The sequence below is a fragment of the Novosphingobium sp. ERN07 genome, assembly GCF_012641335.1.
Taxonomy (GTDB): Bacteria; Pseudomonadota; Alphaproteobacteria; order Sphingomonadales; family Sphingomonadaceae; genus Novosphingobium.
Genome location: NZ_JABAID010000007.1, coordinates 1 through 221,317 on the forward strand (window position 1 = coordinate 1; position 221,317 = coordinate 221,317).

Annotated in this window: 199 protein-coding genes and 2 tRNA genes; 84 read left to right on the forward strand and 117 right to left on the reverse strand. The window is 62.0% G+C overall.

Annotation, left to right across the window (positions count from 1 at the left end; genetic code table 11):
- Nucleotides 1-94 precede the first annotated feature (94 nt).
- From HGI47_RS11095 to grxC, 7 genes are all read right to left on the reverse strand, one after another.
- Nucleotides 95-265: a hypothetical protein gene (locus HGI47_RS11095; RefSeq protein ID WP_168852843.1), complete on the reverse strand. Its 171-nt coding sequence runs from the start codon at nt 263-265 to the stop codon at nt 95-97.
- A gap of 113 nt (nt 266-378) precedes the next feature.
- Complete coding sequence (locus HGI47_RS11100) at nt 379-864, reverse strand: hypothetical protein (protein WP_168852844.1); 486 nt, start codon at nt 862-864, stop codon at nt 379-381.
- Nucleotides 861-1,682, reverse strand: coding sequence for a hypothetical protein (locus HGI47_RS11105; RefSeq protein WP_168852845.1), 822 nt, complete (start codon nt 1,680-1,682; stop codon nt 861-863). Before HGI47_RS11105 ends, HGI47_RS11100 begins: the two co-directional genes overlap by 4 nt.
- A 255-nt stretch (nt 1,683-1,937) precedes the next feature.
- Nucleotides 1,938-2,014: transfer RNA gene (locus HGI47_RS11110), tRNA-Arg, on the reverse strand.
- A 45-nt stretch (nt 2,015-2,059) separates the two neighbouring features.
- The gene (locus HGI47_RS11115; RefSeq protein WP_168852846.1) at nt 2,060-2,536 is read right to left on the reverse strand and encodes a DUF1178 family protein; all 477 of its coding nucleotides are present in this window, start codon (nt 2,534-2,536) and stop codon (nt 2,060-2,062) included.
- Nucleotides 2,533-3,330, reverse strand: coding sequence for a carbon-nitrogen hydrolase family protein (locus tag HGI47_RS11120; RefSeq protein WP_206066151.1), 798 nt, complete (start codon nt 3,328-3,330; stop codon nt 2,533-2,535). The genes HGI47_RS11115 and HGI47_RS11120 overlap by 4 nt, the downstream gene beginning before the upstream one ends.
- Nucleotides 3,331-3,374: 44 nt before the next feature.
- Nucleotides 3,375-3,641: a glutaredoxin 3 gene (gene grxC / locus HGI47_RS11125; protein ID WP_168852848.1), complete on the reverse strand. Its 267-nt coding sequence runs from the start codon at nt 3,639-3,641 to the stop codon at nt 3,375-3,377.
- Between the two features lie 157 nt (nt 3,642-3,798).
- On the opposite strand from grxC, the gene HGI47_RS11130 reads away from it, so the two are divergent.
- Nucleotides 3,799-4,260 (forward strand): Hsp20 family protein, encoded by a 462-nt coding sequence (locus HGI47_RS11130; RefSeq protein WP_168852849.1) that lies wholly within the window; start codon nt 3,799-3,801, stop codon nt 4,258-4,260.
- 47 nt (nt 4,261-4,307) lie between these two features.
- Here the strand turns inward: HGI47_RS11130 and HGI47_RS11135 are convergent, their stop codons facing one another.
- The 4 genes from HGI47_RS11135 to tpiA form a co-directional block, all read right to left on the reverse strand.
- Complete coding sequence (locus HGI47_RS11135) at nt 4,308-4,997, reverse strand: Crp/Fnr family transcriptional regulator (protein WP_168852850.1); 690 nt, start codon at nt 4,995-4,997, stop codon at nt 4,308-4,310.
- 74 nt (nt 4,998-5,071) lie between these two features.
- The gene (locus HGI47_RS11140) at nt 5,072-6,700 is read right to left on the reverse strand and encodes a CTP synthase (protein ID WP_168852851.1); all 1,629 of its coding nucleotides are present in this window, start codon (nt 6,698-6,700) and stop codon (nt 5,072-5,074) included.
- 168 nt (nt 6,701-6,868) lie between these two features.
- Nucleotides 6,869-7,255, reverse strand: coding sequence for a preprotein translocase subunit SecG (secG, locus tag HGI47_RS11145; protein WP_168853016.1), 387 nt, complete (start codon nt 7,253-7,255; stop codon nt 6,869-6,871).
- A 97-nt stretch (nt 7,256-7,352) separates the two neighbouring features.
- Nucleotides 7,353-8,123, reverse strand: coding sequence for a triose-phosphate isomerase (gene tpiA, locus HGI47_RS11150; RefSeq protein ID WP_168852852.1), 771 nt, complete (start codon nt 8,121-8,123; stop codon nt 7,353-7,355).
- A gap of 282 nt (nt 8,124-8,405) precedes the next feature.
- Here tpiA and HGI47_RS11155 point away from each other — a divergent pair, with 282 nt between their 5' ends.
- The 5 genes from HGI47_RS11155 (at nt 8,406) to trpC (ending at nt 14,363) form a co-directional block, all read left to right on the forward strand.
- Nucleotides 8,406-10,346, forward strand: coding sequence for a peptidylprolyl isomerase (locus HGI47_RS11155; protein WP_168852853.1), 1,941 nt, complete (start codon nt 8,406-8,408; stop codon nt 10,344-10,346).
- 17 nt (nt 10,347-10,363) lie between these two features.
- On the forward strand, nt 10,364-11,902 hold the full coding sequence (locus tag HGI47_RS11160; protein WP_168852854.1) for an anthranilate synthase component I family protein: 1,539 nt from the start codon (nt 10,364-10,366) through the stop codon (nt 11,900-11,902).
- On the forward strand, nt 11,899-12,486 hold the full coding sequence (locus tag HGI47_RS11165) for an aminodeoxychorismate/anthranilate synthase component II (protein ID WP_168852855.1): 588 nt from the start codon (nt 11,899-11,901) through the stop codon (nt 12,484-12,486). Before HGI47_RS11160 ends, HGI47_RS11165 begins: the two co-directional genes overlap by 4 nt.
- A complete protein-coding gene (gene trpD, locus HGI47_RS11170) occupies nt 12,483-13,472 on the forward strand; it encodes an anthranilate phosphoribosyltransferase (protein ID WP_168852856.1) in 990 nt (329 codons plus the stop codon). The genes HGI47_RS11165 and trpD overlap by 4 nt, the downstream gene beginning before the upstream one ends.
- A gap of 102 nt (nt 13,473-13,574) precedes the next feature.
- Nucleotides 13,575-14,363 (forward strand): indole-3-glycerol phosphate synthase TrpC, encoded by a 789-nt coding sequence (gene trpC, locus HGI47_RS11175; RefSeq protein ID WP_168852857.1) that lies wholly within the window; start codon nt 13,575-13,577, stop codon nt 14,361-14,363.
- Nucleotides 14,364-14,380: 17 nt separating this feature from the next.
- Here the strand turns inward: trpC and HGI47_RS11180 are convergent, their stop codons facing one another.
- The 3 genes from HGI47_RS11180 to HGI47_RS11190 form a co-directional block, all read right to left on the reverse strand.
- Nucleotides 14,381-15,127 carry an NYN domain-containing protein gene (locus HGI47_RS11180; protein WP_240950151.1) on the reverse strand — a complete coding sequence of 249 codons (747 nt, stop codon included), beginning with the start codon at nt 15,125-15,127 and terminating at the stop codon, nt 14,381-14,383.
- 71 nt (nt 15,128-15,198) lie between these two features.
- A complete protein-coding gene (locus HGI47_RS11185) occupies nt 15,199-17,736 on the reverse strand; it encodes an ABC transporter permease (protein ID WP_168852859.1) in 2,538 nt (845 codons plus the stop codon).
- Nucleotides 17,733-18,437, reverse strand: a complete 705-nt coding sequence (locus HGI47_RS11190; RefSeq protein ID WP_168852860.1) for an ATP-binding cassette domain-containing protein — start codon at nt 18,435-18,437, stop codon at nt 17,733-17,735. Before HGI47_RS11190 ends, HGI47_RS11185 begins: the two co-directional genes overlap by 4 nt.
- A 68-nt stretch (nt 18,438-18,505) precedes the next feature.
- On the opposite strand from HGI47_RS11190, the gene HGI47_RS11195 reads away from it, so the two are divergent.
- The 5 genes from HGI47_RS11195 (at nt 18,506) to HGI47_RS11215 (ending at nt 22,739) form a co-directional block, all read left to right on the forward strand.
- Nucleotides 18,506-19,210, forward strand: a complete 705-nt coding sequence (locus tag HGI47_RS11195) for an arylesterase (protein ID WP_168852861.1) — start codon at nt 18,506-18,508, stop codon at nt 19,208-19,210.
- A 170-nt stretch (nt 19,211-19,380) separates the two neighbouring features.
- Nucleotides 19,381-19,857, forward strand: a complete 477-nt coding sequence (gene moaC / locus HGI47_RS11200) for a cyclic pyranopterin monophosphate synthase MoaC (protein ID WP_168852862.1) — start codon at nt 19,381-19,383, stop codon at nt 19,855-19,857.
- Nucleotides 19,854-21,059, forward strand: a complete 1,206-nt coding sequence (locus HGI47_RS11205; RefSeq protein ID WP_168852863.1) for a molybdopterin molybdotransferase MoeA — start codon at nt 19,854-19,856, stop codon at nt 21,057-21,059. Before moaC ends, HGI47_RS11205 begins: the two co-directional genes overlap by 4 nt.
- A gap of 58 nt (nt 21,060-21,117) precedes the next feature.
- Entirely contained in the window at nt 21,118-21,819 is a 702-nt protein-coding gene (lexA, locus tag HGI47_RS11210) for a transcriptional repressor LexA (protein ID WP_168852864.1), read from the forward strand.
- A 251-nt stretch (nt 21,820-22,070) separates the two neighbouring features.
- A complete protein-coding gene (locus HGI47_RS11215) occupies nt 22,071-22,739 on the forward strand; it encodes an energy transducer TonB (RefSeq protein ID WP_168852865.1) in 669 nt (222 codons plus the stop codon).
- A 15-nt stretch (nt 22,740-22,754) separates the two neighbouring features.
- On the opposite strand, the gene HGI47_RS11220 is transcribed toward HGI47_RS11215, so the two are convergent.
- A complete protein-coding gene (locus tag HGI47_RS11220; protein WP_168852866.1) occupies nt 22,755-24,968 on the reverse strand; it encodes a ComEC/Rec2 family competence protein in 2,214 nt (737 codons plus the stop codon).
- Between the two features lie 29 nt (nt 24,969-24,997).
- Between HGI47_RS11220 and gltX the strand changes: the two genes are divergently transcribed.
- The 3 genes from gltX (at nt 24,998) to HGI47_RS11235 (ending at nt 28,124) form a co-directional block, all read left to right on the forward strand.
- On the forward strand, nt 24,998-26,461 hold the full coding sequence (gene gltX, locus HGI47_RS11225; RefSeq protein ID WP_168852867.1) for a glutamate--tRNA ligase: 1,464 nt from the start codon (nt 24,998-25,000) through the stop codon (nt 26,459-26,461).
- A gap of 46 nt (nt 26,462-26,507) precedes the next feature.
- Nucleotides 26,508-27,794 carry a citrate synthase gene (locus tag HGI47_RS11230; RefSeq protein WP_168852868.1) on the forward strand — a complete coding sequence of 429 codons (1,287 nt, stop codon included), beginning with the start codon at nt 26,508-26,510 and terminating at the stop codon, nt 27,792-27,794.
- A 138-nt stretch (nt 27,795-27,932) separates the two neighbouring features.
- Nucleotides 27,933-28,124, forward strand: a complete 192-nt coding sequence (locus HGI47_RS11235) for a hypothetical protein (protein ID WP_168852869.1) — start codon at nt 27,933-27,935, stop codon at nt 28,122-28,124.
- Nucleotides 28,125-28,134: 10 nt separating this feature from the next.
- Here HGI47_RS11235 and HGI47_RS11240 read toward each other — a convergent pair whose 3' ends face one another.
- From HGI47_RS11240 to HGI47_RS11255, 4 genes are all read right to left on the reverse strand, one after another.
- The gene (locus HGI47_RS11240; RefSeq protein WP_240950138.1) at nt 28,135-29,544 is read right to left on the reverse strand and encodes a HAMP domain-containing sensor histidine kinase; all 1,410 of its coding nucleotides are present in this window, start codon (nt 29,542-29,544) and stop codon (nt 28,135-28,137) included.
- Nucleotide 29,545: 1 nt separating this feature from the next.
- Nucleotides 29,546-30,529, reverse strand: a complete 984-nt coding sequence (locus HGI47_RS11245) for a hypothetical protein (RefSeq protein ID WP_168852870.1) — start codon at nt 30,527-30,529, stop codon at nt 29,546-29,548.
- A gap of 9 nt (nt 30,530-30,538) precedes the next feature.
- Nucleotides 30,539-31,813 carry a hypothetical protein gene (locus HGI47_RS11250; RefSeq protein ID WP_206066140.1) on the reverse strand — a complete coding sequence of 425 codons (1,275 nt, stop codon included), beginning with the start codon at nt 31,811-31,813 and terminating at the stop codon, nt 30,539-30,541.
- A 67-nt stretch (nt 31,814-31,880) separates the two neighbouring features.
- On the reverse strand, nt 31,881-32,186 hold the full coding sequence (locus tag HGI47_RS11255) for an Hpt domain-containing protein (protein WP_168852871.1): 306 nt from the start codon (nt 32,184-32,186) through the stop codon (nt 31,881-31,883).
- 71 nt (nt 32,187-32,257) lie between these two features.
- On the opposite strand from HGI47_RS11255, the gene HGI47_RS11260 reads away from it, so the two are divergent.
- Complete coding sequence (locus tag HGI47_RS11260; RefSeq protein ID WP_168852872.1) at nt 32,258-34,855, forward strand: hypothetical protein; 2,598 nt, start codon at nt 32,258-32,260, stop codon at nt 34,853-34,855.
- An 8-nt stretch (nt 34,856-34,863) separates the two neighbouring features.
- Here the strand turns inward: HGI47_RS11260 and HGI47_RS11265 are convergent, their stop codons facing one another.
- A complete protein-coding gene (locus HGI47_RS11265; RefSeq protein WP_168852873.1) occupies nt 34,864-36,297 on the reverse strand; it encodes a UdgX family uracil-DNA binding protein in 1,434 nt (477 codons plus the stop codon).
- Entirely contained in the window at nt 36,294-37,541 is a 1,248-nt protein-coding gene (locus tag HGI47_RS11270; protein WP_168852874.1) for a putative DNA modification/repair radical SAM protein, read from the reverse strand. Before HGI47_RS11270 ends, HGI47_RS11265 begins: the two co-directional genes overlap by 4 nt.
- Before the next feature lie 161 nt (nt 37,542-37,702).
- Here HGI47_RS11270 and HGI47_RS11275 point away from each other — a divergent pair, with 161 nt between their 5' ends.
- On the forward strand, nt 37,703-38,185 hold the full coding sequence (locus HGI47_RS11275; RefSeq protein WP_168852875.1) for a pyridoxamine 5'-phosphate oxidase family protein: 483 nt from the start codon (nt 37,703-37,705) through the stop codon (nt 38,183-38,185).
- A gap of 90 nt (nt 38,186-38,275) precedes the next feature.
- On the opposite strand, the gene HGI47_RS11280 is transcribed toward HGI47_RS11275, so the two are convergent.
- Nucleotides 38,276-39,793, reverse strand: a complete 1,518-nt coding sequence (locus HGI47_RS11280; protein WP_168852876.1) for an amino acid permease — start codon at nt 39,791-39,793, stop codon at nt 38,276-38,278.
- A gap of 206 nt (nt 39,794-39,999) precedes the next feature.
- Here HGI47_RS11280 and panB point away from each other — a divergent pair, with 206 nt between their 5' ends.
- Nucleotides 40,000-40,869: a 3-methyl-2-oxobutanoate hydroxymethyltransferase gene (panB, locus tag HGI47_RS11285; protein WP_168852877.1), complete on the forward strand. Its 870-nt coding sequence runs from the start codon at nt 40,000-40,002 to the stop codon at nt 40,867-40,869.
- A 32-nt stretch (nt 40,870-40,901) separates the two neighbouring features.
- On the forward strand, nt 40,902-41,969 hold the full coding sequence (locus tag HGI47_RS11290; protein WP_168852878.1) for a DUF475 domain-containing protein: 1,068 nt from the start codon (nt 40,902-40,904) through the stop codon (nt 41,967-41,969).
- 2 nt (nt 41,970-41,971) lie between these two features.
- Here the strand turns inward: HGI47_RS11290 and HGI47_RS11295 are convergent, their stop codons facing one another.
- From HGI47_RS11295 to HGI47_RS11320, 6 genes are all read right to left on the reverse strand, one after another.
- On the reverse strand, nt 41,972-43,039 hold the full coding sequence (locus tag HGI47_RS11295; RefSeq protein WP_168852879.1) for a CaiB/BaiF CoA-transferase family protein: 1,068 nt from the start codon (nt 43,037-43,039) through the stop codon (nt 41,972-41,974).
- Nucleotides 43,040-43,111: 72 nt separating this feature from the next.
- Nucleotides 43,112-44,647 (reverse strand): tetratricopeptide repeat protein, encoded by a 1,536-nt coding sequence (locus HGI47_RS11300; protein ID WP_168852880.1) that lies wholly within the window; start codon nt 44,645-44,647, stop codon nt 43,112-43,114.
- Between the two features lie 28 nt (nt 44,648-44,675).
- The gene (gene prsR / locus HGI47_RS11305; RefSeq protein WP_168852881.1) at nt 44,676-46,064 is read right to left on the reverse strand and encodes a PEP-CTERM-box response regulator transcription factor; all 1,389 of its coding nucleotides are present in this window, start codon (nt 46,062-46,064) and stop codon (nt 44,676-44,678) included.
- The gene (prsK, locus tag HGI47_RS11310; RefSeq protein WP_168852882.1) at nt 46,064-48,214 is read right to left on the reverse strand and encodes an XrtA/PEP-CTERM system histidine kinase PrsK; all 2,151 of its coding nucleotides are present in this window, start codon (nt 48,212-48,214) and stop codon (nt 46,064-46,066) included. Before prsK ends, prsR begins: the two co-directional genes overlap by 1 nt.
- A gap of 9 nt (nt 48,215-48,223) precedes the next feature.
- A complete protein-coding gene (locus HGI47_RS11315; RefSeq protein ID WP_168853018.1) occupies nt 48,224-49,609 on the reverse strand; it encodes a TIGR03013 family XrtA/PEP-CTERM system glycosyltransferase in 1,386 nt (461 codons plus the stop codon).
- 203 nt (nt 49,610-49,812) lie between these two features.
- A complete protein-coding gene (locus HGI47_RS11320) occupies nt 49,813-50,085 on the reverse strand; it encodes a hypothetical protein (protein WP_168852883.1) in 273 nt (90 codons plus the stop codon).
- Between the two features lie 125 nt (nt 50,086-50,210).
- Here HGI47_RS11320 and HGI47_RS11325 point away from each other — a divergent pair, with 125 nt between their 5' ends.
- Nucleotides 50,211-52,523: a patatin-like protein gene (locus tag HGI47_RS11325; RefSeq protein ID WP_168852884.1), complete on the forward strand. Its 2,313-nt coding sequence runs from the start codon at nt 50,211-50,213 to the stop codon at nt 52,521-52,523.
- A 75-nt stretch (nt 52,524-52,598) separates the two neighbouring features.
- On the opposite strand, the gene dnaJ is transcribed toward HGI47_RS11325, so the two are convergent.
- Nucleotides 52,599-53,732 (reverse strand): molecular chaperone DnaJ, encoded by a 1,134-nt coding sequence (dnaJ, locus tag HGI47_RS11330; RefSeq protein WP_168852885.1) that lies wholly within the window; start codon nt 53,730-53,732, stop codon nt 52,599-52,601.
- Nucleotides 53,733-53,802: 70 nt separating this feature from the next.
- On the reverse strand, nt 53,803-55,710 hold the full coding sequence (gene dnaK / locus HGI47_RS11335) for a molecular chaperone DnaK (RefSeq protein WP_168852886.1): 1,908 nt from the start codon (nt 55,708-55,710) through the stop codon (nt 53,803-53,805).
- A 167-nt stretch (nt 55,711-55,877) separates the two neighbouring features.
- Here dnaK and HGI47_RS11340 point away from each other — a divergent pair, with 167 nt between their 5' ends.
- Nucleotides 55,878-56,444, forward strand: coding sequence for a copper chaperone PCu(A)C (locus tag HGI47_RS11340; RefSeq protein ID WP_168852887.1), 567 nt, complete (start codon nt 55,878-55,880; stop codon nt 56,442-56,444).
- On the forward strand, nt 56,441-56,935 hold the full coding sequence (locus HGI47_RS11345; protein WP_370521694.1) for a vgr related protein: 495 nt from the start codon (nt 56,441-56,443) through the stop codon (nt 56,933-56,935). Before HGI47_RS11340 ends, HGI47_RS11345 begins: the two co-directional genes overlap by 4 nt.
- On the opposite strand, the gene HGI47_RS11350 is transcribed toward HGI47_RS11345, so the two are convergent.
- The 3 genes from HGI47_RS11350 to hrcA form a co-directional block, all read right to left on the reverse strand.
- A complete protein-coding gene (locus tag HGI47_RS11350; RefSeq protein ID WP_168852888.1) occupies nt 56,936-57,196 on the reverse strand; it encodes a glycine zipper domain-containing protein in 261 nt (86 codons plus the stop codon). It lies immediately after the preceding gene.
- Nucleotides 57,197-57,403: 207 nt separating this feature from the next.
- Nucleotides 57,404-57,964, reverse strand: a complete 561-nt coding sequence (gene grpE, locus HGI47_RS11355) for a nucleotide exchange factor GrpE (RefSeq protein ID WP_168852889.1) — start codon at nt 57,962-57,964, stop codon at nt 57,404-57,406.
- Nucleotides 57,961-59,025 carry a heat-inducible transcriptional repressor HrcA gene (gene hrcA / locus HGI47_RS11360; protein ID WP_168852890.1) on the reverse strand — a complete coding sequence of 355 codons (1,065 nt, stop codon included), beginning with the start codon at nt 59,023-59,025 and terminating at the stop codon, nt 57,961-57,963. Before hrcA ends, grpE begins: the two co-directional genes overlap by 4 nt.
- A 78-nt stretch (nt 59,026-59,103) precedes the next feature.
- Here hrcA and rph point away from each other — a divergent pair, with 78 nt between their 5' ends.
- From rph to HGI47_RS11380, 4 genes are all read left to right on the forward strand, one after another.
- Nucleotides 59,104-59,820 carry a ribonuclease PH gene (gene rph / locus HGI47_RS11365; RefSeq protein WP_168852891.1) on the forward strand — a complete coding sequence of 239 codons (717 nt, stop codon included), beginning with the start codon at nt 59,104-59,106 and terminating at the stop codon, nt 59,818-59,820.
- A 187-nt stretch (nt 59,821-60,007) separates the two neighbouring features.
- The gene (gene rdgB / locus HGI47_RS11370; RefSeq protein WP_168852892.1) at nt 60,008-60,634 is read left to right on the forward strand and encodes an RdgB/HAM1 family non-canonical purine NTP pyrophosphatase; all 627 of its coding nucleotides are present in this window, start codon (nt 60,008-60,010) and stop codon (nt 60,632-60,634) included.
- Between the two features lie 9 nt (nt 60,635-60,643).
- Nucleotides 60,644-61,795 carry a radical SAM family heme chaperone HemW gene (gene hemW, locus HGI47_RS11375; RefSeq protein ID WP_168852893.1) on the forward strand — a complete coding sequence of 384 codons (1,152 nt, stop codon included), beginning with the start codon at nt 60,644-60,646 and terminating at the stop codon, nt 61,793-61,795.
- The gene (locus HGI47_RS11380) at nt 61,792-62,685 is read left to right on the forward strand and encodes a tyrosine recombinase XerC (RefSeq protein ID WP_168852894.1); all 894 of its coding nucleotides are present in this window, start codon (nt 61,792-61,794) and stop codon (nt 62,683-62,685) included. Before hemW ends, HGI47_RS11380 begins: the two co-directional genes overlap by 4 nt.
- 2 nt (nt 62,686-62,687) lie before the next feature.
- Here HGI47_RS11380 and HGI47_RS11385 read toward each other — a convergent pair whose 3' ends face one another.
- The 3 genes from HGI47_RS11385 to HGI47_RS11395 form a co-directional block, all read right to left on the reverse strand.
- A complete protein-coding gene (locus HGI47_RS11385) occupies nt 62,688-64,013 on the reverse strand; it encodes a sensor histidine kinase KdpD (protein ID WP_206066141.1) in 1,326 nt (441 codons plus the stop codon).
- A gap of 218 nt (nt 64,014-64,231) precedes the next feature.
- Complete coding sequence (locus HGI47_RS11390) at nt 64,232-64,909, reverse strand: response regulator transcription factor (RefSeq protein ID WP_039331476.1); 678 nt, start codon at nt 64,907-64,909, stop codon at nt 64,232-64,234.
- A 229-nt stretch (nt 64,910-65,138) separates the two neighbouring features.
- Nucleotides 65,139-66,785, reverse strand: coding sequence for an AAA family ATPase (locus tag HGI47_RS11395; protein WP_168852896.1), 1,647 nt, complete (start codon nt 66,783-66,785; stop codon nt 65,139-65,141).
- 84 nt (nt 66,786-66,869) lie between these two features.
- On the opposite strand from HGI47_RS11395, the gene HGI47_RS11400 reads away from it, so the two are divergent.
- A complete protein-coding gene (locus HGI47_RS11400; RefSeq protein WP_168852897.1) occupies nt 66,870-67,697 on the forward strand; it encodes a 23S rRNA (adenine(2030)-N(6))-methyltransferase RlmJ in 828 nt (275 codons plus the stop codon).
- Nucleotides 67,698-67,870: 173 nt separating this feature from the next.
- On the opposite strand, the gene HGI47_RS11405 is transcribed toward HGI47_RS11400, so the two are convergent.
- Both HGI47_RS11405 and HGI47_RS11410 read right to left on the reverse strand, forming a co-directional pair.
- Nucleotides 67,871-68,191, reverse strand: a complete 321-nt coding sequence (locus HGI47_RS11405) for a hypothetical protein (protein ID WP_168852898.1) — start codon at nt 68,189-68,191, stop codon at nt 67,871-67,873.
- 57 nt (nt 68,192-68,248) lie between these two features.
- Nucleotides 68,249-68,536 carry a PepSY domain-containing protein gene (locus HGI47_RS11410; protein WP_240950139.1) on the reverse strand — a complete coding sequence of 96 codons (288 nt, stop codon included), beginning with the start codon at nt 68,534-68,536 and terminating at the stop codon, nt 68,249-68,251.
- A gap of 131 nt (nt 68,537-68,667) precedes the next feature.
- Between HGI47_RS11410 and HGI47_RS11415 the strand changes: the two genes are divergently transcribed.
- The gene (locus HGI47_RS11415) at nt 68,668-70,461 is read left to right on the forward strand and encodes an ABC-F family ATP-binding cassette domain-containing protein (protein ID WP_168852900.1); all 1,794 of its coding nucleotides are present in this window, start codon (nt 68,668-68,670) and stop codon (nt 70,459-70,461) included.
- A 76-nt stretch (nt 70,462-70,537) separates the two neighbouring features.
- Here the strand turns inward: HGI47_RS11415 and HGI47_RS11420 are convergent, their stop codons facing one another.
- Together HGI47_RS11420 and HGI47_RS11425 are read right to left on the reverse strand one after the other, a co-directional pair.
- Complete coding sequence (locus tag HGI47_RS11420; protein ID WP_168852901.1) at nt 70,538-72,355, reverse strand: DUF885 family protein; 1,818 nt, start codon at nt 72,353-72,355, stop codon at nt 70,538-70,540.
- A gap of 91 nt (nt 72,356-72,446) precedes the next feature.
- Complete coding sequence (locus tag HGI47_RS11425; RefSeq protein ID WP_168852902.1) at nt 72,447-72,920, reverse strand: DUF6456 domain-containing protein; 474 nt, start codon at nt 72,918-72,920, stop codon at nt 72,447-72,449.
- A gap of 103 nt (nt 72,921-73,023) precedes the next feature.
- Between HGI47_RS11425 and HGI47_RS11430 the strand changes: the two genes are divergently transcribed.
- Nucleotides 73,024-73,596 (forward strand): helix-turn-helix domain-containing protein, encoded by a 573-nt coding sequence (locus HGI47_RS11430; RefSeq protein ID WP_168852903.1) that lies wholly within the window; start codon nt 73,024-73,026, stop codon nt 73,594-73,596.
- Between the two features lie 2 nt (nt 73,597-73,598).
- A complete protein-coding gene (locus HGI47_RS11435) occupies nt 73,599-74,786 on the forward strand; it encodes a glycosyltransferase (RefSeq protein ID WP_168852904.1) in 1,188 nt (395 codons plus the stop codon).
- A gap of 36 nt (nt 74,787-74,822) precedes the next feature.
- On the opposite strand, the gene secF is transcribed toward HGI47_RS11435, so the two are convergent.
- Genes secF through yajC form a run of 3 tightly spaced genes read right to left on the reverse strand, consistent with a single transcriptional unit; the run spans nt 74,823 to nt 77,780 of the window.
- Nucleotides 74,823-75,800: a protein translocase subunit SecF gene (gene secF, locus HGI47_RS11440; RefSeq protein WP_168852905.1), complete on the reverse strand. Its 978-nt coding sequence runs from the start codon at nt 75,798-75,800 to the stop codon at nt 74,823-74,825.
- Between the two features lie 15 nt (nt 75,801-75,815).
- Nucleotides 75,816-77,423: a protein translocase subunit SecD gene (gene secD / locus HGI47_RS11445; protein ID WP_168852906.1), complete on the reverse strand. Its 1,608-nt coding sequence runs from the start codon at nt 77,421-77,423 to the stop codon at nt 75,816-75,818.
- A gap of 27 nt (nt 77,424-77,450) precedes the next feature.
- A complete protein-coding gene (yajC, locus tag HGI47_RS11450; RefSeq protein ID WP_168852907.1) occupies nt 77,451-77,780 on the reverse strand; it encodes a preprotein translocase subunit YajC in 330 nt (109 codons plus the stop codon).
- Nucleotides 77,781-77,996: 216 nt separating this feature from the next.
- Here yajC and HGI47_RS11455 point away from each other — a divergent pair.
- From HGI47_RS11455 to accC, 6 genes are all read left to right on the forward strand, one after another.
- Nucleotides 77,997-78,073 (forward strand) — tRNA-Pro (locus tag HGI47_RS11455).
- A 132-nt stretch (nt 78,074-78,205) separates the two neighbouring features.
- Nucleotides 78,206-78,619 (forward strand): holin family protein, encoded by a 414-nt coding sequence (locus tag HGI47_RS11460; protein ID WP_168853020.1) that lies wholly within the window; start codon nt 78,206-78,208, stop codon nt 78,617-78,619.
- 53 nt (nt 78,620-78,672) lie between these two features.
- Nucleotides 78,673-79,053, forward strand: a complete 381-nt coding sequence (locus HGI47_RS11465) for a hypothetical protein (RefSeq protein WP_168852908.1) — start codon at nt 78,673-78,675, stop codon at nt 79,051-79,053.
- A 75-nt stretch (nt 79,054-79,128) separates the two neighbouring features.
- Nucleotides 79,129-79,581: a type II 3-dehydroquinate dehydratase gene (gene aroQ / locus HGI47_RS11470; RefSeq protein WP_168852909.1), complete on the forward strand. Its 453-nt coding sequence runs from the start codon at nt 79,129-79,131 to the stop codon at nt 79,579-79,581.
- Between the two features lie 100 nt (nt 79,582-79,681).
- Nucleotides 79,682-80,170 (forward strand): acetyl-CoA carboxylase biotin carboxyl carrier protein, encoded by a 489-nt coding sequence (accB, locus tag HGI47_RS11475; protein WP_240950140.1) that lies wholly within the window; start codon nt 79,682-79,684, stop codon nt 80,168-80,170.
- 10 nt (nt 80,171-80,180) lie between these two features.
- Nucleotides 80,181-81,527 carry an acetyl-CoA carboxylase biotin carboxylase subunit gene (gene accC, locus HGI47_RS11480; protein ID WP_168852910.1) on the forward strand — a complete coding sequence of 449 codons (1,347 nt, stop codon included), beginning with the start codon at nt 80,181-80,183 and terminating at the stop codon, nt 81,525-81,527.
- Nucleotides 81,528-81,586: 59 nt separating this feature from the next.
- Here the strand turns inward: accC and HGI47_RS11485 are convergent, their stop codons facing one another.
- The 3 genes from HGI47_RS11485 to gshB all read right to left on the reverse strand — a co-directional run bounded on the left by HGI47_RS11485 (nt 81,587) and on the right by gshB (nt 83,634).
- Nucleotides 81,587-81,820 carry a hypothetical protein gene (locus HGI47_RS11485; protein ID WP_168852911.1) on the reverse strand — a complete coding sequence of 78 codons (234 nt, stop codon included), beginning with the start codon at nt 81,818-81,820 and terminating at the stop codon, nt 81,587-81,589.
- Between the two features lie 94 nt (nt 81,821-81,914).
- A complete protein-coding gene (locus tag HGI47_RS11490; RefSeq protein ID WP_168852912.1) occupies nt 81,915-82,517 on the reverse strand; it encodes a DedA family protein in 603 nt (200 codons plus the stop codon).
- Nucleotides 82,518-82,686: 169 nt separating this feature from the next.
- A complete protein-coding gene (gene gshB / locus HGI47_RS11495) occupies nt 82,687-83,634 on the reverse strand; it encodes a glutathione synthase (RefSeq protein ID WP_168852913.1) in 948 nt (315 codons plus the stop codon).
- Between the two features lie 115 nt (nt 83,635-83,749).
- On the opposite strand from gshB, the gene HGI47_RS11500 reads away from it, so the two are divergent.
- Nucleotides 83,750-83,941 carry a hypothetical protein gene (locus HGI47_RS11500; protein WP_168852914.1) on the forward strand — a complete coding sequence of 64 codons (192 nt, stop codon included), beginning with the start codon at nt 83,750-83,752 and terminating at the stop codon, nt 83,939-83,941.
- A 24-nt stretch (nt 83,942-83,965) separates the two neighbouring features.
- On the opposite strand, the gene HGI47_RS11505 is transcribed toward HGI47_RS11500, so the two are convergent.
- Both HGI47_RS11505 and rsmI read right to left on the reverse strand, forming a co-directional pair.
- Nucleotides 83,966-84,322, reverse strand: coding sequence for a YraN family protein (locus HGI47_RS11505; protein ID WP_168852915.1), 357 nt, complete (start codon nt 84,320-84,322; stop codon nt 83,966-83,968).
- Nucleotides 84,319-85,170, reverse strand: coding sequence for a 16S rRNA (cytidine(1402)-2'-O)-methyltransferase (gene rsmI, locus HGI47_RS11510; RefSeq protein ID WP_168852916.1), 852 nt, complete (start codon nt 85,168-85,170; stop codon nt 84,319-84,321). The genes HGI47_RS11505 and rsmI overlap by 4 nt, the downstream gene beginning before the upstream one ends.
- Nucleotides 85,171-85,221: 51 nt before the next feature.
- On the opposite strand from rsmI, the gene HGI47_RS11515 reads away from it, so the two are divergent.
- A complete protein-coding gene (locus HGI47_RS11515) occupies nt 85,222-86,388 on the forward strand; it encodes a penicillin-binding protein activator (RefSeq protein ID WP_240950141.1) in 1,167 nt (388 codons plus the stop codon).
- An 83-nt stretch (nt 86,389-86,471) separates the two neighbouring features.
- On the forward strand, nt 86,472-88,472 hold the full coding sequence (gene parE, locus HGI47_RS11520) for a DNA topoisomerase IV subunit B (protein ID WP_168852917.1): 2,001 nt from the start codon (nt 86,472-86,474) through the stop codon (nt 88,470-88,472).
- Here the strand turns inward: parE and HGI47_RS11525 are convergent.
- Nucleotides 88,469-89,245 carry a hypothetical protein gene (locus HGI47_RS11525; protein WP_168852918.1) on the reverse strand — a complete coding sequence of 259 codons (777 nt, stop codon included), beginning with the start codon at nt 89,243-89,245 and terminating at the stop codon, nt 88,469-88,471. The genes parE and HGI47_RS11525 overlap by 4 nt on opposite strands.
- A 239-nt stretch (nt 89,246-89,484) precedes the next feature.
- Here HGI47_RS11525 and HGI47_RS11530 point away from each other — a divergent pair, with 239 nt between their 5' ends.
- A complete protein-coding gene (locus tag HGI47_RS11530; RefSeq protein ID WP_168852919.1) occupies nt 89,485-90,330 on the forward strand; it encodes a MoxR family ATPase in 846 nt (281 codons plus the stop codon).
- Between the two features lie 49 nt (nt 90,331-90,379).
- Here the strand turns inward: HGI47_RS11530 and HGI47_RS11535 are convergent, their stop codons facing one another.
- Nucleotides 90,380-91,120, reverse strand: coding sequence for a glutathione S-transferase family protein (locus HGI47_RS11535; RefSeq protein WP_168852920.1), 741 nt, complete (start codon nt 91,118-91,120; stop codon nt 90,380-90,382).
- Between the two features lie 96 nt (nt 91,121-91,216).
- Here HGI47_RS11535 and HGI47_RS11540 point away from each other — a divergent pair, with 96 nt between their 5' ends.
- Complete coding sequence (locus HGI47_RS11540; protein WP_168852921.1) at nt 91,217-91,639, forward strand: GFA family protein; 423 nt, start codon at nt 91,217-91,219, stop codon at nt 91,637-91,639.
- Nucleotides 91,640-91,644: 5 nt separating this feature from the next.
- Here the strand turns inward: HGI47_RS11540 and HGI47_RS11545 are convergent, their stop codons facing one another.
- Nucleotides 91,645-92,613: a L,D-transpeptidase family protein gene (locus HGI47_RS11545; protein WP_168852922.1), complete on the reverse strand. Its 969-nt coding sequence runs from the start codon at nt 92,611-92,613 to the stop codon at nt 91,645-91,647.
- A gap of 159 nt (nt 92,614-92,772) precedes the next feature.
- Here HGI47_RS11545 and HGI47_RS11550 point away from each other — a divergent pair, with 159 nt between their 5' ends.
- Entirely contained in the window at nt 92,773-93,954 is a 1,182-nt protein-coding gene (locus HGI47_RS11550; protein ID WP_168852923.1) for a VWA domain-containing protein, read from the forward strand.
- A gap of 186 nt (nt 93,955-94,140) precedes the next feature.
- Here the strand turns inward: HGI47_RS11550 and HGI47_RS11555 are convergent, their stop codons facing one another.
- Together HGI47_RS11555 and HGI47_RS11560 are read right to left on the reverse strand one after the other, a co-directional pair.
- The gene (locus HGI47_RS11555) at nt 94,141-95,340 is read right to left on the reverse strand and encodes an exo-beta-N-acetylmuramidase NamZ domain-containing protein (RefSeq protein ID WP_168852924.1); all 1,200 of its coding nucleotides are present in this window, start codon (nt 95,338-95,340) and stop codon (nt 94,141-94,143) included.
- Complete coding sequence (locus HGI47_RS11560) at nt 95,337-95,879, reverse strand: DOMON-like domain-containing protein (RefSeq protein WP_168852925.1); 543 nt, start codon at nt 95,877-95,879, stop codon at nt 95,337-95,339. The genes HGI47_RS11555 and HGI47_RS11560 overlap by 4 nt, the downstream gene beginning before the upstream one ends.
- 48 nt (nt 95,880-95,927) lie before the next feature.
- On the opposite strand from HGI47_RS11560, the gene tyrS reads away from it, so the two are divergent.
- From tyrS to HGI47_RS11585, 5 genes are all read left to right on the forward strand, one after another.
- Complete coding sequence (tyrS, locus tag HGI47_RS11565) at nt 95,928-97,157, forward strand: tyrosine--tRNA ligase (protein WP_168852926.1); 1,230 nt, start codon at nt 95,928-95,930, stop codon at nt 97,155-97,157.
- A 153-nt stretch (nt 97,158-97,310) separates the two neighbouring features.
- Nucleotides 97,311-97,640: a PilZ domain-containing protein gene (locus tag HGI47_RS11570; RefSeq protein WP_168852927.1), complete on the forward strand. Its 330-nt coding sequence runs from the start codon at nt 97,311-97,313 to the stop codon at nt 97,638-97,640.
- 64 nt (nt 97,641-97,704) lie between these two features.
- Nucleotides 97,705-98,991 (forward strand): MFS transporter, encoded by a 1,287-nt coding sequence (locus HGI47_RS11575; protein WP_168852928.1) that lies wholly within the window; start codon nt 97,705-97,707, stop codon nt 98,989-98,991.
- A gap of 38 nt (nt 98,992-99,029) precedes the next feature.
- Nucleotides 99,030-99,947, forward strand: coding sequence for a cysteine synthase A (cysK, locus tag HGI47_RS11580; RefSeq protein WP_168852929.1), 918 nt, complete (start codon nt 99,030-99,032; stop codon nt 99,945-99,947).
- Nucleotides 99,947-100,657, forward strand: a complete 711-nt coding sequence (locus tag HGI47_RS11585) for a dienelactone hydrolase family protein (protein WP_206066143.1) — start codon at nt 99,947-99,949, stop codon at nt 100,655-100,657. Before cysK ends, HGI47_RS11585 begins: the two co-directional genes overlap by 1 nt.
- A 36-nt stretch (nt 100,658-100,693) precedes the next feature.
- Here HGI47_RS11585 and HGI47_RS11590 read toward each other — a convergent pair whose 3' ends face one another.
- The 4 genes from HGI47_RS11590 to HGI47_RS11605 all read right to left on the reverse strand — a co-directional run bounded on the left by HGI47_RS11590 (nt 100,694) and on the right by HGI47_RS11605 (nt 104,582).
- Nucleotides 100,694-102,496 (reverse strand): acyl-CoA dehydrogenase C-terminal domain-containing protein, encoded by a 1,803-nt coding sequence (locus HGI47_RS11590; RefSeq protein WP_168852931.1) that lies wholly within the window; start codon nt 102,494-102,496, stop codon nt 100,694-100,696.
- Nucleotides 102,497-102,510: 14 nt separating this feature from the next.
- The gene (locus HGI47_RS11595; protein ID WP_240950142.1) at nt 102,511-102,993 is read right to left on the reverse strand and encodes a MerR family DNA-binding transcriptional regulator; all 483 of its coding nucleotides are present in this window, start codon (nt 102,991-102,993) and stop codon (nt 102,511-102,513) included.
- A 32-nt stretch (nt 102,994-103,025) separates the two neighbouring features.
- The gene (gene hisI / locus HGI47_RS11600) at nt 103,026-103,409 is read right to left on the reverse strand and encodes a phosphoribosyl-AMP cyclohydrolase (protein ID WP_206066144.1); all 384 of its coding nucleotides are present in this window, start codon (nt 103,407-103,409) and stop codon (nt 103,026-103,028) included.
- Between the two features lie 402 nt (nt 103,410-103,811).
- Nucleotides 103,812-104,582, reverse strand: a complete 771-nt coding sequence (locus HGI47_RS11605) for a ComF family protein (RefSeq protein WP_168852932.1) — start codon at nt 104,580-104,582, stop codon at nt 103,812-103,814.
- Between the two features lie 62 nt (nt 104,583-104,644).
- Here HGI47_RS11605 and HGI47_RS11610 point away from each other — a divergent pair, with 62 nt between their 5' ends.
- The gene (locus HGI47_RS11610; protein WP_168852933.1) at nt 104,645-105,436 is read left to right on the forward strand and encodes a methyltransferase domain-containing protein; all 792 of its coding nucleotides are present in this window, start codon (nt 104,645-104,647) and stop codon (nt 105,434-105,436) included.
- 78 nt (nt 105,437-105,514) lie between these two features.
- On the opposite strand, the gene ppdK is transcribed toward HGI47_RS11610, so the two are convergent.
- From ppdK to HGI47_RS11625, 3 genes are all read right to left on the reverse strand, one after another.
- Nucleotides 105,515-108,178 carry a pyruvate, phosphate dikinase gene (ppdK, locus tag HGI47_RS11615; protein WP_168852934.1) on the reverse strand — a complete coding sequence of 888 codons (2,664 nt, stop codon included), beginning with the start codon at nt 108,176-108,178 and terminating at the stop codon, nt 105,515-105,517.
- Between the two features lie 64 nt (nt 108,179-108,242).
- Entirely contained in the window at nt 108,243-110,663 is a 2,421-nt protein-coding gene (gene glyS / locus HGI47_RS11620) for a glycine--tRNA ligase subunit beta (protein ID WP_168852935.1), read from the reverse strand.
- Nucleotides 110,660-111,565, reverse strand: a complete 906-nt coding sequence (locus tag HGI47_RS11625; RefSeq protein ID WP_168853025.1) for a glycine--tRNA ligase subunit alpha — start codon at nt 111,563-111,565, stop codon at nt 110,660-110,662. The genes glyS and HGI47_RS11625 overlap by 4 nt, the downstream gene beginning before the upstream one ends.
- Nucleotides 111,566-111,672: 107 nt before the next feature.
- On the opposite strand from HGI47_RS11625, the gene HGI47_RS11630 reads away from it, so the two are divergent.
- Together HGI47_RS11630 and HGI47_RS11635 are read left to right on the forward strand one after the other, a co-directional pair.
- A complete protein-coding gene (locus HGI47_RS11630; RefSeq protein ID WP_168852936.1) occupies nt 111,673-112,596 on the forward strand; it encodes a TraB/GumN family protein in 924 nt (307 codons plus the stop codon).
- Complete coding sequence (locus HGI47_RS11635) at nt 112,593-113,504, forward strand: TraB/GumN family protein (RefSeq protein WP_168852937.1); 912 nt, start codon at nt 112,593-112,595, stop codon at nt 113,502-113,504. Before HGI47_RS11630 ends, HGI47_RS11635 begins: the two co-directional genes overlap by 4 nt.
- 164 nt (nt 113,505-113,668) lie before the next feature.
- Here the strand turns inward: HGI47_RS11635 and HGI47_RS11640 are convergent, their stop codons facing one another.
- On the reverse strand, nt 113,669-115,654 hold the full coding sequence (locus tag HGI47_RS11640) for a S9 family peptidase (RefSeq protein ID WP_168852938.1): 1,986 nt from the start codon (nt 115,652-115,654) through the stop codon (nt 113,669-113,671).
- A gap of 497 nt (nt 115,655-116,151) precedes the next feature.
- Here HGI47_RS11640 and HGI47_RS11645 point away from each other — a divergent pair, with 497 nt between their 5' ends.
- The 3 genes from HGI47_RS11645 to zapE are packed head-to-tail and all read left to right on the forward strand — an operon-like array spanning nt 116,152 to nt 118,534.
- On the forward strand, nt 116,152-116,934 hold the full coding sequence (locus tag HGI47_RS11645; RefSeq protein WP_168852939.1) for a succinate dehydrogenase iron-sulfur subunit: 783 nt from the start codon (nt 116,152-116,154) through the stop codon (nt 116,932-116,934).
- 5 nt (nt 116,935-116,939) lie between these two features.
- A complete protein-coding gene (locus tag HGI47_RS11650) occupies nt 116,940-117,404 on the forward strand; it encodes a PaaI family thioesterase (protein WP_168852940.1) in 465 nt (154 codons plus the stop codon).
- On the forward strand, nt 117,401-118,534 hold the full coding sequence (gene zapE / locus HGI47_RS11655; RefSeq protein WP_168852941.1) for a cell division protein ZapE: 1,134 nt from the start codon (nt 117,401-117,403) through the stop codon (nt 118,532-118,534). Before HGI47_RS11650 ends, zapE begins: the two co-directional genes overlap by 4 nt.
- Nucleotides 118,535-118,870: 336 nt before the next feature.
- On the opposite strand, the gene HGI47_RS22670 is transcribed toward zapE, so the two are convergent.
- The 13 genes from HGI47_RS22670 to HGI47_RS11720 form a co-directional block, all read right to left on the reverse strand.
- A complete protein-coding gene (locus HGI47_RS22670; protein WP_240950143.1) occupies nt 118,871-121,156 on the reverse strand; it encodes an EAL domain-containing protein in 2,286 nt (761 codons plus the stop codon).
- Nucleotides 121,157-121,239: 83 nt separating this feature from the next.
- Entirely contained in the window at nt 121,240-123,129 is a 1,890-nt protein-coding gene (locus tag HGI47_RS11665; protein ID WP_168852942.1) for an XrtA/PEP-CTERM system amidotransferase, read from the reverse strand.
- 9 nt (nt 123,130-123,138) lie between these two features.
- Nucleotides 123,139-124,689 carry an exosortase A gene (xrtA, locus tag HGI47_RS11670; RefSeq protein ID WP_370521698.1) on the reverse strand — a complete coding sequence of 517 codons (1,551 nt, stop codon included), beginning with the start codon at nt 124,687-124,689 and terminating at the stop codon, nt 123,139-123,141.
- A 4-nt stretch (nt 124,690-124,693) separates the two neighbouring features.
- Nucleotides 124,694-125,923 (reverse strand): TIGR03087 family PEP-CTERM/XrtA system glycosyltransferase, encoded by a 1,230-nt coding sequence (locus HGI47_RS11675; RefSeq protein WP_168852944.1) that lies wholly within the window; start codon nt 125,921-125,923, stop codon nt 124,694-124,696.
- Nucleotides 125,920-126,975: a FemAB family XrtA/PEP-CTERM system-associated protein gene (locus HGI47_RS11680; RefSeq protein WP_168852945.1), complete on the reverse strand. Its 1,056-nt coding sequence runs from the start codon at nt 126,973-126,975 to the stop codon at nt 125,920-125,922. The genes HGI47_RS11675 and HGI47_RS11680 overlap by 4 nt, the downstream gene beginning before the upstream one ends.
- Nucleotides 126,972-127,850, reverse strand: a complete 879-nt coding sequence (locus HGI47_RS11685; RefSeq protein WP_168852946.1) for an XrtA system polysaccharide deacetylase — start codon at nt 127,848-127,850, stop codon at nt 126,972-126,974. The genes HGI47_RS11680 and HGI47_RS11685 overlap by 4 nt, the downstream gene beginning before the upstream one ends.
- Before the next feature lie 25 nt (nt 127,851-127,875).
- Complete coding sequence (locus tag HGI47_RS11690) at nt 127,876-129,243, reverse strand: XrtA/PEP-CTERM system-associated ATPase (protein ID WP_168852947.1); 1,368 nt, start codon at nt 129,241-129,243, stop codon at nt 127,876-127,878.
- A gap of 16 nt (nt 129,244-129,259) precedes the next feature.
- Complete coding sequence (locus HGI47_RS11695) at nt 129,260-130,948, reverse strand: preprotein translocase subunit YajC (RefSeq protein ID WP_168852948.1); 1,689 nt, start codon at nt 130,946-130,948, stop codon at nt 129,260-129,262.
- Nucleotides 130,945-131,916, reverse strand: a complete 972-nt coding sequence (locus tag HGI47_RS11700) for an AAA family ATPase (RefSeq protein ID WP_168852949.1) — start codon at nt 131,914-131,916, stop codon at nt 130,945-130,947. The genes HGI47_RS11695 and HGI47_RS11700 overlap by 4 nt, the downstream gene beginning before the upstream one ends.
- A gap of 11 nt (nt 131,917-131,927) precedes the next feature.
- Complete coding sequence (locus tag HGI47_RS11705; RefSeq protein WP_168852950.1) at nt 131,928-133,445, reverse strand: XrtA system polysaccharide chain length determinant; 1,518 nt, start codon at nt 133,443-133,445, stop codon at nt 131,928-131,930.
- Between the two features lie 25 nt (nt 133,446-133,470).
- Nucleotides 133,471-134,118 carry an XrtA/PEP-CTERM system exopolysaccharide export protein gene (locus tag HGI47_RS11710; RefSeq protein WP_168852951.1) on the reverse strand — a complete coding sequence of 216 codons (648 nt, stop codon included), beginning with the start codon at nt 134,116-134,118 and terminating at the stop codon, nt 133,471-133,473.
- A gap of 225 nt (nt 134,119-134,343) precedes the next feature.
- Nucleotides 134,344-135,570 (reverse strand): pyridoxal-dependent decarboxylase, exosortase A system-associated, encoded by a 1,227-nt coding sequence (locus HGI47_RS11715; RefSeq protein WP_168852952.1) that lies wholly within the window; start codon nt 135,568-135,570, stop codon nt 134,344-134,346.
- Complete coding sequence (locus HGI47_RS11720) at nt 135,567-137,093, reverse strand: acyl-CoA ligase (AMP-forming), exosortase A system-associated (protein ID WP_168853027.1); 1,527 nt, start codon at nt 137,091-137,093, stop codon at nt 135,567-135,569. Before HGI47_RS11720 ends, HGI47_RS11715 begins: the two co-directional genes overlap by 4 nt.
- Here HGI47_RS11720 and HGI47_RS11725 point away from each other — a divergent pair.
- The 4 genes from HGI47_RS11725 to HGI47_RS11740 all read left to right on the forward strand — a co-directional run bounded on the left by HGI47_RS11725 (nt 136,989) and on the right by HGI47_RS11740 (nt 139,923).
- Nucleotides 136,989-138,116 carry a GNAT family N-acetyltransferase gene (locus HGI47_RS11725; protein ID WP_240950144.1) on the forward strand — a complete coding sequence of 376 codons (1,128 nt, stop codon included), beginning with the start codon at nt 136,989-136,991 and terminating at the stop codon, nt 138,114-138,116. The genes HGI47_RS11720 and HGI47_RS11725 overlap by 105 nt on opposite strands.
- Before the next feature lie 71 nt (nt 138,117-138,187).
- A complete protein-coding gene (locus tag HGI47_RS11730; protein ID WP_168852954.1) occupies nt 138,188-138,451 on the forward strand; it encodes an acyl carrier protein in 264 nt (87 codons plus the stop codon).
- 3 nt (nt 138,452-138,454) lie between these two features.
- Nucleotides 138,455-139,126, forward strand: coding sequence for a hypothetical protein (locus HGI47_RS11735; protein ID WP_168852955.1), 672 nt, complete (start codon nt 138,455-138,457; stop codon nt 139,124-139,126).
- On the forward strand, nt 139,123-139,923 hold the full coding sequence (locus HGI47_RS11740; RefSeq protein ID WP_168852956.1) for a hydrolase 1, exosortase A system-associated: 801 nt from the start codon (nt 139,123-139,125) through the stop codon (nt 139,921-139,923). Before HGI47_RS11735 ends, HGI47_RS11740 begins: the two co-directional genes overlap by 4 nt.
- Before the next feature lie 52 nt (nt 139,924-139,975).
- Here HGI47_RS11740 and trxB read toward each other — a convergent pair whose 3' ends face one another.
- The 6 genes from trxB to HGI47_RS11770 form a co-directional block, all read right to left on the reverse strand.
- A complete protein-coding gene (trxB, locus tag HGI47_RS11745; protein ID WP_168852957.1) occupies nt 139,976-140,944 on the reverse strand; it encodes a thioredoxin-disulfide reductase in 969 nt (322 codons plus the stop codon).
- A 96-nt stretch (nt 140,945-141,040) separates the two neighbouring features.
- Entirely contained in the window at nt 141,041-141,832 is a 792-nt protein-coding gene (locus tag HGI47_RS11750) for a tyrosine-protein phosphatase (protein WP_240950145.1), read from the reverse strand.
- A 39-nt stretch (nt 141,833-141,871) separates the two neighbouring features.
- Nucleotides 141,872-142,261: a response regulator gene (locus HGI47_RS11755; RefSeq protein WP_168852958.1), complete on the reverse strand. Its 390-nt coding sequence runs from the start codon at nt 142,259-142,261 to the stop codon at nt 141,872-141,874.
- Complete coding sequence (locus HGI47_RS11760; RefSeq protein ID WP_168852959.1) at nt 142,258-143,358, reverse strand: PAS domain-containing protein; 1,101 nt, start codon at nt 143,356-143,358, stop codon at nt 142,258-142,260. The genes HGI47_RS11755 and HGI47_RS11760 overlap by 4 nt, the downstream gene beginning before the upstream one ends.
- 71 nt (nt 143,359-143,429) lie before the next feature.
- The gene (locus tag HGI47_RS11765; RefSeq protein WP_168852960.1) at nt 143,430-143,873 is read right to left on the reverse strand and encodes a hotdog fold thioesterase; all 444 of its coding nucleotides are present in this window, start codon (nt 143,871-143,873) and stop codon (nt 143,430-143,432) included.
- Nucleotides 143,870-145,069, reverse strand: a complete 1,200-nt coding sequence (locus HGI47_RS11770) for a M20 family metallopeptidase (RefSeq protein WP_168852961.1) — start codon at nt 145,067-145,069, stop codon at nt 143,870-143,872. Before HGI47_RS11770 ends, HGI47_RS11765 begins: the two co-directional genes overlap by 4 nt.
- A gap of 133 nt (nt 145,070-145,202) precedes the next feature.
- Between HGI47_RS11770 and HGI47_RS11775 the strand changes: the two genes are divergently transcribed.
- Complete coding sequence (locus HGI47_RS11775) at nt 145,203-146,450, forward strand: acetyl-CoA C-acetyltransferase (protein ID WP_168852962.1); 1,248 nt, start codon at nt 145,203-145,205, stop codon at nt 146,448-146,450.
- A 100-nt stretch (nt 146,451-146,550) separates the two neighbouring features.
- Nucleotides 146,551-147,564: a sensor histidine kinase gene (locus HGI47_RS11780; protein ID WP_168852963.1), complete on the forward strand. Its 1,014-nt coding sequence runs from the start codon at nt 146,551-146,553 to the stop codon at nt 147,562-147,564.
- Between the two features lie 30 nt (nt 147,565-147,594).
- Here HGI47_RS11780 and HGI47_RS11785 read toward each other — a convergent pair whose 3' ends face one another.
- A complete protein-coding gene (locus HGI47_RS11785; protein ID WP_168852964.1) occupies nt 147,595-148,929 on the reverse strand; it encodes a M28 family peptidase in 1,335 nt (444 codons plus the stop codon).
- Nucleotides 148,930-149,065: 136 nt separating this feature from the next.
- On the opposite strand from HGI47_RS11785, the gene ettA reads away from it, so the two are divergent.
- Nucleotides 149,066-150,739, forward strand: coding sequence for an energy-dependent translational throttle protein EttA (gene ettA / locus HGI47_RS11790; RefSeq protein WP_168852965.1), 1,674 nt, complete (start codon nt 149,066-149,068; stop codon nt 150,737-150,739).
- A 21-nt stretch (nt 150,740-150,760) separates the two neighbouring features.
- On the opposite strand, the gene HGI47_RS11795 is transcribed toward ettA, so the two are convergent.
- The gene (locus tag HGI47_RS11795) at nt 150,761-151,240 is read right to left on the reverse strand and encodes a DUF6265 family protein (protein ID WP_168852966.1); all 480 of its coding nucleotides are present in this window, start codon (nt 151,238-151,240) and stop codon (nt 150,761-150,763) included.
- Between the two features lie 160 nt (nt 151,241-151,400).
- Here HGI47_RS11795 and HGI47_RS11800 point away from each other — a divergent pair, with 160 nt between their 5' ends.
- On the forward strand, nt 151,401-152,414 hold the full coding sequence (locus HGI47_RS11800; protein WP_168852967.1) for an RcnB family protein: 1,014 nt from the start codon (nt 151,401-151,403) through the stop codon (nt 152,412-152,414).
- An 82-nt stretch (nt 152,415-152,496) separates the two neighbouring features.
- Here the strand turns inward: HGI47_RS11800 and HGI47_RS11805 are convergent, their stop codons facing one another.
- Complete coding sequence (locus tag HGI47_RS11805) at nt 152,497-152,856, reverse strand: winged helix DNA-binding protein (protein ID WP_240950146.1); 360 nt, start codon at nt 152,854-152,856, stop codon at nt 152,497-152,499.
- Nucleotides 152,857-153,119: 263 nt separating this feature from the next.
- Here HGI47_RS11805 and HGI47_RS11810 point away from each other — a divergent pair, with 263 nt between their 5' ends.
- The 5 genes from HGI47_RS11810 to HGI47_RS11830 are packed head-to-tail and all read left to right on the forward strand — an operon-like array spanning nt 153,120 to nt 157,662.
- Nucleotides 153,120-153,797: a 2OG-Fe(II) oxygenase gene (locus HGI47_RS11810; protein WP_168852969.1), complete on the forward strand. Its 678-nt coding sequence runs from the start codon at nt 153,120-153,122 to the stop codon at nt 153,795-153,797.
- Nucleotides 153,798-153,801: 4 nt separating this feature from the next.
- A complete protein-coding gene (locus tag HGI47_RS11815; RefSeq protein WP_370521700.1) occupies nt 153,802-155,673 on the forward strand; it encodes a DUF885 family protein in 1,872 nt (623 codons plus the stop codon).
- Nucleotides 155,674-155,703: 30 nt separating this feature from the next.
- Nucleotides 155,704-156,111, forward strand: coding sequence for a DUF350 domain-containing protein (locus tag HGI47_RS11820; protein WP_168852970.1), 408 nt, complete (start codon nt 155,704-155,706; stop codon nt 156,109-156,111).
- A gap of 3 nt (nt 156,112-156,114) precedes the next feature.
- On the forward strand, nt 156,115-156,513 hold the full coding sequence (locus HGI47_RS11825; RefSeq protein WP_168852971.1) for a hypothetical protein: 399 nt from the start codon (nt 156,115-156,117) through the stop codon (nt 156,511-156,513).
- Between the two features lie 3 nt (nt 156,514-156,516).
- Nucleotides 156,517-157,662: a glutathionylspermidine synthase family protein gene (locus tag HGI47_RS11830; RefSeq protein ID WP_168852972.1), complete on the forward strand. Its 1,146-nt coding sequence runs from the start codon at nt 156,517-156,519 to the stop codon at nt 157,660-157,662.
- Between the two features lie 4 nt (nt 157,663-157,666).
- Here HGI47_RS11830 and HGI47_RS11835 read toward each other — a convergent pair whose 3' ends face one another.
- Both HGI47_RS11835 and HGI47_RS11840 read right to left on the reverse strand, forming a co-directional pair.
- A complete protein-coding gene (locus tag HGI47_RS11835; protein ID WP_168852973.1) occupies nt 157,667-159,271 on the reverse strand; it encodes a lysine--tRNA ligase in 1,605 nt (534 codons plus the stop codon).
- Nucleotides 159,272-159,577: 306 nt separating this feature from the next.
- A complete protein-coding gene (locus HGI47_RS11840) occupies nt 159,578-160,405 on the reverse strand; it encodes a flagellin (protein WP_168852974.1) in 828 nt (275 codons plus the stop codon).
- Between the two features lie 177 nt (nt 160,406-160,582).
- Here HGI47_RS11840 and HGI47_RS11845 point away from each other — a divergent pair, with 177 nt between their 5' ends.
- Complete coding sequence (locus HGI47_RS11845) at nt 160,583-163,291, forward strand: ATP-dependent DNA helicase (RefSeq protein ID WP_168852975.1); 2,709 nt, start codon at nt 160,583-160,585, stop codon at nt 163,289-163,291.
- A 9-nt stretch (nt 163,292-163,300) separates the two neighbouring features.
- Entirely contained in the window at nt 163,301-163,846 is a 546-nt protein-coding gene (locus HGI47_RS11850) for a histidine phosphatase family protein (RefSeq protein WP_168852976.1), read from the forward strand.
- Here HGI47_RS11850 and HGI47_RS11855 read toward each other — a convergent pair.
- The 5 genes from HGI47_RS11855 to rpmF form a co-directional block, all read right to left on the reverse strand.
- Entirely contained in the window at nt 163,843-164,232 is a 390-nt protein-coding gene (locus HGI47_RS11855) for a MerR family transcriptional regulator (RefSeq protein WP_168852977.1), read from the reverse strand. The genes HGI47_RS11850 and HGI47_RS11855 overlap by 4 nt on opposite strands.
- Nucleotides 164,233-164,254: 22 nt before the next feature.
- The gene (locus HGI47_RS11860) at nt 164,255-164,551 is read right to left on the reverse strand and encodes an integration host factor subunit alpha (protein WP_206066145.1); all 297 of its coding nucleotides are present in this window, start codon (nt 164,549-164,551) and stop codon (nt 164,255-164,257) included.
- Between the two features lie 121 nt (nt 164,552-164,672).
- Complete coding sequence (locus HGI47_RS11865; RefSeq protein WP_168852978.1) at nt 164,673-165,650, reverse strand: beta-ketoacyl-ACP synthase III; 978 nt, start codon at nt 165,648-165,650, stop codon at nt 164,673-164,675.
- A complete protein-coding gene (gene plsX / locus HGI47_RS11870; RefSeq protein WP_168852979.1) occupies nt 165,647-166,738 on the reverse strand; it encodes a phosphate acyltransferase PlsX in 1,092 nt (363 codons plus the stop codon). The genes HGI47_RS11865 and plsX overlap by 4 nt, the downstream gene beginning before the upstream one ends.
- Before the next feature lie 26 nt (nt 166,739-166,764).
- Nucleotides 166,765-166,944, reverse strand: a complete 180-nt coding sequence (rpmF, locus tag HGI47_RS11875) for a 50S ribosomal protein L32 (protein WP_168852980.1) — start codon at nt 166,942-166,944, stop codon at nt 166,765-166,767.
- Between the two features lie 258 nt (nt 166,945-167,202).
- Between rpmF and HGI47_RS11880 the strand changes: the two genes are divergently transcribed.
- The gene (locus HGI47_RS11880) at nt 167,203-167,595 is read left to right on the forward strand and encodes an MAPEG family protein (protein ID WP_206066146.1); all 393 of its coding nucleotides are present in this window, start codon (nt 167,203-167,205) and stop codon (nt 167,593-167,595) included.
- Nucleotides 167,596-167,664: 69 nt separating this feature from the next.
- Here the strand turns inward: HGI47_RS11880 and HGI47_RS11885 are convergent, their stop codons facing one another.
- Both HGI47_RS11885 and HGI47_RS11890 read right to left on the reverse strand, forming a co-directional pair.
- Entirely contained in the window at nt 167,665-168,333 is a 669-nt protein-coding gene (locus tag HGI47_RS11885) for an MBL fold metallo-hydrolase (RefSeq protein WP_168852981.1), read from the reverse strand.
- Between the two features lie 54 nt (nt 168,334-168,387).
- Complete coding sequence (locus tag HGI47_RS11890) at nt 168,388-169,080, reverse strand: S24 family peptidase (RefSeq protein WP_168852982.1); 693 nt, start codon at nt 169,078-169,080, stop codon at nt 168,388-168,390.
- A gap of 119 nt (nt 169,081-169,199) precedes the next feature.
- Between HGI47_RS11890 and HGI47_RS11895 the strand changes: the two genes are divergently transcribed.
- Both HGI47_RS11895 and HGI47_RS11900 read left to right on the forward strand, forming a co-directional pair.
- Nucleotides 169,200-169,388 (forward strand): hypothetical protein, encoded by a 189-nt coding sequence (locus tag HGI47_RS11895; protein ID WP_168852983.1) that lies wholly within the window; start codon nt 169,200-169,202, stop codon nt 169,386-169,388.
- The gene (locus tag HGI47_RS11900) at nt 169,378-169,755 is read left to right on the forward strand and encodes a hypothetical protein (protein ID WP_168852984.1); all 378 of its coding nucleotides are present in this window, start codon (nt 169,378-169,380) and stop codon (nt 169,753-169,755) included. The genes HGI47_RS11895 and HGI47_RS11900 overlap by 11 nt, the downstream gene beginning before the upstream one ends.
- A gap of 49 nt (nt 169,756-169,804) precedes the next feature.
- On the opposite strand, the gene HGI47_RS11905 is transcribed toward HGI47_RS11900, so the two are convergent.
- The 17 genes from HGI47_RS11905 to HGI47_RS11985 form a co-directional block, all read right to left on the reverse strand.
- A complete protein-coding gene (locus HGI47_RS11905; protein ID WP_168852985.1) occupies nt 169,805-174,424 on the reverse strand; it encodes an LVIVD repeat-containing protein in 4,620 nt (1,539 codons plus the stop codon).
- Entirely contained in the window at nt 174,424-176,460 is a 2,037-nt protein-coding gene (locus tag HGI47_RS11910) for a hypothetical protein (protein WP_168853032.1), read from the reverse strand. Before HGI47_RS11910 ends, HGI47_RS11905 begins: the two co-directional genes overlap by 1 nt.
- A complete protein-coding gene (locus HGI47_RS11915) occupies nt 176,460-178,436 on the reverse strand; it encodes a heme-binding protein (protein ID WP_168852986.1) in 1,977 nt (658 codons plus the stop codon). The genes HGI47_RS11910 and HGI47_RS11915 overlap by 1 nt, the downstream gene beginning before the upstream one ends.
- Nucleotides 178,436-179,857, reverse strand: a complete 1,422-nt coding sequence (locus tag HGI47_RS11920) for a cytochrome c family protein (protein WP_240950147.1) — start codon at nt 179,855-179,857, stop codon at nt 178,436-178,438. Before HGI47_RS11920 ends, HGI47_RS11915 begins: the two co-directional genes overlap by 1 nt.
- A gap of 190 nt (nt 179,858-180,047) precedes the next feature.
- Nucleotides 180,048-181,484, reverse strand: coding sequence for an aldehyde dehydrogenase family protein (locus HGI47_RS11925; RefSeq protein ID WP_168852987.1), 1,437 nt, complete (start codon nt 181,482-181,484; stop codon nt 180,048-180,050).
- A gap of 123 nt (nt 181,485-181,607) precedes the next feature.
- Complete coding sequence (locus tag HGI47_RS11930; protein WP_168852988.1) at nt 181,608-183,263, reverse strand: acetolactate synthase large subunit; 1,656 nt, start codon at nt 183,261-183,263, stop codon at nt 181,608-181,610.
- 162 nt (nt 183,264-183,425) lie between these two features.
- Complete coding sequence (locus HGI47_RS11935; protein ID WP_168852989.1) at nt 183,426-184,364, reverse strand: D-2-hydroxyacid dehydrogenase; 939 nt, start codon at nt 184,362-184,364, stop codon at nt 183,426-183,428.
- Nucleotides 184,361-184,762, reverse strand: coding sequence for a type II toxin-antitoxin system HicB family antitoxin (locus HGI47_RS11940; protein WP_168852990.1), 402 nt, complete (start codon nt 184,760-184,762; stop codon nt 184,361-184,363). The genes HGI47_RS11935 and HGI47_RS11940 overlap by 4 nt, the downstream gene beginning before the upstream one ends.
- Nucleotides 184,759-184,941, reverse strand: coding sequence for a type II toxin-antitoxin system HicA family toxin (locus HGI47_RS11945; RefSeq protein WP_168852991.1), 183 nt, complete (start codon nt 184,939-184,941; stop codon nt 184,759-184,761). Before HGI47_RS11945 ends, HGI47_RS11940 begins: the two co-directional genes overlap by 4 nt.
- A gap of 38 nt (nt 184,942-184,979) precedes the next feature.
- Nucleotides 184,980-186,506, reverse strand: a complete 1,527-nt coding sequence (gene cysS, locus HGI47_RS11950; protein WP_168852992.1) for a cysteine--tRNA ligase — start codon at nt 186,504-186,506, stop codon at nt 184,980-184,982.
- Between the two features lie 38 nt (nt 186,507-186,544).
- The gene (locus HGI47_RS11955) at nt 186,545-187,297 is read right to left on the reverse strand and encodes a hypothetical protein (RefSeq protein ID WP_168852993.1); all 753 of its coding nucleotides are present in this window, start codon (nt 187,295-187,297) and stop codon (nt 186,545-186,547) included.
- Nucleotides 187,298-187,302: 5 nt separating this feature from the next.
- Nucleotides 187,303-188,070: a hypothetical protein gene (locus HGI47_RS11960; protein ID WP_168852994.1), complete on the reverse strand. Its 768-nt coding sequence runs from the start codon at nt 188,068-188,070 to the stop codon at nt 187,303-187,305.
- Nucleotides 188,057-190,102, reverse strand: coding sequence for an adenylate/guanylate cyclase domain-containing protein (locus HGI47_RS11965; RefSeq protein ID WP_168852995.1), 2,046 nt, complete (start codon nt 190,100-190,102; stop codon nt 188,057-188,059). The genes HGI47_RS11960 and HGI47_RS11965 overlap by 14 nt, the downstream gene beginning before the upstream one ends.
- A 162-nt stretch (nt 190,103-190,264) precedes the next feature.
- A complete protein-coding gene (locus HGI47_RS11970) occupies nt 190,265-190,936 on the reverse strand; it encodes a nitroreductase (RefSeq protein ID WP_370521702.1) in 672 nt (223 codons plus the stop codon).
- A gap of 43 nt (nt 190,937-190,979) precedes the next feature.
- Nucleotides 190,980-192,794, reverse strand: coding sequence for a cobaltochelatase subunit CobT (gene cobT, locus HGI47_RS11975; RefSeq protein ID WP_168852996.1), 1,815 nt, complete (start codon nt 192,792-192,794; stop codon nt 190,980-190,982).
- A gap of 75 nt (nt 192,795-192,869) precedes the next feature.
- Entirely contained in the window at nt 192,870-193,523 is a 654-nt protein-coding gene (fsa, locus tag HGI47_RS11980; RefSeq protein WP_168852997.1) for a fructose-6-phosphate aldolase, read from the reverse strand.
- Between the two features lie 73 nt (nt 193,524-193,596).
- The gene (locus HGI47_RS11985) at nt 193,597-194,280 is read right to left on the reverse strand and encodes a DUF4197 domain-containing protein (RefSeq protein ID WP_168852998.1); all 684 of its coding nucleotides are present in this window, start codon (nt 194,278-194,280) and stop codon (nt 193,597-193,599) included.
- Nucleotides 194,281-194,351: 71 nt separating this feature from the next.
- On the opposite strand from HGI47_RS11985, the gene HGI47_RS11990 reads away from it, so the two are divergent.
- Nucleotides 194,352-196,517, forward strand: a complete 2,166-nt coding sequence (locus tag HGI47_RS11990) for a primosomal protein N' (RefSeq protein WP_168852999.1) — start codon at nt 194,352-194,354, stop codon at nt 196,515-196,517.
- Between the two features lie 48 nt (nt 196,518-196,565).
- Nucleotides 196,566-198,134, forward strand: coding sequence for a cryptochrome/photolyase family protein (locus HGI47_RS11995; RefSeq protein WP_168853000.1), 1,569 nt, complete (start codon nt 196,566-196,568; stop codon nt 198,132-198,134).
- Nucleotides 198,135-198,143: 9 nt separating this feature from the next.
- Here HGI47_RS11995 and ada read toward each other — a convergent pair whose 3' ends face one another.
- Nucleotides 198,144-199,181 (reverse strand): bifunctional DNA-binding transcriptional regulator/O6-methylguanine-DNA methyltransferase Ada, encoded by a 1,038-nt coding sequence (gene ada / locus HGI47_RS12000; protein WP_206066148.1) that lies wholly within the window; start codon nt 199,179-199,181, stop codon nt 198,144-198,146.
- A 158-nt stretch (nt 199,182-199,339) separates the two neighbouring features.
- Between ada and HGI47_RS12005 the strand changes: the two genes are divergently transcribed.
- The 8 genes from HGI47_RS12005 to HGI47_RS12040 all read left to right on the forward strand — a co-directional run bounded on the left by HGI47_RS12005 (nt 199,340) and on the right by HGI47_RS12040 (nt 208,454).
- Nucleotides 199,340-200,896 carry a serine protease gene (locus HGI47_RS12005; protein ID WP_168853002.1) on the forward strand — a complete coding sequence of 519 codons (1,557 nt, stop codon included), beginning with the start codon at nt 199,340-199,342 and terminating at the stop codon, nt 200,894-200,896.
- Nucleotides 200,897-201,064: 168 nt separating this feature from the next.
- Entirely contained in the window at nt 201,065-201,619 is a 555-nt protein-coding gene (locus tag HGI47_RS12010) for a F0F1 ATP synthase subunit delta (protein WP_168853035.1), read from the forward strand.
- 28 nt (nt 201,620-201,647) lie between these two features.
- On the forward strand, nt 201,648-203,177 hold the full coding sequence (gene atpA / locus HGI47_RS12015; protein ID WP_168853003.1) for a F0F1 ATP synthase subunit alpha: 1,530 nt from the start codon (nt 201,648-201,650) through the stop codon (nt 203,175-203,177).
- A 60-nt stretch (nt 203,178-203,237) separates the two neighbouring features.
- Nucleotides 203,238-204,110, forward strand: a complete 873-nt coding sequence (locus HGI47_RS12020; RefSeq protein WP_168853004.1) for a F0F1 ATP synthase subunit gamma — start codon at nt 203,238-203,240, stop codon at nt 204,108-204,110.
- Between the two features lie 28 nt (nt 204,111-204,138).
- The gene (gene atpD, locus HGI47_RS12025; RefSeq protein ID WP_168853005.1) at nt 204,139-205,581 is read left to right on the forward strand and encodes a F0F1 ATP synthase subunit beta; all 1,443 of its coding nucleotides are present in this window, start codon (nt 204,139-204,141) and stop codon (nt 205,579-205,581) included.
- Nucleotides 205,582-205,627: 46 nt separating this feature from the next.
- Nucleotides 205,628-205,885 (forward strand): ATP synthase F1 subunit epsilon, encoded by a 258-nt coding sequence (locus HGI47_RS12030; protein ID WP_039335066.1) that lies wholly within the window; start codon nt 205,628-205,630, stop codon nt 205,883-205,885.
- 191 nt (nt 205,886-206,076) lie between these two features.
- A complete protein-coding gene (locus HGI47_RS12035; protein ID WP_206066150.1) occupies nt 206,077-207,465 on the forward strand; it encodes an aminomethyltransferase family protein in 1,389 nt (462 codons plus the stop codon).
- 149 nt (nt 207,466-207,614) lie between these two features.
- Nucleotides 207,615-208,454, forward strand: a complete 840-nt coding sequence (locus HGI47_RS12040; RefSeq protein ID WP_168853006.1) for a beta-etherase — start codon at nt 207,615-207,617, stop codon at nt 208,452-208,454.
- A gap of 33 nt (nt 208,455-208,487) precedes the next feature.
- On the opposite strand, the gene HGI47_RS12045 is transcribed toward HGI47_RS12040, so the two are convergent.
- The 5 genes from HGI47_RS12045 to HGI47_RS12065 form a co-directional block, all read right to left on the reverse strand.
- A complete protein-coding gene (locus tag HGI47_RS12045; protein ID WP_240950148.1) occupies nt 208,488-209,486 on the reverse strand; it encodes a nucleoside hydrolase in 999 nt (332 codons plus the stop codon).
- Nucleotides 209,486-210,235: an IclR family transcriptional regulator gene (locus HGI47_RS12050; protein WP_168853007.1), complete on the reverse strand. Its 750-nt coding sequence runs from the start codon at nt 210,233-210,235 to the stop codon at nt 209,486-209,488. The genes HGI47_RS12045 and HGI47_RS12050 overlap by 1 nt, the downstream gene beginning before the upstream one ends.
- On the reverse strand, nt 210,235-210,624 hold the full coding sequence (locus HGI47_RS12055) for a nuclear transport factor 2 family protein (protein WP_168853008.1): 390 nt from the start codon (nt 210,622-210,624) through the stop codon (nt 210,235-210,237). The genes HGI47_RS12050 and HGI47_RS12055 overlap by 1 nt, the downstream gene beginning before the upstream one ends.
- Nucleotides 210,621-211,754 carry a cobalamin-independent methionine synthase II family protein gene (locus HGI47_RS12060; protein ID WP_168853009.1) on the reverse strand — a complete coding sequence of 378 codons (1,134 nt, stop codon included), beginning with the start codon at nt 211,752-211,754 and terminating at the stop codon, nt 210,621-210,623. Before HGI47_RS12060 ends, HGI47_RS12055 begins: the two co-directional genes overlap by 4 nt.
- A gap of 71 nt (nt 211,755-211,825) precedes the next feature.
- Nucleotides 211,826-212,791: a helix-turn-helix domain-containing protein gene (locus HGI47_RS12065; protein WP_240950149.1), complete on the reverse strand. Its 966-nt coding sequence runs from the start codon at nt 212,789-212,791 to the stop codon at nt 211,826-211,828.
- On the opposite strand from HGI47_RS12065, the gene pobA reads away from it, so the two are divergent.
- From pobA to HGI47_RS12080, 3 genes are all read left to right on the forward strand, one after another.
- On the forward strand, nt 212,790-213,959 hold the full coding sequence (pobA, locus tag HGI47_RS12070; RefSeq protein ID WP_168853010.1) for a 4-hydroxybenzoate 3-monooxygenase: 1,170 nt from the start codon (nt 212,790-212,792) through the stop codon (nt 213,957-213,959). The genes HGI47_RS12065 and pobA overlap by 2 nt on opposite strands.
- Nucleotides 213,960-214,145: 186 nt before the next feature.
- Nucleotides 214,146-214,820, forward strand: a complete 675-nt coding sequence (locus tag HGI47_RS12075; protein WP_168853011.1) for a response regulator transcription factor — start codon at nt 214,146-214,148, stop codon at nt 214,818-214,820.
- 78 nt (nt 214,821-214,898) lie between these two features.
- Nucleotides 214,899-215,489 carry a hypothetical protein gene (locus tag HGI47_RS12080; protein WP_168853012.1) on the forward strand — a complete coding sequence of 197 codons (591 nt, stop codon included), beginning with the start codon at nt 214,899-214,901 and terminating at the stop codon, nt 215,487-215,489.
- 68 nt (nt 215,490-215,557) lie between these two features.
- Here HGI47_RS12080 and HGI47_RS12085 read toward each other — a convergent pair whose 3' ends face one another.
- Both HGI47_RS12085 and HGI47_RS12090 read right to left on the reverse strand, forming a co-directional pair.
- Nucleotides 215,558-218,239, reverse strand: a complete 2,682-nt coding sequence (locus HGI47_RS12085; protein ID WP_168853013.1) for a TonB-dependent receptor domain-containing protein — start codon at nt 218,237-218,239, stop codon at nt 215,558-215,560.
- A gap of 93 nt (nt 218,240-218,332) precedes the next feature.
- The gene (locus tag HGI47_RS12090) at nt 218,333-219,883 is read right to left on the reverse strand and encodes a hypothetical protein (RefSeq protein WP_168853014.1); all 1,551 of its coding nucleotides are present in this window, start codon (nt 219,881-219,883) and stop codon (nt 218,333-218,335) included.
- Nucleotides 219,884-220,145: 262 nt separating this feature from the next.
- On the opposite strand from HGI47_RS12090, the gene HGI47_RS12095 reads away from it, so the two are divergent.
- A complete protein-coding gene (locus tag HGI47_RS12095) occupies nt 220,146-220,526 on the forward strand; it encodes a hypothetical protein (protein ID WP_168853015.1) in 381 nt (126 codons plus the stop codon).
- The last annotated feature ends 791 nt before the right edge of the window (nt 220,527-221,317 follow it).

Genomic DNA, 221,317 nt, shown 5'->3' on the forward strand with positions numbered 1-221,317 from the left:
CGATCGCTACCCGCTACGATCAGCTTGCCAATAGCTTCCTCGGCATGGTCCATATCGCCACAGCCAGATACTGGCTCAAATTTGTCCACGCCGCCTAGTTCATGCTCAGCGGCGGCACAAATTCGATGCTTTTGAATGTGCGGTGGCCGGGGAAATTCTGCTTACGAAAGTCAGTGTAGACGGCGTGGAAGACATTTCGTTGCACGACTATCAAGACAAGGTTGGCCAGGTAGTTGCGGGAAGCAGTTAATGTCAGGCGTTCCACGATGCAGCGGACTCCGCCCATATTGGCCCACAGGTCATATCCTTGCGGCCACAACTCACTCGACACCCTCTCAGTTGCGTAGCCCTAGCCCCCGATATCGATCCCATCGGGGGCTAGCTTCGCTTTGCCAGACGCCGAGGCGTCGTCTCAAGGACTTCCTCCGGTATCTCTAAGCGCTGGAATGGCTCATCCGACAGCCTGATTCCGCCGGATTTCCCGGCGAAGTCGAAGCGCCAGCAGCAGGGGGCGTTGTTCTCGCGAACCCATTGGACCATGCGGGGCCACTGATGGATGAGGATTGCCGCTTGCTCGTGTCCGCGAAGCTGCCCCCATCCCTTTTCAGGGAAGAAGCACACAAAACCGTTATCGATAAATGCCACCGCTTCGTGTGGACGATAGGCAATCTTGCAGTCGCCGGAGATGACGATCTTGCCGTTGAAGGTGGCATAGACATCGGCCCAATGTTCATCCCGCGTTTTCGCCGGGACGAACTTGCTAACGTGCAAAAACTCGAATCCTTGGTGCCCGTAGAGGCTGTTTAAGGCCTCGACTAAACGCTCTGAGAGACAGCTATCCAAGGCGACACGAGTTCGAGTCACGCTGCCAGCGCACCCTCCTCATGTTTCAGGAGTTTTTCGAAGCCGACAGCCATGCGAACCTGATCAACTGGGACGTTGAACCAGTCTGCGACCGCCCCGGCGTTCTCTCCTTCGGCGCGCCACGCATCGAATAAAACTCCGGTTGGGATACCTTGCGGCACGACCGGTTGGCCGTATGCCACCATGGGATCAATGACGACCTCGGGAAATTCAATCTGGCGTGGACGCCATTCAGACGCCATCTCCGTTTCCGGATCAAATGTCAGGCCACGGGCTAGAGAGCCTTCAATGAACTCGTTGAACTCGTAATTTTTGTCGACGAGGTTCCAGAGCTTTCTATCTCGGTGCTCCTTCGCAACAGGTTTTAAGACCTCTTCGACGACGACCTTCCGCCGATCATCGGTCGGTATAAATAGCACCCCTTGCTTTAACAGAGGCTTGTCTTCTTGAAACTTTTCGCGGGCGACCTCGATGCATCTCCGAAGCGTTTGTGGCTTAACCCCGATATCTCTGAAGTGCTCGACAAATCGGACCTCCATGAGATCTAGAAAACTCATTTCCTGCGCGTCACCGATCGGCTCGTAGTCACGCACCAGAAGAGGCCCAACCTTTCGGCGAGGATACCCGTTGAGCCACCCACGGATGCGCTGAGCGCTGCCCACTTCGATGAGGCGTGCCGCGTCCCTGACCGTGTAGAAGCCGCGAGCAAGTGGATTAAAAGGCGCGTTCATGGCGCAAATCGGGCGGCGGGCAATACTGTGAAGGAAGCCGGGATGCGAAACTTTGCCGCCATTTTGCTCCTCATCATCTAAGCCCATGCGCTCTTGCGGTTGTTAATGGGAAATTCGCTCCGCGCAAGATGCTCAATATCTTTCCGGCCATTGGCTGAAGCTGAACGACAGCGTGGTCTGGCTGGGTCAATCTCATGTTGCATCCATGTTGCATGGACCTGCCGGAACACGGCGTAAATCCAAGGAAAACGGGGAGATTCGGCGCACCTCCAATGTAACACCGAACTAGCTGAATCCAGTTTGCGGAAGTTGCACAAAGCGTTGGAAAATAACAGAAATTCATGGTGCGCCCGACAGGATTCGAACCTGTGGCCCCCAGATTAGGAATCTGGTGCTCTATCCTGCTGAGCTACGGGCGCGCCCGTGTTTCCTTTAGCAGCGCCACACGCGCTGGCAACGCTGATTCAGTTTGCTTCTTCGGGCGGAACGACCGGCACGAGCAGCGGCATGACGGCAACACCCTCGTCGAGCAATTCGCGCGCCTCTTGCGCAGTGGCCTTGCCGTGGATCGGAGCGGCATCCTTTTCGCCGTAATGCATGGCGCGGGCGTCTTCGGCAAAGTTCTTGCCGACCCATGTGGATGATTTGATCGCTTCGGCCTGCATCGCGGCCACGGCTTTCAGCATGGCCACTGCCTCTGCCGGAAGCGGCGGATTGGCCATTGCAACGGGCGCGGCTTCCGGTTTCGGAACAGGTGCGGGCATCTGGTTGCCCTTGCGGCCCACGTTGGGGGCCATCACCGCCTTGATCACCTGCCCCGCCCCGCAGGACGGGCATGTTACCAATCCGCGTGCGCGCTGGTCTTCATAGTCCGCAGACGAGCCGAACCACCCCTCAAAACGATGCCCCAGCGGCTCGCATTGCAGATCGAAGACAATCATGCCGCCGATCTAGGGATTTCGCGCTTATTGGCAAGGCTGGGCAGTTGCCCGCGCACCTCAGCGGTTCGGGCAGGATCGATAAGCGCAAAGCCGAGCGATGCGCCCTCACCTCCATCATGAACCACTTCACCCCATGGATCGACGACGAGCGAATGGCCGTAGGTTTCCCGGCCATCGGCGTGGGAACCACCCTGCGCCGCAGAAATAACCCACGCACTCGCCTCAACAGCGCGCGCACGCTGCATCAGATGCCAGTGCGCCTTACCAGTGGGCACGGTGAATGCCGCCGGGATACGGATCGCATCACAGCGCTGCCGTCCCAGTTCTTCGAACAGCGCCGGAAAGCGCAAATCGTAACAGATGGCCATGCCAAGCCTGCCAACCGGGCAGTCGACCGTCATCACCTGCTCACCCGGCGTATAGGCCGCTGATTCCCGCCACGTTTCGCCCGTCGCCAGATCGACATCGAACATGTGGATCTTGTCATACCGCGCGGCGATCTCGCCATCGGCATCGATCACGAAACCGCGATTGGCCCACTTGCCATCGTCGCGCAGCACCGCCAGCGAACCGAGATCGATCCACAGCCCAAATTCCCGCGCAACCTTGCGCGCCGCGCCAAGTACAGGATTGTCGCCTTCAGCCACGATGTTGGGCGTGGCCCTTGCGCGATCTCTGTCCAGCAAGCCGCACATTTCGGGCGTGAACAGCATTGCCGCGCCCGCATCCGCCGCCTTGCGCGCCGCTCCGACGATAGCTTCAGCATTTGCCTGCGGATCGATGCCGCTGGTCATCTGAAACAGCGCAACCTTCACCGGTTCGCGCCGCGCGTCCTGCGTCACAGGCCCAGCATCATATCCAGCTTGCCCTGCGCATTCAACGCAGCAAGCTGATCTGACCCACCGACGTGCATTCCGTCGATAAAGATCGACGGCACCGTCAAGTGGTTCGGCGCACGCTCCAGCATTTCAGCCTTTTTCGGACCGCCCATAGTCACGTCGAATTCATCATAAGCGACACCCTTGCTATCGAGCAGCTGCTTGGCACGCGCGCAATAGGGGCAACCCCACTTCGTATATATCTCAACTTTGGGCTTGTCCGACATGATCACCTCTGGGGACTTGAAAAGCGGTTTTCGCTAACACACATGGATTTTCGTGTCATGCGCCGCAAGGCGGGCATGGCCGTAAAACCGCTGATACGAGCGCCGGGTTCCGGGCTCGTAAAAGCAAGTGCAGATTGCTCATTAGAGGACTGTTGCCATGAACCGTTTCGATTTTTCGCCCTATCGCCGCACTACCGTGGGTTTTGATCGCCTGTTCGACCTGCTCGAACGCCAGGCCCGCGCCAATGCCGGTGACAACTATCCCCCGTTCAACATCGAACGCAGCGGCGATGAATCCTATCGCATCACGCTGGCTGTCGCCGGTTTCAAGGCCGAGGATATCGACATTACCGCGCAGCAAAACCTGCTCGTGGTTAAAGGGCAGAAGCCCGAGCCGAGCGACCGCGAGTACCTGCACGTCGGCATCGCCAACCGCGGGTTCGAACGCCGCTTTGAACTGGCGGATTTCGTCCGCGTCGAAGCAGCCGATCTCGCCGACGGCCTGCTGACCATCGATCTGGTGCGCGAAGTGCCCGAAGCGATGAAGCCCAAGAAGGTGCTGATCGGCGCGCAGAACACTCTGAAGGTGATCGAAGGCGATAACACCGTCGCCGCCTGATCTGGTGCAATGCAATTCGAAGGGCGGATCGCAAGGTCCGCCCTTTTTTACCAAGCCTCAGCCACGTCGATCAGCGCATCGCGGTCAAGGATCGTCACCCGGCCACCCTTCAACGCGACCATGCCGTTTTCCGCCCATGCAGAAAGCTGACGGTTGATCTGTTCGCGTGACATGCCTGCAAAGTTGCCCAGCTCCCCCTGACTGAGCGCGATCTTGAGCTGGTTTTCGTTGCCAACACCCTCCCCCATCATCAGCCGCAGCAGGAAGCGGGCGAGGCGCGGGCCAGAGGTATAAGCGCGATCCGCCTCAATCACAGCATTGTTCTGCCGCAGCCTGCGCGCCATTGCCTTGAGCAGACGCAGGGCCAGTCCCTTGTGCTTTTCGATGATGTCGGAAAACGCACCGTGCGTGAGGATCAGCGCCTCGACCGGATCAATCGCCTCGACCGTTGCCGTGCGTTCCCCACCATCGAGAAAGGCGATTTCCCCAAGAACATGGCCCGGCTCGGCATAATCGAGGATAATTTCGCGCCCGTTGGCCGCCACCATGCTGACACGGGCAAGGCCTTTTAGCACGATGAACAGCGTGCGGCCTTCCTCGCCTTGATTCATCAAGACTTGTCCGGGCTTGAACGAGCGGGTTTGTCCACGGGCGATAACGTCCGAAAGCTCGGCTTCCTCGCAATCCGCGAAAAGGCTTTGCGCCGTCAGTGCCTCAGCCAGCTTTGCCGCGTCCATCACACCGTCCCCTGAATACTCGCGGCTGCAAATAATCAGGGAATGTCGCTATTGACCAGTGATTTTGCACACGTTCAGACGAGACGGGCCTGTTTCACTGCGGCAGCAATGAAGCCTGCGAACAGCGGATGCGGTTCAAAGGGGCGGCTTTTCAGTTCAGGATGGAACTGCACGCCGATGAACCAAGGATGGTCGGGCCGTTCGACGATTTCCGGCAACAGACCATCGGGCGACATGCCGGAGAACACCAGCCCGCCCTTTTCGAGCCGCTCCTTGTAGGCGACGTTTACTTCGTAGCGATGGCGATGCCGCTCGCTGATCTCGGTCGCGCCATAGACGTTGGCGACGTGGCTGTTGCCCGCAAGCTGCGCCTGATAGGCACCCAGCCGCATCGTGCCGCCCAGATCGCCACCTTCGGAACGCTTCTCAAGGCCTTCGGACGTCATCCATTCGGTGATGATGCCCACTACCGGTTCGTCGGTCGGTCCGAACTCGGTCGACGAAGCATTGGCAATACCCGCCGTGTTGCGCGCGCCTTCGATGCAGGCCATCTGCATCCCAAGGCAGATGCCGAAGAACGGCACCCCACGTTCGCGCGCAAACCGCACCGAGGCAATCTTGCCCTCGGTCCCGCGTTCACCGAACCCACCGGGCACCAGAATGCCATGCATCGGTTCAAGCGCAGCGGCGATTTCAGCATCGTCCTTTTCGAACAGTTCCGCGTCCAGCCACTGGATGCGCACTCTAACGCGATTCGCCATGCCGCCGTGAACCAGCGCTTCATTCAACGATTTGTAGGCATCCTGCAGGCCGACATATTTGCCCACCACGCCGATGGTAACTTCACCTTCGGGGTTCTGGTGTCGGTCAACGATATCGTCCCAGCGTTTCAGATCGGGCGAAGGCGCACTCAGGCCGAAATGGCGCAGCACTTCACTGTCGAGTCCCTCGGCGTGATACTGCAACGGAACGGCATAGATGCTTGAAGCGTCGAGCGCCGGGATCACTGCAGATTTGCGCACGTTGCAGAACTGGGCGATTTTCGCGCGCTCGCTTTCGGGCAGCGGCTTTTCGCAGCGGCACAGCAGAATGTCGGGCTGAATGCCAAGTCCGGTCAGTTCGCGCACCGAATGCTGAGTCGGCTTTGTCTTCAGCTCACCCGCCGCCGCGATATAGGGCACCAGCGTTACGTGGACAAAGCAGGTTTCGTCGCGCATCTCGTTGTGCAACTGGCGCAGCGCTTCGATGAAGGGCAGGCCTTCGATGTCGCCCACGGTGCCGCCGATTTCGCACAGCACGAAGTCCAGGTCTTCGGTTTCGGCCTGCGCGAAGTCCTTGATCGCATCGGTCACGTGCGGGATGACCTGCACGGTCGCGCCAAGGTAATCGCCGCGCCGCTCCTTGGCGATGATATCGCGATAGATACGGCCCGACGTGATGTTGTCTGCTTGCCGCGCCGAAACGCCAGTGAAGCGTTCATAGTGCCCAAGGTCGAGGTCAGTCTCGGCCCCGTCGTCGGTCACATAGACTTCGCCGTGCTGATAGGGGCTCATCGTCCCCGGATCGACGTTCAGATAGGGGTCGAATTTGCGAATGCGCACGCGAAATCCGCGCGCCTGCAACAGAGCCGCGAGGCTCGCTGCCATGAGTCCTTTGCCGAGCGAGGAAACCACGCCGCCGGTGATAAATATGTACCGCGCCATGGGAGTCGGGCCTTAGCGTCAGAGGTTGCAATTGCGCAAGCGGTTGCTGGTGTAATCTTCACCGCAATCCACAAGCATGGTGTAATCGGCATTGACCCAACGCAAAAGCAAAGCCGCCCCGCAACCTTATCGGAAGCGGGCCGACTGCGATTGCGGTTGGAAAACGCCTTACTGAGCGGCAGCGCCACCCAGCGGATCGTTGGCCGGAGCCGCAGCACCAGAAGGTGCCGCAGCAGGCTGGCCACCCTGTGCCGGAGCAAGCGGATCGGCCGCAGGCGCGTTCTGCACGGGCGCGACACGCTCAAGCGAGGTGTCGATTTCGCGGCTCGACGTTGTGCCAACGGCCAACGCCGCCAGCGTCACGCTGAGCACCACGAAAGCCGTTGCCAGAATCGTCGTCATCCGCGTCATGAAATCAGCCGCGCCGCGGGCAGACATGAACCCGGCAGGGCTTCCGCCGACGCCAAGGCCGCCGCCTTCGGACTTCTGCATCAGGATCACCACGACGAGCAGCGCCGCGACAATCGCCTGAACAACGGTGAGGAAAATGAACAGCGACATGAATCTCTACCCTTGGCGCGAAATCGCGCAGGAATTTCCGGCCATGTAAGCGCGGGAACGCTGCGGCGCAAGCCACGGCATTCCCCGTCGATCAGGCTTCCCCGGTTCCGGCAGCCGCAACGATTGGCAGAAACGCTTCCGCAGTCAGGCTCGCGCCACCCACCAAGGCACCGCTAACGCCCTCTGCCGCCAGCAGTTCGGCAGCGTTTCCAGCGTTCACCGAGCCGCCATAAAGGATGCGCACTTTGGCCCCGGATTCGCCATAGAGCGCCAGCAACCGCCCACGGATCGCCGCGTGCATCGCAACCACATCGCATACGGCAGCCACACGCCCCGTGCCGATTGCCCAGACCGGCTCATACGCCACGGCAACCTTGCCCGCTGCAACCGCATCGGATGCCACGTCTGCAGCAGGAAGCGAATGATCCACCTGCCCGGCCACGACCGCTTCCGCCTTGCCAGCGTCGCGCTCTTCCAATGTTTCACCTACGCAGACGATGATGCCAAGCCCGGCCGCAAGCGCGGCTTCAGCCTTGGCCTTCACCACCGCATCGCTTTCCGCGTGATCCTTGCGCCGTTCGCTGTGGCCGACGATCACCACATCTGCACCTGTATCGACCAGCATGGCGGCCGAAACATCGCCCGTATGCGCGCCCTTGGTCTGCGCATGGCAATCCTGCCCGCCCACACCCATCGCCGTCACCGCCTCGCGCAGCGCACCGATCAGCGTGAACGGTGGGGCAAGCGCCACCTGAACGTCGGGATAGCGCGCCGCCGCCCGGTCAATCGCGCGGGCTTCAGCCAGCATGGCGCGGCTCCCGTTCATCTTCCAGTTGCCAACGATATATGGACGATGCGGCATGATCAGCCCGTTCCCCTGATTTTCCCTGTAAGGTCCATTCGATTTGGATCGAATTTTCCTGAGTCGTCGGGCGGCTATCAAACCCTGACTGATTCTGCAAAACGCCTGATCGCATAAATCCGCAATAGTGACAGGCTATTGTGCCGCGCGGCACGCCGCAGCAGGCTGCGCACGCCCCATTGCGGGATTTGCGTTTGGCTCCTAAGGCATCCCGCAAATTGCCATTTGGTGCCTTGCTGCGTGCAGTAGCTGCGCCTTAGTAAAAGAGACGAACACCCGCCAATGCTCGGCTTCTTCCGCTCCATGCTCAAATCCCGCATCGGCGCTGCCGTTGCGCTTGTCTTCCTCGGTTTGATCGCGCTGGCCTTTGCCAGCGCCGATGTCACAGGCAGCGGCTTTGGCGGCATCGCCGGAGGGGACCGCGCGGCCAAGGTCGGGGCGAGCCGTGTCGGCACCGCCGAACTCGGCAAGGCACTGACCAACGCCTTCGAACAGGAACGCCAGCGCCAGCCCGGCCTGACGATGCAGCAGTTCCTCGATGCAGGCGGCATGGAAACCGTGCTCACCGGCCTTACCGATCGCCTCGCCATTGCGGAATGGGGCAAGCGCCACGGGATGGTTTCCAGCAACCGTCTGGTCGATAGCGAAATCGTCAAGGTTCCGGCATTTCAGGGCGTCGATGGCAAATTCAGCCAGACCACGTATGAGCAACTCCTCGCCCAGCGCGGGTTGACCGACAAGGAAGTGCGCCAGGATCTGGGTCAGGGCCTGATCGCGCGCCAGTTGCTGCTGCCTGCCGCTTTCGGCGCGCAGATGGCCGATGAAGCGGTGCAGCGCTATGCCGCGCTGCTGACGGAAAAGCGCGTTGGCTCCATCGCCATGATCCCGTCGCTTGCTTTCGCCCCGGCCTCGCCGCCCGATGCAAATACGCTCAGCGCGTTCTACAACGCCAACAAGGGCCGCTACATGCAGCCCGAACGGCGCACGATCCGCTATCTCGTGGTCGATGAAGCCAGCCTCAAGACGGTGCCTGCACCCACCGAGGCGGAAATCGCCAATCGCTACAAGCAGAACTCGGCGGTCTATGCCGCGTCGGAACAGCGCACTGTAACCCAAGTCATCGTGCCCACCGAAGCTGCGGCCAAGGCGCTCGCCGCGGAAGTCCGCAGCAACGGCGCGCTGGATGCCGCAGCCCGCGCCAAGGGCCTCGTCCCCAGCAAGCTTGAAAACCAGACGCGCGATACACTGGCCAACCAGACGGCAAAGGCCGTGGCCGACGCAGCCTTCGCCGCCGCGCAAGGCAGTGTCGCCACACCGGCAAAGTCGGCCATCGGCTGGCACGTGGTGAAGGTCGATGCGATCAAGCGCAACGCGGGCAAAACGCTTGATCAGGCCCGCCCTGAAATCGTCACCGCACTCACGCTGGAAAAGCGCCGCGCCGCGCTGTCCGATCTGGCTGCGCAGGCCGAGCAGGAAATCGACGGCGGCACCGGCCTTGCCGATATCGCCAAGACGCTGAATCTCACTGTTGCCACCACCCCGGCGCTGACCGCCGATGGCAGCGTCTATGGTAAGCAGGGTGAAAAGGTCGCCGCCGACCTCGCCCCGCTGGTGCAGGCCGCGTTTGCGATGGAGCGTGAAGGCGAAGCACAGCTTGCCGAACTCAAAGCCGGTGAAAAGTTCGCGATCTTCGATGTCGGCCAGCTTACCGCCGCTACGCCCGCTCCGCTCGATCAGATCAAAGCCACCGTCGGCCGCGATTGGGCGGTCGAGCAAGGCTCCGCCAAGGCCAAGGCCGCTGCCGACAAGATTCTCGCCGCGCTCAACAAGGGCACGCCGATGGCCGAAGCGCTGAAAGCAGCAGGCGTTGCCCTGCCCGCGCCACAGGCGGTCGATCTGCCCCGCGCTGCGCTCAACCAGATGCAGGGTCAGGTTCCCGCACCGCTGGCCCTCCTCTTCGCGATGGCCAAGGGCAGCAACAAGCGCCTCGAAGGCCCGAACGGCCAAGGCTGGTATCTCGTCTCGCTGAAAGACATCGTGATCGGCAACGTAAAGCGCGGCGATCAGGTTTTTGCCCAGGCCGCCCGCTCGTTTGCGGCTGACAGCGGCGATGAATACGCCCAGCAGTTGCGCACCGCCATCCGCAAGGACATCGGCGTCGAACGCAACGCTGCGGGTATCAAGGCCGTGCGCGACCAGTTGACCGGCGCAAACGCCCAGTAAGACCATGCAGTAAGATCATGAACACGCTCACCGCCGAACCGACAACCGCGCTGCCTGAAAACCACGGCCCCGCGCTCGCCCAGCTTTCCGCCGGAAAGCCAGCGCTGGTCTGGCGCAAGCTGATCGTGGACACTGAAACGCCGGTGGGCGCAGCGCTCAAGCTGATGGAAAGCGGGCGCGGCGATTTCCTGCTCGAATCCGTGCAGGGCGGCGAAGTGCGTGGGCGCTACAGCCTGCTCGGCATTGATCCCGATCTCGTCTTCCGCGCCACCGGTGCCAGCGCCGAAATCAATCGCATCTGGCGGCATGACAAGGCCGCCTTTGCCCCGCTACCCGGCGATGCCCTTGCCGAACTGCGCGCCCTCGTCTCCGCCTGCCGGATCGACGTGCCCGCCGCTCTGCCCCCGGCACTTGCCTGTCTGGTCGGCTATTTCGGCTACGAAACCATCGGCTTGGTCGAAAACCTCCCCCGGCCCGCGCAAAGCGATCTTGTCCTGCCCGACATGTTGTTCACCCGCCCCACCGTGGTGCTGGTGTTTGATCGCCTGTCTGACGAACTCTTCGCCATCGCGCCCGTATGGGCCGAAGGCGGCGCACCCGAACATCTGCTCGAAGCCGCTGCCGAACGCATCGACAACGCCTTGCGCAAACTGGCTGATCCGGTTCCCGCCGAAACGCGCCTTGCGCAAAGCGTGGACGTCACCCCGCAACCGGTCATGCCCGCGTCGAACTATGCCAGCATGGTCACCCGCGCGAAGGACTATATCGAGGCCGGAGACATCTTTCAGGTCGTCCTCGCCCAGCGCTTCACCGCACCGTTCCCGCTGCCGCCCATCGCGCTCTACCGGTCCTTGCGCCGCATCAACCCCTCGCCCTTCCTCTATTTCCTCGACATGCCGGGCTTCGCGCTCACCGGCTCCAGCCCGGAAATCCTCGTCCGCATTCGTGACGGCGAAGTCACCATCCGCCCCATCGCTGGCACCCGCCCGCGCGGCAAGACGCCGGAGGAAGACCGCGCCAACGAACTGAGCTTGCTCGACGATCCCAAGGAACGCGCCGAACACCTGATGCTGCTCGACCTTGGCCGCAACGATGTGGGCCGCGTGGCCAAGGCAGGCACGGTCAAAGTCACCGAAAGCTACACCGTCGAACGCTACAGCCACGTCATGCACATCGTCTCGAACGTGGTCGGCCAACTCGACACAACCCGTGCTGACAGCGTGGACGCCCTCTTCGCCGGTTTCCCGGCAGGCACCGTCAGCGGCGCCCCCAAGGTCCGCGCGTGTGAAATCATCGCGGAACTCGAACCCGAAACCCGCGGTGCCTATGCTGGCGGCGTCGGCTATTTCGCCCCCGATGGCTCGGTCGATAGCTGCATCGTCCTGCGCACCGGCGTAATCAAGGACGGCGTCCTCCACGCGCAGGCGGGCGCAGGCATCGTGGCAGACAGCAACCCCGAATACGAACAGCGCGAATGCGAATTGAAAAGCGGCGCTCTGTTCGCCGCCGCCCGCGAAGCCGTCCGTGTCGCCACAGAACCGAAGTTTGGCCAATGATCCTCGTCATCGACAACTACGACAGCTTCACCTGGAACCTCGTCCATTACCTGATGGAAATGGGTGCGGAGGTTGAAGTCGTGCGCAACGATGCGCTCACGGCGGAACAGGCGATCAAGACCGGTGCGCAAGGGTTTCTGCTCTCGCCCGGTCCCTGCACGCCCAACGAGGCAGGCATCAGCCTCGATCTCGTCGGCGCGGCGGCGGATGCCAAGCTGCCGCTGCTGGGTGTGTGCCTCGGCCACCAGTCCATCGGCCAGTATTTCGGCGGCAGAGTCGTGCGCGGCGGTTTGATGCACGGCAAGACCAGCCCCGTCACGCACGATGGCACCGGCGTGTTCGAAGGCCTGCCCAGCCCCTTCATCGCCACCCGCTATCACTCGCTGATCGTGACCGACATTCCGACTTGTCTCGCGGTCAACGCGCAGTCCGATGACACGCACGTCATGGGCTTCCGCCACACGTCGTTGCCGATCCACGGCGTGCAGTTCCACCCGGAAAGCATCGCCACCGAACACGGCCACGCGATGGTCGCGAACTTCCTCAAGATTTGCGGCATCAAGACCAACCCGCTGCCTGCATGAGCCTGCCTGACTTAACCCACGCGCTAGAGGAAGTAGAAGCCGAACAGGCCTTCGCCGCGATCCTTGACGGAACCGTGCCGGACGATGCCATCGTGCAGTTCCTCATCGCACTGTCCGACCGGGGCGAGACGGCATCGGAAATCGCCGGCGCCGCCCGCGCGATGCGCGCACGCATGATCCCGGTCAGTGCGCCCGCCAATGCCATCGACGTTTGCGGCACCGGCGGCGACGGGCACCACACGCTCAACGTCTCCACCGCCGTCAGCCTCGTCGTCGCGGCCTGTGGCGTGCCTGTGGCCAAGCACGGCAACCGCGCTGCCAGTTCCAAGGCTGGCGCTGCCGACACACTCGAAGCGCTCGGCCTCAACCTTGATCGCGCAGTGGAAACCGCTCAGGAAACGCTGAACGATCTGGGTATCTGCTTCCTCTTCGCCGCCCGCCACCATCCGTCGATGGGCCGCATCATGCCCATCCGCAAGGCATTGGGCCGCCGCACCATCTTCAACCTGATGGGGCCGCTGGCCAACCCTGCGAACGTCCGCCGCCAGCTCGTCGGCATCGCGCGCCCCGCTTACGTCCCAATCTATGCCGAAGCGATCCGCCGCCTCGGCACGGACCACAGCATGGTCATTTCGGGCGACGAAGGGCTGGACGAACTCAGCCTCGCCGGTGGCAACGAATTGGCCGAAGTACGCGATGGCGAAGTGTTGATGCGCCGCGTCACCCCGCAAGACGCAGGCCTTCCGACGGCCCCTGTCGAAGCGCTGCGCGGCGGTGACGCTGCCTACAACGCCGCCGCCCTGCGCGCCCTGCTTCAGGGCGAGGAAGGCCCCTATCGCAACGCCGTCCTGTTCAACGCCGCCGCCGCGCTGATCGTGGCGGGAGAGGTGAAGGACTGGCACGAAGGCGTCGAAGAAGCTGCCGAGGCCCTCGACAAGGGCCTCGCCAACGCGCTGCTGAACTGCTGGATCGCAGCGCTACGTTGATCTTTCGACAAGCTCAGGACGAGCGGGTCGCAGAAAACTGGCTTAAAACACCGCTCGTCCTGAGCTTGTCGAAGGACCGGTTTCAACGCTAAGGCACGCCCGATGACCGACAAGCTCACCGAAATCTGCGATACCAAGCGCACCGAAGTCGCCGCTCGCAAGGCCGCGGTTCCCGTCAGCGAACTCGCCGCCCGCGCCAGCGAGCAGAGCGCGCCGCGCGGCTTCGAGGCCGCTCTCCGGGCCAAAGCCGCCACCGGCTATGCCCTGATTGCCGAAATCAAGAAGGCCAGCCCTTCCAAGGGCCTGATCCGCCCCGATTTTCACCCCGCCGCCCACGCCCGCGCCTATCAGGCCGGTGGAGCCGCCTGCCTCTCGATCCTCACGGACGCCCCCTATTTTCAGGGGCACGAGGATTACCTGATCGAAGCCCGCGCCGCCTGCACGCTGCCGGTGATCCGCAAGGATTTCATGGTCGATCCCTGGCAGTGCCTTGAAGCGCGCGCCATCGGGGCCGACGCCATCCTGATCATTGCCGCCGCGCTATCGGACAGCCAGATGGCCGAAATCGAAGCCGCCGCCCGCGAACAGGGCATGGACGCGCTCGTCGAAGTCCACAACGAAGCGGAAATGGAGCGCGCCGCGCGCCTCCAATCCCGCCTGATCGGCGTCAACAACCGCGATCTGAAGCGCTTCGTCACCGATCTCGGCACAACCGAACGCCTCGCCCCCCTCGCCCCTGAAGGCACGCTGCTCGTGGCCGAAAGCGGCATAAACACCCACGCCGACCTGCTCCGCCTCGAAAAATGCGGCGCGCGCACCTTCCTGGTGGGCGAAAGCCTGATGCGGCAGGCGGATGTTGAGGCGGCGACGCGGGAACTGTTGCAGGGCTGAAACGGATCGGCGCCGCCTCAGGCAGCCTTTGCCGCCCCGAAGATGCGGATGCTGCGCCGACCGGTGTTATCCTTGGCTACTTCAAAGCCGTCGCATCGGCTGAAGACCTGCCCCCAATTCGAACCGCCGTGCTCGCTGGCACCGATGCCACGTTTACCCAGCGTGCAGCCGAGCGTCTGGAGGGAAACCCACCCTTCCTTGCCCGCAAGGCGACCGATTTCCTGAAGAATTGCTGGCCAATTCGGTCCTGTGGCATTAGTTGGCACAGATACGATGGCCTTTGCCTGTGGAGGCTGTGGCACCGCAGCCGTGACAACCTGTTCAGCCTCCGCTTTCACCTCGAAAAATTTGGCACAGGTCTGCCGATACTTCTGGTCTGTCTTCTCGGTGCCGAACCCATAGGCGTCAAATCCTTCGGCGCGGCAGAACGATGTCAGCGCAATAAAGTCACGATCGCTCGAAACGATGCACAGCGCGTCACATTTGCCCGTCAGCAAAAATCGCATCGCATCGACCACCAGCGCGATATCGGCAGCATTCTTGCCCGCTTGCGAAGGAGTCACCTGCCGCGCTTCGATAACATTCTGGCGCAGGAACTCTACCCACGGCTTCGCCGCAGGGTTGGTGAAATCTCCATAGGAAAGCTGGATGATCGGCCGCCCCAGCTTAAACACGTGCGGCAGAACTTCGCGCATCAGCGAAGGCTGGATGTTCTCAGCATCGACCAGCAGCGCAATGCGGCGTTTCTCGGCGTCTTGAATCATTGCCACGACAATGCGGGATTGAGGCTAACAAATCCTCAAGAGCCTCGCCGATCCGGCGCAGGTCTTGTCGCCTACAGTTCCCGCAAGACCTGCGCCGGTCGGGTGCGCAGCAGGCCCAACGATCCGCCGACAGCCAGCACGATCACCAGCCCCACGCCTGCACCCAGAACGCCCAGAATCCGGGACCAATCGGGCAGCCAGTCGAACTCGAACAGCCATACCACCACAGCCCACGCCACGCCGCTGCCCAGTGCCAGCGCTAAAATGCACAGAAATGCACCTAGAAGCACATACTCGGCCATAAGCAGCACCAGAAGCTGCCTGCGGCTCGCGCCAAGCACCCTGAGAATCACGTTGTCATAGGTCTTGCGCTCGCGCGCGGCAGCGATGGCGCCTGCCAGCACCGCCATGCCCGAGAGCACCGCGACGCTCGCCGCGGCAAGGATCGCCGTGCCCATCTGCGACAGGATTTCGCGCGCCTGCCCTAGCACCGGCCCGATTTCGACCACCGAGCTTGATGGCAGCGCTTTGACCAGCCCGCCAAGGATCGCGCGGCGCACTTCCGGCGTTTTTTCCTTTTGCGGCAAACTGATAGTCGCCGCCAGATTGTGCGGCGCATCGGCAATCGCATTGGGGCTGAACACCAGCACGTAGTTGAAGCCCATGTTCTCCCAATCGATCCGCCGGAACGATGCGATCCTGGCCGAGCGTTCAACCCCCAGAATCGAAACGGAAATTCGGTCGCCCAGCTTCAGATTCAAAACCTTGCTGAGTTCATCGTCCACCGAAACCAGCGGCTCCCCGGCGTAATCCTTGGGCCACCATGCGCCCGCCGTCAGCATATTGCCCTGCGGCACTTCGTCGGCATAAGTCAGCCCGCGATCTCCGCGCAAAGGCCAAGCGTTTTCAGGGATTTCCTTGAGATCAGCCACCCGCGTCATCGCGCTTTCGGGACCATAGGCGACGATGCTGCCGCGCAACGCGGGCACCTCGCGCAGGTCTGCACCGGGTGCAGCGGCCTTTACGATAGCGTTGAAATCGCGCACTTTTTTCAAAGGCAGATCGAGCACGAAGTAATCCGGCGCCTTGTTCGGCACCCGCTGCGCGATATTGCCATCAAGGCTGGTCTGCACGCCTGCCAGCAGCACGAAGGCCGATAGGCCGAAGCCCAGCGCCACCACCAGCGCTGAAGTTTGCGCGCCCGGCCTGTGCAGGTTCGCCAGCGCCATCCGCGCAATCGTGCCTTTGGGCTTGGGCATCCGCGCCGCCAGCCGCTGCACGCCCCAGCCGAGCGCGGAAAGCAGCAAGAACAGCGCCGCCGCGCCGCCCAAAAAACCCGCCGCAAGCAGCTTTTGCGGTGCGGTCAGCACTGCCAGCGCAGCGATTCCGCCAAGGCCCAACGCCACCGGCAGCACCGCCCCGCGCCAGCCGCCCGCCAGCGGGCTGACCCGCGCGCGCATCAGCGCCATCGCCGGAAAGCTCCGCGCCCGCACCAAGGGCGGCGCGGCAAAGGTCAGCGCGATCAGCGCGCCGTATGTTGCGGCGATGGCCAATGCGGCAAAGTCCAGCACCAAGCCCGGCTCGATTGGCAGCAACCCTTGCAATGCCCGGCCCAGCAAGGGCGTGACGCCCACGCCGATTACCAGCCCTACGCCAATCGCCAGCGCCGATGCCGCCGCCAGTTGCAGCAGATATATCCGTGCGATGTCGCCACTCGACGCGCCAAGAATCTTGAGCGTGGCAATGCTTCCCCGCCGCGCCTCAAGGTAGGAATTCACGCCGTTGCCGATGCCGATCCCGGCAATTGCCAGCGCCGCCAGCGCCACCAGCACCAGAAACTGCCCCATGCGCGAAACGAAGCGGTCCAGCCCCGGTGAGGCCTTTTCGCGCGTGCGCACTTCGTATCCGGCGAGCGGGAAGCGTTCCTTGATGCTATTACCCAGCGCCACCGCATCGGCGGATGCAGGCAGTTTCAGCCGCAGCTTGCTGCGCACCATCGATCCCGGCTGCACCAGCTTCGAAGCATCAAGCGCCGCCTTGCTCACGATCACCGTAGGGCCGAGCGAGAAACCCTCGACCAGCCGATCCGGCTCCGATCCGATCACCCCGCCAACGGTCAGAACAGCCTCGCCAATGCGCAAGGAATCTCCGGCTTTGACGTCAAGACGGTCAGCCACGCCCGACGCGATCCACGCGGTCATGCCCTGTGGCGCGCCTGCCTGCCTGCCGCCTGCCAGCGTAAACCGCCCGTAAAGCGGCCATTTTGCGTCCACCGCCTTCAGTTCTACAGGCGTTGTCCGCGTATCCGCACCCGGCACGCGCGCCATAGCCTGCAACCGTGCACCTTCGGAAAGCTCGCCCAAAGCCGCAATCGCCGCGCGTTCTTCCGGCGCGGGCGCGCGCGCAGCCAGCGTGAATTCCAGATCCGCACCGAGCATCTCGCGCCCGCGCGTGGCCAATTCGCGCTCTATGGCTCCGGTCAGCGTGCCGATGGCCGAAAGCGCCGCCGTGCCCAGCACAAGGCACACCAGCAACAGACGCAACCCCTTGAACCGCCAGTCCAATCCGCGCCGGGCCAGCCGCCATGCGGCGCTCCACGACAGGTTCATGCCGACACGCTGCCCGCGCTGTCTGCCACGATCTGCCCATCGGCCAGCCGCACGATGCGTCCACAACGCGCCGCCAGCGCCTCGTCATGCGTCACCATGATGAACGTCGCCCCGGCATCACCAGCGCGGGCAAAGAGCAGATCGGCAACGGCCTCGCCAGTGGCATGATCGAGGTTTCCGGTCGGCTCGTCAGCAAAAAGGATGGCAGGCTTGGGTGCGAGTGCGCGGGCAATTGCCACGCGCTGCTGCTCACCGCCCGAAAGCTGCGCCGGATAGTGGTACAGGCGATGGCCAAGGCCCACGGCCACCAGTTCCGCCTCTGCCCGTGCCATCGCATCGGCCATGCCCGCCAGTTCCAACGGCGTTGCCACATTTTCCAGCGCGGTCATCGTTGGCAGCAGGTGGAACGCCTGCAGCACGATGCCGATGCGCCCGCGCCGCGCAGCGGCAAGCCCATCTTCGTCCAGCGCCGTGAAATCCGCGCCCGCAACCGTCAGTGTTCCGCCGCTCGCGCGCTCAAGGCCTGAAAGGATCGCCAGCAACGACGATTTGCCCGATCCCGAAGCGCCGAGCAGGGCCAAGGCCTCACCCGGCATGACGGCAAGGTCGATGCCGCGCAGAATCTCCACCCGCGCCTCCCCGGAACCGAGCGACAGGGTAAGGGCGGAAGCGGCGATAACCGGCAGAGAAGAACTTGTCACAGGCCTCACGTGGCATAGATTGGTTGCAGCGTGCAACCGGCACTTGGGTGCGCGCCAGAGGAGTTTCAATGCGCCGCGCCCCCCTGATCGCCGCCTTTGTTGGCCTTACCCTGCTCTCTGCCTGTTCGTCGGAGAAGCCGCCAGAACCGGAAGCCAGCCCCACTGCGCAGGCTTCCACAGCGCCTGTTCCCGCTGGCGCACCCGTCATTCTGGCCTTCGGCGACAGTCTTTACGCGGGGTACAACCTGAAACCCGGCGAAGGTTATCCGCCCCGATTGGAAGCCGCGCTGAATGCAGGCGGGACTGCGGCGCGTGTCATCAACGCCGGCGTTTCAGGCGATACGACCGCCGCCGCCCTGCAAAGACTGGCCTTCACGCTCGACAATCAGCCGGTGAAGCCCGCGCTGGCGCTGGTCGGCCTTGGCGGTAACGACATGTTGCGCGGATTGCCGCCTGAGGAAACCCGCGCCAACCTCGACGCGATCCTGACCGAGTTCGACAATCGCGGCATTCCGGTTGTGCTGACGGGAATGCTCGCTGCGCCGAACCTCGGCGCAGACTATGCCGCGCGGTTCAACCCGATCTGGCCGGACATGGCGAAGAAGCACAAGGCAGGCCTTGTCCCGTTCTTTCTGGAACCGGTGATCGGCAACCGCGCCCTTATGCTGGGCGACAATATCCATCCCAATGCCGAAGGTGTGAACAGAATCGTTTCCGCCACACAGGTTCAGGTAACCGACGCGCTGAACAAGGCGGTTGAGGCTGGGAAATAGAACTGTCCTACAGCACTCGGCACTGTCAGGATCGCGCGATGTTCACCCGCAGCCCTTCCACCTTGAAAAGCCTTGCCGACCGGGCCATTGCGCCCGCTCACCGGGGCCTGAACGTTTCCTCTCCGGACCGTGTAAACTGTGTAAACTTGTTCAAGGAAAGGCTGCGCTGAATGAACGGATTGAGCCATATCGATTCGGTAGGCACGGCCCGCATGGTCGACGTCGGCGGCAAGGCGGAAACGCAGCGCGTGGCCATTGCACGCGGCGCGATCCGTATGAGCGCCGCCACCTTGCAGGCCGTGCGCGATGGCAATGGCCCTAAAGGCGATTTGCTTGGCCCCGCGCGGATCGCCGGGATCATGGCGGCAAAGAAGACCGGCGATCTGATCCCGCTGTGCCATCCGCTCGCGCTCGATGCGGTGAATATCGACTTTGCCTTTACCGACAATGGCGTGGAATGCACCGCCACCGCCTCGCTCACCGGGCGGACCGGGGTAGAGATGGAGGCGCTGACCGCCGTCTCGGTGGCGCTGCTGACGGTCTATGACATGGCCAAGGCGGTGGACAAGGGCATGGTAATCGAAGGCGTGCGACTGATCGAGAAGCACGGCGGCAAATCCGGCCTGTGGCGCGCGGAAGGCGCATGAGGACGCCGCCTCTTCCCCTTGCCGAAGCGCAAGCGCGCCTGCTGGCACTCGCCCCGACGCTGCCGGTGGAACATCGCGCGGTGGGCGAATGCCTCGGTTACTACCTTGCCGAACCGCTGCGCGCGCGCCGCACCCAGCCTGCCGCGCCGCTATCGGCAATGGATGGCTATGCACTGCGCAGCGCCGATCTGCCCGGCCCGTGGCGCGTGATCGGGGAAAGCGCGGCCGGGCATCCTTTCGACGGAAGCGTTGGTGCAGGCGAAGGAGTGCGGATCAGCACGGGCGCTATCGTGCCACCCGGTGCCGACATGGTGTTGTTGCAGGAAGATGCCACGCGCGAAGGCGATGCAGTGCGACTGACTGGCGAGCCACCCGCCCCGCCAGAGCGGCACATCCGCCCGGCAGGCATGGATTTCAACGCGGCGGCTGACCTGATTGCCGCGGGCACGCGCATCGGCCCGGCACAGATCGCGCTGGCCATCGCCGGCGGGCACAGCCATTTGCCGGTGCGGCGGGGCTTGAAGATCACCGTGATCGACAGCGGCGACGAACTGGTGCCGCCCGGACATCTGCCCGACCAGCATCAGCTTCCCGCCAGCAACGGCCCGATGCTCTGCGCGATGGCCGCGACCTTGCCCGTCGACATTCGCCACCTTGGCCCCATCCCAGATCAGCTTGATGCGCTGGCAACCGCGCTGGAAAGCGCCGGCGATGCAGACATAGTGGTGACCAGCGGCGGTGCTTCGGTTGGCGATCACGATCTGGTCCGTCCCGCTCTTGAAGCGGTGGGTGCAGCGATCGATTTCTGGCGTGTCGGGATCAAACCGGGCAAGCCTCTGCTGGTTGCGCGGCGTGGGGAACAGATCATTCTGGGGCTGCCGGGCAATCCCGCGTCTGCGTTTGTCACCGCATTCCTGTTCCTGCTGCCGCTGTTGCGCGCCAGCCTTGGCGCAGAAACGCAGCTACCGCGTGCCATTGCGGCGAAGTTGGCGGGGCCGATGGCCAAAGGTGGCAGCCGTATGGAGTTCCTTCGCGGCGTTTGGGATGGCGTGCAGGTGACGCTCGACCCCCTACAGGATTCGGGTGCGCTTTCACCGCTGGCGCGCGCCAATGCGCTGGTCGTGCGCGAAGCGGGCGCGGACGCGAAAGCGGCGGGAACGGATGTTCCGATCTACCTGCTCGAAAATGGCGGTTTTGCTTGACGAGTCGTGATTGGTTGCTTATCCGTTCCGCATTCGTTCACTCGCGGAGGAACCGCCAATGTTGACGCGCAAGCAGCACGAACTGCTGACCTTCATCCAGGTCCGACTGGAAGAAACCGGCATTTCCCCCTCGTTTGAGGAAATGAAGGAAGCGCTCGATCTCAAATCGAAGTCCGGCGTTCACCGCCTGATCTCTGCGCTTGAGGAACGTGGCTTCATCCGTCGCCTGCCCAACCGCGCCCGCGCGCTCGAAGTGCTGCGCCAGCCTGACAGTGCCGTCAGCAAACCTGCTGCGGCTGTCCGCGAAGCGGCAAACGCGAATGCAGCGCTTGCTCCGCTGCGCAGCCTGCCCAAGGCTGCACCTGCCCCGGCGAACGACGTGATCGAACTGCCGCTGCACGGCAAGATCGCGGCGGGCGTGCCGATCGAAGCGCTGGAAACCACGGCCACCCTGCCCGTTCCCGCAGCGCTGCTGGGCGCGGGCGAACATTACGCGCTTGAGGTTTCCGGGGATTCGATGGTCGAAGCGGGCATCTTCGATGGCGACTATGCCCTCGTCCGCAAGACCGACGTTGCCCGCGATGGCGAAATCGTGGTGGCACTGGTGCGCGGCGAAGAAGCCACGCTCAAATATCTCCACCGCGAAAAGGGCATGATCCGCCTCGATCCGGCCAACGCCTCGTACGATCCCCAGTTCTACCGGCCCGATGAAGTCGCGGTTCAGGGCAAACTGGCGGGGTTGTTGCGCCGATATCATTGAACGATCCCGCCCCCGCCAACAGTGGGGTGCGCGATCCGAAATCGAAGGCCGTCCGTCAATGCTACGACGGGCGGCCTTTTTCATGTCTCTGCATTCGTTATGGCAAATATCAATCTATTTGGTTGAGATTCTTCTGGCGCCGACAGCGCGCTGGGTGTAGTTTCCATTGTTACCGAATGCCCCACAAGGGGCGCCCCTTCCGGGACGGCCTGCCATCAGATGGGGCGTCGGCAATGGAAGAGGTATTGCCAATGGCTTATGTTGTTGAAAATACAAGGCGCACCCAGACCCAGACGTTTGTTGCGGTAGCGCTCCTCCACGGTGTCGCGATATGGGCGATTGCATCCGGCTTTGCCAGCGGGGTGGTCAAGATCATCAAGGATCCTTTCCTTGCCCAGCAGTGGAAAGACGACGAGGTTAAGATCACCCCCATCGCACCTCCGCCCGACGCCAAGCCGGTTCCAGCCCCCGATATCAGCCCGCGCGTAGCGCCCAAGGCTGACATCACGCTGGTGCCAGTCGATCCCGGTGTTTCGATCAAGCCCATCGATATCACTCCCATCGAGCCAATCGGCGGTGGCACGATCTTGCCGCCCGAAGTGCAGCCATCGCCCTCCCCCAGCTATGCAGTGCGGGCCGCTGCCCCAAAAGGATCGCCGGGGTCATGGGTTTCGGATCGCGATTATCCGACCGCTGCCATTCGTGAAGAGCGCGAAGGGTTGACGGCATTCCGGCTGACCATCGGTGCCGACGGGCGTGTCCAGGGGTGCGAAGTGACCAGATCAAGCGGTTCGCCCGATCTCGACGCGGCAACCTGCAACAAAGTGAGCGCACGCGCCCGCTTCATCCCGGCTCTTGGCAGCGACGGTATGCCGACAACCGGCAGCTACAGCAGCTCGGTCCGCTGGGTCTTGCCCTGAACCTTGTGGCCGGTATCAGTCCAACTGGCCTGATTCCGGCCATCGATACCACCCGTGCCGCCCTTGCGTTTCCGCAACGGTCCGTATCTTTCCCGTCGCAAGGTTGATTGAAAGTCCGCTCGTTTTCGAAAGGAAAACACGGTCGGCCTTGAGCATCTTTGGGCGGCAGGAAAACGGCAGGCGGCGGTCGGCCACCACGATATCGGCGCGTTCACAGGCAGCGGCCAGCGCCATGTCATCAACATAAGCGCGGCTGCGAGAGATCAGCAGTTTGAAGCGTTTGCCATGACGATAAAGCCTGACCACGCAGAAATCTTCGCTACAGCGTGCGCCTGACCATTCGGCCATCGGGCGCAAATCGCCTTCCATCCCGGCGAGTTCGAGCAGATTGTCGCGCATGTAATCCCCCCGTCCCATGCGCAGGACGATCAGATCGTCACCCTCGCCCGTAATGCCCACATGGTGGCCATCGCCGGTAATCAGCACATCGGGCGTGGAGGTGAGGATCATCGCTGCCACCGAAAAGCTGGCAGGCAGCGCGCCCCAGAGACGGACCTTGCCAGTCCACAGCGCCAGCCAGAGCATTCCGGCAATGAACAGCATGAAAGTCCAAGGCGCGACGGCAGGTAGCATGGTGACCGCGCCGGGCCTTGCAGCAACGAAATGCGCGAGCGCAAGGAGCAGTTCGAGGCTCTTGCCCGCAAGCCACCATGCGGGCGCACCAAAGCCAAGGCTATCGAGCAGCAAGGCCAAACCGATCAGCGGCATCGTGACGAACGTGGTCAACGGAATGGCGATGACATTGGCCAGCGAACCATAAATGCCCGCACGGTGGAAGTGAAACAGGCCGATGGGCATCAGGGCCAGTTCGATGACCAGGCCCGTTGCCAGCAGCAGGATGAGATTGCGCGCCAGCTTTACCAGCGGTCCGTGGTGTTCTGCGGTCAAGAAGCCACGCACCGGGGCGGCCGAATGGAACGCGATGATCGCGATCACGGCGGCAAAGCTCATCTGGAAGCTGGGGCCGAGCACAGCTTCGGGCCAGAACAGCATGACCACAAGCGCCCCCACCGCGACCATGCGCAGCGACAGCGGATCGCGCCCGAGCGCCAGTGCGACAAGCACCAGCAGCGCGCCGATGCACGAACGGATCGTCGGCACTTCAGCACCGGTCAGCAGAGTATAGGCAATGCCTGCGAGCGCCCCCATCAGCGCAGCCGCAATGGGCACGCGGACGCGCAAGGCGATCCACGGGATTGCCGCCAGCAGCCGCGCGACAAGGACGTAAACCGCCCCCACCAGCGCGCTGACGTGAAGGCCGCTGATCGACAGCAGATGCGTCAAGCCCGCATCGCGCATCGCGTCTTCGTCGGCCTCGGCAATAGCGCCGCGATCGCCGCTGGCCAGCGCGGCGGCGATCGTGCCGGGCGATCCGCCAAGCTGGGCGCGCACGTGATCTTCAAGCCCCCGCTGAAGCCCGCGCAGCGTTGCGCCTTGCGCGGAAGGGCGCACGACAGTGACATTGCCCAACGCGGTGCCGGTGGCGGCAAGACCATCGAACCATGCAGTGCGAGCAAAGTCATAGGCCCCCGGCAGCATGGGCGCGGCAGGTGGCATCAGCCGGGCGCGCAGCCGAATCTGCGCACCTTCGACGATTGCGGGCGCATCCTTGATCTGCCGCAGGTTAACGCGAACGCGCACCGGATCGGCAAATTCAGGCAGACGCGCAAGCAGGAGCAGGCGCGCACGCCCTTTGGCTGGTTCTTCGCGCCGTTCGAGAACCCTGCCATCGAGCATGACGACCGAAGGGCCTGCAATGCCGGGTTGGCCGACAAGCGTCGACTTGATCCACACAGTTGCGGTGCCTGCTGCGAACATGATCGACAGGCCGAACAGCGCAAGCCGCACGTGCGGAATGCGCGCTTCGTTCAGCCAGGCGAGCGCCATCAGCGCGGTGGCCAGCGCCGCCAGCAGCAGCGCGATCCAATCCGTCTGCGTTGGCAGGGCCACCCACGCCACGATCCCGGCGGCAAAGGCCACCACCAGCCACAATCCGCGTTCGAACGGATGGGCATCAAGGAACCGCTCCCCGCCTGCAAGCAAGTGGCCATCAAGCACGCTGGACAATCGCGCCCGTATGGCCCAATGCCGCGCTCGTCCGGCCGGGGCGGTGCCCGGATCGGCGGCGGGAAAATCTGCCGCAGGTCCATCTGCTGCCGGGGACGCCATGACATTCAAAGCAAAGGAAAGCGCGGCCAATGGCAAGCGCCACTGACACCGTTTCTGCAGTATCGCGCCCCGAAGGCCGGGTGGTTACGCGTTTTGCGCCCTCGCCCACCGGCTTTCTGCACATCGGCGGCGCGCGCACCGCGCTGTTCAACTGGCTATATGCTCGTCATCATGGCGGCACCTATCTGCTTCGCATCGAGGATACCGACCGGGCACGGTCGACCGATGCAGCCATCGATGCCATTTTCGATGGGTTAAACTGGCTTGGTCTTGGCGGGGACGAGGAACCGGTGTTCCAGTTCGCCCGGTCTGACCGTCATGCCGAAGTGGCGCACCGGATGCTTGAAGCCGGTCATGCCTATCGCTGTTATCTGACGCAGGAAGAACTGGCCGCACGGCGCGAACAGGCACAGGCCGAAAAGCGTCCGTTCCGCATCGATAGCGAGTGGCGCAATGCCACGCCGGACCAGTGGCCGGAAGAGCAGCCCTATGTCGTGCGCGCCAAGGCCCCGCGTGAAGGCGAAACGACGATCGGCGACAAGGTTCAGGGATCGATAACGGTCCAGAACAGCGAACTCGACGATTTCGTGATCCTGCGTTCCGACGGCACGCCGACCTATATGCTCGCCGTGGTGGTGGACGATCATGACATGGGCGTTACCCACGTGATCCGGGGCGATGACCACATCAACAACGCTTTCCGGCAACTCGTTGTCATCCGTGCGATGGACGCCATCGAAGGCGGTTGGCCCGATCCGGTCTATGGCCATATTCCGCTGATCCACGGCGCGGACGGCGCGAAGCTTTCCAAACGCCACGGCGCGCTGGGCGTTGATGCCTATCGCGATGAGCTGGGGCTGCTGCCCGAAGCGGTGTTCAACTATCTGCTGCGACTGGGCTGGGGCCACGGCGATGAAGAAATCATCAGCCGCGATCAGGCGGTGGAATGGTTCGACATCGGTGACGTGAACAAGGGCGCGTCGCGGTTCGATCTGAAGAAGCTGCTGAACCTCAACGGGCACTACCTGCGTGAAGCCGACGATGCCAGACTGGCATCGCTGGTGGCACCGAAACTGGCCGTGCTGGAGCCGGGCTTCGATGCCACTTCGGGCATGGACCTGCTAGCGCGTGCAATGCCCGTGCTCAAGGTGCGCGCCGCAGATCTCAATGAATTGGCGGCTGGCGCGGTGTTCCTTTTCGCGCAGCGCCCGCTGCCGATGGCCGAGAAAGCCGCCGCTCTTCTGACCGACGATGCGCGCGCGATCCTGACCAAGGTCGCATTCCGGCTTGAGGGCGAAAACGGCTGGACAACCGAAAATCTGGAGGCCACGGTGAAACAAATGGCCGAGGAGCTTGGGATAGGCTTGGGCAAAATTGCTCAACCGTTGCGCGCAAGCCTGACGGGACAGACTACCTCGCCGGGAATTTTCGACGTATTGGCGCTGCTCGGCAAAGACGAGTCGCTTGCGCGCATTCGCGCACAAGCGGTTTGAGCCGGGTAAGCAATTGCAAAGCAAAGACAAACAGGAGGGTTAAGGCGTGAGCGATAACCAGGCTTCTTTGACGGCGGGTGGCACCACCCTTGATATGCCGGTCAAGAGCGGCACCATCGGCCCGGATGTGATCGACATCCGCAAGCTCTATGGCCAGACCGGCATGTTCACCTATGACCCGGGCTTCACCTCGACGGCGAGCTGCGATTCTGCCCTCACCTATATCGATGGCGACGAAGGCGTGCTGCTGCATCGCGGCTACCCCATCGGCCAGTTGGCCGAGCATTCCTCGTTCATGGAAGTCAGCTACCTGCTGCTCAACGGCGAACTGCCGAGCAGCCAAGAACTGGCCGATTTCAGCCGCACGATCACCCGCCACACCATGCTGCACGAACAGCTTGCCACGTTCTATCGCGGGTTCCGCCGCGATGCGCACCCGATGGCGATCATGTGCGGCGTGGTTGGCGCGCTTTCGGCGTTCTATCACGACAGCACCGACATTTCAGACCCGCAGCATCGCAAGATCAGCTCGCACCGTCTGATCGCCAAGATGCCGACGATCGCGGCGATGGCGTACAAGTATTCGGTCGGCCAGCCTTTCGTCTATCCGGACAACAAGCTGTCCTACACCGGCAACTTCCTGAAGATGACCTTCGGCGTGCCGGCTGAGGAATATGAAGTGATCCCCGCCGTCGAAAAGGCGATGGACCGCATCTTCATCCTCCATGCCGACCACGAGCAGAACGCCTCGACCTCGACCGTGCGTCTGGCAGGCTCTTCGGGCGCGAACCCGTTTGCTTGCATCGCCGCCGGCATTGCCTGCCTGTGGGGTCCTGCGCATGGCGGTGCGAACGAAGCCGCGCTCAACATGCTCAAGGAGATCGGCACGCCCGATCGCATCCAGCACTACATCGATCGCGCCAAGGACAAGAACGATCCGTTCCGCCTGATGGGCTTCGGTCATCGCGTCTACAAGAACTACGACCCGCGCGCGACCGTGATGCAGTCAACCGTGCGCGAAGTGTTCGCCGCGCTGAACGTGCAGGACCCGCTGTTCGAAACCGCGCTTCGCCTTGAAGAGATCGCGCTGAGCGATCCCTACTTCGCCGAAAAGAAGCTGTTCCCGAACGTGGACTTCTATTCGGGCATCATCCTTTCGGCCATCGGTTTCCCGACCACGATGTTCACCGTGCTCTTCGCTCTTGCCCGCACCGTGGGCTGGGTCGCGCAGTGGAACGAAATGATCAGCGATCCCGGCCAGAAGATCGGACGTCCGCGCCAGCTCTATACTGGTCCGACGCAGCGCGATTACGTGCCGCTGAGCGAACGTTGAGGTAGTGAAGCGCGGAGTGAGGTCTGTGCCCGGTTTCTGAAGAGAAACCGGGTGGGCCAGCTCTACACCGGTCCGACGCAGCGCGATTACGTGCCGCTGAGCGAACGTTGATAAACTGACACGATACAGGAGGCCGCGATGACGACAATTCTAAGGATTATCGGCATCGCGGCCCTTCTTATGGGCGCGCTGTGGACTGGTCAGGGACTGGGCCTGATCATGTGGCCCGCGTCGAGCTTCATGCTGGCGCAAACGCAGTGGGCCTATATTGGTGCGGGCCTGATGGCGCTGGGTGTGTTGGCGCTATGGCGGGCGAACAAACGCCGCTGAACGGATGCCGTTAGCCGAGCGCTGACATCTGCGCCCTATTGTCGGCAGGCAAACACAGCACAAAGCGCGCGCCGCCGCCCTGTGCACTTTCTACCGAAAGCTCTCCGCCCATAGCGCGTGCCAGCTTTCGCGAAATGTAGAGACCAAGCCCGCTACCGCCATCACCGCTGCGGCCCAGGCGTTCGAACTTTTCAAACACGCGCGCAGCCTGTTCGGGGCTGATACCCTGCCCTTCGTCAGCTACGGCAATCCATGCCAGCCCTTGTTCGAAACCGGTCTCGATGCGCACGGTGGTATGCCCCGGCGTATAGCGGATGGCATTGCCGATCAGGTTGAGCAGGATTTGCAAGACGCGGCGAAATTCGCCCACGGCGGGGGCCAGCGCACTTTCGGGCGGCAGCGCCAGAGTAATGCTGCGTTCCTGGGCGCGCACGCCCAGAATGCCCGCCGCGCGCCGCGCGCAATCGGCAAGGTCGATGTGATCCGGCGCGGGGGCGAAATGCTCGTCCTCGACCGTTTCGAGATCAGCCAGATCCTCCACCAGCGAAAGCAGGTGCCGCCCCGCCTCGGCAATATCGCCCGCATAGCCGACATAGCTTTCGGCAATCGGCCCGGCGAGGCGTGTGCGGATCGTTTCAGCGTTGGCGACGATACGATTGACCGGCACCCGCAATGCAGGTGCAAGGTTGTGGCCAAGCAGGCCTTTCCAATCGGGCTGCGCCATCGCAACCTGCGGCGTTTCCGGGATAACAGACGCAGGCACCGGAGGCACGGTTTCCGCCACCAGCAGCACTTCGAAGCCGCCGCCACGCAAGGGGAGCAGCCGGGCCTTCCAGCGTCGTACCGAACCTTCGATGCTGACCGATGCGTCATCCAGCAGCCGCCAATGCAGCGGCAAGTGATGGCTGCTGCCTTCTACGGCCAGCAGATCGGTCCAGTAGCGGCCAAAGCCCTGATGGATCGCCTGCGCCAGAAGATGAAGATCGGAGCCATCGACAAGGCCCGAAATCACGCGCTGTTCGGCATCAAGCACAATGTGCGCTTCGGCCAGTTGGCGCAGCAGGGCGATAGCGTCAGGACCATTGCCGTCCGCTGCCCATGCACCTGCGGCAAGGCGCCATTCGGTAATCTCGATATGGGCGCCATCATCCTGCGCGCTGGCGTGGGCACGGAAAGACAGCGGCTGCGCCTCATCCTCTACCGCGATCATCGCGCCGAGCGAAAGGCCGGTCGAACGCGCCTTGCGCACAAGTGCCAGCAGCGCCGGAATGGCGATCACGCCGGGATAGGCACCGCCAAGCCGCACTTGCAGCCCGGCCAGCGCCTCGTCAGCTTCGACCAGACGGTCTGCCCCATCGGTACGGGCGCGGATAGGCCCTGCGGCGGTCATGGCGTGCTGGGCCGCATCATGCTGAGCCATCTCATGCTTGCACGCCCGCCAGGGCATTGGCCAGCAATGCAGCCGCCCGTTCGGCATCGAGGCCTTCGATTCCGCTGGGCACGGCAATTTCGGGGTGAAGCGCGGCGAACGTGGCCACCACACCGTCGCGGCGCACACCAGCGGCAACCAGCGACAAAGCAAGGCGCGGCATCTGGCTTTCGGTCGTGCTCATGATCGCCGTTTCGCGGGCGAGCCGCGAAGCGCTGGCCAGTGCGGTCAGAAAAAGTGCGGCGCCGCCATGATCGATACGAAGCGCGCCGGCACGATCAGCGCCCAGCACCTTGACGATGTGATCGAGCAGATCGAGCCGCGACGCAGCCACGGAGCGGCGTTGACGCAAGACCAGTTCTGCCTGTTCGGAGGCGGCCTCTCCGGCAGCATCGCCGGCAACATAGGCCTTCATCGTGGTCAAAGCGACTTCGTGAAGATCGGCTGGCAGTTCCGCCAGCGGAATTTGCATCCGGCGCACTTGCTGGCCGAACCGGGCCTGTGCCGCCAGTAGGTTCATGCCGCGCGCAGCCAGATCGGGATCGGGCGAAGCGATGATATCCTGAAGCAGCGGGGTGAGTACAGGATCGATGGCGAGCCTGCCCTGCAACTTGTCAGTCAACTGCCATTCCACCGCCAGCATATGCAGATGATAGAGCAGCGGTTGGCTGGCGCCCAGCATTTCGGCAAGCCCCGGCCCCGCTTCTCGCGCCCAGGCCGCGGCATCGGCGTGGCCCGCCGCCTCGCCCATTGCCTGTACAAGCTGGCGCGCCACATCGGCAAGCATGCCACGAACCCGCGCGATGATTTCGTCGCTGAAAATAGAGCGGTCGTCGTTCTGCAACAGGTGTCGCAGAATCGGCCCCATATGGTGCATGGCCTGATCGGCATGGACCAGATCTCGGCGCAGCAAGTCTTCGATCGCTTCGGGATCGAAACCCGCAGAAAATGTCCCAGCAGATGCAGTCGTGGCCATGCGACGCTCTTACTGCCGAGTGGTTAACTGCAGGTTAGGCGCAGGCCCTGCGGTTGGCCCCGTTTCGGTTGGAATCGCGCCGAACTGAAGCGTGAACAGGCAGGCCCCCAACAGGGCGATCACCGCAACGCCGATGGCCGCATCGAACGGCAAAAACAGACTGGTTGCCATCAGCAACAAAGCGATGGCCAAACGATCCGAAATCCAGCGCATCCATTGCCGTTGCGGCAGAATCAAAGCCGCCAATCGTGCACTGCCGACCAGCAGCAGCGGTGCGAAAAAGCCCGCCCCCGGTGGCACTGATGGCAGATCGGGCAAGGCGCTCCGCCAGCCTGCCAGCGTCACCAGCCCTGCATCGATCAGCAGGTGAAACAGCGCAACGCTGCGCCGGGCCAGACCCGATGCGAGCAGCGAATCCCGCTCTACATGACCGAGCAGACTGGCAATCCGTTCAACAAGCCATGCAAGGCCTATGAGCACAAACCCGATGGCAAAATTGCCAAGCCAGCCTGCGCCGCCACCCAGCAGGCCGAGCACCCCGGCGGCAAGGCCGACCAACGCAGGCCGCGTGCCCGCATGGAGCATCGCTGGTCCGAAGCGATTGACCACCGCGATGGCCAGACGTTCTCCGGGAGTAGCCCCCCCCGCCCCGGCAAAACGGGTGTGCAAACGCAGCCAGCGCCGTTCGGCCAGATGGGCTTCATCCTCATTCCGCAGGATGCCCCAGCGCCCATCGTCGAGCAGCGCCGAAGGGACGCTTCGCTGGGCAACGCGGCTTTGCACCGCCAGACGCAGCAGCGCGGACTGGGCGTTCCATTCGGGCGGAAGATCGGCCAGCCCGGCAGCGATTCTGCCCGGAAAGCGCATGGCCGCAGCAAAGGCGTGGTTGATGTCGATCCGTTCAAAACCCAGTGGCAACGCGGTTTCGACCGGCAGCGTAAGGACGACCGGCCCCGCTTCGATCAGTTCACGCACCGTATCGGGCATGGCCAGCAACCCATCGCCCAGAACAATGACGTCATCCTCAGGCGGAAGCAGCGGCACCAGCGCGCGCGCCGTGGCTACGACATGGAATTGCGCCCCGCCGGATTCGGCAAAATGCTGAAGCGCCACCAGTTCGCCACTGATAGCTTCGGCCAGAACGATAATGCGCCGCGCCCCCAGCGACAGCGCAAGGCCGATCTGATGGCGCAGCAGCGAGCGCCCGCCAATTGGCAGGTAACCCCGCAGCGCGCCGGTTTCTGCCCCGGCGGCATCGATCAGCGATAGAACTGCGACCCGCAAACGTTTGCCTCCTGATCCGCCATCCTAGGGACTGGGGGCCACGCTGCCAAGCGCAGGGCAAAACTTGTCAGGGATTGACCGTAAGATCGTCGAGCATCTGGCGCAGGCGGCGCAGAACTGCGGGATCGCCGGGCACGGTCTCCACCGCCTCTTCGGCCAGAGCCAGCAATCCATCGGCATGGAAGCTGGCAGCAAGGCCTTTCAGCCGCATTGCCGCAACCTGCCAGTTGCCATCGCACCGCGCACGCCCCAGCAAATCGACATGATGTTCCGCGCTTTCAAGGAAAGCCATCCGCAATTCCCGCACAAGATCGGGATTGTGCCCTGCGGCAGCAGCCAGATTGGCGTCGAGCGAGTCACCTTCGTAGGCCATGAGAACGAGCTATGCGGTGAAACGTTAAGGCAGGGTTTATGGCTGCCGCGAAAACGTGATATGCAGTCCGAATGAATGGGGGACAACGGATCATTTCGCTCGACGGTGCCGCAACGGACACCGATGAAAACAGCGTTTCCGGGGCAGAAGCGCCGGATGGTTCGCTGCTGCTATCGCCAGATGCAGGCGTTCCGATATCCCGGAACAACGATCATGCGCCACACGACGAGCAAGGCGAACACTGGCTGGTTGAAGACGACAGTGCCGATGATCGGCCCCAACGCAACTTTGAATGGATCGCGCCTGCGCTGGGCGGACTGGTGATTGCAGGCTGGACCGGCTTTTTTCTCTGGGCAGTGATTCTCCGACAGAAAGAAGCGATTGCCCCCGATCAGTGGGCATGGTGGATCACGCAGTGGTCGGTGCCTGTGCTGCTGGTGCTGGTAACGATGCTGCTGGTCATCCGTACAAGCCGCCGTGAAGCGCGCCGGTTTGCCGATGTGGCGCTTTCACTCTCGCGCGAATCGGGGGCGCTGGAAAAGCGGCTGGTCTCGATCAACACCGAACTGTCGCTGGCGCGCGATTTCATCGCCGCGCAGGGCCGAGATCTCGAATCGCTGGGGCGCGTTGCGGTAGAACGCTTGTCATCAAGCAGCGCGCGGCTTGACGAACTGGTCGGCCGCAATGGCGCGCAAGTGGATCGCATTGCCGACGTATCGGCGGCCGCGCTCGACAATATGGACAAGTTGCGCGGGCAGTTGCCGGTAATCGCCAACGCCGCCAAAGACGTGACCAACAATATCGGCAGTGCCGGCCGCACCGCGCATCTGCAGCTTGAAGAACTGGTTTCGGGCTTCCAGCGGCTGAACGAATTCGGTCTGGCGAGCGAACGTCAAGTTGCGGCTGTGCGCGAACGCATCGAAGCTGCCGTCGCACAATTTGCCACATCGTCGGAGAACCTCGCCGCCCTTGCAGAAGGGCGCTTCGAAGCGCTTGCCCGCAGCAGTGCCAAACAGGCTGGACTGATGCAGCAGAGCGAACAGGCCGCGCTGGCCGACTGGCGCGAGCGCAGCGATGCTCACGTCACCGCGCTGCGCGACGCGCTGGCCCATCTCGCCGCAGATCACGATTCGTTGCTGGTGCAATCGCGCGAGCAACTGGTTCGGTTCGAGGACGCAGCGCGCACCCTCAATGCGCAAATTGGGCAGGAAGCACACAATCTGGACAGTGAACTGGCTCAGCGCCGACGGACTGCCGAAGCAGACGCTGCCAAGCAAAAACTCGCACTGGATCAGCGGCTGGGTGAGATCGATGCGGCCATCGCTGCGCGCCGGGCCGCGATGGAGAAGGCCGCTGCAACCGCTACTGAAAGTCTTGCCGCAAAGCTGGCGGAGCTTGATCTTGCGATAGATACGCAGCGCAAGCTGCAAGCTGCAGAAGCTGATAACCTTGCCCTTCGCTTTGCGGAAATCGGTCAGAAAGTCAGTGACTTCACCAGCCTTCTTTCGAGTTCAGGCGAAGAAGGCGTGCAAGCTGCGGCAACCATCGATGCATCGATAAATGCGCTGACCGGCAGACTGGCCGAAATGCGGCACGCGCTGTCCGGTACGGATCTTGAAATTGGTGAATTGACGGATTCCGCCGTGCGCCTGCTCGAACTGATCCAGGCGGGCGGCGATCATACCCGCACGCAGATTCCCGAAGCTTTGCGCAGCACCGAAGCCGGTCTCAAAGGGTTGGAAGACCGCGTGTTCACACTGCGCGACACATTGCGCGAAGCCGGTGATGGCGGCCGCAATCTGTCAGAAACGGTCAGCGGCGCGCGCACGCAAGTGTCGGCAACGATCAACGAGTTACAACAGGCGAAAAAGCTTCTGGCCGACGAAGCCATCGAGCGCGAGGCACGGATTGGGGAACTTCGCGATCTGCTGGCAGCAGCAAAAAGCGAAAGTTCGGCCCTTTCCGCAGACATCGAACAGCGCTTGACCGGCGCGGTCGCGCAATTGACCGATGCTGCCGGAAAGGCTGGCGAAGACTTGCGCAACAGCACCGCAGCCGAGGTCGAAGCGGTTGCCGAGCGGCTTGGCGAACACAGCAGCGCGGCCATCGCCCGCGTGCTTCAGGGACGCGCGGCGGAACTGATTGGCAGGCTGGAAGAGGCCATCGATGCCGCCGCCGACGCCAGCCGTGAAACGGCCATTCAGATGCGCGACCAGTTGACCAAGGTGGACGAACTGGCGGGTAATCTCGAAGCGCGCGTCAGCAGGGCGCGTGAGAAGGCAGAAGAACAGGTGAACAATGACTTCGCCCGCCGTGCCGCGCTGATCACAGAATCGCTCAATTCCTCGGCCATCGATATCGCCAAAGCGCTTTCGAGCGACGTTTCGGAAACGGCATGGGCATCCTACTTGCGCGGTGATCGCGGCATTTTCACGCGGCGCGCCGTAACCCTCCTGGAAAACGCCGACGCGAAGGCCGTGCAATCGCACTATGAAGGCGATGGCGAGTTCCGCGAACATGTGAACCGCTACATTCACGACTTCGAATCTATGCTGCGCCAATTGCTTTCGACGCGCGATGGCAATGCTTTGGGCGTTACCTTGCTGTCGTCCGACATGGGCAAGCTCTATGTTGCGCTGGCACAAGGGATCGAACGGCTGAGGACGTGATCGCAGCGCTACTGCGACATTTCCGAAAGCCGGACAGAAACCTTGCGCAAACCACTGGCGAATTTGGTTTCTTCTTCCGCTCGCCCCTGATCCTGCAAGCGCAATAGGTAGCTCGGGTGCGTGGTGATCCACAGTTCGCTGCCGTCATCAAGGACATGCGGCACGCCGCGCGCTTTCTGGACGCTTACCGTCTTGCCCAATAAGCTGCGCGCCGCGCTTGCCCCAAGGGCAAGGACGATCCGGGGCCGAACAAGCGCGCGCTCACCATCCAGCCACCAGCGGCACACGTCGATCTCTCGTGCCGAAGGGTTCTGGTGCAAGCGGCGCTTGCCCTGTGGGGTAAACTTGAAATGCTTGACCGCGTTGGTGACATAGGCCCGTCGATCCGCGATGCCCGCGCTTTCAAGATGGGCGCGGAGAAGTTGCCCAGCGGGGCCGACAAAGGGTCGCCCCTGCTCCTCCTCGACATCGCCCGGTTGTTCACCAACGATCATCAGCGCGGCTGACTGCGGCCCTTCACCCATGACAGCACGAGTGCCGTTGCAGCCAATGTCGCAGCGGCGGCAGGCAAGAATGCCCTCTCCGATGGCATTGAGGCTTTGCGGTCGGTCTCCGAAGTCCTGCCCGCCCGCCTTCACCATCTGCGCCTCCCGCGCCTGCGCCCCGGCGATCAGTTCAGGGATGAGCGCTGCTTCGGGCAGGTTCTTCCAGTATTTGCGCGGCATTTCCTTGAGCATGGCCCCGACCTTCAACCGCGCGGGATTGAAGATTGACGCATAATAGCTGCGCCACAATGCTTCGACCGGATCACCCGAAGGCGCATCGGCGCGCGTGGCGGGCGGGCCTTCCTGCAACCTGTCCCCATCCCAATGCAAAGTGCCGCGCGGCGTAAGGATCGACCAGCGCATCGTGGTGAAGCGCCGCACGAAAAACCCGGCGTTGGCGCGCAGGATGTGATGCTCCGGTTCAAACCATGCGACGTAGTGTTCGCTGCCACTTTCATCCACCGCGCGAAACCGCACGAAAGCGCGCATCTTGTGAATATCGCGCCGCACCTGCCGGGCGAGGTCTTCCATCCGTCGCACATCAGGATCGGCCTTGTCCTCCATCAGGCGGGGACGAGACTGAAGCCGACAGAGCGTGCGATACATCAAGGAAAAGCGTTCAATATCAGAATGAAGCATAACGCTTTGCGCAAGTTGCAGGAAATCACGCGATGCCCGTGGTTGCAGTGTATCAGCCGGAGCGGACGGAAGATTGCGTTCGCCCTGTGCGAAAAGATCAACCGTTTGATCGGATGGCGATTCCCACACGATGCGATCTGCCGCAATGGAAGCCCGGATCATATGGCGCGCGGCATCACGCCAACCTTCGAAATCATCGGGCGCGGCAAGCGATATGCGGAAAACCTGCGCAGGCACAGGGTTGAGCGAATGCTTCATGCGAACAGTTCAAGCTGGGTGCCCCGCGCGGTGGGCGTAACAAGGCGGCGCAAATCGGCACGGTCAGTCAGCAGGACTGGCCGCCAATCCTCTGTAATGATGAACGGGCGCACCTTGGTAAGCGACACAGTAAGCTTTCCCACATCGGCAAGACGCAAGCGACGCTGGCGGCGCGCGGCGACCAGCGCATTCACGGCCTTTACCCCAAGCCCCGGCACACGCAGCAATCGTTCACGCGGGGCGCGGTTCACATCCACCGGGAAATCACCCCGAAAGCGTAATGCCCACGCCAGCTTGGGATCGATATCGAGCGGCAGCATCCCGTCATTGCCCGCAGCCTGCTGCACCTCATGCGGGGCATAGCCATAGAAGCGCATCAACCAGTCCGACTGGTAAAGCCGATGTTCGCGCATCAGCGGCGGGCGTTTCAGCGGCAGAACGGCGCTTGCATCCGGGATAGGGCTGAATGCAGAGTAGTAGACCCGGCGCAGGCGGAACCGATCATAGAGCGTACTGGCGCGGCCAACGATATCGGCGTCGGTCGCCGCATCGGCCCCTACGATCATCTGCGTCGATTGCCCTGCCGGGGCAAACTTGGGTGCGTGGCGGAAGCGCTTGCGCGCATCCTTTGCCTCGACGATCGCTTCGTTCAACGATCCCATCGCGCCTTCGATCTGCGGGGCGGATTTATCGGGTGCCAGGCGCGTCAACCCTGCAACGGTTGGCAATTCAACATTGATCGATACACGATCGGCATAAAGGCCTGCCCGTGCTACCAGTTCGGGATCGGCCTCAGGAATGGTCTTGAGGTGGATATAGCCACGAAAATCGTGCTCTTCTCGCAGGATACGGGCAACTTCGATCAACTGCTCCATCGTGTGGCTGGAACTTTTCACGATGCCCGACGAAAGGAAAAGCCCCTCGATATAGTTGCGGCGATAGAACGAGAGCGTGAGGTCCACCACTTCCTGCGGGCTGAAGCGCGCGCGACGTACGTTCGAGCTTTTCCGGTTTATGCAGTAGTGGCAATCGAACACACAGTGGTTGGTCAGCAGGATCTTGAGCAGCGAAATGCAGCGCCCATCGGGCGCGTAAGCATGGCAGATGCCCATCCCCTCGGTCGAACCGACGCCCTTCCCGCCCTTGCTATTGCGTTTTTCAGTGCCGGATGAGGCGCAGGAAGCGTCGTACTTTGCGGCATCGGCAAGAATTTCAAGACGTTCGAGAACGGTAAGCTGCGACATTTGTTCATTATATGTTCTTTTTCATGTCTGCGCCAGCCCCAACATTCCGGTCCCCACGCGCCTGCCCGTTTGTGCATGAGTTTGTGGAAAACATCGGGGGAACCAGCCCTGCCTCGCCCCGTTCATCCGACACGACGAGGATAGAAAGAGGCGATTTTCCCATGAAATATGACCAAGGCAGCCCCGATGAACTCCGGGAAAAATTCTGGAAGGCAATGTCATCGTCGCCCTACGTGATGCTGCAACTTGACGATGACCCGGACTCGGCAGCGCCGATGACCGCACAACTCGACGAGGACGCCGATAGTGCGATCTGGTTTTTTACCACCCGCGATAATCGCTTTGCGCAAATGGGCGGCGCCACCGCAACGTTCGCGTCCAAAGGCCATGACGTTTTTGCACGATTCCACGGTATTCTGGTCGAAGAAACCGACCGAGGACGGCTGGAAAAACAGTGGAACAACTTTGTCGAGGCATGGTTTCCCGGCGGACCGGATGCGCCCAACCTGCTGTTCATGCGCATGGATCTTGGCGACGCTTCGATCTGGGCTGGCGAGATGGGCATTATCGGCACGGCCAAGATGGCGCTCGGCATGGACGTGACGAACGACGTGAAGGGTGGATTTGCCGAGACAACGCTGTAACCGCCACATCCTCTCTTGCTTGCGAGAGAGGGATATAAAAAGGGCCGCTCCTAACGGGGCGGCCCTTTTTCTGTTTGCGGCAATGCCAAATCAGTCGATCGGCGGAACCGGCTGCGGCGGTGCGTCGGCATCAGCCTCGTGCACTTCGACCAAGCCCCTGCCCACATGGCTGCGGCTACGGCTGTAGGCATAGTAGACCACCAGCCCCACGACAGCCCAAATGACGAAGAGCAACTGGCTCTTCTCATCCAGCTTGTAGAACAGATAGGCGCAGCCGAGGAACGCCAGCGGTGATGTGAGATAGATCGCAGGCGTGCGGAACGGACGGTGGCGGCCCGGCTCGCGACGGCGGATCACCAGAACCGCGATTGATACCGCTGCAAAAGCGAACAGGGTGCCGGAGTTCGAGATGTTGGCCAGCAAGCCCACCGGGAAGAACGCTGCAAACAGCGCCACAAACACACCAGTGATGATCGTAATCACATGCGGGGTGTTGTAGCGCGGATGGATCTTGGAAAACGAGGCCGGAAGCAGGCCATCGCGGCTCATCACGAAGAAGATACGGGTCTGGCCGAACATCATCATCAGGATGACAGAAGGCAGCGCAAGCCCGGCGGCAAGGCCGACGAGGTTACCGATCTGCGGCCAGCCGATTTCACGCAGCGTCCACGCCAGCGCTTCCTTCGAACAGACCACCGCCTGATCAGCAATTGCCGCGCACTGTGCGGTCAGTTCGGCACTGCCGGGTTCAAGCCCGATGCCATTCGCCATCTGCGGCTGCGCACCGACCGAACCGATCACGCCTGCCGCCACCAGCAGATAGAACACAGTGCAGATGGCAAGGCTGCCAATCAGGCCGATTGGCATGTTGCGCTGGGGATTTTTCGTTTCTTCCGCAGCGGTCGAAACAGCATCGAACCCCACATAGGCGAAGAAAATTGACGCCGCAGCAGCACCTATGCCGCCGAAGCCCAAGGGGGCGAAAGGCTCGAACTTTTCCATGTTCATCACCGGCAGGGCCAGAATGATGAACAAGGTCAGTGCCGAAACCTTGATCGCCACCAACACCGCGTTGACCGTGGCGCTTTCCTTGGTGCCGATAACCAGCAGCCATGTGACGAGGCCCGCGATCAGCATGGCCGGAAGATTGACCAGCCCGCCATCATAAGGACCGCGCACCAGCAGATCAGGTATGTCGATGCTGAACGCATTCTCGATCAGCCCGACGACATAACCAGACCAGCCGACGCTGACCGCCCCTGCCGCCACGGCATATTCGAGGATCAGCGCCCAGCCGACCATCCATGCAATCAACTCGCCCATCACGGCATAGCTGTAGGTGTAGGCAGAGCCCGAAACCGGCACCATCGATGCCATTTCGGCGTAACACAGCGCAGCTACGGCGCAGACGAAGCCGGCGATGATGAAGCTGATCATCATACCCGGCCCCGCTTTCTGCGCGGCTTCGGCGGTCAGCACGAAAATACCGGTGCCGATCACGGCGCCGACACCCAGCATGGTCAATTGGAAAGCACCGAGCGAGCGATGCAGCGACTTCTTTTCTGCAGTTGCTAGAATGGCGTCGAGCGGTTTGACGCGACCGAACATGAAATTCTCCCGCCTTGGTCCGGCACCACACCTGAAACGGTTGCGCCCGAAACCAGCTAATGGCGGCGAAGCTAGCGGGAACAACCCTGCGCGCAAGCCATTTTTCCCCAGCCTTGCATCAAAGGCGCAGCGGCCTTGCGGGTTTGCACCGAGCCATTAGAAGCAGGTGCCCGCCAAAGTGCCTTGACTGAAAGGATGCGCCTTAGATGTCTACGACCTTCCAGCTCGACACCGCGACCAGCCGCGCCAACCCTACGCCCGCCCCGATGAAGCGCCTGACGGTCCCCGCAATCCGCCAGCGCAAGAAGGACGGCGTAACCGCGCAGCCGGTAGTGATGCTCACCGCTTATACCGCGCGGCAGGCGCAACTGCTCGATGCCCATTGCGATCTGCTGCTGGTGGGAGATTCGCTTGGACAGGTGATCTATGGCCTGCCCTCATCCGTTCCGGTCACGCTCGACATGATGGCCGCGCACGGCGCAGCGGTGGTGCGCGGGTCGTATCACGCGGCTGTTGTGGTCGATATGCCATTCGGTTCTTATGAAGCATCGCCCGTGCAAGCCTTCGAAAACGCTGCTCGCCTGCTCAAGGAAACAGGCTGCGCGGCAGTAAAGCTCGAAGGCGGCGAGGCGATGGCTGAAACGGTCGCTTTCCTCACCGCACGCGGCATCCCGGTGATGGGCCATGTCGGCCTTACCCCGCAGGCGGTCAACGTGCTTGGCGGCTACAACGCACGCGGCCGCAGCGAAGCGGAAGCCGCCAAGATCGTGGGCGATGCCAAGTCGCTTGCCGACGCAGGCGCATTCGCCATCGTAATCGAAGGCGTCGTCGAACCTATCGCCGTGGCCATAACGCAGGCCGTCCCCTGCCCCACCATCGGTATTGGCGCTTCGGCGCAGTGCGATGGACAGGTGCTGGTCACTGAAGACATGCTCGGCATGTTCGAGCGCGTGCCCCGTTTTGTGAAAATCTACGAAAACATCGCAGATACCATCTCCGACGCAGCAGCGCGTTATGCGCAGGAAGTGCGCGACCGCAGCTTCCCCGGCATTGAACAGACCTACCAACCCAAGTAAGCGCTGCTGCTTCAAACACGGGGAATTTGAACTTGCTGCGCTTCTACAAGGGATCGATCCTTTTCACGCTGATCTGCCTCGCGCTCGCGGTGGCCTATGGTTGGATGCAGACCGGCACGGCAGGTGGCACGATGTCGCTGCTGTGGATTGTCTTCGTGCTGTCGATCCTCGAAATATCCCTGTCGTTCGACAACGCGGTGGTCAATGCCGCCGTGCTGGAGGAGATGGACGAAGTTTGGCAGAAGCGCTTCCTGACTTGGGGCATGATCATTGCCGTGTTCGGGATGCGCATCATCTTTCCGCTGGCCATCGTGGCCATTGCGGCGGGGCTTGGCCCGGTCGAAGCGCTCAACCTATCGCTCAACGATCCCAAGCGTTATGAGGAAATCGTCAGCAGCGCACATGTCGGCATCGCCGGCTTTGGCGGTGCGTTCCTTGCGATGGTCGGCCTTTCGTTCTTTTTCGATGGCGAAAAGGAAGTCCACTGGATCAAATGGGTGGAAGAGAAGCTGGCGCTCGTTTCCAACATCAAGGCCGCCGAAATCGCGCTGCTCCTGCTGGCGATCTACGGCATCTCACTGCTGCTGTCAGAGGCTGACGCGCTGACCTTCATGGTATCGGGCGTGCTTGGCCTTGTCACTTTCATCGCGGTCGAAGCGCTCGGCACGATCCTTGAAATGCGCGACGAAGCGCAGAAGGCGGCGGGACTTGTCGTCCGCTCCGGCCTTGGCGGGTTCCTCTACCTCAACGTGTTGGACGCATCGTTCAGCTTCGATGGCGTTATCGGTGCGTTCGCCCTGTCGAACAACATGGTGATCATCGCGCTCGGCCTGTCCATCGGCGCAATGTTCGTCCGTTCGATGACGATCATGCTGGTCAAGAAGGGCACGCTTTCGGAATACCGCTTCCTTGAACATGGCGCGTTCTGGGCGATCATAGCTCTCGGCGCGATCATGTTGCTGTCGGCAAAGTTCCACATCCCCGAAACGGTGACCGGCCTGATCGGCGCGGCCCTTATCGGCATTTCGCTGTGGTGGTCGGTCCGCCACAAGCGCAAGTACCCGGACGGCGAACTTGACGCTGCCGTCCGGGCAGACTGAAGTCAGTCCACGCTGCGCCCTGCCAGCAAAGGCTTGGGCGCGGGCGTTCCCATAAAACGCGGCGCGGGCGCGGGCATGACCATGCCCTGATCTTCCACAAACGTCCCACGCTGCGCATTGTGCGGATGCTGAGGCGCTTCACGCAGGCTCAGCACCGGGGCAAAACAGATATCGGTGCCGTCCATGATTGCGCACCATTCGTCGCGCGTCTTCATCAGGAACAGCGCGGTCAGCCGCTCCTTCAGCTTCGGCCAGACGCGCGGGTCCATCTGCGGGGCGAAATCGGGATCGTTGGTCAACCCGGTCTTTTCCAGCAGTAGCGCATAGAACTGCGGTTCGATGGAACCGATGGACACCCATTTGCCGTCGCTGGTTTCATACGTGTCATAGAAGTGCGCGCCGCCATCCAGCAGGTTCACCCCGCGCTCGTCCTTCCACCGACCGTTGCCCAAGAACGTGTAGGTCATGGCCGAAAGGATCGCCGCGCCATCAACCATCGCGCAATCGACGACCTGCCCCTTGCCGCTGCGCTGCGCTGAAAAGACCGCAGCCATCACGCCGAATGCCATCAGCATCCCGCCGCCACCGAAATCGCCAACGAGGTTTACCGGAAACTGGGGCTTGCCCCCCGCCTGACCAAAGCTGTGCAAAGCGCCCGCCAACGCAATGTAATTGATATCGTGCCCTGCCAGCGGAGCCATCGGGCCGTCCTGCCCCCAGCCGGTCATACGCCCATAAACCAGCTTGGGATTATCGGCCAGCAGCACGTCAGGCCCCAGTCCCAGCCGCTCCATCACGCCGGGGCGATAGCCTTCGACAATCGCATCGGCCTGTTTCACCAGATCGCGGATCTGCGCGATAGCCGCCGGGTCTTTCAGATCGAGTTCGATGCGTTCGCGATTGCGGTTCAGAATATCGCGCTGGCCTTCGTCGCCCACGCGCGCGCCCTTTGCCGGACGGTCGATACGGATCACCCGCGCGCCATGATCGGCCAGCATCATGCAGGCAAAAGGCCCCGGCCCGATTCCGGCAAATTCGAGTACGGTCAACCCTTCCAGCGCGCCAGCCATCGCTCACTCCCATTTTTAATCGCTCGATTGAATTGGGAGTAATAGCGGGATCAAACGCTGTCGAGCGCAAAACTATGACGGATTGCGAAGCCCGCGCGCCACTAGCACTACTTCGATCCGCTCGACTCCGGCCATGTTACCCACCGCCGCGCGTCCGTTCGACAAGAGCTTCAAAGCCTGCGGGCTTCCAGGGTTCTGCCGCAGATAACGCGCAGCCACCGCATTGGCATCAGCATCCCGGCCCAGCAGGCGCATGGCATGATCGATGCGTTGCAAAGTCGGCAGGTTGAAGCGGATCAGCGCCGCGCGGCCATACTGGTCCAGCGCACCCAGCGCATCATTGGCGATCAGCCGCGCATCGCCCGCCAGCAACCACGCTTCGGCAGCCCCCGGATTGGCCAGTTTCAACCGGTCGGCCACGGCAATTGCCTGCCCATCGTCGCCGGCCTCGATCAGACCACGGATATAGGGCACGGCATTGCTCGCCAGATTGGGCGCGTCGGTATAGCCTATGGCCAACACACCCAGCGGTTGCCCGGCGGGAAGAAACGCCGATGGTTTCTGCCCATCTTCTTCTGCCCGCTCGAACATTGCGGCCGCTTCTGCCTTGCGTCCTTGCGCTTTCAAGGCTTCGCCCGTCAGTTGCAAAAGATAGGGCGGCGCCAGTTCGAGATTGGGCCACCCCCCTGCCGCCTGCACGGCTTGCGCATCCAGCTTGCGGCTGCGCAGTGCGCGCACCAGCATCATGCGTGCCTGCAAATTATCGGGCTGCAAGCGCACCAGCCGGTCGAAATGCTCGACGGCAAGATTGGTGTTCCCTGCGCGGTATTCCAGAATACCGTTCAGCATGATCGCGGCGGGCATATCCCGCAGCGCGCCACCTGCCTGCAACAGGATCTTGCGCGCCAGTGTAGTCTGCCCCGCACGCGCCGCCAGCACGGCTTGCAGATAGAGCGCACGCACATTGCCCGGATCGACCTTCACCAGCTTGCGACAAACGATCAGCATGGCGCGATACTGCCCCAGATCGCCCAGCGTCGCTGCATATTCGCCCAGCAATCCCGGATCGTTGGGCGCAATGCGCAAGCCCGCTTCGAACCACGGCAGCGCAGATTGCAGGCCAAATTGTTCGCGGATCAACAGCCCGCGCAGTTCCAGCGCACGCGGGTCTTTCGGTGCCAGCCTTACCGCGCGCTCCGCCGCTTCGATGGCTTGTGCGTGTTCGCCGCCGATAAAGCGCAATCGACCGATATCGGTCCACAACGAAGCATCGTTCCGGTTGAGCCGAAAGGATTGGTCAAAGGCTTGGCCCGCTTCGGGCAGGCGGCCTTCGGCCATTTCCAGCCGCCCACGCATCTGCCAGCCCCGCGCCGCGCTTTCCGGCGTAAAATCCCCGCCATACAACACCTCGCGCGCCTCGCGCCGGTTACCTTGGAGCAGCAGAGCCTCGCCCAGTTCGGCGCGCGCGACATCCGCATCCAGTCCGCGTTGCAACGCCAGCCGCAGCGGCACTTCGGCGGCGATGCCATCGCCCTTGGCCAGTGCCGCGCGGGCCTTGACGAGTGCATCTGGTGGCGCGTCGCCCCGCACCGGCCCTGCGGCCAGCACGAGGACAGCGCAGACCGCTGCAAAGGCCCTAGCTCTGGAGATCGTACTGCTTGAGCAGGTCATACAACGTCGGACGGCTGATGCCGAGCAGGCGCGCGGTGCTGGAAATGTTGCCCTCGCTGCGGGCAAGCGCATGGCGGATAATCTTGCGGTCGGTTGCCTCACGCGCCGTTTTCAGGTTGAGCGGCGATGCATCCTCCCCGCCGCTTCCCGGCAGATCAAGATCGGCTGCCGTCACCAGCTTGCCATCGGCCATGATCACCGCACGCTTCATGCGGTTTTCAAGCTCGCGCACGTTGCCCGGCCAGTTCCAGCCATCGATTGCCGCCAGCGCGTCGGGTGCCAGCCCCTTCACCTGCGGGTTCATTTCCTTGGCAAAGCGCATCAGAAACGTCTTGGCGAGCAGCGTGGCATCGCCGGGACGTTCGGCCAGCCCCGGAATGCGCACCACGATTTCGGCCAGACGGTAGAACAGATCTTCGCGAAACCGCCCGTCGGCGATCATCGCCTCAAGGTTCTGGTGCGTGGCGCAGACGATGCGCGTATCGACTTCAATGGACTTACGCCCACCGATACGTTCGATCGTGCGCTCCTGCAAAAACCGCAGCAGCTTTACCTGCAACTGCAGCGGAATATCGCCCACTTCGTCAAGGAACAGCGTGCCTCCGCTGGCCAGTTCGATCTTGCCTTCGGTGGTCTTCACCGCGCCGGTGAACGCGCCCTTTTCATGCCCGAACAGCTCGCTTTCCAGCAGGTTTTCCGGGATTGCCGCGCAGTTGATCGCAATGAACGATCCGCTGGCCCGGCCCGAAGCATCATGCAGGCCCTTTGCCAGCAGTTCCTTGCCTGTGCCGCTTGCGCCCAACAGCATCACCGATACGTTGGTATTTGCCACGCGCTCGATAGTGCGGGCCACCTTGATCATCTCGGGCGCGGCGGTGATCATCCGGCCCAGAACCTTGTTGTCCGATGTCGCGCGGGTGGCAAGATTGCGGTTCTCCGCCTCGATCCGCGAAAGGTGCAGCGCACGCCGCACGATCAGGCCGAGCGCATCGATGTCCACCGGTTTCTGGTAGAAATCGTAAGCGCCCTTCTCGATGGCCTTCAGCGCGGATTCGCGCGCACCGTGCCCGCTGGCAACGATGACTTTCGTCTCCGGCCGCAGTGCCATGATCTCGTCCAGCACGGCAAAACCCTCGGTCGTGCCATCAGGATCAGGCGGCAGGCCAAGGTCGAGCGTGACGACCGAAGGTTCTTCCGACCGCAGCAGGGTCAGCGCGGTCGCGCGGTCGCCCGCGATAAACACGTCAAAGTCCTCATACGACCACTTGAGCTGCGCCTGCAGGCCCGGATCGTCCTCGACGATCAGCAGCACCGGGCGCTGGCCGGGCCGCTTGGAGGGCTGGGAATCACTCATCATGCTACCTTCTTGCCACGGGTGCCGCCGCCCGAAGGCTCGCCATCACCCTTGATGGATTCGATCAGAGGTTGCGCCGCCGCCAGTGGCAGACGCACGGCGAACCGGCTGCCAAGGCCTTCGCGGCTTTCCACTTCCAATTTACCACGCATCGCCCGCACCATCTCGCGCGCTTCGAATGCGCCAATGCCAAAGCCGCCCGGCTTGGTCGAAACGAACGGTTTGAACAGACGATTGCGCATGAAGTCCGCGCTCATCCCGCAGCCGGTATCGACCACTTCGATGCAGCCGTTGATGCCATCGACATGGCACTGCAAAAACACCGCCATCCCTTCCGGGCTGGCATCGATGGCGTTCTGCACCAGATGCAGCAAGACCTGCTCCAGCGCCTCGCGATTGGCCAGCACACGGCACGCGCCCTGATGCACCAGATGCACGCGCAGCGATCCCGGCGCGTTGTAACGCTCAGCCACGGCGCGGATCACGTCGCCCGCGTCCACATCGTCCACCCGCTCACCACCGCTTCCGCCATAGCGCGAAAGGCGGGCTAGAAGGCCATTCAGCTTGTCCGCCGAATTGCGCAGCGTGATCAGCATGTCCGCCCGGAATGCAGGGTTCTCGGCGTGCTTTTCGGCATTGCGCGATAGCAGGCTGAGCTGGCTGGCAAGATTCTTGATGTCATGCATCACGAACGCCATGCGCCGGTTGAACTCGTCAAAGCGGCTTGCTTCCAGCAACGCAGATTGCCCTGCATTTTCAGCAAGATAACTGGCAAGCTGCATCCCCACCACGCGCAGCAGGTCAAAGTCCTCCCAGTCCAGCTTGCGCGCCACCGGCGGCCGCCCCAGCACGACCAGACCCACCAGCCGATCAAAGTGCAGCAACGGTACCAGCGCCCACGCGCCATGCTCCTCGCACAGCCATTCCGGCACAATCGCGCGTTCGCCCTGAAAATCGATCCCCGCGCGCACCTCGTCGAGGTCGACGATGAAATTGTGCTTCTCGAAGAACGCGACATGATCCGCCGCCAGCGCTTCGGCAGGAACGTCAGCCGTCGGCCACTGCCAGCGTGAGGCAAGCACCAGTTCGCCGCTTTCCGCCGGGACGAGCAGCAGGCCGGTGGAACTGTCGGTGATATCCGCCAGAGCCTGCACAACACGTTCGTGCAGCGGCGGGGTCTGCGCTCCGGCGCGGCCAATGGTGCGGGTGAAGCGCAGCCATTCGGCGCGGTAGTCATAGCGATGCTGGAAAAAGTGCTTGGCCAGCATGACCTTCAACCAGCCGCGCACCCGGCTCGACGGCATGATCGCCACGACCAGCACGCAACTAACGAAGACAAAGCCCAGTTCTGCCAACTGGCTGGAATTGCCGCCCAGCCACGCCAGCGATTGCGCCGCACCGACCATCACGAGCATGTAGGCACCGATCACCAATAGCGACAGCGATTGGAATGCCACTGCGCGCGAAGGTGAAAACCGCAGCGCAGACCGTCCGCGCACTGCGCCGATCACCAGCAAGGCCGCCGCTGCCATCAGCGCCAGTCCGCGCAGCGCCGCCAGTTCCGGGGGCATCGCGCGCGCCAGATAGGCGATGGTATAGAGATTGAGGTCGTAGCCCCAGACCATCGCCATCGCCGCGCAGGTCCAGCGCAAGGCGGCGCGCTGCTGCGCCATCGCGCCTGCATAGAGGTTATGCACCAGCACCAGCGCGCCGGTTGCCACCAGCAGGCGGAACAGCACCGAAATGTGGAAGATCATCCCTAGCGCGGTAGCATTCGTGCCATCGCGCAGCGTCATCATGAACAGGAGCGGCTGCAACAGCTCCACGAACAACAGCGCCGCCATCATCGGCCGGATCGGCGCGACACTGGCATCCCGCCCATCGCGCGTGAACAGCGCAAAGGCGAGGCCCAGCCAGCCCAGACTACGGAACGATTCGAACAGTTGCCCCAAGGGGGTATCCGTGCCGATCCCCGCCACCACCAGTGCCCACAAAGCAGTCAGTGCAAATGCCGCGATCTCGGCAAGGCCTGACCGTTCATGCGCGCGCCTGCGCCTGTCCCAGCGCCAGCCGACAAGCAGCAGAAACGCAAACGCCGATGCAGCGAATGCCCACTGCCCGAAGCCAGCCCAGGTCAAGGGGTTGAGCATCGTCCCGCCTTACCTCGCCCCTTCCGACCACAGCACGACGCGCAGCGTCTGCAGAAGGATCAGAAGGTCCAGGAAGGGTGTATAATTCTTGGCGTAATAGAGATCGTATTCCAGCTTGTGCCGAGAATCGTCGAGCGACGCTCCATAGGGATAGTTGATCTGCGCCCAGCCGGTAATCCCCGGCTTCACCATGTGCCGCTCGGCGTAATAGGGCAGTTGCTCTTCCAGTTCCGCGACAAACTCTGGCCGTTCGGGGCGCGGGCCGACGAAGCTCATTTCGCCCTTCAGCACACTCCACGTCTGCGGCAATTCATCGATCCGCACCTTGCGGATGAAGCGCCCGATGCGGGTTACGCGCGGGTCGTTCTCCTGCGCGAACTGAGCGCCGGCCACTTCGGCGTCGGTGCGCATCGACCGCAGCTTGATCACATCAAACGCCTGCCCGAACAGCCCCACGCGGCGCTGGCGGTAAAACGCAGGCCCCTTGCTGTCGATCTTCACCAGAGCCGCGAACAGTACGATCACCGGCAGCGTCAGCGTCAGCAACAGCAGGCTGGCGGTAATATCGAAAATGCGCTTGGCCGCGCTGGAAAGCGCCCGCCCTGACGAAAAACCGTCCGAGAAAATCAACCAACTGGGGTTGACCGTATCCAGATCGACACGCCCCGTCTCGCGCTCCATGAAAGTCGAGAAATCGTTGACGTGGACGCCCGTGGTCTTGATCCGCAACAGGTCTTTCAAAGGTAGCGCATTGCGGCGCTCTTCCAGCGCAAGCACCACTTCGCTCACGCCAAGGTTATCGACATAGCGCGTCAGGTTGTTGATCGCATCGCGGTGGATCGCTTCTTCCACCACCGGCGCGGCGCTGCTCATGCCGACATAGCCGACGATAGCGAAACCGGATTCAGGCCGTTCGCCCAGCTTGCGCAAACGGTCCGCCCGCGCCCCCGCGCCCAGCACCAGCACGCGCCGCCGGAATGCCGACGTTCCCAGCAGACCGCCCAGCAACAAGCGGATCAACACAAGGAAACCCATGCCGAAGAACATCGCGTAAAGCAGATTGGATCGCCACAGCGTGCGCCCCGGCAGCAGAAAATAGACCACCGAAAGCGCAATGATGCCAAGACTGACGGCTACCAGCAGCCGCGCTGTGGCATAGCGCATCGATCGCAGCGCGTCAGATCCATAGACGCCCACCGCAATCATCGCGACCTGCACCATACCGGCAAACAGCAAGAGCGGCGTCGTGCGCAGCGGCACCGCGCCGGGGTCCATGCCAATCTGGTGCGCGCGCACTTGCCAGCTAAGCTCTCCCGCGCCGATCAGCAGCACGAAGTCCAGCAGGCCCAGAAGCAGGACCGAATGCGGGATGTAGTGTTTGAACAGGCGGATCATCTGGCTGGCGCTCGTCACCCTTCCGGGCGCGAATTGCCCCCTTGCGGGCATCTTTACAGACCAAACAGTAAAGCGTCGGTTACCCTGACACTGACCCCGCCGAGATCGATATCATATAAAATACTGAAATTTATAGATAAAACTCCACCTATAAAATTGAAATGTCGGTGGAGTTTACAGGATTTGCGTTGCTGCCTTCAGGGTCAGTTGCCGTTGGCAATGTCCTTGGCGGCATCGCCAACGTTCTTGGCCGCACTACCCACATTGTCTGCCGCGCGTTCGATGGCATTGTCACGGCTGGCTTGGCTGTTGGACATCTGCATCACAAAGTATCCGCCAATCAGCAATGCCACCAGCAGGATCATTGCAATCGCCCAGCCACTGCCGCCACCGCTTCGGCGTTCCTCGTAAACCGTGGTGTGCGTGTGAGTCTGCCCGTCCGGTTCGCGAACTTCGACCACTCGTTGCTCAACCATGTCCAACTCCTTGCGAATTACATTGACCGCCTAACGCCCAAGCGAATGCGCCGTTCCATCCGCAATGTTCCTGATCGGCTGCGAAGCCTCTGGCCCCTTGGGCATTCGCGTGGCAGGTTGCGGTAATGCGGCAGAAAGAACTGCGTATTGCGCTCGTGTGCTATGGCGGCATCAGCCTTGCCGTGTACATGCACGGCGTCACCAAGGAACTGTGGCGCGCCACCCGCGCCAGCCGTGCTTTCCACTGTCCCGAAGGCCCCGTCCCGCAGGGTGTTGAGGCCGTCTACCTTCACTTGCTGGAGGAAATCGCCCTCACCCGCGATCTGCGCCTGCGTTTGCTGCCCGACATCATCTCCGGCGCGAGCGCAGGCGGTATCAACGGGGTCTTTCTGGCGCAGGCCATTGCCACGGGCCAAAGTCTTGAACCGCTAACCGCGATGTGGCTTGAACGCGCCGATATCGATGTGCTGCTCGATCCCGATGCCAAACCGTGGAGCAGCTTTGCCAAGTTCTGGGCGCAGCCGCTGGTGTGGTTCGTCCTGAAGCGCCCCGGCAATGTCGTAAGCAGCACCGTGGCGCGGGAAACCCGCTCGGAAGTGCGCCGCAAGGTTTCTCGCCTAATCCGTGCGCGCTGGTTCGCACCGCCATTCAGCGGCATCGGCTTTTCGCGGATGATTGCCGATGCACTCGATGCAATGGCCCATACGCCGATGGGTGATCCGCTGCTGCCCGAAGGCCATCCTATGGACCTTCTCGTCACTGCCACCGATTTCAACGGCCATCTTGAAGAACTGCGTCTGAATAGCCCGGAAGTGGTGGTAGAGAGCGAACATCGCCTGTCCATCGGCTTTCGCCGCACCACAACGCGCGGCTCAGACCGTGATCTTGCTCCTTGCCCCGAACTGGTTCTTGCCGCCCGCTCAACCGCCAGCTTCCCCGGTGCCTTCCCGCCACTGGCGCTTGACGAGATCGACAAGCTGGTGGCCGAACGCGGCAATAGCTGGCCCACCCGGCAGAGTTTCATCGAACGCATCATGCCCACCCACGCCCGGCGCGGCACGGCGGAAAGCGTAGCGCTGGTCGATGGCGCCGTGCTGGTCAATCGTCCCTTCGCGCAAGCGATAGACGTACTGCGTGATCGCCCTGCCCGACGCGAGGTGGATCGCCGTTTTGTGTACATCGATCCCAGCCCGGATCACATGCGCATTGCCCCCAAAGGCGGGCGCACCGTGGGCTTCTTTGCAGCCATATTCGGCTCACTTTCATCCATTCCGCGCGAACAGCCGATTCGCGACAACCTTGAGTCGCTTGAGCGGCAATCCCGCCAACGCGCGCGGCTACGCGCCATCGTCGATGCCCTACGGCCAGAGATCGAGGATACGGTTGAGGCACTGTTCGGGCGCACGCTATTCTTCGACTGGCCCAACCAGCGCCGCCTCACCACATGGCGCAACAAGGCGCAGCAGGCCGCAGCCGAACGTGCAGGATTTGCCTTTCACGGCTATGCGCAAACGAAGCTTTCAGGCATTGTCGCGGATCTTGCCTGCCTGATCCACCAGGCCGCACCGCACGCCGCCAGCGAAGGCGATGTCGAAGCCGCACTGTGGCAACACCTTGCCGTTCACGGGCTGGACCGGCTTTCCGCCTTGCGCGGCGGAGCGACCGTCGAAGCGATCACGTTTTTCCGCACGCATGACCTTTCCTTCCGCATCCGCCGCCTGAAATTGCTGGCCCGTCGCCTAACGCACGATTGGGACGCGGGCGAAGTGGTCGATCCTGCTTCACGCGAAGTGGCACGCGATGCGGTCTATCGCGCGCAGGCGCTGTATCAGGGGCGCGAAACCGCCGAAGGCCTTGGCCCCGGCTTTGCCGAAACCGCAGCGCTTGCCACTATTGATCCGGGGGCAGTGCTCAATGCCATCGCTGCCCGGCGCGATCTCATCACGCTCGATCTGCAAGTGGACGGCCTGCTTGTTGCCGCACTGGAGAGCATGGACAAGCCGCTGCGTCGCCGCTTCCTCCATGCCTATCTCGGCTTTCCGTTCTACGATATCGCCACGCTGCCGCTGCTGCAGGGCGATGGCATGGGCGAATTTGACCCGGTAAAGGTTGATCGCATCTCGCCCGATGACGCCACATCTATCCGCAAGGGCGGCACGTTTGCCTGCCTGCGCGGGGTGGAATTCTTCAATTTCGGTGCATTCTTCAGCCGCGCCTATCGCGAAAACGATTACCTCTGGGGCCGCCTGCACGGCGCGGAGCGGACGATAGACCTGATTTGCTCGACCGTGGAGGAACCACTCGGCGCCGAAGTGATCGCCGCGTTCAAACGCGATGCGTTTCTGGCGATACTTGAGGAAGAACAGGGGCAGCTGATGGCGGAGCCGGGCCTTGTCGACCGCGTGAAAGCAGAGGTTGTGGCGGCTTTTGCCGGATAGCGTCCGCCAGCCGAAACCAAAAAACCTTGCGCCCCAGCCTTCGCGGGAGCGCACTACGGCGGAATGTAGGACGTCTTATTCCGTCAGATCCGTCCACGCATCCTTGATGCGCTCGAAGAAGCCCTTGGATTGCGGGCACTCCTCGCCGGTTTCGGTCGCCTGAAACTCGCGCAGGATTTCCTTTTGGCGGGCAGAAAGTTTCGTCGGCGTCTCTACATGGATTTCCACCACCAGATCACCGACCCCGCGCCCTTGCAGCACTGGCATACCCGCGCCGCGCTTGCGCAACTGCTTGCCCGACTGGATGCCGGCCGGAATCTCGATGGCATGAACTTTGCCGTCCAGCCCCGGAATCTCGATCTCGCCACCCAGCGCCGCCGTGGTGAAGCTGATCGGGCAGCGCGTAAGCAGCGTGGTGCCTTCGCGTTCGAACACTTTGTGACGCTGGATGTGCAGGAACAGATAAAGGTCGCCCGGAGGCGCGCCGAACGGCCCTGCTTCGCCCTTTTCGGCAAGACGGATGCGCGTGCCATTGTCCACGCCCGCAGGAATATTCACCTGCAACCGCTGTTCGGCATCCACCCGGCCTTCGCCACGGCAGGACTTGCAAGGACTTTCGATAACTTCGCCCCGACCGTGGCAGTTCGGGCAGGCCCGCTCCACCATGAAGAAGCCCTGCTGCGCACGCACTTTGCCGTGCCCGCCGCACAAGTTGCAGCGCCGCGCCGACGTGCCCGGCGTTGCGCCCGAACCACCGCAGGGATCGCACTTCTGCGAAACCTCTACCGCGATTTCGGTGTCCTTGCCGTGGAAGGCGTCTTCAAGACTGATTTCCATGTCATAGCGCAAGTCCGCACCACGCCGGGCCTGCTGGCGTCCGCCGCCGCCAAAGGCTCCACCGAAAATCGTTTCGAAGATATCGCCGATATCGCCAAAATCGCCGCCGCCGCCAAAGCCGCCGCCCTGTCCGCCACCGCCCTGCTGGAACGCCGCGTGGCCATAACGATCATAAGCCGCGCGCTTTTGCGGGTCTGACAGGCAGGCATATGCTTCATTGATCTGCTTGAACTTCGCCTCGCTGTCAGAGCAGCCCGGATTTTTGTCCGGGTGGAACTTCATGGCGAGTTTGCGGTATGCAGACTTGAGGACTTTATCGTCCGCAGTCCGCTCCACTTCGAGCAGTTCGTAGAAATCGATCTCGGCCGACATTGCGCTTCCCTAACGCGAAGACCCGCCGCCAGCGCATTTACGCAAGCGGCGGGCCGGTTTCATCGCAACATCACTTGTTGTCGTCGACTTCCGAAAACTCGGCGTCGACCACGTCATCATCGGCTTTCGGAGCCTCTGCACCCGGAGAAGCCGCAGCAGCCTGCTCCTTCTCATAGATCGCCTGGCCCATCTTCATAGCCTTGTCGGTCAAGCCTTGCGTCTTCGCGGTCATTTCGTCCGCGTTGCCGCTTTCGACAGCCGTCTTGGCTTCAGCGATGGCAGCTTCGATCTCAGCCTTCAGCGAAGCGTCGATCTTGTCGCCGTTCTCTTCAAGCTGGCGCTCGGTCGCATGGATGAGGCTTTCAGCGTTGTTCTTGGCTTCCGCCTCGGCACGGCGCTTCTTGTCCTCGTCGGCAAACTTCTCGGCATCGCGGACCATCTGGTCGATGTCGGCATCCGAAAGACCACCAGATGCCTGAATGCGGATCTGCTGCTCCTTGCCGGTGCCCTTGTCCTTGGCCGAAACGTTGACGATGCCGTTGGCGTCGATGTCGAACGTCACCTCGATCTGCGGAACGCCACGGCGTGCAGGCGGAATGCCGACAAGGTCGAACTGGCCGAGGAGCTTGTTGTCCTGCGCCATTTCGCGCTCACCCTGGAAGACCCGGATCGTCACCGCCTGCTGATTGTCTTCAGCCGTCGAATAGACCTGGCTCTTCTTGGTCGGGATCGTGGTGTTGCGGTCGATCATCTTGGTCATGATGCCGCCCAGCGTTTCGATACCCAGCGAAAGCGGGGTCACGTCGAGCAGCAGCACGTCCTTGACGTCGCCCTGAAGCACGCCTGCCTGAATGGCCGCGCCCATCGCCACGACTTCATCGGGGTTCACACCGGTGTGCGGTTCCTTGCCGAAGAAGTCCTTCACCACGTCGCGGACCTTGGGCATACGGGTCATCCCGCCGACCAGCACGACTTCATCAATGTCCTTGGCAGACACGCCAGCGTCGGCCAGCGCCTTCTTGCAAGGATCGAGCGTGCGCTGGATCAGGCCGGCGACCAGCTTTTCCAGGTCGGCGCGCGTGATGGTTTCAACCAGATGCAGCGGGGTGGTGCTACCACCTTCCATGCGCGCCGTGATGAACGGCAGGTTGATTTCGGTGGTCTGGGCCGAAGACAGTTCGATCTTCGCCTTTTCCGCCGCTTCCTTCAGGCGCTGCAGGGCCAGCTTGTCGCCGCGCAGGTCCATGTTTTCCTTGGCTTTGAACTTGTCGGCCAGATATTCGACCACAACCGTGTCGAAGTCTTCACCGCCAAGGAACGTATCGCCATTGGTCGACTTCACCTCGAACACGCCATCGCCGATTTCCAGCACCGAGATGTCGAACGTGCCGCCGCCAAGGTCATAAACCGCGATCGTCTTGCCGTCGTTCTTGTCGAGGCCATAGGCCAGCGCAGCCGCAGTCGGCTCGTTGATGATGCGCAGCACTTCAAGGCCCGCAATCTGCCCGGCGTCCTTGGTCGCCTGGCGCTGCGCGTCATTGAAGTATGCCGGAACGGTGATCACCGCCTGCGTCACGGTTTCGCCAAGATAAGCCTCGGCAGTTTCCTTCATCTTCTGAAGCGTGAAGGCGCTGATCTGCGAGGGGCTGTAGTCCTGCCCACCCGCCTTGACCCAGGCATCGCCGTTCTTGCCCTTGGTGATGGTGTAGGGGACGAGTTCCGTGTCCTTCTGGGTCAGCGGATCGTCAAAGCGGCGGCCAATCAGGCGCTTCACCGCGAAAATCGTGTTGTCGGGGTTCGTCACCGCCTGGCGCTTGGCCGGCTGGCCGATCAGACGTTCGCCATCCTTGGTGAACGCGACGATCGACGGCGTGGTGCGCGCACCTTCCGAGTTTTCAATAACCTTGGGCGTACCCCCGTCCATAACCGCAACGCAGCTATTGGTCGTGCCAAGGTCGATGCCGATAACTTTAGCCATGAGTTCCCCAGTTCCTTCCATTCAAGACACCGCGTGGGAAGCGATCCCCCTGCCGGGCAGAGCGCCGATTGCGGCTCGATTGAGCGCGATATAGGTGCGCTTCCGCTTGGCACAAGGCCCCCTTCGGCTTACCTGATGCGCCATTGCTTCCTCAGGAGTCGCTTTCCATGCGTCAGCTCGTTCTCGCCGGACTTTCCGTGCTCGCTCTTTCGCTTTCCGGTTGCGGACAGCCTGCCGAAGAAGCCTCGCCCACCCCTGCCGCCACTATTGATTCCGCGCCGCAAAACGCACCGGGCGTTAACGTCACCGACGCCGTGGTCCGCCTGCCCGCCGCGCCTGGGCGTCCCGGCGTCGCCTACTTCACCGTTTCGCAGGGCAGCGGCGCACCGCGCACGATCGCCGCCACCTATGTCGAAGGCGTGGAACGCGCCGAACTGCACGAAAGCGTGATCGAAGGTGGCGTTTCAAAGATGCAGCCGGTCAAAGCCGTGCCCATCGAATCCGGCAAGTCTGTCCAGTTCAAGGCTGGCGGCCTTCACGTCATGCTGTTCGACGTAGCCGATACGCTGAAAGCTGGCGGCACCACCGAAATCACGCTCACGCTCGACAATGGCGACAAGGTGAGCGCGCCTGCGAAAATCGAAGCCATCGGTGGCGGCATGAGCGGCGAGATGGACCATAGCACCGACCACAGCGGCATGGACCATTCGGGTCACGACATGAGCGAAATGTGATTCACCCCGGCGCTCCCTGCCCCATCGGCGGCGAGCGCCCTCTCACCGGCGGCGAACGCGCACTGGTGACCGAAGTCTTCGGCACCGCGATTGACCTAGATCCCGTACGCCTGCGCCGCCGCCGATGGTTCCCGTTCCAACCGACCGGCACGGTGATGGCCCCAATGGGTCACATCCACTTCGCCCCCGGCAGCCCGCACTGGTGCGAAGATTTCGCCTGCGCATCCTTGAGCGCGCAGGGCCTGTTCATTCACGAAATGGTCCACGTCTGGCAGACCCAGCAACGCGGAAAATGGTGGCTCCCCCTGATGCGCCACCCGTTCTGCCGCTACAGCTATACGTTCGTCGAAGGGCGCCCGTTCACCCGCTACGGCATAGAACAGCAGGCTGAACTGGTTCGGCACTTGTTCATCGCAAAGCGGGGCCATCCGTCCCCGGAAGCCCCGCCACTTGCCGCGCTCAAAGCGCTTGTGCCTTTCAAAAGCCGCTGATCAGCAGCGAACTTCGTATTCGCGCCCGCGATTGTCCACGCGGTAGCAGCGGTCATCACGCTTGCGGATTTGCGAACCGCCTGCCGCACCCACGGCACCACCAATGGCCGCCCCAGTTGCAATATCGCCGCCCGTCGCAGCACCGATACCCGCGCCAACCGCAGCGCCCAGCGCCGCGCCTTCGCCGGTGTAATTGCGGGCGCAGCCGCCCAGCGTGACCGCTGAACCCATGATAAGCGATGCAATGATGATCTTGCGCATGAGGAATCTCCGTTGTTCACGGAGGTGACGCTTTGCCTACCCGCAAGTTCCTGAAATCGCGACGAACCGCTCGTCGCATCAAAGCAAGCCCTGCCTTAAAAGCACCTGCGCCCCCGCGACGGCGGGGCCTCGGTGTTGTTAAGATTCGTCAGCGTCAAGCGACTGTGTCCCCCGCTTTCGCGGAGGCGCACAGCTTTTGGACTTCGATCAATCCGGCTTCTTCGCCACCGCCACCATAGCGGGCCGCAACAGGCGGTCCTTGATCATGTACCCTGCCTGCAGTTCCGAAATCACTGTGCCCGGCTCTGCATCGGCAGAGGGCATTTCGATCATCGCCTGATGCTGGTGCGGGTCAAGCGGCAAGCCCATTGCGGCGATGCGTGTGATGCCGTGATTGCCGAACACCTTTTCGATTTCGCGCCCCGTGGCCTCAAGCCCGGCAACAAGGTTCTTGAACTTGTCGTCCTCGCGCAGGTCTGCCGGAATCGTCTCCAGCGCGCGCGAAAGATTGTCGGCCACCGACAGGATATCGCGGGCAAAGCCGGTCGCGGCATAGGCGCGGGCGTCGGCAATGTCCTTTTCCATGCGGCGGCGCACGTTCTGCGTCTCGGCCTTGGCATAGAGCACGTCCTGCTTGGCCGTTTCCACCTGCTCGCGCAGCGCGGCAAGTTCATCGTTCTCGGAAGGCTGGTCGATCATGTCTTCGGGCACCCCCTTCAGTTCCGCTTCGATTTCGGCGGCGGTGGGGCGCGTGTCGTTATCGCTCATTTTCTCGAAAACCCGTCTTGTCCGATGAATTTGCCCAAGGTCTGGGCGGTGTAGTCCACGATGGGGACGACGCGCGCATAATTCAACCGCGTGGGGCCGATAACCCCCACCACGCCAACCACGCGCCCTTCGCCATCGCGCCAGGGCGACGCAATAACGCTTGAACCCGAAAGCGAAAACAGCCGATTTTCGCTGCCGATGAATATGCGCGTCGCCTGCGCCTCGCGCGCGGCATCCAGCACCCGAGCGATTGCCTCGGCGCTTTCCAGCTCATCCAATAACTGACGCACCCGTTCGATATCGCTCAGCGCCGCTTCATCCAGCAGATTGGCCTGCCCGCGCACCACCATGATCGGGCGCGCTGCGGCATCCTGCGTCCACACTACCAACCCGCGCTGCACCAGATCGGCACTCGCCGCATCCAGCGCAGAACGTCCGCCCGCGATCTCGGCCCGCACCACGTTCGCCGCTTCGCCCAAAGTGCGGCCATAGAGTCTGCTCGTCAGGTAATTTGCCGCCTGCTCCAGCGCGCCTGCGCCCACCGGTTCGGGCAAATCGATAACCCGATTCTCAACCCCGCCGTCTTCGCTGACCAGCACGGCCAGCGCCCGCACCGGCGATAGCGGCACGAACGAAATCTGCATCAATCGCGGTTCGCGCTTGGGCACCATGACCACCGCGGCGCCCGCCGAAAGCTCCGACAGCGCCGAACTTGCCGCCGCCAAGGCATTCTCGATCGTGCCTCCGTGCGAAAGCCCGCGCTCGATCTGCGCCCGGTCTGCTGCAGAAGGCTCGGCCACCTGCATGATGCCATCGACGAACAACCGAAGCCCAACCTCGGTCGGCATTCGCCCCGCGCTGGTGTGCGGCGCGGCCAGCAATCCAGCGTCCTGCAATTCTTGAAGGACCGAACGGATCGATGCGGGCGAAAGATTCACTCCCCCCGGCCCCGCCAGAGTCTTCGATCCCACCGGCTGCCCATTGGCAATATACCCCTCGACCACGAGGCGGAAAATCTCCCGCGCGCGGTTGGTGAGGTCGGTCAGAGTTGGGCCAGTCATATTCATCAATCTACGCATCGCTCTTGCAGGCTCAAGGGCAATGCGCCAGAGGCCATGCAAACTTGCGAGGGAAATTCCATGAGACCTGCCGGCCGTGCGCCCGATGAAATGCGCCCAATCGTCATCGAAACCGCCTTTACCAAGCATGCCGAAGGCTCGGTGCTGATCTGCTTTGGCGATACCAAGGTTCTGGTCACCGCCTCGGTGGAAGAGCGCGTGCCCCCGTTCCTGCGCGGCAAGGGCGAAGGCTGGGTCACTGCGGAATACTCCATGCTCCCCCGCGCCACGCACACGCGCGGCAGCCGTGAAGCGGCCAAGGGCAAGCAATCGGGCCGCACGCAGGAAATCCAGCGCCTGATCGGTCGCTCACTGCGCGCCGTCACCGATCTCAAGAAGCTGGGCGAACGCCAGATCACTTTGGACTGCGACGTAATTCAGGCCGATGGCGGCACCCGCACCGCCTCGATCTCCGGCGCATGGGTCGCCCTGCGCCTCGCCGTGCAGAAGCTGCTCGATTCTGGCGCGATCAAGGAAGACCCGCTGACCGAAAAGGTCGCCGCCATTTCCTGCGGCATCGTCAATGGCCAGCCGGTGCTGGACCTCGACTACATTGAGGATTCCTCGGCTGACGCCGACGCCAACTTCGTGCTGATCGAAGGCGGCAGGATTGCCGAAGCGCAAGCAACGGCAGAAGGCGCGACCTACGACGAAGAAGGCCTCCTGCGCCTGCTGCGCCTCGCCCGCATCGGCTGCAACGAAATCTTCGCCGCGCAGGAAAAGGCCGTTCGCGGCTGAGTTTGGTGGACCGCAAAATTTGAAGGAATCGCGCCCCCGCGAAAGCGCGGGCCTCCCTCAACCAAACACGACCGTCATTACCTTTCACTTCGTCATTCCCGCGAAGGCGGGAATCCAGCAAACACCACGCCCGACTGGATTCCCGCCTTCGCGGGAATGACGAAAATGGGTAGGCAAAGGATCAAACATGCCCCGCCTCTCCACCGGCAAGCTGGTCATCGCCACGCACAACGCCGGAAAGCTCAAGGAAATTCAGGCCCTACTCGCCCCCTACGGCATCGAATGCCTGTCGGCGGGCGCGCTAGGCCTGCCTGAGCCTGCGGAAACAGGCACGACCTTCATCGAAAACGCACTGATCAAGGCCCAAGCCGCCGCGCAAGCCGCACAAATCCCGGCGCTGGCCGACGATTCCGGCCTCTGTGTCGATGCGCTCGGCGGCGCCCCCGGCGTCTACACCGCTGACTGGGCCGAGGCGGACACGTTCGAAGGCGGCCCGCGCCGTGACTGGTACATGGCAATGGGCAAAGTCGAAGGCAAACTGGCCGAACTAGGTCCGGACACTCCGCGAAACTGCCACTTCGCCTGCGTTCTAGCCATCGCATGGCCCGATGGCACCCACGCCGTCTACCAAGGCCGCGCCCCCGGCACACTCACTTGGCCCCCGCGCGGCACACTCGGGTTCGGCTATGATCCGGTCTTCGTGCCGGTAGGCGATACCCGCACCTTTGCGGAACTCGACCCGGCAGAAAAACACGCCATCAGCCATCGCGCAGATGCCTTTGCCAAGCTGGTAGCGGACCAGTTTTCCGCCTAAGGCTGGCGCATGGCGCTCGCCCTCTACATCCACTGGCCGTTCTGCCTCGCAAAGTGCCCCTATTGCGACTTCAACAGCCATGTGCGTGCGCGGACCGACATCTCGGCTTGGCAAGCTGCACTGCTGGCCGACATGCGCCATGAAGCGCGGTTGACCTCGGGCCGCCCCCTCACCTCGATCTTCTTCGGCGGCGGCACGCCCTCGCTGATGCCGCCCGCGCTGGTGGAAACCTTGCTGCGTGAAGCGGAAGCACTGTGGGGCTTTGCGCCGGGGATCGAGATCACGCTGGAGGCCAACCCAAGTTCGGTTGAGGCGGCCAATTTCACCGCGCTGGCTTCTGCCGGGATCAACCGCGTGTCGCTCGGTCTGCAAGCGCTTGACGACAAGACCTTGAAATTCCTTGGCCGCCTCCATGACGTCAGTGAAAGCCTTGCCGCGCTGGAGCTTGCACAGAAAACTTACGCGCGCGTCAGCTTCGATCTGATCTACGCCCGCCCTGAACAGTCGCCAGAGGCTTGGGAAGCCGAACTCAACCGCGCTTTAGGTTTTGGAACCGGGCACCTGTCGCTCTACCAACTCACCATCGAACCCGGCACGCGCTTCGCCACCCTGGTCCGCGAGGGTAAGTTGACTCCGCTTGACGATGATGCGGGCGCGGACCTCTTCGCCCTCACCCGCGAAATGACTGCCGCTGCTGGCCTGCCTGCCTATGAGACCAGCAATCATGCCCGCCCCGGCGAGGAGAGCCGGCACAACCTGACCTACTGGCGCTATCAGGATTACGTCGGCATCGGCCCCGGCGCGCATGGGCGCAGGCTGGGTGCGGCGACGGTTCGGCACAAAAAGCCGGAGAACTTTCTTCGCGCTGTTTCTGAACAAAATCATGGTATTAGTGAAGAGCGTCTGCTGCCGATCCACGAACAGGCGACTGAAGCTTTGCTGATGGGTTTGCGGCTGACCGAGGGGATTTCGCCCCCTGCTCTTGCCGCCCGTTTCGGCCTGAATGTGGACGATATGATCGACCAGAAGGCCTGCGAACGGCTCGCAACAATGGGGTTTCTGAAGTGCACCAAGATGCACCTAACCGTCACCGAGAAGGGCGCACCGCTGCTTGAAGCGCTGCTGGGCGACATCGTTTCGCACCAACTGGTGAGCGCATGACGGCGGCGGAAATTCTCGAAGCGTGGAACGCCCACCTCACCCTTTCGCGCCGCCGCTCCCCGCACACCGTCCGCGCCTATGCCGCCACCGCCGCCCGCCTGCTCCATGCGCTGGACGGCGATTTGGATTGGGAACGTGTGGCGCGGATCGACGCGGCAACCTTGCGCACGCACCTTGCCGAGCGGCGGGCCGAGGGGCTGGGGAATGTTTCGGCGGCGCGGGAACTTTCGGCGCTGAAAACCTTCATCGCCTTTGCCAAGGAGCAGGCGGGCGACCCCGATGCCAGCCGCCCGCGCCTGCGCGGTCCGCGCGTGAAGAAGGGCCTGCCGCGCCCGGTTACGCCGGATGATGCTGTAAACCTTGCAGAAACCGTGGCGGATGATGCCAGCGTGCCGTGGATCGCCGCGCGGGACCGGGCAGTCCTGCTGCTGCTTTACGGTGCCGGAATGCGCATTGCCGAAGCGCTGGCCCTGCCCGCCTCGGCCCTACCGCTGGGCGAAAGTGTGGTGATTACCGGCAAGGGCGGGCGGCAGCGCGTGGTGCCGCTGCTGCCCATCGTGCGGGAAGGCGTGGACGATTATGTGCGGCAGTGTCCGTGGCCGCTGGAGAAGGCCAAGCCCTTGTTTCGCGGCGCAAAAGGCGGACCGCTGGCGCAAGGGATGGTGCAGCGCGCCGTGGCGCGGGCTCGGACCGTGCTGGGCCTGCCTGCCACCGCCACGCCCCACGCGCTGCGCCACTCCTTCGCCACACATCTGCTGGGCGCGGGCGCGGATTTGCGCAGTTTGCAGGAGCTGCTGGGGCACGCCAGCCTGTCGTCCACGCAGATCTACACGCAAGTGGATGCGGCGACACTGCTGGACGTTTACCGCAACGCGCACCCGCGCGCCTGATGTTACTTTGCGCTGACCGACCTCGGCAGCCGCAGGACTGACAGTAATCCGCCCAAGTCCTCGCTTTCCTTCAGTTCCACGCTGCCGCCGTAAATCTCGGCCACATCGCGCACGATGGCTAGGCCGAGGCCGGTGCCGGGTTTGCCGGTGTCCAGCCGCGCGCCGCGATCGAAGATGCGGATGCGGGCTTCTTCGGGGATGCCCATGCCATCGTCCTCGACCCAGATTTCGCAGAACTTGGCGTCAGTGGGTGCGGCATCGATCGTGATGAACACCGATCCGCCGCCGTATTTGGCCGCGTTTTCAATCAGATTGCCGAGGATTTCGTCCAGGTCCTGCCGCTCTATCGAAACTTCTGCGCTGTGGTTTCCGTCCATGTCAAAGCGCACCTGCGGATAGAGTCGCACGACCGCGCGCTCCACCGCCTGCGCGCTTTCCCAAACTTGCGCGCGTGACAGGCCGACCGCGCGGCGGCCCACCGCACGGGCGCGGGCGAGGTGGTGATCGACCTGACGGCGCATGACGGCGGCTTCGCGGATCACGGTATCGGCGAGATCGTCGGCCTTGGCCGTTGCGGCGTTCATCACAACGGTGAGCGGGGTCTTCAGCGCGTGGGCGAGGTTGCCCGCATGGGTGCGCGCTTCTTCGGCCTGCCGTTCGGAATGTTCGAGCAGGGCATTGAGTTCGGTCACCAGCGGCTGCACTTCCAGCGGCAAGGGATCGGTGACGCGGCTGGCCTCCCCTTCCCGCATTCGCGCAATCGCCTGACGCACGCGGCGCAAGGGGCCGAGGCCGTAGACGGTTTGCAGGCCCGCCATGCCGACAAGGCCAAGGCCGAGCGCAAGGAACGACCAGATCAGGATCGAGCGGATGCGCCGGATCTGCGCGTCGATCTCGCCCCGGCTGGCGGCGACCTGAAATTCCCACAAGGTGTTGCTGCCGGGCAGGATTACCGAGCGCTTGATGATGCGCAGCCGTTCACCTTCGAACTGGTCGCTATCATCGATATAGGGTTCGACGTGGTTCTGATCGAGCGTGGTCCGCAATGTGCGGTCCCACAGCGAGCGCGAGGGGAAATCATCGTGCCCCTGCCCCGAAATCTGCCAGTAAAGCCCGCTGTTGGGTTCGAGAAAGCGCTGATCGCCCAGGGGGCGATTGAAATAGATCTCGCCATCGGGATCGACCTCTGCCGAGGCGACCATCGCGGTGAGCATATATTCAAGCTGTTCATCGAAATTGCGCGTGATCAGGCTGGTCAGCGTCTGGTCGAGCGCCAGCCCACCGCCGAGCAGCAGCACGGTGATCCACCCCGCCGCGATAAGCAACATGCGCCGCGCCAGAGAGCCGGTGTGCGGCGCTGGCTGCGGCGGTTGGGCAGGTTCAGGTCTTTGGCTGGCCACGGGTGGTCCGATGCCGGAGAGGTTCGGAAGTAGCCCACCCCGCTGCGACTAGCGCTTGCTGCGCAAGCGCAAGTCTCGCTCCCCTCCCGCATGCGGGAGGGGTTGGGGGTGGGTTTGCGACGCTGGCGTGCAAAAGCGGCAGCCGATCAACCGCGACCGGGTTCGGCGGGATCGTCGAGGCTGTAGCCAAGGCCGCGGATCGTGGTGATCACATCGGGGCCAAGCTTCTTGCGGATGCGCGTGACGAAGACTTCGATGGTGTTCGAATCGCGGTCAAAATCCTGATCGTAGATATGTTCGATCAGTTCGGTGCGGCTGACGACCTTGCCCTTGTGGTGGAGCAGATAGGACAGGAGCTTGTATTCCTGCGCGGTCAGCTTCACCGGCTCGCCATTCAGCGTGACGCGGCCCGAACGGGTGTCCAGCCGCACGTCGCCTGCGGTGAGTTCGGACGAGGAATTGCCCGAAGCACGGCGGATCAGCGCGCGCAGGCGGGCAATCAGTTCTTCGGTCTGGAAGGGCTTTGCCAGATAATCGTCGGCCCCGGCATCGAGACCCGCCACCTTGTCAGACCATGAATCGCGCGCGGTGAGCACGAGGACCGGGAACTTACGCCCCTCCTTGCGCCACATGCCCAGCACCGTCAGGCCGTCAATCTCTGGCAGGCCGAGGTCGAGAATAACCGCATCGTATTCCTCGGTGGAGCCCATGAAGTGCCCGTCCTCGCCATCGACCGACAGATCGACGGCATAGCCGTTCTGCTCCAGCGTGTTCTTGAGCTGCTTGCCGAGCGTGGGTTCGTCCTCGACGATCAGAATGCGCATCACTTGCCCCTTGCAGCGCGCCTCATGCGGCGCGGTCAGTTGGATCGGTAGATGGGGCGGGAAACCTGAACGGTCAAGGAATAGGGGTGTTGGGGTTTGTTCAGGGTGTTGGGCCCATGCAAGGGTCTTGGCATAGATCGGGGGATTGACGTTCAAAAGATCAAAGAATGCATATGCAGCCTAATGATGCCATATAGCAGGCATGATGATCGTATTTACTATGCCACCTTTAAGCTAGCAAATCCGCCAAGTTAGCCTTGAGGCTAGCAGCACGTTCGGGATGATTATCGTGATTAAGAACTGCGATTTCTGAAAATTTATTACCGGGAACTTTGTTCTTCAGCTGCTTAAATACCGTCTTTCCTTTTGCACCTTTTAAAGGTCGACCTTGGAAAGATGCCCATACTTCTTCATTTGGCGGGCTACCTCCTGCTTTATGGAGTTCCGCGTTATGTGCGGCACGTTGCGCTGCGAACTGCTCCGTAATTGGAGCTTGGTTTTGAGCTAGGACATCAGCAATCCAACCTTCACATGTGGCAACCGGTTCGCCCGTAAGGGATGAGAGAAAAGCACTATCACAAAATTCAGCCTCAAGATCGGACTGATCTGTAACCCACAACCGAATGCCTTCACTTTCATAGTCGGCCTTTAACGCCAAAACTTCAGCATCCGTCAATGAATCGCGGTCACGATGCACTAGGACTTTGAACTTATTACCTAGCGAGGCTCTTAGTTCTATTGCCTCGCTTTTGGACAGTAGGTGTTGGTAGCCTCGTCCGGGCAGAACCGTTACAGCTCGATCAATCTCGGGCCATTGCCGGATCAACTTTTTCAAAAAGTCGTTTTTGGCGTCCTCACTGACAACGATAACCTTTTTGCCGAACGCGCCCCAACCCAAGGCGAGTTCGACGACAGAACGGTCATCAGTCTTCTTTTCGCCGTCAGCTAGCCAGATGACGTTCGTATCCGCCGGCGCACCTCGCACAATGAAGGGCGAATGCGTTGTCATGATAATCTTGATGCCTTGCGCTCGCGCTATTTCAAGTAAGCTTAACGCAAGTTTCTCTTGCACAGACGGATGCAGATGAATGTCAGGCTCATCGACTAACAAAATCTTCGGTTTAAACAGTAGAATGTAGCAGAAAATCTGAATTAGTTGAAGAAAACCCGTACCAAGAAGCTCTAAGGGCATCGAGAGGCCATCAATCTCTGCCTCGGCATGAATATCAAAATCCTTAGCTTCATCGAAGCTGACCTTTAGCTTTATTGAGCCGAGGAGAGGGTTGAGCCAATTTTCAATTTGGGCCAAGCTTTCGGGTGGCAGAAGATCAAGCGCATTTCGGAGGTAAACATTCGAATCGCCGAAGGAGCAAGCTTTCAACACCACCCTTTTGGAATTCTTTTGCTCTACGTTTGGAATACCCGATATTCCGGGAATAAACCCGCTAAAAAAAGTCTCAACGCCGCGAAATTGAGGGCGCACGAGCTCTGGAAGTTCACCTTGCACAGAAATACCGGCGTTCCGCGCAGACCGCATCTCGAGATGCGCAGCGATCTGAGCCCCTCCTTCATCTCGGAAATTGAAAAATACCTTGGACGAGGGGCTATCTGATCGGTTACCCCAAGGCGCTCCATGACCAAGTCGCCAATATTCATCCGATGGGAGATAATCTAAATCAGCGATTCGAACCATCGCCGTGGATCCAGTGCGAATTCGGTCTGCCTGTCGCATCAAGCATGATGCTAAGTGTAGCGCCTGCAGTATCGAAGACTTACCGCTTCCATTAGACCCGACGAGTATATTGAGATCAGCAAGTGGCAAATCTATAGCGTCGATCCGCTTAAACTTTTCAATCTGGATTGATTCTAGCTGCACGGATGATCACCCAAAAAATCTGAACAGAGCCTACTTAAGCTAGCTCCTTCCGTAAACCGATCAGGTACAAAAATCTTAGCCCCCATGAACTACCGCCATTCCTTCCACGCCGGAAACAGCGCCGATGTGGTGAAGCACGCTCTGTTGATCGCGCTCGTGCGGGCCTTGCAGATCAAGGACAGCGCGTTGACGCTGATCGATACCCATGCCGGGTGCGGGCTTTATGATCTCTATGGCGATCAGGCGCAGCGCACGGGGGAGGCGGCGCAGGGGGTGTTGCGGGCTTTTGCCGATGCGAACCCCTTGCTGGACGACTATCGCTCCGCTGTGCGGGCGGTGAATGAGGGCGATGGGTTGCGGCTCTATCCCGGATCGCCGCAGTTCCTTGCGCCGCTGCTGCGCCCGCAGGATCTGCTGATCCTGAACGAGAAGCACCCGGAGGACGTGAAGGAGTTGCGCTCGGTTATGCGCGATACGTCTGCTGCGGTGCATCAGCGCGATGCCTATGAGCTGTGGCTGGCGATGGTGCCGGTGCGCACGCCGCGCGGTGTGGTGGTGGTCGATCCGCCCTATGAACAGACCGACGAGCGCGAGCGGATCGTGGCGACGCTTGCCGCCGCGCACCGCAAGTGGGCGCATGGCGTGACGGTGATCTGGTATCCGCTGAAAGAGCGCCACACGCATGTCCGCTGGAAGGAGCGCCTGCGCAAGACGGGCATTCCGAAGATGCTCTCCATCGAGCACTGGCTTTACGATGCCGATCAGCCCGGCATCTATAACGGCGCGGGGCTGTTTATCGTCAACCCGCCCTATGCCTTTACGCAAGCTCTGCCGCCGATGCTGGAAGCACTGCGCGCGGCGCTGGCGCCGGAGGGGCACCGGGGGACGCTTGGGGCGGAGTGGCTGGCGTGATGTAGCTGCCTTCTATTCCACCATCGTCATCCCGGACTTGATCCGGGATCCCGCTTCTTTTTGTCCTTCAGGTCTTGCGCAAGGCCCGAAGAAAAGCGGGACCCCGGGTCAAGCCCGGGGTGACGGGGTGTTTGGTGGCGTCTGGATGCGGATAGCTCATTCGATGCGGATGGCTAATTGCCGTCGGCGTCTACCATGAACACCATCGGCTTGCCGCGCGATTCAGGCTCCCATCCGGCGTCCAGCGCGGCCTGGATGCCACGCATCACTACGGCGTCGCTCACCTGAAGGCGGCCGCGCTGCATACCTTTGAGCAGGCGTTTCGGCGGGGGGAATTCCAGCAGGGCGCCGCGCTGGGTGTTCTTGCGCAGCAGGGAAACGGTCATGCCTCTCCAGCCGTCGAACTCGCTCCACTGCGGCTCGCTGCGCAGTTCCCATTCGTATTGAAATGCGCCGACGCTGACGATGCCGGAAAGCCTGTGGATGTTGCTCATGGGTGTGGCGTCTAGCAGGTCTGCCGCCACACACCACCGGCGGATTGCGGATTGGCGTTAGCGACTTTCGCCCATCACCTGCCCGGTGCGCGCATCGACATCGACGAATACGACCCGCCCATCGCGGATGAACTTCAGGCGGTAGACCATTGCCGAAGGATCATATTCCGGGCCGAGGTATTGCATCCCCGGCTTGGTCGGCAGCACGCGGCGTTCGATATCGCGCAGCGAACGCACGTTGCCGGCGCGCAGATCGCGGCGGGCCTCGTTCTGTTCGTCGGGGCGCTGCTGGGCCGGTGCGGCCACAGGCAACGCCGCCAGCGACATGGCGAGGGCAGAAGCCATAAGGGTGGTTGCACGAAACATGATGGGCGAATGCCTAAACCCGGAGCATTGAACAAGCGGTGAATGTGAATGGTCGCCACCCTTAATCTTCCAGCGTTGCGCGCGGGCAACGCTGCGGCTAAGCGCGGCGCATGGCGGCACCGATACTTAGCTGGGAGGGCCTTGGCCTTGTCCAGGGCAATGGCTGGCTCTTTCAGAACCTCGACATTCATATCCAGCAGCGTGATCGGCTTGCGCTGATCGGGCGCAATGGCGCGGGCAAGACGACGCTGCTCAAGCTGCTGGGCGGGCAAGTGGATGCCGACAAGGGCACGCGATCGATCCAGCCGGGCACCCGCATCGTGACGCTGGAGCAAGACCCGTTCTTCACCGGGTTCGACACCCTTCTGGACTTTGCGCTTTCGGGCAAGGACGCGCCGCCACAACATGAGGTGGAATCCATCGCAGGCCAGCTCGGCATCGATCTTTCGCGCAAGGCGGACAGCGCCAGCGGCGGTGAGCGGCGGCGGGCGGCCTTGGCCCGCGCGCTGGCGAGCGAGCCGGACCTGTTGCTGCTGGACGAGCCGACCAACCACCTTGATCTTGCCGCCATCGACTGGCTGGAAGACTGGCTGACGCGCTATCGCGGGGCCTTTGTGGTGATCAGCCACGACCGCACGTTTCTGGAACGGCTGACCAAGGCGACGCTGTGGCTGGACCGCGGCAGCTTGCGGCGCAAGGACATCGGCTTTGGCGGATACGAAGCGTGGATGGAACAGGCCTATGCCGAGGAAGCGCGCGCGGCGGACAAGCTGGATGCCAAGCTGAAGATCGAGGCGCACTGGCTGGAACGCGGCGTGACGGCACGGCGCAAGCGGAACATGGGGCGGCTGGAAAAGCTCTATGAAATGCGGGCGCAGCGGGCGGCGATGCTGACGCCGCAGGGCACGGCTAAGTTGGCGATTGCGAGTGACGACGCCAAGAGCAAGGCGGTGATCGTTGCGGACCGGGTGAACAAGAGTTTTGGCGAGCGGCCCATCGTCAAGGACTTCACCCTGCGCATCACGCGCAAGGACCGCATCGGCGTGGTGGGATCGAACGGCGCGGGGAAGACGACGCTACTGAAGCTGCTGACCGGGGAACTGGAGCCGGACAGCGGGACGATCACGCTCGCCAATACGCTGCAAGCCGTGTTCATCGACCAGCAGCGCAGCTTGATGGCACCCGACAAGCGCGTGCGCGACGTGCTGGCCGATGGCAGCGACTGGATCGACGTGCGCGGCGAGCGCAAGCACATCCACGGCTACCTCAAGGACTTCCTGTTTGATCCGGGGCTGGTCGAGGCGCGCGTGGGCACGCTTTCGGGCGGGGAACGGTCACGCCTGCTGCTGGCGCGCGAATTTGCGCGGTTTTCAAACCTGCTGGTGCTGGACGAGCCGACCAATGACCTCGATCTGGAAACGCTCGACCTGCTGCAGGAAGTGATTTCGGACTACGACGGCACCGTGCTGATCGTCAGCCACGACCGTGACTTTCTGGACAAGACGGTGACGATCACGCTGGGCATGGATGGATCGGGCAAGGTCGATATCGTCGCGGGCGGCTATGCCGACTGGGAAAAGATCAGGAAGCAGCGGCTGGCGGGAAAGCCGGTGGCGAAGGCCGGTGGCGAGAAGGTTGAGAGCGCCCCACCCCCTCCCCCGATGCCTGCGAAAAAGGGCAAGCTGTCTTACAAGGACCAGCGCGATTACGATCTGCTGCCGGGGCGGATCGAGGAACTGGACGCGCAGATTGCGCGGGGTGAGGCGCAACTGGCCGATCCTGATCTCTATGCCAAGGACCCGAAGAAGTTCGACGCGCTGATGGCTGCGCTTGAAAAAGTGCGCGGCGAGAAGGACGCGGCGGAAGAGCGCTGGCTGGAACTGGCGGAGATGGTTGAGGGGTAAGGCTTCACCAGTGACACCGATGCGCCCCCGCCTTCGCGGGGGCACACAGCGTTTTGTGGACAGTTTGCTGGCGGCGTCAGGCCTTCAACGCGGCCGCCGTGCGCTCTTCGATGCGCTTTTCCAGGATCGACAGCGGCATTGCGCCTTCAAGCAGGACTTCATGGAACTGCTTGATATCGAACTTGTCACCCAAGGCCTTCTGCGCTTTTTCACGCGCGCGCAGCCAGGCAATGTGGCCGATCTTGTAGCTGCAGGCTTGCCCGATGCTGGTGCAGTACCGCTCCACTTCGCGCAAGGTACGCGGGCGGGTGAAGCCGGTGGTGGCGACCATGTAATCCGTCGCCTTTTCGCGGCTCCAACGCTTGGTGTGCAGGCCGGTGTCCACCACGAGACGCGTGGCGCGGAACAGGAAGGACTGGAGGTAGCCCGCCTTTTCGATGCCGTCATACGCGCCGAGTTCGTCAGCCACCTGTTCCGAATAGAGCGCCCAGCCTTCGGAATAGGCCGAGAAGCCACCGGTCTTGCGGATCAGCGGGATACTGTCAGACTTCTGCGCAAGGCTGATCTGCAAGTGATGGCCGGGCGTGCCTTCGTGGTAGGTGAGCGAGGGCAGCGTGTACTTCGGCCAGTCGGACACCTCTTTCAGGTTGATCCAATAGATCGCGGGGCGCGTGCCATCGAGCGAGGCGGAGTAGTAATAGCCGTTGGCGGCCCCATCCTGAATTTCCACCGGCACGGCACGAATGTCGAGCGGCTGATCGGGCAGCGTGGCGAAGGCGCGGGGCAGCAGCGCGTTCATCTTGGCCACGCCCGCATTAAGGCTGGCGATCAGCGCGGCCTTGCCTTCGGGCGTGGCGGCATAGAGCTGTTCGGGCAGCGTGTTGAGCGCGGCAAGGCGTTCGCCCACGGTTCCGGTGGCGTAGCCTGCGGCCTTGAGCACGGTATCGAGTTGTGCGGTGAGTTCAGCCACCTGATCGAGGCCGATCTGATGAACTTCTTCCGGCGTATAGTCGGTAGTGGTCGCCTGCTTCAGCGCGGCGGCATAAATTTCATCGCCGCGCGGGATGCGCCATGCGCCGTCGCCCGCAGTGCTGGTGGGCTTCAACTGTTCGAGCAGCGCGATCTGGCGGTCGATCGCCGGATAGATCGCATCGCGCACGATGGCTTCGGCACGAGGCTGCCACTGGCCGGCGATCCCCTTTTTCGCGGTGCGGCGGACCAGCGACTGGACCATCGACGACTGAGCCGGTTCAGGCGCGCGCAGCTTGCGCAACTGCATCAACGCAAGGTCGAGCGACCATGCAGGGGCTAGCAGCCCACGCGCGGCCTGTTCACGCTGTTCGGTAATGTCGTTGTCGATTTGTGTGCGCAGCGCGGCAAGGCGGGCAAGATAGGCTTCCCCATCAGCCGAAGTTTCCATCGGGTGCGTCGAATCGAGGAAATCGGGGACGCTGAACGCAGCACAGGAACGCTGCGTGATGCGATAGGGCGATTGAGGGCTGTCCACGCCCAAACGCGGGCCATCAAGGCGGCGCTCAAGCTGGTAGCGCACGACATCGAGGTTCACCTTCATCGCGGGTGAAAGCGCCTTGTCATTGATCTTCGCAAGATCAGCCAGCGCCTTGCGCGTCTGCGCGATAGACTTGGCACGGCCAGCCGCGCTGTTATCGCCCAGCTTCGACCGCAGGCCCGCCATCGCGCCCTTATCCAGCCCCAGCGAGGTTGCATAAGTTGGCGCAAGCATCATCTGATCGTTGAAAATGCGCGTAAACAGCGCATCGAGCCGGCCGTCCTCACCCTTGGCGGCTGCAAAGGCCAAGCCGGGATGCGCCGCCAACGCGGTGGCGGCGCTGGCGGAGGCAACGAACGAACGGCGACTGAAGCGGACGGTCATGAACGAAATCTCCGGGAATCACAAAGTGGCGGAGCGGTGCCACAGCCGGAGACGGGTTCAAAGCCCTTTTTGTTGCAAAAGATACCTTCACTCAGGCCATGCGATAGTGATCGGCCACGCGATCAAGCGCGATTCGCAGCACCAGTTTGCCGCTGCGCGCGGGCCAATCGAGCGCCTTCTCTGCTGCAGGCAGCCCCTCGCCCGCGCAGACCACGCGCCACAGGATATCGGACAAGCCCTTGCCCGCGTCGGCAATGGCGGCATCGAAACGCTGCCGCGCGGCGATCTGGCGTTCGCTGGCGTTTAACCCGCGATCCGATGTGCCGCGAACGCGCACCACATCCCAACGCATCGTGACAGATGGCGAAAGCTGCGCACGTTCGAAATCGGCGCGCAACCGTTCTCCGGCATCGAACTGGCGGTCGGTCAGGTGGCCGCGTGCGTAAAGCCATGTCAGTGGCGATTCGGCCAGATTTACGGTCACAGAACGGCCGCGTGCAGAGCATTCCGCGCTGCGGCGGGGGCCTTCGACAGTCAGTTCGCGGGTTGCAAGCATCCGGGCCATCAGCATTTCCTTATGGAACATGAGTAGAACACGCAAAGGACTTGCCTCGCCTCGCACTTTGTAGGAAAGCAAAAAACACCGCTGCGGTTAAACAGGCCGGATCATGATCAACCGAATTCGCGATATCCGCCGCCAAAAGGGCCTGACGCTGGCCGATGTTGCCGCCCGCTGCGATCCACCGACGACCGCGCAGACCATAGGGCGGCTGGAAACCGGAATGCGCAGCCTTTCGCTGACGTGGATGAACCGCATCGGCGCGGCGCTGGGCGTCGACCCGCAATTGCTGGTGAAAGCCGAAGAAGACAGCCCCGCTCGGCTGGTGGCACGGCTCGGCACGCAAGGGGCCGAAACGCTGGCCAAGCCGATGGACGCGATCCTGCCCGTAGCGCTGGATGGTTCGGCCCGACTGATGGCAATGGCGGTGGACGACAGCGCGGGCGAATACAGGGCGGGCGATCAGGTGTGGCTGCGCCAGATCGAGCCGGAAGACTTCGCGCGCGCCTTCAACCGCGATGTGCTGGCCCCGCGCCCCGGCGGCCGCTTTGCCTTTGGCCGGTTGATCGACCAGCGCGACGGGCGCGTGGCGCTGCTGCCCCCCGGCCCCGGACAGCGGCAGGTGGTGATCGACCGTCCAGCCTGGCTGGGTCTTGCCGAAATGCTCGTGCGCAAGCTCTGACCTTGAAGCGCCTGCTCTCGATATCGACGCTCTACCCCGCGCCGGGTCGCACCGGCTTTGGACGTTTTGTTTCGCGCCAGATGGAAGCGCTGGCAGCGCGTGGCGATTGGGATGTGACGGTGGTCAACCCCATCGGCAAGCCGCCACTGCCGATGCAGCGCTATGCCGCGCTGGACCAGATCCCCGAAGTGGAGCAGCAGGGCGCAGTTACCGTACATCACCCACGCTTTCTGCTGGTGCCAGGGCTTTCCGGGCCGATCAACCCCACGCTGATCGCGCACGCAGTGCTGCCACTGGCGCGCAGGCTTCATGCCGAACTGCCGTTCGATATGGTGGATGCGCAGTTCTTCTATCCCGATGGGCCAGCCGCCGCAAAAGTGGCGCGCGCGCTGAACCTGCCGCTGGCCATCAAGGCGCGCGGATCGGACATTCACCTGTGGGGCGAAAAGGCTCTGGCACGACGGCAAATGCTGGCGGCGGCAGATCAGGCATCGGCACTGCTATCGGTCTCACGCGCTCTGGCGCGGGATATGGTGGCGATGGGAATGCCGGAGGAGCGCATCGCAGTTCACTATACGGGCCTTGATCGCGCACGCTTCCAACCGCTTGAGCGAGAGGCCGCGCGGCAACTGATCTCAGCCTTGCCTTCGATGCAAGTCTGGTCGGAAGGACGATTGCTACTGTGCGTCGGCGCGCTGCTGGCAATCAAGGGGCAGGCGCTGGCGATCCGCGCCCTGCAGATGCTGCCCGATGACGTGCGGCTGGCAATTGCCGGAACGGGCGCGGACGAACCGGCGCTGCGCCGTCTGGTGGGCGAGTTGGGTCTTGAAGCACGCGTACAATTCCTCGGCTCGGTTGAACATGACATGCTTCCCCACCTGCTTTGCGCCGCAGATGCGATGGTCCTGCCTTCTGAGCGCGAAGGGCTAGCGAATGCGTGGATCGAAGCCTTGGCCTGCGGCACGCCTGTCGTGATCCCCGACGTAGGTGGCGCGCGCGAGGTCGTGCAGGATACCAGTGCTGGCCGCATCGTGGCGCGAACGCCAGATGCCATCGCGCAAGGCGTGGCAGAACTGCTCGCCAATCCGCCCAGCCAGCAGCGGGTTGCCGCCAATGCCGAACGATTCAGTTGGGAAGCCAATGCGGCAGCACTGGCGGACATCTATACGAAAGCGGCGGCGAAGCGCTGAGCTTCGCCGCCGCAATTCTTGTGCTGGGCCGGAACGTTATGCGCCTTCGCGCGCCATGCGTTCCTGCTTTTCCAGCGCGGATTCGGTCGGGACGAAGCTGTTTGGGTTGACCTTCAGCCAGATCAGGATCGGCGCCGCCATATAGATCGAGCTATAAGTGCCGACGAAAATGCCAAGCGTGATGGCGGCCGTGAAACCGAAGATCACGTCAGGGCCCAGCAGCAGCAGCGCAACCAGCGTGATCAGCATCGACAGTGACGTAACGAGGGTGCGGGCCAGAGTCTCGTTGACCGAAAGGTCGAGGAGTTCCGGCATCGGCATCTTGCGGAACTTCTTCATGTTCTCGCGGATGCGGTCGTAAACCACGATGGTGTCGTTCAAGGAATAGCCGATCAGCGTCAACAGCGCGGCAACGATGTTGAGATCGAATTCCATGCCTGACAGCGCGAAAAGCCCCAACGTCAACGACACGTCATGGACCAGCGCGAAGAGCGCGCCCACGCCAAACTGCCATTCGAACCGCAGCCAGATATAGGCCGCCACCGCCAGCGAAGCGAGGCCGAGCGCCTTGAACGCATCCCAGCCGAGTTCCTTGGAAACCTTGCCAGATACCGAGTCCACGCCATCGATGCGCGCGTCGGCATGGTTCTTCTTGATGTCGGCCGTGATCGTGCGGGCCATCTTGTCCGACAGCGCGGCGTCGCTTTCAGCGCCTTCGGGCAGCTTCATGCGGATCGAGATTTCGTTCGGCTTGCCGAAGCGCTGGATCACCGGCTCGCCATAGCCGAGCTTGCCGACCTGTTCGCGCAGTTCGACCACGGGCGCTTCGGCACTGCGTTCAAACGTGACGCGAATCATCTGGCCACCGATGAAATCGACGCCGAGGTTGAGGCCCTTGGTCAGGACCAGCCCCCACGACGCCGCAATCAGGACCATGCTGACGATGTAGAACGGCAGACGCCACTTCAGGAAGTGGATGTTGGTGTTATCGGGAACGAGCTTGAGGAGTTTCATGGGTTCAGCCTCCTCTTACAGGGCGATTTCGGTGGGACGAGCGCGGCGCAGCCACTGCGCCACCCACATGCGGGTAAGCGTGACGGCGGTGAACACCGATGTGGCGATGCCGATCATGAGCACGACCGCGAAGCCCTTCACCGGACCGGAGCCAAAGGCGAACATCAGCACAGCCGCGATCACGTTGGTGATGTTGGCATCGAAGATCGCGCGGCTGGCTTCTTTATAGCCAAGTTCTACCGCTTGCACGACCTTGCGCCCACGATGCCGCTCTTCACGGATGCGTTCGTTGATCAGCACGTTGGCATCGACTGCGGCGCCGATGGTTAGAACGAATCCGGCGATGCCCGGCAGAGTCAGCGTGGTGCCGATGATGCCCATGATGCCGAGGATCATCAGCACGTTGATTGCGACCGCAAGGTTCGCATAGACGCCAAAGCGGCCATAGGTGACGAGGATGAACACCGCGAGAGCCGCAGTGCCGACGCCCATTGCGATCATGCCCTTGCGGATCGAATCCGCGCCAAGATCAGGCCCGACGGTCCGCTCTTCCACAACCTTCAAATCCACCGGCAGCGCGCCAGACCGCAGCGAAATGGCCAGCGCATTGGCGCTTTCAGTGGTAAAGCTGCCCGAAATCACCGCGCTGCCGCCGAGGATCGGTTCGTTGATAGTCGGCGCGGACAGCACCTTGCCGTCGAGGATGATCGCAAACTGCTTTCCGGTATTCTGCGTGGTGAGCTTGGCAAACTTGGCACCGCCTTCGGTGTTGAAAGTGATGTTGACGACCGGCTCGTTGGTTTGCTGGTTGTTCGTCTGTTGCGCGTTGGTCAATTGATCGCCGCGGATGCCGCCAAGCCGCTTGACCGCGATGGTCGGCACGCCGCCACCCGCAGCGGGGCTGGCGAACGGCACGATTTCGCTGCCCGGAGGCGCGATGCCCTGCGCGACGTCGGACGGCAGCGCAGTGGTATCGACCAGCTTGAATTCGAGTTTTGCGGTCTGGCCAAGCAGGTTCTTGAGCGCCTGCGGATCCTGCAGACCCGGCACCTGCACGACGATGCGCGACGGGCCGGAACGGATGATCGTCGGCTCCTTGGTGCCCAGCGCGTCGATACGTTTGCGCACCACTTCGACCGCCGTGTCCATCGCCTGCGTGACGGCCTGATTGATGCCCGCCTCGGTGGGCTTCAGCACGAACCGGTTGCCATCGACAACGTTGATGTCCCAATCGCGCTGGCCGGTCAGCCCTGCCCCGTTGGTCAGGGGCAGGATCGCTTCGCGCGTGGCGTCAACCTGCGTAGCATTGGCGACGATGAACGTCAGCGCGCCGTCGCGGTTGGAAATATCGCTGATGCGGATCTTGTTGCCGTCCTGCTTCAGCTTGTTGCGGACCGATTCCTCCATGCCTTCAATGCGCTGCTGGCGCACCTGCGAGGGATCGGCTTCGAGCAGGATGTGGCTGCCACCAGCAAGGTCAAGCCCAAGGTTGATCTTGGGTTCGGGCAATCCCGAAGGCCAGCCAAGGCCCATAGTGGAAGTGAGCGAGGGGATCGCGGCCACGACGCAAATCAGCGTAATGAACCAGAGCCAGATCACCTTCCAGCGCGGAAAATCGAGCATGGGCGGGCAGCCTTCAGGTAAAAGAGATCAGTCGTTGGCAGGCGCGGAACCGCCAGGCGGCACGATATCGCCAATCGTCGCGCGCACGGCCTTGACCTTCACATTAGGGCCGAGTTCCAGTTCGACGTAGTGATCGTCGAGCTTGATAACCTTGCCGATCAACCCGCCAGCGGTGACGACCATATCGCCCTTCTTCATCGCGGCGATCTTGGCCTTGTGTTCCTTCTGCTGGCGCATTTGTGGGCGCAGAATCAGAAACCAGAAGATGAAGCCCATCGCGACCAGCGGCAGGAAGCTCATCCATGCGGGGGGCTGGCCAGCATTTGCGGCGGCGGCGGAAAGAGTGCTCAGCATCATGGGTCCGTTTCTGGGATCGCGACTATGGTATTGCAACCGCGGCAAAGGCGATTTTTCGCATTTTCCAAGCCTTGGTCGATTTGAACGGGGCGGTTAGCAGGTTGGCCCGAGCAAGGCAATCAAAGCGCGCCAGCGGCATCCGCCGCGATATGTGCTCCCTTTGGCAAACGGGCGCTTGCCTTCCTGAAAAGTGGTGCCTATAGGCGCGCTTCCGGTCGGGACGTAGCGCAGCCTGGTAGCGCATCACACTGGGGGTGTGGGGGTCGGAGGTTCGAATCCTCTCGTCCCGACCAATTTCAAAAGGCCAAACACTTTAACAAAGCCAGCCGCTTTGGCGTTTCGGGCCTTTTTGCTGGAAAATGTTTTCCTACACGAACCGATATGGTTATCTAATTGCGCGTCTTTCAATGGATAGGACGCACATCATGGGCATTCTCGAAGCACTGATCTCTCCCATCTCGTCGATCATCGACAAGGTGATCCCCGACAAGGAAGCGCGCGACAGGGCCAAGCTTGAACTGATCAAGCTGGAAGGCACGCAGGAACTGGAACAGATCCGCACACGCATGTCGGCCATCGTGGCCGAGGCCAATTCTTCGGATCCCTGGACCAGCCGCGCGCGGCCTGGCTTTTTATATGTCATGTACATCATGATCCTGTGGGCGCTGCCGATGGGGCTGATTGCCGCATTCCGCCCGGATGCAGCCAAGGGCATCGCGCAGGGCATCAACGCTTATCTGGGCGGCCTGCCCGAACCACTCTATGCACTCTTCGGGACGGGCTATCTGGGATACACGGCAGCGCGGCAATGGGGCAAAGCGAAGGGCACAGACCGGTGAACGCCAGTCAGGTTGGTTAGTTTCTGGTAACCTCCTTTTGCTACAGCATGGCAATGATCACACGTTCTGCCTGCACGGAATCGCATTCGGCCAGCCATCGGCCCGAAGAATCACGTGGGATGCGCGTTGCCGTCTCCCCCGTGATTCTGGCGCTTTCACTGGCGCTGACACTTGGTGCCTGCGGAAGCAGCCACTCAGATCCGGCGGTTGATGCACGAATTGCCGAACTCGAAAAGAAGGTGGATGCCGCAGACAAGCGCTCACGCCAAGCGATCAACATGGCGGCGCAACCCAATTCGGCACCGATGCCGGACGCAGGCGGCGAGCCAAGCTTTGACAATGGCGAAGCCGAATTCGACAATGCCCCGGAAAGCGATGTCGGCGTCAATCAGGATGGCGTTCCGCCACCGCCGATGATCGCACCGGAAGGCTGATCGCGCGCACAAGCGGGCTTGCACCGCAAGTATCCGCGTCTATCACGGTCCGCAATTACCGATCGGGGAAATGCGATGACCGAGCCTGCGAGTTCCGCTGCTACCATCTATGTATTGAACGGCCCCAATCTCAACTTGCTGGGCCTGCGCGAACCCGAAATCTATGGCTCGCAAACGCTCGACGATATTGCCGACATGCTGGATGACCGGGGCCGTGAACTGGGCTTCGAAATCGACATGCGCCAGTCAAACCACGAAGGCCATCTTATAGACTGGCTGCACGAGGCACAGGCAGAAGGCGTGAAGGCGGTGTTGCTGAACGCCGGTGCATTCACGCATACATCGGTTGCGCTGCACGATGCGATCAAGTCGATCAAGGTGCCCGTGATCGAAGTTCACCTTTCCAATCCGCACAAGCGCGAGGATTTCCGGCACAAGTCCTACGTCGGCATGGCCGCGCTTGGCACAGTCTGCGGGTTCGGTGCAAACAGCTATCTGGTCGCTTTGGACGCAGTTTCGCGGCTCTGAAACCAGCGTTTTCCACCTTCCAGCCCCGCGCCCTCTTGCCAGCCCGCCGCCTTGCGGGCATGGCGCGAGGCCTGAATTCATACCCCGCGAGGAAATACCAATGGGTCACGAACGCGGCGACAAGCCCGACAACATGGCGATTGACAGCAAGCTGGTGCGCGAACTGGCTGAGCTTCTTGCCGAAACCGGCCTGTCCGAAATCGAAGTGGAAGACGGCGAACGCAAAATCCGTGTTGCTCGTCAATTGATGGCAGCGCCTGTTGCGCAAGTGGCCGTGGCCGCACCTGCTCCGGCAGCGGCAGCCCCCGCAGCGGCTCCGGCTCCGGCTCCGGCCGCTGCGCCTGCAGAGGATCATTCCAGTGCCGTGAAATCCCCGATGGTGGGCACGTGCTATCTTGCCGCCGAACCCGGCGCGCCGAACTTCGTTTCGGTTGGCCAGACGGTAAAGCCAGGCGAAACGCTGCTGATCATCGAGGCGATGAAGGTGATGAACCCCATCACCGCGCCCGCCGCCGGTGTGGTCAAGGCGATCCTCGTGGAAAACGCGCAGCCGGTCGAATTCGACCAGCCGCTGGTCGTGATCGCGTAAGGGGCCGCAGATGGCCATCAAGCGCCTGCTGATCGCCAATCGCGGCGAAATTGCGCTGCGCATCCATCGCGCGGCGCACGAAATGGGGATCGAAACGGTCGCGGTGCATTCCACCGCCGATGCCGATGCCATGCACGTACGGCTGGCCGATCATGCCGTGTGCATCGGACCGCCCGCTGCGAAGGACAGCTACCTCAACGTCGCGGCGATTATCTCCGCAGCGGAAATAACCCAAGCTGACGCGATCCACCCCGGCTATGGGTTCCTTTCGGAAAACGCCAAGTTTGCCGAGATCGTCGAAGCGCACAACATCACATGGATCGGCCCCAAGCCTGAACATATCCGCACGATGGGTGACAAGATCGAGGCCAAGCGCACCGCTGGCGCTCTCGGCTTGCCGCTGGTCCCCGGATCGGATGGTGCGGTTTCCGACCTTGCTGAAGCCAGAGCGATTGCCGAGGCGGCAGGCTACCCGGTGATTATCAAGGCTGCATCGGGCGGCGGCGGTCGGGGGATGAAGGTCTGCAACGGACCGGACGAGCTGGAAACGTTGATCCAGCAGGCTGGAAGCGAGGCCAAGGCCGCGTTTGGCGATGCTACCGTCTATATCGAGAAATACCTCGGCAATCCCCGTCACATCGAATTCCAGATCTTCGGTGACGGCAACGGCAACGCGATCCATCTGGGTGAGCGCGACTGCTCGCTGCAGCGCCGCCACCAGAAAGTGCTGGAAGAAGCGCCATCGCCGGTCATTTCGGCAGAAGAGCGCAACCGCATGGGCGGCATCGTTGCCAAGGCGATGGCCGACATGGGCTATCGCGGCGCAGGCACCATCGAGTTCCTGTGGGAAAATGGCGAATTCTACTTCATCGAGATGAACACCCGCCTGCAGGTGGAGCATCCCGTGACCGAAGCGATCACCGGCGTTGATCTGGTGCGCGAACAGATCCGCATTGCCGATGGCAAGCCGCTGTCGGTCAAGCAGGAAGAGATCGAGTTCCACGGCCATGCCATCGAATGCCGCATCAATGCGGAAGACCCGTTCACTTTCGCGCCCTCACCCGGTCTGGTGAAAAGCTACCACGCTGCGGGCGGGATGCACGTGCGCGTCGATTCGGGTCTTTATGCCGGGTACAAGATCCCGCCATACTATGACTCGATGATCGCCAAGCTGATCGTCTATGGCCGCACGCGCGAGGGCTGCATCATGCGGTTGAAGCGCGCGCTTTCGGAAATGGTGATCGAAGGCCCCAAAACCTCGATCCCGCTGCACCAGCGCCTGCTGAACGAGCCGGACTTCCTCAGCGGTGATTACACGATCAAGTGGCTTGAGGACTGGCTGGCGAAAGACGCCTGATTTTCCAGCGCCCCAGATTGAAAAAGCCCCCGAAATTCGGGGGCTTTTTTATGTGCAGGTCAGGCTTCGCCACCGCCTTCACCAACAGGCAGCCGCGCCCGGATCGCACGCCACGCCGGTTCCGGCCTGTCGTTCTTCACCAGAATTGCCTCAACCTCGTCGAACTCTTCCAGTTCGAGTGCTTCGGTAACGCTCAAAGGGAAATAGACATTCTCGTCATTGTCCATCCGCACGGCATAGGCACCGCGCCCTTCTTCACTGCGTGTAACGATGCACATGGCTTTCACTGCCATAGATAATACCTTCGGTTTGATAGATCATAGAAAACCCGCGCGAAGCGGGCAGCGCCACCAAAAGACGGGTAGCCGCGCATAGTCAAGCGCGCAGCTATTTGCTCCGCGGCTTCCAGGTGATCACGCGCCATACATAGGCCACGGCCACGATGGCTAGCGTCCCGGTCGCCAAAGGGCCGGTGTACTTTTCGATCTCGCCAAAATTGCGGCCTAGATAATATCCCGCGCCGCCAAGGATCACATTCCACACCGCCGCACCGGCAAAGGTGAACACCAGAAACTTCCCATGCCCCATGCGCGTAAGCCCCGCCGGGAGCGAGATCATCGTGCGCATGAACGGGGCAAAGCGCACCGCAAAGACGACCCATTGCCCGTGGCGACGGAAGAACCCGACAATGGCCTCTACGTCCTCCCATTCAACGGTGAGCCAGCGCCCGAACCGGTCCACGAAAGGCCGCAGCCGCTCATACCCCAGCGTCCGCCCCAGCAGATACCAGCAATAGTTGCCCAGCGTGGAGCCGACCGTGCCTGCCAGCATCAGTGGCCAGAATTCCATCCGCCCGCGCGCCACCGCAATGCCGCCAAGGCCCATGATGACCTCTGACGGGATCGGGGGAAACACGTTTTCGATGACCATGAGGAACGCGATGCCCCAATAGCCGCCGCCTTCGATCAGGTGGATTATCCAGTCGTTCATGTGTGGGGTAACGCCTGCGCTGGTGTTCTTGATCCTCCCTGTTTTCACGAAGTGCAAACGGGGAGGTGGCAGCGCGAAGCGCTGACGGAGGGGGTTATCCCCTCCACCACCCGCTGCGCGGGCGCTCCCCCTCCCCGATTGTCCTTCGGAAAATCAGGGAGGATAGTTTCTAGAACCGCCCTTCGATCGCGTCCCAGATCATCCCCGCCGTATCCGTGCCGTTGAACTTGTCGATCGCCACGATCCCGGTGGGAGATGTCACGTTGATCTCGGTCAGCCACTGCCCGCCAATCACGTCGATCCCGACGAAGATCAGCCCCAGCCGCTTCAGCTCTGGCCCCAGCGCGGCGCAGATTTCCTGCTCCTGCGGCGTCAGTTCCGTCTTCTCGGCATAACCGCCGACGGCAAGGTTGGAGCGGAATTCGCCCTCGCCCGGCTTGCGGTTGATCGCGCCTGCCACTTCGCCATCGACCAGCACGATGCGCTTGTCGCCCTTGGCCACTTCGGGCAGGAACGCCTGCACCATGTGTGGTTCGGGCCAGGTCTGATTGAACACCTCGAACAGCGCGCCAAGGTTCTCGCCTTCCTCGGAAACGCGGAAGATCGCCTTGCCGCCATTGCCGTGGATGGGCTTCACCACCACCGCGCCGTGCTTTTTCTGGAAGCTGCGCACTTCATCGACTGATCGCGTCACGATGGTCGGCGGCATGAAGCGCCGGTAATCCAGCACCATCACCTTTTCCGGCGCATTGCGCACGCTGCGCGGGTTGTTGACCACCAGCGTCTCGCTCTCGATGCGTTCGAGCAGGTGCGTGGCGGTGATATAGCCCATGTCGAACGGCGGATCCTGCCGCATCAGCACCACGTCGATATCTCGGCCCAGATCGATCCTGCGCTTTTCGCCCGCCTGATAGTGATCGCCAGCCACGCGCTGCACCGTAACCGGTGTGGCATGGGCAATCAGCCGGTCATCCTCGTCCAGCGTCAGCGAGCCGACATCGTAATGGTAAACTTCATGGCCCCGCGCTTGCGCCGAAAGCATCAGCGCAAAGCTGGAATCTCCAGCAATATTAATCGAGTGGAGCGGGTCCATCTGGACCGCGACGCGAAGAGTCATGCTTGCACTGATCCTCAGGAGTTTCTCTCACCCGCGCCTTAAAGCCGATTTATCGCCTGTGCGACCATTTTCCGCCTGCGCCAAGACGGCGCCACCCATTTGACTGGAGCCTTTGATGCGCAAACTGATCACCGTCGCCGCCGCTGGTATCGCTGTTCTCGGCTGGTCCGCCCAGGGCATCGCCAATCCCGATCCGCACCCGACCTCGGCCCCGCACGACGAACACAAGGGAGAACACAAGGACGATCACCACGATGGTGAACACAAGGACGGCGAACACAAGGAAGAGCACAAGCCCGCTCACTGAGCCTGCTGACGAAGTTTTCGGCCTTCAAGCGCCGGGTTGCCAAGCATTGGCAATCCGGCGCGGCCATGTTCGGGGAGCGACAAGGATCACATCGATCCGCACATCATCGCCCACCTTAGCATAACGCGGTGCCAGCATCTCGGCCGCCCGCGCCACCCGCCGCAACCGGTGTGCATCGATAGCGTCACCCAGCAGCCCTGCATCGCGCCGCCATTTGACCTCGACGAAGGCCACCGTCCGCCCCTTGCGTGCGACTATATCGACCTCACCGACCTTCACTTTCACCCGCCGCGCCAGAATGCGCCAGCCGCGCAGACGAAGCCACCACAGCGCCAGCACCTCCCCGCGCCGCCCCCGCCGTTCGGCTTCAGCTCTGCTCAAGCCTTCAGTTCCCCGGCCTTAAGCTCCATCGCCCGCGCATAAAGCGCCTTGCGATCCAGCCCATGCGCCTTGGCCACTTTGCCCGCAGCCTGCGATGGCGACATTTCCACCAGAGCCGCACGCAGTTCGGCATCCACGGCATCCTCGTCAGGAGCCTCCGCCTCGCCCGGCGGCGCGATCAGCAGCACGATCTCGCCCTTCGCAGGATGCGCGGTGTAATGCGCGGCAAGTTCCTCTGCCGTGCCGCCGCGACATTCCTCGTGCAGCTTCGTCAATTCCCGCGCCACCGCCACCTCGCGTGCCGGCAGGCGCAGTGCAATTGCCTCAAGCGAAGCGACAAGGCGTGGTCCCGTTTCATAGAACACCAGCGTTGCCGGCACGCCCGAAAGTTCTGTCAGAACATCGCCCCGCGCCTTGTCCTTGTTCGGCAGAAAACCTGCGAACATGAACCGGTCGGTCGGCAGCCCAGCCATCGAAAGCGCCGTCACCACCGCGCTGGCCCCCGGAATCGACGTTACCGCAATCCCCCGCGCCCGTGCCTCGCGCACCAGCCGATAGCCGGGGTCGGAAATCAGCGGGGTGCCCGCATCGGATACCAGCGCCACCGGAGATTGGACCATTTCGGCCAGCAACGCTTCACGCGCGGCATCGCTGGCGTGATCGTCATAGCGCCGCATTGGCTTGTGCAGGCCAAGCAGATTCAACAGCTTGCCCGTCACCCGCGTATCTTCGCAGGCAACCACGGCACAGCGCCCAAGCGTTTCCACCGCGCGACGGGTTACGTCACCAAGATTGCCAATCGGGGTGGCAACAATATAGAGACCGGGTGCGAGGGGTTGCGTTTCCATGCCTGTTCCAATGGACCGACCTGCTATCAGCGACAAGAGGGTGCGCGGGGAATGATCGATACGAACATGGACGAAGCACGGCTTTCCGGTTTTCGCCATTCCCGCCGGGCTGTGGTCATCGCCACGCTTTCGCTTTTGGCAGGCTGCGCAGTGATCCCCAAAGGATCAGTGCCCGTCACCGAACCGACCGAAAAGGCCCCGGATGCTGATGTTTTGCCGACCGATGCCGGGCGGCACCGGGTGGCGCTGCTCGTTCCGATGACCGGCACAAACGCTGCAGTGGGCCAGTCCATCGCTAATGCCGCCACGATGGCACTGCTAGACACAAATGCCGCGAACTTGCGCATCACCACTTATGATACCGCCACCGGTGCAGGTGCCGCCGCTGCCCGCGCAATCAACGATGGCAATAAGCTGGTGCTTGGCCCGTTGCTGTCCGATGACGTCGCGCTCGTCGCGAATGTCGCCCGCGCAGCCAAAGTGCCGATGATCTCCTATTCGAACGACAGCGCCGTTGCCGCGCGCGATGTCTTCGTGATGGGTCAGGCCCCCGGCCAGTCGATCGCGCGCGTGCTGGGCTTTGCAAAATCACGCGGTATCAAATCCGTCGCGGCAATCATCCCCACCGGTGACTACGGCCAGCGTGCCACCGCAGGACTAACCGATGCCGCCCGCGCAAGCGGAATCGCCGTGACCTCGGTCGAAACTTATGACCGTGGCAACACCTCGGTCGCCAGCGCAGTGCGCCGAGCAAAGGACAAGGGCCGATTCGATGCCTTGCTGATCGCAGATGGCAGCCGCATCGCTCTGCAGGCAGGGCCGCTCGCTGGAAAGGGCGTGAAGCTGCTCGGCACCGAATTGTGGAGCGGGGACGCCACCATCGCCAAGGCTCCTGCCATGCGCGGCGCATGGTTCGCCACCGTTTCCGATCAGCGCTTCGGTCAGTTTGAAAAGAGCTACACTGGCCGCTTTGGCGCCACCCCCTCGCGGCTGGCAACGCTAGGGTACGACAGCGTTCTGCTCACGCTCAACGTCGCGCGCGGCTGGAAGCCGGGCAGCACCTTCCCCACCGCCAAGCTCTATGACCCGCAAGGTTTCATCGGCCTCGATGGCGTGTTCCGCTTCACCGCGAGCGGCATGGCGGAACGCGCGATGGAAGTGCGCGAAGTGGGCGCGGGCACCTTTGCTACCGTTTCGCCAGCACCAGCCAAGTTCTGAAAGCCCGAAAGCCGGGGATTTCGCCGGATTAAGGCGCCATCCCCGCTTGCGCGCAGAATCGCGAGCGTTCTATACCCGTTCGCATGTCCGATGATCTTTTCGACAAGCTCCCCGCCACCAGCGCCGCCGAAAGCTATGATGGTTCCGCGATCGAGGTTCTCGAAGGCCTCGAACCGGTCCGCCGTCGCCCCGGCATGTATATCGGCGGCACGGACGAACGCGCGCTCCATCACCTCGCCGCCGAAGTGCTCGACAATGCGATGGACGAAGCGGTCGCCGGCCACGCCAACCGCATCGAAGTCACGCTCGAAGAAGGTAACAGGCTGACCATCTCGGACAACGGGCGCGGCATCCCGGTTGACGAGCACCCCAAATATCCGGGCAAATCCGCGCTGGAGGTGATCCTCACCACGCTCCATTCGGGCGGCAAGTTTTCCGGCAAGGCCTATGCCACGTCGGGCGGCCTGCACGGCGTCGGCGTCTCGGTCGTCAACGCGCTGTCCACCCTCACCCGCATCGAAGTCGCCCGCAACAAAGAGCTTTACGCGCAGGAATTTTCGCGCGGGAACCCCACGACAAAGCTGATGAAGATCGGCAATGCCCCCAACCGGCGCGGCACGCAGGTCACGTTCGTCCCCGATCTCGAAATCTTTGGTGAAGACGCAAAGTTCAAACCGGCGCGCCTGTTCCGGCTGGTCCGATCAAAAGCCTATCTCTTCGCCGGGGTAGAAATCCGCTGGAAATGCGCATCCTCTCTGGCCAGCGACGAAGTGCCAGCCGAAGCCGTGTTCCAGTTCCCCGGCGGCCTTGCCGATCATCTGGCAGAGCAGGTTTCAGGGCGCGAATGCGTTACCTCTGTGCCGTTCGCGGGCCGTCAGGACTTTCCGCTGGGGCCGAATGGCGAAGAAAATGGCCGCGTCGAATGGGCCATCGCGTGGCCGCTGTGGTCTGACGGTTCCTATAGCTGGTACTGCAACACCATCCCCACGCCCGATGGCGGCACCCACGAACAGGGCCTGCGCGCCGCGCTGACCAAGGGCATCCGCGCCTTTGCCGATCTGATCGGCCAGAAAAAGGCAAAGGACATCGCGCCCGAAGACATTATCACCGGCAGCGAAATCATGCTCTCGGTCTTCATCCGCGATCCCCAGTTCCAGAGCCAGACCAAGGACCGCCTGACCAGCCCCGAGGCCGCGCGCATGGTCGAAGCCGCCGTACGCGACCATTTCGATCACTTCCTCACCGACAACATGGAGCGCGGCAAGGCCCTGCTCGGCGCGGTGATGGAGCGGATGGACGACCGTCTGCGCCGCAAAGCGGAACGCGAAGTAAAGCGCAAGACCGCCACCAACGCCCGCAAGCTGCGCCTCCCCGGCAAGCTCACCGATTGTTCGGGCGAAGGGGATGGCGAAACCGAACTGTTCATCGTCGAAGGCGACAGCGCAGGCGGCAGCGCCAAGCAGGCGCGTGATCGCAAGACGCAGGCGATCCTGCCGATCCGTGGCAAGATCCTCAACGTCGCCAGCGCCACGGCTGACAAGATTCGCGCCAATCAGGAAATCGCAGACCTCGGTCTGGCGCTGGGCTGCGGGATGCGCAAGGACTGTAATCCCGATGCGCTGCGCTATGACCGCGTAATCATCATGACCGACGCCGATGTTGACGGCGCGCACATCGCCACGCTGCTGATGACCTTCTTCTTCCAGGAAATGCCCGAACTGGTAAGGCGCGGCCACCTCTACCTCGCCCAGCCCCCACTCTACCGCCTGACCAGCGGCAGCACCTCTGCCTACGCAAAGGACGACGCCCACCGCGCAGAGCTGGAAGCCACCAAGTTCAAGGGCAAGAAGGTGGAAGTCGGCCGCTTCAAGGGCCTCGGTGAAATGAACCCTGGCCAGTTGCGCGAAACCACAATGGCCCCCGCCACCCGCAGCCTCATCCGCATCACCCTGCCCCCCGAATACGAAGGCCGCGCTGCAGTGAAGGATCTGGTCGACCGCCTGATGGGCCGCGATCCTGCGCAAAGGTTCATGTTCATCCAGAACCGGGCCAGCGAGATCGATCCTGAGTTGATTGATGCTTAGCTGTCTTCAGCCCCACTCTTCTTGGGCCTAAAATCGAACCGTATCCGCACCCATTCCCCCACCTGCGGCTTCCCGTTCACGCGCGGAGGTCGCACCAGAAACTGCCACGATGCCTGCCGGATCGCACGTGCGAGGCCTGATCCCGGCGGGCTTTCGCCCAGTTCCTGACAGTCCTCGACGTGGTATTTCTCCACCGTCTTGCACGCGATCATCGCCCAATCGCCCTGCATCCGGCGCTGCGGCAAATAAGGTCCGATTTCAGCATCGGTCGGTTCGCGATACCATTGCGCGGCATAGAGCCTCACGCCGCCCGGCCCTTGCCCCAGGCTGGCCGAATCACCCGGACTACCGCCGCCGGATGGCGCACCGCCGCCCGACTCCTGCCGCTTCATTTTGCTGATGTCGCCCGCGCGATAATCATTGCGCGATAGCTCGATAAAGCCCTCTGGCCACTGCACTTTGCCCGGAATCGGCACGGCTGGCGGCGCTGCGGCAGGCTGAACTGGCCTCGCCTCGGCACTTTGCGCCTGCTTGGCCTGCTTCTGCTCCGGCTGCTTTTCCGCCGCCTTTGCTTCTTCCTGCCCGTCGTCGGACAGGTCAATCGCCGTCAGCCGGGAACTCTCGCCCCCGCCGAAACCTGTCACCGCGCCCATCTTCCACATGATCAGGAACACAAGCGCGCTGGCCACAAACGCAAAGATGAGCGACCCCGCCCGCTCGCGCGGCGACGCCTGATAGCCCTGCCTCAAAGGATCGATGCGCCACGGTAGCATTGCCAAGCCGCCTACACGCCGCCAAGGCTCCCGGCAATTCCGCACCACAGGAGAAGCACAGCCAGCGACACTTTGATAGCAAACGTTCCTGACGGTTCAGTCAGCAACCTCGTCAATAAATGACATTTGCGTCAACAACCGCCTCCATTCCTGACGCACCCGTCACCAAACTACTCTATTGCAAGGCGCAAACCCTCGCCCTATCGCTTAACCAAACGATTAAGACACAGGAACCGCCGATGCGCTTTGAAGGCACCAGCAACTACGTCGCTACCGAAGATCTGAAGGTCGCGGTCAACGCCGCCGTCCTGCTCCGCCGCCCGCTGCTGGTCAAGGGTGAACCCGGCACCGGCAAGACCGTGCTGGCGCATGAAATCGCCAAAGCGGTGAACGCGCCGCTGATCGAATGGAACGTGAAATCCACGACGAAGGCACAGCAGGGCCTTTATGAATACGACGCGGTTGCCCGCCTGCGCGATGGCCAGTTGGGGGATGAGCGCGTTCACGACATCCGCAACTACATCAAGAAAGGCAAGCTCTGGGAAGCCTTCACCAGCCCGCAACTGCCCGTCCTGCTGATCGATGAGATCGACAAGGCCGATATCGAGTTCCCCAACGACCTCCTGCAGGAACTCGACCGCATGAGCTTCGACGTTTATGAAACGCAGGAGCGGATTGAGGCCAAGGAACGCCCCATCGTCGTCATCACTTCGAACAACGAGAAGGAACTACCTGACGCTTTCCTGCGCCGTTGCTTCTTCCACTACATCAAATTCCCCGATCGCGAGACGATGCAGGCCATCATCGACGTCCACTTTCCCGGTATCCAGAAGACGCTTGTCAGCAAGGCAATGGAAGTGTTCTACGAAATCCGCGAAGTCCCCGGCCTCAAGAAGAAGCCCAGCACTTCAGAACTGCTCGACTGGCTGAAACTGCTGCTGAACGAGGACATGCCGCTCGACGTCCTCCAGAACCGCGATCCGACCAAGGCGATCCCCCCGCTCCACGGTGCCTTGCTCAAGAACGAGCAGGACATCATGCTCTTCGAACGGCTTGCCTTCATGGCGCGTCGTCCGGGGCACTGACGAAAGCTGCCCCCTCCTCTTCAGAGGAGGGGCCGGGGGTGGCGCCGTGTCACTTGCGCGGCCCCAGCTTCTCCAGTTCCACCTGTTCGAACATCGCCTTCACCGCTGGCCGCGCGTTGATCTGTTCGATCCATCGCACCAGATGCGGCGTGGCTTCCTTGTTCACCAGTTCCGCAAAGCCGAACTGCATCCCGTTGGCGATGGCAAAGTTGCAGATGTCGGCCAGAGTATATTGCCCTGGCACCAGCCATTCATGGTCGGCCAGATGGTCGTCCAGCTTGCGCACAGAATAGGCGATCTTGCGCATTTCCTCATTGAGTATGTCCTGCGGAAAGCCCTCGCGCGCACGCCGCCACTTCACCTGCTGCTCCACAACGGGAATGGCCTTCACCTTCTCCTCAAACTCGGCGTCGCTGTAGCCTGCGACCATCTTGCCGATATAGCGGTGCCAGCCGATGGTGGAAACGCACCAGCAGAAGTATTCGTCCACCCACTTGGTCCACACGCGCATCTGCGCGCGACCATAGCTATCAGCCGGGCGCAGCACCACTTCGGTCGGGTACTCATCCTCAAGGTATTCGCAGATCACCGTGGATTCGGTTATGACCTTGCCATCATCCACCAGCGCCGGAACTTGCCCGCGCGGATTGATCGCCTTGAACCAGTCGGTGTGATGCTCGAACTTCGACGGATCGAGCCGGTTCTTTTCAACATCCAGCCCCTTTTCAAACACCGTCAGCAGCGGCTTCATCGAATTGGCGGCGGGACCAAAGGTGTAGAGTTTGAGCATGGCAGTGTTATCCTCTCCGTGTAGATGCACCATGCCAATTGTAAGCAACACTAACAATACCCAATCGCACGCCGCCTCAAAGGAGACTGTTCAAAAATGGCCTATACCGGGAAATACGCTTGCGGAGCGCCAACGCTCGAAATCACCGGAGAACCAATCGCCACGCGGCAGTGCTGGTGCCGCCAGTGCCAGCAGATTGCAGCGGGTGGCCCCACCAACAACGCCATTTTCAAAGGCGATGATGTCACCATCACTGGTCCCCTCGCCCATAAGGCATGGACCGCTGCCAGCGGCAACACCCTCACCTTCCACTTCTGCCCAGCGTGCGGCACACAAGTCTACGCGCAAAGCTCAGCGCGAATGCACCTCAAGACCGTGCGCTTTGGCGTGATCGACGAGCCGCACGGACTCGCGCCGCAGGCGGTAATCTGGACGGACGACGCCCCCGCATGGGCTGTGATCGACCCCACGTTAGAATCGTGGCCACAGCGACCGCCAGCAGCCCCGCCTGCTAGCTGACCCAACTAACTGACATTAAAGCAATCCTGTCCAGCGCGCCGCAACGATGCGCAATAGGCATGCGCACCCGGCGCGCTGGCGCGTAGGCGCCAGTAGCGTCGCGTTCCGACCACAGCCGGAACCACCACTTTGCGGAAGCCGGCCAGTTCTGGATGCTGTGCAACCATGTTTTGCCAATGCGCCTCTGCCTCAGCCGGGCTGAGCGCGGCGACGAGCTGGATTGTCTGCCCTTGCCCTGCGAACTGCGGCAACGAAGGGAGGTCTGGCTGCGCAGTCGCCGATTGCGCGCCCACGGGCGGCATGGCTTCCCTCGGCTGAGCACCCGGCACCGCTACAACTGCAGTCTGCGCTGGTTGGGGCGTCCCGGCTTGCGCCGCTTGCGTGTTCAGCGCCAGCGTCATCGCATCAACCTCTGACCGGGCGGTCTCGTTCGTAACCACAACGGTAGTCGAAGCTGCGCGCGTCACGCCGTAAAGCGATTTTGCGAAAGAATAAGGCACGCGAATGCATCCGTGCGAAGCCGGATAGCCCGGCAAGCGCCCGGCATGGATTGCAATCCCGCCCCATGTCAGCCGCTGCATATAGGGCATGGGCGCGTTGCTGTAGAGGTTTGAGCGGTGATAGACTTTTTTCTGCAGAATCGGGAAAACGCCCGCAGGCGTAGAATGGCCGCGCTTGCCGGTGGACACTGGCGATGACGCCCACAGTTCGCCGTCCTTGAAAACATGCATCTGCTGCGATGCCTTGCTCACCACGATCAGCACACCCGATTGCAGCACCTGATCGACTGGCGGTGGCCCGGCGGGCTTGGGTGGCAGTGGTGCGAGTGCCGGTTGCGGGGCCTGCTGCACGGAAGCTACCGTCTGTGCCTCGGCCCGCTCGGCATTGCCGAAAGGCAGGCCGCCAGTCAGGCCAAGCGCCGCCAGCAACAGCAGAACCGCAATCGCTCCGAACGCGCCTGCAACGCGAGTCATGGTAAACGCCCCTTAACCATGACTGCCATGCTTAGCTTGCGCGCGCCGCTGCTCAACCGCTAATTGGCCCGTTGCGGGCTACGCGCAGCGATATTCCGGGGCTTGCCCATCGCCACGCCACAGCTTAATCATCCGATTAAGCCAAAGGAGCGGCCACAGGTGTTTTTCAATTTCGTTGATGAATTGCGCGCCGCAGGAATCCCTGCCAGTTTCAAGGAGCACCTTGTGTTGCTCGAAGCGCTTGAAAAAGACGTGATCGAACAGACCCCTGAAGCCTTCTACTACCTCAGCCGCGCCACGTTCGTGAAGGACGAAGGCCTGCTTGATCGGTTCGATCAGGTGTTCAACAAGGTCTTCAAGGGCCTTCTCACCGACTATGGCCAGCGCCCCGTCGACATTCCCGAAGACTGGCTGAAAGCCGTCGCGGAAAAATTCCTGTCCGAAGAAGAGATGGAAAAGATCAAGTCCCTCGGTTCGTGGGAGGAGATCATGGACACGCTCAAAAAGCGGCTCGAAGAGCAGGAAAAGCGCCATCAGGGCGGCAACAAGTGGATCGGCACCGGCGGCACCAGTCCCTTCGGCAATTCGGGCTACAATCCCGAAGGTGTGCGGATCGGCGGCGAATCAAAGCACAAGCGCGCAGTGAAAGTCTGGGAAAAGCGCGAATTCCAGAACCTCGACAACACCAAGGAACTCGGCACCCGCAACATCAAGATCGCCCTGCGCCGCCTGCGCCGCTTTGCGCGTGAAGGCGCGGCGGACGAACTGGACCTTGAAGGCACGATCGAGGGGACCGCGCGGCAGGGCTGGCTCGATATCAGAATGCGCCCGGAAAAGCGCAATGCCGTCAAATTGCTGCTGTTTCTCGATGTCGGCGGATCAATGGACCCGTTCATCAAGCTCGTGGAAGAACTGTTCAGCGCGGCCACTGCTGAATTCAAGAACATGGAATTCTACTACTTCCACAACTGCCTCTACGAAGGCGTGTGGAAGGACAACAAGCGCCGCTGGTCAGAACGTACCAAGACCTGGGACATCCTGCACAAGTACGGTCACGACTATAAAGTTGTGTTCGTGGGCGATGCGGCGATGAGCCCTTACGAAATCAGCCACCCCGGCGGCAGCGTGGAACATTTCAACGAAGAAGCGGGTGCCGTGTGGATGCACCGCGTGGCCCAGACCTATCCCGCCACTGTCTGGCTCAATCCTGTTCCAGAAAAGCAGTGGACCTATTCGCAGTCCACCAAGATGCTCAAGGATCTGATCGGCGGGTCGATGTATCCCCTCACGCTGGAAGGCTTGGACAGCGCGATGCGCGAACTGACTCGCAAGAAGCACTAGAAATCGCTGTCCTACAGGGTGAGCGCCGGGTTAGCTTCCCGGCTGCTCCTTGAACCGTCAACCACCTGCCAAATCCCGGGCATCGCTGCGTTTTTCCGCAGCATCCGGGGCCTTGAGAGTTTTTCTCTGGACTGTGTAAACTGTGTAAACCCCCTTCAGGAAACACAGCCTGAAAATGAACGAAAATCAGTAGAGCAGAAACCGCCGCCGCTCTTCTTCCCACGCCGATTCGTTCGGTCCTGCCACCGCATCCAGATCGCCCGGCGCGCTGCCTGCATCGTCCACCCATTCGCGCAGCGCAGGGCCACCGTTGATCACATCAATCGCCAACTTGTCGAACACGTACTCATAGGCGAAGTCCCGCCACAGCGGATAATCCGGGTAAAGTCGGCGGATCGCCTTGAACGCCAGCGCCTGCAACCGCCACGGACGGAACGCGGCGTGATCATAGTGTGCCCCCTCGGCATGGATCATCAACGCGCTGCACAGGCTTTTGGCGTGCTTGTGGAATGTCGGTTCGAACCAACATTCGCGGATCGCGCAGCCCTGCATCCATTGCGGCGCGAAGGTGCGCATTTCCGCCAGCACGGCTTTGGCATCCACATCCGGCGCGCCGAACAACACTTCCAGCGGCCGCGTCGTGCCCCGCCCTTCGGAAACGGTCGCCCCTTCGATCATCACCGTGCCCGCATAGGCCCGCGCCATGTTCAGGCTCGCCGCGTTGGGCGAAGGGTTGATCCAGATGCGGCTTTCCGGCCAGCCGAAGCCGGGGCCGCTCTCCGATGTCCACCCTTCCATCGTGATCACGCGATAATCCACGTCGAGCCTGAAATGCTCCACGAACCACGCGCCCATCTCGCCCAGCGTCATACCGTGCCGCATCGGCATCGGCCCTGCGCCGACGAAACTTTCCCAGCCCGGCAGCAGCGTCGTGCCTTCAACCGGGCGGCCCGCCGGGTTGGGCCGGTCGAGCACCCACACCGCCTTGCCCGTGCCGCTCGCGGCTTCGAGCATATAGAGCAGCGTGGTCACGAAGGTGTAGATGCGGCAGCCCAGATCCTGCAGGTCGAACAGGAACACGTCCGCCGTGCTCATCATCTGCCCGGTCGGGCGACGCACCTCACCGTAAAGGCTGAACACCGGGATGCCATAGACGCGATCAAGCTCATCCGCCGTCTCGACCATGTTGTCCTGCTTGTCGCCCTTCAGCCCGTGCTGCGGCCCGAAAGCAGAGGTCACGTTCACCCCCGCCGCGATCAGCGCGTCGAGCGAGTGGACCAGCCCTTCTGTTACCGAGGCAGGATGGGCAACCAGCGCCACGCGCTTGCCTTCGAGCGGTTTCCTTAATGCGGGGTCGGCAAGCAGCCGGTCGATACCGAATTTCATGCCCCGCTCGGTGCCGCAAGCCGGGCCGCGAAGCAAGACTCGTGATGAAAGTCTGGCCAGTCCGCGCGGTGCGCCATCGCCCAATACGATTTTACGCCGCCCTCCTCCTCGATCACTGCCGTCAGCCCGAAACCGAACGGCAGCGGCGGCAAGGCGGCAACAGGCAACGCCACGTCGAAAATCAGCACGGATTGCCCCCGGCGGGGCGTACACACCGGCGCGCGCGGCATAGGCCGCTCTGCCATGCCTTCGCGATAGCCGCTGAACTCATACGCCGCCCATTGCTGCGAAGGAGAGAAGTTGAACTCGGTGTAACCCTTCCCGCCCTCCGGCTTTACGAACAGTTCGAAACAGGTCGCCTGCCACAGCCCATCCGCCCTGCCCTTGCCCGCAAAGGGCGGCAGGACCAGCGCCTGCGCGCTTTCCACCCGCCAGCGCAGCGTCATCCACTGCGCATCCAGCCCGGTAACCCGCGCCTCCACCTTGCTGACGCCAAACGGCGGATTGGCCGGATGGGGCAAAAGCTCAAACGTTCCCATCTGCGCAACTCCGTGCTAGGCGCGCCATCCCGATAGCGAGTGGCCGAGATGACCGAATACACTTCTTCCCTGCTGCGCCTCCTTTCCGAACGAGGCTACATCCACCAGATGACCGATGCGAGCGCGCTCGATGCGCTGGCGGCGAAGCAGGTCGTGCCCGGCTATATCGGCTTCGACCCCACCGCGCCATCGCTGCACGTGGGGTCTATGGTGCAGATAATGCTGCTGCGCCGCCTGCAACAGGCCGGGCATAAGCCCATCGTCCTGATGGGTGGCGGCACCGGCAAGATCGGTGATCCCAGCTTCAAGGACGAAGCGCGAAAGCTGATGACCGATGATGTCATCGCGGCCAACGTCGCCTCTATCAAGACCGTGTTCGAACGCTTCCTGACCTTTGGTGATGGGCCGAGCGACGCGGTGATGCTCGACAATGCCGAATGGCTCGACAACCTGGAGTACATCCCGTTCCTGCGCGAGGTGGGACAGCATTTCTCGGTCAACCGGATGCTCAGCTTCGATTCGGTGAAGCAGCGGCTGGACCGTGAACAATCGCTGTCTTTCCTCGAATTCAACTACATGATCCTGCAAGCCTATGATTTCCGCGAACTGTCGCAGCGCTATGGCTGCCAGTTGCAGATGGGCGGGTCCGATCAGTGGGGCAACATCGTCAACGGCATCGAACTCACCCGCCGGATGGACGGCAAGGAAGTGTTCGGCGTGACCACACCGCTGCTTACCACCGCCGATGGCGCGAAGATGGGCAAGACCATGAATGGCGCGGTCTGGCTGAACGAAGACGCGCTGCCTGCGTGGGACTTCTGGCAATACTGGCGCAATGCCGATGACCGTGACGTGGGCAAGTTCCTACGCCTGTTCACCGATCTGCCACTTGACGAAATCGCCCGACTAGAAGCGCTGGAAGGGAGCGAGATCAATTCTGCCAAGATCGTGTTAGCCAATGAAGTCACCCGGCTGGTCCGCGGTGATGAGGCGGCCAAGGCGGCCGAAGCAACCGCAACAGCAACGTTCGCTGGCGGCGGGCTTGGTCAGGATTTGCCCACTCTGGAGATTTCCGAAGACAGCATCGGCCTTGTCGATGCGCTGGTCGGGTTGGGCTTTGCGGCCAGCCGTGGCGAGGCGAAGCGCCTTGTGGCGGGTGGCGGCGCGCGTGTGGACGGCGCTGCGGTGACCGATGATTCGCACCGCATCTCCTTGTCGGGTAACGAAATTCGCATTTCATCAGGCAAAAAGAAGCACGGGATCCTGCGCCGGGCGTAATTTCTGCACGGTTGACAGGGTTTCCGCATCGCTAACGGCAAGTCCGTGCCGCCTCCGGCAAGGATTTGCCGTCGGCTTTACGAATTGTTCGCCAATTCGGACTATATCTTTCGGCATAGGCCCCACGGGTCACTCATGCGCGAAGGAGGAACGATGCGCGGCGGAGCACAGCTTTCGGTCACCGACCTGCGTCGTTCGACCCGTCATCAGGTGAACCTGCCGGTGATTGGCGAACACCGGTCGCGTGGCGACATCATGTTACATCTGGCCAATATCTCCACCACAGGCTTCATGGCGACTGAGATCGAGGATCTGGGGCGCGGTGAACGTGTAACGGTGCGGCTGCCCGTGATCGGCAGAATCGAGGCATTCGTTGTATGGGTCGATGGCAGCCGTGCCGGATTCCAGTTCGAACGAATCGTGCGGGTAGATGAATTCGCCAAGATGATCCGCTCGCTCCAGCCCAACACCAAAGCGCGCTGAGCGAGATCACCCCACAAATTTTGCTTTCTTGGCAAGGTGCGGTCGGAGTGGCATTGCGCGCTGCGTGAGTACGACCGAACATCCTGCGCCCTTGCCGGCATCCCCTCTCGCCATCCCCGATTACCGCAAGTTCTGGATCGCCCGATTCTTCTCGGTTGTGGCGACTTCCGGCATGGTGGTGATCCTTGGCTACCAGTTGTATGATGTGGCCCGCGGGGAATACGGCATGTCGATTGCCGAGGCCGCTTTTCAGCTTGGCCTGCTGGGCCTTGCACAGTTCCTGCCGCTGTTCCTGCTAACGCCTGTTGCCGGGCTGGTGGCCGACCGGTTCGACCGACGCAATGTTGCCGCGTTGGCGATGTGCATCGACCTGACGGTTGCGCTGACACTTGCGCTCACCACCCAATCGAACGCGCTCTCCCTGCCACTCCTGTTTGGCCTCGCCGCACTGCACGGCACCGCGCGCGTGTTCATCGGCCCTGCACTGTCGTCGATCGCGCCGAATGTCGTGCCTGCCGCACTGATGCCCAAAGCGGTCGCCATCAATTCGATGGCATGGCAGATCGGATCGGTCGGCGGCCCGGCGATGGCGGGACTGCTCTTTGCAGCGCATCCGACCATGCCCTATTGGACGTCAACCGCACTGCTCGCTCTTGGCGCAGCCTGCACCTTCAGCATTCGCCGGCTGCCACCGCCCGAAGGCAACCGCAATGCTCACCCGGTGCGGCAAATGCGCGAAGGGCTATCGTTCGTTTGGAACGACCGCTTCCTGCTGGGCTGCGTCACGCTTGATCTCTTTGCCGTACTGCTTGGTGGGGCAACAGCGCTGCTGCCCGTCTTCGCCCGTGATATCCTGCTGATAGATGGGCAGCCGGTTGGCGCGAATGGCCTAGGCATCATGCGCGCGATGCCGGGGCTTGGTGCTGCACTGGTCGCCTTCGTGCTCGCGCGTCACCCCATCACGAACAACGTCGGCAACAAGATGCTGCTCGGCGTTGTCGTCTTCGGCCTGTTCACGGTAGGATTTGGTCTTTCGACGAACTTCTATCTTTCGCTTCTCATGCTGATCGGCATCGGCTCGGGCGATATGGTTTCGGTCTTCATCCGCAGCACGCTGGTGCAGTTGCACACCCCCGATGCGGTGCGCGGTCGCGTATCGTCGATCTCCGGCCTCGCAATTTCCGCATCGAACGAACTGGGCGAGATGCAATCAGGCGTTGCCGCCGCGCTGCTGGGTGCTGTGGGCGCGGCTGTGTTCGGCGGCTTGGGTGCAATCGCGGTAACCGCCGTATGGTTTTTGCTTTTCCCGGAACTGAAAGCCGCACGAACCTTTGCAGCGCGATACAGATAGTCCTAAACATCTGTCGTTCACCACAAGGAGCAAGCGCAATGAAAGCGGAATCCATCCTCGCCACTATTGGCAACACCCCGCACATTCGCCTGTCCCGCCTGTTTCCCGACCACGAGGTATGGGTGAAGAACGAGCGCGCCAATCCCGGCGGCTCGATCAAGGACAGGATCGGCCTCGCCATGATCGAGGCGGCAGAGGCTGACGGCAGCCTGCAACCCGGCGGCACCATCGTGGAGCCGACATCGGGCAACACCGGCATCGGCCTTGCGATGGTCGCGGCGGTCAAGGGCTACAAACTGGTTCTGGTCATGCCCGAATCGATGTCGCTTGAACGGCGTCGCCTGATGCTCGCCTATGGTGCATCGTTCGATCTCACCCCGCGCGAGAAGGGGATGAAGGGCGCTATCGAACGCGCAAAGGAGCTGGTCGAGCAGACCCCCGGCGCGTGGATGCCGCAGCAGTTTGATAATCCCGCCAACGTCGCCGTCCATACCCGCACGACCGCGCAGGAAATCCTGAAGGACTTCGCCAGCGATCCGATTGACGTTCTGATCACCGGCGTCGGCACAGGCGGGCACCTGACCGGATGTGCCGAGGAGTTGAAGAAGCACTGGCCCTCGCTCAAGGCCTATGCGGTCGAGCCGACGCTTTCGCCGGTCATTTCGGGCGGGCAGCCTGCTCCGCACCCGATTCAGGGCATCGGTGCGGGCTTCATTCCTCGCAACCTGCACACGCAGTCGATTGATGGTGCGATCACGGTCGATCCCGCCGATGCCAAGGAAATGGCGCGGCAGTGCGCGGCAAAGGAAGGGATGCTGGTCGGTATCTCATCAGGTGCGACTCTGGCCGCTATTTCACAGAAGCTGACAAGCCTGCCCGCTGGTAGCCGAGTGCTCGGATTCAATTATGACACGGGCGAGCGCTATCTTTCGGTCCCGGATTTCCTGCCGGAGTGATGCCCGTGGCGATGGAACAGATCGATTACGCGGATGGTGACGTTGCCCTCACCGGCTTCCTTGCGAAGTCGGATGGGCCGCCGCGCGCCGCCATTCTGATCTTGCCGACCATCGCCAATTGCAATGCGCCGATGGTCCGCCGCGCCCAGATGCTGGCGCAGGTGGGCTATCTGGCGCTGGTGGCGGATTTCTACGGTGTGCAGGTGCGCGATTTCGATCACGCGCGCGAACTGGCCGGGCCTTTGCGGGCAACTGCCGAGGGATACCGCCAACGCCTGCGCGCGGGCCTGTCCGCGCTGTCCGCGCTACCTGATGCGCAGGGCCTTCCGGTTGCCGTCGTCGGATATTGCATGGGCGGTCAGGCCGCGCTCGAACTGGCGCGCGATGGCGCAGACCTCGTGCTTGCTGCCAGCTTTCACGGGCTGCTCGATACGCAGGCCCCTGCCCAACCCGGCACAGTCAAGGCGCGCATCCTCGTCTGCCACGGCGATGCCGACCCGATGGTGCCGCGGTCGCAGGTCATGGCCTTCTGGGAGGAAATGGACGCAGCAGGGGCCAACTGGCACTTCCACAGCTACAGCGGCGTCCGCCACGGCTTCACCGATCCGGGCAGCGACGCGCGCGGCATGACAGCCATCGGTTATGACGCCAGCGCCGACCGCCAGAGTTGGGGCGCGCTTGTCGATCTGCTGGACGAAATTCTCGGCTGAGCCGGGGAGGCGTTGCAGCCTCCCCGTCCGTCCAGATCACGCAATCGCCAGTTGCTCCGGCGTCAGCGCCATGATTGTTTCGCTGCCCGCCTCAACCTCGCGGCGCAGCGCGCCCGCATCGGTGGTGTAGCGCGTGGCCCAGTGGCGCGCGCAGGTCAGCTTGGCTTCGTAAAACGCCTTGTCTTCTGCACCATTGGCAATGGCGGCCGCAGCAACCTTGGCCATGCGCAGCCACATCAGGCCAAGCGACACGATCCCGGTGAGCGTCATATAGGCATAGGCCCCCGCGCCAAGGTTGTTGGGGTTGGTCATGGCGTTCTGCATGAACCACATGGTCGCCGCCTTCATCTCGCCGCTCGCCTTCGACAGGCGTTCAGCGACAAGCTTGACCGTTTCGTCCGCGCTGTCCTCAGCACATTCGGCATCGATCAGCGCAAACAGGGCCTGCACCGCACGCCCGCCGTTAAGCGCCAGCTTGCGCCCGGCAAGGTCCATCGCCTGCACGCCGTTGGTGCCTTCATAGATCATGGCGATGCGCGCATCGCGCACGAACTGGTCCATGCCGTTCTCGGCGATATATCCGTGACCACCCCAGATCTGCTGCATATCGGTGGCGACTTTGTAACCCATGTCGGTGCCGTAGCCCTTGATCACGGGTGTCAGCAGGCTGATTAGATCGTCGGCCATCTGCCGCTCTTCCGCACTCGCCGCCTTGTGCGACAGATCGACCTGAAGCGCGCCCCACAGGCACAGTGCGCGCATCCCTTCGATGAAGGTCTTGGCGTCCATCAGCATCCGGCGCACATCGGGGTGGACGATGATCGGATCTGCTTTCTGCGTCGGTTCGGCAGGCCCCGTAAGCGCGCGGCCCTGACGGCGATCAAGCGCATACGCAAGGCCGTTCTGATAGGCGACTTCGGCTTGCGCCAGCCCCTGCATCCCCACGCCAAGGCGCGCGGCGTTCATCATGATGAACATCGCGGCAAGGCCCTTGTTTTCCTCACCCACGATCCAGCCCTTCGCGCCGTCGTAGTTCATCACGCAAGTCGCATTGCCGTGAATGCCCATCTTCTCTTCGATTGCGCCGACCGAAACTGCGTTCTTTTGGCCCAGCGAACCATCGGCGTTCACCATGAACTTGGGCACGATGAACAGCGAAATGCCCTTGCTCGATTCCGGCGCACCGGGCGTCTTGGCAAGAACGAGGTGGACGATGTTCTCGGTCAGATCATGGTCGCCTGCCGAAATGAAGATCTTGGTGCCGGTGATGGCATAGGAACCATCGGCCTGCGGTTCGGCGCGCGTGCGGATCATACCAAGGTCGGTGCCGCAGTGCGGCTCGGTCAGGTTCATCGTGCCCAGCCATTCGCCCGTCACCATCTTCGGCAGATAGGTGGCCTGCTGTTCGGGCGAACCTTTGGCGATGATTGCCGAGATCGCGCCATTGGCAAGGCCTGGATACATCGCAAACGCCTGATTGGCGGTGGCGAGGTACTTCTCCATGATGAAGCCAATCACGTGCGGCAGTCCCTGCCCGCCATAGGCTTCGGGTGCAGACAGCGTGCCCCAGCCGCCCTCGACATACTGGCGATAGGCCTCTTTGAACCCCGCAGGCGTGGTGACGCTGCCATCGGCGTGGCGGGTACAGCCTTCGCGGTCGCCCGAAAGGTTCAGCGGGGCGATGACTTCGGAAACGAAGCGCCCGGCTTCCTCGATGATCGCATCGGTCATGTCCTGTGTCGCGCTTTCGAAGCCGGGCAGATTGCCATAGCTTTCAAGGCGGATCAGTTCGTTGACGACGAAGCGGGTATCGCGGGTGGGCGCGTTGTAGATCGGCATTTTGTCCTGTCCCTTTAAACGTCTGTGTTACGGCCCTCGCCACGTTCGCGCGCGACAACGAGTTCCACGAAACTGGTGAGTTCTTCGATAGTCGCAGCAATATCGGCCTGCTGGCGGCGCAGGTTCTCGATCCGCTCGCGACATTTGGCGATGGTGACGCGGCGCTGTTCGGCGCGGCCATCGCCCATGTCATAGAGGTCGATCATGTCGCGAATTTCGGCAAGGCTGAAGCCCACGTTCTTGGCCCGCATGATCCACGCCAGCCGAGCACGGTCGCGCTTCGAATAGATGCGGGAAAGGCCCACCCGTTCGGGAGCGATCAGACCTTCATCTTCATAGAAGCGCAGCGCGCGGGCGGTTACGCCGAACTCGTTGGAGAGATCGGATATCGTGAACTGGTCCCGCTTCAGCGCATCGGGCTGATCGAGATGACCGGTATGGCCCGAATCCGGCTGGGCAGCTTCGGCAGGAATCGCGGTGTCGGCTTGCTGTGACATGGTGTCACAAGTAACTAACCTTTACGTAAGCGTCAATCAGCGATCCGTTCCAGCCCGCCTACTGCGGTAATTCGCCGATAAAAGCAGCTTGGTGCCATCGTGTGGCACGCCGGCCCGGCTGCATCCACGCGCAGTTCCAGCGCGTCCTGATCGCAATCGACCCGAATTTCCACGATCTTCAGCACATGCCCGGAACTTTCGCCTTTCATCCACAGCCGCCCGCGCGACCGGGAGTAGAAGTGCGCGAAACCCGTCTCCAGCGTCTTGGCCACGGCTTCGGCATTCATGTGCGCCAGCATCAACAGCACGCCCGTGCCATGCTCCACTGCAACGGCCGTCAACAAGCCGTTCGAATCGAACTTGGGAAGGAACTCGGCTCCCCGCTCACGGCGGATGCTGTCTTCAGATGCGGACAAAGGTGAACAGCCTTTCAGGTAAAACACGACGAAGCGACGCAATGTGGCGGTTTTGTTGCACGATAACCACACAAAGTGGCAAAATCCACGGGCCGTGCACAATATGCTTTCGCCAATAGCCTTAATGCGTGATGAAGCAATTGCGGTTTGAGGGAACCGCGAACTGAACAGCCGCCCCACGGGGAAGGCAGTGCACAAAGCGCCAATGTTCGGGGAAACTTGATGAGGGGCCGGTCGGTAGCCCTCGCAGCAGGTCCAAAGGACCGCGCGGGGTTACGGTCGGAGGTTGAGGGACCAGGCGGGACGGTCAGGGGGCCGTCGGTATCGCGGACTACGCGAACGCCCGCAGAAATTCGTCACGAGGACGCCCGGAACTTCGGTTCCGGGCGTTTCCTTTTGTACTCATCCTCCCACTTCAGCGCTTCCGCGCACCGAATCGAGCGCTTCGTCCAGCACGCGCGCGAAGCAGGCAATACGCACTTGGGCAGCCCCCGCTTTGCGCAGCGCGCTGATGCAGGCGTTGGTAGTCGCGCCGCTGGTCATCACATCGTCCACCAGCAGGACATTGGCCCCCTTGATGCGCGACACGCGCCGGGAATGCGCTGTGATCGCCCCCGTCAACAGCCGCGCGCGCGCCTTGCGCCCCAGCCCTCCCAGCGAAGGCGTGGCCCGGTGCCGCACCAGACCATCGACAACAAGATCCTGCCCCAGCCCTTTTGCAATTTCCCCCGCCAGCAGCGCTGACTGGTTGAACCCGCGCCGCATCAACCGCCAGCGATGCAGGGGCACCGGGACCACCAGCCATCGCCCTTCCAGCGGCGCGATGCGCGTCAGCATCATCCGCGCCATCATCGGCGCAAGCCCGATCCGCCGTCCATGTTTGAACGCCAGCACCAGCGCACGCGATGGGTGGTTGTACAGCGTAGCGGCTGCAATACCTGCGTGCCGTGGCGGTTCGGCCATGCAGGGCGCGCAGATCAGTTCGGCATCGACTGAGAACTGCTCTCCCATCGGGCGCTGGCACAGCGTGCAGCAAGCCCCCGATGGCACTGCCAGAGTCCCCCAACAGCCAAGACACAGGCCCCCATGCGCCGCCACCGGATCGCCACACAGCGGGCAGCGCGGCGGAAACACGAAGTCGATTACGGGCATGAGCGCGGCAGCAATTCGCATCGGGGCATCCTCGCAGCATTGCCCCTCTTGGCAAGACCGCCGCGCACGGGCACTGCCCGGAAATGGCCAGCACACCCCCCACTATTTTCGCGCCAAAACGGCGGAATGTCCTGCGCCGCCGCATGGCGCGCCTGCAACAGTTGCCCGATGCCGCGCGGTATGTGGCCGACGATATGGTCGAAGACGTGCTCGACCGGCTGTCATTCCTGCGCCACGAACCCCAAAATGCGCTGATCGTGGGTGAACATACTGGCGCGCTTGCCAGTGCGCTGCGCGCAACAGGCTGCACCGTGGAAGTGCGCGATCCGGTTTTAGGCGAGGTGCCGCTTAACGAGGAAGCGCCCTACCCTTTCACGCAAGGCTTTGATTTCATCGCCAGCCTTGGCACGCTCGACACCGTGAACGATCTGCCAGGTGCGCTGGTCCACCTGCGCCGCGCGCTGGCCGATGGCGGGCTGATGATCGCCAGCTTCATGGGCGCAGGATCGTTGCCCGCACTGCGCGAAATCATGCTGGAGGCCGATGCAGACCGCCCTTCCCCGCGCATCCATCCGCAAGTCGATGGCCGCGCCGGCGGCCAACTGCTGCAACGCTGCGGGTTTGCCGATCCCGTGACCGACAGTCACCACATCGACGTGCGGTTCCGCTCACTCAAGGGCATGGTGGCGGATCTGCGCGCGCAAGGCATGGGCAATTGCCTCGCCCGCCCCGGTGCTCCGCTCGGCAAGGCTGCGCTCGGTCGCGCGCAAGCGGCCTTTACCGCGCGGGCGGATGCCGATGGCAAAGTGACCGAACGGTTCGAGATCCTGACGCTCAGCGGTTGGGCAAAAGCCCTGCGCCCGCCGAAGTTCTGAACGCGCAACCCGGCATCACAACTACCGCACCCCCGCGCAGGCGGGGGCGCTAAGTGTGTTGCGTCAGAGTCTGTTACCTCAGCCCAGCGCGGCCTGCGCAGCAGCCAGCCTTGCAATCGGCACGCGATACGGGCTGGCCGAAACGTAATCCAACCCCGTCTTTTCGCAGAATGCGATAGACGCCGGATCACCGCCATGCTCGCCGCAGATGCCCAGCTTCAGGTCGCCGCGCGTCCTGCGTCCGCGCTCTGCGGCTAGTTCCACCAGTTGCCCAACGCCCTCAATGTCGAGGCTGACGAACGGGTCGCGCGGATAGATGCCCTGATCGACATAGGGATTGAGGAAGCGCGCGGCATCGTCGCGGCTCACGCCCAGCGTGGTCTGCGTCAGGTCATTGGTGCCGAACGAGAAGAACTTGGCCTCCTCGGCAATCTCGCCCGCCATCAGGGCGGCGCGCGGCAATTCGATCATCGTACCGACCATATAGTCGAGCGTGCGGCCCTTTTCGGCAAAAACCTCCAACGCCACCCGGTCCACCAGCGCGCGCAGGATTTCCAGTTCCTTGCGCGTCGCCACCAACGGGATCATCACTTCGGGGATCGGCGCATCGCCGCTCTTGTCGGCCACGTCGCACGCGGCTTCGAAGATCGCACGGGCCTGCATTTCGTAGATTTCGGGGAACGTGATGCCAAGGCGGCACCCGCGATGGCCCAGCATCGGATTGAATTCGTGCAGTTCCCCGGCGCGACGCTTCAGATGCTCCACGCCCAGCCCGGTCGCCTCGGCCAGTTCGGCAAACTCGGCATCGGCGTGCGGCAGGAATTCGTGCAGCGGCGGATCGAGCAGGCGGATGGTGACGGGCAGGCCCGCCATGACCTCGAAGATCGACTGGAAATCGCTGCGCTGTTCGGGCAGCAGCTTGGCCAGCGCTGAACGACGACCACCCTCGTCCTCAGCCAGAATCATCTGGCGCACGGCGCTGATGCGGCCTGCTTCAAAGAACATGTGCTCAGTGCGGCACAGGCCGATGCCTTCGGCACCAAACTGGCGCGCCACCTGGCAATCGAGCGGCGTTTCGGCGTTGGTGCGCACTTTCATCCGGCGATGCTTGTCCGCCCAGACCATCAGCGTGCCGAAATCACCGACCAGTTCCGGCTCGACCGTGGGGACCAGCCCCGCCATGACATCGCCGTTCGAACCGTCGAGGGTGATGACATCGCCCTCCTTCACATCGCGCCCGCCGATCTTCGCGGTGCGGGTGGCCATGTCGATCGAAACGCCCGAAGCGCCCGACACGCACGGCCGGCCCATGCCGCGCGCAACCACCGCCGCGTGTGACGTCATGCCGCCGCGCGCCGTCAGGATGCCCTTGGCCGCGTGCATCCCGTGGATATCTTCGGGCGAAGTTTCCACGCGCACAAGGATCACCGCATCACCGCGCTCGGCACGCGCCTGCGCCGTATCGGCATCAAACACCACCGCGCCCGAAGCCGCGCCGGGCGATGCCGGAAGCCCCTTCGTCAGCACATCGCGCACCGCTTTGGGATCAAGCGTGGGGTGCAGCAACTGGTCGAGCGCCATCGGATCGATGCGCTTGATCGCCGTGGCTTCATCGATCAGGCCTTCGCCCACCATGTCCACCGCCATCTTCAGCGCGGCCTTGGCGGTGCGCTTGCCCGAACGGGTCTGCAGCATCCACAGCTTGCCCTGCTCGACGGTAAACTCGATGTCCTGCATGTCGCGATAGTGCTTTTCGAGCAGTTCGAACACAGCAGCCAGTTCACCATAGGCGGCGGGCATCGCCTCTTCCATCGACAGCGGCTTGGCCCCTGCCCGCTCACGCGCGGCCAGCGTCAGGTATTGCGGGGTGCGGATGCCGGCCACCACGTCTTCACCCTGCGCGTTGACCAGCCATTCGCCGTAATAGGCCTTTTCGCCAGTGGCCGGATCGCGGGTGAAAGCGACGCCGGTGGCCGACGTTTCGCCCATGTTGCCAAAGACCATCGCCTGCACGTTCACGGCGGTGCCCCAGTCGGCGGGAATGTCGTTCAGCTTGCGATAGACCTTGGCGCGATCCGATTCCCATGAATCGAACACCGCGCCGATGGCACCCCAAAGCTGTTCATGCACGTCCTGCGGGAACGGGCGGCCAAGCTGATCTGCCACGATGGCCTTGTATTCGCCCACCAGCGCCTGCCAGTGTTCCGCGCCCAGTTCCACATCGTTGAAGAAGCCATTGTCTTCCTTCACGATTTCCAGCGCATCTTCGAACCGGTGATGGTCAAGCCCCAGCACCACGTCCGAATACATCTGGATGAACCGGCGATAGCTGTCCCACGCAAAGCGCGGATCGCCCGAACCTGCGGCCAGACCTTCAACCGTCTGGTCATTCAGGCCAAGGTTCAGCACCGTGTCCATCATGCCCGGCATCGAAACGCGCGCGCCCGAACGGACCGAGACGAGCAGCGGATTGGTGGCATCTCCAAACACGCGGCCCGTTGCCGCTTCGATATGCGCAACGCCCGAAGCCACGCCTGCACGCAGGCCATCGTCAAAGGTCTTGCCACTGGCGTTGTACGATGTGCAGACTTCGGTGGTGATGGTAAAACCGGGAGGCACCGGCAGGCCGATCCCCGCCATTTCGGCAAGGTTCGCGCCCTTGCCACCGACGATGGTCTTGTCCTTTGCGCGGGCGTCCGTGGAGGCTGCGCCCCCGCCGAAGTGGAATACGTATGCGCTCATGCCGCCAACGATGCTCCCTGCGTATGTTCTTTGATGCCGGAAACGGCCCGGATTCGAGCCGCCCTTAGCCTTCTATGCGCGAAAAGTCCGCAACTTTGTGCACCGCAGCACGGAATTGATCAAGCAGCGCAAGCCGACTTGCACGTTTGTTAGCGTCCGCATCATTGACGATGACGCTTTCGAAGAACGCATCAATCGGCCCGCGCAACGTGGCCAAAGCCGCCATCGCGCCCGCGAAATCCTCTGCCGCCACAGCATCCTGCGCCTGCGGAGCCGCCACCGCCAGCGCATCCACCAGCGCCTGCTCGGCAGGTTCGCGGACGTAGTTCTGTTCGGGATGCGAGAATTGTGCAGCGACACCCTTCAGCGCCGGATCATCGACCATCGCCAGCGGGTCTTCTTCACCCGTCGGCGGGACGATGCCCTCGCCCTCCGACCCAGCGTTGGGGTTGGCGGTGAAGCCTTCCTTCTTGAGGATATTGGCGGCGCGCTTGTAGCCCGCGAGCAGGTTGGTGCCGTCCTCGGTGCCGACAAAGGCTTGCAGCGCATGGACGCGCGCGAGCAGGCGGACAAGATCGTCCTCCCCACCGAGCGCGAACACGGCGTCGATCAGGTCATGACGGACGCCCGCTTCACGTTGCTGGACTTTGAGGCGGTCGGCCAGAAAAGTCGGAAGCTCTTGGCAAGCTCTTATGAAGCTTTCGAACATGCCGATGAGGACTTCGTTCGAACGATTGCCTTCTACCGACTTCTTTCGGAAATCGTCGAAGAACTCGATAATGCCGGACGGCCTCAGGCTTAGTACCGTGTCTCGCCACTTGTCGAGGAATTGCGCCATAGACGTGGCATTTGCCGACCGCTGGGGAAAAACCATACCCGCAAAAACCAAGACAGCGACGACGCGCACAACCGAAATGCGAATGCCATTAGCCTGCAACAGTGCGAGAACTGCGATTGCCGCTCGCCTGAGGGCAAAAGGATCCTTCGAACCGGTAGGCTTCTCATCGATTGAGAAAAACGCGCCCAACGTATCCAGCTTATCCGCCAGCGCCACGGCCACCGTCACCGGCGCAGTCGGCACATCATCGCCCTGTCCGACCGGCTTGTAGTGATCGCGGATGGCGTCGGCCACGGCGTCGGGGAGGCCTTCGGCGCGGGCGTAGTAGCCGCCCATCAGGCCTTGCAGTTCGGGGAACTCTCCGACCATTTCGGTGACGAGATCGGCCTTGCACAGGCGCGCGGCGAGTTCGGCCTGGTCTGCCAGTTCTTCTTTCGTCACCCCCGCGAAGGCGGGGGTCCAGTCTGGCGTAGCGCTTGCTGAATTCCCGCCTTCGCGGGAATGACGAATGTTTGAGATTTCGGGCTTTACGATGCCCTCTTCAACCAGCCACCGCGCCAGCTTGGCCACGCGCTCAACCTTGTCGGCCACGGTGCCAAGCTTCTCGTGGAAGGTAATCCGCCCCAGCTTTTCGGCATGGACCGAAAGCGGCTTCTTCTTGTCCTGCTCCCAGAAAAACCGCGCGTCTGAAAGCCGTGCGGCCAGCACCTTGCGGTTGCCATCAACAATCGCCGCGCCGCCGTCCTTCGCCTCGATATTGGCAGTGCAGACGAAGGCGTTTGCCAGCTTGCCGCCCGCATCGCGGCAAATGAAATACTTCTGGTTCACGCGCGCGGTAAGCTGGATCACCTCCGGCGGCACATCCAGAAACGCCTCGTCGAAGCGGCCCAGCAGCGGCACCGGCCATTCGGTGAGGCCAGCGTTCTCGATCACCAGCCCTTCGTCTTCAACCAGCACAAGGCCCACCACTTCCGCCGCAGCCTTGGCCTTGTCACGCACCAGCGCTTCACGCTCCACATGATCGACGATCACATGGCAGGCGCGCAGCTTTTCGGCATAGTCATGCGCGCTGCCGATGGTGATTTCACCGGGGCAATGGAACCGGTGCCCGCGGGTGGCATAGCCCGATTTCACGCCACCGATTTCACATTCCACAAGATCTTCGCCAAGGATCGCCACGATGCCGGACAGCGGGCGGACCCAGCGCAGCGATTCCGTGGAGAGCGAAGCCGCGCCCCAGCGCTGGCTCTTGGGCCAGGGAAACGCGCGGATGATCGCCGGGATCGCCTCGGCCAGCACGTCCTTTGTCGCCCGGCCCGGCTTTTCGGTCACGGCGAACCACACGCCATCGCGCTCGGTCAACTGGTCCTTGGTCAGGCCGGTCTTGCGCAGGAACCCTTCAAGCGCCTGTTCCGGCGCAGAAGTCTTCGGCCCCTTGGTCTCTTCAGACACGGCTTCCGTCGCGCGCGGCAGGTCGCGCGCGATCAGCGCAAGGCGGCGCGGCGTGGACCACACCGTCACCTCGCCCGCTTTCAGCCCAGCGGCGTCAAGCGCCTTGCGAAACAGCTTTTCCAGATCGGCGCGCGCGCCAGCCTGCATCCGGGCCGGGATTTCCTCGCTGCGGAGTTCGAGAAGGAAATCGGTCACTTGCTCCACTCCGGGTACTTGGCCGCCCACTGATCGGCGTTCTTTTCCATGAACTTTTCGCACGAACCCCGCGCCAGATCGCGCACGCGGCCCATGTAGCTGGCGCGTTCCTGCACGCTGATTACGCCGCGCGCCTGCAGCAGGTTGAACAGGTGGCTGGCTTCGATCGCCTGCTCATAGGCGGCAATCGGCACGCCTGCTTCCAACGACCGCACGCATTCGGCCTCGGCCCGGCGGAAGCCTTCGAACAGGCTATCGGTATCGGCGACTTCAAAGTTCCATTTGGACATCTGCTTCTCGTTTTCGAGAAACACATCGCCATAGGTCACGCCGTGATTGTTGAAGGCGAGATCATAGACGTTGTCGACGCCCTGAATGTACATCGCCAGACGCTCCAACCCATAGGTCAGCTCGCCCGCCACCGGCTTGCAATCGAACCCGCCCATCTGCTGGAAATAGGTGAACTGGGTGACTTCCATCCCATCGCACCACACTTCCCAGCCAAGGCCCCATGCGCCGAGCGTGGGCGATTCCCAATCGTCTTCCACGAAGCGGATATCGTGCACCAGCGGATCGATGCCAATTTCGACCAGCGATTGCAGATACAGCTCCTGCAGGTTCTCCGGCGAAGGCTTCAGGATCACCTGATACTGATAGTAATGCTGCAACCGGTTCGGGTTTTCGCCATAGCGGCCATCGGTGGGGCGGCGGCAGGGCTGCACGAAAGCGGCGTTCCACGGCTCTGGCCCCAGTGCGCGCAGCGTGGTGGCGGTGTGAAACGTGCCCGCCCCCATGCGCATGTCATAAGGCTGCAGGATCAGGCAGCCCTGCTCGCTCCAGAAAGCATGAAGGCGCAGGATCATGTCCTGCAGGCTGAGAGGCTTTTGCGTGGGTTCGGCCATAATGCCGGGGCTTTGGCCGATGAGCGCGGCCAAATCAACCTGCTCGCCCTGCCAAAGCGGCAATTCCTTCATTTCCTCGCAAGACCTTTGCGGGCACAAGGCAGGCGATGAAACACGCCCTTCGCACCCTCGTATCCGCCGTCGCACTTGTCGGCTTCGCCTTCACAGGGCCGCTCAATGCCCGCGCCCCGGCTGCCAAGCCCGCTGCCGCCGCGCCAGCACCCGCACCGAAGGCGATCAAGCCCGCGCTGTGGAAAGTGTCTGACGAGGACACCACGATTTATCTTTTCGGCACCATCCACGCCTTGCCCAAAGGTCTCGTCTGGCTGGATGGTCCCGTTGCCACCGCGCTTGACGCATCGTCGGAACTGCTGACCGAGATCCCCGAAGTCCCGCCAGCGCAACAGCAGAAAGCTGTCATGGCCATCGGTTTGCTCCAAGGCGAAACGCTGCGCTCGCTGATGGGCGACGCCGACCGCGAGGCCTATGAAGCGCTGCTTGCCCGGCTCAAAATCCCGCCGCAGGCCTTCGATGCGCTGGAACCGTGGCTGGCAGGGATCACGCTCGGCGTCATGCCTTATGCAATGGCCGGCTATACGCAGGCCGATGGCGTCGAAGCGGTGCTGCGCAAGGCCGCGCTGGCCAAGGGCAAGAGCCTCGGCGCGTTGGAGACGGTGGACTATCAGCTTGGCCTGTTCGACCAGTTGCCGCGCGAAACGCAATTGCGCTTCCTCAATCAGGCCGTGCGCGATTTTGACCGTGGCACCGGCCTGATCGGCGTAATGACCGAGGAATGGGGGTCGGGCGATCCCGACGGCATCGGCAAGCTCCTGAACGAGAACATGGACGATCCGGGCCTTGCCGAAAGCCTGCTTTACCAGCGCAATCGCAACTGGGCAGCATGGGTGCGTCAGCGTCTGCAACAGCCGGGCACGGTCTTCGTTGCGGTGGGCGCGGGCCATCTGGCCGGGCCGGGCAGCGTGCAGGATGCGCTGAAAGCCCAAGGCGTTGAAACCGCGCGCGTGCAATGACGATGCTGCGCCGCCTTCTCCTTGCCGTGATTCCGGCGCTGCTGCTGGGCATGGCGCTAAGTTGGTTCAACCGCGATCAGCCACCGCCTGAACCGGCAGGCACCGCCCGTGTGGCGCTGTGGCAGATTGCCGACAGAAGCGGCACCGTGCGCGGATACCTCTTCGGCACCGTCCACGCCCTGCCCCCCAAAACGCAATGGCTGCGCCCGGCCATCACCAATGCACTGGCAGCATCGGACCGGCTCGTGCTGGAAATCGCTGAACCGCTGGACCAGACCGTGGCTGGGGAAGCGCTGGCAGAACTCGCGGGGACCGAAGGCCTGCCCCCTCCGTCAGAGCGGGTTGGCCCGAATCTGAAAGCCGATCTGGCCAAAGTCTACAAGAAGCTCGGCCTGACAGATGCCGATTTCGTGGACACCGAAAGCTGGGCCGTGGCGCTGCAACTGGCCGCGATTGCCGGGCAAAAGGCCGGTGCCGATCCCGAAAGCGGATCAGAACCCGTGCTGCGCCGTCTGGCGGAGGGCAAGCCTGTGGCCGGATTCGAAACGATCCAGAGCCAGTTCGCAGTGTTCGATGCCCTCCCCCCACGCGAACAGAAAGTGCTGTTGCAGGAAGTCACGATCGAAGCCGCCAGCAACGATGACGAAGAAGCCGCCATGATCGCCATGTGGCTGCGCGGCGATGACCTTGGCATCGCGCGCGAAGCAAACGAAGGCTTTCTGGCTGACGCAGGCCTGCACGCCGCCCTGCTGACCAACCGCAACCGTGCGTGGGCCGACCAGCTTGACGCCATGCTGAACGGCGGGGCGAAACCCTTTGTCGCTGTGGGCGCCGCGCATCTGGCTGGGTCCGACAGCCTGCAACGCCTGATGATGGCGCGCGGGTGGGAGATCAAACGGGTGCCTTAGCTTCCCCCTCCGTCAGCGCTGCGCGCTGCCACCTCCCCATTTGCACTTCGTGGAAACGGGGAGGAATTGAGACACCACAAATCCTCCCCGTTTTTGCAAATGCACAAATGGGGAGGTGCCAGCCGCAACGCGGCTGGCGGAGGGGTAAATGGCTTAGCGGTGCTTCAATCCGCCGGATTGTGCTTGCGCAAGAAGCCCTCAATCGCCCCCAGCAGCGCCTCGCGGTCTGCTGTGCGGGAGAAATAGTGGTCAGCCTGCGGCAGGGAGACGAATTCCACATCCTTGCCCGCCGCCTTCATCTTGCCGAACATGCTTTGCGACTGCGCATGATCGACGGTCAGATCCTTCTTGCCGTGGACCAGCAGCATCGGCGCCTTGATCCGGTCGATGAAATTGATCGGAGATACCGCGGGGAAGTTGGGCGTCATTTTCTGCCACTCTTCCTTATAGCGCTTGCTATAAAGCGCGCCGCCGAAATCGTTCACTTCGCGGCGTAGATTGGCCACCCCGGCGATGGATACCGAACAGCGCCAAAGATCGGCATCGCGCGCCGCCCCCCACATTGCCACGTAGCCGCCATAGCTTGCGCCAACCACGCAGGCGCGCTTTGCATTGGCCATGCCCTGCTTTGCAGCCCACGCCAGCGCGTCGTTCACATCGTCCTGCATAGCAAAGCCCAACTGGCCTTCGCCCTTTTTCAAGAATGCCTCACCATATCCGGTCGATCCCCGGAAATTCGGCTGGATCACCAGATATCCACGACTTGCGATGAACTGCGCCCAGTAATCCCAATCCAGCGTATCGTGCGCCCAAGGGCCACCGTGAGGCATGATCACCACCGGCAGATTCTTCGCCTCACGCCCCGGCGGGGTGGTGACGATGGCCTCGATTTCCAGCCCATCGCGCGCCTTGTAGGTCATCGCCTCGACCTTGGCCGCCTTCTTGCCGTTAGTTTCGCTATTGAGATTGGCGAAAAGGCGCAGACTGCCGTCGGCCATGTCGTAATAATAGAGACGCCCCGCCTCGTTGGCCTTGTCGACGCGCACCAACATGCGCTGGCGGTTCGTGGAAAGGCTGACGATACGCGCGCGCCTGCCGTTCAGGCTCTTTTCGAAAGCCTTCTGCAGTTCGTCGAGAGCTGGGTCGAGCCAATGCAGTGGCTCGCTGCTACGCCCGCCAAGGTAGACGCCGAGAACGTCGTTACCGGCATCGTCATAGCGCACGCCGTCGATATCGACGCCCTCGCCCGCTTCATAAAGCGTCTGCACCGTGTTACCGGTGGCAAGGTCGATTTCCAGCAGAGCATCACGTTTGGGCTTGGCGTCTTTCGGCGCGTCAGCTTCACCGCCGATCGTGCGGATCACCAGCGCCTTTCCTTCAGCTGCGCGCACCAGCACCGGCACTTCCAGACTGTCATAGTCAGCGCGCCCGGCGCGGTCGAACGCTGCGCCTTTCCTGGGCCGGTACAGCAATGATCGCGTGCCACGCTCGCGATCGGTGGCAATCGCCATGCGCACCACACCCGTCGGATCGGCAATCCAGTCCATCACATCGGTGCGGCCTTCAAGATCGGTGGTGCGACGGCCATTCGTGACGTCGACCGAATAGACCGCAGGCCAGAAATCCTTGCCGAGATAGATCGAGTTCTGGGCCGCGATCAGAACCTTTGTCGTGCCATCCGAGGGCACCCACAGCACATCCGAAGCGTCCTGCCCGCCCATATCCCACAGCAGCTTGGTGAACTTGGGGGTAACGCGATTAAACGCGACCACGCGCGAGATATAAGCTCGCTCGCCCGCATCGAACGGACGGATCGCGCGCAAGCGGATCAGAACATTTTCATTGCCCACCCAATGCAAGCTGCTGATCTCGGTATCGTCCGGCAGGATCGCCTGCTTCATGCTGCCCGGCTCGAACGGAGAGACGACGACCACGCGCTGCGAACCGCCAATGGCAAACATGCCTGCGACCCAAAGTCCGTCGGGCGAAAGCTTCGCGCCTTCGACAAACGGCAGTTGTGCAAAAGCCGCAACTGATGGCGGGCCATTGTCCGCCCCACTGGCAGGAACAGTGCTCTGGAGCTTTGATTGCGCTTCTTCCTGCGCGAATGCAGGAGCTGTAACCGCTGCAAGGCACGCACTTGCTGCCATCAGCATTTCCAACGATTTCAGCACGATTCCCCCATGTACGGCGCCCGGCTCAGAGGCTAGAATCGCACGACACGCCAGACAAGTGACGTTCCGCACCCTTTGCGATCAGCCCTGATATTTACTGTCCTACAGCGTCCTGAAATGTCAGGTTCCGTTGATGCGCTACCACACCCCTCCGTCAGCGCTACGCGCTGCCACCTCCCCATTTGCACTTCGTGAAAACGGGGAGGATTCACGATGCCTAAATATCCTCCCCGTTTTTCCGACGGACAAATGGGGAGGTGGCATTCGCGCCAGCGAATGACGGAGGGGCAAACCGGCACCGACCTTTTTCTCCATGAACCGTGTAAACTGTGTAAACCTGTTCAGCCTTGCGCGCGCAAACCTGAACAAAACCACCCTCTACCATTGGGCAGGCCGCACCCCCTTGCCCCTTGCGCTGCAATCGCTAAGGACGACTCAGCAAGACGCAGGATGCGCACGACAGGGAATTGACGATGGCGACTTTCTCGCTTCCGAAGAACTCGAAGATCACCGGCAAGGCTCGCCACCACGCTTCGGCCACGCAAGGCAAGATTCGCAAGTTCAAGGTCTATCGCTACGATCCCGACAGCGGCGAAAATCCGCGTTACGATACGTTCGAGATCGATCTGGACCAGTGCGGCCCGATGGTGCTCGACGCGCTGATCAAGATGAAGGGGGAGCAGGATCCCACCCTCACCTTCCGCCGTTCCTGCCGCGAAGGTATCTGCGGTTCGTGCGCGATGAACATGAACGGCCGCAACGGTCTTGCCTGCACCACCGCCATCGAAGATCTTTCGGGCGAAGTGCGCATCACGCCGCTGCCGCACATGGAAGTGATCAAGGATCTCGTCCCCGATTTCACGCACTTCTACGCGCAATACGCCTCGATCCGTCCGTGGCTGCAAACCGTCAGCCCCACGCCTTCGGGCAAGGAGCGCCTGCAATCGCCCGAACAGCGCGAAAAGCTGGACGGTCTGTACGAATGCATTCTTTGCGCCTGCTGCAGCACCTCGTGCCCCAGCTACTGGTGGAATTCTGACAAGTTCCTCGGCCCGGCAATCCTGCTGCAGGCGTACCGCTGGCTGGCCGACAGCCGTGACGAGATGACCGGTGAGCGGCTTGACGAGCTGGAAGATCCCTTCCGCCTCTATCGCTGCCACACCATCATGAACTGCGCCAACGTGTGCCCCAAGGGCCTCTCGCCCGCACGCGCCATCGCTGAAATCAAGAAGATGCAGGCCGAGCGCCTCGTCTGACCGGAGTGAGCGAACAAGCCTTCCACTACGAACCCGCCGCGGACTATCCCGGCTGGTTCACCTGGAACCTCACCGACGAAACCCGCTTCAACGCCCAGACGATGGGCCGAATGCTCACGCGGGTCGAAGAAGGGGTTGATGGCGTACGGCGCACAAGGCTGCGCATGTTTCCCGAACGCCGCCATTCCAACCTGCTCGATGCGGTTCACGGCGGCGTAACGCTCGCCCTGATCGATATCGCGCTCTTCGCCGCCATGCGCACGCTGCTTTCCGGCGACGCGGCAGGATCGGTTACGCTTGATCTTTCCACCCAGTTCATCGGCGCGGGCCGGATTGGGGAACCGCTTGACGCCGTGGTCGAGGTGCTGCGCGAAACGGGGCGCCTTGTCTTCCTGCGCGGCCTTGCCGTGCAAGGAGACGATACCATCGCCGCATTCAACGGCACGATCCGCAAGCCGACAAAACGATGACCTCGGTCCTTCAGCGCTACAACGAACTGGTCGCAGCAGGCGAATTGCGCCCGGACGCTGAACAGGCCGCCGCAGCCGCGCGGCTTAATGCATTGCAGCAAGAGCTTGAGACGCCGGCACCTTCAACCGGTTTCTTCGGCAAGCTTTTCGGCAACAAGCCCGCTCCTCGCCCGCGCGGCGTTTATATGTGGGGCGGCGTCGGTCGCGGCAAATCGATGCTGATGGACCTGTTTCACGACAACCTGAACATCGCAGCTAAACGTCGCGCCCATTTCCACGAGTTCATGCTCGACGTTCACGCCCGCCTGCGCGAAGAGCGCAAGAAGGAAAGCGGCGATCCGATCCTGCCCGTCGCCGCGGCCATCGCGGCAGAAACGCGGGTGCTCTGCTTTGACGAAATGGTCGTCAACAACAGCGCCGACGCAATGATCATGAGTCGCCTGTTCACCGCGCTGATGGTGGAAGGTGGCGTCACTGTGGTTACGACATCGAACCGCGCGCCGTCAGATCTCTACAAGAACGGGCTGAACCGCGAACACTTCCTGCCCTTCATTGCGCTGGTGCAGGACCGGCTCGACGTGCTGACGCTGAACGGCCCGACCGACTATCGCCTGCAACGTATGCAGGGCGTGGGCACATGGCACGTGCCGATCGGCTCTGGATCGACCGAGAAAGTGCGCGAAGCCTTCTTCAGGCTGACCGACTATCCGCCCGAAGACAGCGCCCACGTGCCAAGCTGCGAACTGGACGTTGGCGGCGGGCGGCTGCTCCATGTTCCCAAAAGCCTGAAAGGCGTGGGCGTGTTCAGCTTCAAGAAGCTGTGCGGCGAGGCGCGAGGCGCGGCAGATTACCTTGCCATCGCGCGGCATTTCCACACAGTGATCGTCGTGGCGATTGCGCGACTTGGCGCAGAACAGCGCAACGAAACCGCGCGCTTCATCACGCTGATCGACGCGCTTTACGAACACAAGGTCAAGCTGATCGCTACGGCAGATGCCGAACCTTCAGACCTTTATGACTGGAGTGGCAAAGGTGACGACGAGGGGCGGTTCATGTTCGACCGCACCGTCAGTCGCCTGATGGAGATGCAGAGCCAGGACTATCTGGCTTTGGGCCACGGCGAGGATTGAGCAGGCAAAGCTGCGGCTTTGCCCTTCCCGATCTGCCCCTGGCCCGGTCAGCAGGCTGATCATTCGCTCGGCCGGTCCAGCAGAGCGAAATCTGGCCATAGGTTAATCACTTAGCATTAACCATAGATCGTTTCGATTCGTACAAACGATTCGCACCGCCAAACCACGATGGGTTTGGCGGTGCGCAATCATTTCGATTGTGGAAATAGCTGATTTCACAAGGAAATCAGCCGATCACCATCAGGTGAACATCCAGCGAAGAATCTCATACATGTTCGTGTCTCCATCCACGATTGGAGACACACAGTTAACACCGAGTTTAATGGTTAACAACTTCTAAAGACTGCCCTTTCGTCGCTGTCCCATTTTGAGATACCATTGATGGAACTCGGCAAAAGGTTGTGGACGGCCAAGGAAATAGCCCTGCCCCACGTCACAGCCGAGCCTTGACAAGGCAAGATATGTTGCCTCGTCCTCAATCCCTTCAGCAACCACCGTTTGGCCCAAAGCGTGCGCAAGCCCGATGGTGGATCGAATGATCTCGCGCTCACGTTGATGTGTCAGAAGGCGCGAAACGAAGCGCCGATCCAGCTTCAGCTCGTCGCTGGGCAAATCGGCAAGATAGGCCAGACTGGCCTCGCCCGTGCCGAAATCATCGATAGACAGGCGGAAACCCATGCTGCGCAGTTGCGACAGATTTTGCACTGCCGCCGGGCGATTGCGCACGCTTGATGTTTCAGTTACCTCGATTGTCAGGAGATGAGGATCAATTCCTCGCCTGCGGACGATCTCGGCAAAGTTCGGCACCAGCGAAGGCTTGTCCACCATCTGCGCCGAAAGGTTAACGCTCATCTGAAAATGCTGGTCGAGACCGGCAATCGCCAGTGCTGCTGTAATCGCTTCATCGACCACCCAATACGTCAAGGCATCGATGCGACCAGCGCGTTCCGCCTGCAAGATAAATGCATCCGGCGCGATCGGGCCACGGGTCGGATGGCTCCACCGGATCAGTGCCTCGGCACCTATGGGCCGGCCTTCGCGCATATCCCACTGGCTCTGGAACGCCAGCCAGATTTCGCCATTGCGCAACCCTTCATCGATACGTGCATGAAGCGACAATTCCCAAGGCGCTTCTGCCAGCCGTTCGGCTTCGAAAAGTTCAACCGAGCGCCCGCTGGCCAAGGCATCGTTGGCGCTGGCGACGGCTGAATTGACGCGCGTGGGCGCATCAATGCCTTCATTGCGATCAAGGCCGAAGTGAATGTTCGTATCGAAGGTATAGCTGCCGATCTGTAGGGGAGCCGAAAACAGCGCGCGCAACCCTTCAAGGTGATTGAGCTGCATTTCGAGCGGACGGGCTTCTTCGGTCCATGCGAAATGACCGCCCTCGCCATTATAGACCGTATCGATGCCAGAGCCGACCGACAGGCGGCGCGCGATCTGACGAGCGCATTCGCCGTGAAGATCTTTGGGCAATGTTGCCAGAATCTCTTCATAACGACCGATAACGGCAACCACGACATCGCATCCGGTGGCCAATGGCCTTGCGCTGAGCGCAAGGAGATTGGGCAATCCGGACGTACTGGTATGCTGAACGCGCCGGACACGCTTTTGCCATATGCGGGCAATGCCATAGATCATGGCGCACAGCGCCGCGCCCCCCATATCGAGGCTCAATCCAAGACGTTGCAACAGCACCGGCAGAACAAAGACGCCTGCAACTGCGCCTGCATAGAGCAGTGCCTTGCGACGGGTGGTTACTGCCCTGCTGCCAAGGTAAATGAGCAGCCAGACCACGATCAGCAGTGGTATGCCATTGAATGAAAGCGCCACAGGCTTCTTCAGCGCATCGGCACCGGCAAGGTCCAGCGCCAAAGGATGCATCCGGCCTTTGCCAAAATAGCCCATTGGCGGCGCAATGCCCGCCGAATTCACGATAACCGTCCGTCCAGTCAAAAGGCCAGGCGGATAGTCTCCCTTCAGGAACTTGCTGGCATTGAGATAGGGAACAGACTCAACATCGAGCAGGAATTCTGGTGCGAATGCGCCCTGCGAACCCTTGCGAACATGGGCGAGCGCCGTCGGGAACGTGGGATAAGATTTCCCGCCGACGTTGATCACATAGTCCGACAGCAGGCCGAATTCGATAAAGTTTGTACGCCAAGCCGATAGCGCAACCGGCGCGCCGCCCAGCTTCTCAGCATTCGGTATATCGAAATCCGCTACTGTGAAGGGCTGATTGATGAAGCCACTTCGTTTGCTGCGAACCACGAAAGTGACATCAGGCTTAAGTTGGCGGATCGCCTCAAGCAGCGCTTTGTCACCTTGAGGATCTTCGCCAAATTTAACGGGACTGTCGACAAACACGCGCTGCGGCATTTGCCCAGCAACGTTTTCGAGAACCGTTGCAAGCTTGCGCGAATCGATTATCGATTTTTCGCTGGCGTTTACACCGCCATCAAAACTCAAGACGATCGTGCTTTGTGACGCTGGGTAGCTGCCCAACTTGTATCGCATATTCGAGAAAACATGATCGATTGGAGACAGCAAATCGCTGGCAAAAGTCAGCAACGCCGGGATCAGCAGCGCGAGATACAGCGGAGAGCGCAGTTTCTTCAGCATGGACCCACGGTCGTTGTTTCCACACCGGACTAGTCCGAAATGGTGAAGATCGTCTTACCGAGGATGCGATAATTAAGCGCAGGTCAACCAAGGCGCTCGAATGATTTCCGTAACATGAGCAGTTGCCAGATCAGCCGGCTGTGGTCGGCGCGGCCCGCGATATGCGCCTCGGCAAGCGTTTCGATCCGTGCGGCATCGAACCATCCGGTTGATGCGAGCACACCACTGGAAGCAAGGCCACGCGCCTCTGATGCCAGTGGGCCGCGCAACCACTCCGCAATCGGCGTGACGAAGCCCATCTTCGGGCGGTAGAGCACGTCCTGCGGCAGATAGCGCTGCATGGTATGCTTGATCAGCCATTTGCCGGTGGCACCGCGCACCCGCATCCGTTCCGGCAGCCGCGCCCCGAATTCAACAAGGCGGTGATCGAGCAATGGCTCACGCGCTTCGAGGCTGACGGCCATACTGGTGCGATCAACCTTGGTCAGGATATCGCCCGGCATATAGAACTTGAGATCGGCATATTGCGCGCGGTCCAGCCCGGAGCGTGCAGGCGCACGGCGCATCAGATCGATCAGCGGCTGTTCGGCGCGATAATCGCCGCGCAAACGCTTGAAATCAGGGCTGTAAAGCGATTCGCGCAACTCTGGCGAAGTGGCTGCCAAAGCGCGCGCATAGCCTTCCTCACCTGTCGCGGCGAGGCTGAGCAACGTGGTCTTGGCGCGCAAGGGGCGCGGTGCCCAGTCTGCTTTGGGCCAGATCGCGCCGAGGCCGCCGAACAAAGGTTTGCGCAAGGCGGCGGGCAGCAGGCCACGCACCTGTTCCTCGCGGTGCTGGAAGGTCTGACGGCGATATCCGGCAAAGGCCTCGTCCGCGCCATCACCGGAAAGCGCCACGGTCACATGTTCGCGCGCGAGTTCGCACACCCGGAACGTGGGCAGGGACGAGGCATCGGCAAAGGGTTCGTCGAACATGCCCGAAAGCCGGTCAACCAGCGTGAAATCCTCGGCAGAAACCGTGCGTTTCCAGTGCTGTGTATGGCATTGTTGCGCAATCCTGTCAGCATAGGCCGTCTCATCGAGCGCGGAGACATCAAAGCCGATGGAGCAGGTCTTTACCGGCGTTGTGCTCGCCTCGGCCATCAGTGCGACGACGCTGGAACTGTCCACCCCGCCCGAAAGGAACGCGCCCAGCGGGACATCGGCCAGCATCCGCGAGGTTACCGCGTCGCGCATGTGGTGGAGCAGATGTGCGCCAAGGTCTTCGGCGCTTCCCTTTGCGCGGTCAGCAAAGGAAATGTCCCACCACTGCACCGGTGCGGGCGGCGGGGCATCGGCGCGGAGCAACTGGTAGTGCCCGGCGGGCAGCTTCTCCACGCCCTTCAGGATCGAGCGATGATCGGGGACGTAGCCCCACGCGAGGTAATCCTCCACCGCCAGCGGATCGATCTCACGTTGCAATGAAGGATGCGCCAGCAAGGCTTTGAGTTCTGACCCGAAAATCACCGCGCCATCCGAAAGGCGCGCAGTGAACAGCGGCTTCACGCCGAAACGGTCACGCACCAGCAGGGTGGTGCGCTGACGCAGATCGTGCAGCGCGAAAGCAAACATGCCGTGGAGGCGCGGCAGGCAATCGATACCCCAGTGCCGCCACGCCTGCAGGATCACTTCAGTATCGCCATCGGTGCGAAACTGCGCACCCAGCGCCTGAAGTTCCTTGCGCAAATCCCTGAAATTATAGATTTCACCGTTGAAGACGATCACCACGTCGCCTTCTACCGCCATCATCGGCTGCGGCGATCCGGCAAGATCGATGATCGAGAGGCGGCGGTGGCCTAGGCCGACGCCCGGCGCAGTCCACACGCCCTCACCATCAGGCCCGCGATGCGCGATGGCATCGCACATGCGGCGAACGCGATCAGGTTCTACTGGCTTGAGGCCTTCGGTGTGGATGATTCCGGCTATTCCGCACATGCCCTGGCTCTATCCCCCCGACGCCACACGGTCCATCAAGGCATCGACCGAACCGGTTGCACCAAGAAACGCACGCATGGACTGTTCGGCGGATGGCTGGCCGGGCAATTCGTCTTCAGCCGAGATGATCAGCGTGGCGGTCGTCCGCTCGCGCAGCAGAAGTCGGTCAAGAATATTCTGGAGTTTCAGACGGCTGTTGCTGCCAGTTAGGAGGTCGCCTGAACGATAGAAGGTTTCGGCCAGACGATGCACCGGTCCCGCAGTCTGGATGCGGTCGGCATGTCCTCCTGCCAGTGCCGCGGGCGAGCGTTCCCACGCCCAGCCGGTGTCTGGCGTCAGGACCCCTTCGCCAAAACCGCCTGCTTCGCGCCCTTCGCTCTGCCCCGAATAGAGCGCGTAGGACACGTCCACCGTGTGTCCCACCCCATCGCGGAAGCGGGCGAGGAGGACGTGCGAAGCGCCCGTGTGGCGCGGTCGCCAGAAGGCACGTGGGATGTAATCGACCTGCTGCCAGCCAGGCACAGCCGGGAATGCGATGCGCGCGGGCACCGCAGCCTCAAGCCGGTTGGCCAATGCGCCCCAACCGATAAACAGCAGCGCCAGCGCGGCCATCGTGGCAAGCGCGCGGCCCTGACCGAAGCGAAACGCGGCCAAGCGGGCAAGCAGCGGACTGGCGATGATAGCCTGCGCATCAATCATCCGGTCTTCAATCGCGCGGTCGAAGAACTTCCACGCCACGGCCATGACCAGCGCCATGACCAGTGCGAAGAATATCCAGCCGTAGAAGATGTGATCGAAGCCGGCGGCAAATTCGATGCCCTGGCTCTGCGCGATGAAGATCGTGCCCCATGCACGCACACCGTTGGCAAGGATCGGCATCACCACGCTGAGCGCCATGAAGGCGATGCGGCGCGGCCAGGACCGAAAGCAGACGTTGGCCACCAATGCGCCATAGGCAATCATCGCGATCAGGAACTTCACGCCTGAACAGGCCTCGGCCACTTCGAAATAGCCGCCCGGCGTGGTGATGAACACGCCTTCGATATGTGCAGGCACCTGCGAAAGATCGAGCAGGATCATGGTGATTGCGGCGGTGATCGTCTGGAGCGTGGGCACCAGTTCATCGCCTGCCGGCACAAGGAACAGCATGTAGGCTAGCGGGAACAGCAGCGCCACTGATGCGCGCGGGCCAAGCAGCGTCAGCACGCTGGCTTGTGCCATCAGCACCACACCAAGCTGTTTTGCCAGCGAAAGCCCGGCGAAATCGCCAAGCAGCCACAGGAAACCCGCGCCCCCGAACAGGACGAGGCCGGGCCACCAGCCTTCAGGCGCGATCTTCACCACTTCGCGCCAGCGCAAGGAAACCAGCCAGCCAAGAATGAAGGGGATCAGCAAAACGTGGTTGTAGGTGGACGCATCCCACCATTGCAGAAACATCGCCTGCCAGTCTGCCGCGAACAGCACGACATTGCCCAGCCACGCCAGCGCGATACAGCCAAGCGCGCGGCGCCATCCGGCAGGAAGCTTGGCCCACGCCCGGCCAAGGGGGGCATCTTGCACCAGATTATGCGGCACAGGACGTGCTTTCCCGGCCATCAAGGCCGAGTAGGCCCGCCAGGGGTGCCAAGACGCCTGCCCAGCCGCATTTATCCAGCACAAAGGCGCGGGCTGACTGGCCGATGGCAGTGGCGCGCACCTTGTCGTGCAACAGGCTCAAGGCCTGCCGCGCCAAAGTATCCGTCCCGGCTGCGACAACGATCTCCTGCCCATCGCGCGCAGGGATTCCGGTCGCGGCTTCGGGCGTGGCGAGGACCGGGCGGGCCATTGCCATCGCTTCGAGCACCTTGTTCTGCACGCCGCGTGCAATCGTCAGCGGCGCGACAACCAGATCTGCCCCGGCAATCCAAGGGCGCACGTCGAGCACCGCGCCGGTCACATGCGTGCCATTCACGCCTTCGAGCGAACGCACGGCCAGCGTGGGCGCGCGACCCACCACATTGAAACGCGCCTGCGGGAACGTGGCCTGAACTTTCGGCATGACTTCGCGCGCGAACATTTCCACCGCAGCGGCATTGGGGGGATAGTCCATCTGCCCGGTGAAGGTCAGGTGCGGCCCCTCGCCCGCCATTTCCGGCGCGGGCGGCATATCGACGGGATCGAAGAAATCGGTGTCTATACCATTGCCCAGCGCCATGACCTGCGGTTGCGGCCCAGGTGACAGGCGCTCGCTGAAAAGCGCTGCCTCTTCGGCTGTCACCAGCAGGCTGGCATGAACGCGGCGGGCAACATCGCTTTCGAAGCGCGAAAGCAGCCGTGCTTCACGCGCGTACATCCGGTCCAGCGGAAAGCGGGCCTGCGCGGCATAGGCTTCGAACTTGGCCGAATCCACGTCGACGAAATCCATCACCGAGCGCCCGGCAAAGCCATCGGGAATGTATTGGGCCATCTGGCCGGAGAATACATAGATGGCCGAAATCGGATGCTCTGCCAGCACCCGCGCAACATAGGCGGCCAGAGTCTTGTCGGCAAAGGCCGTAAGGCTCACCGGCTTGCCCGACGCCAGCGCTTCAACCCCGGCCAGTTTCAGGGAACGGGTGCGACGGACGAGGCAATGGCTTTTGGCAACGGCGGCAAGATCGGGTTCGTGGCCCATGTCGCCTTCATCATCGGCAAAACAGGCGACGTGAACCGGGACCATCGCGGCAATGTGCCGCAGCACATGGCAGGAACGGATCTTGTCGCCGCGATCAGGCGGAAACGGAATGCGGTGGGCAAGGAACAGCACCTCGCTCATGCAAGACCCTGCGCAATAAACGGCCCGACCCGGTTCGCGACCGCCAAGGGCAGCTTCTGCCATAGCTTTATCTTGGCCTGATAGCGCGGGCTTAACGGGTTAACGTCACGCGGGGCCTGCCCATCGGCCGTCCAGTGGGCATAGCTGAGCGGTTCGGGCGTAAAACCCCAGTTGCGCTTGAAGTGGTAAGCCCCGGTATCAACTTTCGAGCGTCCGAAATCGAACCTGTCGCAGCCCTTCGCCCGCGCATGGTTCATCAGCGCATAATACATCACATCGTTGGCACGCATGGTCCGCGCGGCAAACACGCCGCCGCCCCAATAGGGCATGACCGCGCCACGATGGTAAAGGCTCAGCACCGAAGCGAGCGGTTGCCCTTCGTGCAGCACGGTCAGGATATCGGCATCATCGCCAAAGGCATCCATCACCGCGTCGAACAGGCGCTTGGGGAAAACCGGCGTGCCCAGATTACGCACGGATTCTGCGTAGACGGCATAGTGCATTGCGCGATCATCAATGCTGCGCCCGGTGCGGACGTCCATTGCATAGCCCAGCCCACGACGCACTTCGGCGCGCTGTTTGCGCGGGATCGTGAGCAATTGGGCATCATCGTCCGCAGCCAGCGGCATGACGAACCCGGCGTGGCTATCGGTTTTTAAATGCCATTCCGGCCCCTGCGGCAGAGGACCGCCACGCAGTTCGACGCTGGGGCAGTTCAACCGCACCGCGAGTTCCTGCGCCGCTGCAAACAGCGCCGCATCGCCCTCGCCCACCACACCGCCGCCGACGCCGAAGCCGGTCGATGCCAGCGCGCGACCGAACAACGGGGAGTGGACTTCGTGAAGGGGCAGCACGCTACGGATCGCGCCATCCTGTTCGGACAGGAGAATATGCGTCCTGTGTCCGGTCGCCTGCTCAACCGCATCGAGCCATTCAAGCCGGTGAAAAGCAGTTGTGTCGGAATGATCGGCCAGAAACCGGGCAATTGCGCCCCGGTCGCCCGCATCGGCCAGCCGGGCAACGGTGCTGGAAAGGAAGAACGGCGCGTTCATGCAGCCTTCCTCAACGGCGTGCGCGCGCCTTCGATAGCCGCAACCTCATCCATGCGGCCCCAGCGGAACTCGCGGACCAACCGCGCAAGCTTTGCCGCCATGACATCGAGATTGGTGTAGTGCCGCAATCGCGATTTCAGCGGCGCGACTGCGGGCCGGGGCTGGTCGGGATCAATTTCCCACGGGTGGAAATAGAACGCCGCAGGCCGTCCATCACGCAGATTCACCTGCCGGATCGCCCAGCGCGACACGGCATAGGGCAGCAGGCGGAAAAACCCGCCCCCACCTGCCGCCATGCGCCGCCCGGCAACTTCCGCCGTGGTCACCGGAATTTCGATGAAATCCGCACCATCGACCGGACGGAAGGCAAAACGCGGCGCTTCACGCCAGCCGTAATGATCATGCACCACGGGCGCGACTGAGGAGGAATAGACATAGCCCTGCTCTACCAGCACTTCGTGCGCCCAAGGCGTGCGTGCATCGATCGAAAAGCTTGGCGCGCGATAGCCGATCACGCGCTGCCCGGTGGTGTCTTCCAGCACCTTGCGCGCGCGGTCGATATCCGCGCCGAACGCATCGCGCCCCAGCGTGAAAACGCGCGCATGGTCCCATCCGTGGCTGGCGATTTCGTGGCCCGCATCGGCAATCTGCCGCATCATCAGCGGATAGCGCTCAGCAATCCAGCCCAGCGTGAAGAACGTGCCCTTCACCCCCGCCGCATCGAACAGCGCGAGCACTTCGGCGCAGTTGCGCTCCACCCGGCAGGTCAGGCTGTCCCAATCCTTGCGGTCGATCACCGTTTCGAACGCGCCGACCTGAAACCAGTCCTCGACGTCGACCGAAAGGCCGTTCAGCACACCTGTCGGCGTGGTCATGTTCTGCACCCCCACGATGCGCCGCTCAGGCAGCGGCGCGGTGGAAATCTTCGGCTTCGATCCACTCGATCAGCATGGTCAGGGTGTGGCGGATGGCCGTTTCCTGCTCTGCCGTGCGCGTTTCAAGCTTCGCGATCCGGCGCTGCACTTCATCGAACGCAGCCATGATCTGTTCGTCGCCCGGACGACTTTCCAGTGCGGCGATGCGGCGATTGGCCTCTTCAAGCGCACTCACCACATCTTCGTTGAAAGCGGAATCAACAGCAGCAGGGCGGGCTTCAAGCGCAGCAATGCGCCGCTCGGCCTCGTCCAGTTGTACCTGAAGTTGCGCCTGGCTTTCAAAGTCCGGCAAAACCGGTTCGGCAGCAGCGACACGCATATCGGCCAGTTCGATAATCGCCTGCTGCAACTCGGCAATTTGCTCGTCCCGCTCGGCCAGTGCGGCGCGCCAAGCGCTGTCGTCAAACACGGGGGTTGGCGCAGCAGCAAAGGCTTGGGGGGCGACTGCTGTGGGCAGGTCTACCACGGGCGCTTCGGCCGCCGGAACCGGCGTTACCTTGGGCTGCGATGTGTTCAACCCGCCATCGCCTGCCAGATCGGAAAGCACCGCCTGCAACATGGCCGCATCGATATGGTCGCGCTGCTCCACCGCGCCCATCAGCAACACGCGGTTGATCAACTGGTTCACCCGGCGCGGCACGCCGCCGCTGGCCTTGGCAAGATCGGCATAGACGCGCGCATCAAACTGCGGACGGCCCTGCCAGCCGACCAGCGCAAGGCGATGTTCGATATAGGCACCGACTTCCGCAGGCTCCATCGCATCGAGGTGATGCGAAGCGATCACGCGCTGGCGGAGTTGCTCCAGTTCATCGGACGTCTGCAAAAGCGTGCGAAATTCGGGCTGGCCCAGCAGCAGTATCTGCAACAGCGGATGCGCGCCCAACTGGAAGTTGGACAGCATCCGCAGTTCTTCCAGTGCTTCGACCGAAAGGTTCTGCGATTCGTCCACCACCAGCAGGCAACGGCGGCCTTCGCGCGCTTCATGGTGCAGGAAGGCTTCGATCTGAGCGAGTGCGGTGGCCTTGTCATGCCCGGCCACTTCAAGGCCGAACGCGCGCGCCGCAACGTGGATCAGTTCTTCGCCATCCAGCGCCGAGGTGACGATCTGCGCCGCCGTCAGCCGTGCCCGGTCAACCGAAGCCATGAGGTGCGCCGCAAGCGTCGATTTGCCCGCGCCAACCTCGCCGGTGATGACGATGAAGCCTTCGCCCTGCGCAAGGCCATAGCCAAGATAGGACAGCGCCTTGCGATGCGTTCCGCTCTCGAAATAAAAGCGCGGGTCGGGCGTAAGCTGGAACGGGCGACCACTCAGGCCATAGAACTCATCGTACATCAGCCGTCTCCAGGCATCAGAAGCTGTACCGCAGGCCTACAAGGCCGGATGCAATTGTCTGATCTTCAAGCAGAGTTTGGTTAAAACTATCTATACCGACCGCTGCGGAAGCTGCTAAGCGATCCGTCAGGTTGCGGAAGTACGAGGCATTCGCGCCAATGGCCGTGGTGCTGCCAAGGTTGCTTGAACCCGGTTCGAACCAAGCCGAATAGGCCGAGATGGCAAAGCTGGAGCGGCGGTCGATCGGGCCGTTCAGCCCTGCCGAAACATAGTAGCTTTCGTCGATCACGCCATTTGCCGCGCCCAGCACCGAATCCGCGCGCGCGATGAAGCTGCGGCGGATGTAGCCCGCACCGATGCCAGCGGTCATGCGGCCGATCTGGCGCGAATAGCTGCCATTGATGCTCCGCGCGCGGAATACCGCCGAGGACACCGACGACAGCGCGTTGTTCACGCAACCGCCTGCTTGCGAGCCATTGGCGCAGCCACCGATCTGGCCGTTGAACGGGTTGCGCGTGACCTCGAAATCAGTCGGCAGATCACGCAGGGCGCGCGTTACCTGTCCACCAAAGCCGGATACGTTGTCAGAAGCCGCAATGGTCAACTGGCTGCGCGCATCGGGCACGTAGGAGAAGCTGCCGTAATAGGTCGTGCTGTCGTAGCGGCGCCCGACAAAGGCGCTCAGCGCTGTGCGACGGCTTGGCCGCCACATCACACCAGCATCCCAAGTCAAGCCATCGGTTTCATATGCTAGCTGGCGCGGCTGCGACTTGTCGGTCACGAACCGCCCGTCACTGCCGACCACCGCCACGCCATTGCCATCACGCACGGCATCGCGTGACGATATTTCAACGTCTTCGTAGCCAATCGCCCCCACCACGGCGAGCGATTGGGTGACCGGATATGTCACCTGCACGCCGCCACGCAGATCGCGAACGCGCTGATCAAGGTTGGAAATATCTTCCTGAAAATACGAACCCGATGCGGTCACGCCCACTGGCAGCACCGTGCCCGGCGCGACGCCCGCCGAAATCTGCGCCGACTGCACGACCGAATCGTCGAAGATATCGTTCAGCGGCTGCCCGGCAGAACCCTGCAGCACGTTCTCCTGCTCCAGCCGGTTGTAGCCGACAAGGTAGGATGCCGAAAGCGCCACATCGCCCATATGGGTAGACAGCGCAGGCCCTGCATAGAGCGAGTAAATCTGGCTCACCGCATCGTTGTTGGCCAGAGCATTGAGCGCCGAAGCGCCGCCGACGCCGATGTTGCTCCGCGTCGCCAGCGCGCCTGCTTCCACCGAAAGCGTGCGCGGGATCAGATCGTGGCGCACGCGGGCAAGGCCCGAAAGCGTATCCCCATCTGCCACGCGGTCTGACTGCGAAATGCGCCGTTCATAGCGCACGGAAATCGCACCTTCAGTCCTACGCCCTTGCAGGCTTACGTCCACACCCGCCGCCAGCGAGCTGTAGGTCAGCACCTCGTCTCCGGGAGCAAGCTCCCACAGCACGTTCTGCACGGCTTCGATATAGGGCCGCACTGTGGTGCGCGCACCCGTGCCGCCGCTGCTGCGCGAGGAACTGTTGCCCGCCGAAGGGCCATCGCCCTCGACATTTTCGTAACCGAGAGACTGCGCGTGCAGCGGCGACGCAGCAAAAGCCGTCGCGGCCAGCAAAGCCAAGCGGAGGGGAAGAGCCGGTCTGGTCATTCCTTGTATCCGTAATAGGTGCCAAATCGGCGGCCCGTGGTTGAAAAGCGGGTGCCGTTGAGCAGGAGCTTGATGTCATCGCACGCGCCCAGAAGGCCCACTGCATCGCGCAGCGCGGCCTCTCCGGTTCCATCGGCGCGCACCACAACCACCGTCTGGCCGACATGCTTGGCCAAGACCGTTGCAGGCGATGCGGCCAGCACCGGAGGCGAATCGAAAATGACGATGCGATTGGGCGAATGCGCCGTCAGCCGGGCCAGCACGGCCTCGGTGCGGGCCGAGGCGAGGAATTCCGTGTCGGATCCGGTCGCGTTGCCTGCGGGCAGCACATAAAGCCCGCCGATATCGGTGCCGATCACGCAATCTTCCACCGGCAGCGAAGGATCAGCCAGCGCATCCATCAGCCCCTTCCCACCCGGCAGACCAAGCGTTGAAAGGACCGAAGGCTTGGCAAAGTCGGCATCGACCAGCAGGACTTCGTTGTCCTTTTCCGCCGCGATGGAAATCGCCAGGTTCACCGCGCAAAAGGTCTTGCCCTCGCCCGGATGCGCCGAAGCGATAAGGATGCGCTCGCCATGCGGCGCGCCCGTCCCGGCCCGCGATTCAGCAGCCACGCGCAGCAGTTGCCGCTTCACGATGCGGAACTCTTCAAGCGTCCCGGTCACAGCGCTTTCCGGCTCGATGATGCACTGTTCGCGCAAGTGCTGGCGGTCGATCTTGTGATAGGCCCCGGCAAACGGCTTCACCGCAACGATCGGTTCAGGCGGCGGCGGCGCAAATGGCGCAGGCGCTGCAACTGGCGCTGGAGCAACCGGTGCCACCGTCGGCGCGACCGGCGCGGCCTTGGGCGCTGGCGGAAGGTCTGGCACCACTGGCCGCGTCTGCGTGCGGAAATCGAAGCTGCCCGATGCGCGCTCGATCAGCGACGGCCCTGATGGCGGAACCGGGATCTTGGTCTGGTCGGTCATCGCGCTGCTCCTCAGGCCACCATGCCGCGCTTCAGCATTTCCACGCCGAGCAAGACGAAAAGGACGATGAACAACCCGGCAAGGCCGCCCGCGAACCACTTGAGCCGCTTGATCCGCTCTGCCCGTGCAGTGCGCGTGATCGCCTCGGAAACCGCGCCCAGCACCGGCAGTCCCGTGGCCCGCTCAAGCTGGCCTGTGGTCGAATAAGCAGACTTCAGCTGCGCCAGAGCAAAGGCTCCCGCTCCGCCTGCGCCAATCCCCACGATCAGCACCAGCATCAGCAACAGCGGACGGTCGGGCGCGGATGGGCCGGAAGGCATCGTCGGCGGATCGATCACCTCGAACTTCACCGCATCGCGCTCGGTCTCCACCTGCCCGCGCAGGCGCAACTGTTCGCGGTCGCGCAGCAGCTTGTCGTACTGCTCCTTGTAGACGTCATAATCGCGGTTGATGCGCGCGGCTTCGGCGGCCACAGTCGGCTCGCTATATTGTTGCGCGGTCAATTGCGCGATTTCGGCCTGAAGCGATCCCTTGCGCGATTGCAGCGCGACAAGGCTGGCTTCGCGATCGGCTTTGATCGAAACGAGCGAGGCATAGGCCGGATTGGGCGCACCGCCCCCACCGCCTTCGCCCGCAGCAGCCTTTTGCAGGCCTGCAATCTGCCCTTTCACCGCAACAACGTCGGGATGGCTGTCGGTCAGACCCCGCGCGCGCATGGAAGCGAGATCGGATTGCGCCTGCGCCAGCGCACCCTTGGCGCCGCCCCCCACTCCTGCCACGGCAATCGTCTGCGGCGTGCCCGAAAGCTGACCGTTGATCGAAGCCAATGCGCTCTGCGCCGCCAGCAGGTTCGATTCGACATCACGCAACTGGTTACGAGCCGCCTCGATCCGCGTGGTGAACGACCCCGCACCGGGCACAAAGCCCGCATTCTTCGCCTCGAACTCGGTCCGCTTCAGCTCGGCTGCTTCCAGATCTTTCTTACGGGTCGCAAGCTGCTGGTCCATGAAGGCCAGCGTATCGGTCATCTCGCCGCGCCCGCCCGCAAGGTTCTCTTCGCGGAAGATGTCGATCATCTTCTGCACGATATCCTGCGCCAGCTTGGCGTTTTCGGCATCGTTGCGCCCGCCGCCGCCCGCATTGCCGGTGATCTCGAACAGGTTGTCCTGCTGGCTCACCACTTTCACGTTCTTGCCCAGCCCGGCGACTGCGGCCTGCATTTGCTTGTCGTCGGTGACCTTGTCGCCCAACCGGGTCGCACGGATGACCTTTTCGAGGTTGACCGAACTGGTCAGCGTCTGGCGCACCCGCTCGATATCGCGCTTGCGGTCACCGCCGATACCAATCTGATCGGCCAGCACGTCGTCGATCTGCACAAAGATGCGCGCTTTGGATTCATAGCTGTTGGGCACCATCGCCACCACCAGCCAGCCTGCCATGCACACCGCCCACGCAATCGCCAGCGCGATCCAGCGTCGGTGCCAGATGCCGTGGAGTGCGATACGCACTTCTTCGTAGATGCTGGTCATGGCCGCCGTGTCCCCCGCCCGCCGCTCAGAACATCGACTCAGGGATGATGATCACGTCGCCCGGCATCAGCAGGACGTTGGCCTTGGTATCGCCCTTGCGGAGCAGATCACCGATGCGCACCGCATATTCCTTCTGCGCGCCCGATTGCTTGTCGAACCGCACCAGCCGCGCCTTGTTGGCGGCGGCATATTCGGACAGGCCGCCGACCGCGATCATCGCATCAAGCAGGGTCATGTTGGCACGGAACGGGATCGATGCAGGCTTTTCGGTCGCCCCCACGATGCGCACCTGCTGGCTGAACGTGCCCGCGAACTTGTTGACGATAACCGATACGATCGGTTCCTGAATGTACTGCGAAAGCTGGAGCTTGATATCTTCGGACAGCATCGAAGGCGTCTTGCCCACGGCGGGCATGTCGGTGATCAGCGGCGTGGTGATGCGCCCGTCGGGCCGCACCTGCACTTGCGCGCCAAGTTCGGGATTGCGCCATACGAACACGGTCAGTTCGTCCAGCGGCCCGATCACGTATTCCTCGCCGGGCCCTTCCTGCAGTGCCACGAACGAAGCCGGCGGCAATTGTGCCCCGCCGCCCACGCCGCCGCATCCTGTCAGGGCAAGGCTGAGCATTGCCGTTCCGGCCAGCATCCGGGTTACGCGGGTATTCAGCGGCATTGTCTTTCCTTCTTGCTGCGGCTTTCCCTACCCTCGGCATCAAGGCGCAAAGATTGCAGGGACCGCAATTCACGCTCGGCTATCGCCAAAAAGGGTGAAGATTGCGTTAGCCTTGATTGCTGCAAGAGGTGACGCCAAGGCGGCTTTCGCCCATGTCCCGAAGCGGGACTGGCGCAGATGCAATGGTTAACAGCGGGAACCTATCCCGCTGTCTCGCAAGGATTTTCAAATGAGCACTTCGCCCGCCGGGCCTTGGCCCAGAAACATCGCCGGGCTAGCGCTGGCTCCGTAAGCGCCCGCGCAGAAAATTGCGACAAGATCGCCGACGTCAGCCCTCGGAAATCCGCCCTTGTCGGCCAACCGATCAAGCGGGGTGCACAGGCAGCCCACAATGCTGGCCTCTTCCTCCACCTCTGCAGCAAACCGCGTTGCGATGGCGCTGGGATAGTTGCGGCGCACCACCGTTCCGAAATTCCCAGAAGCGGCAAGCTGGTGATGCAGCCCGCCATCAGTGACCAGGTAGACATCACCGTGGCTGACCTTCCGGTCCACCACCGAGGCCAGATAAACCCCTGATTCGCCAACAAGATAGCGGCCAAGCTCGATACAGAACGCGGTATCGCGCAGCACATCGGGCAAATCGGCAAAGCGTTCGGCCAGCGCTGCCCCGATTGCGGCAATGTCCACCGGCTCATCGCCTGGGAAATAGGGAATGCCAAAACCGCCGCCCAGATTGCATTTGGGCAGGGCCGCGCCGATCTCGCCCGCAAGCCGCGCGGCCAGTGCCACCGTCTGCCGCTGCGTTTCGATGATTGCATCGGCGGAAAGCGCCTGACTACCGGCGAAGATATGAAATCCGCGCCAGTCGGCACCGGCCTCGATCAATCGGCGACCCAACGCCGGCACACGCTCTTCATCCACGCCAAACGGCTTGGCCCCGCCGCCCATCTTCATGCCCGATCCTTTCAGATCGAACTCCGGGTTCACGCGGATGGCCAGCTTTGGCGTCACACCCAACCGGTCGGCAATCGCCAGCGCGCGACTTGCCTCGCCTTCAGATTCGAGATTGAGCGTCACACCCGCCGCAATCGCCGATGCCAGTTCGGCATCGCGCTTGCCCGGCCCGGCAAAGCTTACCCGCGCTGGATCGATGCCAGCATCCTGCACCACCGCCAGTTCGCCGCCAGAGGCAATATCGAACCCATCCACCAGATTCAGCATGTGCTGCAACAAGGGTGAGTAAGGATTTGCCTTTACAGCATAATGTATCGCCAACCTCTCCGGCATTGCAGCCCGCAATGCGGCCACGCGCGCGGTCAACATATCGCGGGAATAGACGAACAGCGGCGTGCCGCCTGCATCCGCCACCAGATCGGTCGCCTTGCGCCCGGCAATGGCCAGCACGCCGTCGATAGCGGCAAATCCGGCGGGAATGGGGCCAAGCGGTTTCATGCCTTCGCTCCCTCTGCCAGTTCGGCGGACAGCGCAACCCGATCCAGCTTGCCGTTGGCGCTGGTCGGCATGGCATCGCGCCAATGGACGTGGCGCGGCACCATGAAATTGGGCAAGGCGCGCGTAAGTGCCGGAATCAGATCGTCCCGCGCGGCATCGGGAACGGCGCGCGCTACCAGGTGAATCGCCTGCCCAAGTTGCGGATCAGGCAAGCCCAGCGCCACCGCCTCGGCCACGATGCCCGTTGCCACAGCCGCTTCTTCCACTTCCTGCGGGCTGACGCGGTTGCCGCTTGTCTTGATCATCGCATCGCGCCGCCCGACGAAATGCAGCAATCCCGCCGCATCGCGCTTTACCCGGTCGCCCGACCAGACCGCCATACCGCCCAGCTTGGAAAACGCTGGGGCGGGCTTGAAGCGTTCAGCCGTCCGCTCGGCATCCTGCCAGTATCCTTGTGCCACCAGCGGGCCGGTGTGAACGAGTTCACCTTCCTCCTCTGCCGCAGCTTCATGCCCCAAGTCGTCGACAACAAGCACTTCTGCAAAGGGAATAGCCCTGCCCATCGAAGTGGGATGTTCGTCCACCAGCGCAGGGTCGAGGTAAGTCGAACGGAACGCCTCGGTCAGGCCATACATCGGATAGAGATCGGCCTGCGGAAACTTGGCGCGCAGCGCACGGACCAGCGAAAGGCTAAGCGCTCCGCCGCTATTGGTCATACGCTTCAGGCTTGCCGCAGCGCCTTCCGGCCAATCGAGTTCCACCAGTTGCAGCCACAGCGGCGGCACGGCGGCAATCGTGGTAACGCCATGTTTCGCCACCGCTTTCACCACATCGCGCGGCGTCAGGTAATCAAGCGGCACCACGCTGCCGCCCGCAAACCATGTGGAAAGCAACTGGTTCTGCCCATAATCAAAGGCCAGCGGCAGCACCGCCAGAACCCGGTCTGCTGGCGCAATTTTCAGATAATGCGCAACGCTGACAGCACCAAGCCAAAGGTTGGCTTGGCTAAGCATTACGCCCTTGGGCCGCCCGGTCGATCCGCTGGTGTAAAGGATCGCGGCAAGGCTATCGGGCGCTGCATCGGATGGCGGCAGTTCCGCACCTTGCGCCGCCACTTCGGCCCAGACCGTCGATTCCTCAAACACCGCACAAGCTGCATCGGCAGGCTCCAGCGTATCGAGCCGTGCCTTGTTGGCCATGAGCAGGACAGCGCCTGAATCGCCAAGGATATGCGCCACTTGCGCGCGCTTCAGCAGCGGGTTTATCGGCACATGCACCAGCCCTGCGCGCACCGCCGCCAAGGGCACCAGGCAGGCAAGTTCGGTCTTCGGCAGCCATGTCGCCACCCGCGCGCCCGGTTCATCCACGCGCGCTTTCAGCCACTTTGCCAGCGCGCCTACACGCGCGTTTAACTCTTCATGGCTAAGAGTGCGGTCGCGCAGCACCAGCGCGGGCGCATCACGCTGTCCGCGCAGCGCAAGGTGATCGAGCGGGAAAACAGTAGGATCGGGGCTTTCGGGCACGCGGTTCTCAATCAGGAAACGTCTGTCGTTTTGAAGGTCTATCACGCCAGTCTTAAAGAAGCGCAAGCGGACGCAGGCGTTCTTGCCGTTCAGGGAGCCTCGCCGTTCGAGCGATTGGACTGGCTCGCCCTGCTGGCCGAGATGTGCCTTGATCCCGCAAAAGCGCGATTGAGCGTGGCCACCGATGGTACGCGCCTTGCTGCGCTGCCGTGGAAGGAGGCGCATGGCGGGGCCGAAGCGCTGGCCAATTGGTACAATTTTTTCGTTTCTCCGCTAGGGGATACGACACTACTTTCAGAAATCGCGCAAAGTCTGCCTGCTAGCCGGGCATCATTCGCGCCGATGCCTGAAGCTGATGCATTGGCCTTGGCTGCGGGTTTGCGGACAGCAGGTTGGGCGGCAATTTCAGAGCCTTGCGATTCAAACCACATCCTTCCTATCAAAGGCCGCAGCTTTGCCGAATACTGGGCCGCGCGCCCCGGCGCTTTGCGAGAAACGGTGCGGCGCAAGGGGCGCAAGGGCGATGTGGCACTGCGCGTCGTCACGGAATTTTCGCCCGAAGACTGGGACGCGTACGAGGCGGTTTACAAATTGAGTTGGAAGCCCGGCGAAGGATCTCCGGATTTCTTGCGCCGCTGGGCGGAGATGGATGGCGCGGGCGGGCGCTTGCGATTGGGCATTGCCGAAATTGGCGGACAGCCGGTGGCCGCACAATTCTGGACCGTTGAAGGCGGCACCGCCTTCATTCACAAGCTGGCGCATGACGAAAGCTTTAGGAAACAATCGCCGGGGACGTTGCTCAGCGCGGCGATGTTTGAGCATGTCATTGATCGCGATGGCGTTTCGCTCGTCGATTTCGGCACGGGTGACGATCCCTACAAGCGTGACTGGATGGAAGATGTGCGCACCCGTTGGCGCGTGCGGGCTTGGCGAAAAAGCGCTGTGCACCACTGGCCACAGATGATCCGCGCTCTGGCACGGCACAAACTGCGGCCCCTTGTTTCCCCGAACCGCGATGGTTAAGGGCCAAATCCTGAACGACACCTAGATGCACCTAGCTGCACCTACCTGCACTTGAACGGCACCGGGACACGATGAGCGACACCGATAGCACCCTCCGCGCGATCCTTCAGGACGTGCTTGGACTTTCCGCCGAACGTGTTACCGCGTTCAATGCTTCGACGGGTCTTTTTGGCGATCTGCCTGAACTGGATTCAATGGCCGTCGCCGGTCTTCTGACCGAGATCGAGGACCGCCTCGACATCGTGATCGAGGATGATGAAGTGGACGGCGAACTGCTGGAAACCTACGGCAATCTCCTGTCGTTTCTGGAAGCCAAAGTAGCCGAGAAGGCCTGAGGCGTGATCGCCCGCTGGCCCTGCCCCGGCCCGCACGGGCAGAGCGAGGAATACGCCTTCGCTTTTGATCGCGGCCGGATGGTGCGGCTGCTGATCGTTCCGCCGCTGTTCGACGAAGCCAACCGGATGCGGCGGATGCTGGTGGATGCGATGCGTCTGCTCGATGAAGCGGGCGTGGATTGCTTTCTGCCGGACTTGCCCGGCTGCAATGAGAGTTTGCAGGAGTTTCCGGCGCAAAGCCTGCACGGCTGGCGGCGCGCGATGGCGCAGGCGGCGCGGCACTTTGGCGCGAGCGATGTTCTGGCGGTGCGCGGCGGTGCGCTGGTGTTTCCGAACACGCTGCCGGGGCTGATGCTGGAACCGGCCAAGGGCGCTTCGATCCTGCGCCAGATGCTACGCGCGCGTGTGATTTCCGCTCGTGAGGCTGGGCGGCAGGAAGACAGTTCAGCGTTGCTAGAAATCGGGCGAAGCGAGGGGCTGGAACTGGCAGGCTGGCGCTGCGGCGCTTCGCTGATCGCCGGGCTGGAAACTGCGACCGCGCAGATCGAAGGGCAGCGCATCTTAGGCCAGAGCGAACTGGGCGGCGGCGGGCTGTGGTTGCGGGCGGAGCCTGCGGCAGCGCCCGATCAGTCGGCCGCGCTGGCGCAAATCGTGCTGGCGGAGATTGCGACGTGACCCGCCGCCATGTGACATTTGCCTGTGAGGGCGCGAAACTGTTCGGCACGCTCGATATCGGGCTGGCGAGTGGATCGACGGGCCTCCTGATCGTATCGGGCGGCAACGAATTGCGCGCCGGTGCATGGGGTGGGCAAGCTCAAATGGCCGCGCGGCTGGCGCGTGAGGGGTTTCCGGTATTCCGTTACGACCGGCGGGGGGTTGGCGATAGTGGCAATGCCGTCGATGGCGAAAATCCTACGTTCCGCCATTCCGCGCCCGATATCGCTGCCGCGATAGGCGCATTTCGCTCTGCCGCGCCCCATGTTTCGCAGGTTGTGGCTTTTGGCAATTGCGATGCAGCGGCAGCACTGATGCTGTTTGCGCACGATTTACCGCTGGCCGGACTGGCACTGGCCAATCCGTGGACCATTGATGGCGAAGAAGCGCCTCAAGCGATGCCAGCCGCAGCGATCCGCAGCCGTTATCTGGCGAAGCTGACCAATCCGCGCGAAATCTGGCGTTTGCTGACAGGCGGGGTCAATCTGGGCAAGCTGTTCAAAGGGTTGCGCAGCGCGGCCAGTTCTGCCCCTGCACCTTCCGGGCTGGTGGACGAAATGAAGGCTGGGCTGGCCGCGTTTAACGGGCCAGTTTCTATCCTGCTGGCAAGCGGTGATCGCACAGCGCAGATGTTTACCGAGGTTTGGGATGCGGCGGACACGCGAGTCCAGCGGATCGACAGCGGATCGCACAGCTTTTCAGACGACGCCGCGCGCGAATGGCTGCACGCGCGGTTGATGGAAGCGCTTCACCAGTAGGTGAACAAGCCCTCCACCGCCCCCTCCCGCGAGCGGGAGGGGAGTTTTCAGTTTATGCCGGAACGGTTTGGCTGGCCTTGAAATCCAGTTCGGCAAGGAATCGTTCGGCGTCGAGCGCGGCCATGCAACCGGTGCCGGCGGCGGTCACGGCCTGACGGTAGGTGTGGTCCATCACGTCACCGCAGGCGAAAACGCCGGGTATCGCGGTCTTGGGCGTGCCGGGCTGGACGACGATATAGCCGCTTTCATCCAGTTCCAGCTTGCTCTTGAACAGTTCGGTGGCGGGCGCATGGCCGATGGCGACAAAGGCTCCGTCGGTGGCGACGATGGATTCCTCACCCGTCACCGTATCGACCAGCTTTACGCCGGTCAGGCCCTTGCCGCCCTCGCCCACGAAGCTGTCAACCTTCTGGTTCCACAGCACTTTCACGTTCGGGTGCGCGTGAAGGCGATCCTGCAGGATCTTTTCGGCACGCAGGGAATCGCGGCGGTGGATCAGCGTAACATCCGTGGAGTGGTTGGTGAGGTAAAGCGCTTCTTCCACAGCGGTGTTGCCGCCGCCGATGACCACGACCTTTTTGCCGCGATAGAAGAACCCGTCGCAGGTGGCGCAAGCCGAAACGCCCTTGCCCGAAAACTCCTGTTCGCCTTCGACGCCCAGCCACTTTGCCTGCGCACCTGTGGCGATGACCAATACGTCGCCTTCGTAAATGTCGCCACTGTCACCCGTGGCGCGGAAAGGCGAGCCATCAAGGTTCACGTCGAGGATCGTGTCCCACATCATGCGCGTGCCGACGTGTTCCGCTTGCGCCTGCATTTCCTGCATCAGCCACGGTCCCTGGATCACATCGCGAAAGCCGGGGTAGTTTTCGACATCGGTGGTGATCGTCAACTGCCCGCCAGGCTGAAGGCCCTGCACAACAATCGGCTGCATACCGGCGCGCGCGCCATAAATCGCGGCGGAAAGCCCAGCCGGGCCGGAGCCGATGATGAGCATACGGGTCTTGTGCGTCGTCGCCATGAAAATGTCCTCCGATGGCTGGCGAGATAAGGAGCGCCGGAGGCAAAAGCGAGTCTGCTCACCCTGCTTTTTCCGCAGGTTTGGGACAGATTTTCTTTAGCCCTCGATCAGATTGCGTTCGATCGCGGCGAGAACTGGTGGCGTTACGCCCAGCACTTCAGCTGCGTAAGCCTCCACCGTGCCGTGGTGTTCACGGATCGTGGCGAAGGCAGTTTCGAGGAACGGTGCCTCCACCCCCATCAGCACGCGCACGGCAGCGTCATCCATCGCAACGCCAAAACCTTCGCGCACATGGCGCGCACCCGCTTCGATCCGGGCTTCGGCATTTCCGGCGGTGTTGGTGAGCAGGTAATCCGACATGATATCGTCAGGATGAACGCCAAGCAGATGGTGGACCAGCGCGGCCGCCACACCGGTGCGATCCTTGCCTGCAAGGCAGTGCAGCAGGCTGGCATCCTGGCGTTCGGCCAGTGCTTTCATGTAAAGACGATAGGTGCCGACAAGGACCGGACGGAACGGCAGCGTCTGATAAAGGCTCTGCATCGCTGCCCGCGCATCATCAACGGTTTTCACATTGCGCGCGGCCTCTTCATGCGCGGCGCGGCCTGCGGCGCTGGCCGTTTCGCCTGGATGAAACAGCACTTTGCCGGCAAAATCTGGATGGCGCAGGCAGGGGTTAGCTCTGCGTTCGCTGTCTCCGCGCAGATCGACCACGGTGGCGATATTTAGATCGTGTACCAGATCGAGATCAGCCACCGACGCTTCGCTGTGCTGGCCGGACCGCCAGAGCAGGCCGCTGCGGATACTCCCTGCGCGGGCCGCATAGCCGCCATAATCGCGAAAGTTATGAATGCCCGCCATGCCGAGCACGCGCGTGTCTGTCATCATGGAAGAGCCATGCGCGGCGCGGAGCGTCAGCGCAAGCGATCAAACGTGACGGATCGCCAAGGGTTCAAGCGCGCGGGCAACTACGACCGCGGCGGGTGTCGGTTTAGGCACAAGCGTGCCGCCAAGGTTGCGCACGGCTTCGTCCATGCGATCAAGATCCCCTGTGTGCAGCACATAGGGAACGCCCATTGCCGCAAGCGTGCGCGCGACCTGTTCACAGGTCTGGCCGCGCCCCAATGAAACATCGAGGATCGCTGCGGATATGGCGTTGTTCTGAACGATCGCCAGCGCCTCGACCAGATCGAGCGCCGTCAGCGGGGTGCAGCCTGCGTCTTCAACCGCGAATTCCAGATCGAGCAGGATGAGTGGCTCGTCATCCAACACAAGAACCCGGCACGGTTCACTGGCAGAGCCGCGAAGTTCGGTCATTCCGCGTGTTCCCGCAAGGGGATGTTGAGTTTGGCCCTCAGGCCATCGCTGTGCCATTCTCTTACGATCCCTCCGCGCGCCATATCGAGCATTCGATCAACGATCCCGTCGTTGCTTACCAGTTGTTTTGCATTGGCCTGCGGGCCAACGCCATGCTCTATCCAGTCGATGCGGATGGCAGGAGAGGCTGTGGAGCCGTTACGCTTCCAGGCAATGGTGACGCTGCCGGAGTCGGTCCCAAGCGCGCCATGCTTGATCGCGTTGACCGCCAATTCGTGGAGCGAGAGGCCAAGGACGGAAACCGACGCGAAATCGGACCGCAAACCATTCCCTTCGAAGCGGATGCGCGTACCATCAGGATCGTATGGCGCCAACACCGCACGGATCGCCTGTCCGACCTCCACCGTGCCCCGGTGCGAATCGTCCAGCGTCGTTTCGTAAGCGCGGCCAAGTGCCTGAATGCGGTCGTTGATCTCGCGCGCCTCAGCTTCGATCCCGCGCACGCGGCCGGTGAAATTGACGATGCCGCCGATCACCGCGAACATGTTCTTCATGCGGTGGGAAAGCTCTCGCGCCAGTTCACGGGCGTGGCGTTCGTCGGCGCGGGCGGCACGCACATCCGACACGTCCCACTGGCTACCCAGAAAATAGATCAGTTTGCCTTCGGCGTTATAGATTGGACCGAGATGGAGCGCATTCCAGAACGGCTCGCCATCCTTGCGATAGTTGAGCAGTTCGACCACCAACACGTCTTCGTTGGCCAGCGCAGTGCGGATCCGCTTGAGTACGGTCTGATCGGTCTTTGGCCCCTGCAGAAACCGGCAATTGCGCCCGACGATCTCTTGCTCGTCATAACCGGTCAGATGGCGGAAAGCGCGATTGGCGAAGACAATCGGCATGTCTTCAAGGTTTGGATCGCACAGGCAGATTGCCATGCGCGTTTGCGCCATTGCCTGTTCGAACAACACACCGGAAGCGCCGGTGAAGGTATCTTCGCCGTGCTGCGCCATGAATTGCGCAGCAGACGCATCGAACACCGTGTGCGCTTGGTCAACCGGACCGGAGGAGGGGTTATCGCTAGGAATGTTTCGTTTCATATCAGTGGACCTGCCACCGAAATGCAGTTCCTAGCGCTTAGTTCCGAACAATATGATTAAATCCGGCTCAATCATTTTCGTTCCATCGCGATGATGGCGAGTGTGAAGCGCGAGATGCACACGAGCTTGCCCGCTTCGTCCTCGATCCTGATCGACCAGACGTGCGTGGTGCGGCCCAGCGCCTCAGGCCGGGCCGTTGCGAAGACCCAGCCTTCGCGCACGGGGCGCAGGTGGTTGGCGTTGATTTCCATGCCGACGCCCACGAACTTTTCGGGATTGACTGCCATTGCCCCTGCCATCGAACCGATGGTTTCGGCCAACGCCACGGATGCCCCGCCGTGGAGCCTTCCGAAAGGCTGGTGCGTGCGGTGATCAACCGGCATCCGCGCACGAATCCAGTCCGGCCCGCAATCGACGAATTCGATGCCGAGATGCGCGGGCATCGACGAACTGCCCAGCCGCGTCAGCCGCTCCATCGACGGCATGACGCCATTCCACCAGATCACGTCGTTCATGCGAAACCTTCGGCCAGAAAGCGTTCGACACAGCCCGCAAGAACAGCAGTGCCCAGCGGCAATACGGATTCATCGACCATCATCTTTGTCGAATGGATCGAACAGCACGAACGCCAATCCACGCCTTCGTGCGCCACCCCGAGGAAGAACATCGCGCCAGGGACTTTCTCCAGCACATAGGAGAAATCTTCCGCGCCCATGATTGGCGCGGCAAGCCGGTGGAAGCCGCTTTCGCCGCTGATTTCGCGCACCACCGCTTCGCCGAGATCCACCGCGCGGGCATCGCAAACGGTTACGGGGAAACCGGGCGTGATGGTGACGGTCGCGGTCATGCCGTGGGCGACGGCGATGTGGGTTGCGGCGTTTTCAAGCACTTCACGAAGGCGCGCACGGTTTTGCGGGGACAGCGTGCGCAGCGTGCCGCGCATCGCCACGCGATCTGCGATCACGTTGTGCGCGGTGCCCGCTTTGATCTTTGCCACGGTGGCCACCACCGGATCGCTGACCGGGAACTTGCGGGTGACGAGAGCCTGCAGCGCGGTCACGATCTCGCACGCCACCGGCACAGGATCGAGCGCATCGTGCGGCATCGAGGCATGGCCGCCGCGCCCTTCCACCACGATATCGAACTGGTCTGCCGAGGCGAGCAACGCTCCTGCGCGGCCGGCGATCAGCCCGTGCGGGCTGTTGGGCATGACATGCAGCGCGAAGGCCGCATCGGGCAGCGGGTCGATCAGCCCATCGTCGAGCATGAAACGCGCGCCGTGGAAACCTTCTTCGCCCGGTTGGAACATGAACTGCACTTCGCCCGCGAGTTTGTCGGCGCGGGCGCAGAGCAATTCGGCGGCACCGGCCAGCATGGCGGTGTGCGTGTCGTGCCCGCAAGCGTGCATCGCGCCGAGGGTGGTGGATGCGAAATCGAGGCCGGTTTCCTCCTCCATCGGCAGCGCATCCATATCACCGCGCAGAAGCACGCGGCGGCCCGCCCCTGCCCGGCCCCTAAGCGTGGCGACAAGGCCGGTGGTGGACGGCCCTTCGCGCCATTCCAGCGGCAGATGCGCCAATGCGGCACGCACCTTGTCACGCGTTTTGGGCGTGTGCAGGCCGAGTTCGGGCTCGGCGTGGATGGCACGGCGCAGGGCGATAATGCTGTCGGCATAGCCGCGCGCCTGTTCGAGCAACTGGTGGTGAAGCATGTGGCCTCGTGATGTGTGATTGCCGCAAGGCTGGCACGTTGTCGCGCCGCTGTCGAGCCTTGCGGATGGGGCTTGCACGAGAAGACACCTTCGGTTAATCGGTCGATTAAATAGTCAGCCGGAGAGACGACCCATGCCCGAAGCCTACATCATTGATGCTGTCCGCACCCCGCGCGGAGTGGGCAAGCCCGGCAAGGGCGCGCTTTCACACCTGCACCCGCAGCACCTTGCAGCAACGGTGCTTAAGGCACTGAAAGATCGCAACAATCTTGATACCGCAACCGTGGACGACATCATCTGGTCCACCTCTTCGCAAGTCGGCAAACAGGGCGGCGATCTTGGGCGCATGTCCGCGCTGGCCGCAGGTTATGACATCAGGGCCAGCGGCACGACTCTAGACAGGTTCTGTGGTGGCGGCATCACGTCGGTGAACCTCGCCTGCGCTTCGGTCATGTCGGGCATGGAAGACTGCGTAATTGCGGGCGGCACTGAAATGATGAGCTTCACCGCAGCCCACGGCGCGGAACAGGCCAATGCCGGGATCAAGCCGATGGGCATGGGTTCGGGCAACATGGCATTGGACGCGCTGCACCCGCAATCGCATCAGGGCGTGTGTGGCGATGCCATTGCCAGCATCGAAGGCATCAGCCGTGAAGCGCTGGATGCCCTTGCCCTTGTCAGCCAGCAGCGTGCAGACATGGCCATCAAAGAAGGCCGTTTTGCCAAATCTGTTGTGCCGGTGCTGAACGAGGACGGATCGGTTGCGCTGGACCGGGAGGAATTCCCCCGGCCCGAAACCACCGCCGAAGGCCTTGCCGCGCTGAAGCCCAGCTTCGCCGGGCTGGCCGACTTCGACCTTGGCGGCACCACATTCCGCAAGCAGATCAATCGCCGCTACCCGGATGTGGACATCCAGCATTTCCACCACGCGGGCAATTCATCGGGCGTGGTCGATGGTGCGGCGGCGCTGCTCATCACTTCGCCCGCCTATGCCGAAAAGCACGGATTGAAGCCGCGCGCGCGGATCGTCGCCTATGCCAATCAGGGCGATGACCCCACGCTGATGCTCAACGCGCCGGTTCCAGCCGCAAAGAAGGTGCTGGCCAAGGCAGGCCTGACCAAGGATGATATCGACGTCTGGGAAATCAACGAAGCTTTCGCGGTCGTGGCCGAAAAGTTCATCCGCGATCTGGATCTGGATCGTGCGAAGGTGAACATCAACGGCGGGGCGATGGCGCTGGGCCACCCCATCGGCGCGACCGGATCGATCCTGATCGGCACAGCGCTCGATGAACTGGAACGGTCTGGCGGGCGCTATGGTCTTGTCACGATGTGCGCAGCGGGCGGCATGGCGCCTGCCATCGTGATCGAGCGAATCTGACGCAATTGCCTGCCTATTCCTGAAAGCCCGTCGAATATTTCGGCGGGCTTTTGGGTTGTGACATTGCCAAGCGATAATATTGCTGGCTATCAATCCCAAAATGTCTTCCGCCCCCCGCGCCTTTTTCAAGCCCGTTCGCGGCGGTCTGGCCGCCTATTCGGTGGCGCTGCTCTTGGCTGCGTTGGCCACTGCGCTGCGGTTCGCTGTCGATCATGTCTTGCCACCAGGCTTCCCGTTTCTGACCTTCTTCCCGGCAGTTATCATCACAGCCTTTCTGGCGGGCCGCGGGCCTGGGGTGGTATGTGGAGCACTGAGCCTGTTGGCGTCGTGGTACTTCTTCATACCGCCAGCACGCACCTTTGTGTTAAGCGTACCGGTGGCCACCGCCCTGATTTTCTTCACGGCGGTTGTCGTGGTGGACGTGCTGCTGATTGACGGGTTGCAACAACGTCAAGCGCGTCTGGAAGAAAGCCAGCGCCAGCTTACCGCTATGGCAAACCACCAAGCGCTGCTGTTCAAGGAATTGCAGCACCGTGTGGCGAACAATCTTGCGTCGGTTTCGTCGATGCTACGCCTTCAGCGCCGCGAAATCGCACGCGATCCCGCTTCTGCCGCCAGCATTCTGGAAAGTGCAGACGATCGCATTGACCTGATGGGCCGCGTGCACCGTCAGCTTTATGATCCGAAGGCCACTGGCATTGCGGTTGGAGAGCAGATCGAAAGCGTCGTCGCGCAAGCAAAGGAAGTATCCGGTGCTTCGAATGTGAACGTATGTGTCACGGCGGTCGATGCTCGGATCGAGATGAACCGAATGTTGACGTTGATGCTCCTCGTCACCGAAGTTCTGAACAATTCGTTCAAGCACGCCTTTCCGAACGGGCAGGCAGGAAAGGTGCAGCTTACCTTGGAGCGAGCCGATAGTGGCAGGTTGCGGCTGACCATTGCGGACAATGGCCGGGGCTTCGCAACCCAATTCAACGAAAGTGCGGCGCGTCATCGCGGGCTTGGTACCGCGATCATCCGCGGTTTCGTATCCCAGCTCGGCGGTGAGATGACGGTGGACAGCAGCGGCGGCGTCACCACAGTCGTCGAATTTCCCGAAGATGACGCCTGAAATCTGCTGCCGCGAATTCCGCTCCAGCTTTCACTCGACCGCAGATATGCCGCCTGCCTCGTTCGCCACGATCTTGAGCACTTCGGTCCACGCCGCGACGTTCTGCGCAAGTTCCGCCGGATCAACCTTGTCCAGCGTATCGTCAGGCGTGTGGTGCAGATCGAAATAGTGCGTGCCGTCCTGATCGAGATCGATCACGGCGAGCTTCTGCTTTGCGATAACCGGGGCCACATCGGTGCCGCCGCTGGCCTTGCCGGGCCCACGCACGATGCCCATCGGTGAAAGTGCTGTGGCGATGCGATCGGCCAAGGTCTTGTTCGCGTCCGCCATGCTGAACGTCACACGCCACACCTTCGCCGCGCCGAAATCGCTTTCCATCGCCAGCGCATAGGGTTCGGCGTGCTTTTCGGCAAAAGCCTTGCCGCCAAAGCCGCCCAGTTCTTCGGACCCCGCCCAAAACACACGGATCGTGCGCAAGGGCTTGCCGCCTTCCTGCGCTTTCAGTGCAGCAGCAGTAACGATCGCACAGCCTGCCGCATCGTCAATCGCGCCGGTGCCCAGATCCCAGCTATCGAGGTGGCAGCCCAGCAAGATTGCGGGCAACGAGGGATCGCGGCCGGGCAGATCGGCATAGACATTGCCCGAAGGCAGGCCATCGACGGTCTTGCCGGTCAGCGTCAGGTTCAGGCGGATCGGCTTGCCGCTGCGGGCGATGCGCGCAATCAGATCGGCATCAGGGTTTGAAACTGCGCCCGCCGGGATCGGCTTCACGCCTTCCGGGAACGTGGTGCCGCCGGTGTGCGGGTTCCGATGATTGTCTGTGCCGATGGAGCGGATCACGGTGGCCAGCGCACCCTTGCCAGCGGCTATAGCGGGACCGGCGCGGCGCACCTGGCCATAAGGCCCATAGCCGCTGCCGTCCTGCGCGCGCTTCATCGCATGATCGATGAATGCGATCTTGCCGGTGAGCGATCCTGCGGGCGCTGCTTTCAGCGCATCGAGCGTGGGGAAATAGACCACTTCGCCCTCCACGCCCTTTTCCGGCGTCGTACCGCTATAGCCTAAGGCGGTGACCGCCAGTTTGAACGGGATCGGCGCGATCAGGCTCGCCTCGTCACGCCCGCGCACATAGCCGCGGATTGGGAATGGCTCGACCGTCACATTGCTGAACCCCAGCGCTTTCAGCCGCGCGTCGGCCCAAGTGCGCGCACGCGCTTCCGCTTCGCTGCCGGGCATTCGCGGACCGACCTCGCTGGTCAGCCCGGCAAGGATATCCCACGCGGCATCGCCTCTCGGATCTTGCGCATAGGCGGTTGAGGAAAAGAGAGCGGCGGAGAGCGCGACGGCGCAAGACAAGTTTCTCATGCAACCGTGCTATCGCCCCGCCCTGTCGCTGCCAAGCCCTGCCCGTCGCCCTTGTTGCACACGGGCCGCTTGCCCGCACGGTTCCAAGCCGGTAGAGGCGGCGCAACTGTTTTCGGCTTACACCCAAGGACCATCGATGGCTGCTCAATACGCCTACGTCATGAAGAACATGACGAAGACCTTCCCCGGCGCGCAGAAGCCAGTGCTGAGCAACATCAGCCTGCAATTCTACCAGGGCGCAAAGATCGGTATCGTCGGCCCGAACGGTGCCGGTAAATCGACGCTGATCAAGATCATGGCCGGGATCGACAAGGATTTCACCGGCGAAGCATGGCCGGGCGAAAACATCACGGTCGGCTATCTGGAGCAGGAACCGCAGCTCGACGAGAGCAAGACCGTGCTCGAAAACGTCAAGGACGGTGCGCGTGAAACTGCTGATATGGTCGAACGCTTCAACCAGATCGGCATGGAAATGGCCGAGGAAGACGCCGATTTCGATGCCCTGGGCGCTGAAATGGCTGAACTTCAGGACAAGATCGATGCCGTCGATGGATGGACGCTCGACAACCAGCTTGAAATCGCAATGGAGGCACTGCGCTGCCCGCCGGGCGATTGGCCGGTAAGCAGCCTTTCCGGCGGTGAAAAGCGCCGCATCGCGCTCACCCGCCTGCTGATCCAGAAACCGTCGATTCTGCTGCTCGACGAACCGACCAACCACCTTGACGCTGAATCCGTCGAATGGCTGGAAAACCACCTCAAGGACTATGCCGGCGCGGTGCTGATGATCACCCACGACCGCTACTTTCTTGACAACGTGGTGGGCTGGATCCTCGAACTCGACCGCGGAAAGTACTTCCCCTACGAGGGCAACTACTCGACCTACCTTGAAACCAAGGCCAAGCGCATGGCGCAGGAAGAGCGCGAGGAGAGCGGCAAACAGAAAGCGCTTGCCCGCGAACTCGAATGGATCAGGCAGACGCCTGCCGCGCGCCAGACCAAGAGCAAGGCGCGAATCCGCAAGTTTGAGGAACTGCAGAATGCGCAGGACAACCGTCCTGTCGGCAAGGCGCAGATCGTCATCCAGGTGCCCGAACGCCTTGGCGGCAAGGTGATCGAAGCCAAGAACATTACCAAGGCCTATGGCGACAAGCTGTTGTTCGAAGACCTCTCGTTCATGCTGCCGCCGGGCGGCATCGTGGGCATTATCGGGCCGAATGGTGCGGGCAAATCCACCCTGTTCAAGATTCTGACCGGCAAGGAACAGCCCGATAGCGGCACCGTGGAAATCGGCAGCACCGTCCATCTGGGCTATGTCGACCAGAGCCGCGACGATCTGAACCCTGCCAACAACGTGTGGCAGGAAATCTCCGACGGTCTGGACTACATGACCGTCAACAAGCAGGACATGAGCACCCGTGCCTATGTCGGCGCGTTCAATTTCAAGGGCGCGGACCAGCAGAAGAACGTCGGCAAGCTTTCGGGCGGTGAACGCAACCGCGTGCACATGGCCAAGATGCTGAAGCAGGGCGGCAACGTGCTGCTGCTCGACGAACCGACCAACGACCTCGACGTGGAAACGCTGGCTGCGCTGGAAGACGCCATCGAAAACTTCGCCGGTTGCGCCGTGGTCATCTCGCACGACCGCTTCTTCCTTGATCGTCTGGCCACGCACATCCTTGCCTTCGAAGGCAACTCCCATGTCGAATGGTTCGAAGGCAACTTCGCGGCCTATGAAGAAGACAAGCGCCGCCGCCTTGGCGATGCGGCAGATCGCCCCACGCGCCTTGCCTATAAAAAGCTGACGCGCTGATCTGAAGCTTTCGGCCTTCCGCTAACCGCCCTTGCGGCGGAAGCGGAAGACGAGCGCTTCCTGCTTGCCCCCATCGCCTTCGATCACCACGGTGGCGGTCATGCTGTCTGTGCCGGTCCGTTCATAGACCAGCCCGGAAAAATCAAAGCGTTCCCCCGCGCGCGCGGTTAATGGGAAGGCTTCGACCTCGCCCTTTTCTTCCCAGCCTGTCAGATCAGGGTTGAAGTGCTTGAGCCGGTAGGCAAGCGATCCGTCCTCTTCCACTATGGTGATCAATTCATAGAACATCACCGTGCCATCGGCCTTCATCTGCCGGAAATGGCCGACCATCTGCCCGCCTGCGGCCAGAGAATAGGCTTCCAGCGCCGGAGCGCCGCCAATCCCTTCTCCTTCCCACGAACCTTGCAGCCACGCGAGATCGCCAAGGCTTGCGGGCGGCGCTGCCTGAGCCACCGGGATTGCGAGAAGCGAGACGACAAGTGCGGCGAACATTCGGATCATCTGGAACTCTCCACCCCGAAAATTGTTCATCAAACAGATCGCGAACCTGAACGCGAGGCTACCAGACCGGTTCAGACATCGGACAGCGCGAATCGCCTATCAGAGCGTTATTGAAGCTGCGAAGGTTTGCAGCGCACCTATCGGGAAAGGGTCGGCCATGATGTCCGGCAAGTCAATCTTCAGCAAGAGCGCGCTGGCTGCGCTGGCGGTGGCCCTCGCGGCCACGACCGTCTCTTCGCAGGTCGCAGCGCAGGAGAGCCAGCAGCGCGGTGAGCGTGGCGGCCAGAGCACCAATCGTGGCGACTGGGGCGGCGGTAACCGCGGCGGAGAACGTGGCGGCGGCAACTGGTCGCGCGGCACTCAGCAGGCTCCGCAAGCCCGCCCGCAGCAAACGCCACAGGTTCGGGCTGACCGTCCCGCCTCGACAAACTGGCGCAACAACGGCAATGTCGAAGGTCGCTGGCGTTCCGGTGCGGAAGACCGTACTCCGACCCAACGCCCGGTCGCGCCTGCGGTTATCCCACAGCGGGCCACGCCTCCCGCCACGGCAACCGCCCGTCAGGCTCCGGCGCAGCGCGGATGGGACGGCACCCGCTGGAACGGAACAAATCCTGGCCGCAACAACGGTACTTCGGATCGCGGCACCTGGAACCGCGACCGCAATGACAACGATGGGCGTGACCGGAACTGGAATGGCCGCAACCCGTCCTATTCAGACCGTGAGCGGAACCGTGATTATCGGGATCGCAACGATAACTGGCGCAATGACAACCGGCGGTATGACAACAACTGGCGCAACGACAACCGGCGCGGGGACAACTGGCGCGGCGACAATGGTCGCAGCAGCTATCGCGGAGACTATCGCCGCTGGAGCAACGATTGGCGGCGCGACAACCGCTATGACTGGGGCCGCTATCGTGCGGCGAACCGGGGCATCTATCGACTGCCCAGCTATTACGCGCCGTATCGCGGGTGGAACTACAACCGTGTTTCCATCGGGATATTCCTGAATTCAGGCTTCTATGGTCGCAATTACTGGATCAACGATCCGTGGGCCTATCGCCTGCCGCCGGCCTATGGCCCGTATCGCTGGGTCCGCTACTGGGACGACGTGCTGCTGGTGGACGTCTATTCAGGCGAAGTGGTGGACGTGATCCAGAACTTCTTCTGGTAATCCGGCATCATTCTCTAGAAGCAAAAGCCCTCCTGACTTCCGTCAAGAGGGCTTTTCTTTGGCGATTGTCCGCAGCACCAGCTTATCCCGGCAACCCGCCTGCAATCGCGCGCAAGATGTTGCGCATCATCTCGTGCCCTTCTTCAGTCAGCCGAACATAACGGCGGCGGGCGTCAGCGTTGTCGGCGATGCGGTATATCAGCCCCTCCTGCTCCAGCCGCGCGATCCATCGCAGAATCGTGGTCGATGGAACGCCCGCATCCAAGCAAACCGACGAGACCTGCACTTCGGTTCGACGGCGGTCCGCGATGTATAGATCAAGAAGAATATCCCAGCCAGGTTCTCCAAAAAGCCCTCTGCGCGCACCAGCGACATCACGCTTTCTACGAAGGCCATAGAGCGCTACGGCAAGTTTGAGACTTTCCAGTTCAGGGTCAGCCAAGGCGTCCAAACAAAACTCCATTCGGCAAACCAACGCTCATGACGGTGGAACCCCGTCTTCAGAATCGACATTTGGGTAACGCACCCATCTACGCCCATGTCGAAACTTATGATCGTTCAGCGACCGACAAGTGATAACAAACTGTGGTTTTGGTTAACTCAAAGATGCGAGAAATGCTTGAGGAAATCTGTATTAACCGTCCACTTCGGACTAAATGACAGAGCTTGCACCACTCAACGCATTGACGCAGAACGGTTCCCGAAATGGCAATTTTTGCAAAGAAAAAGTCTGCCTCGTTGGAAACACTTACCCTGAAACGCGTCGGTGAACTGGTTCGCAAAAGGCTGACGCAGGATCCGGGCGCCTATCAACTGCCGGTCGATGGCCTCGAAATTTTTGGTGTGGCACGATTTTTTTCTGAGACTGAATGCAATCGCCTCATCGCGATCGTCGATTCCGTCGCTCGCCCTTCGCCAACCTACAAGGGCACCGATGCAACAGGCCGAACCAGTTTCACCGGAGATGTCGATCCGAACGATCCTTTCATCATCATGCTGCAACGCAGGATCGACGATCTGATCGGCATCGACCCTGCATTTGGCGAAACGATCCAGGGCCAGCGTTATCACCCCGGTCAGGAGTTTCGCGGGCACTACGACCACTTTTTGCCATCGCAACCCTTCTGGGATTTGGAACAAAGGCGTGGCGGTCAGCGTAGCTGGACGGCAATGGCGTATCTCAACGCCGTTGAAGAAGGCGGCACGACCGACTTCACCCGCGTCGATCTTTCCATCCCGCCCCAGCCGGGCGCCCTGCTGATCTGGAACAACATGAAGCCCGATGGCACTCCCAATCCCAATGCCATGCACGCCGGAATGCCCGTGGTTCGCGGCGTCAAATATGTGCTGACCAAATGGTATCGCGCGCGGGCATGGAACTGAGCAGGTGGCGGTGAAACCAAATCGGCTGCTTGGCCGGGCGCTGCTTGCCATTGCCGTTGCCAGCACCGCATCTGCTTGCGCAAGTGCAGATAGCCAACGCCCGGCACCTAGGCCGGAAGCCGCTGCCACTGCAAAGATTGATGCTCCACTGGCGCGGCCTGCGGTGCCCGCAAACGTGGCGCTCGACCGGCTTTTCGCGGCGGACCTGCACCAAAGCCTCGCGCTTGATCCGCTGGGGGCATTGCAGCAGGGCAAACGCGTTCCCACCAGCCAGTTCCTGCTGCTGTTCACGCCGCAACTGGCGCGTGAGCGGCGCGAAGCCAACAGCCGCCTGCTGAGTGAACTGGGCGATATCGCGCCCGATCAGCTTGATGAAGGGCACCGAATTTCGCGCGCGGTGATGCTTGATGCCAAACAGGCCGAGCAAGCGCTGCTGTCGCCTGAATCGCTGGCACTTACCGAAGTGCAGCCGTTCAATCACTTCGGCGGCTTTCACGTTTCCTATCCTGAACTGTCCTCGCCCGGCAGTGGTCTGGTGCTGGAAAACGCAGGCGATTTCGAATTGCTGATCGAACGGCACAGCGCCCTGCCGAAAGTGTTCGACGCCGCAATTGCCCGTTTTCGCGAAGGCATGGCTGCCGGAACCACCGAACCGCGCCTGACCGTGGACAACATGATCACGCAGATCAATGCGCTGCTGGCCCAGCCGGTTGACCGGTCTCCTTTCATGTCGCCTGCGCGCAGCTTTCCCGAAAGCATGAGTCCGGCCCAGCGCAACCAGATGCGGCATGATCTGCACGATGTCACCGCAAAGGTCGTCTATCCCGCCTATCGCAACCTGCGGCGCTTCCTTGCGGAGGAGTATCGTCCGGTTGCCCGCGAAACGGTGGGGCTTTCAGCGCTGCCCGGCGGCATGGCGCTCTATCGGCGGCTGGTGCGGATGAACACGACGCTGGACCTTGATCCAGCCGCCGTTCACGAACTGGGCCTTGGCGAAGTGGCGCGCATCCAGCGCGATATGGACCGGGTGAAAGGCGAACTGGGCTTTACCGGGCCGCTGCGCGCGTTCTTCGATCACGTCCGCACCGATCCCAAATACCACCCCCGGACCGAGGCCGAACTATCCGAAGGCTTTCGCGCAATCGGGCGCAAGGTGGATGAGCTGGCCCCGCGCTATTTCCTGCACCTGCCGCGCACACCGTTGCAAATCCAATCTTACCCGCCCTACCGCGCCAAGTTCGAAGCGGGCGGCTCCTATGCGCAAGGTTCGCCCGATGGACGCTTGCCCGGCACGTTCTTCTTCAACACCTATGACCTGAAAAGCCGCTTCCTGACCGGGATCGCCACGCTCTATCTGCATGAAGGCGCGCCGGGACATCACTTCCAGATCAGCCTCGCGCAAGAGAACACCACCCTCCCCGATTTCCAGCGGTTCGGCGGCAACACCGCCTATATCGAGGGCTGGGCGCTCTATGCCGAAACCTTGGGTTACGAGATGGGGTTCTACAAAGACCCGATGCAGCACTGGGGCACGCTGGACGACGAAATGCTGCGAGCAATGCGGCTGGTGGTCGATACCGGCCTGCACACCAAAGGCTGGAGCCGAGATCAGGCCGTGGACTACATGCTCGCCAATTCGGGAATGGGCCGCAGCGATGCTGAAGCGGAGGTAGATCGCTACGTAGCCATTCCGGGACAGGCACTGTCCTACAAGATCGGGGCTTTGACAATCCAGCGGCTGCGCAAGGAGGCCGAAGCCGCTTTGGGCGGACGCTTCGACATCCGCCAGTTCCACGATCAGATTTTGGGCAGCGGGGCCTTGCCGATGCAGGTGCTTGAAGCCAAAGTGCGCCGGTGGATTGCGGCGAACCGATAGCGCCGCTTGGGGGACGAACGGGGGCCCGATATGTTGAGCTACTTCGCGGCGGCATTGCCGCATTTTCTAGCCTATTTCGGCGGCGCTCTGGCGTTGGCAGTCCTGTTCCTATTCCTTTATGCCAAGGCCACGCCGCATCGTGAGTTCGCGCTAATCCGTGATGGCAATGTGGCGGCGGCTACGCAGCTTTCCGGCACATTCCTCGGCTTTGCCGCTCCGGCAGCCGTGATCATCGCCAATTCGGTGAGCCTTGCCGACATGCTGCTGTGGAGTGCAGTGGCAGGCGTGGTGCAGCTTCTGGTCTTCGTGGTGATCGCACGCTTCCTGTTCCGCGCCATATCTGACCGGATCACCGAAGGCTGCATCGCTTCGGGCCAGTTCGTTGGCGGGATGAGCCTTGGCGTGGGCATCCTTCAAGCTGCCTGCATGGTGCCCTGAGCGATGAAAAAGCAACTCGTGCTGACCACGGCGATGGCAGCAACGCTGGCGGGCTGTTCTGGCAGCAACACCGATTGGGACGATGGCGTGATGGCAGACCGCGATACCGCCGTCTGCGTCGATCAGGATGGCCGCCGTATTCCCGACCAGAACTGCCACAGCACACGCACTGGCGGGGTCGGCAGTTCGTTCTTCTGGTACTATGTCGGGCGCGGTTCCCGCGTGCCCTACATGGGCGATCCGGTGCGTGATCCCAGCTATGGCTACAAGGGCAGCTATTTCCCGACCAAGGGCGTGAACTATGCGGAGGCCCCCGCGGCGTCCAACATGGTCCGCAGCAAACCGGTTTCGCGCGGCGGGTTCGGATCAAAGGGCAAATTCTTCGGCGGTAGCTGGTCCTGATCGATGCGCAGGTTGGCGCTGAAACCGCGTGCCGATTGGCAGGCTGCGGTCGCGGAACTGGGGCTGCTCTGGCACAGCGATGCCGAAGGCGCCTATTGGGACGAAAGCGCGGCCTATGCGTTTTCGATGGCGCAGATCGAGGTGATAGAGGACGCGACCGAGGCGGTTCACAGGCTCTACGTTGAAGCCGCCGATGTAATCGTGCGCGACGATCTGCTCATGTCGTCGTGCGGCATTCCCGCTGCATGGCACGGCCCGGTGCGCGAGGCTTGGCGGCGGCGTTCGCCCGCGCTTGATTTCGGGCGTTTCGATTTCGCCTGGGATGGCACGGGCGATCCAAAGCTGCTGGAATACAACTGCGATACGCCCACGTCGCTTCTGGAAACATCGATCGTGCAGTGGTTCTGGAAGGAGGAGGTATTTCCCCAAGCCGACCAGTTCAACAGCCTGCATGAAAAGCTGCTGGCACGCTGGCAGACGATAGCGGGCGCACTGCCGGGACGTCGGGTGTGGTTCACGCACTTTGCCGACCATGCGCACGAAGACACGATGACCACCACCTACCTGCGCGATCTGGCTGGGCAAGCAGGGCTGGAAACGTTCGGCCTGCTGATCGATCAGATCGGAATTGATGCCGAAGGGCACATTCTTGATCAGGACGACTACCGTATCAGCGCGCTGTTCAAGCTCTATCCGTGGGAGTGGCTGGCGACAGAAGAGTTCGGCGCGGCTATTCTGCCGCACCTGCACGATACGGTGTGGCTGGAACCGGCATGGAAGATGCTGTGGAGCAACAAGGCGGTGCTGGCCGTGCTGTGGGACATGTTCCCCCGCCATCGCAACCTGCTGCCTGCTTCATTCATCCCCGGCGCGGTGGGGCCTGATTATGTGGCCAAGCCGGTGCTGGCACGAGAGGGCGCGAACATCGAAGTCGTCAGCCACGGCGAAGTTCTGGCTCGGTCGGGCGGGAATTACGATGCCAGCCGCATGGTGTTCCAGCAGCGCTATCCGCTGAAGGACTTTGGGCGCGGCTACCCGGTGCTGGGTAGCTGGGTGGTAGCGGGCGAAGCTGCCGGTCTTGGCATCCGCGAGGATGGCCTCATCACCGGCAACCGCGCCCGTTTTATCCCTCACATCATCGAGGACTGACCGTTCAGTCCAGCGCCTCTGCAATCAGTTTGCGCGTATTTTCAACGCCATAAAGCGCAATAAAGCTGCCCATCCGCGGACCGGCGCTGGAACCGAGCAGTGTTTCGTAAAGGCACTTGAACCAGTCGCGGAGTTGCTCGAACCCGTAGTGCGGGTCTTTGCCGATTTCGTAGACGATGTTTTGTAGCTCTTCTGCCGTTGCGTCGTCTGACGTCCCTGCCAGTTCCTCGTCGAGCGCGGCCAGAGCCTGCGCCTCGGTGCTCTCCGGCTTGCGACGCTGGAGTGTCGGCGCGATGAAATCGCGGTTGTAGGCCAGCGCGCGGGTTACGAGACCATCGAGGGCTGGATGCGCGGCTGGGTCAGCATTCTCGACATAATTGCCGAGGTAGGACCAGACCTGATCGCGGGTGGCTGATGCCCCCAGAACGCCGACCAGGTTGAGCAGCAAGCCGTAAGTTACCGGCAGTTTGTCGCCCTCGCCCACGGCCGGGCCATTGGTGCGCAGCAAGTGCCATACCGGATTGCCGAGTTGCTGTTCCACCGGCTGCGCTGGCAGCTTTTCGCGGAACTGCCAGTATTCGTCCACCGCGCGCGGGATGATGCCGACATGCAGCGACTTGGCGCTCTTGGGTTCGCGGAACAAGTAGAAGCCGAGGCTTTCCTCGCTGCCGTATTCCAGCCATTGTTCAATGGTCAGGCCATTGCCCTTGGACTTGGAGATCTTCTCGCCCTTCTCATCGAGGAAGAGTTCGTAGATCAGGCCTTCGGGGCGCTGGCCGCCCAGCACGCGGGCGATCTTGCCGGATTGGGTTACGCTGTCGGTGAGATCCTTGCCGCACATCTCGTAATCGACGCCGAGTGCGACCCAGCGCATCGCCCAATCGACCTTCCACTGCAACTTGGACCAGCCGCCGAGGATCGTGTGTTCTACACTTTCGCCATTGCTGTCGGTGAAGCGCACGATCCCGGCTTCGGCGTCCACCACCTCAACCGGCACTTGCAATACCTCGCCCGTGGTGGGCGAAACGGGAAGGACGGGGGAGTAGGTCTTCCGACGCTCTTCCCGCAGGGTGGGTAGCATGATGTCCATGATCGCCTGCCAGTGCCGCAGGACGTTCTTCAAGGCATCGTCAAAGCCGCCCGAATTGTAGCGGTCAGACGCGGAGACGAATTCATAATCGAAGCCAAAGCGATCAAGGAAATCGCGCAGCATCGCGTTGTTGTGGTGGGCGAAGCTCTCAAACTTCTCGAACGGATCGGGAATGCGGCTGAGCGGGTGGCCGAGGTGCGCATCGAGGAGCGCCTTATTGGGCACATTGTCGGGCACCTTGCGCAAGCCGTCCATGTCGTCAGAGAACGCGACGAGGCGCGTGGGGTGGCCGCCTGTCAACACTTCATAGGCGCGGCGAACGAGCGTGGTGCGCAGAACTTCCTGAAACGTGCCGATGTGCGGCAGGCCCGAGGGGCCGTAGCCGGTTTCGAACAGGACCGGCACCAATTCGCCGGACGCATCGCGTTTGCCGCCGGGAAACCGCTTGATCAGCTTGCGGGCTTCCTCGAAAGGCCATGCCTTGGAGGTCTGGGCGGCAGTGTGGATGGCATCTGTCATAGTGCCCGCCCTTTTGCGCGGCTGTTCAGGTTTCGCAAGCGAAAGCTGAAGGGGTTTACACTGTTTACACGGTCCAGAGGGAAATAGTCAGCCTCCGTGCCGAGTGTCATGCAGCCCGACAAAACGGGCCACCGGAGCATGTCCGGGGCTTCGAAAAGGTGGCGAAAACATTGAGCGATAAGAGGCATTTGCACTGCCTATCACAGCCCCTACCTTGTAGGAAAATGCGGAAGCCGAAAACGACGAAAGGGCGGAACCGCGCTCACGCGGTCCCGCCACTCCCGTGGAGGTGCTTCTGAGGGAGGCTTACTTCAGAAGCGAGAGAACGTTTTGCTGGGCCTGATTGGCCTGCGCGATCATCGCGGTCGATGCCTGCGAAAGGATCTGCGCCTTGGCCATCGCGGTCGTTTCTGCCGAGTAATCAGTATCGACGATGCGCGAACGGGCGTCCGACAGGTTGGTGATATTGTCGTTGAGATTGTTCACAACCGATTCCAGACGGTTCTGGCCAGCACCGAGCAGCGAGCGCGCGCCTGAAATGCTGTCGAGTTCGGTATCGAGCGTGCCGAGGACAGTGTTAGCCGCGGTCGCTGTAGAGATGTCGTAGGAGGCAGCGGCGCCGCCCGAAGCCTGCAAAGTGGTAAGATCGGCAATTTCGAGCACCACAGTGTCGCTCGATCCGGCGCCGGCCTGAATGGTGATCGTGGTGGTCGTGCCGTCAAACAACTGCACGCCATTGAAATCGGTGTTCTGGATAACCTGATCGACCTGTTCGGTGAGCTGGTCGACTTCGCTCTGCATGTACACGCGGTCGGTGGCGTCCTGATAGGTGCCCGAAGCGGACTGCACCGCCAGTTCGCGGATGCGCTGAAGCATCGCGGTCACTTCATTAAGCGCGCCATCGGCGGTCTGCGCAAGACTGATGCCGTCGTTGGCATTGCGCACGCCCTGCCCCATGCCCTTGATCTGCGAGGTCATGGTGGTGGTGATCGCAAGGCCAGCCGCGTCGTCTTTGGCGCCGTTGATACGCTTGCCGGTAGACAGCCGCTCCATCGCGGTGCCAAGCATCTTGTTCGCGGTATTTGAAGCGTTGGTCGCGCGGACCGCGCTGATATTCGTATTGATGACTGCCATTTCCCATTCTCCACTATGGGCCGAAGCGGGATTTCGCCTGCTTCGTTACTTGGTTCCCGACGAGAAGGACGGCACCTGCCCGAAGAGTTTAAGGGCTGCGGTTAACCGGGGTGCAGCTTTTTGCCGCCGGGCGGTTCGGGCTTGCCGGGTGTTCCATTCCTGTTCTAACGCAGAGCAGTGACCGAAACCCCTGCCCTGTCGCTCCCCGCGATTCATGCAAGCCACGGCGGATGCTGGCTGCGCGAAGGTTTTGCCACGCACGGGGCAAGCAAGGGCGATGCGATCGTGGCGGCGGCAGATACGCCGCTGCTAATGCTGAACGCGCCATTGGTGGCCAGTCGGCTTGGCTATCCCGATCTTTCGGGGCTGGATCTGTTGGAACTGTTCGCCTTCGTCCATCCGGCGAAATTCATAGTGCCGACGCCCAAGGGGCTGGCCCATGCGCTCGATCTGGTAGAGCCTGTGGGCGACGATGGAGTGCCGCTGCTGCTGCAACAGGCGGCTGAAGCGCTGCTTGCCACATGTGAGCGGGACGACTGGAGCGAGCGTGAAGGCGCATGGACCGCGCTGCAATCGCTGGTGCGGATGCGCTGGCCTTGGGCAACGTTGCTGACGCCACGCATCAGAAAACCGCAACGAGCAGAGCGCTGGCTGTTTACGCGATTGCCAGAATGGGAAGAAACGGCAGACCGCCCGCAGCCTGCACAAGTGGTGCTGGCAGACGAAGCCGTGGCAGCGCGGCTGGCCCAATTGACCGGTGCCGATGCGGAACGCCGCGCGGCGCAACAGGATTATGCGCGCGAAGCCGGGCGCATGTTTGCGCCCCGACGGGATCAACGCCAACCGCATGTGGTGCTGGCGCAAGCCGGGACCGGCACGGGCAAGACATTCGGCTATCTCGCTCCCGCTTCGCTGTGGGCCGAGACATCGGGCGGAACGGTGTGGGTTTCGACCTATACCAAGGCGCTGCAACGGCAATTGCGGCGCGAAAGCCGTCGAGCTTTTCCCACCGAGCGCAACGGCAAGCCGCCGGTGGTCGTGCGCAAGGGGCGCGAGAACTACTTGTGCCTGCTGAACCTTGAAGACGCGCTGCAAGGCGGCTTTGGCGGGCGTGCTGCGGTGCTGGCGCAACTGGTAGCGCGCTGGGCGGCCTATAGTCAGGACGGCGACATGATCGGCGGTGACCTGCCAGGCTGGCTGGGCACGCTGTTCCGCAAACGCGGAATCGCGGCGCTGACCGACCAGCGTGGCGAATGCGTTTATGCCGGGTGCCCGCATTATCGGAAGTGCTTTATCGAACGGGCCGCGCGCGCTTCTGCGGATGCAGAACTGGTCATCGCCAATCATGCGCTGGTCATGGTCAATGCTGCCAGAGGACGCGATGCAGCGCAGCGGCCCACGCGGATCGTATTTGACGAAGGCCATCATGTTTTCGAAGCGGCGGATTCGACCTTTTCAGCGGCACTGACCGGTGCCGAAACCATTGAATTACGGCGCTGGGTGATCGGGCCTGAGGGCAAATCACGCGGGCGGCGGCGCGGACTTTCGGCGCGGCTGGCAGATGTTGCCAGCTATGACGAGGAAGGCGAACGCGCGATTGCGCAGGCGCGCACGGCGGCAGAGGCTCTGCCATCTGACGGCTGGCTGGCGCGGGTGGTGGAAGGCACGCCTTCCGGGCCGCTGGAAGACCTGCTGAGCGCAGCGCGCGCGCTGGCCTATGCCCGCGATGAAAGTGGCGGGCAAGAAGCCGGGTATGGGCTGGAAACCGAGATCGCGCAGTTGGACGGACCGTTTATCGACGTGGCCGGGCGGGCGCAGGAAACGCTGGAAGCCTTGCGCAAGCCGCTGGTCCGGCTGGGCCTGCGGTTGGAAGCGATTGTCGAGGACGCACCAGACTGGCTGGATGGCCCGGCGCGGGCGCGGATTGAAGGTGCCCGCAGCGCCATCGGCTGGCGCTGCGACCTGATCGCCGGATGGATTGCCCTGCTGGCGCGGCTCGGCGGGCCGGGTGATCCCGATTTTGTCGACTGGATCGCGGTCGAACGATCAGACGGGCGCGAATGGGACGTGGGGTTGCACAGGCACTACCTCGATCCGATGAAACCCTTTGCCGAAAGCGTGCTGGCCCCTTCGCACGGCGTGATGATGACATCGGCTACGCTGCGCGATGGCGAAGACTGGACGAGCGCGGTGGAGCGCAGCGGTGCGCAGCATCTGGATGTGGCACCACGCCTGTTCAGCGCGGAAAGCCCGTTCGATTATGCCGCACAAGCCGAAGTGCTGATCGTGACCGACGTGCCCAAGGGCGACATTCCGGCGCTGGCTGCGGCTTATGGACGCCTGATCGAAGCATCGGGCGGTGGGGTTCTGGGGCTGTTCACCGCCATCCGGCGATTGCGCGCGGTCTATGGCCGTATTGCAGACCGGTTGGCACGTAATGGACTGCCGCTGTTCGCCCAGCATGTCGACCCGATCGATACCGGCACTTTGGTGGATATCTTCCGTGATGATCCGCGCGCTTCGCTGCTGGGCACCGATGCCCTGCGCGATGGGGTAGACGTGCCGGGTCATTCGCTGCGGCTGGTGGTTATGGAACAGGTGCCTTGGCCCAAGCCTTCGATCCTGCATCGCGCGCGGCGGCTGGCTGGCGGCGGGCAAGCGCACGACGACCGCATCATTCGCGCGCGGCTGGCGCAGGCCTTCGGGCGGCTGATCCGCTCTGCCGGAGACAGGGGCCACTTCGTGGTGCTATCGTCAGCTTTTCCTTCGCGGCTGCTTTCGGCCTTTCCGGCAGGCACACCGATCCGCCGCGTAACGTTGGATGTGGCTTTACAAAGCGTGGGAGCCGGTGTTCTTGGGAAAAGCGACCGCATCAGCGCGGCCTGAGGGGATTTCGTGAAGACACTGGCCCTGTTCCGCCACGCCAAATCGGACTGGAGCGATGCGCGCGCGCGGGATTTCGATCGTCCGTTGAACACGCGCGGCCAGCGCGGAGCGCGGGCAATGGGTGAATATATCCGTGATACCGGGCGCACGTTCGAGCGCATGATCGCCAGCCCCGCCGTGCGCGCGGCGGAAACGGTCGAAGAGGCGAGCAAGGCGTGGAAATGCACGTTCAAGCTGGAATGGGACCGGCGCATCTATCTTGCCAGTTCCGCCACGCTGATCGATCTGCTGAAAGACCTTTCGGGCGATCCGCAAAGCGTGCTGATGATCGGGCATAACCCCGGTCTGGAAGACCTGATCTTCGATCTGGTGCCAGATGATGGCTCCTCCCCTTTACGCGATGTTGTGGAGGAAAAGTTTCCGACCGCGACGTTTGCCGTGCTGGAACTAGATGTGGCGCAGTGGGCCGATGTGACCGAAGGTTGCGCGCGGCTGGTAGAGATCAAGCGCCCGCGTGATCTGGACCCGACACTGGGGCCGCAACTGATCGATTAATCGAGTGCTGCAGCCAGCCGGTTGCGGATACCTTGCAGAAAATCGATGAGCGGCTGGGCGGATTCTGGTGCAGGTGAAGAGGCCGATGGCTGAGAATCAGACAGCGCCTGGTCACTCTGGCTCTTTACACCAGCCCTCAGCGCCTGCTTTGCGCCTTTGATCGTGAATCCTTCACGATGGAGCAGGCGATCAATTTCAATGATCAGCGCAATATCTGTAGGCCGATAGTACCGTCGCCCGCCCGCCCGCGTGAGCGGGCGCAGCGACGGAAACTGTTCTTCCCAATAGCGCAGGACGTGTTGGCGAATGCCAAGCGCCTTCGCGACCTCGCCAATGGTACGCAAGGCTTGCGCATCTTTACCATCAGAGAGAACAGGCGTGGTCATCGACCCTGCTTCGACACCGGGGTCACCCCTGGCCGATGCGATCCTTGAGCATCTGGCTGGCGCGGAAGCTGAGGACGCGGCGCGGCGTGATCGGCACTTCGACCCCGGTCTTCGGATTGCGACCGATACGCTCCGCCTTGTCACGCAGCAGGAACGTGCCGAAGCCCGAAATCTTTACATTCTCGCCATCAGCAAGCGCTTCACACATGTGCTGGAGGATGGATTCCACCATTTCCAGCGAGTCCGCACGCGACAAACCGACGCGGCGATTGATGCTTTCGGCAAGATCTGCCCGCGTCAAAGTACCAACAGAACGCATTCTCTACGACCCCCCGAGAGTTAGAGACAAGAGCGCGATAATAACGCCCATTCTACAGAACGCAATCGAATGCCTTGGCGCAAATGGGTACGTCTGACGTCATGTCCCGAAGCGAGATCGTTCAGACCCGCGCGAGGCTGGCACCCCAGGTGAACCCGCCGCCCATCGCTTCGAACATCACCAGATCGCCAGACTTGATCCGCCCGTCACGCACTGCAGTGTCATAGGCAAGTGGAACCGAGGCAGCGCTGGTGTTGGCATGTTGATCGACCGTGACGACGACCTTTTCCGCAGGCAGATCAAGCTTGCGGGCAGTGGCATCGAGAATGCGGAAGTTCGCCTGATGCGGAACGACCCAATCGATGTCTGCCGCATCGCGCCCTGCAGCATCCAGCACTTCGCGCAGCACGCTGGCGAGATTGGTAACCGCGTGGCGAAACACTTCGCGGCCCTTCATGCGCACTTTGCCGACCGTGCCGGTGGTGGATGGACCACCATCGACATAAAGCAGTTCGTTGTGCGCACCATCGGCGTGGAGGCGTGTGGCGATCACGCCGGGCGCGGCGGGATCGTTGTCATCCACATCCTGCGCTTCGAGCACGATGGCACCGGCACCATCGCCAAACAGGACGCACGTGGTGCGGTCTTCCCAATCGAGAATACGGCTGAACGTTTCAGCGCCGATAACCACTGCGCACTTGGCCATGCCCGTGCGGATCATCGAATCCGCCGTGGCCAGCGCATAAAGAAAGCCGGAACAGACCGCTGCGACATCGAACGCGATGCCGCCATTGCAGCCAAGGTTGTGCTGCACGATCGTGGCGGTGGCTGGAAAGGTCTGATCTGGCGTGGCGGTGGCAAGAACGATCAGGTCCACACGCGCAGCATCGATACCAGCCGCTTCGAGCGCGCGGCGCGCAGCCTCAGTGGCCAGCGTAGACGTGCTTTCCCCCTCGCCCGCAATATAGCGCTGACGTATGCCCGTACGCTCGACGATCCATTCGTCGGTCGTATCGATCATCGTGGTCATTTCCGCGTTGGTCACACAACGCTGCGGCAGGGCCGAACCACTGCCGCGAATGACGGCCCGAAGACTCATGCCGCATCCTCGCTGGTGGCGGCAGACTTGGCGCGACCTGATCTGCGGCCTGTCGTGCGGATCGCCTCTGCCCCAAGGCGTGCAAGGTCGGCTTCGATGCGCTCGGTCAGGTTTTCCTCCAGCAGGCGGGCCGTGACCGCCACGGCATTGGCCACGCCCAGCGCCGATGCGCTGCCGTGGCTTTTTACCACGACGCCATTGAGGCCAAGGAAGACCGCGCCGTTGTGATTGTTGGGATCAAGATGATGCTTGAGCAGCTCGGTAGCCGGACGCGAGATCAGGAAGCCGAACTTCGAGCGCAACGATGACGAAAAGCTGCGGCGCAGCAGATCGGCCACGAAACGCGCCGCACCTTCCATCGATTTCAGCGCGATATTGCCCGAAAAACCATCGGTCACCACGACATCGCAATCACCGCGCGAAAGCTTGTCCGCTTCGGTGAAGCCATCGAAGGACATTGCAAGATCGCCAGCCAGTGCTTTGAGCTGGTTGGCGGCATCACGCAGCGAATCGGTGCCTTTGGTCTCTTCGGTGCCGATGTTGAGCAGGCGCACGCGCGGCGCTTCCAGCCCGTTGACGATCCGGGCATAAGCTGCGCCCATGATGGCGAACTGCACCAGATTGCGGGCATCGCAATCAGTGTTGGCGCCCAGATCGAGCATGATCAGATCGTGATCGCCCAGTGTGGGCAGCAGTGCGGAAAGCGCAGGGCGATCAATCCCCGGCATCGTGCGCAGCGCCAGCTTGGCCATAGCCATGAGCGCGCCGGTGTTGCCCGCGCTGACCGCGGCACCAGCTTCGCCGTGCTTTACCGCGTTGATCGCCAGCCCCATCGAAGTGGTCTTGGCGCGACGCAGAGCCTGCGTGGGCTTTTCATCGCCCGAAACGACATCGGGCGCGTGGAGAATCTCCGACGCGCCGCGAAGGTTCGGGTGATTGTCGAGGGCCTGCTTGATGCGGCCTTCATCACCGACGAGAAGGAACTTGAAGCGATCATGGCGGCGGCGGGCAAGAGCCGCACCTTCAACCATGACTCGCACACCTTCGTCCCCGCCCATCGCATCGACGGCGATACGCGGCAGACTCATGTCGTCAGTTCCCCCCGCCTACAGGCTCAGAGGCCGACGGCGATGATTTCGCGACCGTTGTAGTGACCGCAGGCGTTGCACAGCATGTGCGGACGCTTGAGTTCACCGCAGTTCGAGCATTCGTGGAACGCTTCTGCCTTCAGCGCATCGTGGCTGCGGCGCATACCCCGGCGTGACGGGGAAGTCTTTCTTTTGGGGACGGCCATCTCGGCACCTGTTCCTGAATTGCGTAGTTTTGTTGCGGGCGCGATAGGGAAAACCGGCCCATCGCACAAGCCCTGTTTGGAACAGGCCCCATGCGCAGCGACGTGTCGCCAACGGAAACGGGATTCGCCAAATCACGGGCGAAGGCGCGCCTATACGGATTTTCTGATGCTTTGCAAGCAGCCCCGCGCTAGCAATGCTGTAGATCCCAGAACAGAAACGTCAGACGGACAACTTTATACGGGGGAGTACCAAAAAGCATGATAATCCTGCCCATCACACTGTGCGCGGCTGCCGCGGCAGCAGTGCTCAACATCTGGCTGTCGATCCGCATCGGCATGGTCCGCACCACCAAGAAAATCAGCATTGGCGATGGTGGAGACATGGAACTGATCGCCCGGATGCGCGCCCAAGCCAATTTCATCGAGAATACGCCCATCGTGCTGGTGCTGATCGCCGTGATCGAACTGGCCCGCACGGGCAACGTGTGGGTGATGGGCGTGGCTGCGGCCTATATGCTCGGCCGTGTTGCGCATGGCGTGGGCATGGATGGGGGCCCGCTGGGCTTTATGCGCGGCTTGGGCACGATGGCCACGATGCTGACCCAACTGGGGCTTGGCACATGGGCGGTTTCAATCGCACTGGACATGTGACGTGGTGCGGGGAGCGGTATGCTCAACATGCCCTCCCCCAACCCCTCCCGCCAGCGGGACGGGAGTTTTTCAGCTTAATGCATAGTCGCTGACGAAGCCGTTGGTCTGGCGTTCGCGGCCGAACGTGCTGTTGGGGCCGTGACCGGGAACGAACGTGACGTCATTCCCCAGCGGCCAGAGCTTCTGCGTGATCGAAGCGATCAAATCCTGATGGTTGCCCATCGGAAAATCGGTGCGCCCGATGGAACCCTGAAACAACACGTCGCCAACGATGGCGACCTGGGTTGGCGCATGATGGAATACGACGTGACCGGGGGTATGGCCGGGACAGTGGATGACATCGAGTTCGACTTCGCCAACCATCACCTTATCGCCATCATTCAGCCAACGGCCCGGTTCGAACACCTCGCCGGTGATGCCCCAACGGCGACCGTCTTCGTCCAGACGGCTGATCCAGAAGCGGTCGGCCTCGTGCGGGCCTTCGATCGGCACGCCCAGTTCCTTCGCGAAAATGCCGGTCATGCCGCAGTGGTCGATATGACCATGCGTGACGAGCAGCTTTTCGATGGTGACTCCGGTTACCTCTATCGCCTTGCGCAGCTTTTCCAGATCGCCGCCCGCATCGATAAAAGCACCGCGCATCGTCTTCGTGCACCAGACCAGCGTGCAATTCTGCTGGAGCGGGGTGACGGGAATGATGGCGACCTTGAAGGGCGGTTCGTCTGAAGAGTGGGTCATGGCGCAGGATTTGGAGCGTAGGCGGCACAATTGCAATGCTGAGAACGCTTAAGGCTACAGCCTGCCCCCTTTCCACACGACGCGGCCCACGAGTTCAATTTCCTGTAATGGCCGCTCAAGGCGGGGATAGGCTGTGTTGTCGGAAATCACGTGCACGGTTCCGCCGGGGCCGGATTCGAGACGCTTCACCAACAACACATCGTCGATACGAATCACGTGAATGCCTGCACGCAAAGGGCGCGGCGTGCGGTCGACGAGAATCTCGTCACCATCGCGCAAGGTCGGCTCCATCGAATCGCCTTCAACCTCGATCACGGAAAGCATCACAGGTTCCAAACCTTGCTCCTTAAGCCAGCGATTGGAAAAACGCAGACGGCCAGAGGGAATTTCCTCTGCCGGAAGAGCGCCGGGACCGGCCGAGGCACCCAGCGGAAGGCGCGGAATATCGGCCCATTCCGCCAGATGCGCACGTGGTGATGGCGGCATGATCGTGCTGCGCCCCCTCTCGACCGCAATGACGCCGCCGCGCAGTGTACCGCCCAGTTCGCTTTCCTGCACAGCGAAGAATTCGGCAAGAATTCTGCGGTCGTTCTCCTCAAGCTTACGCGGACTGCCCTTGCGGACGAACTGCTGGAGATACGTAGTGTTACGGCCAATCAGCGCGGAAAGCGCAGCCAGACTCACGCCACGCTGGGCCGCCAGCGCTACAAGGCGGGTCCGCGCACCGGCATCATTTTCGCTGTCCATCAGCCTCCCTCCACTTTCGAAGGACTTTTCCTAGCATTGTAGGATTTGCAGATCAACATAGGAAAAATCCTATTTCGAGTCGCTTCACCAGAAATTCGGTCATGGAGGGTCCAAACGTCATGCTTCTTCGCAGAATCGAAAAGTTCCTTGAGCGGACGGGAATGCCCGTCACCAAGTTTGGCCGACTGGCCGCACACGACCCCCGGCTGGTCGGTGATTTGCGCAATGGGCGCGAACCGCGTTCCGCGATGGTTTCACGAGTAGAACACTTCATGAACATATTTGCGGAGAATGTCCATGCTGCTTGAACTTCAAGCCTTCGAAACCAAAGCGCTGGTTGGCACAAGCCTGCCGCCACGTCGCATCGCGACGGGGGAGCGGCTGATGCGTGCGGTGCGCGAAATCGCCGGACCTTTGGCCGAAGTGGTGAGCCATGCCGAAGCGCCTTGGGCCAGCATCACCTTCTCAGGCGCGCGGCACACGCTCGTTTTGCGCTTTGCCGGCAGCGATGCGGTGAGCGACGGCGAGAACTTCGTGATCGTATTGCCAGAACACGAATTCCGGTTGCGCGGACAGTTGGTGGCCGATGCCGCGGTGACGCGCGTCGATCACGAACTGGTGCCTGCTCCACTTATGGAAGTGGAGTGCGAAATCCTGCTGCTGAGCGAAGACTGAGCGAGAACGCCGGGTGCCCCGCGAGGCACCCGGTCTCCTCTCCAACTGGTCAGTTTGTTCGGGCGAGCAGCGGTGCAGCCTTGGCACCGACCCACTGGCTCATATCCACCGCATTGGTCACGCGGAAAACCTCGCCCTTCCCGTTGAGGAACAGCTCTTCCATCTCTGGCCGGGTGAAGGGGCGTGAGCCGAGGCGGCCGAAGATGGCCATCTGCCCGCCCGTTTCGTCAACGCCACGGTCACGGTCCAGCCCTTTCGACAGCGCCAGTGCAGGCGTTGGCGTGCGCGCCCACGCGATCAGTTCGGGCTTGGGTTCGGGCGAGAAACCATAAAAGTTCGGCTGGCTCGACGGACTGGTGAGCTGAAGCACTTTCACCCCGTTCCGCCCATCGGCGACATAGGCGAATAGCGTAGCGTTGGTGGATGCGACGATCACGTCCTCGGCATCGGTCAGCTTACCATCGGCAGTATAACTGGTGAAGATCGACGGGCGCGTGGGTGCCGTTATGTCGACGATCACGAGTCCCTGCCCCTTGGCGGCCACATAAGCATAGGTACGGGCAAGGTAGACGCGGCGGGCATCGGCCAACGGGACTGTTGCCCCGGCAACGGGCTTAGGCTGCGCCAGATTGGTCACGTCCATCAGTTCGAGGCCATTGGACGTCGTCACCCACAGATAGCGGAACTGCACTGCGGTGCCGCGCGGGTCGTTCAATGGAACGACCGAAGTGACGCGCGGATCGAGGCAAGTTTCACCACCCTTCTTTGCGCTTACCTCGCAAGGCTTTTCCGCAGACCAAGGCTTGGTCAGGTGGACGGTGACGAGCGCCTTGTCGGTAACGACATAGGCATAGTCGCCCGCCAGCGTGATGTGCCGCGCACCGGTCAGCACACCATCGGGATTGAAGGTAAAGGCGCGGTCGAAGAAGTTGTTGCGGAATTCGCCATCGGCCAGCGTATCGACATTGACCGCGATCAGCCCTTCGACCGCATCGGTGACGAAGGCATAGCTGTAAATCGGCGAGAACGGCTGCTCCTGATTGAGGCCGCGCAGTTCCGGCGTATTGCGCGTGGGCGCGATGGCCTGATTGGTGGGCAGCGCCATGCAAGTGGCGTTTTTCGTCTTCACGTGGGTATCGTGGCCGAGCGACGAGAACGGCGCGGTGACGATGCGCTCCGAGAAGCCCTTGTCGCCAATTGCGGCGATATCATAGGCGCGGAAACCGCCAGTGCCTTCGGCGACGAACATATATTCGCCGCGCATCTGCAGGCAGCGCACCGCGTCCTTGGTGCCTTCGACGACGTTGGCGAACTGTTCCTGCCCCGTGGTTTCGCCGGAGAGTTTGGAATCGAACGGTTTGCCGCGAGTCCAGTTCTTCAGTTCGCGGTCATTCTTCTCGACGTGCTGCTTCCAGTAATCGGGATAGGCATAGCGGTGGAGATAGGAGCCGATCACGGCCTGCGGCTCGTCCCACTCGGTCACGCGCACGGCTTCGAAACCCCCTTCGAGGCCGAACCATGCGTTCATGCCCACAAAGTTCACATAGTTGGTGCCGAGCAGCAGGAGCTGCGCCATGACCGCGTTGTTGTCCTCATCCTGACTGACGTGGCAGTCGGTGCACTGCTTCGTCTCGTTCTTGCGGACGGTGTGCGGGAAGTGCGGCGCGAAGGCCTGCGACGAGTAGCCAATTGATGAGATCGGCGGCTGCTGCACATAGATGCGTTCGCGATTGATGTTGGTCGACGACAGGATCAACGCAGAGGTGGAGCGGATCGGCGCAGTTATCGCCTTCCCGCTGACGGGATTGCCTGCCGCATCGAACTGCACCGGATCGGAACCGGACGACTTGTTGCGCTGGTGTTTGCCAAGTTGGAACATGTCATCACGCGCAACCTGCGGGTTATAGGTGGCATAGTTGCGCGTGTAGTCTTCCTCGTACTTGTGCGTGGCCGACTTCCAGTTGGCCTCAATCGGCAAATGGCAGCCCGCGCACGATGTCGTCCATGAAAGGTGACAGGTGAAGCAGGCCATATCGTCATCGCGGTGGGCGCGTGCTTCCTTGGGAATGCCGGTCCCGAATTTGTAATCGCCATCGTCCGAGGCGGACTTTGCCATCAGTTTGGCGCGCGCGGCTTTGGGGTTGAAGATGGGTGCGCCGGTGCTGTCCACCTTTCCTGCAAAGCGGGCATCGACCGAGTCTTTCACGAGGCTCACACGCCACGACAAGTTAGGATCGATGATCGAACGCTGCACCAATACGCGTCGGCCATCGGCTTCGTTGAACCATTCGAAGCGGCGCTGGCCATCGGCGTTGCGGATCAGCGCAAGGTTGTTGCCCTTTTCCGGCGCCGCGAGGTTCGACGTCAGCAGCGTGGGATAGGCATCAGGCGTGCCGTGGCAATCCTTGCACCCGATCTCCACGGCATTGGCGACTTCGCCATAGATCAAGCCGTTGCCGTGGCTGTCCTGCGCAAAGTGGCAATCGGCGCACTGCATGCCGAGTTGGGCATGAATGTCCATCATGTGGACGGCCTTGCCGGGATTGTCGGGACCGACGTCGACGAACTTGCCCTCGGTGCCTTTGCGGAACTTTTCGGGGTCGTTTGGATCGATGATGTGCGCGGTGTCGGTGCCGTAGGTGCTCATGTCGCCACCATCGTCGAGCAGGTTGCCGCGACGGTCACGCTTGAGAATGGCGCGAAAGTTCCAGCCGTGGCCGTGATAGTCGGCGAACTGGGTGTCCTTCAACTGGCTGTTGAGGTCATAGACGTTGCGCAGGAATTCCACATCGCGCCACAGCCCGCGCGTGGCTGCGCCTTCAGGGTTGCGGTCCAGCACTTCGCGCTGTTCGTCGATGTTGGGGTAGAACTGCTTCTTGAACGCCTTCTGGTAATCCGCATCCGACATGCCGGCAGGCTTGGGCGCGCGGTTTTCCGGTCCGGGCCACATGCTCGGCGCGTCGGACTCATAGTCCCACATGATGTAGCCGAGGTAGGTGTTCAGGAAGATGTTCGGCTGGTGCATGTGGCAGTTCATGCACTGCGCGGTGGGAATGGCGCGAGTGAAGGCGTGGACCAACGGGTGGCCGCGTTCGCGATCCTGCATGGCGACGGGGCCAGTGGGTTCATGCGAGTCATCGCCGTGGCCGGCATCGTGGCCACCACCGTGCTTGGCTTCAGCCTTCTTCGCATGGCCCTTCTCGTCCAGCCCGGCAAGCGCGTGGGCGCTGGCCTGGTCCATCTTGTCATGGTCCATCGAGCCATGCGGTGCGACACCCTTCGCGGGGGAATAAACCAGTTGTTCCGCCGACGAGATCGCGCGGGCGCAATCGGCTTCCATGTCGTGCGAGGCTTCGGAATCTGACTTGTCGCCGCCCATGTATGCACGCTGCCCGCCCAGCACCGTGCCGCGCACCTTGTCATGCACTTCATGCGCTGCGGCGTCATAGGTGCCATAGGCGCCCTTGCGGTGCTGGCCTTCGCGCAAGCTGTTGATCGTGGGATCGGACGTGATCGTCTGTCCATCACGCCCGCACTTGCCATAGTTCAACGAGTGACGCGGTTCACGGTCATTTGCGTAGATCACATGGCACGACGCACAGCCCGAGGAACGATAATCACCCGGTTGATCATTGGTGCCCATCTGAAACAGGAAAGGGTCGTTCAGGCGCGTCTTGTGGATGTTCAGGACCGGGATCGCGACGCGCAGACCTGTGGCCGGGCCACGGTTCGACTGCTTGAGATCGGGGCGGCCCGGCTCATCAAGACGCTGGATAAGGCCGGTCGAGTTGGGCAGACCAATTTCAGGGAACTGCGGGTTGATCGTGCGGCCACCGTCTTCGAACACGCGGAACACGTCGCCCGGAGGTATCTGGTGCCAGCGTGGCAGCGGATAGAGAATCGGAAGTGCGCCACGTGCCTTTTCCTTCGGCGTCACCGTGCCCCACATCGGTTTGCCATCGGGGCCGATTTCCTTCGAGGCAGACTTCAGCAGCGCCGGCTCGCCGTTGCGGGTGAAGCTTTCCCCGAACATGTAGTTCTTGAAGGGAACGATGCCGTTGTTATAGGCAGCCCCACCCCAGAGCATCGCACCGGTGGACATGATCGAGCGTTCGGACGCTTCGATGATCGACATGTGGCACGCCCCGCAGGAATCGCGTGCCACGCGATAGTCAGAGGGGTTGACGAAACGGATGAAGTCCGGGCTCTCCTTCGCGAGCAGCGCATAGGAGCGCTTGGGATTTGCCGAGGATGGCCAACCCCACGCGACCGGATACTTCGGCAATACGTGGGCGTCCTTCATCGCGCCAACATATTCCATCGAATTGCGGCTCCACGAGCGGTCAGCGACAACCTTGGTATCGCCACCGTGGCAATCGGCGCAGGAAAGCACGACCGCCGGACTGGCGTGCATCGTGCGATGGTCGCTTTGCGTATGGCAGCTAACGCAACCGGCGTTTTGCTTGTCAACGTAGGCCCATTGCTCTTCCGCCGTATCGCCCAGCTGGCCGCGCGGGGCAGCCGGAGCGCGGGTGTGCGTGACCTTCTGCGCCACTTCCTCGCCCGAAGCCCAAAGTGCGGTCGGCACCGACAGCGCAGCCAGCAGCGCCAGCAGCCAAGCTACGGGAAGGGGGCGGAATCGGCGCGTGGGGATCATGGGCTGGGTCATCAAAAGGCCAGAGTCGCGTTGGCGAGGACGGAATAGAAGCGGCTGGCCTTGCCCATCTGCGAGAACAGATTGTCAAAGCCCTTGCCGGGCTCGAGAACCGCGCCCGACAGGCGGAAAACCAGGTTCTGCGAGGCGCTGGGCCGCCAGATAGCCGAAACCGAAGCATCCCATCCGATGTCCTTGGGGATAGAGCCTTCGTTGCGCAGCACTTGCAGCACTTTCGTGTTCTGGAACCACAGATGGTTGACGTTGGTCGAGACCCGCGTGGTGGGCGTCAGATCGAAATCGGCGCCAAGGCCCAGCAGCATCGTGCCAGGATTGGTGAAGTTCGACTGTCCCTGCTCTTTCGACGAGCGCAGCGAATTGAGAATGCCGTTGCGGCCATTGATCGAGATCGCGCGCCCGCCGCCCGCAAAGGGAATTGTCTGGCGAATCCAGTAGCTGGTGTCTGCCCCTGCGAATTGCGGGTTTTCGAATATGGCGTCGAAACCGCCTTCCACCTTGTCGTAAGGATCGCTGTCGCCGCTCGCATAGAGGCCTGAAACGCGGATGCGCGTCCAGTCAATGTCATAGCTCAGTTCAGCCGCTGCCATGAAGGCGCGGATGCTGGCGGGGCCGCTGGTAAGGAAATTGTTGCTGTCATGCCCCAGCGCGCCATAGAATTGCCCGGTCAAGTTGATCCGTCCGATGCGCCCATCGGCGGCATAGCCAAGATAGACCACATCATAATTACGCCCGCGCAGATCGCCCAGCAAAGCCGGGCGGACCGGGAAACCGTTCTTGTCGACCGCCACTTCACCGCGTTCACGGTTGATGTTCCATGTGGCGGAAAGCTGGCTGGTCAAGCCGACAATGGGGAAGTCCTGACGATAGACATTTGCCATCAGCAGGAAATCGTCACGCGGGGTCTGCGTGATGTCGTTCAGGCCGGAGTTGGTGTCCTTCTCCAGACGCCAGAACGCGGCCAGATTGAACTGGAAGCGGTTGTTGTCCCGGTTGCCGAAAAGGCGGATGCCCAACTGGTTGTCGTTGAACAGGAAGCCGCGAAAGTCTGACTGCATCGGCTGGATGCCAGCGCGGACCGAGAAGAAATCGTAGCGCTTTGAATCGTACTGGCCAAGGTGGTAGTCCACGAAGGCTTCCTGCAGCCCCACGAAACCATCGGTACGCCGCGTACCCTTTGACGGTTCGACGAACAGTACGCGCCGTTCGGGCACTTGCACGTGGTTGATATTGCCAGCAATCGCGATGCGATATTCGATCACCGGCGGCTTGAACGCAGTCATGCCCTTGAGCAGCGAGACGCTGGCGATGAACGTCTGCGCGAGTACGAGACTGTTGCTGCGGCCAAAGACGTCAATCTGGCTAGGGTTGCTCGTGGTCTGATTGCCGACGGGAATGGGGAAGCTGCGCGGTTCGACAATCGTATCGGACACCGCGCCTGCGATCAGGAACCAGTCGTCGCCTTTGAGAAATCCGGGGCGCTTGCCACGCGCGAGCGGTCGATCACCTTTAAGCAAATTATGGTGAAACGGATCGAGCGAAGAATGGCAGACATGCTGCAACCGGGGGAACAGCGTGTAGAGCGAAAGATCACGGACACCGGTTGTCTTGTCCTTCTGCGGGCAGAGCGAGGACACGATACGCCAACGATCGGGCACGCCGACGTCGAGCGCGAGATTACCCATCGGGCCTTCGCCATCGTATTTGTCGTAAAAGGCTTCAGGCGGCGGGGCGTTGACCGCGCCAGGATTGTCCTGATCAACCTTTTCAGGGAGCTGCTTGGTATAACCGGGACGGCGACGCCCATCGATAAGCGCTTCGTCTGCCTCGGTTTCACCGCCCGGAAGCGCAGTCGTATTGGGATCGACCTGTTGAGATGCGCCATCTGCCGCTGGAACAATGGTGGTTTGTGGAGCAAGCGCATCTGGCGCTGTCGCCTCTGCTGCTGCCAGCACCTGAAACGGCGTCATCGGCAGGGCTACCGGCTGAGGCAGTCCGAACGCCGGTGCGATCAGGGCAAGCATCGGCTGCATCATTTACCCTCGCAGACGTTCTGTTCGCTCGTATCGAGGAACGGAGCAAAGGGGCAGTTCACGTAGCGCAAGCGCACCCCGCTGCCGACTGCAATGACAATGGTATCTGCGCGCATATCCTTGGGCGCATTGCCGATCCCACCTGCCTTGGCCCCGCCATTGTGCAGGCCAAGGAACGAGATCATGTCGTCCTGATCGATACCATCGCCCGACACCCCGATCGCGCCGACGAGGCGGTTACCGCGATAGATCGGCACAGAGCCGGGGAATATCTGGATGCCATTGGCAAGGCGCTTCTTGCCCGTCGGCGTGTTGGGCACGGTTGAGCAAGTCTGCGGCGTATCGCTGCCTGCCCCCTGCACGAATCCGGCGTGCTGCACCACATTTCCTGCGACGAGCGCGATCTGCAAGCCCGTGGCAAACGGGCTGAAATCGTCAATCGGGCGCGACAACGGGCCGGGGGGGCGTCCGAGTTCACCATCAGGGAAATAGGGACGCGACAGATTGCCGCCCGACCGGTCGGCAAAGGCCTTGCCTCCGGTCAAAGCCGTCTGGTCGCCCAGAAAATCTCGCACGCGCTGTACGAACACGTTTGCGCCAGGCGTGGCCAAAAGCTGCTGTGCGGCGACCGGATTGGAGAAAAATGCCGCTGTGCGCGCCTTTTGCAATGACACATCGGTGCCGAAGATCGGCGCATCGGGACTACGTACCTGCCCCAGCACTTCGCCATAAGTGTCGACGATCGAGATGGTCACTTGCGCCCGGCTATCGAGCGGTCGGCGGATTTGCGCGCGCGCGCGGGTCATCACCGTAAAGGCCTCTTCCATCACGGTGCGGACTTCAGCCGCCGAGAGCGCCTGCCCGACGTCCGCCCCGTCAGTCCCGGCCTTGATCGGGAAGCGCGGATTTCCTGCGCCATCCGTCAACAGATAGGCATCTGCTAGCGAGAACTCCGAAGCGTTGACTCGCCGGATGCCACTGCGCTCGGTGCCATAGGCAGTTCCTGCCAGCACCGCCGTGCCGTCGTAATAGCCATTCACCGGGATCAGCGTGCCGCGTACGTTGTTGATCGCGGAAAAGCTGGTCTGCAAGGCAGAGAGCTTTGCAGGCTGGGCATCGGCAAAGCGCAGCGTCGTGCCATCTGCCGTGATCCGATCACCCCTGATATCCGCTGCCGGAGCGAAGTTCTGAATACCAGCGAGAGCGATGTACTCTTCGGCGTCTTCGTCGACATCGCTGACGTCGGGATCATAGCCATAATCGCCGTCGGCCATCACGCCGATGCCGCCTACGACCACGCCGTTCTTGTAAAGCGGCAAGCCGCCTGCATCGGCAGCAAGACCGAGCGGCGAACGCTTCGGACCGATGAACGCGCCGCTGCCTGCGTTGCCGGTGATGAAGCGGGTGTTGAGATCGGAACAGGGAAGCTGGCTGAACTGCACGCCGAACAGCGGGCCGGATTCCAGGCCGGGCGTGTTGGGCGCGGGCGGAAAGTGTTCCTGCACGATCTCGCTGGCGGTTCGGGTGGTAAAAGCATTGCCACTGGACGAAAGATAGGCTGCCGTGATCGCCTTGCTGATAGCCCCCATCGTTGCCTCGACATCAAGGCCCTGCGCATCGATTCCGGGATTGGCAATGCGGCCAGTGGCCGTGCGGCGGCTGGTGAGCATCCGGCTGGGCGCGCCGTTCATGCGGAACACGGCAAGCACATTCCCGACGCGGTCCACTACGCTGATAATCGCAGGCTTGCTGCGCGCCTGCGCCTCACCCACGGCCTGCGCAACGATCTGTTGTACCTCGCTGGCGGTCAGCGCTTCCTGCGCCGGATCGGCAAAGAAGCGCGACGATGCGGTGGGGGTTGGTGTGGGCGTGAACGTATCGCCAGAGCCGGAATCACCTCCGCCACAGCCTGCCAGCGCAAGCGAAAAGGAAAGCGCGATGGCAGTCGTTTGCCTGAGAGCCAGCGGCAACTGCATCAGCGCAGGCTCCGAATGGAACGAACCGCCCCGCCCAGCGCGCGGCGGAAGGCAAAGGGCTGGAACCCGTTGGGATCGCGCACGGCGGCATAGGCCTGATTGATCTGGATGCGCAGACCGCTGGCGGCAGATGCAGAAACCATGCCCTGATTGACCATTCCGCCCAGCAGGGTGTCCACCGCCATGACCGATTGCACCGCGCCTTCATAATCGGTGAAGCGGTCACCGATGGCATCGCTCGCGATAGAATCCATGATCGCAAAAGTCTGTTCGCGGGTAAAGCTGGAGGACGCAAAGCGGCTGGAAAGCGCATCAGCCGATTGGCGCAGCGCCTGTGCCGCCGCAACGGTTTCGGCCCGCCCGGCTAGCATCGCGCGATGAAATGCCTTGGCCCGCGCGTCGAACGTGGCAGCCGCATCGGGCGCGACGACCTTGGCCGCGGCCAGCAGCATGATCATGTTTTCATCATTATAGGGCGGTGTGCCGAGATCGACCGGACGGCCCGGATTGGGCACGGCAGTAACATTGCCACCCGCCTCGCCATCGTAGATTCGGCGATGGCAGGAATGGCAGTCATAGAACGTGAATTCGGGGAAGATGCCATCGACCGCGCGCGACGACTGACTGAACAGTTCGAGGCTGCGCTTTACTGCTTCTGCCTGACCCACAGCCCACATCCGCATCGCATTCGTTTTGCCACCCTTCCGCGTGACGTAATCGGCGTCCTCGTCGTGATGGGCCTGAAGGGTGGTGAAGAGGTCCAGTTCGAACGAAATGCGCGGATGGCCCGCCGCCATTATGCGGTGCGCGATGAACTGACCACGCGCATCGCCGGAGAAATGGCAGTTGAGGCAGACTTGCGCCTTGACCTGCGGGTTGACCAGATCGGTCATGCCCTGCGCCACATTGCGGCGATGGCTTGCGCCAACGGTATAGTGGGTGGAGAGCCAGCCGCCCGACGCACCGTGACAGGCTTCACAATCAACGCCGTCTGCCACACGAGCCGCACCGGGCGAGGCATGACAACCCGCGCATTCGCGCTGGGCGCCGGCGGCATCAAGGCCGAGGCGGCGCACGATGGCCTGTCCGCGCGGCTCCTGCACCACGCGCCATGCGCGGCTGTGTGCGCCCGTGGGCGAGGATTCTTCCTGCCAGCGCAACAGCTCGTCCTGACGGACAACAGCGCCATCGGCTATGCTCCGCCCATGACAGGTGGAACCGGCGCATGATGCCACACCAGTGTGGCCACGAGGGGTTTCGGCAGCGGGTTCGGCCCTGACAGAATCAGGACCGACCAGCGTAGAGACGCCAAGCGCGGCCCCTGCCATCGCCAGACATGCCGCGAACGCAAGCGTTCCTGAACGGGAAACCGTCTGGAATGCAGCCGCAAGCCGCTGTTTGCCCTTGAAAATGCCCAGCATTGCCCCTCGTCCCCACCGGCTGGCGAGGCGTCCGACTTTACGTCTGTGACGACACCCCAAACCGGAAGTGCTGCAATGCGACCCCGTTGAACCGAGACTAGGCCACCAACCGAGTTGGGTTCAAGTGGCTAAACACCCTTTCTCACACAATTCAGCAATACATGGCGTCAGAAGCGCCGATTTTGACCGTTCACGACCTGCGGATTACCATGTTTCGGATCTCGGACATGTCTTCCATCGCAAAGCGGATGCCTTCGCGGCCAAGGCCGGAATCCTTCACCCCGCCATAGGGCATGTTGTCGACGCGGTAGGACGACACATCGTTCACCACGATGCCGCCGACGTCCAGCACGTCCCACGCGCCCAGCACCTTCTGGATGTCCGACGTGAAAAGACCCGCCTGCAGGCCGAACTTGCTATCGTTCACCTCGTCCATTGCGGTATCCCAATCGGTGAACTTCGACAGGATCACCACCGGGCCGAACGCTTCTTCGGTGTAAACGTCCATATCGCGCTTGCAGCCTTCCAGCAGCGTAGCTTCGAGCATGTTGCCATCGCATCCGCCACCTGCCAGCAGTGTTGCCCCACCCGCCACGGCTGCGTCGATCCACGTCTTCAGGCGTTGCGCTTCCTTGGCCGAGATCATCGGACCGATGAAGGTATCGCGGTTCTTGGGGTCGCCAGACTTCAAGGCCTTTACCTTGGCCGCCAGCATATCACGGAAGTGGTCGTATATCTCGGCATGGATGATCACGCGCTGCACGTGGATGCACGACTGCCCCGACTGGTAATACCCGCCGAAGATGATCCGGGCGAGCGCGTGTTCAAGATCGGCGTCCTTGTCGACCACGACAGCCGCATTCCCGCCGAGTTCCAGCACGACCTTCTTCTTGCCGCTCTTCGCCTTAAGCGCCCAGCCCACATCGGGCGAACCAGTGAACGAGAGCAGCTTGAGCCGCTCGTCCGTGGTGAACAGGTCTGCGCCATCGCGGCTGGCCGGCAGGATAGAGAATGCGCCTTCGGGCAGAACGTCGCACTCAGCCAGAACTTCGCCCATGATGATCGCCCCCAGCGGCGTCAGGCTGGCGGGCTTCATCACGAAGGGGCATCCCATCGCAATGGCAGGCGCGATCTTGTGCGCGGCAAGGTTCAGCGGAAAGTTGAAGGGCGAAATAAAGCTGCACGGCCCGATCGGCACGCGCTTCCACATGCCCATATAGCCCTTGGCACGCGGCGAAATGTCGAGCGGCTGGACTTCGCCATAGTTGCGCGTCGCTTCTTCTGCAGCGATGCGGAAGGTGTCGATCAGGCGGCCCACCTCGCCTTCGGAATCGGCAATCGGCTTGCCCGCTTCCACGCACAGGGCATAGGCCAGCTCGTCCTTGCGTTCGGCAAAACGCTTCACGCAATGGTCGAGCACGTCACGCTTTTCGTAGCTTGCCAGCTTTGCCATCGGCTCCGCCGCGCGCACGGCCCCGGCAATCGCCTCGTCGATCACGTCGGGCGTGGCCAGTGCGGTGCGGAATGCCACCTCGCCGGTGAACTTGTCGGTCACCGCAAGATCGGTGTTGGGCTGCACCGCCTTGTTGTTGAGGTAGAGCGGGTAGACGTCTTTCAGCTTCATCATCGTTCTCCCCCCTCCCTTCAGGGGAGGGGCAGGGGGTGGGGGCTTGCGGCAGGCGCTGCGTATGAAACGACAGCCCCCACCCCAACCCCTCCCCTGAAGGGGAGGGGCTATTCGGCCCGGATCCTAAAGCGCCTTGGACAGATCTTTGATGTCCTTGTTCAAAATCTGATCGTTCTCCGAATAGTCCACCGGACAGTCAATCAAATGGACACCCGGAGTATCGCGGCAATGGGCCAGCAGTTCCTTAAGGTGTGCGGCGCTCTCCACGCGATATCCTTTCGCGCCATAACTTTCGGCATATTTCACGAAATCGGGATTGTTATAGGTCAGCCCGAAATCCGCAAAGCCCATATTGGCCTGCTTCCAGCGGATCATGCCATAGGCGTTGTCGTTGAGAATCAGCACCGTCAGGTTCAGGCCGAGCCGGACGGCAGTTTCCATCTCTTGGCTGTTCATCATGAACCCGCCGTCACCGCAGATCGCCATGACCTTTCGCTCAGGATAGAGCATCGCGCTCATCATCGCGGACGGCAGCCCTGCCCCCATCGTGGCCAGCGCATTGTCGAGCAGGACCGTGTTGGGCTGATAGGCGGTATAACCCCGCGCGAACCAGATCTTGTAGACGCCGTTGTCGAGACAGATGATCCCGTCTTCCGGCATGGAATCGCGGACCTGCTGCACCAGATGGGGCGGGAACACAGGGAAGCGTTCGTCCGCTGCAAGTGGCGCGGTATGTGCCACCTCTGCCGCGCGATAGGCCAGCATGTAATCGAAGTTCCATGCGGGGTTAGGCGTGATTGCCTCTTTCATCTGCCAGATCGCGTTGGCGATATCGCCAATCACTTCGATGGACGGGAAATAGACCGGATCGACTTCGGCCGTCTTGGTCGAAACGTGGATAACCGGCGGACCGCCATCGCGCATGAAGAATGGCGGCTTTTCAATCACATCATGGCCGACATTGATGATTAGATCGGCATCTTCTACCGCACGATGGACGAAATCACCCGCAGAAAGCGCCGCACAACCAAGGAACTTTGGATGCCGTTCATCGATCACGCCTTTGCCAAGCTGCGTGGTGAGGAACGGGATTCCGGTGTTCTCCACAAACTCGCGCAACATCTTGCCGGTCATCTTGCGGTTCGCACCAGCGCCAATCACCAGCACAGGTGCCTTTGCTGCCTCAAGCGCCTCCACAGCCTGCGCAACTGACTTGGCATCCGCATTCGGACGCCGCACCAGACTGCGCTTCAAGGGCACCGACGTGGTATGCTCATCGGCAATATCTTCAGGGAGTTCGATATGCGTCGCGCCGGGCTTTTCTTCCTCGGCTAGCCGATAGGCCTCACGCACACGCGTGGGGATATTGTCCGAAGACGCCATCTGATGCGTGAACTTGGTGATCGGCCCCATCATCGAAACGACATCAAGGATCTGAAAACGGCCCTGCTTCGATTTCTTGATCGGCTTCTGGCCGGTGATCATCAGCATTGGCATCCCGCCGAGCGTGGCGTAGGCGGCGGCAGTCACAAAGTTTGTAGCCCCCGGCCCCAGGGTGGCAATGCAGACGCCGGTCTTGCCAGTGTGGCGGCCATACGTCGCAGCCATGAAGCCAGCGCCCTGTTCATGCCGGGTAAGGATCAGTTTGATCTGCTTTGAGCGCGAGAGCGAATCAAGGAAATCGAGGTTTTCTTCTCCGGGAACGCCGAAGATATATTCGCAGCCCTCTTCCTCAAGGCACTGGATGAACAGGTCGGAAGCTTTTGTTCCTTCAGCCATTTTATGTCGCTCCATTACAGGACGCGCGCATCATGGCGCGCCTCCCTCCCCAACATGGATACGACCGCAAAGGGCTTTGGATGCCGCGCGATGTGTTCCCCCTCGCGCTGACTCACAACTGCAACGGCTAACAAACGCAGGCGCGCGTGTCACGCCCCGCGATCAATAGCCCAAAGAAAGATCGACCTGCGGCTGAAGCGGCTCCCCGTTGCGGAACCGCGCAATGTTCTCAAGGAAGCGGCTGACCGACCGTTCAAACATCTTGGTCTGCGCCCGCCCCGAAAGATGGCTGGTGACATGTGCGTTCGGCACGCTCCACAGCGGATGTTCAGGCGGAAGCGGTTCGGGGGTGACCACATCAAGAAAGGCATGGCCGGGTCGCCCGGCCTTCAATCCTTCGATCAGCGCGTCCTGATCGACCACGGCACCGCGCGCCACGTTGATCAGGGTGGAGCCGGGCTTCATCGCCGCGATCTCCGCCGCGCCGATCATGCCATCGGTTTCGGGCGTGGCAGGCACGGCAAGGATTACCCAATCGAACGCGCCAAGCTGCGCGCGCCATTGGTCCGGCCCCAGCGCGCCTTCGCCACCGGATCGGCGCACTTTCACCACATCTACATCGAAACCTTGGAGCATCCGTTCGACCTTCTGGCCAATGGCCCCATAGCCGAGGATCAGCGCCCGGCTGCCTGCCAGCTCCACCTTGCCCGGCGAATCCACCAGCCATTCGTGCCGATCCTGCGCCCGCACGACATCGCGATAGCCCTTCGCTACGGTCAGCATCCCCATCACCACGTATTCTGCAATGGTGATGGCGTTGATACCGGTGCCGTTGGTCAGGATCACGCCGCGCTCTTGCAACACATCGAGCGGGAAGAAATCGACTCCGGCATAGACCGAATTGAGCCATTTCAGCTTCGTCGCCAGCCGGATCGCCTTGTCCATCCCGGCAGGTTGATACAGATCGAACCAGCCAATCTCCGCTTCCAGCGCAAGGTCGAACAGTTCCTCAGCGCTGCGGAAAAAGCGCGGCTCGATCCAGTCAGGCAGGCGCCCTTCCACCAGCGGCGCGGCCATTGCGTTCATGACGAGGACGGTCATGGGGCGCGCCTCTGCTCAATTTCATTGCGGGCTGCATCGGCAAGAAAGGCGCTGCGCGTAAGATTGCGATCCGCCGCCGCGCGGTCAATCGCATCCAGCATTCCTCGATCCAGCGAAATATTGGCCCGCACCTGCCGCCCGGTGCGCCGGATATGCGGCACCGAAATCAGGAAAGCGCCTTCCGCCAGATCAGTCGCTACAAGTTCGCGCACCCGCTCAAGGCTGCTCGGCGCAATATCTTCCGGCTCATCCTCGAACCACAGTTCAAGCGCTTCGCAGGCATTGGGGACAAGCTGTTCAACCTCGTCCGCCGCTGAAAAGCAGCCGGGAATATCGGGAAATGCAACGCCAAAGGCGCTGTCTGCATCCTTATGAACCACTGCGTAGAAATATTTCATAGCCAACCTGCCATCCGGGCGATGCTGCGCGCGGTGCCAAGCGGCAAGTCCTTCTTCGGGTGAGGCACGATCACTGTCACGCCATCGCGGCGAAACTTGTGATGCGATCCCTTGACCGAAACAGGCACGAAACCCTCAGCGAGCAGCCGCTTAACGATCTGGCGACTATCGCGCTCCATGCGCAACTATATACACACCATAAAGGTGGTTTACAAGGTCAGGCGAGCTTCCACTCCCAACCGAGCGGATCGCCATCCATCACTTCGACGCCCTTGGCAGCGAGTTCATCGCGCAGCGTATCAGAGCGGGCGAAGTCCTTTTCGGCGCGGGCAGCCTTGCGGGCTTCGAGCGTGGCTTCGATTTCGGCTTCTGTGATTTCGACGCTCTTGGGACGAATGCGCAGATCCGTTCGATTGCGGCGCAGCAAGTCTAGACCCAAGACTTGATCCATCGTCGCCAAAAGATGCCAACGCAAAGCATTGTCGATCATCTTGTCGCCAAGAACCTCTTCGATCAAGGGCAGGCACTTCGGGGTATTTAGATCATCCGATAATGCGTCTGAAAAATCCTTAAGAACCCCAGTTTTATCGGCTGCATTCCACTTATCGACAGGTATTGGCAGATAGGCGTTGGTCGGATCAACTGGCTGCCCAGTCTCCTCAAACTGCTTCCACATTTGGACTGCAACAACTTTATACATCCGCTTCAGTCGCGTCAGTGCAGCGCCAAGCCCTTCCCACGAAAACTCCAGTTCGCTGCGGTAGTGCGCCTGCAGGCACATCATGCGGTAAGCCAGCGGGTGATAGCCCTTGTCCATCAGCAGTTGCAGCCGCAGGAACTCGCCCGACGACTTGCTCATCTTGCCAGAGCGTTCGACCAGAAAGTTGTTGTGCATCCACACCCGCGCGCCGGAATTGGCAGGCAGGTCCAAGCCGCCCGCACAGCAGAACGCCTGATTTTGCGCGATTTCGTTGGGGTGATGGATTTCGCGGTGGTCGATCCCGCCGGTGTGGATGTCGAACGGAAAGCCCAGCACTTCGCCCGACATGACCGAGCATTCGAGATGCCAGCCCGGCGCGCCCTTCCCCCACGGCGAATCCCATTCCATCTGGCGCTTCTCGCCCGGCGGCGTCTTGCGCCAGATGGCAAAGTCAGCCGCGTTGCGTTTGCCCTCAACCGCTTCGATCCGGCCTTCCCCGTCCTCAGTCTGGGCGCGGGCAAGGCGACCATAATCGGCTACGGTGGATACGTCGAAATACAGCCCGCTATCCAGTTCGTAGCAGTGCTTGTCCGCGATCTTTTCGGCAAAGGCGATCATCTGCGGCACGTATTCGGTGGCGATGGTCCAGCGCGCGGGCTGGCGGATATTCAGCGCCTTGATGTCTTCCCAATAGGCCTGCGTATAGTGCTGCGCGATGTCCCAGATAGAGCGCGCTTCTGCCCGCGCCATCTTCTCCATCTTGTCCTCACCCTCATCCGCATCATCGGTCAGGTGGCCCACGTCGGTGATGTTGATGACATGGGTGAGCTTGTAGCCCTTGAAGCTCAGCGTGCGGCCCAGAATATCGGCAAAGACATAGGCGCGCATGTTGCCGATGTGGGGGTAGTTATAGACCGTCGGCCCGCAGGAATAGACGCGCGCCTCACCGGGGTGGACCGGCTGGAACTCTTCCAACTGGCGGGTCAAGCTGTTGAACAGCTTGAGCGGGGCGGAAGGGCTGGAAGGCGCGGGAGCGTTAGACATGGCCTCGCCATTGCCCTGCGCTCCTGCTCCCGGTCAAGTCATTCGGATGGCTCTTCCGCCAGAACCTCGGCCAGCCATTCGAACTGGGCCTTGCAGCCATTGTCCAGTAACAGCGTGCCAAGTGCAGCGGCATCAGCGGGCACCGCTTCCGGCTCCAGCGTCACGATGCGAAATTCCGCCGCCTTGTCAGGCGCAGTTTCGTCGTAGATGCGATAGGTGCGGCCTTCCTGCGGCGCGAGCATCGTCTTTGGCCACGCGATTCCCGCAGTTTTGGGCGGCCACTGCATCCGCACCATCTCGCCGCCCTCGCTCTCGGTCAACCACGTAAAGCTGCGGGTTTCGGCTTCTCCGCGCCACAGATACAAATCGCTGCCGCGCGGTACACAGACGTTACCGTTCTGAGTGACGTCGGCGATCCAGATGCTCACCGGAAGAGTGGCATTCCCGGAACCGGCCCCGCGCACCGAAGCGCTGCGCACGGCCCCCGCCCGGACCGAGGCGGGGTTGCTCAAGGACCGCGCCAGCAATGCCGCTGCGCCGCGATCACGATTGACGGCATTGTCGATCACGAACGACCCTGCGCCTTTCAGCACCCGCGTTCCCGCCCGGTCGAGCACCGTCACCACATCGCCCGCTTTCAACACCACGCTGGCATTCACCGGAAGGCGCTTGCCCTTGGGATAGCTAACCGCTGACGGCCCCGTGGAGCGCACGACCACCGCCTGCGCCATTGCAGCCGAAGCGCTGCCAACGGCCAAAAGCGCGCCCATCCCCAGCAAAGCCTTGCGCATCACGTTCAGCCCCCGGCCTGCGCGGTGCTGGCAAGCGTTGCCAGCAGATCAAGCTGCGCGGTGCAGCCCTTCTCGGCCATCGTGCCGGCAATCTCCACCTCGTCAGTCGGCACACTGGCCAGCACCATCGTGCGGATTTTCACGGGCGCACCTACCGGGCTGCTGAACGTATAGGTCTGACCATCCACCACCGGCACGCTGGCAGCGGGCCAGACTTTCAGCGGATTGCCCGCGCGCCAAGCCACGTCGGCGGTGCTGCCATCCTGCGAAAGCAATGTGCCGGTGCCATCCAGCGTCTTGTCAGGCCGCCACAGGACCACGGCAGCAGGATCGGCCACGCAATAGGTGCCGCCCTTGCTCACATCAATGTACCAGACGTTTTCCGGGCCGGTCGGTCCGGCTGGAACAGGCGCGGCCGTAGCGCCCCGCACGGCCCCGGTCCGCGTCCGTGCTCCGCCGCCGCGCGCCATCATCGATGCCAGCGCCGTCGCGCCATTGGCATCGCGATTGACCGCACCATTCAGCGTGAACGTGCCAGGCCCTGCCAGAACGCGCGTACCCGCCTTGTCCAGCACCGTCACCTGATCTCCGCCCTTCAGCACTACAGTAGCATTCGCGGGCAGTTTCTTGCCCTGCGGATAGGTTCCTGCCGAAGGTCCGGTCGAGCGGACCACCACCGATTGCGCCAGCGCCGCGCCTGCAATCGTCATCCCGGCCAAGGCTGCCACGCCCGCAATTCCTGCGCGCATCAGCTTGCGATCAACCCAGCCCATAACTCTCTCCCTCATGCGTCTTCCGCAGTCTTTCGATCAGATTCATCATCGCCTCATCACCCTGCGCCGAATCGCGCACGCTGTCTGTGAGGGCCTGCACACGATCCGCCTCGCCCGCTGAATGGGCGCTTATCAGATCGGCTGAAACGGCGCGTTGCTCCTGCGTCATATCGGGCACCGGTTCGTAGACCTGCACCGGGGTCGACCGTCCGCGCAGCACCACTTCGCCCATCGGCCTGAACCAGTCGAGGCCGCACCGCTCCACCGCCTCCCGGCTGACCAGAACCTTGGTATCAAGTGTTTTGTTCGCGCCTTCCAGCCGCGCCGCCGTGTTCATGGCATCGCCCAGAGCGGTATACTGGATTCTCCCCTCGCCGCCGAAGTTGCCGACCACGGCTTCGCCATAATGAACGCCCACACGGGTACGACCGATCTTCGGCACGCCTTCGGGAACGTTCTTGCGGAAGTCCTCTCCCGCCAGATACATCGCCCAAGCCGCTTTCACCGCCCGCTCTCCATCGTCCGGGTAAGCGATAGGTGCGCCCCAAAACGCCACCACTGCATCGCCGACGAACTTGTCAAGCGTGCCGCCATATTCCAGCACCACAGCGCTCAACCGGTCGAGATAATCATTCAGCAACCGTGCGATCATCTCTGGCTCAACCGCGTGGGTCAGCTTGGTAAAACCCTCCAGATCGCTGAACAGACAGAAAATTTCGCGCTTCTCTCCATGCAGCGAAAGCCGTTCAGGATTGCGCATGATCTCTGCCGCGACCGAACGCGGCAGGTATTTGCCCAGCGCCCCTTGCGCAAATTCGCGCTGCGCTGCGTTGATTGCCCGCAGACCCGAACTCACCGCCGTGAAAGCGATCAACCAGCCGATCAGCCAGCCGGTGGCGGGCAAGTCCAGCGTGTCATAGCCCGCCCGCTCCACTAGAAAGGGCACAGCAAGGAACAGCGCGAACTGCCCCAGCACCGCCAGCGCCAGCACCCATGTGCGCGCCTGCGCAACAGCCGTTGCCACGCCCAGCCCTACGGCCAGCACCGCCGCCAGAACTTTCACCCACACCGCAGGCGGCGCTTTCCATGCCTTGTCGAGCAGTTGCGCCAGCATCGATGCGTGAACTTCCACGCCGATCATCCGCGTTTCGCCGGTCACCGGATTGCCGGTGCGCGTGAACGGCGTATCGAATTGGTCAAAGTCCGAAAAATCGCCGCCGATCAGCACATAACGCCCCTTGATCACGTCGGCCACGAAAGGCGCGGTTTCAGGGTCGGCCAACAGGTCTATTGGGATCTTGTCGAACACAGGGCGATCACTCGCCGTCGGCACGCGGAAGCGGATCGGGCCTGTAAAACTGGCAAAGCGCTTGTCCGCATCCGGTCCATTCTGAGTCAAGGCCAGCGAAAGCAGCGGCGGCAGGCCTGCGTAGAGCTTCGGCCAGCGCCGCGCCACGCCATCGGCATCGGTTTCCAGCAGGATCGACGCCGGGCCGACCTTCTGCGTCTTCACGCTTTGCTGGAACGCCTTGAGATCCTGCTCCTGCTCATACGTGATGGCTTCAGGATTGGTCTTGTTGTCAGCATAGGCAAGATAGACCGGCGTCTGCATCGCTTTCAGTGAAGCGTGCAACAGTTCATCATCGTCCTGCGGGCTGTCGAACAGAACGTCGATGCCCACGCCCTTTGCACCAAGCTGATCGATCTGCGTCAGCGCCTTGGCCAGAATCGTTCGGTCCACCGGCGATATCTGCCCCGTCGCGCGGTTGGTATCGGCGGTATAGACCACCAGCGTCACGCGCTTGTCGGTATCGGCAGGCGGCGCAAAGTTGGCGGCGCGCAGATCGTAAAGCGCCGCTTCGGCATCCCGCAGTAGCGGCAGACGCCAACTGCTGAACGCAACGAACAGCGCAATCGCAATCAATGCCAGCGCAACGACGGTGCGCTGCACGCCCAATTGCCCCAGCCCGCGCAGTGCTGTGCGCCCGATCTCTTCAGCGCCCGCTTCCGCAGCCTCATTCCGCCAAGGCATGATTCGCCCCCAATCCGCATATGCCGAAGGCCCGCAGCCGCAGCGCGAGCCTTCCCCCCGACGATTTTGCGAACCCAAGACGAGCGCTTATGCGCCTCACCTCACAGCATAGGCGGATTGTTGCTGGCCTGCCAATGCGGAACTGCGCGGTAGCGGAGTTATTCAGAATCCAAGGAAGCGCACGTTGCCATCTACCGGTTCACGCGCACGTTCAAACCCGTTCACCGGGTTCTCCTCATTGCGATAACCAATGGCAATGCCGCAGAAAAAGATATGCGTTTCATCCGAAACGCCGATGAAATCCTTGATCAACCGAGCGTGCATGGCAAGGAACTCCTGCGGGCAGGAATCCAGACCTTCCTCACGCAGCAGCAGCATGATTGTCTGCAACCACATGCCGGTATCAGACCATTGCGGCGGCCCCATCCGCCGGTCGAAATAGCACATCAGCACCGCTGGCGCGCCGAACGAGGTCACGTTGTTGCGCACGAAATCGGCCCGTGCATCACCGTCGCCACGGCCCACACCCATCGCCTGATACATCGCCGCGCCCACTGCGTGCAGCCGCGCCTTGCATTCGGGAATGACTTCAGGCTGCGACCACGAATACTCGATCGGATCCTGCAACGGCGTCACAAGCATCTTCGCCTGCAATTCCGCCAGTGGCGCGCCGGTCACAATGGTCGCTTCCCAAGGCTGGAAATTGCACCCCGAAGGCGCCCACCGCGCCTTGTCCATCACCCGCCGCAACACATCCAGCGGCACAGGATCAGGCTTGAACGCCCGGATCGAACGGCGGGACAGAACGGCTTCGCTGACAGTCATCTGGCTCATGGCAGATTAACTGCCCGGTTAAATTCAAGCCGTCAAGCGCCCGCTATTCGTCCTCGAACAGATCCGCCAATTGTTCGATGATCGTGCCGCCAAGCTGTTCGGCGTCCATGATCGTCACCGCGCGCCGGTAATAGCGGGTCACGTCATGCCCGATGCCGATGGCGACAAGCTGAACCGGCGATTGTTTTTCGATCCAGTCAATCACCTTGCGCAAGTGCTGCTCAAGATAGCCCGCATTGTTCACCGACAGCGTCGAATCGTCCACCGGCGCACCGTCGGATATGACCATCAGGATGCGGCGGTCTTCAGGCCGCGCCAGCAGCCGGGTGTGCGCCCAAAGCAGTGCCTCGCCGTCGATGTTCTCTTTCAGCAGGCCTTCGCGCATCATCAGGCCAAGGTTCTTGCGTGCGCGCCGCCACGGTTCGTCGGCCTTCTTGTAAACGATATGGCGCAAGTCGTTGAGACGGCCCGGCTGCGCGGGCTTGCCACCTGCCAGCCACGCCTCGCGGCTTTGCCCGCCCTTCCACGCGCGCGTTGTAAAACCGAGAATTTCGGTCTTCACGCCGCAGCGCTCCAGCGTGCGGGCAAGGATATCGGCGCTGATCGCAGCAATCGAGATGGGCCGCCCGCGCATGGAGCCGGAATTGTCGATCAGCAGCGTGACGATGGTGTCCTTGAACTCCACATCGCGCTCGATCTTGTAGGACAGCGAATGGCCGGGCGAGATCACCACGCGCGCCAACCGCGCGGCATCGAGCAGGCCCTCTTCCTGATCGAAATCCCACGAACGGTTCTGCTGCGCCATCAACCGGCGTTGCAACCGGTTGGCCAACCGTGTGACCACGCCCTGCAGGCCTTTCAACTGCATGTCGAGGTAGGCACGCAGCCGCGTCAGCTCTTCCTCGTCGCACAGGTCCGTCGCTGCCACGATCTCGTCGAACTGGCTGGTATAGGCCTTATAGTCGAAATTCTCTGGGATATCGGTCCACGGACGGTTCGGGCGCGTTGGCAGCATGCCCTCCTCGCCTTCGTCGGCCATGTCGGAATCTGCAGCATCGTCGTCCTGTTCGATTTCCTGTTCGGATTCCGAATCCTCGTCACCCTCGCTGGTATCGCCGGCGATTTCCGAAGGTTGCTGCTCTTGATCGTCGGAGCTGCTCGGCTCTTCCTCGCCTTCGTCTTCGTCCTGCTCGCCCTCGTCTTCCTCGGTGTTCTCATCCTGCTCGCTGGCAGACTGGGTGAGGTCGAGATGCTGGAGCATATCGAGCGCGATCTGCTGGAAGGCGCGCTGATCGTCCAGCGACAGAGCAAGGCCTTCCACATCGTCACCGACCTTGCTTTCGATCCAGCTACGCACCATCGCCATGCCGGTGTCGGTGGAAGCAGGCGATGCTTCGCCAGTCAGCTTTTCACGCAGCAGCAGCGCCAGCGCGGTGGGCAGCGGCACGTCTTCGGGCTTGGCGGCGCGGCTAATCGGGTCCGACGCCATGCGCATCGCCAGCGCCGCCCCAAGGTTGCCACGCATCCCCGCATAGGCATTCGCGCCCAGCGACTCATAGCGCACCTGCTCCACCGCATCGTAGCACGCCCGCGCCAAGGCTTCTGAAGGCGCATGGCGGCCATGCAGCGCAGCGTTGTGGTGCCGCAGCCGCAGCGCCATCGAATCGGCATGGCCGCGCGCTTCGGCCACCTGCTCTGCCGGAAGCGCACGCCCCGGCATCGGCACACGCATAGACTGGCCAGATTGCACCGGCGCATCCGCCGTCCACGCCACTTCCACTTCGGGATCGAGCGAAATGGCGCGTGCGGTGCCGGTCAGCACCGCACGAAAACGGTCGAGAGGAGATTCGTCAGCCAATGCCTGCCTTCAACATTCGAACCGAGAGAGCTGCGCCCCCGCACAGGCGGGGGCCTCCCTCGGCCATACGCAACATTAACCGATCTTCTGGCCGGTCTTCGCCCAGTCCGCAAGGAAGCCTTCGATGCCCTTGTCCGTAAGGACATGTTTGAACAGGCCCTTGATCACGGCGGGCGGCGCGGTGATCACGTCGGCACCGATGCGCGCGCTTTCCAGCACGTGCACGCCGTGGCGGATCGACGCGACGAGGATTTCGGTTTCAAACGCATAGTTGTCATAGATCAGGCGGATGTCGCGGATCAGGTCCATGCCATCGAAGCCATTGTCATCGTGACGGCCAACGAAAGGCGAAATGAACGTCGCACCCGCCTTTGCCGCCAGCAGCGCCTGATTGGCCGAGAAGCACAGCGTGACATTGACCTTGGTGCCTTCGCTGGTCAGCGCTTTGCAGGTCTTCAACCCGTCAATGGTCAGCGGCACCTTGATGCACACGTTGTCAGCAATCTTGCGCAGGATTTCCGCCTCGCGCATCATGCCTTCGTGGTCAAGCGCCACGACTTCAGCGGAAACCGGGCCATCGACCAGACCGCAGATTTCGCGCGTCACTTCGATGAAGTCCTTGCCCGCCTTGGCGATCAGCGTGGGATTGGTGGTCACGCCATCCAGCAGCCCGGTGGCCGCAAGATCGGCGATTTCGGCGGTGTCGGCAGTGTCGACGAAGAACTTCATGGGTCTGGCCTTCCAGATGGGGGAGGAATGATTCCCCCCGCCTATAGGGAAGGTGGCCCCCGTTGTCAGGCCGTCACTTTACGCCAAACGCCGCCATCAGCACCGGATCGTTGGTAGAGCGCGGATCGGCACGGATCGCCGCCTCTTCGCGTCCGATGGCGCGGAAGATCGCGTTGTCGGCCTGCATGGCCAGCGATTGCGCGATGCCGCCCACATCCACGCCGGTCAGCGCCGCCAGCAATTCCCCCACCAGCGGTTCACGGCTGACGCGGATGGCATCGCCAAATTCCGGCACCATCAATTCGACAAGGCTAGTACCCATTTCCTGATGAAGATAGGCCGTCGCCGCCATCGGATCGCTGCTGCGGATCAGGGCCAGTGCATTGCGCACACCGATGGTCCGCACAGCGTCGGTTACGGCAGGCGCGGCGCGATCTGCCGCTTCATAGGCCATATCGTTGAATGCACGGCTCAACCGGTCTTTCATCAAGGGCCCGGTCAGAATGCGCGTCAGCACGCCGCCACGATTGCCCAGCGATTCCGGCAGGACCAGCCGGGTTACCTGATCGTCCCAGAAACCCCCGGGCTGCAACAGCCGGGCAAAGGCGCGGTCGGACGAGAGAAACAACAGCCGCCGCACCGCCTCTTCCAGCGAAAATGCCGGGAAGCTTGAACATCCAGCCAGCGCCAGCACGCCGATTGACGTCATGCCGCCCAGCAAGGCGCGGCGATTGATCGGACCTACAACCTGCGACACGTCTTTTCTCCTCAGTTCCTTCGCCTGCGGGCTTTGCCCCCGGCCATCACGCCCCATATAGACGGGTCAACATGAACCGCGTCCGATGCCTTGTCTTCAACGCCGCGCTCGGCCCGCTCGACTATCGCGTGCCCGCCGGGATGACCGTCGAACCCGGCAGCGTCGTCCTCGCCCCGCTCGGCCCGCGCCAGATCATCGGCGTGGTCTGGGAAGCGGAACGACTACCTGCCACGGAAGTGCCTGAAAACAAGCTGCGCCCTCTGTTGCAAGTCCTTCCCGTCCCTCCATTACCTGCATCCTTGCGCCGCCTTATCGAATGGACGGCAGATTACTACCTCGCCCCTCTCGCCTCAGTGGCGCGCATGGCGCTGTCGAGCAACGCGGCATTGCAGGGTGGCGGGACGATTACGGAATACCGCCTGACCGGAAGGGAGCCGGGCCGCATGACCCCGCAGCGGCTGATCGCGCTCGATCTCCTGCACGATCAGCAAGCGACAATTCGCGAGCTCTCTGAAATTGCGGGCGTTTCTGACGGGGTGCTGCGTGGCATGGTCAACGCTGGCCTGCTGGAACCGGTCGTCGTGGATTCGGACCGGCCCTATCCCCTTGCCAACGCACACTTTTCCGCGCCCGATCTGTCGGACCAGCAGGCGGAAGTCGCGGCGAAATTCGTAGATGCCGTAAAAGCGCGGGAATTCCGGCCTTTCCTGCTTGATGGCGTAACCGGATCAGGCAAGACCGAGACATATTTCGAAGCCATCGCCACTGCCATCGAGGCCGGTCGGCAGGTTCTGGTGCTGCTGCCAGAGATTGCGCTGACAGAAACTTTCCTCAAACGCTTCGAGGCCCGCTTTGGCGTTCCGCCGGTGACATGGCACAGTTCGCTCAAAGCCTCGGAAAGGCGGCGTGCGTGGCGTTCGGTGTCGCTAGGTGTCGCTCAGGTGCTTGTAGGTGCACGTAGCGCCCTGTTCCTGCCCTTTGCGAATCTAGGCCTGATCGTGGTCGATGAAGCGCATGAAATCTCATTTAAACAAGATGATGGCGTGCGGTACAACGCGCGCGATGTCGCCGTGATGCGCGCCCGGTTCGAGTCCACACCTGTCATTCTCGCCAGCGCCACGCCAGCCCTCGAAAGCCTCCAGATGGCAGAGGCAGGACGCTATGAGCGGGTGATCCTGCCTGCCCGCTTCGGCGGTGCGACCCTGCCGGATATCAAGGTGCTGGACTTGCGGCTGGAGCAGCCCGAACGCGGCCACTGGATCGCGCCACCGCTGGTCAAAGCCTTGAAAGACAGGCTGGAAAAGGGCGAACAATCGCTGCTGTTTCTCAACCGCCGGGGCTATGCGCCGCTCACGCTGTGCCGGACCTGCGGCTATCGTTTCCAGTGCCCGAATTGCTCGGCATGGCTGGTCGAGCACCGCCTGTCCCGCCGCCTCGCCTGCCACCACTGCGGACACGAGGTTCCGACGCCCGACGCTTGCCCAGAATGCAATGAACCTGACTGCCTCGTCGCCTGCGGACCGGGGGTTGAAAGGATTGCCGACGAAGTGGCAGAAATCCTGCCCCAAGCGCGGGTTGCGCTGGTCACTTCAGACACTCTCACAAGCCCAGCCAAGGCTGCGGAATTCGTTGAGAAGGCAAATGCCAAAGCCATCGACGTCATCGTCGGCACGCAACTCGTGACCAAAGGCTACCACTTCCCCGAACTCACGCTGGTCGGCGTGATCGATGCCGACATGGGACTTGAGGGGGGCGATCTGAGGGCGGCAGAACGCACTTATCAGCAGATCGCACAGGTCGCAGGGCGCGCAGGGCGAGGTGAAAAGCCCGGCGAAGTCCTGATCCAGACCCGCCATCCCGAAGCTGCCGTGATCGAGGCACTGGCGCGTGGTGACCGCGATGCCTTCTACGAAGCCGAAGCCGAAGCGCGGCGGGACGCGGGCGCGCCGCCGTTCGGGCGCTGGGCGGCAATCATCGTATCGAGTGAGGACGAAGCCGAAGCGCGTGATGCCGCACGCGGCATCGGCGGCACCGCGCCACGGCTGGACGACGTGCTGATCCTCGGCCCCGCGCCTGCCCCACTGTCGCTGCTGCGTGGTCGCTACCGCTACCGCCTGCTGATCAACGCACGACGATCCAGCGAAATCCAGCGCGTGATCCGAGAATGGCTGGAGCCGCTCCGCTTTCCGCCTGGGGTGCGCGTGGCGGTGGACATCGATCCCTACAGCTTCGTCTGACCCCAAAGGGCAGGTTGAACCAATCGCGCGCTCGACCATTCCCACAAAATGACCGTATCCGCATCCGGCCCAGTCTTGGTCCCCATCCTTGGCGATCAGCTTTCTCCCGATATCTCCAGCCTTGCCGATCGCAAGCCGGACGATACGATTATTCTGCTGATGGAAGTGGCGGAAGAGACGACTTACGTTCGCCACCACAAAGCGAAGATCGCGCTGATGCTTTCGGCCATGCGCCACTTTGCCGAGGAACTGCGCGTGGCAGGCTGGACAGTCGATTACGTCAAGCTCGACGATCCGGCCAACACTGGCAGTTTCACCGGCGAAGTCACCCGTGCGGTTGACCGTCATGGTGCGCGTGGCGTTCAGGTAACGGAGCCTGGCGAATGGCGCGTGCGGCAGGCGATAGAGCATTGGCGCAGGGACTTGCCCGTCCGCGTGCGCATCCTGCCTGACACACGCTTCATCTGCCCCCTGCCCGATTTCTATGAATGGGCGGCAGGCCGCAAGGAGCTGCGCATGGAGTGGTTCTACCGCGAAATGCGCCGCAAGACCGGATTGCTGATGGAAGGCGACAAGCCGGTTGGCGGGCGCTGGAACTTCGATGCCGAGAATCGGGACGGGCCGAAAAGCGGATTGCAGCCACCCGCCCTACCCGCCTTCAAACCGGATGCTGTGACGCGGGACGTTCTTAAACTTGTCTCAACGCGCTTTGCGAAACATTTCGGATCGCTCGAAAAGTTCGGCTGGCCAGTGACCCGCGGGCAGGCGAAAACCGCGCGGGATGATTTCCTGAAACACCGCCTCCCCCTGTTCGGCAAGTATCAGGACGCGATGGTCGCCGAACAGGACTTCCTGTTCCACGCAGTGCTATCGCCCGCAATCAACATCGGCCTGCTCGATCCCCTGGACCTGTGCCGCCGCGCTGAAACCGAATGGCGGGAAGGCCGTGCGCCATTGGAAGCGGTGGAAGGCTTTATCCGCCAGATCATCGGTTGGCGCGAATACATTCGCGGCATGTACTGGCTGGAAATGCCGGACCTTGCCGATGCCAATGGCCTTGACGCAACCCGCCCACTGCCAGACTTCTACTGGACCGGCGAAACAGACATGCGCTGCCTTGCCGATTGCGTGCGCACCACGCGCGACAATGCCTACGCCCACCATATCCAGCGACTGATGGTGCTGGGCAACTTCGCACTTCTGGCCGGACTGAAGCCGCAGGACGTGGCCGACTGGTATCTGGTGGTTTACGCCGATGCCTTCGAATGGGTGGAACTGCCCAACGTGGCCGGGATGGTTCTGCACGCCGACAAGGGGCGATTGGCGTCGAAGCCCTATGCCGCCAGCGGGGCCTATATTGATCGCATGAGCGACTACTGCGGCAAATGCGCATTCAACGTGAAGAAAAAGACCGGCGAAGGCGCTTGCCCGTTCAATGCACTTTACTGGCATTTTCTGGACCGTAACGAAAAGAAGCTGTCAGACTATCACCGCCTGGCCCAACCCTATGCCACATGGCGGCGAATGGCCGAGGACAAGCGTGCCGCCTATCTGGAAAGTGCAGAAGCCTTTCTGGCAACGCTCACGCCCGCCCAAACGGGGTGGGCGCGGGCGTGATCGAGCGCCTCAGTCGCGCCCATGCCTCTCCTTATCGAGCAAGCGCTGCTTGATCTCCAGCCCATAGGCATAACCACCCAGCGAACCGTCCGAACGGATCACGCGGTGGCACGGTATCAGCACCGCCACGTTGTTCGCTCCGTTGGCCGAACCTGCTGCGCGCACCGCGCCGGGCTTGCCCACTTCGGCGGCAATCTGCGCGTAAGATCGTGTTTCACCCGGCGGGATACGCCGTAGAGCCTGCCACACCGCTTCCTGAAACGCCGTGCCTTTTACATCGAGTGGAATGTGCCCAAAATCGCCCGGCGCTTCGACGGCGGCCACCACATCGCCCAGCAATTGCGCAAATACCGCGCCGCCCTGTACCAGAGACGCATTCGGAAAGCGTGTGCGCAGCGCCTGCTCGTCTTCGTTGAACGACAGACGACACACGCCCTTGTCCGTTGCGGCGACCAGCATGGAGCCGAGTGAGGTTGGCACAATCGCCCAGCGGATCGTCACACCGCGCCCGCCGTTGCGCCATACCGAGGGTGCCATGCCAAGCCTTTCTTCTGCTGCGGAATAGAACCGCGCGGGGCCAGAGAAGCCCGCGTCATAGATCGCATCGGTTACGCTGCCTGCTCCACTGAGAGCCTGTGCCATCCGCTCTTTCTGCAATGCGCGCGCATAGGCGGCGGGGGAAAGGCCTGTGCTGCGCGTGAAAACCCGCTGGAAATGCGTGGGCGAATACCCGCAGCGCGCCGCCAGATCGGCAAGAGCAAGCGATTGGCCTGCCGCCTTTATAGCCTCTATGGCGGCCAGCACCGCGCGTTCATCGCGCGAAACATCATTGGGCGAGCAACGCAGGCAAGGGCGCAGCCCTGCCTTTGTCGCTGCCGCGCCATCGGCAAAGAACCGGACGTTCTCACGCCGTGGATGCCGCGCTGCGCACGATGGACGGCAATAGATACCAGTGCTGACCACGCCGGTCACGAAGCGCCCGTCATAGGCACGATCACGCGCGATTACCGCATCCCATGCTTCGTCATCGGTGATCGGCTGCGACATCATTGCCTCCGGTGGATAGTGCTCGCCATGGTCAAGGCAAGGTTCGTCTTCGCTCATCATGGTGTGTCATCCTGAACTGTGGAGACATCCTGCCGAATCGGGCGCGCTATCGCGTCCCGCACCTTGCGGTCAAAGCAATTAGGCGCAAGAAGCGGCCCATGCGTGTCGCCAAGCTCCTAACTGCTTTCCTTGTGTCCCTTTACATGGCGCTGGCCATGACGGCCGCCCACGCGGACCCGGCAGACATTTCGGCTGCGAGCCGCTCGGTCGTGCGGGTGGTCATCATCGAAAGCGATGGAGACAGGGCGCGGCTGATCACCCACGGCACCGGCTTCGCCGTCACGCCGAACCTGATCGTCACCAATGCTCACGTTGTTGAAGAACTGCGCGGCGATGATTCGCTGATCGCGGGCGTGGTTCCTGCTGAAGGGCGCAATGGCTATCCCGCCCGACTGATAGCCTATTCGCCGGGCAACGACCTTGCCCTGCTGCGCATCGAAGGCGGCGGCTCGATCACGCCGATCACGCTGTTCCCCGGCGCTCCGGGCGATGGTGCGGAAGTTTACGCCGTGGGCTATCCGGGCAATGTCGATCTGGCACAGGGCCTTTCGATGGCCGATCTGGTCACCCCGCAAGCAGCGGTCAAAACGCGCGGCTATCTTTCGGGGGGACGCTCTTCGCGTTCGTTCGATACTTTGCTGCACACAGCGCCGCTGGGTTCGGGCAATTCGGGCGGCCCCCTGCTCGATTCGTGCGGGCGCGTGATCGGCGTGAACTCGTTCGGCACGGTGAGCGACAACAGCACCGATTCGGCGTTCTATTTCGCCATTTCGATGCGAGAGCTTTCGGCCTTTCTGCGCCGTGCCAATGTGGAAGTGCATAGCAGCGGGCTACCGTGCCGTTCGATAGCGGACCTGAATCGCGCCGAGGCAGAACGCGCCGCCGGTGAAGGTGCAAGACTTGCTGCGGAAAACGAAGCGAAGGCCGAAGCCCGCGAACGTGCGATGGACAAGGCCCGGCGCGATGCCGAACTTGCCGTGCTGTCGGAGCGGGACAATGGGCTTGCGCTTGCCGCGCTGCTGCTGGTCGGCGCGCTTGGCGCAGGCGGTTGGGGGATGGTGCAGGCTTCCAAACGGCGCGGGCGTTTTCAGCGCAAGCACGTGTTCGGTGCGGGCGCGCTGATGCTTTCTGCCATCGTGGTATGGTTCCTGCGTCCGTCGCTCACCTCCATCGATCAGCGCGCGAAAGACATGATCGCCGCCCCCGAAGCAAGCGCAAGCGCCACGGCCAGCATCGCTGCAAAATCTACTTCTGCGTCAATGATTTGCGTTCTCGATCCCCAGCGCAGCAGGGTAACGGTATCCGATATTACCGACGTTCCGATAGAATGGACCGAAGGCGGCTGCATGAACGGCAAGACGCAATACGGACAGGCGGACGACGGCTGGAGCCGCATTCTCGTGCCCAATGGCGAAGAGACCGTCTCGGTAAATTCGTATGACCCGCAGACGCGGACCTATACGGTGGAACGCTTCTTGGTGGGTCTGGAAACGATGACGAAGGCCCGTGCCGAGCGCGCCAAGATCAGCGCCCCTGCTTGCGGCGCGGGCGAGGATGCAGCGCTGCAATTTGGCCGCAACCAGCAGGCTATCAAGGCTTTGTTGCCGCCGGAGCCGAACGAGAGGATGCGTTACAACTGCCAACCTGGGCAGTGATCGCACCGGCCAGCACGGAATCCCTTCATACCTATGCACAAGAAGGCAAGTCGCATCTTGTCATAACCGCCCGACGTTGCTAGGCGCGCCCCGTCTGCAGGCCACCCGGTGTTCATCTCCGGGCAATGGTCTGCTTCGGCTTATCCTTGGATGAAGGAACTTCGGCGCGTGGAGATTTCCGGCGGCATTACGGCCAGCTTGTCAGGGCGTTACGCTTCGGCGTTGTTCGAACTGGCAAATGAACAGGGCCAGGTTGCGTCCGTTGAGCGCGACCTCGAAACACTCGATGCTGCACTGCGCGAATCGGCTGATCTGAAGAGCCTGATCTCCAGCCCGCAGTTGGGTCGCGAAGAAGCGGGCCGCGCAATTGATGCCGTTGCTGGCGTGATCGGCCTTTCGGACCTGACCAAGAAGTTCACCGGCGTGCTGTCAGCGAACCGCCGCTTGTCGGACCTGCCCGGCATGATCCGCGCCTTTGCACAGATTGCCGCTGCCAGCCGTGGCGAAGTGAGCGCCGAAGTGACCAGCGCCCACGCCCTCGACGATGCCCAGATTGCCGCCATCACTGAAAAGCTGATGGCGCGCACCGGCAAGTCGATCAAGCTCAAGACCAATGTCGATCCCGATATTCTCGGTGGCCTTGTCGTGAAAATCGGCAGCCAGATGATCGACAGCTCGATCCGCACCCGTCTCAATTCCCTCGCTACGGCGATGAAGGCTTGAAGCCTCAAGGCTCTGTGAAAGGCTGAAAATGGAAATCCGCGCCGCTGAAATCTCGAAGGTCATCAAGGACCAGATCGCCAGCTTCGGCACCGACGCTCAGGTCTCGGAAGTCGGGTCGGTTCTCTCGGTGGGTGACGGTATTGCCCGCATCCACGGCCTCGACAAGGTCCAGGCCGGTGAGATGGTCGAATTCGCCAACGGCGTGAAGGGCATGGCCCTGAACCTCGAAGCCGACAACGTCGGCGTCGTGATCTTCGGCTCAGACGCCGAAATCAAGGAAGGCGATGTCGTCAAGCGCACCGGCACCATCGTCGACGTTCCCGTCGGCAAGGGCCTGCTGGGCCGCGTGGTCGATGCTCTGGGCAACCCGATCGACGGCAAGGGCCCGATCGTTGATGCAACCCGCACCCGCGTCGAAGTCAAGGCTCCGGGCATCATCCCGCGCAAGTCGGTGCACGAACCCGTGCAGACCGGCCTCAAGGCGATTGACGCTCTCGTTCCTGTCGGCCGTGGCCAGCGCGAACTAATCATCGGTGACCGTCAGACCGGCAAGACCGCTGTCGCGATCGACACCTTCATCAACCAGAAGGCTGCAAACGCCGGGACGGACGAAGGTAAGAAGCTTTACTGCATCTACGTCGCCGTCGGCCAGAAGCGTTCGACCGTGGCACAGATCGTGCGCCAGCTCGAAGAAAACGGCGCAATGGAATACTCCATCGTCGTGGCCGCAACCGCTTCGGAACCGGCTCCGCTCCAGTACCTCGCACCCTACACCGGCGCGACGATGGGCGAATTCTTCCGCGACAACGGCATGCACGCCGTGATCGTGTATGACGACCTTTCCAAGCAGGCCGTGGCCTATCGCCAGATGTCGCTCCTGCTGCGTCGTCCTCCGGGCCGCGAAGCTTATCCGGGTGACGTGTTCTATCTCCACAGCCGCCTGCTTGAGCGTGCCGCGAAGATGAACGACGAAAACGGCGCTGGCTCGCTCACCGCACTGCCGATCATCGAAACCCAGGCGGGCGACGTTTCGGCCTACATTCCGACCAACGTGATTTCGATCACCGACGGCCAGATCTTCCTTGAAACCGGCCTGTTCTATCAGGGCATCCGTCCGGCAATCAACGTCGGTCTGTCGGTGTCGCGCGTCGGCTCCTCGGCCCAGACGAAGGCGATGAAGAAGGTGGCTGGCTCGATCAAGCTGGAACTGGCGCAGTACCGCGAAATGGCGGCCTTTGCGCAGTTCGGCTCGGACCTCGATGCTTCGACCCAGAAGCTGCTGAACCGTGGTTCGCGCCTGACAGAACTGCTCAAGCAGCCCCAGTTCTCGCCGCTGGGCTTTGAAGAGCAGACTGCGGTGATCTTTGCGGGCACGAACGGCTATCTGGACAACGTGCCGGTAACACGCGTGACCGAATACGAAGCCGAACTGCTCAGCTTCCTGCGCACGCAGCACGCTGATCTGCTGACGCTGATCCGCGACACTAAGGATCTTGGCGATGAAGCCAAGGGCAAGCTGGTCGCCGCGCTCGACGCTTTTGCAAAGCAGTTCGCCTAAGTCTTTGAAGTCAACGCCACCCCGTCCAGCGCGACGGGGTGACGGATCAAGGGAGCCGTCATGGCCTCGCTGAAGGAACTCAAGGGTCGGATCAACTCGGTCAAATCGACCCAGAAGATCACCAAGGCCAAGCAAATGGTCGCGGCGGCCAAGCTGCGCAAGGCGCAGGCGGCCGCTGAAGCCGCGCGCCCCTATGCCAGCCGTCTGGCCGAAGTGATGGGCAGCCTCGCTGCCAAGGTTGCAGGGCAGGATAACGGCCCGCTGCTGATGCGCGGAACTGGATCGGACCAGCGTCACCTCCTTGTCGTGGTCAACACCGACAAGGGCCTGTGCGGCGGTCTGAACTCGAACCTCGTCAAGGAAGCCAAGCTTCAGGCCCGCGCGCTCGAAGCTGCTGGCAAGACGGTGACGTTCTACCTCGTCGGCAAGAAGGGTCGTGCTCCGATCCGCCGCGATTATCCGAATGGCATCGCCGCCGGATACGACACCAGTCTGGTGCGCACGCCCGGCTTTGACGAAGCTGCCGCAATCGCACATGACCTGATCGCGATGTTCGAAGCAGGCAAGTTCGACGTCGCGCACCTCATCGCGCCGGAATTCAAGAATGCGCTGACGCAGCTGCCAGTGACCACGCAGATCATCCCTGTCCCCGCCCCCACCAACACCGTCGCTATCGACGCCGTGGTGGAATACGAGCCGGGCGAGGAGGAAATCCTCGAGGAACTGCTGCCGCGCTACGTCACCACGCAGCTCTTCGGTGCCCTGCTCGAGCGTGAAGCCTCGGAACAGGGCGCGTCGATGACCGCGATGGACAACGCAACGCGCAATGCGGGCGAGCTGATCAACAAGCTCACCATTCAGTACAACCGCAGCCGTCAGGCCGCGATCACCACCGAACTCATCGAAATCATCGCTGGCGCCGAAGCGCTCTGACGACGAGATAGAAGGCAAGGAAACAACAATGGCCACCGCAGTAGCTACCGGCAAGATCAGCCAGGTCATCGGCGCCGTCGTCGACGTGGCGTTCGATGGCGAACTCCCCGCGATCCTCTCGGCGCTCGAAACTGACAACAACGGCAACCGCCTTGTTCTCGAAGTTGCGCAGCACCTTGGTGAGAACACCGTCCGCACCATCGCGATGGACTCGACCGACGGCCTGACCCGCGGCCAGCCGGTCACCAACACTGGCGCACAAATCTCGGTGCCGGTTGGCCCGAAGACGCTTGGCCGTATCATGAACGTGATCGGTGAGCCGATCGACGAACGCGGCCCGGTTGGCGCAGAGCAGACCGCGCCGATCCACGCCAAGGCCCCGGAATTCATCGAACAGTCGACCGAAGCCGCGATCCTCGTGACCGGCATCAAGGTCATCGACCTTCTCGCCCCTTATGCCCGCGGCGGCAAGATCGGCCTGTTCGGCGGCGCAGGCGTGGGCAAGACGGTTCTCATTCAGGAACTGATCAACAACATCGCCAAGGGCCACGGCGGCGTGTCGGTCTTCGCAGGCGTGGGTGAACGCACCCGCGAAGGTAACGACCTTTACCACGAATTCCTCGACGCCGGCGTTATCGCCAAGGATGCTGATGGCAACCCGACGCCGGACGGCTCGAAGGTGGCACTCGTGTTCGGCCAGATGAACGAACCGCCGGGCGCCCGCGCTCGCGTTGCGCTTTCGGGTCTGACGATGGCCGAATACTTCCGCGATCAGGAAGGCCAGGACGTTCTGTTCTTCGTCGACAACATCTTCCGCTTCACGCAGGCGGGTTCGGAAGTGTCGGCTCTGCTCGGCCGTATTCCTTCGGCCGTGGGCTACCAGCCGACGCTCGCCACCGACATGGGCCAGCTGCAGGAGCGCATCACCTCCACGACCAAGGGTTCGATCACCTCGGTGCAGGCTATTTACGTTCCCGCCGACGACCTTACCGACCCTGCGCCAGCCGCTTCGTTCGCTCACCTTGACGCAACGACCACGCTGAACCGCGCGATTTCGGAACTCGGCATCTATCCGGCGGTTGACCCGCTCGACTCGACCTCGCGCGTGCTGACGCCCGCCGTTGTCGGTGAAGAGCACTACCAGACCGCTCGCCGCGTTCAGGAAACGCTGCAGAAGTACAAGTCGCTGCAGGACATCATCGCGATTCTGGGCATGGACGAGCTTTCGGAAGAAGATAAGCTCACCGTCGCCCGCGCCCGCAAGATCCAGCGATTCCTGTCGCAGCCATTCCACGTGGCAGAAGTCTTCACCGGCATCAGCGGCAAGTTCGTGCAGGTCGAAGATACCGTGCGTTCGTTCAAGGCAGTCGTCGACGGCGAATACGACCACCTTCCCGAAGCCGCGTTCTACATGGTCGGTGGCATCGACGAAGCGGTCGAGAAGGCCAAGAAGCTGGCTGCTGAAGCCTGATTGAGCTAGCTCCCCGGGCTGCCCCGGGGAGACCGAAAGGCAAGAGATGTCGCTCCACTTCGAACTCGTCACCCCGGCCCGCCTCGTCCGTTCGGAAGAGGTCCATATGGTAGTCGTTCCCGGCACCGACGGTGAATTCGGCGTGCTGGAAGGCCACGCGCCTTTCATGTCCACGGTCAAGGACGGGACGATCAAGGTCTACAAGTCTGCAGGTTCGGCGCCTGAAGAGATCACGGTCCAGGGCGGCTTCGCAGAAGTCGGCGCCAAGGGCCTGACGGTTCTCGCCGAACACGTCGAAGGCTGATTTGCCTTAATCGACACGCAAAGGGGCTGGTCCGCAAGGACCGGCCCTTTTCGTTTGTGCGACTTTCAGGCCGAAATTGTACGCCTCACATACAATTTTTCATCAAATTCACCATTCCGAACTTTTCAAGCACGCGAAAGTAGGGCAAAGCGACTCCACATCCGCGAAATCGCATCGGGAGAGCAAGAATCATGTCCCAGACCCTTGAGCAGGTCATCCAGAATGCTGGCGACCTCGTAAACTTCGTCCGCAACCAGCAGGTCGGTCCTAACGTCTATCCTGGCGTCCCTTCCGAATTCTCGAACTGGCGCGCGGAGCAGTGGGCATGGGGCCACACCGCGGTTCTCTACAACCAGTCGTACCACATGGTTGATCTGGCGGTTAAGGGGCCGGATGCGTTCAAGATGCTTGAGCACCTGGGCATCAACTCGTTCAAGAACTTCCAGCCCGACCGCGCCAAGCAGTTCGTGCCCGTCACCCCCGATGGCTACGTGATCGGTGACGTGATCCTGTTCTATCTCGACGAGAACCACTTCAACCTCGTCGGTCGTGCGCCGACCATCGAATGGGTCGAATACCACGCCGCCAGCGGCAACTGGAACGTCACCGTCGAACGTGACGAACGCTGGGCGATGCGCACCGATGGCAAGCGCAACAGCTATCGCTTCCAGATCCAGGGTCCGAACGCGATGAAGATCATCGAGAAGGCCACTGGCACGACGCCGCCCGAGCTCAAGTTCTTCCACATGACCCGCATGACGATTGGCGGCAAGGAAGTGCGCGCGCTGCGCCACGGCATGGCAGGCCAGCCCGGCTTCGAACTCATGGGTCCGTGGGAAGACTATTGCGCGGTCCATGCCGCGCTGGTCGAAGCGGGCAAGGAGTTCCAGATGGCGCTGGTCGGTGGCCGTGCCTATTCGTCGAACACGCTGGAATCGGGCTGGATCCCCTCGCCCTTCCCCGCGATCTACACCGGTGAAGCGCTCGCCCCATACCGCGCGTGGCTCTCGGCCAATTCCTATGAAGCCAAGTGCTCCGTCGGCGGCAGCTATGTTCCCGAAACCATCGAAGGCTACTATACCACGCCGTGGGATCTGGGTTACGGGCCGTTTGTGAAGTTCGACCATGACTTCATCGGTCGCGCTGCGCTGGAGAAAATGGCCGCAGAAGGTAAACACCGCACCAAGGTGACGCTGGCGCTGGACAACGAAGACGTGATGCGGGTCCAGTCCTCGGCGCTGAGCACGGGTGACCGCGCAAAGTTCATGGAATACCCGAGCGCCGTCTATTCGATGCACCCGTTCGATCAGGTGCTGGTCGATGGCAAAATGGTCGGCCTGTCGACGTGGATCGGCTACACCGCCAACGAAGGCAAGTTCCTGACGCTCGCCATGATGGAGCCGGGCTTCGAAACGCCGGGCACCGAAGTCAGCCTGCTGTGGGGCGAACCGAACGGCGGCACGACCAAGCCCACCGTCGAACCACACGTCCAGACCCAAATCAAGGCCACCGTATCGGCGGTGCCCTATGTCGCCGCCGCGCGCGACAACTACGCCGAAGGGTGGCGCACACGTAAGTAAGACTGAGGGCGCATGCCTGACAGCGAGAGCGCCGGCCCATCCCGACGGGTCCGGCGCTCTTTGCGTATTTGGGCAAAAATTGTTTGTGTTACTAACAATATCTGGCAAAGTGTGGGCAACCAGAATACGAGCCAAATAACGAGGATGTCATGGCCGCGAACAACACCATCACTTTCTACGACCTTGCCCTCTCCACGGGAGCAACGATCAGCCCCTTCGTCTGGGCAACGAAATATGCACTGAAGCACAAGGGCTTCGATCTGGATGTCGTGCCCGGCGGTTTCACCGGCATTCTGGAACGCACCGGCGGAAAGACCGAACGCCTGCCCGCCATCGTCGACGATGGCGAATTCGTGCTCGATAGCTGGGGCATCGTTGAATACCTCGACACCAAGTATCCTGACCGCCCTGCCCTGATCCCGCATGAAAGTGTGGCTGCCACGGTCAAGGCGCTCGATAACTGGTATTGGAAGGCTGCGGTCGGCCCGTGGATGTTCTGCTTCTGTCAGGACTACCGCGACCTTTCACTGCCGCAGGATCACGAATACGTGACCCACAGCCGCGAGAAGATGTTGGGACGCAAGCTTGAGGACGTTCAGGCAGGCCGTGAAGATCGCCTGCCCGGCATCAGCACCGCCCTGGAACCTCTGCGCGCGGCGCTGGCTCAGCATCAGTGGCTTGGCGGGTCATCGCCCAACTACGCCGATTACCGCATCCTCGGCGGCATCCTTTTCACTTCCTCGGTCTGCAAGACGCCGGTGCTCGCCAACGATGACCCGCTGCGCGACTGGATCGAACGCTGTCTCGATCTATACGGCGGCCTGGGCCGCCATCCCGGCCTGTTCCCCCTGTTCGGCCTCGAACAGCGCGAGGGCGACCCTGATCTGTTCAATCGTGCCGCAGGCCAGGGCGGTATCTACAAGCGCAACACTGGCCCGGACTCCACGCGCGCCGAAACCCAACGCATCACCGAAGGCATGAAGAAGTAATCACACGAAGGGCCGGATCGCTTCCGGCCCTTTTCACTTCAACTTGGCCAGCATGTCGGCAAAGGTCAGCCGCGTATCGATGGTGGTATAGATGCGGATTGGGCGACCTTGCGGATTGGCCTGATACAGCCCGTCATCGCCAATCGTCGGGCATGGGCGCACCACATAATCGCTCGACGCAGGATCAGGCTCGAACGTCGATTGCAGCGCGGTCAGCGTCACTAGCGGGCTATCGCCCAGAACATAAGTCTCGCCGGTCGAAAGGTCGAACTTGGTGACCATTTCCCAAACCTTCTCGACCTCGGCCACCAGCCACGCCGAAACCCCACCCCGCGTCTTCATTTCCATGAGTTCCGCCGCGCTGAACAGCATCCGGCGATAGGTGTTGCGCGGCACCTGCCAGATCGCGATGGCAGAGCGGTTGAACACCACTTGCGCGGCCATGCGGTCGATCGTCAGGTTATATTCGGCAGGCGTCGCGTTCGGTACGGGGATGCCGATCCCTTCGTATTCCTGCCCGCCGATCCACACCAGCGTCATGCGCTTTGCAATCGCGGGTTCGATCAGCAGCGCGATTGCCAGATCGGTAAGGCCCGCACCGGCGCAATAGAACAGCGGGCGGGCATCATCGCGCATCGCTTCGGCAATGATCGCATCGGCGGCAGTGCGTGCGGGCACCTGCATCGATGTGATGGCCTTCGCCGCGCCCGCAAAAACCGGAACTTTGCCTTCCATGCCCAGCTTCGCCAGCACTTCCAGCCCCTTGGCCGCAGAGGCTTTCGCCTGATCGCCGGGGCCGCCCCACGGTTCGTTCTCGTGCATGTGCGAGCCGATGATCGCCCGGATCTCGACCGAGGGCGAACGCAGATGGTGCGCCAGTTGGAACAGACCATCGGGATCGCCTGAAAGATCGTTGTCTACGATTACGCGATAGCGGCGGGGATCTCGTGCAGCGAAGGCCGGAAGCGGCAAGGCCAGCGCACTGGCCAGCGCGCTCATCGAGTGCATCACTTTGCGGCGGCTCGCCTTCATCACGTCCCCTGAATAGCGGTAGCCGTCCGGATGAGCAAAGCCCGGATGCGCGCCTCGCTGTCGGCATCAAACCGCACGGCGGGCACGGCCACGCTGAACGCACCCACCAGTTCTCCATCAATCCATACCGGCGCTGCCGTGCCGCAAATGCCGGGCGTAGCCTCTTCGCGAGCCACGCACACGCCATCGTTGCGGATACGACTGAAATCGGCGCGCAAGTCCGCCTCGCTTGTGCGCGTTGCGGGCGTAAAGCGTTCGCGCTGCACTTGCGCGAAATACTGCGCCATTTCCGCCTCCGGCAGCCACGCCAGCATGACCTTGCCGGCTGCCAAAGCGTGCAAAGGCCGCCGTGTGCCGGGATCGACCGCATAGCGCAGCGCCTGATCGCTCGCCTCGGTCACCAGCGCTTCAACCTCCCACTCCCGCCGCACCATGAATGAGGAGGTTTCGTTGAGTTCGCCGCGCAAAGCCCGGACCAGCGGCCTTACCCGGTCTTCCAGCGTCAATGCCGCATCAGGCGCCCGCAGCCGTTCAAGCCCCGGTCCCGGCAGATAGCGCCGCCCTTCGCGCGACAGATACCCCCGGTCGGTCAAGGTGCCGAGCAGGTAGGACAGGCTGCTGACCGGGATAGCCAGCGCGCCTGCAATCTCCTGCGCCACCGCGCCCTGCCTGTGCGCCACGACATATTCGATCACGTCGAGCGTGCGCATCGCGGATTTGACCGGGTTCGAGGCGGCGGCAGTGGCCATCAGAACGTCAGGCTACCCCGCCGCTCGGCAAAGCGCCAGCCGTCTGCCGTCAATACGAACTGGTCATGGAACGATCCCACCAGCGGCGCAGGATCGCCCGTGAACAGCAGCATGGCGCTGGTGCCGCGCGCCGTGGTCGGGCTTTCCACATCGATCACCACGTTCGAACAGACATGCCGCGTCTTGCGCGGCGGGCGAGCCTTGAACGCGGCAAGAATGGCGTCACGCCCTTCCACGCCCGCATCGGGCGCAGTAGGGCGGAACATCACGCCATCTTCGGCATAGAGCGCCGCCACTTCATCCCACCGCGCCTCATCGTTGAGATTGGCGTAGAGCGCGACCAGCCGCGCGCAATCGGCCTCCGCCGCCCGCCGTTCGTCTGCGGTCACAGACGACCTGCCGCAATATCCGCGCCTTCACGCAAGGACTTGAGCTTGCGCCATGTCACGATGGGATCGAGCTTCCCATAACCCGCAAAGGTGCCGAACCCGCAGTCGGTGCTGGCCACCACGCGGTCCACGCCCACGAACGAGGCGAAGCGTTCAATCCGCTGCGCGATCAGTTCGGGATGCTCGATATAGTTGGAGCAGGTATCGATCAGGCCCGGTGCAAGGATCTTGTGATCCGGCAGCTTGGCATCCTTCCACACGGCCCATTCATGTTCGTGGCGCGGGTTGGCTGCTTCAAACAGCACCGTGGCGGGGCGGGCCTTCAGCACCGTATCGATCACGCGCTCCAGCGGGATGTCGTGATCGTGCGGGCCTTCATAGTTGCCCCAGCAGATGTGCATCCGCATCTTTTCGGGCGGAATGTTGGCAGTCGCCGCGTTCAGCGCTTCGACGTTCGCTTCGGCAACCTTCACGAATTCGGCGTCCGACAGATCCTGATACCCGGTGTGGCGGCTCATCGCCAGATCCGGGCAATCGAGTTGCAGGTAAAATCCCTCGTTGACGATCGTTTCGTACTCTTCACGCATCGCATCGACCAGATCGGCCAGATAGGCTTCATGCGTGGGGTAATGGCGGTTCACCTGAAACGCGGTGATCAGCCCCGGTGAAGCGGCGTTCATGAAGGCTTCGGTATCAGGCGCCGCGTGCTTTTCCAGCGCGGTCTTGAAGCGGCGAATGTCCTCGTGCAGCGGATCAAGCGTGATCAGCCGAACGTCACCAATGCACGATGCGCGCACGAATTCCTGGCTGCCCATGATCGCGGACAGCTTCTTCACAAGGTTCGGCACTTCGGCAAGGTCTGCCGCAGGCTTGCGATCAATGTGCCCGCCAAAGCCCGAAAGCCTCTCGATCATATAGGTCGAATAGCCGACCTTGCCCAGTTCGCCGTCCGAAACGACCGAAACGCCAGCATCGACCTGCGCTTTCACCCCGGCATCGACCGCCGCCGAAACCACGCGGTCGAACTCCGCCGCGTCATAAGGCTCGCCCTTGTCGCGCGCCAGCAACAACGGCGTCAGTTCATCGCCGCGCGGAAGGCTCCCAACGTGGGTGGTCTTGATCTTGGCCATTTCGCAAACCTCTCCGCTAATTCATATTCGTGAAAATTTCATAGCGAAGTTTGCAGGCGAAACAAGCAGTTTCAGGCCGCTGTCACCTTGTCCGCCGAAGGCCGCCTTCCCGTCATACGCTGGTAGAAGCGCGAGAAGTAGCTCGGATCATCAAACCCCAGTTCTGCCGCCACTTGCGCCGCTGTGGCGTTGGTAAAGCGCAGCAGTCGGTGCGCTTCCAAAGCCATGCGGCGGTGGATTACATCCATCGGGCTGCACCCCAGCCCCGCAGCCGTCATGCGCGAAAGCGTGCGCCGCGTCATGCCTAGCGCGCCCGCGTAAAAATCCAGATCGCGGTGCTGGCGATAGTGCAGTTCCACCAGTTGCCGGAACCGTTCAAGCCGCCGGTCCGCGCATGCGTCGGCATCGTGCGGCGCTTGTGCCGCCACGCAGCGGATCAGCGCTTCGGCCAGCGCCATGAACAGCGGGTCTTGCTCCTGCCATTCCTGCTGCAACCCCAGCATTTCGCGCGCCAGCCAGAAGGCGCGGCGCGCGGCATCTGGCGCAAGCTCCGCCACGCCGCCCCGCGCCAGTGCCGCCAGCAAAGGGTCCGCCGCGCCGCCCGCCCGTGTGGAAAAGTCTGTGGACAGCGTGAGGACAAATCCCCGCGTCCCCTGCCGGAAGCGGAACCCGTGGACTGCGCCTGCCGGAACGATCACCCGCCCCGGCCCTTCCAGCCCGTTTGCAACGCCATCCAGCATAACTGCTGCATGTCCCTCCTCTACCAGCAAGACCTGCACGAAGTGATCGTGGCGATGCACCCCGATTTCCCAGTCATGCAGCGCGCTGCGCTCTGCAATTGTCTCGATATGCGTAAAGCCGCCAGAGGAACGCGCCGTGCCCTCACCATAGAGGGCATATGTCGGTATCGCCTGAACCATGTCCTGAAAGTGCCAGCAATTTGTCCTGCGCCTGCCTTCCGCGATTGCGCCCTTGCTGTCAAATTCCCGGTCATTGTGGCCCGCATCCCAGCGCGGGCGCGTGGGAGAATTTGCCATGAAAACTCAGGTCGCCATTGTCGGCGCAGGCCCCGCTGGCCTGCTGCTCGGACATCTGCTCAAGGCCGAAGGCGTCGATTGCGTCGTCGTAGAACGCCAGCAGCCCGATTACATCCTCGGCCGCATCCGCGCAGGTGTGCTCGAACAGATCACCGTAGGCCTGATGTCGCGCCTCGGCCTCGATGCCCGGCTCAAGGCAGAAGGCCTTGTCGAAGAAGGCTTCAACCTGGCCGATGGCGAACGCCTGATCCGCATTGATGTGGCCAATCTCACCGGCAAGACCGTGGTGGTCTATGGCCAGACCGAAATCACCAAGGATTTGATGGATGCCGCCCCGGAGCGCGGGCTTCAGATCGTCTATGGCGCAGATGACGTTGCGCTGCACGATATCGAAAGCGATGCGCCTTCGGTAACCTACACGCTCAACGGCGCGCCCCAGCGCATTGATGCGCGCTTCATCGTCGGCTGCGATGGCTTCCACGGCCCCAGCCGCAAATCCATTCCGCTCAGCGCCGTGCGCGAATACGAGCGTGTCTATCCCTTCGGCTGGCTTGGCATTTTGGCCGATGTGCCGCCCTGCAACCATGAGCTCATCTACGCCAACCACGAACGCGGCTTCGCGCTCGCCTCGATGCGCAGCCACACCCGCAGCCGCTATTACGTGGACGTGCCACTGACCGAAAAGATCGAGGACTGGTCGGACGATCGCATCTGGGACGAACTCGCCGTCCGCCTTGGCCCTGAAGCCGCTGGAAATATCACGCGCGGCCCCTCAATCGAAAAGTCGATCGCGCCGCTACGCTCCTATGTCTTCGAACCGATGCGCCACGGCAGCCTGCTGTTGTGCGGCGATGCCGCCCACATCGTGCCGCCGACAGGGGCCAAGGGCCTGAACCTTGCCGCCAGCGACGTTCACTACGCCGCCGAAGCGCTGACGGCCTACTTCAAGAGCGCCAGCAACGATGCCATCACAGGCTATTCCGCCAAGGCGCTCGCCCGCGTGTGGAAGTCAGAACGCTTCTCATGGTCACTCACCAAACTGATGCACCGCTTTCCCGATGATGGCCCGTTCGAACGCGCGATGCAGGTAGCCGAACTGGATTACATTGCTACCAGCACAGCAGCGCAGACCAGCATTGCCGAAAACTACGTCGGCCTGCCGGTTTAGGGTCCAGAAGCCCACCCCCACCCCCTCCCGCTTGCGGGAGGGGAGCGAGGCTTACTGAACGTAGTGAAGTTAGTCGCAGCGGGGTGGGCAGTCATACCGCACTAAAGTCCCGCCACCGCTGTAACATCGTCATTCGCCCGTCACAAAGCCGCGACAGAAAGCCCCTATCGACAGGGGCTTTCTTACATGCGGCGTATCGACATTCTGCTGACGGACGACCTTCCCGGCGGACGTGACACTTTCCAGCATTCCGATTTGCGCGTGGTCTTCCACCGCTGGAAATCTGATGGCCCGCTGCCGCTGATGGAGGGCCGCCCGTGGGCCTTCGTCGATTGGGTGTTGCCCGATATGTCCGGCCTCGAACTCTGCCGCCGCCTGCGCTGCGCCGACAGTCTGGGGCAGGACGCACACGTAACGATGATCCTTGAAGAGGATGACGCCGAGGCCAAGCGCCGCGCGCTGCGTGCAGGCGCGGATGATTACATTGTCGGCCCGGTGGATCGCAGTGCCCTGCTAGACCGTGTGCTGTCGATCCAGTTACCCGAACACGAAGCACCTGCCCGCGTGCTCAAACTGGGCGATCTCACGCTCGACCTTTCCGCTCTGCAGGCTCGCTGGCGCGAAAAGCCGCTGATGCTTATGCCCAACGAGTTGCGCCTGCTGCGCTACCTGATGGAACAGCCCGGCCACGTTTTCAGCCGCCAGCAACTCATCACCGCATTGGGCAAGCACGATCAGCCCATCGATGAACGCACCGTAGACGCCTGGGTCAGCCGCCTGCGCCGCGCCCTGCGCGATGTCGGCGCAGGCTCGCCGCTGCGCACGGTGCGCTCGCTGGGATACGTGCTGGATCGCCCCTGATCGGCAACAGTCACCGTTAGGCTGATCACCAAACCATGCTATGTTCGCAGGCCGGAATGATGGTCGGGGAACAGCATCATGGGGCGCGAAGCGACGGTTCATGCGGAAGTCGGCACCGCGGCCGATGAAGTCGGCGCACTGCTGGAAAGCACCGAACTAATCCTTCGCGGTGCGATAAGGCGCCGCTTTGCCAAAGCCGCGATCACGCAGGTCAGCGTCCGCGGTGGCGTTCTCCGCTTCAATGTCGATGGCGAGCAGGTCGCGCTTCATCTGGGCGACAAGGCAGCGCAGGCCTGGGCCGACGCCATTGCCAAGCCCCCGCCAAGCCTGCGCAAGAAGCTTGGTCTGGATGACGATGCTCTGGCTTTTCTTGCCGGTCAGACGAATGACGGCGCATTGATTGAGGCAATCGACGGCAGGCAGGCATCCGACCTGGCTTCAGCCGCGATGCTGCTGGCCATCATCGAAAGCCCCACCGATCTTGCGGTGGCCATCGAACTTCAGGCAACCACGCCCGGCCTTCCCATTTGGGCCATCTATCCGAAAGGCCGCGCCGCCGCCTTTGGCGACACGCCGATCCGCAGCGCGATGCGCGAGGCTGGCTTCCGTGACACCAAGTCCTGCGCAGTATCAGACCGGTTGACCGCCACGCGGTACAACCCAACCTAGACAGCGCCACAAAAAAGAGGCGGCCCCGGTGAAGGGCCGCCTCCCAAGGGTGGAAATCCTTGTAGCGCTTAGAACGTCATCGAAGCCGAAAGCGCAAAGGTGCGGCCCACGTCATAGGAGTTCACCTCGACGCGGTTGTCGCCCGACTGCTGGTATTCGATGTGGCGACGCCCGGTAATGTTGCGCGCTTCGAACTTCAGCTCGACCTGCTTCTTGAACACCTCGAAGCCCTGACGTGCCACGAAGTCGATGCGCAGGCCCGGATCTTCGAATACGTCGGGCTGGCCGGTGTTCAACAGACCGCGGCTGAACACGCGCTTGCTGGCATAGTTGAACAGGATCGTCTGCTGCGAAAGCTTGTCGGTATCTTCAAGCCCAAGCTGCACGTTGACGATGTGTTCGCTCTGCCCGGTCAGCGGCGCGCCATCGCGGAAATAGTCGAGCGCGCGGGTCGATGCGGCCAGATAGTACGATGTCTGATCGCCTTCCTGCACCTTCAGCTTCGACTTGGTGTAGGTGTAGTTGGGGATCACCGCAAAACGGCGCGATTCCCACATGCCGCCCCAGTCGCTCAGGTCGAAATACTTCTGCAGTTCCACTTCCGCACCATAAAGGTCGGCCTTGGGAGCATTGGCGAAACTGGTGATGAAATTATCGCTTTCCAGCGCCACGAAGCTTTCGATCGGGTTCTTGATACGCTTGTAGAAGGCCGAGAGCGAGAAGCGCTGATCGCGGTCGAAGTACCACTCATAGCGGGCTTCGGCGTTGGTAAGCTGGCTGTCCTGCAGGTTCGGGTTGCCGCGATACTGGCGGTTGGTATCGGGGTCGAAATAGAACTGATAGATCAGCTCGCGGAACTGCGGGCGGGCGATGGTCTTCGAGGCGTTGACGCGCAACTGCATGTCATCGCGGAACGACCATGTCACCGTTGCAGCCGGCAGCCAGTAATCGTTGTTCAGTGCCGTCGGCGCGGCAGTGGTCCCGCCATCGTTGAACACCTGGATCGGCGAAACGACCAGCTTCGCCTTCTCGTAGCGGATACCGGCATCCAGCTGGATCGTATCGGTCAGCTGCGCATCGACCTTGGCATAGACACCATGATTGCGCAGGGTGGCGAGAAACGCCGGGTTGCCTTCGTTGGTGTCGATCAGGTTCACGTCGAATGCTTCGATCACCGCATGGCTCAGCAGGTAATCGGGGCGGAACATGTTAACGCCGTCGGGCAGATCGACAGCGCGCCACTGAAAATCGCGGCGCGAACTGGTGCGGCGCGTATCGACATAGGCATAGCCAACTGTCGCCGTGACAGTCGGCATGACCTTGTACGAAACGTCGATCCCGCCGGTCCACAGATCTTCGTTCAGGTCCGAGAAGCTGACCGTGGCACGGCCAGCATTGCCATCGAGATTATTGACGAAATATTGGCCCAGCGGGTCCGACGCCACATTCGTGCGCACATATTCGAAGCCGAGTTCATACGGAGCCTCGCGCTGCGAATTGGCAAAACCGCCGCGCAGATCGACGCTCAGGCCATCCATCGGCTTCAGTTCTGCCACAAGCTGCGTGTCGATCAACTGGCGTTCGTACCACGCAGTATCCTGCTGCTGGTAATCAACCGTCGTCTGGTTGCGCTGGCCAAGGCCAAGGCGCGTGTTCTTCAACGTGTCGCGGATGTAAAGATTGGTCCAGCGGATCTTGTTGCGATCCCATTCCAGCGCCAGCCCCAGCATCGCGTTCACGACCACGCGATTGTCGGTCACCACGCGGCGAAAGTTCGATTGAAGGTCGGCCAGATCGGATTCCACCGACGTCTGGCTGGTCACATCGCGGGTCTGCCACTTGTTGCTGTAGCCCGCCGTCGCGATCACACCCAGCGTCACCGCGCCCAGTTCGAACGACTTGCCGGCTGAAAGCGAAAGCGATCCGTTGCCCGGCATGTTGGGGATCTTCTGGATCAGCCCATTGCGCGTGTTGACGATGCCCTTGCCGATCTCGACGTTGTCGAGATTGCCCGAACTCAGCCGCTCGCCGCTGGCGAAGAACGTCTTCAGCGCATTGGTATAATCGCGCTGGCCGTTGTCGAACCCGGTCCAGTCGGTGCTGGAACCGTAATAGGTGTAGCCAAGCTGGTTGGTCGTCTCGCTGTCCCACGAACCACCGGCGCCGATGGTCACGAACGGTTCGGACGGGCTGGACTTGGTGGTCAGGTTCACCACGCCACCGCCGAATTCGCCGGGATAGTTCACCGAATAGGACTTCTGCACCAACGACGATGCTATGATGCTCGAGGGGAACAGATCGAGCGGAACCACGCGCTTGAGCGGTTCGGGGCTCGGCAGCGGCATACCGTTCAGCAGTGCCAGCGAATAGCGATCACCAAGGCCGCGCACATAGACATAGCCGTTGCCGACCACGCTCAGGCCGGTAACTCGGCCCAGCGCGCCCGCGATGTTGCCTTCACCCGTGCGCGCGATTTCTGCTGTGCCAAGCACCGAAACCACCTGCGGCGCGGCGCGCTGGATATTGCGGTCACGCTGGCCGGTCACGACGATTTCGCCGCCGGGGATGGAAACTTCCGCTTCTTCCTGCGGGGCCTCTTCCTGCACCTGCTCGACGCTCGGCGCAGCAGCGTCGGCAGCAGGCGGCGCGGCATCTGCCGATGTACCTTGTGCATCCTGTGCGAAGGCCACTGTCGGCGCGATCAGCGCGGTGGAAAGCAGCAGCATGGTTGCGAGCCGCGACGTATTCATGTCGGTGTTCCCCCTGGGGAAAGAATGTATTTTTTGGTGCGGGAAAGGGGGCAGCCGTCACCGGCCACCCCCCGTATCCCGAAAGGCAGCCGATCAGGTTGTCGGCAGCGCTGTGCAGGCCGTGCTGGTTGTGCCGAAGTTGGCGGCACCGCTGTTGCAGGTCCAGCCGGCATACCAGGTGTCGCTGCTGTCCTTCACCGCGCCGATGTAGGTTACGGCCGAGAAGAACGACGACAGCGTGGTCACGTCAAACGCGCTCACGGCGGCTTCGTTGGCACCGTTGATGAACGTGCTGCTCAAGGTCGAGGTGAACGCATCGTTATTGTTGTTCGAACCCGAGCCAAAGAACGTGCCCACTTGCGTTGCGGTATACGTGCCGGTGCCAAGATACTTCGTGCTGTTGCAGGTCATCACGACGGAACGTGCGAGCAGCGTGGAAGCAGCCGTACCGCCCGAACCATTCATGCGGATACACTCGTTCGCAGGCGTGTTCACCACACCGTTGTAGAGCGAGATGTCCGAGTTGCCACGGAACAGCATTGCAGCCTGACCGGCAGCTTCGTTGTTGCTGCTGGTGGCTGCTTGCACGGCAGTGAAGTTCGAAATCTTCGAAACCTGACGCGGCGTCTGGGCTTCGTTGCCGTTGCTGTCGAGTTCCATCAGGGCGTCACCCTGGCCGGAACGCTGGATCAGCAGCAGATACTGCAGGTTTGCCTGCACACCGGTATCCATGTCGAGGCTGTCATCGTCAGCACCCACGGAAATGTAGTGCTTCATGTTGACCGTGCCGCCGAAGAATTCGGCACCATCGTCAGAGCTGTTGTAGCTCTGGATGTAATCAAGCTGCGTGCCCGAACCCACGCCTTCCAGCGTCAGCGCCTGCAGTTCGGAGTTCGAACCGAGCACGAAGCCGGAATAACGAATCTGCACGTACTTCATCGTGCCGCTGTTGTCGGCAGAGTTGGTGCCGCCAAACAGGGCAGGATCAGCCGCGCCTTCGGTCTGGCGCTCGCAGGTGCTGGCGGTTGAACCGCTGGCAACTGCGCCTGTGGTGCAATCGGTGATCGGCGCGCGGCCCATCAGCACGACGCCGCCCCACTGGCCCTGTGACGTTTCACCATTCAGACCAAGCACGTTGTCACGGCTGGTGAAGATGATCGGCGCAGTGGCGGTGCCCGTAGCATTGATCTTGTTGCCGCGATTGACGGCCAGCCACGATGTGCCGGTGTTGCCGAACAGGATCACGCCCGGTTCGATCGTCAGCGTCACGCCGGTGCTGGTGCTGCTGAAGCCCGCATCGGTGCCCACGTCAACGCGGCCATTCATCGAATAGAGCAGGCCTGCGATCTTGGGCAGCGTGGTCGAAGCGGTGATGCGTGCAGGCAGCGTGCAGACGCGCCACGAACCCTGCGCCGAGGTTACAGTGCCCGAATCGGTCAAGCCTACGGGATCAGCGATGGTCGGACAGCCTGCGGCCGCTACAACACCGCTCGAAGTCGGTGTCGGGGTCGGCGTAGGGGTTGGCGTCGGCTGGTTGATGACAACATTGCCGCCGGTGCCTGGCGAAGCGATGTCGGTGGGGCCGCAGCCGGCGAGCGCAATCGCACTGCAACCGACGAGGAACAGGCCGTGGCTGGTCTTCACTTGATATCCCCCAAGGATAAGCGGCCGGAGCAATTCCTGCCGTCGCGAGGGACCGTCTAGGGATGGAAAGTGACAGCCTGTTTGCGGTTTCCTGACAGATTTGTGTCAATTTATCTGACGGTTATTTGACATTCGTGACGGTGCAGACGGTTTTGCAGGGATTCGTTGATTGCACTTTTATGACAATGTTGCAGTTTGATTGCAGTTCGAGAGAATCGGCACATACTCACACTCAACAACGCAATCAGAACGGAGAGCATTGATGAGTCTGTTCCTCGCCGCCGCACTTCTTACCCAGTCCGCCGTCATGGTCACCCCGCCGCTGACCGTGCCCGCCCCTGCGCTGCCTAGCGGCGATGTCGGCTTCAACGAAATCCTGGCAAACCGTCCGCTCGCTGCGATCAAGCGGATCGAAGCCAGTGAACTGGCGCGCAAAGGCGACCCGCTGGCGATGATCAATCTCGGCACGGCTTACAAGATGGTCGGTCGGAAGGACGAAGCGGCGCGCTTCTATCGCACGGCACTGCGCAGCGATGATCGCTATGACGTACAACTCGCCAATGGCCGCTGGATTGATTCCCGTCGTGCCGCCGCGCTGGCAATGTCACGCCTGGACAGCAATGAAGTGCTGGCCCTTCGCTGACAGGACATTCGCTAACAGGCTTTGTTACTCACGGTTGAGCAACATGTCGCAACAATTTAACTTTTGATAATCTATCCGAATCGCTCAAAGTTTGCACAATCTGTCAATAGAAGCAGGATCGGATTTGGATTAATCGGTGCAATCTCTGAGATGCCTACTTGGCTTCCACAGGCCGGATCGAACTACAGCGGTGCGCGAACCGCTGTATTTTTCCACTCACTGCCTTGGTTGCGGCAAACCCATGCGCCGTGTCAGCAAGAAGCGGTGGGTTATAAAGGATGCCGAACGGGCTTCACATTCCGCGCCCAAGTTGCATTCCCAGAATAGCACGTCGAAACGGCCTGCCGAAAATCACAATAGGCCCGACCGTGCTTGATCAAAGCAGCGTTCACGCCGCAATTTCCGATGACCTTCTGCAGTTGCAGAAGGCGATTGATAGCGTCTTGGCAGAAGCTGACCGCCTTGAACTACGCATGGTTGGTATCCACCTGTGCAATGCACTTCACAGTCTCGAAGACGAGTTTGAACAACGGTCTTCGTAATGTGGCGTCGTAATCACCGCCGGAAGGACCGCGCATTTACCGATCCATAGGAGCGCGCTCCAGTCCGCAGTGCAACAGCCAAATTCGATCCTTTGGCAGCTTTGCCCGTTGTTCAATTTCGTAAGTTTTCCATATATTTGTGGTTGAACAGAGCTGAATCACTGACCGGCTGACGCCGGTAGGATCAAGCGGTGGGGCTAAAGCCGTCCTTGTGGGTATGTCGGTCGAGGTAACGCATGATGATGTCAT

Bases quoted from the DNA above. Each gene is read 5' to 3' on its own strand.
- HGI47_RS11135 (WP_168852850.1), bottom strand. From the start codon at position 4,997: ATGGACGCGGCAAAGCTGGCTGAGGCACTGACGGCGCAAAGCCTTTTC.
- HGI47_RS11890 (WP_168852982.1), bottom strand. From the start codon at position 169,080: ATGGACAGCGAAAATGATGCCGGTGCGCGGACCCGCCTTGTAGCGCTG.
- cysK (WP_168852929.1), top strand. From the start codon at position 99,030: ATGAAAGCGGAATCCATCCTCGCCACTATTGGCAACACCCCGCACATT.
- HGI47_RS12095 (WP_168853015.1), top strand. From the start codon at position 220,146: ATGAGTCTGTTCCTCGCCGCCGCACTTCTTACCCAGTCCGCCGTCATG.
- HGI47_RS11140 (WP_168852851.1), bottom strand. From the start codon at position 6,700: ATGGCGCGGTACATATTTATCACCGGCGGCGTGGTTTCCTCGCTCGGC.
- HGI47_RS11995 (WP_168853000.1), top strand. From the start codon at position 196,566: ATGACCGTATCCGCATCCGGCCCAGTCTTGGTCCCCATCCTTGGCGAT.
- ppdK (WP_168852934.1), bottom strand. From the start codon at position 108,178: ATGAGCGCATACGTATTCCACTTCGGCGGGGGCGCAGCCTCCACGGAC.
- HGI47_RS11840 (WP_168852974.1), bottom strand. From the start codon at position 160,405: ATGGCAGTCATCAATACGAATATCAGCGCGGTCCGCGCGACCAACGCT.
- HGI47_RS11530 (WP_168852919.1), top strand. From the start codon at position 89,485: ATGCGCTTTGAAGGCACCAGCAACTACGTCGCTACCGAAGATCTGAAG.
- secF (WP_168852905.1), bottom strand. From the start codon at position 75,800: ATGAAACTCCTCAAGCTCGTTCCCGATAACACCAACATCCACTTCCTG.
- HGI47_RS11220 (WP_168852866.1), bottom strand. From the start codon at position 24,968: ATGGCGTCCCCGGCAGCAGATGGACCTGCGGCAGATTTTCCCGCCGCC.
- HGI47_RS11940 (WP_168852990.1), bottom strand. From the start codon at position 184,762: ATGAAATATTTCTACGCAGTGGTTCATAAGGATGCAGACAGCGCCTTT.
- HGI47_RS11410 (WP_240950139.1), bottom strand. From the start codon at position 68,536: ATGGCTTCTGCCCTCGCCATGTCGCTGGCGGCGTTGCCTGTGGCCGCA.
- HGI47_RS11930 (WP_168852988.1), bottom strand. From the start codon at position 183,263: ATGGCTGAAGGAACAAAAGCTTCCGACCTGTTCATCCAGTGCCTTGAG.
- HGI47_RS11610 (WP_168852933.1), top strand. From the start codon at position 104,645: ATGGCCAGCACACCCCCCACTATTTTCGCGCCAAAACGGCGGAATGTC.
- HGI47_RS11730 (WP_168852954.1), top strand. From the start codon at position 138,188: ATGAGCGACACCGATAGCACCCTCCGCGCGATCCTTCAGGACGTGCTT.
- HGI47_RS11460 (WP_168853020.1), top strand. From the start codon at position 78,206: ATGGGCATTCTCGAAGCACTGATCTCTCCCATCTCGTCGATCATCGAC.
- atpA (WP_168853003.1), top strand. From the start codon at position 201,648: ATGGAAATCCGCGCCGCTGAAATCTCGAAGGTCATCAAGGACCAGATC.
- rph (WP_168852891.1), top strand. From the start codon at position 59,104: ATGAGACCTGCCGGCCGTGCGCCCGATGAAATGCGCCCAATCGTCATC.
- HGI47_RS11830 (WP_168852972.1), top strand. From the start codon at position 156,517: ATGCGCAGGTTGGCGCTGAAACCGCGTGCCGATTGGCAGGCTGCGGTC.
- trxB (WP_168852957.1), bottom strand. From the start codon at position 140,944: ATGGCGACGACGCACAAGACCCGTATGCTCATCATCGGCTCCGGCCCG.
- HGI47_RS11160 (WP_168852854.1), top strand. From the start codon at position 10,364: ATGAACACGCTCACCGCCGAACCGACAACCGCGCTGCCTGAAAACCAC.
- HGI47_RS11960 (WP_168852994.1), bottom strand. From the start codon at position 188,070: ATGGGCTGGGTTGATCGCAAGCTGATGCGCGCAGGAATTGCGGGCGTG.
- HGI47_RS11925 (WP_168852987.1), bottom strand. From the start codon at position 181,484: ATGATGAAGCTGAAAGACGTCTACCCGCTCTACCTCAACAACAAGGCG.
- HGI47_RS11570 (WP_168852927.1), top strand. From the start codon at position 97,311: ATGCGCGGCGGAGCACAGCTTTCGGTCACCGACCTGCGTCGTTCGACC.
- rsmI (WP_168852916.1), bottom strand. From the start codon at position 85,170: ATGGAAACGCAACCCCTCGCACCCGGTCTCTATATTGTTGCCACCCCG.
- HGI47_RS11695 (WP_168852948.1), bottom strand. From the start codon at position 130,948: ATGACCAGACCGGCTCTTCCCCTCCGCTTGGCTTTGCTGGCCGCGACG.
- HGI47_RS11390 (WP_039331476.1), bottom strand. From the start codon at position 64,909: ATGCGCATTCTGATCGTCGAGGACGAACCCACGCTCGGCAAGCAGCTC.
- HGI47_RS11235 (WP_168852869.1), top strand. From the start codon at position 27,933: ATGACGACAATTCTAAGGATTATCGGCATCGCGGCCCTTCTTATGGGC.
- ettA (WP_168852965.1), top strand. From the start codon at position 149,066: ATGGCTGCTCAATACGCCTACGTCATGAAGAACATGACGAAGACCTTC.
- HGI47_RS11990 (WP_168852999.1), top strand. From the start codon at position 194,352: ATGAACCGCGTCCGATGCCTTGTCTTCAACGCCGCGCTCGGCCCGCTC.
- plsX (WP_168852979.1), bottom strand. From the start codon at position 166,738: ATGAGTCTGCCGCGTATCGCCGTCGATGCGATGGGCGGGGACGAAGGT.
- HGI47_RS11165 (WP_168852855.1), top strand. From the start codon at position 11,899: ATGATCCTCGTCATCGACAACTACGACAGCTTCACCTGGAACCTCGTC.
- tpiA (WP_168852852.1), bottom strand. From the start codon at position 8,123: ATGCCGCATCGTCCATATATCGTTGGCAACTGGAAGATGAACGGGAGC.
- HGI47_RS11315 (WP_168853018.1), bottom strand. From the start codon at position 49,609: ATGATCCGCCTGTTCAAACACTACATCCCGCATTCGGTCCTGCTTCTG.
- HGI47_RS11705 (WP_168852950.1), bottom strand. From the start codon at position 133,445: ATGACCAGCATCTACGAAGAAGTGCGTATCGCACTCCACGGCATCTGG.
- prsR (WP_168852881.1), bottom strand. From the start codon at position 46,064: ATGAGTGATTCCCAGCCCTCCAAGCGGCCCGGCCAGCGCCCGGTGCTG.
- HGI47_RS12050 (WP_168853007.1), bottom strand. From the start codon at position 210,235: ATGGCCACTGCCGCCGCCTCGAACCCGGTCAAATCCGCGATGCGCACG.
- HGI47_RS11630 (WP_168852936.1), top strand. From the start codon at position 111,673: ATGAAACACGCCCTTCGCACCCTCGTATCCGCCGTCGCACTTGTCGGC.
- HGI47_RS11115 (WP_168852846.1), bottom strand. From the start codon at position 2,536: ATGATTGTCTTCGATCTGCAATGCGAGCCGCTGGGGCATCGTTTTGAG.
- HGI47_RS11155 (WP_168852853.1), top strand. From the start codon at position 8,406: ATGCTCGGCTTCTTCCGCTCCATGCTCAAATCCCGCATCGGCGCTGCC.
- HGI47_RS12035 (WP_206066150.1), top strand. From the start codon at position 206,077: ATGTCCCAGACCCTTGAGCAGGTCATCCAGAATGCTGGCGACCTCGTA.
- HGI47_RS11715 (WP_168852952.1), bottom strand. From the start codon at position 135,570: ATGAAACCGCTTGGCCCCATTCCCGCCGGATTTGCCGCTATCGACGGC.
- HGI47_RS11425 (WP_168852902.1), bottom strand. From the start codon at position 72,920: ATGGCCCGGATGCTTGCAACCCGCGAACTGACTGTCGAAGGCCCCCGC.
- HGI47_RS11205 (WP_168852863.1), top strand. From the start codon at position 19,854: ATGAGGACGCCGCCTCTTCCCCTTGCCGAAGCGCAAGCGCGCCTGCTG.
- HGI47_RS11775 (WP_168852962.1), top strand. From the start codon at position 145,203: ATGCCCGAAGCCTACATCATTGATGCTGTCCGCACCCCGCGCGGAGTG.
- HGI47_RS11415 (WP_168852900.1), top strand. From the start codon at position 68,668: ATGGCGGCACCGATACTTAGCTGGGAGGGCCTTGGCCTTGTCCAGGGC.
- HGI47_RS11810 (WP_168852969.1), top strand. From the start codon at position 153,120: ATGGCAATTTTTGCAAAGAAAAAGTCTGCCTCGTTGGAAACACTTACC.
- HGI47_RS11120 (WP_206066151.1), bottom strand. From the start codon at position 3,330: ATGACCAGCGGCATCGATCCGCAGGCAAATGCTGAAGCTATCGTCGGA.
- grxC (WP_168852848.1), bottom strand. From the start codon at position 3,641: ATGTCGGACAAGCCCAAAGTTGAGATATATACGAAGTGGGGTTGCCCC.
- HGI47_RS11860 (WP_206066145.1), bottom strand. From the start codon at position 164,551: ATGCGTTCTGTTGGTACTTTGACGCGGGCAGATCTTGCCGAAAGCATC.
- HGI47_RS11665 (WP_168852942.1), bottom strand. From the start codon at position 123,129: ATGTGCGGAATAGCCGGAATCATCCACACCGAAGGCCTCAAGCCAGTA.
- HGI47_RS11675 (WP_168852944.1), bottom strand. From the start codon at position 125,923: ATGAGCGAGGTGCTGTTCCTTGCCCACCGCATTCCGTTTCCGCCTGAT.
- HGI47_RS12030 (WP_039335066.1), top strand. From the start codon at position 205,628: ATGTCGCTCCACTTCGAACTCGTCACCCCGGCCCGCCTCGTCCGTTCG.
- HGI47_RS11260 (WP_168852872.1), top strand. From the start codon at position 32,258: ATGAATGGGGGACAACGGATCATTTCGCTCGACGGTGCCGCAACGGAC.
- HGI47_RS11965 (WP_168852995.1), bottom strand. From the start codon at position 190,102: ATGCCTTGGCGGAATGAGGCTGCGGAAGCGGGCGCTGAAGAGATCGGG.
- HGI47_RS11835 (WP_168852973.1), bottom strand. From the start codon at position 159,271: ATGACAGATGCCATCCACACTGCCGCCCAGACCTCCAAGGCATGGCCT.
- HGI47_RS11385 (WP_206066141.1), bottom strand. From the start codon at position 64,013: ATGTTGCTTATCGCGGCGGGGTGGATCACCGTGCTGCTGCTCGGCGGT.
- HGI47_RS11180 (WP_240950151.1), bottom strand. From the start codon at position 15,127: ATGATTCAAGACGCCGAGAAACGCCGCATTGCGCTGCTGGTCGATGCT.
- HGI47_RS11185 (WP_168852859.1), bottom strand. From the start codon at position 17,736: ATGAACCTGTCGTGGAGCGCCGCATGGCGGCTGGCCCGGCGCGGATTG.
- HGI47_RS12065 (WP_240950149.1), bottom strand. From the start codon at position 212,791: ATGGCAAATTCTCCCACGCGCCCGCGCTGGGATGCGGGCCACAATGAC.
- ada (WP_206066148.1), bottom strand. From the start codon at position 199,181: ATGTCGCAGCCGATCACCGATGACGAAGCATGGGATGCGGTAATCGCG.
- HGI47_RS11490 (WP_168852912.1), bottom strand. From the start codon at position 82,517: ATGAACGACTGGATAATCCACCTGATCGAAGGCGGCGGCTATTGGGGC.
- HGI47_RS11800 (WP_168852967.1), top strand. From the start codon at position 151,401: ATGTCCGGCAAGTCAATCTTCAGCAAGAGCGCGCTGGCTGCGCTGGCG.
- HGI47_RS11935 (WP_168852989.1), bottom strand. From the start codon at position 184,364: ATGACCGTCCTCGTCATGAACGCAATGGCCGCGCCGCTGGTGGAAGGG.
- HGI47_RS11785 (WP_168852964.1), bottom strand. From the start codon at position 148,929: ATGAGAAACTTGTCTTGCGCCGTCGCGCTCTCCGCCGCTCTCTTTTCC.
- HGI47_RS11945 (WP_168852991.1), bottom strand. From the start codon at position 184,941: ATGGAGCGCGATAGTCGCCAGATCGTTAAGCGGCTGCTCGCTGAGGGT.
- HGI47_RS11105 (WP_168852845.1), bottom strand. From the start codon at position 1,682: ATGGGCTTAGATGATGAGGAGCAAAATGGCGGCAAAGTTTCGCATCCC.
- HGI47_RS12060 (WP_168853009.1), bottom strand. From the start codon at position 211,754: ATGGCCAAGATCAAGACCACCCACGTTGGGAGCCTTCCGCGCGGCGAT.
- HGI47_RS11500 (WP_168852914.1), top strand. From the start codon at position 83,750: ATGCGCAAACTGATCACCGTCGCCGCCGCTGGTATCGCTGTTCTCGGC.
- HGI47_RS11515 (WP_240950141.1), top strand. From the start codon at position 85,222: ATGATCGATACGAACATGGACGAAGCACGGCTTTCCGGTTTTCGCCAT.
- HGI47_RS11900 (WP_168852984.1), top strand. From the start codon at position 169,378: ATGCTGCTTGAACTTCAAGCCTTCGAAACCAAAGCGCTGGTTGGCACA.
- HGI47_RS11710 (WP_168852951.1), bottom strand. From the start codon at position 134,118: ATGCCGCTGAATACCCGCGTAACCCGGATGCTGGCCGGAACGGCAATG.
- HGI47_RS11325 (WP_168852884.1), top strand. From the start codon at position 50,211: ATGCGGCAGAAAGAACTGCGTATTGCGCTCGTGTGCTATGGCGGCATC.
- grpE (WP_168852889.1), bottom strand. From the start codon at position 57,964: ATGAGCGATAACGACACGCGCCCCACCGCCGCCGAAATCGAAGCGGAA.
- HGI47_RS11865 (WP_168852978.1), bottom strand. From the start codon at position 165,650: ATGAGTCTTCGGGCCGTCATTCGCGGCAGTGGTTCGGCCCTGCCGCAG.
- secD (WP_168852906.1), bottom strand. From the start codon at position 77,423: ATGCTCGATTTTCCGCGCTGGAAGGTGATCTGGCTCTGGTTCATTACG.
- accB (WP_240950140.1), top strand. From the start codon at position 79,682: ATGGGTCACGAACGCGGCGACAAGCCCGACAACATGGCGATTGACAGC.
- HGI47_RS11970 (WP_370521702.1), bottom strand. From the start codon at position 190,936: ATGAGCCAGATGACTGTCAGCGAAGCCGTTCTGTCCCGCCGTTCGATC.
- HGI47_RS11780 (WP_168852963.1), top strand. From the start codon at position 146,551: ATGTCTTCCGCCCCCCGCGCCTTTTTCAAGCCCGTTCGCGGCGGTCTG.
- HGI47_RS12075 (WP_168853011.1), top strand. From the start codon at position 214,146: ATGCGGCGTATCGACATTCTGCTGACGGACGACCTTCCCGGCGGACGT.
- HGI47_RS11760 (WP_168852959.1), bottom strand. From the start codon at position 143,358: ATGAAACGAAACATTCCTAGCGATAACCCCTCCTCCGGTCCGGTTGAC.
- HGI47_RS11195 (WP_168852861.1), top strand. From the start codon at position 18,506: ATGCGCCGCGCCCCCCTGATCGCCGCCTTTGTTGGCCTTACCCTGCTC.
- HGI47_RS11265 (WP_168852873.1), bottom strand. From the start codon at position 36,297: ATGAAGCATTCGCTCAACCCTGTGCCTGCGCAGGTTTTCCGCATATCG.
- HGI47_RS11555 (WP_168852924.1), bottom strand. From the start codon at position 95,340: ATGAAATTCGGTATCGACCGGCTGCTTGCCGACCCCGCATTAAGGAAA.
- hrcA (WP_168852890.1), bottom strand. From the start codon at position 59,025: ATGACTGGCCCAACTCTGACCGACCTCACCAACCGCGCGCGGGAGATT.
- gltX (WP_168852867.1), top strand. From the start codon at position 24,998: ATGGCAAGCGCCACTGACACCGTTTCTGCAGTATCGCGCCCCGAAGGC.
- HGI47_RS11400 (WP_168852897.1), top strand. From the start codon at position 66,870: ATGAACTACCGCCATTCCTTCCACGCCGGAAACAGCGCCGATGTGGTG.
- HGI47_RS11245 (WP_168852870.1), bottom strand. From the start codon at position 30,529: ATGGCCACGACTGCATCTGCTGGGACATTTTCTGCGGGTTTCGATCCC.
- HGI47_RS11275 (WP_168852875.1), top strand. From the start codon at position 37,703: ATGAAATATGACCAAGGCAGCCCCGATGAACTCCGGGAAAAATTCTGG.
- atpD (WP_168853005.1), top strand. From the start codon at position 204,139: ATGGCCACCGCAGTAGCTACCGGCAAGATCAGCCAGGTCATCGGCGCC.
- panB (WP_168852877.1), top strand. From the start codon at position 40,000: ATGTCTACGACCTTCCAGCTCGACACCGCGACCAGCCGCGCCAACCCT.
- rdgB (WP_168852892.1), top strand. From the start codon at position 60,008: ATGCCCCGCCTCTCCACCGGCAAGCTGGTCATCGCCACGCACAACGCC.
- cysS (WP_168852992.1), bottom strand. From the start codon at position 186,506: ATGTCTAACGCTCCCGCGCCTTCCAGCCCTTCCGCCCCGCTCAAGCTG.
- HGI47_RS11825 (WP_168852971.1), top strand. From the start codon at position 156,115: ATGAAAAAGCAACTCGTGCTGACCACGGCGATGGCAGCAACGCTGGCG.
- HGI47_RS11535 (WP_168852920.1), bottom strand. From the start codon at position 91,120: ATGCTCAAACTCTACACCTTTGGTCCCGCCGCCAATTCGATGAAGCCG.
- fsa (WP_168852997.1), bottom strand. From the start codon at position 193,523: ATGAAGTTCTTCGTCGACACTGCCGACACCGCCGAAATCGCCGATCTT.
- HGI47_RS11855 (WP_168852977.1), bottom strand. From the start codon at position 164,232: ATGACCACGCCTGTTCTCTCTGATGGTAAAGATGCGCAAGCCTTGCGT.
- HGI47_RS11350 (WP_168852888.1), bottom strand. From the start codon at position 57,196: ATGCGCAAGATCATCATTGCATCGCTTATCATGGGTTCAGCGGTCACG.
- lexA (WP_168852864.1), top strand. From the start codon at position 21,118: ATGTTGACGCGCAAGCAGCACGAACTGCTGACCTTCATCCAGGTCCGA.
- hemW (WP_168852893.1), top strand. From the start codon at position 60,644: ATGGCGCTCGCCCTCTACATCCACTGGCCGTTCTGCCTCGCAAAGTGC.
- HGI47_RS11905 (WP_168852985.1), bottom strand. From the start codon at position 174,424: ATGACCCAGCCCATGATCCCCACGCGCCGATTCCGCCCCCTTCCCGTA.
- HGI47_RS11895 (WP_168852983.1), top strand. From the start codon at position 169,200: ATGCTTCTTCGCAGAATCGAAAAGTTCCTTGAGCGGACGGGAATGCCC.
- HGI47_RS11280 (WP_168852876.1), bottom strand. From the start codon at position 39,793: ATGTTCGGTCGCGTCAAACCGCTCGACGCCATTCTAGCAACTGCAGAA.
- HGI47_RS11795 (WP_168852966.1), bottom strand. From the start codon at position 151,240: ATGATCCGAATGTTCGCCGCACTTGTCGTCTCGCTTCTCGCAATCCCG.
- HGI47_RS11765 (WP_168852960.1), bottom strand. From the start codon at position 143,873: ATGAACGACGTGATCTGGTGGAATGGCGTCATGCCGTCGATGGAGCGG.
- HGI47_RS11420 (WP_168852901.1), bottom strand. From the start codon at position 72,355: ATGACCGTCCGCTTCAGTCGCCGTTCGTTCGTTGCCTCCGCCAGCGCC.
- HGI47_RS11625 (WP_168853025.1), bottom strand. From the start codon at position 111,565: ATGGCCGAACCCACGCAAAAGCCTCTCAGCCTGCAGGACATGATCCTG.
- HGI47_RS11340 (WP_168852887.1), top strand. From the start codon at position 55,878: ATGCGTCAGCTCGTTCTCGCCGGACTTTCCGTGCTCGCTCTTTCGCTT.
- HGI47_RS11240 (WP_240950138.1), bottom strand. From the start codon at position 29,544: ATGGCTCAGCATGATGCGGCCCAGCACGCCATGACCGCCGCAGGGCCT.
- HGI47_RS22670 (WP_240950143.1), bottom strand. From the start codon at position 121,156: ATGCTGAAGAAACTGCGCTCTCCGCTGTATCTCGCGCTGCTGATCCCG.
- HGI47_RS11525 (WP_168852918.1), bottom strand. From the start codon at position 89,245: ATGCTACCGTGGCGCATCGATCCTTTGAGGCAGGGCTATCAGGCGTCG.
- HGI47_RS11405 (WP_168852898.1), bottom strand. From the start codon at position 68,191: ATGAGCAACATCCACAGGCTTTCCGGCATCGTCAGCGTCGGCGCATTT.
- HGI47_RS11545 (WP_168852922.1), bottom strand. From the start codon at position 92,613: ATGACTCGCGTTGCAGGCGCGTTCGGAGCGATTGCGGTTCTGCTGTTG.
- HGI47_RS12080 (WP_168853012.1), top strand. From the start codon at position 214,899: ATGGGGCGCGAAGCGACGGTTCATGCGGAAGTCGGCACCGCGGCCGAT.
- HGI47_RS11130 (WP_168852849.1), top strand. From the start codon at position 3,799: ATGAACCGTTTCGATTTTTCGCCCTATCGCCGCACTACCGTGGGTTTT.
- tyrS (WP_168852926.1), top strand. From the start codon at position 95,928: ATGACCGAATACACTTCTTCCCTGCTGCGCCTCCTTTCCGAACGAGGC.
- parE (WP_168852917.1), top strand. From the start codon at position 86,472: ATGTCCGATGATCTTTTCGACAAGCTCCCCGCCACCAGCGCCGCCGAA.
- HGI47_RS11690 (WP_168852947.1), bottom strand. From the start codon at position 129,243: ATGTACGATGAGTTCTATGGCCTGAGTGGTCGCCCGTTCCAGCTTACG.
- HGI47_RS11465 (WP_168852908.1), top strand. From the start codon at position 78,673: ATGATCACACGTTCTGCCTGCACGGAATCGCATTCGGCCAGCCATCGG.
- HGI47_RS11380 (WP_168852894.1), top strand. From the start codon at position 61,792: ATGACGGCGGCGGAAATTCTCGAAGCGTGGAACGCCCACCTCACCCTT.
- HGI47_RS11540 (WP_168852921.1), top strand. From the start codon at position 91,217: ATGGCCTATACCGGGAAATACGCTTGCGGAGCGCCAACGCTCGAAATC.
- trpD (WP_168852856.1), top strand. From the start codon at position 12,483: ATGAGCCTGCCTGACTTAACCCACGCGCTAGAGGAAGTAGAAGCCGAA.
- HGI47_RS11750 (WP_240950145.1), bottom strand. From the start codon at position 141,832: ATGATGACAGACACGCGCGTGCTCGGCATGGCGGGCATTCATAACTTT.
- HGI47_RS11560 (WP_168852925.1), bottom strand. From the start codon at position 95,879: ATGGGAACGTTTGAGCTTTTGCCCCATCCGGCCAATCCGCCGTTTGGC.
- HGI47_RS11605 (WP_168852932.1), bottom strand. From the start codon at position 104,582: ATGCGAATTGCTGCCGCGCTCATGCCCGTAATCGACTTCGTGTTTCCG.
- HGI47_RS11755 (WP_168852958.1), bottom strand. From the start codon at position 142,261: ATGACCGAACTTCGCGGCTCTGCCAGTGAACCGTGCCGGGTTCTTGTG.
- HGI47_RS11430 (WP_168852903.1), top strand. From the start codon at position 73,024: ATGATCAACCGAATTCGCGATATCCGCCGCCAAAAGGGCCTGACGCTG.
- HGI47_RS11320 (WP_168852883.1), bottom strand. From the start codon at position 50,085: ATGGTTGAGCAACGAGTGGTCGAAGTTCGCGAACCGGACGGGCAGACT.
- HGI47_RS11820 (WP_168852970.1), top strand. From the start codon at position 155,704: ATGTTGAGCTACTTCGCGGCGGCATTGCCGCATTTTCTAGCCTATTTC.
- HGI47_RS11770 (WP_168852961.1), bottom strand. From the start codon at position 145,069: ATGCTTCACCACCAGTTGCTCGAACAGGCGCGCGGCTATGCCGACAGC.
- HGI47_RS11955 (WP_168852993.1), bottom strand. From the start codon at position 187,297: ATGCGCAAGGCTTTGCTGGGGATGGGCGCGCTTTTGGCCGTTGGCAGC.
- dnaJ (WP_168852885.1), bottom strand. From the start codon at position 53,732: ATGTCGGCCGAGATCGATTTCTACGAACTGCTCGAAGTGGAGCGGACT.
- HGI47_RS11585 (WP_206066143.1), top strand. From the start codon at position 99,947: ATGCCCGTGGCGATGGAACAGATCGATTACGCGGATGGTGACGTTGCC.
- moaC (WP_168852862.1), top strand. From the start codon at position 19,381: ATGAACGGATTGAGCCATATCGATTCGGTAGGCACGGCCCGCATGGTC.
- dnaK (WP_168852886.1), bottom strand. From the start codon at position 55,710: ATGGCTAAAGTTATCGGCATCGACCTTGGCACGACCAATAGCTGCGTT.
- HGI47_RS11685 (WP_168852946.1), bottom strand. From the start codon at position 127,850: ATGACCACGCCGACAGGTGTGCTGAACGGCCTTTCGGTCGACGTCGAG.
- HGI47_RS11595 (WP_240950142.1), bottom strand. From the start codon at position 102,993: ATGTCACAGCAAGCCGACACCGCGATTCCTGCCGAAGCTGCCCAGCCG.
- HGI47_RS12005 (WP_168853002.1), top strand. From the start codon at position 199,340: ATGCGTGTCGCCAAGCTCCTAACTGCTTTCCTTGTGTCCCTTTACATG.
- HGI47_RS11680 (WP_168852945.1), bottom strand. From the start codon at position 126,975: ATGAACGCGCCGTTCTTCCTTTCCAGCACCGTTGCCCGGCTGGCCGAT.
- rpmF (WP_168852980.1), bottom strand. From the start codon at position 166,944: ATGGCCGTCCCCAAAAGAAAGACTTCCCCGTCACGCCGGGGTATGCGC.
- HGI47_RS12045 (WP_240950148.1), bottom strand. From the start codon at position 209,486: ATGAAGGCGAGCCGCCGCAAAGTGATGCACTCGATGAGCGCGCTGGCC.
- HGI47_RS11645 (WP_168852939.1), top strand. From the start codon at position 116,152: ATGGCGACTTTCTCGCTTCCGAAGAACTCGAAGATCACCGGCAAGGCT.
- gshB (WP_168852913.1), bottom strand. From the start codon at position 83,634: ATGACTCTTCGCGTCGCGGTCCAGATGGACCCGCTCCACTCGATTAAT.
- pobA (WP_168853010.1), top strand. From the start codon at position 212,790: ATGAAAACTCAGGTCGCCATTGTCGGCGCAGGCCCCGCTGGCCTGCTG.
- HGI47_RS11255 (WP_168852871.1), bottom strand. From the start codon at position 32,186: ATGGCCTACGAAGGTGACTCGCTCGACGCCAATCTGGCTGCTGCCGCA.
- HGI47_RS12020 (WP_168853004.1), top strand. From the start codon at position 203,238: ATGGCCTCGCTGAAGGAACTCAAGGGTCGGATCAACTCGGTCAAATCG.
- prsK (WP_168852882.1), bottom strand. From the start codon at position 48,214: ATGCTCAACCCCTTGACCTGGGCTGGCTTCGGGCAGTGGGCATTCGCT.
- HGI47_RS11880 (WP_206066146.1), top strand. From the start codon at position 167,203: ATGATAATCCTGCCCATCACACTGTGCGCGGCTGCCGCGGCAGCAGTG.
- aroQ (WP_168852909.1), top strand. From the start codon at position 79,129: ATGACCGAGCCTGCGAGTTCCGCTGCTACCATCTATGTATTGAACGGC.
- HGI47_RS12085 (WP_168853013.1), bottom strand. From the start codon at position 218,239: ATGAATACGTCGCGGCTCGCAACCATGCTGCTGCTTTCCACCGCGCTG.
- trpC (WP_168852857.1), top strand. From the start codon at position 13,575: ATGACCGACAAGCTCACCGAAATCTGCGATACCAAGCGCACCGAAGTC.
- HGI47_RS11640 (WP_168852938.1), bottom strand. From the start codon at position 115,654: ATGGCAGCAAGTGCGTGCCTTGCAGCGGTTACAGCTCCTGCATTCGCG.
- HGI47_RS11915 (WP_168852986.1), bottom strand. From the start codon at position 178,436: ATGCAGTTGCCGCTGGCTCTCAGGCAAACGACTGCCATCGCGCTTTCC.
- yajC (WP_168852907.1), bottom strand. From the start codon at position 77,780: ATGATGCTGAGCACTCTTTCCGCCGCCGCCGCAAATGCTGGCCAGCCC.
- HGI47_RS11485 (WP_168852911.1), bottom strand. From the start codon at position 81,820: ATGGCAGTGAAAGCCATGTGCATCGTTACACGCAGTGAAGAAGGGCGC.
- HGI47_RS11590 (WP_168852931.1), bottom strand. From the start codon at position 102,496: ATGCCGATCTACAACGCGCCCACCCGCGATACCCGCTTCGTCGTCAAC.
- HGI47_RS11215 (WP_168852865.1), top strand. From the start codon at position 22,071: ATGGCTTATGTTGTTGAAAATACAAGGCGCACCCAGACCCAGACGTTT.
- HGI47_RS12040 (WP_168853006.1), top strand. From the start codon at position 207,615: ATGGCCGCGAACAACACCATCACTTTCTACGACCTTGCCCTCTCCACG.
- HGI47_RS11295 (WP_168852879.1), bottom strand. From the start codon at position 43,039: ATGGCTGGCGCGCTGGAAGGGTTGACCGTACTCGAATTTGCCGGAATC.
- HGI47_RS11910 (WP_168853032.1), bottom strand. From the start codon at position 176,460: ATGCAGCCGATGCTTGCCCTGATCGCACCGGCGTTCGGACTGCCTCAG.
- accC (WP_168852910.1), top strand. From the start codon at position 80,181: ATGGCCATCAAGCGCCTGCTGATCGCCAATCGCGGCGAAATTGCGCTG.
- HGI47_RS11725 (WP_240950144.1), top strand. From the start codon at position 136,989: ATGGCTAAGAGTGCGGTCGCGCAGCACCAGCGCGGGCGCATCACGCTG.
- HGI47_RS11885 (WP_168852981.1), bottom strand. From the start codon at position 168,333: ATGACCCACTCTTCAGACGAACCGCCCTTCAAGGTCGCCATCATTCCC.
- HGI47_RS11700 (WP_168852949.1), bottom strand. From the start codon at position 131,916: ATGACCGACCAGACCAAGATCCCGGTTCCGCCATCAGGGCCGTCGCTG.
- HGI47_RS11270 (WP_168852874.1), bottom strand. From the start codon at position 37,541: ATGTCGCAGCTTACCGTTCTCGAACGTCTTGAAATTCTTGCCGATGCC.
- zapE (WP_168852941.1), top strand. From the start codon at position 117,401: ATGACCTCGGTCCTTCAGCGCTACAACGAACTGGTCGCAGCAGGCGAA.
- HGI47_RS11920 (WP_240950147.1), bottom strand. From the start codon at position 179,857: ATGCTGGGCATTTTCAAGGGCAAACAGCGGCTTGCGGCTGCATTCCAG.
- HGI47_RS11635 (WP_168852937.1), top strand. From the start codon at position 112,593: ATGACGATGCTGCGCCGCCTTCTCCTTGCCGTGATTCCGGCGCTGCTG.